The following is a 229,383-nucleotide window of genomic DNA, read 5'->3' as shown; positions in this document are numbered from 1 at the left end:
CTCGAAGCTCAAGAACGAGCTCACCGACATCGAGACGTACGCCCGGTCGGCCAATCTGAGCGACCCGCAAGAGGTCATGTTCCTCGAGATCTTCCGGCAGTACACCCGGCAGCTGCGCAGCGCGAATGCCTTCGACTTCGACGACCTCATCGCGGAGACCGTCTTCCTCTTCCGTGCGTTCCCCAAGGTCGCGGCGCTCTATCAGCGGCGGTTCCGGCACATCCTGGTCGACGAGTACCAGGACACGAACCACGCGCAGTATTCGCTGATCCGCGAGCTGACCATGCCGATCGCCCCTGCGATCGCCGACGAGCTCGAGGCGCAGGGCCACCACGTCGACCGGATGCGCGACCCCCTCGGCGTCATCCCCGGCGCCTCGCTCACCGTCGTCGGCGACTCCGATCAGTCGATCTACGCGTTCCGCGGCGCCGACATCCGCAACATCGTCGAGTTCGAGCGCGACTTCCCGGGAGCGAAGGTGGTGCTGCTCGAGCAGAACTACCGGTCGACGCAGAACATCCTGAGCGCCGCGAACTCGGTGATCGCCAACAACTTCGACCGCAAAGACAAGAAGCTGTGGACGGCGGTCGGCGACGGCGACAAGATCATCGGGTTCACGGGGTACTCCGGTCACGACGAGGCGCAGTTCGTAGCCGACGAGATCGAGAAGCTCCACGCGGCGGGCATGGCCTACAGCGAGATCGCGGTCTTCTACCGCACGAACGCGCAGACGCGTGCGCTGGAGGAGATCTTCATCCGCTCGGCCCTGCCGTACCGCATCATGGGCGGCACCAAGTTCTACGAGCGCGCCGAGATCAAAGACGCGATGGCCTACCTCACGGCGGTGGCGAATCCCGACGACGCCCTCGCACTGCGGCGCATCCTGAACACGCCCAAGCGCGGCATCGGCCCTGCCACCGAAACCCAGCTGGGCAGTTACGCCGACGACAACGGCGTGAGCTTCCGCCAGGCGATGCGCGACGCGGGCTCGCTCGGGCTCGGCCCGAAGGTGACGGCCGCGATCCTGCAGCTCGCCGGTCTCCTCGACACGGCGACGGAAATGGTCGACCCTGCCAACCCGGCGGGTGCATCGCCGGTGGCCGACGTGCTCACCTACCTGCTCGACGAGAGCGGGTACCTCGACGCGCTCCGCAACAGCCGCGACCCGCAAGACGAGGCGCGCGCCGAGAACGTCGACGAGCTCGTCGCGGTGACCCGCGAGTTCGCGCGCAACAATCCGGATGGCGGGCTGATCGACTTCCTCACCGAGGTGTCGCTGGTCGCGGCCGCCGACGAGATCGACGACTCGAGCGGAACGGTCTCGCTGATGACCCTGCACACCGCGAAGGGGCTCGAGTACGACGCGGTGTTCCTCACGGGCATCGAGGAAGACCTGCTGCCGCACCGGATGTCGGCGAACGAGCCGGGCGGGCCGGCCGAGGAACGGCGTCTGTTCTATGTCGGCATCACGCGGGCGAAGAAGCGTCTCTTCCTGTCGCTCGCGATGACCAGGGCGCAGTTCGGGGAGACGGCGGTGGCGATGCCCAGCCGGTACCTGCAGGAGATCCCCGCCGATCTGATCGACTGGAAGCAGTCCCCGGGCACGGCGAACGGCCGCGGCGGTTCGCAGTCGCGGGCGCTCAATGCGCGACGTCCGGGCCTCGGCAGCGGGAGCGGCTCGTCGGGCTCCGGTTCGTCGGGCTCCGGCTCGCGCTGGAACGATAGTCCGGGCTCGGGCGGGTACGGCGCGGGTGGCGGACGTGCGCCCGACCGGCCGAAGGCGGAATGGCCGAACCGGGTCACCGGGCAGGTGCGCGACAACGGCGACCTGGAGCTCGTGGCGGGCGACCGCATCCGGCACAGCGACTTCGGCGACGGCCGGGTCACCGCGGTGACCGGCGAGGGCGCGAAGCGCGTGGCACACGTGCAGTTCGAGAAGGTGGGCGCGAAGAAGCTCCTCATCAAGATCGCCCCCATCGAAAAGCTGTGATGGCCTCCGCGCCGGACGGCGGAACGGGCGCTGAGTCGCACGGTGGGCGGGCGCGACCGACGGAACGGCGTTCGGTGCCTTCGGGACTCAGCGTGGAAGTGGGCCTGCGTGCGGCGCTCGCGGTGGGTGTCCCGTTGTTGGTGCTGCTCGCCGTAGGCCGGCTGGACCTGACCGCCTATGCGACCTTCGGTGCGTTCACGGCGCTCTACGGCCGCAACGAGCCGTACCGGTTGCGCATCCGGAGCGTGTCGGTCGGTGCGGTCGCGCTGCTGGTCAGCATCACGCTCGGGATCCTCGTCGCCGCGCTCGGCGAGCCCCTCTGGCTGCTCGCTCCGCTGCTGCTCGTGATCGTCGCCGGCGGGACGCTTCTCGCAGCGACGTTCCAACTGATCCCCGCCCAGCCGTTGTTCTTCGTGTTCGCTCTGCTCGTCTGCGCCGCGGTGCCGACCCCCGCGGCCGACATCGTGCCGCGCGTGCTGCTCGCGGCGTCGGTCGCGGTGTTCTCGTGGCTGCTGACGATGTCGGGCTGGCTGCTGCGACGTGCGCGCGGGCTCGATCGCGGCGTGTTCGGAGAGCTGTTCTTCAAGGAGCTCCGCCGCGCCCCGAGCGTCGACCGCGGGGCCGTTCGCGACCTGCGCGTCTGGCTCACCATCGCCCAGAACCTCCTCGGTGTGCTCATCGCCGGCGGAATTGCGCTGCTGTTCGGCCTCGGCCACGCCTACTGGGCGATCGTGAGCCTCGTCGCCGTCATCCCGCCCGCCAGGTCGGCCCACTCGATCTCCCGTTCGGTCCACCGGATCGTCGGAACCGTCGTCGGCGTGGGCGTCACGGTGCTTCTGCTGTTCTGGTCGCCTCCTCCGCTGTTCGTGATCGCCGTGATCGTCGTGTGCCAGGTCTTCGCGGAGATCCTGGTCGGACGGCACTACGGCTCCGCTCTGGTGTTCATCACGCCGATGGCGCTGTCGGTGTCGCACCTGGTGAGTCCGGTGCCCCTCAGCGTGCTCGCCGTCGACCGGGTGCTCGAGACCGTGCTCGGCGCGGGGGTGGGCATCGTGCTCGTGCTCGCCGCCCGGTGGGTGGAGCGTCGGTTCGTCGAGTCATCTGGGCGGCGGGGAGCCCCGGCGGCCGGGTAGCTGCGTGGCCCGGGTAGCTGCGTGGTCGGGGTGGCTGCGTGGTCGGGGTGGCTGCGTAGTCGGGCGGCAGTCAGGGAGTCGAGGGGGGAGCGTGTTCTGCCTCCCGGCGGCCGGACCGCGCCTGCGGCTAGGGAGTCGCGCGGTCGCGTCTCGCGGCGTCGTCGGCGGTCATCCGTCGCAGCCGCTTCAGGTAGATCTCCTTGGGCCGATGCCGAAGGGAACGGGGCAGTCGCGGGTAGACCCGCGCAGCCCAGCGCATCCAGCCGTCGAAACGTCGCTGGTCGCGGGAGGTCCACGCCAGGCCGAAGCCCGCGCGCACGCCGTCCGGCAGGAGACCGATGGTCACGAGCCGCCCCTGCGGCATGAGGGCGCGCACCCACCAGGGAACCCCGCGCGGCTGCAGGAGCTGACTCGCGACCCGCGTCGTCTCCGCGGTCGGCTGCAGCAGGGCGAGCGTCTCGTTCCAATAGGCGGCGAACGCGCGACGATCGGCCGGCCACAGCGAGGCGGGCAGCTGCAGCCCGGTTCCGACCACGGCGAAGTCGCGGTAGATCGTGTCGGCCTCGTCATCGGTGAGCGCCGGGAAGACGCGCTCGTAGATGGTCATCATGGTCTCGTAGAGCGTCGCCGCGACCCACAGCTGGAGTTCCGGATCGAAGGCGTTGTAGGCCGGCCCGGCCGTGCCAGCGGGAGCCTGGACGGGAACATGGGCGCGGTTCACCGCGCGCCGGATCGTGGCCAGCTCTTCGGGGTCCGCGTACACCGAGGCGTAGACGTACGTCATGGTCGCGTGCAGGCGGTCCATGATGCGGGTCGCGAAGTCGCTGTGCTCGACGACGCCGCGACCGACCGCGGGGTGGGCGATCTGCAGCAGCAGGGCCCGGCCGCCGCCGACGAGGTTGAGGGCCTCGGCGGCGACGTCGGTGAGATCTCGACGGGTCGACGTGATGGGCACGCAGCCATCCTCCCGCGCGTTTCTGCGAAGAAGCGACACGGCATGGGCATTCGGGCGGGGATCTGACGCAGAGAACCGGCACCGACGGAGACCCGGCGCCATCGGAGACCCGGCGCCATCGCAGACGCTGCCGTCATCAGGCCGACCTGCGCTTACCAGCTCGATGCGCCGAACGACGACGAGTCTTCAGCGCGACGACGAGAGCAGCGCTCCCGCCGATGACGGAGGCCGCGGCAGCCGCCACAACCGGCACGGGGACGTCGGTTCCGGTGGCCGCGAGTGCTGCCACGGCCGGTGCCGGTGCTGGTGCCGGCACTTCGGGGGCCTCGGGGGCTACGGGAGCGGCGGGAGCGACCACCTGTGTGATCTCGCTGGCGACGCCGAACGTCGACTGCCACGCTCGCAGACGGGAACCACCCTGATCGGCCGGCGTGCGTTCCGGTTCGATCCTCTCGACCCAGACGTAGTTGCCGGGTTCGCTGACGGTGCACGGCTCGGTGTCGTACTCCCCGGGTCCGGAGATGGCCAGTTCGACGGTGCACACGACGGGTGCACCGTCCGGGGCCGTCGGCGCCGGCTCGATCTCCTCGGGGAACGGTCCGAGGAGGGTGCTCTCGACGATCGCCCCGACGGGCTGCATGCCGTCGTCGGAGGACCAGACGCCCCAGGTGGGGAGGAGTCCGTCTCCCTGCTCGACCTCGACGGTCAGGTGATCGCTGACGGCAGCGCCGGGAGTCGCCTCGGCCGCACTCGTGACGGTGCGGACGACGGGCTGGAACGGCAGCGGCGAGACGCCGGTGACCTCGGCCTCGGCCGACGCCTTCGCGGTCGCCGGCACGGCGATCAGCAGGGACTGCGCGTCGCCCCGCGGGACGGCCACCCGAAGCCGGTCGCCGTACGGGAGCTCCCCGAAAGCCGCGGCGGCGGTGACGGAGACGGTCTGCTCGGTGCCGGTCGGCGTGATCGACAGGTCGACGCCGTTGCTCACCGTGGCCGAGGTCGTCCCGTCGTCGAAGACCGCGCCCACCAGCTCGACCGTCGCCGAGTGCGTCCGTGGCGCGATCATCTCGGTGCCGGTCAGCCGGTCGACGACGAGCTCCACCCGTGCCCGGCCCGCGGCGGCGTCGGCGAGCTCGACGGTGGTGGTGGCCCTCACGGCGCGAGACGCCTGCCGTTGCGTCTCGGTGATCATCGACTTCGCGCGAGCCAGCACCTTCGCAGCGTCTGCGCCGGCTCGCGCGGCGTACGACTCGGGCGTCTTCCCATTGAGCCCCGCGATCATCCACGTGGCCAGCTGCCCGGCCGCGGCTGTGGTGCGGTCGGAGGTGCCCGCCCAGCTGCGCGAGATGTAGGCGAGCTGGGCGGACTTCTCGGGCGTGAACCAGCCGAGCGTCTCACCCTCGACGACGTCGGCGCCGAACCCGACGGGGCTCTCGCGGCCGGCGTTGAGACAGAATCCCTGAGAGCCGTCGTCGAGCGTGTAGGTTCCGAGCCACCATCCGTCGCTGGAGAAGTAGCCGGGGCCGTGGCCGTTCGCTGTGAGGGCGTCGGCGCGCGCGGCGGGGGCGACGACCGAGAGGAAGACGAGGAGGGCGAGCAGAGCGAAGGTCGTTGCGGCAGAGGTGAGGCGATGTGTCATGGCTCAACGCTCGCGGTTCGGAACGCCCTGCGGACCGCGCGGCCGCTAACTGTGGAGAGCCTCGAGGTGGGGTGCGCATGTGGAGGCGTCGGCCCATCCGGACACCCGGTCGTCGGCCACCCGGCCACCCGGCCGTTGCGCGGGCGTTCAGCCGGACGCGCTAGAGTTCTCACTGGCGAATTTATCTCGGCGTCGAGCTAAATCGCGTTGGAAACCGCCCAGAAAACCACAAAGCGCACGTCACGAGCGCGCGCGGCACCAGCGGATTGGATAACCGTGGATCTATACGAGTATCAGGCCAGAGACCTGTTTGAGCAGTACGGGGTCCCGGTCCTTCCGGGCATCGTCGCGGACACCCCCGAGGAGGTGCGCGCAGCGGCCGAGAAGCTCGGCGGCGTGGTCGTCGTCAAGGCGCAGGTCAAGGTGGGTGGTCGTGGCAAGGCCGGCGGCGTCAAGGTCGCCAAGAACCCTGACGAGGCGGAAGAGGCGGCTCGCGCCATCCTGGGTCTCGACATCAAGGGCCACATCGTCCGTCGCGTGATGGTCGCCGGCGGCGCCCGCATCGCGAAGGAGTTCTACTTCTCGGTGCTGCTGGACCGGGCCAACCGCTCCTACCTGTCGCTCACGAGCGTCGAGGGCGGCATGGAGATCGAGCAGCTCGCGGTCGAGAAGCCCGAGGCGCTCGCCCGTATCGAGGTCGACCCGATCACCGGTGTCGACACCGCGAAGGCCACGGAGATCGCGAAGGCCGCCGGCTTCCCCGACGAGCTCGTCGAGAAGGTCGCCGACGTCTTCGTGAAGCTCTACGACGTGTACAAGGGCGAGGACGCGACGCTCGTCGAGGTCAACCCGCTCGTGCTCACCGAGGAGGGCGACATCATCGCCCTCGACGGCAAGGTCACGCTCGACGAGAACGCCGGCTTCCGCCACCCGAACCACGAGGCGCTCGAGGACGCGGCAGCAGCAGACCCGCTCGAGGCCAAGGCGAAGGCGAGCGACCTCAACTACGTGAAGCTCGACGGCGAGGTCGGCATCATCGGCAACGGCGCGGGGCTGGTCATGAGCACCCTCGACGTGGTCGCGTACGCCGGCGAGAAGCACAAGGGCGTCAAGCCCGCCAACTTCCTCGACATCGGCGGCGGAGCGTCGGCAGCCGTCATGGCGGCCGGGCTCGACGTGATCCTCAACGACCCGCAGGTCAAGAGCGTGTTCGTCAACGTCTTCGGAGGGATCACCGCCTGCGATGCCGTCGCGAACGGCATCGTCAAGGCGCTGGAGATCCTCGGCGACGAGGCGAACAAGCCGCTCGTGGTGCGTCTCGACGGCAACAACGTCGACGAGGGTCGCCGCATCCTCACCGAGGCAGCTCACCCGCTGGTGACGCTGGCTCTCACCATGGACGAAGGCGCCGACAAGGCCGCCGAACTGGCTGCGAAGTAAGGGCGCGAGAAGAACAATGTCTATCTTCCTCAACAAGGATTCCAAGGTCATCGTGCAGGGCATCACCGGCGGTGAGGGCACCAAGCACACCGCCCTCATGCTGAAGGCCGGCACGCAGGTCGTCGGCGGCGTGAACGCGCGCAAGGCCGGCACGACCGTCACGCACGGCGACGTCGAGCTGCCCGTGTTCGGCACGGTCGCCGAGGCCATCGAGAAGACCGGCGCCGACGTGTCGATCGCATTCGTCCCCCCGGCGTTCACGAAGGATGCGGTGATCGAGGCGATCGACGCCGAGATCCCGCTGCTCGTGATCATCACCGAGGGCGTGCCCGTGCAGGACTCGGCCGAGTTCTGGGCCTACGCGCAGGAGAAGGGCAACAAGACCCGCATCATCGGTCCGAACTGCCCCGGCATCATCACCCCGGGTGAGTCGCTCGTCGGCATCACCCCGGCCAACATCACGGGCAAGGGCCCGATCGGTCTCGTCTCGAAGTCGGGCACGCTGACCTACCAGATGATGTACGAGCTGCGCGACCTGGGCTTCTCGACCGCCATCGGCATCGGCGGCGACCCGATCATCGGCACGACGCACATCGACGCGCTCGCCGCGTTCGAGGCCGACCCGGAGACCAAGGCGATCGTGATGATCGGCGAGATCGGCGGCGACGCGGAAGAGCGGGCAGCCGACTTCATCAAGGCCAACGTGACCAAGCCGGTCGTCGGCTACGTCGCCGGCTTCACCGCGCCGGAGGGCAAGACGATGGGCCACGCCGGCGCGATCGTCTCGGGCTCGGCCGGTACCGCACAGGCGAAGAAGGAGGCCCTCGAGGCCGCCGGTGTCAAGGTCGGCAAGACGCCGAGCGAGACGGCTTCCCTCCTGCGCGAGGTGTACGCCGCGCTCTGATCACGTCCTCCACAGTCACGGGCCCCGCGGATTCGTCCACGGGGCCCGTACTCGTTTCCCTGCCGGACAGCGCCTCAGCGCTACAGTGAGCACAACGAGGGAACGGGGTCGATCATGGCACGGGTGACGAGTTCGGAACTGCTCGCGAAGATCGAGCGGCTCGAAGGCGAGAACGCAGCACTGCGCGAGCGGCTCGATAACGCGCAAACCATGCCGATCCCGCCGCTGGAAGGCGATGGCGTCTCCGGCGGGGGAGACGTCGTGGCCACCCGCCGCAAACGCGGCTGGGGCTGGACGCTGCTGGCCACCGTGCTCATCCTCATCGGCGCCATTCTCGCCCCGGTCGCCGTCGCGGCGTCCTGGGCCAAGGTGCAGCTCACCGACACCGACAGCTTCGTCGCCGCCTACGCCCCGCTCGCCGATGATCCCGGTGTCCAGGCCTACGTGACCGACCAGGCGGTCCAGGTCATCCAGCAGAACGTCGACATCCCGGCCCTCACCTCGCAGGTGATCGACGGCATCACCTCGCTCGGCACCGGTCCGGTCGCGACGAAGGCACTCGAGGCGCTGAAGGGACCGGCCGCGCAGGGCATCGTCACGCTGGTGAAGTCGACGGTCGGCAACTTCGTGGCCTCGGATGCGTTCGCGGAAGTGTGGCAGCAGGCTCTGAGAGCGAGCCACGCGCAGTTCGTCGCCACGATGCAGGGCGACCCCAAGGCGGCGATCGCGGTCGGCTCCGACGGCTCCGTCGGCGTTCAGCTCGGGCCGATCATCGACCGCGTGAAACAACTGCTCGTGCAGCAGGGGATGACGTTCGCGTCGCAGATACCGAGCGTCGATCGCACCATCACCGTCGCGCAGAACTCCTCGCTGCCGACGATCCAGCTCTTCTACGGGCTCGCCGTCGGCGCGGGTGCCTGGCTGCCGTGGGTGGCGCTCCTGTTCCTCGCGGCGGGCGTGCTCGTCGCCCGGCGGCGGGCGCTCGCACTGGTCTGGTCGGCGGTCGCGCTGGCGCTCGGGATGGTCGTCATCGTCGCGGGCATCGCCATCGGGCGCCTCGTCTTCATCGCCTCGGTGTCCCCATCGCTCCTCCCGTCGGATGTCGCGAGAACCGTGTTCTCGACGGTCACCACCGCGATGGTCGATACCGGCGTCGCCGTGCTCGTGCTGGCGATCGTGGTGGCGCTGGTGGCCTGGTACTCCGGCCCGTTCGCGGTGCCACGGCGCCTCAGGGGCTTCTTCGGCGCCGGCACGACATGGGTGCGCGAGGCGGCTGAGCGGCACGGCATCTCGACGGGGCGCACGGGCGAGTGGCTCTATGCGCAGCGGGTGCTGCTGCGGGCGGCGATCGCGGTCATCGCGGCGGCGGTCGTGCTCTTCGTCCGACCGCTCACGCCGGGCCTCATCATCTGGACCCTGGTGATCGCGGCGATCGTCATCGTGATCCTCGAACTCGTCCAGCGTCCCGTGATCACGGTGCCGGAGACGGCGGACGACGAGACGCCGATCGTCACCGTACCCTGAGCGCGCGAAGTGTCGAGGCCCCGGCCGTAGCGGGGGCAGGTAGGCTCCGTTCGGTCATGAATCGAACAACCGTCGCCCTGCTCGCCGCGCTGGAGGCGGTCATCGTCGTCGCGATCGGGCTCGGCATCAGTCTGGTGCCGCTCACCATCCTCTGGGCGGCGCAGTACCATCTCGCGGCCGACTGGTTCGTCTTCTGGCGGGCGTCGGCCGACATCTGGCTCGTCGGGCACGGGGTCGACCTCACCGTCGCGTTGAACGCGCAGCTCGGCACGGCCCTCGGACTTCCCGGCGCCGTCGCGCCCTTCACCATCACGATCGCCGCTCTCGGTTTCGCGGCGCTCACGACCGGACTCGGCGTGCGCACCGGCCTCCGCGCCTCCGAGACGCCGTACCGCGTGACCGGTGCGGTCAGCGCCGTCGTCACCGTCGGGCTGCTGGCCGCCGTCGTCACCTTCACGGCGCGCAGTGCTCCGGTCATGCCGTCCGCCTGGCAGGGCATCCTGCTGCCACCCCTCGTCTACGCCATCGGGATCGGACTCGGCCTGGTGTTCGCCCATCTGCGGCGGGAGCCGGCCGTGGGCGCCGCGGCCGGGCCGGCCGGCGCAGCAGGCGCACCCGGCGCCGGCATCCGGGACACGGGCGCCACCGCGGACGCGACGGACGCACCACGTCGACCCGTACCCGGCGGATTGATCCGAGGGTGGCTCGATGCGATCCCGCTCGTCGTCAGGGACATCGCGGCCGGCGCCCTGCGCGCAGGAACGGCGGCGGCAGCGATGGTCATCGCCGGGGCCGGCATCATCCTCGCCATCCTGATCGTGGTGAACTTCGGCGCCGTCATCGGCCTCTACGAGCAGCTGCAGGCGGGCGGGCTCGGCGGTGCCGCGCTCACGATCGGCCAGCTGTCGGTGCTGCCGAATCTCGTGATCTGGCTGGCCTCGTGGATGATCGGACCCGGCTTCGCGATCGGCACCGGGTCATCCGTGAGTCCGATCGGCACCGAGCTGGGCCCGATCCCCGGGCTGCCGCTGTTCGGTGTCATCCCGCCCGGCGGGTTCTCATTCGGACTGATCGGCGTGCTCGTGCCCATCGTCGCCGGCTTCCTCGCCGCCGGACTGCTGCGCTGGCGGATCGAGTCCGCCAACGCGCATCGCGGCACCGCCACCCTCTTCCTCACCGCGCTCGCCATCGGTATCGTTGCGGGCATCGAGCTCGGGCTGCTCGCGTGGTGGTCGTCCGGGTCACTCGGGCCGGGCCGGCTCCATGACGTCGGGCCGAACCCGTGGCTCGTCGGGGCGATCGCGGCCGGTGAAGTGGCCGTCGCCGCGGTCATCGGTCTACTGGCAGGAGGGCGGTCGCGACGGTGAATGCGTGGCGGTCGCAGTTCCGTCTGCCGAGGGTGCGTTTCCATGCCCGGTCGCTGGAGGCGACGCCGCGGGTCGACAGCCCGTCCGAGGAGCTCCAGGAGTTCCTGGTGAAGCTGGGCAGTGCGCTCCTCTCGGTGGGAACCGCCGCCACCGACATCCAGCGCACGCTCACCTGGGTGGCGATCGCGCTCGGTTCGCCGAAGACCGCCCTCATCGTCTTCCCCACGCTGATCTTCGTCGGGATGCCGGACGAGAAGGAGACGCGGTTCGAGGTCGCCGAGCCGACAGGTGGCGAGGTGCGCTTCGACCGGGCGTCGCACATCTACGCCGTCGTCGACCAGGCGACGGCCGGCACGATCACCGCCGCGCAGGGCATCGAGGCCATCGATGCGATCATCGCCGCCAAGCCGCGATTCGGCACCACGCTGCGGGTGCTCGGACACGGCCTCGCCGCCGCCGGCGTCGGACTGGTGCTGCTCGGTGCCGATCCGCTCAGCATGGCCTACGCCTTCGTGCTCGGTGTGCTGGTCGGGATCGCGAAGCTGGTCGTGCGGCCCGGCACCTACGCCGCCATCCTGCTGCCGGTGCTGACCGCATTCGTGCTCGCGCTGCTCGTGTTCTCGGCAGCAGGGGCCCACCTCATCCAGGAGCCCCTGCAGGTGCTGGTGCCGCCGCTGGTCACGCTGCTGCCCGGTGCGGTGCTGACCACGGGCATCCAGGAGCTCGCGGCCGGTGACATGGTCGCGGGCTCGAGCCGCCTGGTCTCGGGGATCGCGCAGCTGCTCTTCCTCGCCTTCGGGATCATCGCCGCCCTCACCATCACGGGTGTCCCCGCGTCTGTCGCGCTCTTCGCGAGCCAGCCTGCGCTCGGCGCCGTGCAGCCCTGGCTCGGCGTGCTGCTCTTCTCCCTCGGGGTCTTCCTGTACTACTGCGGACCGCGCCGCTCCCTGTACTTCCTGACGCTCGTGCTCCTGGTCGCCTACGGCGGCCAGGTGCTGGGCTCCTTCCTGGCCGGCAACGTATTCAGCGGCTTCTTCGGCGCCTTGGCGCTCACCGTCGTCGCCTACCTCGTGCAGTCCATCCCCGGAGCCCCGCCGGCCGTCGTCTGCTTCCTGCCTGCCTTCTGGCTGCTGGTCCCCGGCGCGACCGGCCTGATCGGACTCACCCAGAGTGCGGCGGGGACGAACCTGGATGCGGCCAGTCTCACCGCCCTGATCGGGTCCCTGGTCGCCATCGCGCTCGGCGTGCTCACGGGCACGGCGCTCTTCCGGCAGATCTTCCGGATCGCCCCCGCCCGGTGGGGTCTCCGGCTGGTCTGACCCGCCTGAGGCGCCCGGTAGGCTGGGGGCGTGCTCTCGATTGTCGTGCTGATCTCCGGCGGCGGGTCGAACCTGCGTGCCCTCCTCGAGGCCTCCGAGGACGCCGAGTTCCCCGCCCGCGTCGTCGCCGTCGGAGCCGACCGCGACGCCGACGGCCTCGCTCACGCCGAGGAGTTCGGCATCCCGTCGTTCACCGTGCCGTTCTCGTCGTTCGACGACCGCGAGGAGTGGGGAGACACCCTGCTCGAGCAGATCCAGCAGTGGCAGCCCGACCTCGTCATCCTGTCGGGGTTCATGCGCCTGGTGCCGCGGCGCGTGGTGGAGGCGTTCTCGCCGTTCCTCATCAACACGCACCCCGCCTACCTGCCCGAGTTCCCCGGCGCCCACGGCGTGCGGGATGCTCTGGCCGCGGGTGCCACGCAGACCGGCGCCAGCCTCATCGTGGTCGACAACGGCGTGGATGCCGGCCCGATCATCAGCCAGGAGCGCGTCCCCGTGCACGCGGGCGACACCGAGGCCGCCCTGCACGAGCGCATCAAACCCGTGGAGCGACGGCTGCTCATCGACGCCGTGCTCGACATCGCCAACGGACACATCGACCTCAAGGAGCTCGCACGAGTATGAGTGGACCCAGCCACGACTCCAGCCTCTACCGCGAACGCGACATCGTTCCCATCCGCCGTGCACTGATCTCGGTCAGTGACAAGTCCGGACTGCTCGACCTGGCCGAGGCGCTCGCCGGGGCCGGTGTGGAGATCGTGTCGACCGGCAGCACCGCCTCGACCATCCGCGACGCCGGGTACGCCGTGACCGACGTCGCCAGCGTCACCGGATTCCCCGAGTCCCTCGACGGCCGTGTGAAGACCCTGCACCCCGCCATCCACTCGGGGCTGCTCGCCGATCTGCGGCTCGAGTCGCACGAGACGCAGTTGAAGGACCTCGAGATCAAGCCGTTCGAGCTGGTCGTCGTGAACCTCTACCCCTTCGTCGAGACGGTCGCCTCGGGCGCCGTCGGCAACGATGTCGTCGAGCAGATCGACATCGGGGGCCCGGCGATGGTGAGGGCGTCGGCCAAGAACCATGCGAACGTGGCGATCGTCGTGTCGCCGTCGCACTACCCGTCGATCCTCGAGGCGCTCGCCGCGGGAGGCACCACCTTCGAGCAGCGCCGCGCGCTCGCCGCCGAAGCCTTCGCCCACACGGCCGCCTACGACGGCGCCGTCGCGGCCTGGTTCGCGGGCGACGCCCCGTCGACCGCCGACTTCCCCGAGCGTTTCGCCGTTCAGGCCGAGCTGAAGCAGACCCTGCGTTACGGCGAGAACTCCCACCAGGCCGCCGCCCTCTACGTCGACCCGGCCGGCCGCGGCATCGCGCAGGCCACGCAGCTCGGTGGCAAGGAGATGTCGTACAACAACTTCGTCGACGCGGATGCCGCGCTGCGCAGCGCGTACGACTTCAGCGAGCCCGCGGTCGCCATCATCAAGCACGCCAACCCGTGCGGCATCGCGGTGGCGGACGACATCGCCGTGGCCCATCGCAAGGCGCACGAGTGCGACCCCGTCTCGGCCTACGGCGGCGTCATCGCGGCGAACCGCACCGTCACGCTCGCGATGGCGGAGACCGTGAAGGGCATCTTCACCGAGGTCCTGATCGCGCCGGCGTACGAGCCAGAGGCGCTCGCCCTGCTGCAGACCAAGAAGAACCTGCGCATCCTGCAGCTGCCGGAGGGGTATGCGCGGGCGCGCACCGAGTTCCGTCAGCTTTCCGGCGGCGTTCTCGTGCAGGACTCCGACCGGTTCGACGAGTTCAGCTCGGCGGGCTGGACGCTCGTCTCCGGCGACGAGGCCGACGCCGCGACGCGTTCCGACCTCGAATTCGCCTGGAAGGCCTGCCGCGCGGTCAAGTCGAACGCCATCCTGCTGGCACACGACGGGGCATCCGTCGGCGTCGGCATGGGCCAGGTCAACCGCGTCGACTCGTGCAACCTCGCCGTCGCGCGCGCGGGCGACCGCGCCGCCGGATCCGTCGCCGCCTCGGACGCGTTCTTCCCCTTCGCCGACGGCCCCGAGATCCTGATCGCCGCCGGCGTGCGTGCCATCGTGCAGCCGGGCGGGTCCATCCGGGACGACGAGGTCATCGCCGCGGCGCAGGCCGCCGGCGTGACGATGTACTTCACGGGGGAGCGGCACTTCTTCCACTGAGCCGCGCGCTGGGAGCCACGTGCTCGGAGCCACGCGCTCGGAGCCGCGCGCTCGATCAGCGCCGCGAGTCGCCCTCGACCGGAAGCCGGCCGCCTGTTCTCAGGCGGCCGGCTTCTCTTTCAGGCCGGTCTTCGCGAGGATCGCTTCGCGCAGCATCGGGGCGAGCGTGCGTGTGTAGCTCGACGTGAGGTGGGTCGCGTCCCGGTAGACGATGACGTCGCCGATCACGGGCGGGCAGACCGCGTTCTGGCAGAAGTACGGCGTGAGGTCGACCAAGGAGGCCCCGGGAACTCTTTGGACCGCCTGCGGCTGACCGTCGAAGTAGTTCAGCGCCTGCTTCTCGCCTCGGGCGCACTTGGTCCCGGCGTCACGCTTGTTCCGGTCGATGCAGTCCAGATAGCCGTCGATCGGTCGAGGGTTGTCCTTGATGGCGACGATTCGCGTTCCGCGGTCAGCCACGGGCTTCCAGGCATCGACGAAGCCGTCGACGATGGTGGACCGGAGGGATCGGCCAGGCGCTGCAGCGATGAGGCTCGTGGCCGAATAGCTCGTGATCACCAGGTCGTACGGCTTCGACGCGGCCAGTCGGGCGTTGAGCGACCTCTTCCACTCCTCGCAGTTCTTCGCCCAGTCGGGCGATTCGACCTGTGTCGCGCCGGTCCAGACGCACCCCGTCTTTCCATAGACATCGACGCGCCAGCGTTCTGTGGCGGCGAGTTGCTCTACGGCGGCGAGGTACTGATTGCTGTGAGAGTCGCCGACCAGCGCGACGGAGAGCGCGGCATTCGCCCGGGGACCGTACGAGCACACCTTCACGCTCGAGTCACCGTTCTTGCTCCAGCACGCGGGTGTATTCACGTCATCCGTGAGTGCGCCGTCGACGCCGGGAACGAGTGCGGCGGGAAGCGTGTCGGCACGGCAATCGGCGTCGGCGAGGAAGCCGGCACCCATGCACGCCGTTCCGCTCGCCAGCGCAGAGCGGCCAGCAGCAGCCTCCGCATCGATCCGCGATCGAATCGCGGTGGCACCGGTGAGCGTCGTCACCAGCACGACGACCATCGCGCCGGCGGTGAGAAGGAGTGTCACTCGTGGCGCTCGCCGGACGAGGAAGGGCGCAACGCGGGCCGGGTCCTCGATGTAACGCTTGGTCAGAGCAGCAAGCACGAACGCGAGCACTCCGATGAGCAGATGGCCGAACGGACCCACATCGCCGAGGAGGGAGAGCGCGAAGATCGCCAGGGGCCAATGCCAGAGATACAGGCTGTATGAGATGTCGCCGGTGTATTGCACCGGGCGCAACCCCATCACCAAGCGAGGGGACCACGGCCGTCGTGGATCGCCTGCCGCAATCACGGCGAGGGTGCCGGCGACGGGAAGCAGAGCCGTGAAGCCGGGGAAAGGTGTCGCTCCCGTGTAGAGGAGGAAGGTCGCGGCGATCGCGGCGAGCCCGAGCCACGACAGCAGAGCGCGTGCACCGTCGAACCTCTCTGTGCGCCGCAGGAAGAGGCCCAGGATACCTCCTGCGGCGAACTCCCACGCGCGCGTCGTCGTCGCGAAGTAGGCCGGGCCGGGATTCGATGTGGTGAGTACGACGCTCGTGATGAACGATCCGACGAAGACGACCGAGAGCAGGGCGGCGACGATGACGAGCCGACGCCGGCTCGGCAGCTTGGACGCGATCCACCATCCGAGCACGAGGAGCAGCGGCCAGACCAGGTAGAACTGTTCCTCGACGGAAAGCGACCAGAAATGCTGAACGGGGCTCGCGATGTTCGCGCTCTGCGCGAGATAGTCGACCGAGTCGGACGCGAGGAGCCAGTTCTCGACGTACGCCGCGGAGGCGCCGATCTCCTGAAGCACCTGGGACCAGTTGCGTTCGGGCAGCACGGCGAACGTCAGAACACCGGTGACCAGGAGCACCAGGAACGCGGCCGGCAGCAGTCGCCGAGCCCGGCGGGCGTAGAACGCGCCGAACCGGATACGGCCGGTGGCGTCGAGCTCACGGAGGAGGTGCGTCGTGATCAGGAATCCCGAGATGACGAAGAAGACGTCCACTCCGGCGTATCCGCCCCGCAGCACGCCGGGGAACAGATGGTAGAGGACGACGCCGCCGACCGCGATCGTCCGCAGGGCCTGGATCTCCGGGAAGGTTCGTTTCGAACGCGGGGTCGCGGGCGAGATCGCCCCGGCCTCGACCACCCGCGTCACGAGATCGCTGCGCGCAGTTCGCGCTCGGCGTCGGCGTCCAGCTCGAAGACGATGTCCGCACCGTCGGCATCGGGCTCGGGAAGTCGGATGATCACATCTCCGAAGCGCACGAATTGACGATCGATGTCGTCGCCTGAGGCGATCACGATGTTCCGGATGCCCGGCTGGATGTCCGGCTCGCCGTCGAAGGCGAAGTGCACCACGACGTCGTCGAGCACGCGGGAGCGGCGATACCGCGTCGACGCCGTGTCCACGATGACGTGCGCGTCGCTCGCCTGCACGGCTGCGACGACGGCATCCACCACGAGGCCGCGGACGGGCGTGCGTCCGTCTTTGAGGGACAGGTAGGGACGACGGACCGCCACGCGGAGCCGCTGCGCCCGGTCACCGGTGAGTCGGATCGTCGTGGGCTCCGTGCCGTGCGTGAGACCGATCTCGCCCGGTTTCCTGCCGCGGGGCGCGAAGGAGACGGTGGCCAGACCGAGCTCGTCGTACCGCCAGGCGTCCGACGGGGGCATTGATCCGGCCCAGCGCTGCCAGTAGCGCGCGCGGTTCGGGACCGTGCGGGCGCCACGGCCCTCGCTGACGCTCTCGTAGTGGACGACCCGGGAGTCGGTGACAACACGGAACGTGCCGTCCAGCTCCTCGCGCAGGCGGAGGCAGAGATCGACGTCCTCCATGCCGTTCGCGAAGAGCTCGTCGAAGCCCTGCACCTGGGCGAAGTCGCGTGCCCGCAGAGCGAGGCAGGCGGCCGTGACGGCGGAGAAGCCGTCGAGGGTCCCGGGGTCGAGTGCGAGTGCGTCCTCGATCGGGTGATCGGTCAGGAAGTGCCTGGGTAGAACGGTCGGGCCGTCGAACACCGTTCCGGCGGTCTGGATGGTGCCGTGGGCGTAGATCAGGAGCGACTGGGTACCGACTGTCGCCGGGTCCTCCAACGGCGCGACGAGCGCGTCCAACCAGCCGTCCGTGACCTCGGTGTCGTTGTTGAGCAGGACGATGCGCGATCCACGCGAGTGGACGAACGCCAGGTTGCAGCCGCCGGCGAAGTTCAGGTTGATGGGGGAGACGATGATCGTGACGCGCGGGTCGTCGTCGTAGAGCGCGCGGAGGATCCGGCGCACCTGCGGCTTCGATCCGTTGTCGACGAGCACCAGCTCGAACTCGACATCGGTCTGCGCTGCGAGCACAGCGTCGATCGCGACGATGGTGCGGCGCCAGTCGTTGTAGGTGAGCATCAGGATCGACACCACGTCGTCGGAGCGCTGCGCACTGGCGGCGAGCTGCTCGTTCCAGTGGATCCCGGTGACCGCCGAGCTGGGCTGCCGCGACAGCTCGGACGCCTCGAAGCGTCCGACACGGTCGTACAGCTTGCGCGGATCGGTGAAGGCGGAGCCGTCGACGGGCGGGGCCAGGAGGACGTCCGGGGCGACGGTGGTGGAGGGGACGAGCTCGGTGGACGACTCGTGCATCGGCTTCGTCCACACGCGCCCGAGATCCGTGCCGCCGTGGCCGGCGACGTAACGCACGACGATCGGAGCGGGTTTTCCGGAGATCGCTCCCGCCCACTCCGGTTCGAACAGCGCCGAGGGTGCGAGGCCGGCGGCCACACCCGTCGAGAGGAAGTGACGGGCCGCGTCGAGATCGGTCGCGAACCGCTTGCCGGCCTGGATGCCGTAGAAGACCTTGTCGACCAGCCCGCGCCGTACCAGCGCGACGGCCACAGCCTGGTCCTTCGCCACGGTGCGGATGCCACGCTTCTGCTTGGCTGCGCCGGCGCCGACCGCGCGGGTCACGTCGATGGGACCCCGGCTCGCGGACGGAGCGCGCTTCGTCTCGGACGGCCGTGCCGACACCACGGAGTCGACACCGCGTCTGGCACGCTTCGCGAGGTTCCGCGCGCGGCGCGCGGGTCCGACGACCCGAGCGCCGAGGCGGTACTCCGCGGTCTGGGTTCGGTTGTCGATGCTGCGCCGCACCCAGTCGAGGGCGCGACCAGCCTCGCCCATGGTCGCGGCGACGAGCCGCGGGGTCGGTGCCGCACCGCGTCTCGTCGCGCCCAGCTCCTGCAGGCGGGCCACCAGGGCGTCCAGGGTGCGATCGCCGCTGGTGAACGCGACCGCACGCTCTCGTGCGTTGGCGCCGTGCCGGGCGATCAGGTCGCGATCGTGCGCGTACGCCGCGAGAGCGACGGCCATGTCGTCGGCGTTGCCGGGGGTGACCAGGTAGCCGGAGCGACCGGAATCGATCAGCTCGACCGTGCCTCCCGAGCGCGCGCCGACCACCGGCTTGCCGAGCAGCATGTATTCGAGGGTGACACGTCCGAAGGCCTCCATGACCGAGGGGGTGACACCGATGTGGGCTCGTTGGATGATCTCCTGCACGGCGTCGGTCGGGGGGAGGATCGTCACCCGGTCGCCGACGCCCAGGCGGTCGGCGAGAGCGCGCAGCTCGTCGCGATATCCGGCGGGGGAGTCGGCGCCGACCAGGGTGAGCTCGGCGTCGACGCCGCCCTGCGCGAGACGGGCGACCGCGGCGACGGCGGTCGCCTGGCCCTTGGAGACGGAGAGCGTGCCGACGCAGACGATCGAGAGGGTCGGTGCGTGAGGATCCGGCTGCTCGTCGGCGGCCGCCGTGTCGAGGAGTGCCACGGGCGGGTAGGAGATCGCGGCGTCGGTTCCGGGGGCGAACGACTCGATGTGGTCGCGGACCGCTTCGGAGTTGGCGACCACCAGATCGGAGAGGGACGCGATGTCGCGCCACGTCGATTCGACCCCGAATTCGAATTGCAGGCCGTGATCGAGGTCGCCGAACTCGCGCACGAGCCAGGCGTGGGGGAGCCCTGCCATGGATGCGGCGACGGCGGCCCAGGGGTTGACGATCGAGTTCGTCACGACGAGGTCGGTCTTCTCGCGCTGGATCAGTTCGACGAGGCGCTCGACGGCGCGCGCGTTCTGCCGCTGGTAGCGCAGGATCCGCTCTCCGTCGTCGGGGACCTTGCGCAGCACCCAGGGGAAGGACGGGATGCCTTTGACGGCGAAACCGCGCGCGGTCAGCGCCGGCGCGAGGAGCCCGTCGGTCGCGGGGACGACGAAAGTGAACTCGACCGAGGGGTCGAGTTCACGCCAGCGGGAGGCGATCGCAATGACCGATTTTTCAGCGCCGCCGAGTGTTTCGTAAGCGGGGCTATGACAGAGGACGAGAACACGCACGGAACGACATTAGCCGGACTTTGCCGTTCAGGTAGGCTGAGGGGTCGTTCGGCGCCGACACGGTGCCTCGAACAGGTCGTGTCGGCCAGGAGGATCAGTCTGTGAGTTCAACCCCCGGTGTCACCGTCGTCGTACCGATCTACGGCGATCTCGAATCATTGCTCGAGTGCGTTCGATCGCTGAAGTCCACCGTCGACTTCTCGCGCCACCACGTGCTGCTCGTCAACGACGTCGGTCCCGATGCCGACGTCATCGAGGAGGCGATGCTCCGCGAGATCGAGGGGCTCGACGGCTTCGAGTACCACCGCAATCCGCACAACCTCGGTTTCGTCGGCACGTGCAATCGCGCGGCACTGGAGCTCGATCAGAGCGACAGGGACATCCTCCTTCTCAACAGCGACACCGTGGCGACCGACGGCTTCGTGGACGCCATGGAGGCCGTGCTCTACGCCGATGAACGTCACGGCGTCGTCACGGCGCGCAGCAACAGCGCGACGATCGCGAGCATCCCCTACCGCCTCGCCGATCCGGCGTCGGCGCGCACCTTCGAACGCACGCAGGCCGTCTACGACACCATCACGCCATTCCTGCCCGCCTCGACGGTCGTCCCCGTCGCCATGGGGTTCTGCTTTCTCACGCGACGCGAGCTGATCCGCAAGTACGGACTGTTCGCGCAGGAGTTCGCTCCGGGATACGGCGAAGAGAACGACTACTGCCTGCGCATCAACAAGGCGGGCTACCTGTCGGTGATGGCGAACACCGCGCTCGTCTTCCACGAGGGTTCCAAGAGCTTCGTCAGCGTCGGGCGCAACGAGATCCGCGACGCGCACGAGAAGCTGCTCGACAGCAAGTACCCGTACTACCGCCGCGCGGTTCGCTACTACAACTACTTCGGAGTGCGAGCGGCGGAGTGGTTCGCCGACGTCATCGTGCCGCGCGACGGCCGGCCGAAGGCCGAGATCGAATTGCGTGGGCTCAGCGATGCCCTGCCGCAGGCCGGTCAGCGATTCGAGGCGCTCGCGCGTATCCGCACGCAACTGCTCGAGCCGCTCCTGGAGCGCTTCGACGTGCAGATCGTCGCCGATCCGGATGACGCGGTCGCGCTCGGAGTCGACCCGTCGCGCGCCAGGATCGTGAACGCCACCCCCGACCCCGTGGAGATCTTCGACGTGGGCGTCGTGATCGCCGACGGCGTGCACGGGCAGCGACTGGTGGAGGCGAACCGGCGGCACCTTCGTACCGTCGGCGTCTCGGTCCTCGATCCGGCTCCGATCGCCTGGAGCCGGGAGGTCGGCGCCGGCGAGAGCCGGGTCGCTGCCGACGAGCTCCACGCGTTCGCCGACTGGTGGATCGAGCTCGGAGGGGGCCGCCGCGATCTGTCCCGCGAGCGTCCGTCGCTCAGCGGAGCGGTGCCGGAGCTGCTCCCCGGTCCGGGCTCCGACGGCGGTGCCGTCGTGGACGAGATCGAGTCGGTCGTGCGAGCCGGTGCACCCGACCTCGCGGCGTTCCTCGAGCGTCTGGAGCGCCGCTGGGCGCATTTCACCGCCGTCGAGCTGTACCTCGACCGGCAGCGCCGAACGGCCTCTCAGTAGGATCGTGACCATGCCAACCACGATCGGCATCCTCGGAGCAGGAGGCCAGGCGAGCGAGCTCGCCGCCTACGTCGGTGCCGAGTCGGTGTCGTTCTACGCCGTCGACGCACAGCATCTCTCCGCGGCCGGCCGCACGATCGATGTCACCGCCCCCAGCGACGAGCAGAGGGGCTGCGAGGTGATCGCCGCCGTCGGCGCCCCCGCCGTGCGCCGGGAGCTCGTCTCACGGTGGCCGGGCGATCGCTTCGGCGCCTACGTCTCTCCGGCCGCCTACGTCGGCCCGACGGTCGGCATCGGCGACGGCTCGATCGTTTCTCCCGGAGCCGTGCTCACGGCATCAGTCCTGGTCGGGCACCACGTGATCGTCAACGTCGGTGCCAGCATCTCCCACGACGTCGTCGTCGGCGACTTCGCGACCATCGGGCCCGGAGCGCGCATCGGCGGGCACTGCCGCCTCGGAGCCGGGGTGGTCATCGGTATCGGCGCCGTCGTCAAGAACGACGTGGCGATCGCCGACGGAGTCATCGTCGGAGCGGGAGCGGTCGTCGTGGCGGACGTCGAGGAGCCGAACGCTGTCGTGATCGGAAATCCCGCCCGAACGCTGCGCATCGCCGAAGGGTGGGCCCGTGAGCTCTAGTCATCCGCTCATCCGTCCGGAGTTCCCGCCGACCGAGCACGTCGCGGCCGACTACGCCGCCATCACGGCCAGTGGCCGGTTCAGCAATTTCGGTCCCTTCGAGCAGCGGTTCCGTGCGGGCATCGGGCGAAGGCTCGGCGTCGATGGAGTGGCGACGTACTCGAGCGCGACCACGGGGCTGATCGCGGCCATCGGCACGCTGATGGGGCGCGGCGACGGCAACCGGCGTGTCATCCTGCCTTCGTTCACCTTCGCCGCCGCCGTTCAGGCGATCGAACTCCTGGACTTCGTGCCGGTCTTCGTCGACATCGAGCCGGGTTCGCTCGGCGTCGATCCCGAACGCGCGCGCGAAGCGATCGCCGACGGCCCCGTCGCCGGCCTCCTGTTCGCGAATCCGTTCGGCATCGGTTCACCGTTGGTGTCCGAGTGGGAACGGCTGGCGTCGGAGGCGGCGCTCCCGCTCGTGATCGACTCGGCCGCCGGCTTCGGGTCGGAGTACCCGGACGGCACCCCGATCGGCGGACGCGGAGACGCCGAGGTCTTCTCGTTCCACGCCACGAAGCCGCTCGCCGTCGGTGAGGGCGGAGCGGTGACCAGCCGCGACGCCGACATCGGAGAGCGGTTGCGATCGGCGAGCAACTTCGGGTTCGACGGGGGGCGCGAGTCGGTGCGGATGGGCTTCAACGGCAAGCTCTCGGAGTTCGCCGCGGCACTGGGTGTCCGCCAGCTCGAACGAATCGATCGCATCGTCGAGGCTCGGCGCGAGGTGCTCGGCTGGTACCGGGCGCGGCTCGGTGCGCACAGCCTCCCCTCCAACGTCGAGCGTTCCAGCCTCGCGTTCCTGCCGGTCGTGCTCGCTGCCGGCGCCCCTCGCGACGAACTGGTCGGAGCGCTCGCCGGTATCGGGGTCGAGGCCCGCACCTACTACGCGCCGTCGCTGCATCGGCACCCTCGATTCGCCGACGTGCCCCGTGGGCCGCTCGAGGTCACCGAGGACGTCGAGCAGCGCATCCTGTCACTGCCCGTGCACTCCGGGATCGACGAGGGCACCGTCGAGGAGATCGCCAGGGTGCTGGGCGGCGCGACCGGTATTGTCGATCCGTGGTGAATGAAACGAACTCCGCCGGCTCCGACGGGCGCCGGACCCGTCTCCGCGACCAGGTCGCGCAGATCATCGACGAGCAGCGCGAGCTGCGAGCCCAGATCCAGGCGCTGACCGACCTGGTCCAGTCGACGGTCGTGGGGGAGCTGCGCGTCGTCGATCGGCATCTCGACGAGGGCGTGCGTGACCTCGCGGCGCGCTCGGCGACGTTCGAGACGGCGACCGGGGAAGCACTGACCGCGCTGTCTTCGACGACCGCTGCGCTGGACGAGGCCGCGGCGAAGGCGACGCTGCTCGCGAAGTCGGCGAGGGACGCGACGCCGGCCGCCGCCGAACGACTGGCCGCCGCCCGCGCGGCATCCGGCTACGACAAGCCGTGGACAACCAAGGACCCGTTGGTCAGTGTGCGCATCGCGACCTACCAGCGGACGCACGAGCTCATGACGATCTCGCTCCCGTCGGTGCTCGCGCAGACGCACGGCAACCTCGAGATCGTGATCGTGAACGACGGGCCGAATCCCGAGACGGCCGAGGCGATCCGCGAGCTCGGCGACCCGCGTGTGACCTACGTCGAGTTCCCGCACCGCTCGATCTATCCGGAGCGGCGCGCTCACCGGTGGTTCGTCGCCGGCTCGCCGGGGATGAACGAGGGCATCCGGAGGTCGACGGGGCTGTGGGTCGCGCCATTGGACGAAGACGACGTGTTCGAGCCCGACCACATCGAACGTCTGCTCGCCGTCGCGAAGGATTCGCGCGCAGAGGTCGCCTACGGCGCTCTGACACAGCGGAATCTCGTCGACGGGTCCGAGGCCCACATCTTCAGTTACCCGCCGGAGCGCGGCGGCTTCAGCTTCCAGGGCGCCCTCGTGCACCGGAGCCTGCGGTTCTTCGAGTACGACCAGGAGAGCTGGCTGGTCGATGAGCCGGGCGACTGGAACCTCGCGCGCCGGATGCTCGCGGCCGGAGTGCGGTTCGCCGGTGTCGACGAGGTCGTCGGCGCGCTCAACTGGACGCCGTACACGCACAAGTCGACCGACGAGGCGGACGCCGGCTAGCCCGTGCGGCCCAGGATCTGTCGCACCACGGCCTTCGACCACCCGACCGGTCGCGGTGCGATGCGCTCGGCGCGGCGCAGAGCGCGACGCATCAGAGGCTCGCGCGGGCTCCCGGCGTCGGCCAGGTAGTCCGGGCGGCTCGTCTCGAGCGCCCAGCGACGGCGGAGCGCCTCGAGGTCGACATCGCACCGGCTGAGCAGGACGACCGCGGCCTCGTCGGGCGCCTCGTCGAAACGCGCCGTGAGGTGCTCGACAGCCGTGGTCCCGACGGCGGCCCAGCGCAGGCACGTTCGATTGAGCAGGGCCCTGCGACGCGCATCCGGTTCGGTGCCGGGGAGGAGAGCCAGGTCCCAGACCCCGGAGACGTGATCGTCCCGGCGCCAGGCGAGGGACGGATGCGCACGCGCCAGCCCGCGGAGCATGGCGGCCGGGGCGACCGCTGTCACGCGCACCGGGCCCGACCAGCGCCCCGCAGCGCGAAGCAGTGCGGTCTCGTCGGCGGTGGCGTGCCCATGACCGTCGCCCACGACGGGGATGAGCACCCGGGCCACCTCGTCGCCGGGAACGAGGGCGTCGGCGAAGACGTCGACGGGGTCGCGATCGATGTAGATGTAGCGCTGCACCGCCTCGGTGTACTCGGGATAGCGCGACACGATGATCTTCTCGTGCGCCGACCGCAGTGCTTCGCGGCGGGCGCCCTGGAAACTGCGCCCGCCCAGGTGATAGACGACGGCGCCGTGCGCGATCATCGACCGGTACCCGTGGCGTCCGATGCGCAGGCAGAAGTCGTTCTCCTCGCCGTAGCCCGGTGCGAAGGTCTCGTCGAAGAGACCGAAACGGCGGATCAGCTCCCGCTTGATGAGGATGCAGAACCCCATGGCGACCGGCGAGTACGTGTGCGAGGGCAGGAGCGGGGCGAGCGCGGCGTGCACGGCGGCCGTCCGTTCCATGGGCCGCCCGACGGAGGGATCGCGCAAGGCGAACGGAAGGCTGGCCACCGTCGCGTTGTTGCTGCGCGGGCACACGGCGCCGTTCTCGTCTGACGAGTGGAGCACCGTCGAGAGCACCTCGACGAAGCCCGGCGTGGTCAGGGTGTCGCTGTTGAGGAGCAGGATGTCGTTGTCGGTGTCGTCCAGTTCGAGGACGGCGCGGTTGCAGTTGCCGACGAACCCGAGATTGGACGGGTTGCGTTCGTAGCGGAAGGCCGGTTGACCGTCGATCTGCCGGCGGAGTGCCGTCTCGATCGCGTCGGCCTCCGGGCCGCTGTCGTTGACGAGGAGCACCCGGTGGACTGACTGATCGACGTTCGCTATCAGGGACGACACGCACGTGGTCAACGACTCGAGGTCGCCGTACACCGGCACGACGATGGTGACCGGGTGCGTCACCGCGATCGCCTCCGTCGCAGGGCGGAGACCGGCCGCGCGATGACCGCCCTGAGGCGTCCGGGGAGCCGCGTGCGGATGAAGGCGAGTGTGATGCGCCGTCCCCTCCCGGCCGAGGCGAAGTAGGTCGGCGGCAGCGAGAACCAGTAGCGGGCGACGTTGGGAAGGCGCGCGGGCTCCGCCGTCGCCGTCTCGACGAGCCGGGCGATGGCGGCCTGATTGCTGTACTCGTGCGAGACGAGCTCGACGGCCCGGGCCCGGCCCGCCTCTCCGTGCGCGACGATCAGCTCGCGGTCCCTGGCGTACAGCTCCAGCCGGTCGGCGAGCTCGGCCGTGTCGTCCGGCTCGAAGAGGTAACCGGTCACTCCGGGCTCGACGAGCTCGGCGCTTCCGCCTCCGCGCGAGGCGATCGCAGGCTTGCCGGTCGCCATGTATTCGAGCGTCGTGCGACCGAATGCTTCGATGCCGGACGGCGTCACGCAGACGTCGGCCGCTGCGATGAACGGGAACGGCTCCGCCTGCTCGCCGGCGATGACGACACGGTCGGCCACTCCGAGGCGAGCCGCGCGCTCGAGCAGCTGAACGTCGTAGTCGGGCCGCTCCTGGCCGCCGACGAGGCACACGCTGGCCCGGACACCCCTGGCGGCCAGAGCCCCGATGGCGTCGATGACCCTCCACTGGCCCTTCGAGTCCGCGAGACGGCCCACGACCGTGATGGCGAGCCCCGGATCGGCGCCGAACGGGGCGACGGCCGGCGCCGCTGCGGCCCGTCGGGTGACCTCGTCGACGTCGACCCGCGGGTAGACCACATCGATCGCCGACTCGTCGATGTACTGGCCGACATGCGCCCGCAGAGCGAGGGAGTTGGTGAAGACGGCCTGGGAGAGCATCCCGATGTCTTCGAACGTCTCCCGGCGACCGTTCTGGAAGGTGAGTCCGTGGTCGAGGTCTCCGTACTCGCGGATGAACCAGGCGTGCGGGATCCCGAGCGTCGCGGCTGCGAAGGCGCCCCACGGGGCGACCAGCGTGTTGGTGACGACGAGATCGGGTCGGCGGTTCTCCATCATCCCGATGATCTCGAGGGTCGAGCGGTAGTCGTCGTTCGCGAAGTAGGTGATCTCGCTGACGGGCGGGTTCGGAGCGGGGATCGTCCAGCCGCGGTAGAGGAACGACCGGTACTTCCAGCCGCGCTCCTCGATGGCGGCGACGAATTTGCCGTGCGGCGCCTTGGTGATGAAGACTGCTTCGAAGTCGGGGTCGGTCGCGTACCAGTCTTCGACCAGTGCGATCATCGACCGCTCGGCGCCACCCAGATTGACGGGCGCAGTGGAATGATTCACGAAGTAGACGAGCACAGTCTTCGATCCTACGGTCCCCGTCGCGGCGTTGAAGGCGAACTCACGGCTGGCGTCTCCTAGAATTGGCAGGTTGTCCACGGCCGATCATTGGGCCGACCACAGAAAGTGCTGATGATTACCTACATCAAAGAGCTGTATGGGACGCGCGAGCTGCTCGCGAACCTCACCATGCGCGATGTCAAAGGCAAGTATCGCCGCACGATCCTCGGCCAGCTCTGGTCGCTCATCAACCCGCTGGCGACGATGCTCGTCTACACGCTCGTGTTCTCATTGCTGTTCAAAGCGAACCCGCCTCCCGGAAATCCGAGCGGCATCGACGCCTATCCGATCTGGCTGATGTGTGGTCTGCTGCCCTGGAACTTCTTCAATCAGGTCGTGCATGGTTCGATGTCGTCCATCACCGGCGGAGCGAACCTCATCAAGAAGGTCTACTTCCCGCGGATGAACCTTCCCTTCGCGGTCGTCGGATCGACGGGCTTCACCTGGCTCAACGAGATGGGACTCCTTCTCGTGATCATCCTGCTGTTCGGCGGGTGGCCGCTCTTCTGGATCCCCGCGATCCTGGTGCTGATGGCTCTTCTCGCCATCTTCTCCGTCGGCATCGGAATGATGCTGGCCATCCTGAACGTGCACTTCCGCGACACGGAGCACTTCGTCTCCATCGCCCTGCGACTGATGATGTACCTCACGCCGATCCTGTACCCCATCTCGGTCGTCGAGGCCCTTGCCCGGTCGCACGGCGCGTGGATCCTCCACCTGTACGAGCTCAACCCCATCGAGCACTTCATCACCGCCTTCCGCAACCTGATGTACGACAACCGCTGGCCGGAGCTGTCGGATTCGCTCTGGTGCGTGTTCTCGGCGCTCATCGTCTTCGCGCTGGGCTTCGTGATCTTCATGCGGAACGAGAAGAGATTGGCCATGCTGCTGTGACCCGTGCTGCTGTCGTCGTCGACGACATCTCGCTCAAGTTCCGCATGTACCAGGAACGGAACAATTCGCTCAAGACGGCGCTGATGCGCGGTCGCCGGAGCATCCACGAAGACTTCTGGGCCCTCAACGGCGTCTCGTTCGAGGTGCCGGAGGGGTCGACATTCGGACTCGTCGGCCGCAACGGTGCCGGCAAGTCGACGTTGCTGAAGTGCCTGGCGAAGATCTACTTCCCCGACTCGGGCTCGATCAAGGTCAGAGGCAGGATGGCCTCCATGCTCGAACTCGGCTCGGGTTTCCACCCGGAGCTCAGCGGGCGCGAGAACATCTTCTTGAACGCATCCATCCTGGGGCTCTCGCGAAAAGAGGTCGCGAAGCGCTTCGATGAGATCGTCGAGTTCTCTGGAGTTCAGAAGTTCATCGACCAGCCGGTGAAGACGTACTCATCCGGTATGTACGTGCGCCTGGGCTTCTCCGTGGCGATCAACGTCAATCCCGACATCCTGGTGGTGGACGAGATCCTCGCCGTCGGCGACGCTGCGTTCCGGAAGAAGAGCATGCAGAAGTTCGTCGATCTGAAGAACTCCGGCCGCACCGTGATCATGGTCTCGCACTCGGCTGCCAACATCCGTGAGATGTGCGACAGCGTCGCGTGGATCGACCAGGGCCGCGTGGTGCGGATCGGCGACGCGGCGTCGGTGATGGACGAGTACGAGGCAGCGGTCGATCAGGCGCCGTGACCGGTGCTGAGCCGCTCGGCGACGGTGTCGACCACGTCGTCCCAGTCGGCGCCTAGCGCGCCTTCAGCGACCGGGAGGTACGGCAGCGGATCGCGTCCCGCTCTTTCGCGGACGGCGCTCGTGATGGCCGCGGACAGGTCGCGCGTCGTCGGTTCGACGGCGGCGATGCGGGGATGCAGTCCGGCGCGCACTCCGTCGAAGTCGTTGGTGACGGCGAGGGCGCCGGAGATGGCGGCGTCGAACGGCGGGTGGCTCGGATGCGGACTCAGCTGCAGCGAGAGAGCGACGTCGACCGTGCTGAGAAAACTGAAGTAGTCGTTCCAGGCGATCCGGCCGCGGCTGGTGAGGCGGGCGCCGTGACCCAGATCGATCGTGTCGTGCTGCTCACCCGCGGAGACGAATTCGACCTTCGGATCCGATGCCCCGAGTTCGAGAGCGGTCGCCCGCAGAGCCGAGAGCCCGAGGGCGAAGAGGTTGCGGTGCTTGGATCGCCGGCCGTAGTACAGCACGCGGACGCGGGGGTGCGCCTTCCTCGCCGCGGCCGCCTCCTCCAGTTTCGCGGCCTCGAAGCGCGGGGCGAACACGAGCTCCCGGGGGAGCTCCAGCTGCTCGGCGCGTTGCAGGTACGTCCACAGCGGCAGGGAGTTGACCACGGGCAGGAATCCCGCGTGGTACGTCGAGCGGGCGAGCACCGACTCGGTGGACCAGGCGCTGAATCCGGGTTCGTAGTCCTGGATCAGGTAGGCGACCCGCCGGCGATCGATCACTCCGGTGTCGCAGGCGACCTGGATCGCGTGCGCCGTCTTCGAATGCGATGCGAGCCAGATGTCGTCCGACCCGTAGGTGCGCGAGCGGATCCCCTCCCGCATCACGACGTCGACCGAGCTCAGGCCGAGCGTCTCGGCGAGGTACGAGGCGACTGCGCGCTCGGAGTTGCCGGGCGTCGTCGCGTCCAGCATGACGACCCGCAGCCGCAGCCCGAGCTTCGTCGCCAGTTCGGCGGCGGCGGTGAGGGCGGTGTGGATGCCGGCGAAAACCTTCGACGGCTCCACTTCGCCGACCACGAGGTTGAGCCGGCCGGGCTCGCCCGAGGCGACCCGGATGCCGGTGAGGGCGAGGCTTCCGCTGGAGAGTCGCGCGAACGGGAAGGCCGCCGCCGGCGCGGCCGCGACGTCCCCGTCGATCAGGGCTTCGGTGCGACGATCGAACGCGCCCGTCTGAATGGCCGCTCGCATCTGTCCGCGCTGATTCTCATTGGTGAGAAAGGCGATGTTCGCCCGGACGAGATCGCCGAGGATTCCGGGAATCCGTGCGAACTTCACGATTCCTCGAAGCCGGCTACGGCCGCCGCCGCGTCGGAAGGCGTCTTCTCGTACGCGCGCAGATGGGCCAGGGCCGTCGCGGCCCAGTCGAACTTGGTCGCCCTCACGATCGCGCGCGCCGACATGTCGGTTCGCATCGCATCGTCGTCGAGGACGTTCAGCATCGCCTCCCGCAGCGATGCCGCATCCGGCTCCGTGTAGAGCACCGCGTCGCCGCCGACCTCGGGGATGGCGAGGTGACGGGTGGTGATGACGGTGGCCCCGCACGACATGGCCTCGACGACCGGCAGCCCGAATCCCTCGCCGAAGCTCGGGTAGACGACTGCGACGGCGCCGCCGAGGAGCGCGGCCAGGTGGTCCACCGGTACGTAGCCGAGCGATGAGACGCCGGAGTTCGCCCCCATCGCGTCGAGCCGGGAGATGGCTTCGACGTCCCAGCCCCGAGCGCCGGCGATCAGCAGCCGGGGCGCGCTCTCGCCGAGCTCGGAACGGATCGCGGCATACGCATCGAGAAGCGAGCCGACGTTCTTCCTCGGCTCGATCGTTCCGAGGAAGGCGAACCAGTCGTGCGTGTCGTCGAGGCCGTGATCGGCCCGGAAATCGTCGAGCTGATCCGGTGTCGGAGGGTGGAAGCGCGAGCTGTTCACGCCGAGGTGCGCGACGGACACCACGCCGTGGGGCGCGCCCAGGTAGCGGCTCAGCTCGCTCGCGGTCGCGGCGCTCGGGGTGACGATGGCATCGGCGCTGCGCCAGGCACGCCGGATCCAGCCGCGGAAGTACAGCCGCTTGAGGCTGGTGTGGACCAGCGGGTGACTGAAGAACGTGGCGTCGTGCAGCGTGACGACGCGGCGGCGGGCCCAGAGCAGCGGGTAGCTGTAGTGCGGCGAATGGATGACGTCGATCCGATGGCGCACGGCGCGCAGGGGGAGCACGAACTGCTCCCACAGCATCCGCAACGGCCGTGCTCGCAGGGCCGGGGAGGTCTTCAGGATGTGCGCCCAGGGCACGACGGCCGCGACGGTCGGTGCGTCATCCGGCTGGCAGGCGACGAAGAGGTCGATCGACTCGGGAGGGAACCCCTCGAGGACGCCGTAGATGTAGCGGGCGACCCCGCCGTGATTGGCGGGCATCGCTGTGGCGTCGATGAGCACGCGCTGCCGACGGGACACAGCCTCCCCTTCAGTTTTTTTAGTGGACCCCCTGTCAAAACGTACATGCAGAGGTGCAGAAATGCCATTCGCGCAACCCCCGTGAACCCCGTTCGGGAGGGGGCGGCACGGGGCCGAACGGGGGTCGGCGCCCGGTTCCCATGTAATGCCAGTAATGGCAAAATGGTCGGGGCCCAACAGGCCCTCCGTACTACTGTCACGATCCCACAAGGAGACACCGATGTCTGTCATGCCCGTCGATCTGGTCGCAACGACCGGAGTGAATCTGCCGCACGAGACCCTGCACGTCGTCAAGGGGAGGCGGAGCGGGCTGACGATCAGCATCGCCGTGCACTCGACGGTGCTCGGGCCGGCTCTCGGCGGCTGCCGGGTGTGGACGTACGACAGCTGGGCGGAGGCGGTGAACGACTCGCTGCGTCTGGCCGAGGGGATGACCCTCAAGAACGCGGCCGCCGGACTCCAGCGCGGCGGGGGCAAGTCGGTGGTCTACGTTCCGCGCGGCACGGTGCTCACCGCCGAGGAGCGGCACGACGCGATGCTCGACCTGGGAGACGCGGTCGAGAGCCTCGGCGGCGCGTACATGACCGCGGAAGACGTCGGCACCTCCGCCGAGGACATGGCGCTGGTCGCCACGCGCACGTTGCACGTCTGCGGCCTCCCCTCGTCGGCCGGCGGGGTCGGCGAGCCGAGCGACGCCACGGCCGCCGGCGTGTATGCGGGGCTGCTCTCGACGCTCGAGCGGGTGTTCGGCAGCCGCGCGGTCGCCGGACGCCGGGTGACGGTGCTCGGTCTCGGCCACGTGGGCTCGATCATCGCGATGCGCCTCGCGCATGAAGGAGCGGTGCTGACGGTGACCGACGTGAACCCCGCCAAGCGCACTCTCGCCGAAGCGCTCGGCGCCCGCTGGGTCGAGCCGGAGGAGGCTCACGCCGTCGAAGGCGACCTGTTCGTGCCCGCCGGGGTCGGCGGCGTGCTCACCGACCGGGTGATCGACGAGCTGCGCGTCGCAGCCGTGGTCGGCCCGGCGAACAACCAGCTCGCGCACCGGTCGGGCGCAGCGCGGCTCGCCGCCCGCGGCATCCTGTGGGCGCCCGACTTCGTCGTGAACGCCGGAGGCGTGATCTTCCTGTCGATGATGAGCGAGGAGAACCCCTCGGCGGATGCCACGGCGGCGCGCGTCGAGCAGATCGGCGACACGGTCTCGGAGATCTTCGCCGTCGCGCAGGAGCGGGGGATCACCACGCTGGAGGCGGCGGAAGAGGTCGCTCTGGAGCGCCTGCACGCACCAGCGAACGCATAGAAACGCTCCGCTAGGGTTGGTTCCCATGACCACTTCGTGGGGCCGCCGGCTCATCGCTTCTGTTCTGACTGCCTTCGTCGTCGCCCTCATCGTGCATGTCGCGATGATCGTCGTCTTCACGATCGGCAATCTGGCGAGCACGACGGCGCCCTCGTTCGCCCTCCACCAGGCGGTCAGCAACTACTTCTCGCTCGCGAGCGTCTTCTCGCTGCTGCTCCTCTTCGTCGCCGGGATCCTGGGCGCATTCGACCGGTGGTGGACGGCGCTCATCGCCGGCATCGTGGTCGGCGTGCTGGCCCCCGTGGCCAGCACGCTGATCTCGGCGACGTCGGGCGGCTCGCCGTTCGGCGGCGCGCTGCTCGGCGCCGTCTTCGGCACGCTGCTCGGCGTCAACATGCTCTACGCGGTGGCCATCGCCGTTCTCACACCGACGTTCGGCCGGTGGCTGTTCCGCGTCGTCGAGGGCACGCGCAACCGCTTCGCCGCCGACCGCACCATCGCACTGGTGCGCATCCCGGCGTCCAACCTCGCCGACGGTCTCACCACGCACATCGAGCGCGAGCAGATCGACGCCGAGCTGGCCGACGCCCAGTGGGATGCGTACGTCGCCGCCCTCTCGGAGGCCGGCTGGCAGACCGTCGAGGTCGCCAGCGCCGACACGCTCGCGGACTCGGTCTTCGTCGAGGACACGGCCGTCGTCTTCGGCGACACCGCTGTCATCACCCTGCCGGGAGCGGCGAGCCGCCGCCCGGAGACGGCGGGCACCGAGGCGGCACTGCGGTCGCAGGGCCTGCGCATCGAGCGCATCGAGGAGCCGGGCACGCTCGACGGAGGCGATGTGCTGAAGGTCGGCACGACGGTCTACGTCGGCCGCGGCGGCCGCACGAACGCGGAGGGCATCCGCCAGCTGCGCACGCTCGTCGCACCGCTCGGCTACACGGTCATCGCCGTGCCGGTCACCAAGGCGCTGCACCTCAAGACCGCGGTCACGGCCCTGCCGGACGGAACGGTCATCGGTTACGAACCGCTCGTCGACGACTCCTCGATCTTCGACCGCTTCCTGCCCGTCCCGGAGGCCCACGGCACCGCTGTCGTCGTGCTCGCCCCCGACACCGTGCTGATGTCGTCCTCCGCTCCGCAGTCCGCCGCGCTGATCGAAGACCTCGGCTACCGCGTGATCCAGGTCGACATCTCGGAGTTCGAGAAGCTCGAGGGATGCGTCACCTGCCTCTCGATCCGCATCCGCTGAGGCCGGCCCGAGCTTCTTCGAACCCGTTCTGAGATCTCTCTTGCGCCCAGCTTGCTTTCAGGCATAGTCTGTAGGGCTGCCTCGGCGGCACTTACGTGAACGCATCGGGCTAGGGAGGACGCCATGACAACGACAGAGAACACACGAACCATCAGCGGGTTCGGACTCGTCGCCGTCGCCGTGCCGGCGTCCCCGGAGCAAGCCCCCGCCTGGTAGGTCCCAGGCAGGACGCAGTTCCCGGCTGATCGTCGCCGGCACGTCGCGCGGACCATCGGCGGTCCGCGGAGTCCACCACCCGGTGGAACGGCTCTTTTTGGCGACCTCTCAGCACGCTCTCAATCGGGGTCACGAGCGACCCCACGAAGCAATCACTACAAGAAAACGGATACAACATGTCTGTCGCTGAAACTCCTCAGCACCCGCCTCACACTGAAACGAAACAACCGCAGAAGAAGGCCGGCACAGTGCGCACACTGCTGCGCATCCTTCCCTTCGCCAAGTCCGCCGCGCCCCGCATCCTGCTGGGCATGGTCGCCGCACTCCTGGCGAGCCTGGTCGCGCTGAGCATCCCGCAGGTGCTCCGCTGGCTGGTCGACGGCCCGCTGTCGACCGGCGATTCGGCCGCCGTCTGGCCGGCCGCGCTGCTGGTCGTCGGCCTCGGTGCCGCCGAGGCCGTGTTCATCTCGCTCCGCCGCTGGTTCGTGCTCACCCCGGGCACCCACGTCGAGGCCAAGATGCGCAACGGCCTCTACGAGCAGCTGCAGGACCTGCCTGTCGCCTTCCACGACCGCTGGCCGAGCGGCCAGCTGCTCTCGCGCGCCGTCAGCGACCTCAACCTGATCCGCCGCTGGATCTCGTTCGGCATCGTGCTGCTGGTCGTGAACGTCGTGACGATCGTCGTCGGCTTCGGCATCCTGATCGCCTGGAACTGGCTGCTCGGCACGATCTTCTTGGTGTGCTCGATCCCGCTGTGGATCTACGGGTTCATCTTCGAGGGCAAGTACTCGCTGATCGCCCGCCGCAGCCAGGACCAGGCCGGTGACCTGGCGACCGCCGTCGAGGAGTCGGTGCACGGCATCCGGGTGCTCAAGGCGTTCGGCCGCGGCAAGCACGCGCTCAAGAACTTCGAGTCGCAGGCGGAGGAGCTGCGCGGCACGGAGATCGAGAAGGCGAAGGCGATCGCGGGCATCTGGCTCTGGCTGCTGCTCGTCCCCGACGTCGCGTTCGGCATCTGCCTCGTCGTCGGCGTCTGGCTGGCCTCGCTCGGAGAGCTCTCGGTCGGCGAGCTGGTCGCGTTCTTCGCGACGGCCACCGTGCTGCGCTTCCCGGTCGAGTCGATCGGCTTCCTGCTGTCGATGACCTTCGACACGCGCACGGCCGCCGACCGGTTCTTCGAGGTCATGGACGAGGTCAACACGATCACGGATCCCGAGCACCCGAAGAAGATCGAGCAGCCGCGCGGCGAGCTGGTCTTCGACGACGTGCACTACCGGTACCAGGATTCGCCCGAGCGCTTCCCCGACCTGCTGAACGGCATCACGCTGACCGTGAAGCCGGGAGAGACGATGGCGCTGGTCGGTCTCACGGGATGCGGCAAGTCGACGCTCACCGCCCTCACCACCCGGCTGTACGACGTGACCGGGGGCGCGGTGAAGGTCGACGGCGTCGACGTGCGCGACCTGACCAGGTACGACCTGCGCAAGAGCATCGCGATGGCGTTCGAGGACGCCACGCTGTTCTCGGCGTCGGTGCGTGAGAACGTGCTGCTCGGCCGCGACGACCTCGACATCTCGTCGGACGAGGCGCAGGCCGTGCTCACCGAGGCGCTCGAGATCGCTCAGGCCGGCTTCGTCTACGACCTGCCGGACGGCGTCGACACGAAGGTGGGTGAAGAGGGACTCAGCCTGTCGGGCGGTCAGCGTCAGCGTCTGGCGCTCGCCCGCGCTGTCGCTGCGAACCCCTCGATCCTCGTGCTCGACGACCCCCTGTCGGCGCTGGACGTCGACACCGAGGCGCTGGTCGAGGCGGCCCTCCGCCGCGTGCTCGCCGCGACGACGGCACTGGTGGTCGCCCACCGTCCGTCGACCGTGATGCTCGCCGACCGGGTGGCGCTGCTGGAAGACGGCCGCATCACCGCCGTCGGCACGCACCACGACCTGCTCGCCACCAGCGAGCACTACCGTTTCGTCATCTCCAGCCTGGAGGACGAAGAGAATGAAGAGCTCCTTCAGGAGGTGAACCTGTGAGTACCGCAACCGTGATCGGAGTCGAGGGCGAAGAACGCAACGACTTCACGAAACAAGAGAGCCGTCAGATCCGGCAGCGTTCGCTGCGTCTGCTCGGTTCGCTGCTGCAGCCGCTGCGCACGCGACTCATCCTGACGATGGTGGTCGTCGTGATCAGCACGGCCGGCCAGGTCGCCGGTCCGGCGATCATCGCGTTCGGGATCGACAACGGCCTGCCGGCGCTGATGAAGCAGGACTGGATGCCGCTGGCGCTCGCCGGTGCCGCCTACCTGTTCACCGGCATCATCGGTGCCGTGCTCATCGCGTGGTACACGGTGCTCAGTGCGCGGATCAGCCAGGCCATCCTGATCGATCTGCGCAAGCGGGTGTTCCTGCACACCCAGAAGCTCAGCCTCGAGTTCCACGAGTCGTACACGTCTGGCCGCATCATCTCGCGCCAGACGAGCGACCTGGACTCGATCCGCGAGCTGCTGGACTCGGGCATCAACCAGCTCGTGCAGGGCTTCCTGTACATGCTGTTCATCGCGATCATGCTGTTCTCGCTCGACTGGGTGAGCGGCGTCGTTCTGTTCTGCTCGCTGGTTCCGCTGTACTTCCTGACGCGCTGGTTCCAGAAGCGCTCGCAGGTGCTGTTCCGCATCTCGCGGGTGGCGTCGGCGAAGCTCATCGTGCAGTTCGTCGAGACGATGACGGGCATCCGCGCCGTCAAGGCGTTCCGCAAGGAGAAGCGCAACGAGAAGGAGTTCGGCGGTCTGGTCGAGGACTACCGCGACGTGAACGCGAAGGTCATCCAGCTGTTCGGGATCTTCGATCCCGGGCTGGTGATGATCGGCAACCTCACCGTCGGCGTCGTGCTGCTGATCGGCGGGTTCCGGGTGGCCGACGGGCAGATCCAGATCGGTGTGCTGCTGGCCGTGCTGCTCTACACGCGCCGGTTCTTCGACCCGATGGAGGAGATGGCGATGTTCTACAACTCCTACCAGTCGGCCGCGGCGGCGCTCGAGAAGATCTCGGGCGTTCTGGAGGAGGAGCCGACGGTTCCCGATCCCGTGAAGCCGGTGGACCTGTGGGACTCGACGGGGCACGTGCACTTCGACGACGTCACGTTCGCGTACAAGAAGGACCGCGTGATCCTGCCGAACTTCAGTCTCGACATCCCGTCGGGGCAGACGGTCGCTCTCGTCGGCTCGACGGGTGCGGGCAAGTCCACGCTCGCCAAGCTGATCTCCCGGTTCTACGACCCGAGCGACGGGGCGGTGCTGCTCGACGGCGTGGATCTGCGCGATCTGCACCCGAAGGACCTGCGCCGCGCGATCGTCATGGTCACGCAGGAGGCCTACCTGTTCAGCGGGTCGGTCGCCGACAACATCGCACTGGGCAAGCCGGATGCGACGCGTGACGAGATCGTGGCCGCCGCCGGCGCGGTGGGCGCCGACGAGTTCATCCGGAGTCTGCCGAACGGCTACGACACCGACGTGAACAAGCGCGGTGGACGCGTCTCGGCGGGTCAGCGTCAGCTGATCTCGTTCGCACGCGCCTTCCTCGCCGACCCGGCGGTGCTCATCCTGGACGAGGCGACCAGTTCGCTCGACATCCCGAGCGAGCGCCTGGTTCAGGAGGCGCTGCAGACGCTGCTCTCCGACCGCACCGCGGTGATCATCGCGCACCGTCTCTCGACGGTCGCGATCGCCGACCGGGTGCTGGTGATGGAGCACGGAGCCATCGTGGAGGACGGCACGCCGAGCGACCTGATCGCCGGCACCGGCCGCTTCTCGCAGCTTCACGCGGCCTGGCGCGACTCACTGGTCTAGCGAGGGCGACGGCGAGGCCGAAGGCGAGGGCCGGACACGCGAAATCGGCGGGGGACACGAGGGAAGCCTCCTCGTGTTCCCCGCCGCCACGGCTCTCGATGGGCTGAGGGGTTGGGTTGATCAGCCAGCCGATGACCGGGGTCGTGCACCGCGGGCTCCGCTGCGCAGGACGCGATGCCTGCTCACGCTGGAGCTGCGGAAGAAGGGGAAGCGCGCCGGCGAGCCGTCCGCGTCGTCGGCGCCGATGACGACGACCTCCGCGCCGTCGTCGATGCAGTCGCTCGCGACGAGCGGGTCGACGTCGCGCTCGACCGTTCCGCCGATCACGGTGATGCACTCCGTGGTGACGGCGCGACTGGCCGAGGCGGTGACCGCGACGTGCGAGGTCGCCGGGGCGATGAGCGCCCGGATGGCGCGGGCCAGTTCACCCCGTTCGCCCGGCCGGCGCGCCGCGCGCCCGGGGAAGGCGTCGCCCAGATCGAGCAGGTCGAACCGGATGCCGGTGGTCGTCTCGATGTCGGCCATCAGCGCCGCGCAGCGGGCGATCTGGGCGACGTAGTCACCGGTGAGGGCATCATCGGGCACGCTGAGCGAGAATCCGGCGATCCGCACGCCCAGGCTGGCCGAGTAGCGCACCAGGCGGAGGGCGTCTTCGGCACGAACGCCACGCGGGAGGGCGTGGGCGCCGCGCGGCGTCCCCTCCGGGCGGAGCCGTACGAGCAGGCGCAGATCGTCGGGGTAGCCGACGAACTTCTCGATGTCGGTCGGGCCGTCGACGACGAAACGGCGGACGCCCGCGTTGTAGGCGGCGAGCACCTCGTGCGGATGGGTCGCCGGCGTGGCGTGGAGCACGCGGGTCTGGTCGGCGCGCGCCGCGGTGAGCGCGGCGAGTGCGCTGTCGTGCGCCACCTCGAAGTAGCCGCCGTCGGCCGCGATCGCCTCGATCAGGGCCGGATGCGCGAGCGCGCTGACGTCGTAGTGCACGTCGACCGTGGGGAAGGCCTCCCGCAATGCGCGGTACTGACGCACCGCCCTCGCGATGTCGAGGATCACGAGCGGCAGGCCGTGCCGTGACACGAGGTCGGCCAGGTCGGGATCGACCGGTGCGAGCGAGGCGAGGACCATGTCCACCTCCGCGGTGCGAGACGCCGTCTCGGGTACGGCGCTCGTCGGTGCGGATCGGGTTGCGGTGAACATGGGCCTTTCTCCTCGCTGTCCCAGATCAGGGGATGCCGCCGTCGGGCCGGCCGGCATCCTCGGGTTCTGATCGGTGTGATCTCATGGTGGTCCCGTGCCGGAAACCCCGCATCCGGGGGGCCACCATACTTCGGTGCGTGGTAGCACGGATGACGCGGGGACCTGTTCCGGGCCATGATTATCGGCATGTGCCTCCGTGTTGTGATCGTCGACGACCACGCACGATTCCGCGCCCAGGCGACCGAACTCCTCAAGCTCGAACGGTTCACCGTCGTCGGCGACGCCGACACGGGCCGCGGGGGGATCGAGCTGAGCCGGCGCCTCGCACCCGACGTCGTGCTCCTCGACGTCGGCCTTCCCGACGCCAACGGCTTCGACCTGGTGAACGACGTGCACGCCACCGGCGCCGCGGTCGTGCTCACCTCCAGCCGGGCATCCGCGGACTACGGCCGCCGCATCCTGGAGAGCGGGGCGGAGGGCTTCATCGCCAAGGCGGAACTGAGCGGCGAGGCGATACGCAGCCTGCTAAGGTGAGCGCGTGGGAGCGGGCTCAGGGCACGGATCTCGCGCACTGAGAGTCGCCGTGGCCGACGACGCGGTGCTGTTGCGCGAGGGGATCGGCCAAATCCTGCGCGCCGGTGGAGTCGAGGTCGTCTCCTCCGTCGACACGGCTGAGGAGCTGCTCCAGGTGGTAGCGGGGGATCCCGCCATCGACGCGGTCGTGCTCGACATCAAGATGCCGCCGACCCACACGGACGAAGGGCTGCGCGCACTCGAGGAGCTGCGCGCATCCGGTTCATCGGTGGGGGTGCTGCTGCTGTCGATGTACACGACCGCGGCATATGCCATCCGGGCCATGAGCGCCGGCAGCGGAACGGGCTACCTGCTCAAAGACCGGGTCGCGGATGCCGGGACGCTGGTGAACGCGGTGCGCAGCGTCGCGGCCGGCGGCTCCGTGGTGGACCCGGAGGTGGTCGCGCTGCTCGTCAGCGGGCGCACGGCCGCGGCCTCGCTCGACGCCCTCTCGGCGCGCGAGCGCGACGTGATGCGGCTGATGGCGGAGGGCAAATCGAACGCGGGCATCGCGGCGGACCTGCACTTGAGCCTGCGCACGGTCGAGTCGCACATCGGGCACATCATGTCGAAGCTCGACGTCGAAGACACCTCCGAGGGTCATCGGCGCGTGCTGGCGGTTCTGCGGTTCCTCGGCCGGGACAGCTGAGATGAACGCCGCGCGCATCACGGTCCGCGCGCTCGCCGTCATCATCGCGATCGCCTCGAACGTCGCCGCCCAGGTCGTCAGCGCCGTCACCGGCGAGTACGGGCCGCGGCCGCAGGGCATCGGCTGGGGCATCGTCTTCATCGTCGTCGGGCTCGACTACGCGGTCTGCGCGATCATCGCCTGGCGGATCGTGCGCAGTCCCGTGCCCGGCTGGCTCATGGTCGGCGCCTCGTTCTTCTGGGCGGCGGGCGCGTGGTACCCCGTGACCCGCCCGGACGGCTGGCTCTGGCCGCTGGTCGAGGGCGTGACCGACCTGTGGGCGCCGCTGGTCGGCATCCTGGTGCTGGTGTACCCGACCGGCCGACTGGTCGCACGCTTCGACCGAGGACTGGTGATCGCGGTCTTCGTCGCCTTCATCGTGCGGTTCGCCGGCATCCTGTGCTTCTCGTCGCCCTCGCCGGTGCAGTGCGACTGCGCCACCAACGTGTACGCGGTGCTGCCGAGCGACGACGCCGACTTCTGGCTCGGCGTCGCCTGGCGCGCCGTCGGGCTGGCGCTCATGCTCACGGTCGCGGTGCGGCTGACGATGCGCTGGTTCCTCAGCACCCTTCCCGCGCGCCGCGTCGCTTTCGTGATGCCGCTCGCCATCCTGCTCTGGTGCTACGGCACGGTGCAGGACTCGCTGAGCTTCGCCTTCGGCTGGGAGAGCGGCTGGCTGCAGTTCATCCCGCCCATCGCGATCGCCTTCATCCCGCCGGCGTTCGTCGGGGGAGTGCTCTACGCGCGCGGCCTGCGCTCACGCGTCGCCGACCTCGTCATCGTGGCCCGTGACAAGGTGGACCGCGCGCTCTGGGAGACGAGCCTGGCGCGCACGCTGCACGACAACTCCCTGCGCGTGTACTGGTGGGACGAGCAGCTGAGGGGGTACGAGACCTCCGACGGCGAGCGGATGCCCGACGGGGCGTCGCGGGATCGGCCGGGCCGCTCGACCCTCGCCATCGACTCCGATCAGGGACCGATCGCGCTCATCGAGCACGACGTCGCCCTCAGCCAGGATGCCCGGCTGCTCGACGCCGTGTCGTCGGCGCTGCTCCTCTCGGTGGACAACGACCGGCTCCGGCAGCGCCTGGAGCGCACGCTGCAGGAGGTCAGGGAATCGCGCCTGCGCATCGTCGAGGAGGGCTATCTGGCCCGTCGCCGGCTCGAGCGCGACCTGCACGACGGCTCGCAGCAGCAGCTGGTGTCGCTGGCGATCGGGTTGCGGATCGCGGCGACCAAGGCGCAGACCGCCGGCAACGACGAGGTGGTCGCCGACCTCGAGCGCGCGTCCGACCAGCTCGCCGACGCGCTCCGCGAACTGCGGGAGCTCGCCCGCGGCATCCACCCGACTGTGCTCACCGACGGAGACCTGCGCTCGGCCATCGAGGAGCTGGCGCTGCGCAGCCACCTCTCGGTCGAGGTGAGCGTCGACACCGGCGACGACCGGCTCAGCGAGGTCATCGAGGAGACGATCTACTTCTCGGTCGCCGAGTGCCTCACGAACGCGGCGAAGCATGCGGCCGCGCGCAACTGCGCCGTCACGGTGACACGCACCGGCGGAACGGTGTCGGTGATCGTGAAGGACGACGGCCGCGGCGGTGCCCGCATCGAGGCGGGCGGCGGGCTCGAAGGTGTCCGCGACCGCGTCGAGGCGGTCGACGGTCACGCCGAGGTGCAGTCGGTGGTCGGGCTCGGCACGATCATCGAGCTGACGATCCCGGTGCCGGTCGCGGCCGGATAGCTGAGGATACCCGCTGCCGGCTGTGCCTCAGGCCGCCGGTCGCGCCGCGTACACCTGGTTGCCGATGGTGAAGGCGGACCATCCCCCTGGACAGCTCACGGCCTTCGCGGGAACGCCCGCCGTGGGCCACCAGCTGTCCTGCACCGCCGGCTTCGGGATGTCGGCCGGCTTCTCGCAGGTGCCCTTCACGAAGTGCGTCTTCGAGGTGTAGGTGAGGATCGCGGCTGTGTTCTGCGTGTCGTAGTCGACGCGGATGATCGTGGCGTCGGCCGGGATGAAGGTCGGCGAGCCGAAGGCCTTGGTCGCGCCGGGCGTGAGCTCCTTCGCGGTGTCGAAGATGGCGGCGTCCACGTGCGGGGCGAACGCGCTCACGACGGAGCATCCGGAGAGGCCGATGGTGACGACGGACGCAGAGATGACAGCGGCGACGAGACGAAAACGGTGCACAGACACTCCAGAGCAACAGAACGGTAGACGTTCAGTCAAGCGCATCAAGCTGTGCGGTTCATCGGTCGTTCGGATGATCTTCGTCGGCGGGATCGAAGCGTGCCGTCCGCAGGTCGACGCGGTAGGCGCTCGACCCGACGCCGAGCAGCGGCGTGGACTCCGCGCGGTAGTGCTGCAACGCGATGTGCTCGTGGTTCGCCGCCGGATGCCCGCTCGCCCGCACCACGCGCCACCACGGCACATCCGACCCGTAGTACGCCATGATCTGGCCGACCATCCTGGCGGCGCGGGAGCCGAGGACGGCCGCGACGTCGCCGTAGGTCATGACGCGACCGGGCGGGATGCTGTCGACCACGGCGAGCACGCGTTCGACGAACGGTGGCTCGTCGGGAGCCGGCTCAGAGCTCGAGGGCACCGATCGTCTCGCCGTACTGCGTCTCGCCCGCCGGGTTGAACCCGCTGCGGATGAAGAACTGCTCGGGGCCGAGCTCGCCGGACTCCCAGATGACGAAGAGCCGGCTGAGACCGCGACGGCGCGCCTCGTCCGCCAGCGCCCGCACCGCGAAGGTTCCGACTCCGCGGCCCTGGTCGTCGGCGTCGACGTTGATGCGCCACAGGATGGAGCGGAACTCCTCGTGCTCGGCATCCGGGTCGAAGTTGCCCATGATGAATCCGACGACCATGTCGCCGTCGAGAACGACGCGCTGCCAGGAGGTCGCCGGGTTGCTGACCACGGCGGCGGCCGAGTACGACACCGGCGACACGAACTGCTCCTGACCCGGTTTCAAGCTGAGAGCGTTCGCCGCCACGATGTTCGACGCGCTCAACTCTTCAAGTCTCAACTCAGCCATAGCGACAGGGTAACGTGCGGTCGACGCGCAAGCATAGTCGGCCGGAGGAGGACATCGTCCGCTGACAGCGGATCCATAGGCGCCGTGAGGATGCCGGGAAGATTTGTCTCGACGTCAAGATAGTTGGTCGGCTCGGGTAAGCTGTTGTCGGCCAAAAGATGGCACAGACTTGAGGAGATCCATTGGAAAAGATCAAGGTTGACGGCACGGTCGTCGAACTCGACGGCGACGAGATGACCCGCATCATCTGGCAGTCCATCAAAGATTCGCTCATCCACCCGTACCTCGACGTGAACCTCGAGTACTACGACCTCGGCATCCAGAAGCGCGACGAGACCGACGACCAGATCACCGTCGATGCTGCCAACGCCATCCTGAAGCACGGTGTCGGCGTCAAGTGCGCCACCATCACGCCCGACGAGGCGCGTGTCGAGGAGTTCGGCCTCAAGAAGATGTGGCGCAGCCCCAATGGCACCATCCGCAACATCCTCGGCGGCGTCGTCTTCCGCGAGCCGATCATCATCTCGAACATCCCGCGCCTGGTGCCCGGCTGGAACAAGCCGATCGTCATCGGCCGTCACGCCTTCGGCGATCAGTACCGCGCCACCGACTTCACCTTCGACGGCCCGGGAACGCTGACCATGAGCTTCCAGCCGGCCGACGGCAGCGAAGCCCGCACGTTCGAGGTCTACCAGGCCCCCGGCGCCGGCGTCGCGATGGGCATGTACAACCAGGACGCGTCGATCCGCGACTTCGCGCGCGCCTCGTTCAACTACGGTCTCGACCGTCAGTACCCGGTGTACCTCTCGACCAAGAACACGATCCTCAAGGCCTACGACGGCCGCTTCAAGGACCTGTTCCAGGAGGTGTTCGACACCGAGTACAAGGACAAGTTCGACGCCGCCGGCCTCACCTACGAGCACCGCCTCATCGACGACATGGTCGCCTCGAGCCTCAAGTGGGAGGGCGGCTACGTCTGGGCGTGCAAGAACTACGACGGCGATGTGCAGTCCGACACCGTCGCGCAGGGCTTCGGCTCGCTCGGCCTGATGACCAGCGTGCTGACCACGCCCGACGGCAAGGTCGTCGAGGCGGAAGCCGCGCACGGCACCGTCACGCGCCACTACCGTCAGCACCAGCAGGGCAAGCCGACCTCGACCAACCCGATCGCCTCGATCTACGCCTGGACGCGCGGCCTCGCGCACCGCGGCAAGCTCGATGGCAACCAGGACCTGATCGACTTCACGCACACCCTCGAAGACGTCGTCATCAAGACGGTCGAGTCGGGCAAGATGACCAAGGACCTCGCGCTCCTGGTCGGCCCGGACCAGCCGTACCAGACGACCGAGGAGTTCCTCGCGACGCTGAGCGACAACCTGCAGGCACGCCTGGGCTGAGCCCGGTCCGCGCTGTCGAAGGGCCCGGTGGGAGCATCCCGCCGGGCCCTTCGTGCGTTCGTCGGCGATTGGGCCTGCGCTCCGTCGTCGGTTAGGTTCGTGGAATGCGCTCTGCCTCTGGGGGAGCTTCGAACGCGGTCGCCGTCGTGCGCCGCGAGATGAGGATGAGATGACCACGAACGCAACCCGCTTCTCGATCGCCGCCGCCGTTCTCGCGACGGTCGTCACCCTGACCGGATGCTCGGCCGCCGCCCCGAAGGCGAGTTCGACCCCCACGCCGTCCGCCAGCGCGTCGGCTTCGGCATCGGCTTCGATATCGGCGCCCGCCTCGCAGACCCACGCGGAGGCCTGCGCCGTCGTCACGAACGGCTTCACGAGTGTGGCGAAGCTGCAGGGCGAGGCCGCCTCGGTGATGAACGACCCGTCGAAGGCCGCCGCGCTGCTGAAGAAGGTCGACGTCGCGGTGCAGTCCATCGACCAGAAGGTCGGCAACGTCGACGTGAAGAAGGTCACCTCGTCGGCGGCCACGGCGATCCACGACTACGCCGCGTACATCGACAAGGCGATCAGCGACCCGACGTCGATCGACGTCACCGCCGTCAAGAGCAAGGCGGAGGCCCTCGCGGCCAAGTTCCAGGCCGTGCAGGCCGAGTGCGCGTAGCTCTGCTGCGCCGCTGACGCGCAGCGCCGCTGACGCGTGCCGCCGCTGACCCGTGTCGTGCGCAATCGCACGACGCGTGTCGCGCGGTGCGCGTTTGCGCACGATCGGTGGGCAGCGCGCCGGCGCGCCCGTGTTTCGGGCGTGGGTCGCGAGCGGCGCGAATGTTACAAGTCGGTAAAGCGTGGGGAAATGGCGGCCGAAGGCTTGCATTCATTTTGTTCGTAAGCTTTACTAACAAACATGACGACATCGGATGTGCAACGCAGCACAGCGACCGGGCCCGTGCCCGGCGCCGTGCCCGGCGTCGTGCCCGGCGTCCCCGTCGTCACGGCAGCGGCCGCCGCTCCTGGTTTTGCCACCGCGCCCGCCACCGCGCCCGTCGCCACTCCGGGCTTCGCCCCTGGCCGCGCGCTTCGCCCGATGGTCAAGGTCCTCCCCGAGCACGCGCGCAGCCACAACCGCTCCCTCGTGCTGCAGACGCTGTACCGCTCGGGGGAGCGCAGCCGCGCCGACATCGCCCGTGAGACGGGACTGACCCGCGTCACCATCTCCGACCTCGTCGCCGAACTGCTCGCCGAGGGCCTCGTCATCGAGCTCGGGCAGCGCGAGTCCGCCCGCCCCGGCAAGCCGGCCCGTCCTGGCAAGCCGGCCGTGCTGCTCGACATCAACCGCACCGCGTACCAGATCGTCGGCCTCGACCTGAGCGAGCACGCCACCTTCCGCGGCGCCGTGATGGACCTCGACGGCACCATCCTCGAGCGCGCGGACGTTCCGCTCGAGAGTGCGACCGGCGACGACGCGATCGCGAAGGTCGTTCAGCTCGTCGATCGCCTGCTCACCCTCACCACGGCGCCGATCCTCGGCATCGGCGTCGGGTCGCCCGGTGTCGTCGACCTGACCGGAACCGTGCTGACCGCCCCGAACCTGGGCTGGGTCGACGAAGCACTGCAGCAGCGGCTGCAGGCGCACACCGGGCATCCGGTGGTCGTGGCCAACGACGCGAACGTCGCGGTGCTCGCCGAGCACGGCTACGGCGACGCTGCGGGCGACATGATGCTCGTCACGGTCGGCCACGGTGTCGGCGCCGGGCTGCTCGTCGCCGGCGCGCTCGTCTACGGCAGCCGCTTCGCCGCCGGCGAGATCGGCCAGGTGATGGTCGGCACCGACCTCGGGCTGGAGGCCACATACAACCGCGACCAGGTGCTCGAGCACTGGCTCAGCGTGCCGCAGCTCCAGCAGCGCATCCGGGAGGCCGAAGCGGCCGGCTCGGACGCCGCCCCCATCCTGCGGGAGGCAGGGCAGCGCCTCGGCATCGCCCTCGCCCCCGTCGTCGGAGCGCTCAATCTCTCGGAGATCGTGCTGAGCGGTCCGGCAGAACTACTCGATGGCGCGCTCGCCGAGGCGACCATCCAAACGCTCCGCAGCAGGACGATGGCCGAATTCCACGGCGATCTCACGCTGCGGATGACCACGCAGGGGCAGGACATCGTTCTGCGCGGCGCGGCCGTACTCGTCCTCTCCGGACAACTCGGGGTCTCGTAACACAGCACCGCCCGAACCAGATCGAATCATCGACCCCAGCACCAACGGTGTGGCAATCGCACACATCGACATCGAAGAAAGGAACAGCAATGAAGAGAAAGCTCGTCGGCCTCGCCGCTGTGGCTACGGCTTCCGCTCTCGTGCTCGCCGGATGCTCCGCCGGAGGCGGCGCAAGCGCACCCAGCACGGACGGCAAGGGTAAGACTGTCACCCTCTGGCTCGTCGGCCCGGACACTCCTGACCCGTTGCGCGCCTACCTCAAGACGGAGTTCAAGAAGGAGACCGGCGCGACCCTCAACATCCAGCAGCAGGACTGGGGAGACATCGTCACCAAGCTGACGACGTCGCTTCCGGACGCGAACAACACCCCCGACGTCACCGAGATCGGCAACACCCAGTCGCCGACCTTCACCAACGTCGGCGCGTTCCTCGACATCTCCGACATGTACAAGGACCTCGGCGGTTCCGACCTCCTGCCGTCCTTCGTCGAGGCCGGCAAGGTGGACGGTAAGAACTACACGCTTCCGTACTACTTCGGTTCGCGCTACGCGTTCTACCGCAAGGACGTCTGGAGCGCCGCAGGCGTGCAGGCACCCACCACGCTCGACCAGTTCAACACCGACGTCGCGACCATCACCGCCAAGAACCCGAAGGGCATCAAGGACTTCTCGGGCTTCTACCTCGGCGGCCAGGACTGGCGCAACGGCATCTCGTGGATCTTCGCAAACGGTGGCGACATCGCGAAGAAGGAGAACGGCAAGTGGGTCGGCACGCTCGACTCCGAGGGTTCCCTGAAGGGTCTGCAGCAGCTGCAGGACCTGTACAAGAACGCGTCCAAGGCTCCGAACGACGCCAAGGACTCGAACCAGTACATCTACCTGAACGACAGCGACCAGATCCTCGACGCCGCCGGCAAGAAGACGTCGGACACGTCGCTCTCGGCCGCGACCATCATGGCTCCGGGCTGGGCGCACTGGTCGATCGGTGACGCCTCCACCAAGGACGGCAAGGTCGTCCGCACCTGGAACGACGACACCTTCGGCACGTTCGCGCTCCCGGGCAACGACGGCAAGCCGGCTCCGGTGTTCGCCGGTGGCTCCAACATCGGCATCTCGGCCAAGAGCAAGAACCCGGGCCTGTCCAAGACCCTCCTGAAGATCATCTTCTCGAAGGACTACCAGGAGATGCTCGGCAAGAACGGCCTCGGCCCGGCGAACAGCAAGTACACCTCCTCGCTCGGCGACGACCAGTTCGCGAAGGCGCTCATCGCGTCGGCGTCGAACTCGAAGCTGACCCCGGCCGCTCCCGGCTGGGCTGCTGTCGAGGCGGGCAACGTGATGGAAGAGTTCTTCAGCAAGATCAAGGACTCGACCGACCTCAAGGCTCTGGCGCAGGAGTACAACACCAAGCTCAACGCCTTGATGAACGTCAAGAACAAGTAGCACCCACCCGTAACACCCGGCAGTCGGGGGCGCGGAACGACCTTCCGCGCCCCTGCTCCTGCCCTCAGACTTTCAGGAAGGAGGACAGACGTGACCACCACCCAGCAGACCCCGTCCGTGAACACCGCGCCGCGCATCCCGCAGGCGACGCCGCAGCGCAGGAAGCGCTTCCAGTTCACCCCGTACGCCCTGCTCATCCCCTCCGTCGCCATCCTCATCCTCGCGCTGGGCTATCCCATCGTGTGGCAGCTCATCACCTCGATGCAGAGCTTCGGGCTCGCCCAGCAGTTCGGCCAGCCGGCCCCCTTCGTCTGGTTCGAGAACTACATCACCCTGTTCTCCGACTCGTACATGTGGGTCGTCGTGGCCCGCTCGATCGCGTTCTGTCTCGTCACCGCGTTCGTCACGGTGGTCATCGGCATCGGACTCGCTCTCCTGATGAACGCCGTCAACAAGGCCGTGCGCATCATCATCCAGATCTCCATGCTCCTCGCCTGGGCGATGCCGGTCGTCGCCGCGATGACGGTGTGGAACTGGCTGTTCGACTGGCGCCGCGGCATCGTCAACTACACCCTGACGTCGTGGGGCCTGGACTTCCAGAACCACAACTGGCTGCAGAACCCGCTCTCGTTCTTCTTCGTCGCGATGGTGATCGTGGTCTGGATGAGCGTCCCGTTCGTGGCGTTCTCGGTGTTCGCCGGCCTCACGCAGGTCTCGGGCGAGGTGCTCGAGGCCGCGCAGATGGACGGCGCCAAGGGCTTCCAGCGGCTGCGGTACATCATCCTGCCGATCATCCGGCCCGTGCTCGGCATCGTGCTGCTGCTGCAGATCATCTGGGACCTGAGGGTCTTCACCCAGATCAAGCTGCTGCAGGACAAGGGCTCCATCGCCAGCGAGACCAACCTGCTCGGCACCTACATCTACCAGCTCGGCGTCGGCTCCAGCGACTTCGCGATGGCGAGCGCCGTCTCGGTCTTCGTGCTCATCCTGACCATCGCGATCAGCTGGTTCTACGTGCGCAATCTGCTCAAGGAGGACGAGTCATGAGTGCTGTCACCTCGACCCGCGTGGAGTCGGCGGCCGATTCCGCCGCTCCCGCCCCCGCCCGCAAGCTCCGCCAGAAGATCAAGCCGTCGCGCGTGATCCTCGGCATCGTCGGCGTCGTCATCTCGCTGATCTGGGTGTTCCCCGTCTACTGGATGGTGAACTCGTCGCTGCTGCCCAACGTGGTGCTGCAGAACACGACCCCGACCTGGCTGCCGTTCGGCGGCTCGTGGGACAACTTCGCCGCGGTCATCAACGGCGGCACGTTCTTCCCCGCGCTCGGCATGAGCCTCATCATCGCCATCGTCACCGTGGTGTTCTGCATCGTGTTCGCGTTCCTCGCGGCCCTCGCGATCAGCCGGTTCAAGTTCCGCGGCCGCAAGTCGTTCGTGCTCGCCGTGCTGCTCATCCAGATGCTGCCGGCCGAGGGCCTGTTCATCGCCCAGTACAAGCTGATGGGCAGCCTCAACCTGCTCAACACCGTGCTCGGCGTGAGCATCATCTACATCGCCGCCGTCGTGCCGTTCACCATCTGGATGCTGCGCGGTTTCGTCGCCGGCATCCCGGCCGACCTCGAAGAGGCCGCAATGGTCGACGGTCTCAGCCGCACGCAGGCGTTCATGCGCATCACCTTCCCGCTGCTGGCCCCCGGGCTCGTCGCATCCGGTGTCTACGCGTTCCTCCAGGCGTGGAACGAGTTCACCGTCGCGCTCGTCATCCTGCAGGAGAACTCGAGCCAGACGCTGCCCCTGTGGCTGCGCGGCTTCATCCAGCAGTCCGCCTCGCGGGCGACCGACTGGGGCCAGGTCATGGCCGCGTCGACGCTCGTGGCCGTTCCGGTGATCATCTTCTTCCTGTTCGTGCAGGGCCGGATGACCAGCGGGCTCGTCAGCGGGGCGGTCAAGGGGTGAGCGGGCCCTCCGCCACCGACCAGCACGCCGCCACCGACCAGACCTCCGCCACTGAGCAGCACGCCGCCGCCGACAGCACCACGCCGCTCGCGCATCTCCGCCGCCAGGTGGCCGCGACACTGCTCCCGGGCTTCGTGGGGACGACGCTGCCGGACTGGCTCGCCGTTCGCCTGCGCAACGGTCTGGGCGGGGTGTGCGTGTTCGGTCCGAACATCACCTCGCTCACCCAGCTGCGCGCGCTGACCGACGCGATCTACGCCGCGAATCCGGATGCGATCGTCGCGATCGACGAGGAGGGCGGCGACGTCACGCGCCTGTACTACGGCACAGGATCGCCGTATCCCGGCAACGCCGTCCTCGGGCGCCGTGGCGACGCCGCTTACACCGAGTCGGTCGCGCAGCGCGTCGGCTGGGAGCTGCGTCGCGCCGGCTGCAACCTCGACTTCGCGCCGGATGTCGACATCAATTCGAACCCGGACAACCCCGTCATCGGCGTGCGCAGCTTCGGCTCGTCGCCGGCTGTGGTCGCCGAGCAGGGCGCCGCGTGGACGCGCGGGCTGCAGTCCGCCGGCGTCGCCGTGTGCGCCAAGCACTTCCCCGGGCACGGCGACACGGCGCAGGACTCGCACCTCGTGCTGCCGGAGGTCGACCTCTCGCTCGAGCGCCTGCGGGAGCGCGAGCTCCGTCCGTTCCGCGCGGTCATCGAGGCCGGCGCGCGCAGCGTGATGACCTCGCACATCCTGCTGCCGCAGCTGGACGCCGAGCGTCCAGCCACCTTCAGCCCCACGATCATCGAGGGGCTCCTGCGCGGTGAGCTCGGGTTCGACGGCGTCGTGGTCAGCGACGCGCTCGACATGAAGGGTGCGAGCGGCGAGACGGGCATCCCGCCGGCCGCCGTGCTGGCGCTCGCCGCCGGCTGCGACCTGCTCTGCATCGGGACCGAGAACACCGACGAACAGCTCGGGCAGATCGAGGATGCGGTGGTCGCCGCGATCGCCGACGGCCGGCTGAGCGCCGCCCGGGTCGCGCAGGCGGCCGAGCGCGTGCTCGCACTCGCCGCCGATCTGCACGCAGAGAGCGCGCAGAAGCCGATTCCCGCCGATCCGTTCGCCGGCGCCATCGACCCGATCGACATCGCCGCGGCCATCTCGACCTTCGACATCGCGCCGCACGCGGCCGAGTGGGTCGCCGCCAACCGCGGACCGTACTCGATCGTGCGCATCGACACCGTGGCGAACATCGCCGTCGGCGTCGCCCCGTGGGGACCGTTCGCGGAGGCCGCTGCCGACCCGGAGTCCGCCGTCGCGCGCGCCTTCGAGCAGAACCCGCTCGTCGTGTTCACCGAGGGCGACCATCCGGATCTCGTGCTCGCGGCCAAGTCGCCGGTGCTCGTGATCGGCAAGGACAACCACCGGCACGCCTTCGCCCGCGCGGCGATCGATCGGCTGCGCGCCGAGCGCGACCGTGTGCTCGTGGTCGACATGGGCTGGCCGAGCGACGACCGCGCCTACGCCGACGTCGCCACCTTCGGTGCCTCCCGCCTGGTCGGCCGCGCCCTGCTCGCGTACCTGGAATCCGGCTCGTGAGGCTCGGGATCGACATCGGTGGCACCAAGACGGATGCGGTGGCCATCGACGATGCGGGCGGCCTGTCCCAGCGCATCCGGCTGGCCACGGGCTTCGGATCGATCGCCGTCGTCGAGACGGCCGTCGCCGCCGTCGCGCGGATCGGCGAGCTCACCGGGCTGCCCGCGAGCGGGTTCCAGTCGATCGGCATCGGCATCCCCGGCATGGTCGACAGCGCCTCCGGGCACGTCGCCCACGCGGTGAACCTGGGCCTCGAGCGTCTCGAGCTCGGCGGAGAGCTGGCCGGACGCCTCGGCGTCGGGGTGCGCATCGAGAACGACGTGAAGGCCGCAGCGGTCGGCGCGTACCACCTGATGGGCCTCGACGGCACGATGGCGTACCTCAACCTCGGCACCGGCCTCGCCGCCGGGATCGTGGTCGACGGGCGGCTGTGGCGCGGCGCCGACGGTATCGCCGGGGAGATCGGGCACATCCCGGTGGACCCCAACGGCGTGATCTGCGCGTGCGGTCAGCGCGGCTGCCTCGAGACGGTCGCGAGCGGGTCGGGGGTCGCGCGCCAATGGCGCACCGACGATCCACTTCCTGTTCGCTCGCTGTTCGCCGCAGCCGCCGACGGCGACCCCGAGGCGAGGGCCATCAAGGCTAGGCTGGCTGCGGGCATCGCCTCCGCGGTGCGGGTCCTCGTGCTGACCGTCGATGTCGATTCCGTCGTCATCGGTGGTGGCCTGAGCCATCTCGGGGACCGGCTGCTGTGCGATGTCCACGAGGTGCTCGACGAGTGGGCGCAGGCGTCGCCGTTCCTGGCGTCGCTCTCGCTTCCCGAGCGCGTGCGCCTCATTCCGGAAGGTTCACCGGCCGCCGCCATCGGCGCGGCCCTCGTGGGAGAGAGCTAAGTGGCAGAGATCGTCGTCGTACCCGACCAGAAGCAGGCGGGCGAACTCGCCGCGCAGTCCATCGTCGACCTCATCGCGAGCCGACCGGATGCCGTGCTCGGCCTCGCGACCGGCTCGACCCCGCTCGCACTGTACCGTGCGCTCACCGCGCGGGTCGCGGAGACGGGCATCGATGTCGCACACGTGCGCGGGTTCGCGCTCGACGAGTACGTCGGGCTGCCCGCCGACCACCCCGAGTCGTACCGCTCGGTGATCACCCGCGAGGTCGTGGAGCCGCTCGGCCTCACTCCGTCGCTCATCCACGTGCCGAACGGCGCGATCGACGGCATCGAGCACGCCGGGCCCGACTACGAGCGCGCGATCGCCGAGGCGGGCGGCGTCGACGTGCAGATCCTCGGGATCGGCACCGACGGCCACATCGGCTTCAACGAGCCGGGTTCGTCGTTCGCATCCGCGACGCGCGTCAAGACGCTCACCGAGCAGACCCGCCGCGACAACGCGCGGTTCTTCCCGTCGGAGGCCGACGTGCCGATGCACTGCATCACGCAGGGGCTCGGCACGATCCTGCGCGCGAAGCACCTGCTGCTGCTCGCGTTCGGCGAGGGCAAGGCGGAGGCCGTCGCCGGCGCCGTCGAGGGCCCCGTGTCGGCGAGCAACCCGGGATCGGCCATCCAGCTGCACCCGCACGTCACGGTGATCGTCGACGAGGCCGCTGCCTCCCGGCTGCAGAACATCGAGTACTACCGCTACGCCTACGCGAACAAGCCCGCCTGGCAGACGCTCTAGCCGCAGTAATCGAGTCCGGGAGAAATCGTCCGCCCTCCGGCGGGGCGCGCGATTTCTCCCGGACTCGACAGCGTCGGCGGGCGGTGGGCGGGTCAGATCGGCGGGCGGGTCAGACCAGGGGCTCGCCGTTGGCGAAGACGCGTCGCACGTTCCACTCGTGGTCGAGGATCACGGCGTCGGCCGCGTAGCCCGCGTGCAGCCGGCCGAGCCGGTGATCCTCGCCGAGCACCCGCGCGGGCGTGAGCGTGAGCGCCTCGACCGCGCGGGCCGGCTCGAGACCGACGAGCTCGACCGCGTTGCGCAGCGCGACATCCTGCGTGAGGGTCGAGCCGGCGATGGTCTGCGTGCCGGAGAGCACCGCGAGCCCGTCGTGCACCGTCACGTTCAGCGAGCCGAGCCGGTAGTCGCCGTCGGTCGCGCCGGCGGCCGCCATCGCGTCCGTGACGAGCGCGACCCGGCCGGGAGCCGCCGTGAACGCCAGTTTGGCGACCTTCGGATGCACGTGCAGGCCGTCCAGGATCAGCTCGAGCGTCACATCCGGGTTCTCGAACGCCGCGACGATCGGCCCCGGCGCCCGGTGGTGGATGCCGTTCATCGCGTTGAAGGCGTGGGTGAGCACCCGAGCGCCGACCTCGAACGCGCGGGTCGCCTGCTCGTAGTCCGCGGCCGTGTGGCCGATGCCGACGACCGCGCCCGCCTCGATCAGCACCCCGATCGTCTCGAGCGCGTTCGGGAGCTCCGGCGCGATGGTCGCCAGCCGCAGCGTGCCGCGTGCGGCGCCGATCAGCTGCTCGACCATCTCGGGGCCGGGCTCGCGGAGGAAGGCGGCGTCGTGCGCGCCCCGTCGCTCGATGGCCAGGAAGGGCCCCTCGAGGTGCGATCCGAGCACCAGCGGGTCGTTCGCGGTCAGCTCGGCGACGATGGACAGGCTCTCCCGGAGCGCGGCGAGCGGATTGGCGACGTGCGAGACCAGCGATCGCGTCGTGCCGTGCGCACGATGGGTCGCGAGACCCTCCAGCATCTGCTCGGGACCGTCGTCGAACGGGTGACCGCCGCCGCCGTGGCAGTGCAGGTCGATGAACCCGGGCGTCAGCCAATGGCCGCCCGCGTCGACGATCTCGCGGCCGGGCGCCTGCGCTGCCGCGTGCCAGCCGGTGCCGGATCCGGTGGCTCTGATGGTGTCGCCGTCGGCGACGAACCAGTAGTCGTCGACCAGCCCGTCCGCGTCGATCTTGCGGGCGCTGTGGACGACGAGTCCGGTCATGCGATGCTGCCTTTCATCGGAATTCGGCGCGTCCGTTGATCACGCCGCTCACGGTTGCGATGACGGCGAAGACGATCGCCACCACGGGCTGGCCGAGATCCCACCACGCGAACGCGGCGGCCAGCATCACCACGATCTCGACGAGCGCCTTGACGAACGGGTCGACGCGCAGCACGGCCTTCGGCGACCGGAACAGGGCCCAGAGCACGATCGCGATGAGCGGAGCGCCGATGCCGACCACGATGTTCCAGGGGAGAGGCCAGGCCACGAAGCCCCAGAAACCCAGCGAGAAGATCGCGAACAGCTCCAGCAGAAACCGGATGACGTCGTTCGGGGAGATCTGGATGTCGCTCTGCGGGGTCGGTGCGTCGGTCACCAGGCCATTCTAAGCGGGCTCGAACCTGCGGCCCCGTGCGGTCTCGCCCGTCTCAGCGGAAGATGATCGTGCGCGCGCCGTCGAGCAGCACGCGGTCCTCGGCGAACCACTTCACCGCTTGGGTGAGCGTGCGGCTCTCCTCGTCCTGGCCGATGGCGACCAGTTCGGAGACGCTGCGCGAGTGGTCGACGCGCACGACGTTCTGCTCGATGATCGGACCCTCATCGAGGTCGCTCGTCACAAAGTGCGCCGTCGCCCCGATGAGCTTGACGCCGCGGGCGTGCGCCTGGCGATACGGGTTGGCGCCCTTGAAGCCAGGCAGGAACGAGTGGTGGATGTTGATCGCCCGCCCGGCGAGGCGCGCGCAGAGCTCGGGGGAGAGGATCTGCATGTAGCGCGCCAGTACGACGAGCTCGATGTCGTGCTCATCGACCGCCTCGAGCACGCGCGCCTCGAAGGCGGCCTTGCTCGCCGCATCCGTGACGGGGTGCGACTCGAACGGCACGCCGTAGAACCCGGCGAGGTCGCGCAGGGTCCCGTGGTTGGAGAGCACGAGGGGCAGCTCGACCGGCAGCTGCCCGGCGCGCTGACGGAACAGGAGGTCGTTGAGGCAGTGGGCGGCGGTGGAGGCGAGCACCAGGGTGCGCAGCGGGCGACCGACGTTGTCGACCTTGTGCGACATCCCGAACCTCGCGACGACGGGCGCGAGCGCCTGCTCGAACTCGTCGCGCGTCGCCTCCGACTCCACCTGCAGGCGCATGAAGAAGCGGCCCGTGTCGCTGCTCGCGAACTGCTGGCTCTCGGTGATGTTGCCGCGGGCCGCGACGATCGCGCCGCTGACGGCGTGCACGATGCCCGGCTTGTCGGCACAACTGAAGGTGAGCACCCAGTGGTTGGGCTGGGCCTCGGCGGCAGCGTTCGCGGTGGTGTCGTTCACCCGTTCAGGGTAGCGGGATCCGCGTCCTTGGTTTGGCGAGGCCCTCGTCGTACTGCTCGCGTGCCATCCGCCGCCATTGACGGGGAGGGGCGCGGTGAAGTTGGATCGGTGCATGACAAGCCTTGGCGAGGACAGACCCGACGCGCCCCCCGCGCCCGCTCAGGCGCTCGGAGTGGAGCTGAACGGTCTCAACACCATCCACGAGAGTGAGCGCAAGGGTCGCGCGCGTGACCTGTTCTGGCCGTGGTTCGGCGCGAACGTGTCGGTGTTCGGCCTCGCGTACGGCTCCTTCCTGCTCGGCTTCGGCATCTCCTTCTGGCAGGCGACGATCGTCGGTGTCGTCGGCATCGTCATCTCGTTCCTGCTCTGCGGGTTCATCTCGCTCGCGGGCAAGCGCGGGTCGGCGCCGACGATGGTGCTGAGCCGGGCGGCCTTCGGGGTGAACGGGAACCGGGTGCCCTCCCTGCTGTCGTGGCTGCTCACCGTGGGCTGGGAGACGGTGCTCACGGCGCTCGCCGTGCTCGCGACGGCGACCGTCTTCACCCAGCTGGGCTGGGAGGGCGGCATCGCGACCAAGGTCGTCGCGCTCATCGTCGTGGCCGCGCTCATCATCGTCGGCGGCGTCATCGGGTTCCACCTGATCATGCGGATGCAGATGATCATCACGATCGTCACCGGCGTGCTCACCGTCGTCTACATCGTGCTCGTGCTCGGCCACATCGATCTCGGAGCCGTCGCCGCGCTGCCGGCCGGCGATGTGCCGCACGTCATCGGCGGGTTCGTGTTCATGCTGACCGGCTTCGGCCTGGGCTGGGTGAACGCGGCGGCCGACTACTCGCGCTACCTCCCGCGGGCCACGCGGAGTTCCGGCGTCGTCGGCTGGACCACGTTCGGGTCGTCGCTGGCTCCGGTCATCCTGCTGATCTTCGGCATCCTGCTCGCGGGCTCGTCGAAGGAGCTGAACACCGCCATCGCGGCCGACCCGATCGGCGCACTGGCCTCGCTGCTGCCCACCTGGTTCCTGGTGCCGTTCGTGATCGTCGCCGTGCTCGGCCTGGTCGGCGGCGCCGTGCTCGACATCTACTCCTCGGGGCTGGCGCTGCTCAGCGTCGGGGTGCGCGTGCCGCGGTTCGTCGCGGCGGGCATCGACGGCGTGATCATGACGGCCGGCGCCATCTACGTCGTGTTCTTCGCCGGTGACTTCCTCGGCCCCTTCCAGGGCTTCCTCATCACGCTCGGCGTGCCGATCGCCGCGTGGTGCGGCATCTTCATCGCCGACATCCAGCTGCGCAAGCGGGACTACGCCGAGAAGGAGCTCTACGACGCGCGCGGACGGTACGGGAGCGTGCGCTGGCTGCCGATCGGGCTCATCGTGCTCGGCACCGTGCTGGGCTGGGGGCTGGTCACCAACACGTATGCGCCGTGGCTCGCCTGGCAGGGCTACCTGCTCGCGCCGTTCGGGCTCGGCGGCAAGGAGGGCGACTGGGCGTTCGCGAACCTCGGCGTGCTCGTCGCGCTGCTGGTGGGGTACCTCGGCACCGTGATCTTCTCGGCGAGGGCCGTGCGCAGCCAGGAGGAGCGGTGACCGATCCGGTGCTGGTCGTCATCGACATGCAGCGGATCTTCGGCGACCCGGCGAGCGACTGGTTCACGCCGCGCTTCGCCGAGGCGGCGGTGACGATCGAGCGGATGCTCCCGGCGTTCGGGGAGCGCGTCGTCTTCACCCGGTTCGTCGCGCCCGAGCATCCGGTCGGTGCGTGGGTGCCGTACTACGAGCAGTGGCCGTTCGCGCTCGTGGCGCCGGATGATCCGCTCTACGATCTCGTCGAGCCGTTCGGTACGGCGCTGGCCGAGGCCGAGGCCGAGGCCGGGCACGGGCCGCGGGTCGTCACCGAGACGACGTTCGGCAAGTGGGGCGCGGCGCTCGCGGACGCCATCGACGGGAGCGACGACATCGTGCTGGCCGGCGTCTCCACCGACTGCTGCGTGCTGTCGACGGCGCTCGCCGCGGCGGATGCGGGCATCCGGGTCAGGGTCGCCGCCGATGCGTGCGCGGGGCTCAGCGACGCCGACCACCAGCGCGCCCTCGACGCGATGGCGCTGTACGCCCCGCTGATCGAGATCACGGACTCCCAGCGCGCGACCGCGGGCATCCGGTAAACTGTTCCGTGGTCGCCGGTTCTCGAGCGGCCCTGGGCGCGCACATCAGCGCGTAGTCGACCTGCCGTTCGTGGAGAACCCGAACCGTGCGGGGAACGCCGTTCGTTGGACAGCTTCGTCATGTCTGCCACTTCAACGTCGCCACTCAAGACCGTACAGAAATTCCCCTGGGTCGGGCTCATCGCGCTCGCCGGGGCCGTCTTCCTCTCTGTCACCAGCGAGATGATCCCCACCGGGCTGCTGCCCGATATGAGCGCGTCCCTCGGCGTGAGCGAGGCGCAGATCGGCCTCCTGGTGACGGTCTTCGCTTTCACGGTCGTCATCACCAGCACGCCGCTGACCGCCCTCACCCGGCGGTGGCCGCGGCACGGGATGATCGTCGGCATCCTCGTGGTGCTCGCGATCAGCAACCTGCTCACCGCGATCGCGCCCGACTACACGTTCGTCGTCGTCTCGCGCATCATCGGCGGCATCGCGCACGGCATGTTCTGGTCGATCGTCGGCGCCTACGCCGGGCACCTCGTGCCCAAGGAGCAGATCGGCCGCGCCGTCTCGATCACCCTCGGCGGCGGCACGCTGGCCTTCGTCTTCGGCGTGCCGCTCGGCACCTTCGCCGGTCACCTGTTCGGCTGGCGGCTGTCGTTCGTGTTCCTGGCGGTGCTCATGCTCGTCGGCGCGGCCGTCGTGTGGAAGTTCCTGCCGAAGGTCGAGCGCGACGACGAGGCGCACCCCAAACGCGAGCGCGGCGTCGCCCGCCCGAAGGACCCGACCATCGTCGCCGTCATCATGGTGTGCCTGGTGGCGGCCGTCACCATGATCGGCCACTACTCCTTCTACACGTTCGTGGTGCCGTTCCTCACCGATGCGATGGGCGTGCCCGCCGCGAGCGTCGGCGGACTGCTGTTCTTCTACGGCATCGCCGGGGCCGCCGGCCTCGTGATCGCCGGATCGGTCTTCGGTCCGCGTCCGCAGCTCGGGCTGGTGCTGGCACTCGTGGTGACCGGACTGGCCGTCGCGGCGCTCGCCGTCTTCGCGGCGGTGCCCATCCTGGCCATCAGCGCGTTCGTGCTGTGGGGTCTCGCCTTCGGCGCCCTGCCGCCGCTGCTGCAGACCCGTCTGCTGCACACGTCTTCCCCCGCGTTCCGCGACACGGCCAGCGCGCTCTACACGACCTCGTTCAACATCGGGATCGGCGGCGGAGCACTGCTCGGCTCGGTGATCTTCGACCTCGGCGGCCTGCTGGTGCTGCCGTACTTCTACATCGGACTGCTGGTGGTCTCGCTGGCACTGGTGTTCGTGATCGGCCGGATGACGCGGGCGCGCGCCCTCGCCGCCTGAGCCCGGCCCGCACCGAGCTCCCCCACCTATGCGCCCTCACCTCGGCTGAGCCCGGAGTGAGTGGTCAGTAGTTGTCGCGTAGGAGGGCTATCCCGGCCGGCAAGCGACAACAAGTGACCGTTCACGAATCCGGATCGGTGCCGGACTGTGGATAACCAGGCACCGCCACGGAGTCTCGGGCGGGCACGCCGGGCGCGCTGGGCGCGCTCATGCATCGTTGAGGGGTGGCGAACGCAGGCTCCGTCGGCGTGTTTAGACGCGTTTGCCGCCCCTCAACGGAGTGGGACGAAGGGGGGCTCCGGCCGTCCAGACCTGCCGGATGTGGAAGTCGGCGTCGAGCAGCACGGCGTCGGCGGCGTAGCCCGCGGCGAGGCCGCCGAGGTCGTGGCCGCGGCCGATCGCGCGCGCGGGCGTGGCCGTGAGGGCGAGCACGGCGTCCTCGACGGGCAGACCGACCTCGCGCACGGCGCGGCGGAGAGCGTCGTCGAGCGTGAGGGTCGATCCGGCGATCGAGCCGCCGTCGGCGAGGCGGGCGACGCCGTCGCGGACCGTCACGCCGAGCGAGCCGAGCACGTAGTCGCCGTCGCTTGAGCCCGCGGCGGCCATCGCATCCGTGATCAGCGCGACGTGGCCGGGGGCCGAGGCGAACGTCATCCTCACGACCTCCGGATGCACGTGGATGCCGTCGTTGATGATCTCGAGCGTCACGCCGTGGGTGCGCGCGGCGGCCGCGACCGGGCCCGGCGCGCGGTGGTGGATGCCGTCCATGCCGTTGAAGGCATGCGTCAGGATGCTCGCGCCGGCGTCGAAGGCCGCGAGCGTCTGGTCGTAGTCGGCGCCCGTGTGTCCGACCGCCACGGCCACGCCGGCCGACGAGAAGGCTCGCACCGCATCCAGCCCGCCCGGGAGTTCGGGGGCGAGGGTGATCTGGCGGAGGGTCCCGCGGGCGGCCCCCACGAGCACAGCGATGTCGTCGGGCGTCGCCGAGCGCAGCAGCGCCGGGTCGTGCGCGCCTTTGTGACCCACGTCGAGGAACGGCCCCTCGAGGTGCGAGCCGAGGATGCGCTCGTCCGTCTCGACGAGGTCGGCGACGGCGGCCACGCGCCCGGCGAGCGCGTCGACGGGAGCGGTCACGAGCGAGATCACGAACCGGGTCGTACCGTGTTGCTGGTGCAGCGCGAGGGCGGTGCGGATGGCGTCCGGTCCGTCGTCGAAGGCGGCGCCGCCTCCGCCGTGGTTGTGGATGTCGATGAAGCCCGGGGTGAGCCAGGCTCCCTCGGCATCCACCACGTCGGCGGACGCCCCTGCCTCCGACGACACGAGGCCGCCTTCGCGCCAGCCGCTCCCCGTCCCGGTCGCGGCCACGCGGCCGTGCTCGAACCGCACCCAGCCGTCGTTCTGCACGCGCCCGCCGGTGACGATCCTGGCCGAGTGGACGACCGTGACAGGATGCGCTCCCGGGACCGGATGCGTACCGGGGGCGGGGTGCGCGCCGGAGTCCGGACGCCCTGTGTCAGCGGTGCCCATTACGCGACGATCACCTCGACGCCGTGGTCGGCGAACTCGGCGCGTTGCTCGGCGGTGATGCCGTCGTCGGTGATGAGCGTGGTGAGGATCTTCGGTCCGCCGAGCGTCGCGAAGGCCTTGCGGCCGATCTTGGAGGAGTCGGCGACGACCACGGCGCGGGTGGCGCGCCGGGCCATCAGCGAGTTCACGCTCGCCTCGCCTTCGTCGTGCACGGTGGCGCCGACGACCGGGTCGATGCCGTTCACGCCGATGAATGCGATGTCCATCGTGATCTTCTCGAGCACCACGTCGCTGTACGGCCCCACCAGCTCGTACGAGCGGGCGTGCACGACGCCCCCGGTGACGACCGTCTTGATCTGTGGGCGCATCACGAGCTGCGCGGCGATGTTGATCGCATTGGTGACGACCGTGAGGTTCGGATGCGGGGACGGCTCCATCAGGTCGGGTCGCGACCCGAGCACCGTCGCCACGGCCGTGCTCGTCGTGCCGCCGCAGAGGCCGACGACCGCGCCGCGCGGAACGAGCGCGCTGGCCGCCAGTGCGATCCGCAGCTTCTCCGGCGCGTGCTGCTCCTTCTTGTACCGGATGGGCAGGTCGTACGCAACGGACTGACCGATGGCCCCGCCACGCGTGCGGGTGAGCAGCTGCTGCGACGCGAGGGCGTCGAGGTCGCGTCGCGCGGTGGCCGCAGAGACGTCGAGCTTGAGCACGAGGTCGTCCACGTCGACCTGCCCGGACTCTGCCAGCAGGTCGAGCACGGCGTTCAGACGCTCGGCACGGTTCATCGGTGGAGCCTCGCGCAGCGCTCGGCAGGCGTCGTCATCAGCTTCTGGCTCCTTCTGGCGCGGGTTCCGTCACGGCGAAAAGCGTGAGGAGGCGTGCCGCCTCGGCCGTCACCGCGGTGCGTCCCTCGCGCAGGTAGCGACGCGAATCGACCATCTCGGGATGCTCGGCCAGGGTGCGCCGCACGGCAGCCGTGAAGGCGGCGTTGAGATGGGTGGAGACGTTGACCTTGGTGATCCCGGAACGGATCGCCGACACGATCGTCTCATCCGCGACCCCGGAAGAGCCGTGCAACACGAGGGGAACGGGGACAGCCGCGTGCAGGCGCCCGATCAGGCCGAGGTCGAGAGAGGCGGTCCGTTCTGTCATGGCGTGGGAGCTGCCGACCGCGACGGCGAGGGCGTCGACGCCCGTCTCGTCGACGAACCGTCGCGCCTCATCCGGATCGGTGCGCACCCCGGGAGCGTGCGCGCCGTCCTTGCCGCCGATCTCGCCGAGCTCGGCCTCCACGACGACGTCGTTGGCGTGCGCGTACTCGACGACCCGCACGGTGGCCTCGACGTTCCGCTCGTAGGGGAGCTTCGCGCCGTCGAACATCACCGAGCCGAAGCCGAGGTCGATCGCCTGGCGGGTCAGCTCCTCGTCTTCCGCGTGGTCGAGGTGCACGGCGACCGGCGCCTGTGAACCCGCGGCGACGGCCAGGGTCGCGCGGGCGATCGGCTCCAGTCCGCCGTGGTAGCCGACGCAGTTCTGCGAGATCTGCAGGATCACGGGCAGGCCCGCGTCCTCCGCGGCGGCGACGAGCGCCTCCGCGGTCTCGAGGTGGATGACGTTGAAGGCGCCGAGCCCGGTGCGCCGGGAGACGGCGCCGTTCAGCAGGTCGGCGGTGGGTACGAGAGGCATCGGCGGCTTTCCGGATCGTCAGGTGGTTCGTCGGGCGGTGGGTCGGGCGGTGGGTCGTGAAGCGTTGGCGTGAAGCGTGGGTCGTGGGTGCTGGCGGTGATCGCGCGGGCGGGTCGGCCGTTCAGCCGGAGAGCTGCACCGCGTCTTCGAGCGCTGAGTACGACGGATCGAGCTCGCCGGCAAGCGGCGCGAGCACGGCGGCGGCGGACCACGCGGTGGCCAGCGACAGGATGGCGGACAGTTCGCCGACACCGGCCGCGAGGCACGACGCGACTGCGGCGACGGCTGCGTCACCGGCGCCGGTCGCGTTGCCGCGGAGCGCCTGCGGCAGCCGGGCGTGCACGGGACGGCCGGGCGCGTCAGCCGCGACACCGATCATCCCGTCTTCGCCCAACGAGACGATCACGAGTCGGGCTCCGAGCTCGAGGAGCCGCGTCGCCCCCGCGACGGGATCGCTCTCGCCCGTCGTCTCGGCGAGCTCGCGGCGGTTCGGCTTCAGCACGGTCGCGCCGGCCTCCGCCGCCTGCAGAAGCGCCGGACCGATGGCGTCGATGATGCTCGGGATGCCGCGGGCCGCGGCGATCCCGGCCAATCGCGCGTAGAGATCGCCCGGGGCTTCCGGCGGCAGGCTGCCCGATGCGACCAGGCAGCTCGCGGGCACGGCCAGGCGCTCGGCGGCGTCCAGCAGCGCTATCCACTCCGCCTCAGTGAGCGCGGCGCCGGTCTCGTTGAAGATGGTGGTGAGCCCGGAGGCGTCGTCGACGATCGCGACACTGCTGCGGGTGGGGCTCGCGACCGGGACCAGCTCGTGCGGCAGCCCCGCCGAGAGCAGGTCGTCTCCGAGCCGGACGCCGGCCGGTCCGCCCGCGGTCGTGAGAGCGAAGGAGGCGCCGCCGGTCTGGGCGATCACCCGCGCGACATTGAGGCCCTTGCCGCCGGCACGGACCGCCGGGGGAGCGACGCGATGCGACTCGCCGACGTCGAGCATGGGCACCCGGTAGGTGAGATCGATCGCCGGATTGGGCGTCACGGTGAGGATCACGCGGACACCTCCAGCCCCGCGCGGGGTTGCTGCTCCACCGGCGTCAGGGTGTCGACCAGATCTCGTGCCCGCAAGGCGGCGCCGATCACACCGGCGTCCTCGCCGATGCTCGCGGGCAGCAGCAGGGGTCGGCGCTGGAACGTGAGAAGCGCATCCAGTCGCTCGGCGAGCGGCTCGAACAGGGCCGGTCCCGCCTGCGAGAGGCCGCCGCCGATGACGATGGCCTCCGGCGCGAGCAGCGCGACCGTGTGCGAGAGGTCGAGGGCCAGCGCATCCAGCGCGCTCTCCCAGATGAACTGCGCGTCAGCGTCGCCCGCCTGCGCGCGCTCGAGCACCTCTTTGGAACCCGCGACCGGCGTGCCCGTGCGCCCGGTGTAGCGCCGGGCGATGGCGGCGGCCGAGGCCACCGCTTCGAGACAGCCGCGGCCGCCGCAGGCGCACTCGGGACCGTCGGCGACGCGGGAGTGCCCCATCTCGCCGGCCATGCCGCCGCCGGCGTACAGCACGCCGCCGATGAAGATGGCGCCGGCGATCCCGGTGCCGATCGCCATCACGACGACGTCGCGGAACGGAGCCGCTGCGCCGAGGCGGTGCTCGGCCTCGCCGGCGCCGCGCACGTCGTGGCTGAACGAGACCGGCAGGCCGACCGCCGCGGCGACGCGGTCGCGGAACGGGTAGTCGTGCCAGCTGAGGTTCTCGGAGAAGACGCCGATGCCCGCCTCGTCGTCGACGTGACCGGGTACGAGCAGCCCGATGGCGCGCGGCTCGATCTCCGGATGCGCGGCGCGGAACCGCGCGGACGACCTCACGACGGCGTCGACGACGAGATCGGCGGTGCGGTCGCCGTCCTGCGGGGTCCGGATGCGCTCCAGCCCGAGGATCGTGCCGCCGGCGTCGATCAGAGCGGCCTTCATGTCGGTGCCGCCGACGTCGAAGGCGAGCACGGCGCTGCCGGCGCCCAGGTCAACGGTGCCGGTGCGGCCGGGGGCGCTGCCGGTGCGGCCGGGGGAGGGCGGCGCTGCTGGCGACTCTGCGTTCACGAGGCCAGGATGACAGATCGGGTGAGGTTGCGGGGACGGTCGGGGTCGAGCTCGAAGCGGCGGGCCCGCGCGAGGGCGACGCGCTGCGCGCGGACGAGATCGGCCAGCGGGTCGACGGGAGCGTTCTCGAACCGTGCGCCGGTCAGCGCGACGTCGGCGGCCAGTCCCTCGGGAGCGTCGCCGAACATCCAGCTCACCCGGCCGGGGGCCGCGATGGCGATCGGGCCGTGGCGGTACTCCTTGGCCGGGTAGGACTCGGTCCACGATTGCGAGGCCTCGCGCATCTTCAGCGCGGCCTCGTGCGCGAGCCCGACGGTCCAGCCGGCGCCGAGGAACGTGTACTGGTCGGCGCCGATCAGCGCGTCGTCGAGCGTCTCGTCGATCGCGGCAGCAGCGTCGCGGATGGCGGCGTCGAGGTCGTCGCCCAGCGACGCGCGCACGAAGGCGAGCGCCGTCGTCGCGAACCGGGTCTGCACCACCGACGTCTCGTCGGCGAAGGGCAGCTTCACGACATCGTCGACGAGGTCGACCAGCGGCGTCTCCGGATCGCCGACGATGCCGATCGTGCGAGCCGCGTTGCCGGATGCCCGCAGTCCGTCGAGCAGTTCGAGCACCTCGGTCGTCGTGCCGGAGCGGGTGATCGCGACGATCGCGTCGTAGTCGCGGGTGTCGAACGGCGCGGACGCGCCAGGCGTCTCGGAGGCGGCGAACGCGTCGGTCACACCGAGTCCCGCGGTCTCGCGGAGTGCGGCGTACGACTGCGCCATGAACCACGAGGTGCCGCAGCCGACGACCGCGACGCGCTGCCCGGCGGCCGGGAGGAGCTTCTGCTCGGCGCGCAGTTCGGCCGCGCGCGCCCAGGTCTCCGGCTGCGAACGGAGCTCCGCTTCCATGTGCGCTCCGCGGTTTGTGGCTTGCGTCACAGCGTCGTCTCCTCGTCGTCTGTCGCCAATGATGTGTCAATGATCGCTTATGAGCGATATGTCTGTCTAGTAATCATCTTCAATCGTTATTTGGCGCTTCGAGTCCGTCTGGGGACGGCCGTGTAAACGCCGTGTAACGATGTCTGCGCGGTTCCTTGACGTGAGATCACCAGCGCGCAATGATCGATCATCAATTGAACGCAAATGTTTATTTGCGGCACAAATGAGTCATAAAGCATCATCCCCGACGCACCGCCGCGCAGAGATACTTCGCATTCAGCGACGGTTCGTTCCATTCGAGAGTGAGGAAGTCAATGAAGAAGTCTCTGCGGTGGGGGGCCGCTGTCGCAGTCGCGACGGCCGCCACCATGACGCTCGCGTCCTGCGGTTTCAGCGGCGGATCCGGCGGCAGCGCGTCGGGCGGCTCCCAGTCACTCGACCTCATGGTCGCCAGCTACTCCGACAACACCAAGGCGGAGTGGCAGCAGATCATCAAGGACTTCGAGGCCAAGAACTCCGGCATCACGGTGAACCTCGATGTCGAGTCGTGGACCGACATCAACAACGTGATCAAGACCAAGGTCGCCGCGGGCAAGCAGCCCGACATCCTGAACATCGACGCGTTCGCCGGCTTCGCGGCCGACGACCTCCTCTACCCGGCCAAGGACGTCGTGTCCGCGAAGACGCTCGACGACTTCCAGACCGCGTTCAAGGACAACGCGAGCATCGACGGCACCCAGTACGGGCTTCCGTTCATCGCCTCGGCGCGCGCCCTGTTCTACAACAAGGACGCGTTCGCGAAGGCCGGCATCAGCGCGCCGCCCAAGACCTGGGCGGAGTTCGAGACCGACGCCGCGAAGCTGAAGGCCTCCGGCACCACCGGGTACGGCATGCCGCTCGGCAGCGAAGAGGCGCAGGCCGAGACCGCCATCTGGTTCTACGGTGCCGGCGGTGGCTACGGCGACGCCAAGACGCTGACCATCGACAGCCCGGAGAACGTCGCCGGTGCCACCGAGATGCAGAAGATCATCACGTCCGGCGTCACCGAGGCGAACCCCGGTTCGACCAACCGCACGCCGCTGATGAACGTCTTCATCCAGGGCAAGATCGGCATGCAGATCGGCCTCCCGCCGATCGTCGGCCAGATCAAGGACAAGAACCCGAGCCTGAAGTACGGCATCGCTCCGATCCCGACCAAGGACGGCTCCTCGTTCACCCTGGGCGTCGCCGACCACCTGATGGCGTTCAAGAACAAGACCGACAAGACGGCCTCGATCAAGAAGTTCCTCGACTACTTCTACAGCGCGCCCGTCTACAGCAAGTGGGTCGGCGCCGAGGGCTTCCTGCCCACGACCAAGACCGGTGCCGACGCGATGGCCTCCGACGAGACCATCAAGCCGTTCCTCGACCTGCTCCCCGACGCCAAGTTCTACCCGTCGACCAACCCCGACTGGGCTGCGGCGCAGGGCGCCATCCAGAGCCAGATCGGGCAGCTGGGCCAGGGTGCGAACCCGGCCGACCTGCTGAAGTCGATTCAGGCGAAGGCCGACGGCAAGTAACCGCAACAGTATGAGTGACACCATCGAGAAGACCCCGACGGGGGCGGCCACCGGCCGTCCCCGTCGCGGGGCGAGCGGACGGCCACGGCCCGGCGGAACACCCGGCGACCTGTGGCACGCGGTTCCGTGGACCCTGCCCGCCCTCATCCTGATCTTCGGCGTCGTGCTGTTCCCCGCCGGCTACATGATCTTCAACTCCACCCGCAAGATCTCGGTCGCCGGCGTCGACCACGGCTCCGTCGGGTTCCAGAACTACCTCACGGTGCTCGCGCGCCCCGAGCTCCCCGGCATCCTGCTCAACACCCTGTTCTGGGTGGTGTCCGTCGTCGTGATCACGGTCGTCATCTCCCTCGCGCTCGCCCAGTTCCTCAACAAGAACTTCCCCGGCCGGCAATGGGTGCGGATGGCCATCCTGATCCCGTGGGCGGCCAGCGTCGTCATGACGACGACCGTGTTCGTCTACGGTCTCGACCCGTTCTACGGCATCATCAACAAGTTCCTCGTCGATGTGCACCTCCTGTCGGAGCCGTTCGGCTTCACCAAGGAGCCACTGCCCGCGTTCCTGTCGTCGATCGCCATCGCGGTGTTCGTGTCGCTGCCGTTCTCGACCTACACCCTGCTCGCGGGTCTCGCCGGCATCCCGGGCGACATGCTCGAGGCGGCCAAGGTGGACGGCGCGGGACCGGCGCGCACGTACTTCAGCGTGACGCTGCCGAACCTCCGCAACGCGATCGCCCTCGCCAGCCTGATCAACATCATCAACGTGTTCAACTCGCTGCCGATCCTCAAGCTCATGACCGGATCGATCCCCGGCTACAAGGCGGACACGACCACGACCTACGTGTTCAAGCTCCTGCAGAACGAGCAGCGCATCGACCTGTCGAGCGCACTGAGCGTGATCAACTTCCTGATCGTGCTGGTGGTCGTCGCCCTCTACCTGTGGATCGTCAAGCCGATGAAGGAGGTCTCATGACCGCCCCCGCCCCCGTGGCGCTCGCCGGCGCTGACACCCCCGTGAAGCCGGCGCGACGTCGGCAGCAGGAAGGCCGGTTCACCGGGCGCATCGCCGGCCGGATGGTCGCAGGCCTGGTCATCGCGCTGATCTTCGTGCTGCCCTACCTGATCATGCTGATCGGGTCGTTCAAGAGCCGGGACGACATCCTCGCGGTGCCGCCCAGCTACCTGCCGAAGACCTGGCATCCCGAGAACTACCTCACCATGTGGTCGACGCCGGAGACCCCGCTGCCCGAGAACCTCATCTCGACCATCGTCATCTCGGTCTTCGCCACCGCGCTGGTGCTGCTGGTCTGCGTTCCCGCTGCGTACTACACGGCGCGGTTCCGCTTTCCGGGGCGTGGGGTCTTCCTCTTCCTGGTGATCGTGACGCAGATGCTGCAGCCGACGGTGCTCGCGACCGGACTCTTCAAAGAGATGGTGGCCCTGGGGCTCAACGACACCTGGCTCGCGATGATCCTCATCAACGCCGCGTTCAACCTGGCGTTCGCGATCTGGATCATGCACAACTTCTTCGCGGGGGTGCCGAAGGAGGTCGACGAGGCCGCCCAGCTCGACGGCGCCGGTAAGTGGACGGTGCTGTTCCGGGTGCAGCTGCCGCTCGTCTGGCCCGGCATCGTCACGGCGATCATCTACACCTTCGTGGCGTCGTGGAACGAGTTCGCGGCGAGCCTGGTGATCCTGTCCACCGACGGCAACCAGCCGCTGTCGGTCGCGCTGACCAAGTTCGTCGGTCAGTACGACGCGGCCTGGCAGTACGTCTTCGCCGTGTCGATCGTCGCGGTCATCCCGGTCGTGGTGCTGTTCATGCTGATCGAGAAGCGCCTGGTCGGCGGTCTCACGCAGGGCAGCGTCAAGTAGGCCGGAACGGAGCGCCCGCGCCGTGTGGCGCGATGCGGGCGCTCCGTTCCTGTACGTTTTCGGGTCCGATCGATTGCGGGTTGACCCTCGACCCGGCGTACCATCTCGTGAGGGGGCGCGCACTCGATTTCGGGAGTCTGCGCGGGTTTGGAAACGCACGGAGTGGAGGAGCAGGGCGGCGTGCTCATCGACAGGATCGCGCTGGCGCCCTCGACCATCCGTTTCGGGGCACGACAGCACCGCTGGTGGATCGTGGTGCTCGGAATCTTCCTCGCGTCGCGCGTCTTCACGACCACCCTGATGCTCACGCTGTTCCTCACCGCGTCCGCCGGCGACTGGAGCTTCGCGAGCTCGCGCGCCGACCCGACCTTCTTCACCTTCTCCGGTTCGTGGGACGCCTCGTTCTACCGGCAGATCGCCGAGATGGGGTACCCGTCGTCGATCCCCACCGACGGCTCCGGCAACGTGGTGCCGAACGCCTGGGCGTTCCTGCCGCTGTTCCCGTGGATCGTCAGCGGCGTCATGTTCGTCACCGGGCTCGCGTTCTACCAGGCCGGGGTGATCGTGGCGACGCTCTTCGGGGCCGCCGCCGCACTCGTGCTCTACCGGCTCGTCGCGTCCCGCGTCGGCGCCACCAGCGGGCTGTGGACCGCCGTCTTCTTCTGCTTCGGGCCGCTCTCGTTCATCCTGCAGGTGGCGTACGCCGAGTCGATGTTCTTCTTCCTGCTGTTCGCCTCGCTCTGGGCGATCATGTCGCGCCGCTACTGGTGGGTCATCCCACTGGGCGTCGCTGCGGCGTTCACCAAGCCGGGGGAGCTGGCGCTTCCGCTGACCATCGGCATCCTGTTCATCGTGCGCCTGGTGCAGCAGCGGGGTGGCGGTGAGGCCTTCCGGTGGCGCGAACGGGTGGCGATGATCGTGACCGCCGGCGTGACCGCCGTTGCCGGCCTCGCCTGGCCGCTCATCGCGTCCGCCGTCACCGGCTTCCCCGGCGCCTACCTGCAGACCGAGCTCTCCTGGTGGACAGGTTTCGTCGGCCGGGTCGCTTTCGTTCCGATGACGCCCTGGTTCCTGTTCACCTGGCGGTACGCCAGCGTGATCGGCGCCGTGCTGGTGGTCGCGGCGATCGTCGGCTACGTCTGGTTGCTGCGGCGGCCGAGCATCCGGGCACTCGGCACGGAGGTGGTGGCGTTCGCGGCGAGCTACGCGCTCTACCTGTTCGCCGTGTTCCTGCCGCAGGAGAGCCTGTTCCGGCTGCTGATGCCGCTGTATCCCCTGGCGGGTGCCCGCGGGCTGACGCACAACCGGCGCGCCAGGATGACCGTGCTGATCACCGGGATCGCGCTGCAGCCGGTCGCGATCTTCCTGCTCTGGTTCCTCGGCTACCCCTGAGCGCGGCGCCTGGCTGCGTCAGACGGACGCGTGCTCGTGCCAGGCGATCTCCGGCACCCGGCGGAAGTTCGTGCCCGCGGCCGCCCAGTGCGCGCCCAGTGCGGCCAGCCGCGGTGCGAAGTCCCCGAAGTCCCGCACGCTCTCCACGTCGGCCGTGTCGGCCGGCGCCGGTGACCACGCCACCTCGGCGACCGCGGCGAGGCGCGGGAACACCATCTCCTCGACGTCGTCGATCGTGGCGAGCGTCTCGGTCCAGACCGGACCCTCCACGCCGAGGATGTGCGCGTCGCCGAGCCCGGGCACGATGCGTGCCGGGTCCCACTCGTACGACTGCCGGATGCTCGTGGGGCCGTCGGCCCAGTCCTGCCCGAGGCGGTCGCCCTCCTCGTACACGATGTCGAGGTAGGAGACGTCGGCGGGCGACATGATCACCGAGCCGCCCTGGCGCACGAACGAGAGCGTCTCGTCGCCTGCGCTCTCCCGCGGCGTCAGGAAGTCCCAGTACTGGCCGATCGTGCCGTCGGGGAGCGCGTCGCTCTTGCCCATCTCGTGCCAGCCGGCCGGCGTCTTGCCGTGATCGGCGACGATCGCCGTCGCGCGGGCGATGAACCGCAGGAACTCACCGGGGGAGGTGCTCAGGCACTCGTCGCCGCCGATGTGCAGATAGGGGCCGGGGGTGAGCGCCGCGACCTCGCCGACCACGTCGTCGATGAACTCCCACGTGCGCACGTCGTCGGCCTGCAGCGTGCTGAAGCCGACCTTGGAGCCGGTGTAGAGCGCCGGGGCGACGCCCGACGGAGTGAGCTCGGGATACGAGGCGAGGGCGGCGTTCGTGTGTCCCGGCATGTCGAGCTCGGGAACGATCGTCACGTGGCGGGCCGCCGCGTAGGCGACGAGCTCGCGGAACTCGTCCTGCGTATAGAAGCCGCCGGCGCTGCCGTCGCTGCCGGTCGAGCCGCCGTGCGCGGTCAGGTTCGGCCAGCGCTCGATCTGGATGCGCCAGCCCTGGTCGTCGGTGAGGTGCAGGTGCAGGTGGTTGATCTTGAGCAGCACGATCGCGTCGATGAAACGGCGCACCTCGGCCGGCGCGAAGAAGTGGCGGGCGACATCCAGCATCGCCCCGCGATACGCGTAACGCGGCCGGTCGCGGATGATCACCGGCTCGATCGTCAGCGGGTCCGAGGCGCACTCGACCGGGAGCAGCTGGCGCAGCGTCTGCACGCCCCAGAACGCCCCGGCGGCGCTCGCGGCACCGATGCGGACGCCCTCGGCCGTGACGGCCAGGTTGTAGCCCTCGGCACGGGCGTCCTCCGGCACCTCGTCCTCGGCGATCACGATGGCGATGTCGCCGAAGGCCGGTGGTTCGTGCACGACCGTGAGGTCGCGGCGGCAGTCGGAGGCGAGCTCGGCCAGCAGCAGCTCGGCCACTTCTCCGGCTCCTGCGCCGGCGACGCTGACCCGGGCGCCCGGCCGGAGTGTGAACGGTGCGCCGTCGACGGACTCGGCGGAAACGGGACGGGGGATGACCGGGATCGGCTCGCCTGCGGGCACGCGTTCTCCTTCTGCTGGGTAAGAGCTTTGGTGAGAGAGGCCGACGCTGCCCGCCCGCTGGACGACCATCAGCGAGTATTGCAGGGCTCTTAACTAAAGGGCAAGGCCCGAGAGCGCGTTCGGGCTTTGCTATGCTTGCGATCGTCGCGACTGGCGCTCAAATGGTCACCATTGGGAAGCGACACGGAGCCTTGATCAGATCGGGTGGATTCGGCCGCGCGCCTGGGTCGATACGGATTATCTGTCCACCCCTGTCATAAAAGGAGCCGGTTTTGACTGACACACTTCCTTCGACGTTCACCGCCCCGCTCGCCGAGGTCGACCCCGAGATCGCCGAGGTGCTGCAGCTCGAGCTGGGCCGCCAGCGCGACTACCTCGAGATGATCGCGTCCGAGAACTTCGTCCCCCGCGCCATCCTGGAGTCGGTGGGCAGCGTGCTCACCAACAAGTACGCCGAGGGCTACCCCGGCCGTCGCTACTACGGCGGCTGCGAGTACGTCGACATCGCCGAGCAGCTGGCGATCGACCGTGCCAAGAGCCTGTTCGGCGCCGAGTACGCCAACGTCCAGCCCCACTCCGGTGCGAGCGCGAACGCCGCGGTCCTCTCCGCGATCGCCACCCCGGGCGACACCATCCTGGGTCTCGAACTCGCCCACGGCGGTCACCTCACCCACGGCATGAAGCTCAACTTCTCCGGCAAGCTCTACAACGCCGTCTCCTACGGCGTCGACCCGGAGACCTTCCTCGTCGACATGAACGTCGTGCGCGACAAGGCGCTCGAGCACAAGCCGCAGGTCATCATCGCGGGCTGGTCCGCGTACCCGCGTCACCTCGACTTCGCCGCCTTCCGTGCGATCGCCGACGAGGTCGGCGCCAAGCTCTGGGTCGACATGGCGCACTTCGCCGGTCTCGTCGCCGCTGGGCTGCACCCGTCGCCCGTCCCGTTCGCCGACGTGGTGAGCTCCACCGTGCACAAGACGATCGGCGGCCCGCGCTCGGGCTTCATCGTCGCGCGCGACATGGAGCTGGCCAAGAAGCTCAACTCCAACGTCTTCCCCGGCCAGCAGGGCGGCCCGCTGATGCACGTGATCGCCGCCAAGGCGACCGCGTTCAAGCTCGCCGCCACCGACGAGTTCCGCGACCGTCAGGAGCGCACCATCCGCGGCGCGCAGATCCTGGCCGACCGTCTGACGGCGGAGGACTCGCGCGCAGGCGGCGTCGACGTGCTCACCGGCGGCACCGACGTGCACCTGGTGCTCGCCGACCTGCGCCACTCGCAGCTCGACGGCCAGCAGGCGGAGGACGTGCTGCACGAGGTGGGCATCACGGTCAACCGCAACGCGGTCCCGTTCGACCCGCGCCCGCCGATGGTCACCTCGGGTCTGCGCATCGGAACGCCGGCGCTCGCCACCCGCGGCTTCGGCGACGTGCAGTTCACCGAGGTCGCCGAAATCATCGCCGCCGCGCTGCAGCCGGGCGCCGACACCGGAGCCCTGCGCGCACGCGTCGGCGCGCTGACGGCCGCGTTCCCCCTCTACCCCGGCCTCACCCCGTCGGGGCAGGACGCCTTCCCGGTCGAGCTCCCCTCCTCGATCTGAGACGGCGCCGAGACATGACCGCACAGATCCTGGACGGCAAGAAGACGGCAGCGGCGATCAAGGCCGAACTGAAGGAGCGGGTGGACGCCCTGCGTGAGCGCGGTGTCGTGCCCGGGCTCGGCACGGTGCTCGTCGGCGACGACCCCGGTTCGCAGTGGTACGTCGCGGGCAAGCACCGCGACTGCGCCGAGGTCGGCATCTCGTCGATCCGCCGCGACCTGCCCGCCGACATCTCGCAGGCCGAGCTCGAGGCCGTCGTCGAAGAGCTCAACAGCGACCCCGACTGCACCGGTTTCATCGTGCAGCTGCCGCTGCCGCCGCACATCGACACCGACGCGATCCTCGAACTCGTCGACCCCGCCAAGGACGCCGACGGGCTGCACCCGACCAACCTCGGCCGCCTGATGCTGAACGTGAGCCGACCGATCACCACGCCCCTGCCGTGCACCCCGCGCGGTGTCATCGACCTCATGCTGCGTCACGGGATCGACCTGAAGGGCAAGGACGTGGTCGTGGTCGGCCGCGGTGTCACCGTCGGCCGTTCGATCGGCTCGCTGCTCACCCGCCGCGAGATCAACGCCACCGTCACCCTGACCCACACCGGCACCGTCGACCTGGACGCCCACCTGAGGCGTGCCGACGTGATCGTCGCCGCTGCGGGGGTCGCCGGCCTGGTCACCGCCGACAACGTCAAGCCGGGCGCGATCGTGCTCGACGTCGGCGTCAGCCGCATCGAAGACCCGGAGACCGGCAAGAGCCGGGTCGCGGGCGACGTCGCGCCCGACGTGGCCGAGGTCGCGTCGTGGATCTCGCCGAACCCGGGCGGCGTCGGCCCGATGACCCGCGCGCTGCTGCTGCAGAACGTGGTCGAGTCGGCCGAGCGCTCGCTGGAGGTCTAGAGCGTGGGCGAGCCGGGCGTGGGCGAGCAGAGCGTGGGCGAGCAGGGCGTGGGCGAGCAGAGCGAGCAGGCCGAACGGGAGCGCACGCACCGCGCGGTTCAGCGCGTGGAGCAGGCGCTGCGCGACGGCGGCGTCGAGCCGCGCATCCGGTGGTTCGAGACGGCCACGCCGACGGCGGTAGCCGCGGCGGCCGAGCTCGGCATCGAGGTGGGCGCGATCGCGAACTCCCTGGTGTTCACGTTCGACGACGAGCCCCTGCTCGTCATGACCTCGGGCGCGCACCGGGTCGACACCGCGTTCCTCGGCGAACGCCTCGGCGGCCGCATCCGCCGGGCCGACCCCGAGACGGTGAAGGCGGCGACCGGTCAGACCATCGGCGGCGTTGCGCCCGTCGGCCACCCGGCGCCGATCCGCACGGTCGTGGACGTGGCGCTCGCCGGCTATCCGGAGGTCTGGGCGGCCGCCGGGCACGCGCACACGGTCTTCCCGACCACCTTCGACGAACTGGTGCGGCTCACCGGCGGCGAGCCGGGGCCGGTGGAGCCCTCGGAGGTCTAGTCCCGGTCAGCGCGGCCGGTGCGCCTCGGTGATCTCCAGGTAGGCGGCCGCGTTGCGCAGCACACCCGCGCGCTCCTCGTCGGTCAACTCGCGGCGCACCTTTCCCGGCACGCCCGCCACCAGCGATCCGGGCGGGATGATCGCGCCCTCGAGCACCAGGGTGCCCGCGGCGAGCAGCGATCCGGCGCCGACCACCGCGCCATTCATCACCGTCGCGTGCATCCCGACCAGCACGCTGTCTTCGATCGTGCAGCCGTGCAGCACCGCGTTGTGCCCCACCGACACGTCGTCGCCGACGGTCAGGGGGAAGCCGGCGTCGACGTGGCACGAGACGTTGTCCTGGATGTTGCTGCGTGCGCCGACCACGATGTCCTCCGACTCGGCGCGCAGCACGGCGTTGTACCAGACGCTCGCCCGCTCGCCCAGCCGCACGCGTCCGGCCAGTACTGCTCCCGGGGCGACGAAGGCGGTTTCGGAGACGGTCGGCGCCGACCCGTCGGCAAGGGTGTGGATGCTCATCCCGTCAGCCTAAGGCGCGTGTCTGCGCCGAGTGCGCCCGCATGATCGAATGGGGGGATGGGCAGGCACCACAGAACCACGCCACGCAGGGCCGTCGCCGTCGGCATCGGCGCCGCCCTCGGCGCGTCCGCTGTGCTGGCGGCGAGCGAGTGGCTCACCTGGCGCGCGTCCGTGCAGGCGCTGCCGCTCGGCCGTCTCGACCCGGCGATCCGCGAGCCGGGCGAGGTCGTGCTCGTGCTCGGCTTCGCGTCAAGCAGCAGCGGACGGGTCAACGCCGTGCAGCGCTGGCGCACCAGGATCGCGGTGCGGTCGGTCGACCCGCGAACGGCCACCTTCCTGTTCTCCGGTGCCGCGACGCGGACGGAGCGGTCCGAGGCCGCACTCATGGCGGAGTACGCCGCCGCGGTGCTCGGTGTGCCGGCCGACCGGGTCGTGCTGGAGGAGCAGGCGCGCTCGACCTGGGAGAACATCCGGTTCTCGCTGCCGCTCATCGGTGCCGCGCCCTCGGTCAAAATCGCGTCGAACACCTTCCACGCCCTGCGGGCACGGCGGTACCTGGCGCAACAGGCCCCGGAGGTCGCTGCGCGACTGCGCCGCGCGCGGGACTACCGGCCCGGCGAGTTCGCGCCTCTGAAGCCGGTGCTCGTCGTCTACGAGTGGGTGCGTGCCGCGGCGGTCACCCGTCGTGCACGACGATGAAGCGGTCGCGCACCACCCGGTCGCCCGGCTCGTCGAGGGCGGCGCGCACCTCGTCGAGGATGCTCGGCGGCATCGCCAGCGGGGCCTCGTCGGGCTGATCGACCGTGCCGGAGGGGTAGTCGACGCCCGGCTCGTTCGACATCTCGACGTGCGCGCCGAGCAGCGTGCGCACCGGCACCGCCGACCCGTCGCGGAACGCGATCAGCCGCTCGATGGTGCGCACGAAGTCGGGGCGATCGCGCACGTAGAGGTTGCCGGGGCAGATCGTGTCGCCCGTGAACAGGATGCCCGTCGCGCGGTCGAAGAACGCCACCGCCGACGGCTCGTGGCCGGGCGCGCCGATCAGGTCGAGCATCCGGTCGCCCAGGTCGAAGCCGACGATCTCGGCCGGCCACGACCGGAATCCGAAAAAGCCGATCACCTCGGCCGCGGTGGTTCCGACGACGGTCGTCGCCGGGCGATCGGCCAGCAGGGCGTCACCGGCGATGTGGTCGCGGTGCGCATGCGTGTGCGCGACGACGAGGGGGTACGGCCGCACGAAGCGCGCAGGATGGCGGCGCAGCCAGTCCTGGGTGAGTTCGTCGATCGTGCGGCGCAGCGGGAACACCGCCTCGTCGGTCGTCGCCCCCGTGTCGAGCAGGAGCGATCGGTCGCGGCCGAACAGCAGGAACAGGAACGGCGCCTCCCAGTGGGAGGTCTTCGGCTGGCGGATCTGGACGGTGTCGGGGTCGAGCCAGGTGAACTCCGCGTCGGTCATACCGTCAATTCTCGCGCTTCGCGCCCTCCGACGGGGTGACGGTGAAGAGTTCCGGCTGACCGAAGCCGTGCTCGGCGAAGGCGCCGTCGAGTGCGACGAACACCCGGGACACCGCGTCGGTCGGCACGAGCGCGATGGCGGAGCCGCCGAAGCCGCCGCCGGTCATCCGGGCGCCGATCGCGCCGTTGGCCTGCGCGGTCTCGACCGCCAGGTCGAGCTCGGGCACGGAGATCTCGAAGTCGTCGCGCATCGAGCGGTGCGACGCGTCGAGCAGCTCGCCGATCGCGGTCGGGCCGGACTCCCGCAGGGTGCGCACGGTGTCGAGCACCCGCTGGTTCTCGGTGACCACGTGCCGCACGCGGCGGAAGGTCACGTCGTCGAGGACCTCGCGTGCCCGGTCGAGGTCGGCGACGGACACGTCGCGCAGCGATTCGACGCCGAGGGCGCGCGCCCCGGCCTCGCAGGAGGCGCGGCGCTCGGCGTAGCCGCCGGTCGCGTGCGCGTGCTCAACGCCGGTGTCGATGATCACGATCTCGAGGCCGGCCTCTTCCAGCCCGAGCGGGATGATCTCCGCTTCGAGCGAGCGGCAGTCGAGGAACACCGCGGAATCGTGCTGGCCGAGCAGCGACGCCGACTGGTCCATGATGCCGGTGGGGGCGCCGACGACGACGTTCTCGGAGCGCTGGCCAACCGCGGCGAGCGTGCGGCGGTCGAAGCCCAGCTGCCACACATCGTTGAGCGCGAGGGCGACCGCGCCCTCGATCGCGGCCGACGACGACAGCCCGGCGCCGACCGGCACGTTCGAGTCGATCAGGATGTCGAAGCCGGGCACGGCGCTCAGGTCGGCGCCGAACTGGCCGAGCGCCCAGGCGACGCCGAGCGGGTAGCCCGACCAGCCGCCGAGCGTGTCGGGGCCGATCCGGTCGAGGTCGATCTCCACCACCTCGTCCGCGAAGGAGCTGCCGACGCGCGCGATGCGGTCGTCACGCAGGCCGAGCGCGGCGACCGTGCGGCGGTTGATCGCGAACGGGAGCACGAAGCCCTCGTTGTAGTCGGTGTGCTCGCCGATCAGGTTGACGCGCCCGGGCGCGGACCAGAGGCCGTCGGCGTCGCGGCCGAAGATCTCGGCGAAAGCGGCGAGGGTGTCCTGGCGCAGGTCGGTCATCGAGGGGGCCCTTCAGGAAGCGGTGGGGGTGGAAGCGGGTGCGAGACCGGCGATGCCGGCCGGCAGTTCGCCGACGGGGGTGTCGCGATCGGCCCGTGCGATCGCGTCGCGCAGCCGGTCGGCCGCCTGCTCCGGGGGGATGTCGCCGATCCAGGCGCCCATCGCGGACTCGGAGCCGGCGAGGTATTTGAGCTTATCCGCTGCACGCCGGGGCGAGGTGATCTGCAGCATCAGCCGGATCTCGTCGCGGCGCACGCCCACCGGCGCCTGATGCCAGGCGGCGATGTACGGGGTCGGCGAGTCGTACAGCGCGTCGATCCCGCGCAGCACCCGCAGGTAGAGGGTGGCGAGTTCGTCGCGCTCGGCGCTCGAGGTCTCGGTGAAGTCGGCCACGTGGCGGTGCGGCAGCACGTGCACCTCGATCGGCCAGCGCGCGGCGAACGGCACGAACGCGGTCCAGTGCTCACCGGCCAGGATCACGCGCTCGGACGACCGCTCCCGCTCGAGGATGTCGGCGAACAGCGTGGGTCCGTAGGCGTCGAGCGACCGGATGAGCGCCGTGGTGCGCGGGGTCACGTAGGGGTAGGCGTAGATCTGCCCGTGCGGGTGGTGCAGCGTGACGCCGATCGCCTCGCCGCGGTTCTCGAACGGGAAGACCTGACGCACGCCGGGCAGCGCCGAGAGCACCGCGGTGCGGTCGGCCCAGGCCTCGATGACGGTGCGCGCGCGGGAAGGGGTGAGCGTGCCGAACGATCCGGTGGTGGCCGGGCTGAAGCAGACGACCTCGCAGCGGCCGACCGAGGTGCGGGTGCGTCCGAGGCCGACCTCGGCGAGGTCGTCGAGGCCGCTCGGCGCGTTCTCGTCGTCGAGCAGCGGTCCGAACGAGGGAGACTTGTTCTCGAACACGGCGACGTCGTAGAGGCTCGGTACCTCCGACGGGTTGCCCGGCGTGGCCGGAGCGAGCGGGTCGAGTTCCGCCGGAGGCAGGAAGACGCGGTTCTGGCGGGAGGCGGCGATCGAGATCCATTCGCCGGTCAGCGGATCCTGGCGCATCGTCGCCGTCGCGGGACGCGGTGCCGGCTCGCGCAGGTCGGGGGCGCGCTCGGGGGAGAGGGTCGTGTCGGCGTCGTCGTAGTAGACGAGCTCGCGGCCGTCGGCCAGCCGGTGTTCGCGCTTGGTGATCTGAGGCATCGCCGCCCTTTCGGTTTCGAAAGCAAATCTAGCGTTCTGATTTCGTATTGACAAGTAAACGCAAGCGCCGGAGCATTGCTGCATGAGCGAACCGCTGCCAGCCGCCCTCCGCCGTGAGCGGATGCTCGAGCTGATCGGGGAGCACGGCTTCATGCGGGTCGGCGATCTGAGTGAGGCGTTCCACGTCTCCGACGTCACGGTGCGCACCGACCTCGATCACCTCGACCGGCTGCAGAGCATCCGGCGTGTGCACGGCGGCGCGGTGCTGCGCGGAACCGGGATGCGCGAGCCGAGCTTCGAGGAGTCGCTCGAGTCGTCCGCCGAGGAGAAGCGGCGCATCGCTCAGCACGCGGCCGCCGCCGTCGAATCGGGGAGCAGCCTCATCCTCGACGTCGGGACGACCACCACCGCCATCGCGCGCGCACTCGTCGAACGCACCGACCTCGACGACCTCACCGTCATCACCAATGGACTCACCATCGCGCTCGAGCTCGAGCAGGCCATCCCGCGCTTCCAGGTGGTCGTGACCGGGGGCAGCCTGCGCCCGCTCCAGCACTCGCTGGTGGAGCCGCTCGCCTCCACCCTCCTCGACCGGATGCACGCCGACCTGGCGTACATCGGCTGCACCGCCGTGCACCCCACCGGCGGCATCACCAACGTCAACCTGCCGGAGGCCGACCTCAAGCGCGTGATGGTCGGCGCGGCGACCAGGGCCGTCGTGGTGGCCGACGGGTCGAAACTGGGCCGCACCCACCTCGGCAGGATCGCCGCGATCGACGAGGTCGACGGCCTCATCACGGGGTCGACCGCCGACGACGCCGTGCTCGCCGAGCTGCGCAGCGCCGGGCTCGACGTCACCGTCGCCGCCTGAGCGGAGGCGCGGGAGAATCGCCCCGCCGCTCGCGGCTCCTCGGGCATACCCTGGTGCCATGCGCGCACCGACCGGCACCCAGTATCCGCTCGCTCTCGGCCCTCTCACCGCCACCGTCACCCAGGTGGCGGCGGGCCTGCGCTCCCTGCGCCACGGCGATACCGACCTGACGGAGCCGTATCCCGAGAGCGCCACGCCGCCGTCGGGCTGCGGCATCGTGCTCGTCCCGTGGCCCAATCGCGTGAAAGACGGCGCGTGGGATCACGACGGCACGACGCGGCAGCTGGCGCTCACCGAACCGGCGCGCAGCAACGCGATCCACGGACTGCTCCGCTACCGGCCGTACGAGCTCGTCGAGCACACCGCGTCGTCGGTGACGCAGTCGGCGGCGATCGCGCCCGAGCTGGGCTATCCCTTCGTGCTCGACACCACCGTTCGGCATCAGCTCACCGCCGACGGCCTCACGGTCACGCACACGATCGTCAATCAGGGCGTGGATGCTGCTCCGGTCGCGGTGGGCGCGCATCCGTACCCCAAGATCGGCGGCGTCCCGACCGGGGAGCTGACCGTCACGGTCGCCGCCGAGACCCACCTCGACGTCGACGACCGCCTCAACGTGGTGGGGGAGTCCGCCGTCGCGGGCACCCGGTTCGATCTGCGGTCGGGGAGGCCGGTGGCCGACCTGCAGCTCGACGACGGTTTCGCCGACGTCCCGCTGGTGCAGGGGCACGAGGGCGGCAGGGCCGAGCACGTCATCGCCGCTCCCGACGGCCGGCGGATCGTCGTCTGGGGGGACGAGGCGTTCCGCTATGTGCAGGTGTACACCTCGCGCACCTTCGCGACCGAGACCGCGTCGGACGTGGCGCTCGCCGTCGAGCCCATGACGGCGCCCGCCAACGCGCTCAACACGGGGCGCGGCCTGCGCTGGCTCGCACCCGGCGAGTCGTGGACGGTCTCCTGGGGTATCCGACACCTGAACTTCCCGGCCTGACGGCATTTCGCGGTCCGCCACGCTACGGTGGGTGGATGCGTGACGGGGGGCGGACGAGCGACACGATGCGCCCGTTCTGGCCCGTCAGATCGCGCGCTCAGGCCGGCGTTCTCGCGGCCACAGCGCTCACGGTGCTGGTGATCACCTTCCTCGCCGCGGTCATGGTCGGCCTCGCCGTGCGGTCGCCGACGGCCGCCGTGCGGCAGAGCATCGAGGCCGGTCCCGCCGCCGCCGTCTCGCTCGCGCTGCAGGCCTCGCTCTCCGAGGACGGCGACGCGCAGGACTCGGTGGTGCGTGCGACCATCGCGAAGAGCTTCGCGGGAACGGCCGTCACGGTCGACCGCACCGCGTACGTCGCGAGCGCGGCGCTCACCACGAGCGGCCGCTCGGTGCTGGCACTGGCCGGCGACGACGCCGTGGAAGCGCGTGCGACGCTCGCGGCCGGCAGCTGGCCGGCCGCGGCCGGCGAGGTGGCCGTCGACCGCGAGCTCGCCGCCGCCCTCGACCTGGCTCCCGGCTCCGCACTCACCGTCGCCGGCGCCGACGGACCCGTCACCCTGCGGGTCACCGGCGTCTGGCGCGCCACGCATCCGGACGCCTCCGCGTGGCTCGGCATCACCGCCGGCACCGGCGGGACCGATGGCCGCGTGATCGTTGCGCCGGACATCCTCCCGACGGTCTCGACCTCGCCCGCCGCGCAGTGGGTCGTCACCCCGGACGCCCGTCGCACCACCGCCGCGCAGCTGCCCGCTCTGCGCACCGCCTTCACGCACATCGCCGACACCCTCACCGAGAAGCCGAACGCGGCGAGCTCGCCGTTCGCCGGACTCGGCGGGGCGGCGGCGACCGTCGCCGACATGCAGCAGTCCGTCGGCGCGCTGAGCGCCGTCGTCCCCGTGCCGCTCGCCGTGCTGGCGGTGTGCTCGGCGATCGCGCTCATCCTGCTCGCCCAGCTGCTGGCGCGCTCGCGATTGACCGAGACGCGGCTGCTGCGGGCGCGGGGCGCGACCGTGGAGGATCTGCTGCGGGTGGGAGCGGTGGAGTCGGCCGTGGTGGCGCTCGCCGGGGCCGTGCTCGGCGCTGTCGCCGCGCAGGCGGTGCTGCTCGGCCAGGTCGGCGCGCCCGGCGGCTGGCCCACCGGCGTGCTGGAGGTCGCTCTGCCACCGCTCGTCGTCGTGATCGTCGCGGTGGCCGCCGCCCTGCTCATCACGGGCCTCTCGGCACGCTCCGCCACCGGCGCACCCGGTGCGGTGGAGGCCGGGCGCGGGCGCACGGCCGTCTCGGCCGGGCTGGCCGTGCTGGCCGTGGTCGCCGCCGGGGTCACGCTCTGGCGCTTCCTTTCGTTCGGGTCGCCCGTCGCCGCGGACGGACGCGTCGACCCCGTCGGCGTCATCGCCCCGGCCGCGGTGCTCTGCGCGATCGCGATGCTCGGCCTGCTGCTCTTCGGGCCGGCGGCCGCCGCGGTCGAGGCCGTCGCCGCACGTGGTCGTGGTGTCGGGGCCGTGCTGCCCGCCCGTCAGGTCGGACGCGGCCTGGCCCTGTTCGCCGCACCCGTCGCCCTCGTCGTGCTCACCGTCGGGGCCGCGACCTTCTCGGCCGGCTACGTCGGCACCTGGAGCGGCTTCCTGCACGACTCCTCGCGCCTCGTCAACGGCTCGGACGTCCGCGTCGCGCTGGGGGTCGAGGGCAGCACCCGCGGACCCGGCGACGCGACCGGCGCCGCGAGCCTTGCCAAGGACCCGTCCGTGTCCGCAGCGGCCCCGGCGCTCACCACGGACGCGGACTTCGGCCAGGGGACCATCACTCTGGTCTCGGTCGACGCGCGGAGACTCCCCGAGCTCACCCGCGTCGGCGCCTACATGTTCGACGCCCCGACGGTCGCCCGTCAGCTCACGGCCGGTGCCGGCCTGCGCGGGGTCGCGCTCCCGCGCGGGGCTTCAGAGGTGACAGCTCAGGCCGGGGTGGTCGTCCCGGCGACGCCCGGAGCGCCGGCGGCGACGCCCCCGATGCTGAAGCTCACCTTCTGGGTGAGCGACGCGGCCGGTGAGCTCATCCCGTTGCCGGCGGCCACCACGATGAGCACGTCGACATCCGTGCGCGACGGTGCCCCCGGCACCTTCCACGCGGCCCTGCCGGTCGGCGGTCCCTGGACCCTGGTCGCGGTGGACACCCACCTCGACACCGGAGCGGCGGCGACGGCGGCCGAGGTGAGCATCCGGTCGCTGGCGACGCGCACCGGCGGCACCTCGACCCCGCTCGCCATTCCGGATGCCCAGCAATGGCAACCGGCGACGAAGGCGTTCGGCGCACCGTTCTCGCTCGAGCCGCTGACCGGCGGCACCGGCGGCATCGGCTACCGTGCCGCGCTCGTACCACCCGGCGCGGACAACGCGGTGCGGCTGATGCCCGCGGGCGGCGGGAAGGTGCCGGCCGTCTTCACCCAGGCGGCGGCCGCCGCGAGCTCGCTCACCGCCGGCGAGTCCGTCTCGGTGGAGGGGACCTGGGTCGACGTGGACGCCACCGTCGCCTCGGTCGTCGCTGCGGTGCCCGGCACGAACGAGCAGACCGCCGTGCTCGTCGACCTGCGCGCGCTCGACGACCAAGTGCTGCGCACCTCTCCCAACGCTCCCCGGCTCGGCAGCGTGTGGCTCGCCACCGATCGGCCGGATGCGGTGGCCGCGGCCGTGCAGCGGGCGGCGGGCGCCGACGCGGTCGTGAGCACCGCATCCGGATCATTCGTGGCGCGCTTCATGGCGAGCGCCATCGCGAGCCTCTGGCTGGGCACCGCCGGCTGCGCCGCCCTGGCCCTCGTCGCCCTCGGTGCGGCGGTCGCCGCCCTGCTCAAGCGCCGGCGCGGCGAGGTGATCGTGCTGCGTGCCGTGGGCATGAGCGGTCGTCAGCAGGCCGCGAGCCGGCGCCTCGAGGTGATCGGCGTCGTCGCTGCTGCGGCGGTGTTCGGCCTCGCCGGCGGCGTCGCCGTGTTCCTGCTGGCCGGGAACGCCCTCGCACGGCTCTCGGTCGTGACCGCCCCCAGCACCCTGGCCGTGCAGGGGCAGGTCGATGTGGTCGGGCTGCTCGCGGCTCTTGCCGCCGTCGGCGTCGCGATCGCCCTCGTGCTCTGGTTCTACGGGTCGCGGGTGCGGCGACAGGTCGCCGACACCGCGTACCGGGAGGAGACCCGATGACCGCAGGGGCCTCGACGATCAGCGGCGGCGGACTGGCCCGGCGGGCGATGGGCGCCTTTCTCGGCGGCCTCCTCCTGCTCGGCGTCGTCGTGCTCGTCGCCACCACAGCGGTGGCGGCCTGGCCCCGGTTCGCCAGCACGCTCCTCACCGATGACCTGCAGTATCAGGTCGGGCAGACCCAGGCGGTCAACCGCGACCTCGTGACGCTGGTCGTCACCGGCGGAGACCTCGCCGGCATGCCGCAGAGCGCCGCCGCCACCTGGAAGGCGATGCCCGGAGCGCTGCGATCGGTGCGGAACGGGATGAAGCCGGACCTGCGCGCCGTGACCGCGCCCGGCGACTACTCCGCCCGCAGCGACACCATCGGGATCGAGCCCCCGGCCGGCGCGGCGAGCAACAGCCGGTACGGCGCCATCCTGGAGGCGTACGGCAGCCTGCGCGACGTCTCCGTGCTCGACACGGGCGCGTGGCCGGCGCCCGCCCCGCCGACCATCCGGCAGGGCTCTGTCATCGAAGTGGTGCTCTCCACCGCCGCGGCCGGCGAACTCGGCTGGAAGGTGGGGGAGAGCCGCGGATCGTCGCTCGGCGAGGACCCGATCTCTCTGAAGCTCGTCGGCACCGTGCACCCGAAGAGCGCGGGCGCTGACTTCTGGGCGCTCGACACCGAGCGCGCGCACGGGTTGTTCGCGGACCACGGCGACGGCGGCAAGGAGTACCAGGGCATCGCCTGGGTCGACCCCGGCTCCTGGCCGGCCATCGCACCGACCATCGGCTCGGCGATGACCGCCGGCTGGTTCCCCGTGCGTCCGAGCGCCTTCTCGGTCGACCGGATCGACGCCGTGAAGGGCGACCTGAACAACTTCCTGGCCTCTGCGCCCAGCGTGAGCATCGACTCGGTCGTGACGCCGTTGCGGTTCAGCACGGCGCTCGACCGGACGCTCGACGAGTTCCTCACGCAGGCGCAGCCGGCCAACACCCTCTTCGCCATCCTGGCGGCCGGACCGCTCGGGGTGGCGATCGCCGTGCTCGTGCTCGGCGTGCGTCTCGTGCTCGGCCGGCGGCGCGACGCCCTCGCCCTGATGGCGGCGCGCGGAGGCTCGCCCGGGCGGCTGCGCTGGGGTCTCGCGCTGGAGGGCGCTGTCGTCTCCGTACCGGCGGCCGCCCTCGGGCTCGCCGCGGCGCTCGCCCTCACCCCGCGCGGCGGCCCGGTGACCGTCTCGATCGTCGCGGCCGTGCTCTGCGCGCTGACGCCGCCGCTCGTGCTCGCCGTCGCGGCCGGTTCACTCGGACCGCGCGACGATCTCCGGGGCGAACGGGCGGCCAGACGGCGTTGGGGCTGGGTCGTCGAGCTGATCGTCGTCGGACTCGCCGTGCTCGGGGTCGTCGCGCTCTTCCAGCGCGGCATCGCCCCGCGCGATGCCGGCCTCGGTGTCGACCCGCTGCTCGCCGTCACGCCGATCCTGATCGCGCTCGCCGCCTGTCTCGTCGTGCTGCGCATCTACGCCGTGCCGCTCGGCTGGCTCGCCCTCTCGTTCCGCAGGCGGCCGGGCGCCGTCGCATACATCGGCTCGACCAGCGCCGTCCGATCCCGCGCCGGCGGGCTCTGGCCCGTCTTCGCGCTGGTCGTCGGCGTCAGCATCACCGTGTTCTCGGTGAGCATCCTGTCGACGGAGCGGGCCGGGATCGAAGACGGCGCGCGTGCCCGCGTCGGTGCCGACCTGAGCGTCAGCGCCGCCTCGACCTTCACCGACCAGCAGGTCGCGCAGCTCCAGAAGGTCGCGGGGGTCGTCCACACCGCGGTCGTCGAGTGGGCGGGCGGGCTGCAGATCCAGGCCGGAACGATCGGCGGCGACCTCTCCGGCTACCTCGTCGATCCGAAGCAGTTGGCCGTCGTCGAGGCCGACCTCCCCGAACGCGCTCGCATCTCGACGGCGCTCACGTCCGTCATCCCCGGTCGCACCGGAGCGGTGATCGGCGGCTGGTCGTCGCAGATCCCGATCACCAGCGCCATCCTGTACGCCCAGACGAACGTGCACCTCGCCGTGACGGAGTTCGACTACAAGCCTGGCGTCTACCTGTGGGACGCCGAATGGGCGATCATCGACAAGACCACCCTGCCCGCCGACGCCGGCGTCACCGGCAAGCCGAACACCGTGCTCATCGCCCTCGCGCCCGGCGCCGACGCCGCGAAGGTGCACGCGGCCCTCGAACGGATCGCCGGCGACGGTGCGAAGATCGGAGACGCCATCCAGGAGCAGAAGACGCTGCGGCAGGCGCCGCTCGTCTCCGGACTCGAGACCATCGCCCTCATCTCGATCGCGCTCGCCGCGCTCATGTGCATCGGTGCGCTCTTCCTCACGCTGGTGATGAACACCGCCTCGCGCACCCGCCTCGTCGCGACGCTGCGCACCATCGGATTCACGAGCCGGCAGACGGCCGGTCTGGTCGGCTGGGAGCTCGGACCGATCCTCGTGGTCGGACTGATCGCGGGCATCCTGGTCGGTCTCGCCCTGCCGCCGATCGTGCTGGCGCCCGTCGACCTGAGCGGGTTCACCGGTGGCCCGATCGCCCCGGACATCGTGATCGACCCCGTGCTCGTCGCTGTCGCGGCCGGGGCATTCGCCCTGGTCACGGCGCTGGCGACACTCATCGCCCTCGCGGGCGCCCGGCGCCGGTCACCAGCGGCCGTGCTGCGAGCTGGAGGAGAAGAATGACGGATGTGACGGAAACGAAGCAGAATGCGGATGCGAGCATCGTCTGCTCCGACCTCGTGCGGATCTTCACCGCGGAGGGCGTCGAGGTGCAGGCGCTGCAGGGGCTCAATCTGCGGGTGCGCAGCGGCGAGCTCGTCGCGATCGTCGGCGCCTCCGGATCGGGCAAGTCGACACTGCTCGGCATCCTCTCCGGTCTCGACAAGCCGACCGCCGGCGCGGCCTCGGTCGCCGGGCGCGATCTGCTCGGGCTGACCGCCAAGCAGCGCGTCGCCTACCGCAGGCACACCGTCGGCTTCGTCTGGCAGCAGACCTCGCGCAACCTGCTGCCCTACCTCACCGCCCGCGAGAACATCGCGCTCACGATGTCGCTCGCCGGGACCCCCGGCCGCGAGGCGCGGTCGCTCGAACTCCTCGACCTCCTCGAGATCTCGCACTGCGCCGACCGCCGGCCGGGCGAGATGTCGGGCGGCGAGCAGCAGCGCACGGCCATCGCCGTCGGCCTCGCGAACGATCCCCACGTGCTGCTCGCCGACGAGCCGACCGGCGAACTCGACGAGGCCACCAGCGCCGAAGTGCTCGAGGCGATGCGCGGCGTCAACCGCGAACTCGGCGTGACCACCCTCATCGTCACCCACGACCCGGCCGTGTCGGAGCACGTCGCCCGCACCGTGCAGATCCGCGACGGCCGCACCTCGACCGAAGTGCTGCGCCGCACCGGCATCAGCGAGAGCGGCGACGAGCACACCGTCGCCGAGGAGTTCGCCGTGCTCGACCGCGTCGGGCGTCTGCAGCTGCCGCAGGAGTACCTCACGAACCTCCGGATGCGCGACCGCGTGCGCCTGGCGCTCGAAAGCGATCACGTCGGCGTCTGGCCGCACGAAGACGAGGGGGAGCACGATGACGCTCGCTGAGACGGACGCGGGCCGAGCCGGGGAGGCCGCCGCAGCCCACGACGCCGCAGCGCACGCCACCCCGGAGCCCATCCTGCGCGCGGAGGGCGTCACCCGCGTCTTCGAGAGCGCTGCCGGCGAGGTCACCGCCGTCGCCGAGGTGTCGCTGGTCGTGCATCCGGGCGAGCTGCTGGTGATCAAGGGGCGCTCCGGCTCGGGCAAGACGACCCTGCTCAACGTGCTCGGCGGCCTGGACCGGCCGACCGCAGGGACGGTGTGGCTCGAGGAGATCGAGCTGACCGCGGCATCCGAGGCCCAGCTCGTCGACGTGCGGCGATCCCGTCTGGGGTTCGTCTTCCAGGCGTTCGGGCTCGTACCGGTGCTCTCCGCTGCCGAGAACATCGAGGTGCCCCTCCGGCTCCTCGGAACCCCGCCCGGCGAACGGGATGCGCGGGTCGCAGAACTCCTCGACCTCGTCGGTCTCGCCGGACACGCCAAGCAGCGCCCGACCGAGCTCTCCGGCGGGCAGCAGCAGCGCGTCGGCATCGCACGGGCGCTCGCCGCCCGACCCCGCGTGCTCTTCGCCGACGAGCCGACCGGGCAGCTCGACAGTGTCACCGGCGCCGCCATGATGGACCTGCTCGTCGACCTCGTGCACCGAACCGGCGTCGCCGCCGTCGTCACGACGCACGACCCGCTGCTCATGGCCCGTGCCGACCGCGTGCTCGAACTACACGACGGTCGCCTGCTCCCGCCGACGCGGACGCGCGGACGTCATGCCGCGCCCACCGAACCGGATGCGCCGCGTCCGCCCGGGGACACCGAGTCGGTCTAGCCTCACCGTCTCCTCCCTGCGACCGGCGCGCGGTGAGCTGCGTCGGCTGATCACGCCGACCCACGCGTAGGCGCTCCCTCGCCGCACGTGGAGCCCCTACGTGCACGCGCACCATGCAAGCGTTGCACCGCATGGATTGCTAGGGCTTCTACGCCACTTGGAGTCCCCGCAGAGGATGAGGACGCCCCACCCAGCAGCGCGCATGACAGCAGCGCATCGGGCACCGAATCCTCAGACCATTGGAGACCAAGCATGCCCTCGGAACACACCGCGACCACCACGAAGTCCGGCCGCAAGCGACTCATCATCGGCGCGTGCTCGGTGCTCGCGGTCGGCGGTCTGCTGACCGCCGCAGCCTTCACCGACGTCGCGAACATCAACCTCGGCGCCGGCTCCGACGGCATCATCGGTGGTGAGGACTCGACGTTCGCTCTCCTCGTCGCCGACGCCGACGCCGACGGCAACCCGATCACGCCGGTGGACGACAGCGACTGGGTCTCCGCGAACACCGCAGCCGGCATCACCTACAACCTCGCTGGAGCGGAGCTGCTCGTGCCCGGCGACAGCGTCTCGGTCGACATCCCGGTCAAGAACGACAGCGTCAACTTCGACGCCCTCCTCGGGGCGAGCATTGTGAACATGGACCCCACGGGCGACAGCACCCTCATCGACGCGCTGCGCTTCACCGTCACCTTCACCGACGAGGACGGCGTGCAGAGCACGGTGATCAGCGACGCCGCCCTCGCCGCCGCAACTGCGGCGCTCGGCACGGCGACCCTCAGCCCGGGTGCCGACGGCGAGTTCGGGGTCACCGTCAGCCTCCCATCGACCGCCGGCAACGAGATGCAGGGCAAGACCGCCGAGATCCGCGCCGTCATCGACGCCCAATCGCAGGCGGTCTGACCGCCGTCGGTGGTGGGTGCGCCGGGCCCACGGCCCGCGCACCCGCCGCCGCCATTCCGATCACGCAGCAACCCCGAACCTGAACGTGAGGACACCCCTGTGCCTGTGCGCAGTCACACCACCCGTCTGGCGGCCGCCCTCGGCGTCTTCGGCCTCGCGGCCGCCCTGACCGGCGCCGCGGTCTTCGTGAACGAAGACGTCAGCGTTCATTTCAACGGCACGGACAACCGTTTCGCCATCGTCGCCGCGGCGGCCGAGGGCCACACCTGGACGCCGACGGCAGCCGAATGGCACGCCGGCAGCGCCGACCCGATCATCCTGGACCTCGGCGACGCGGACTCCGGACCCCGCGTGATCACCCCGGATGACCCCATCGAGGTCAGTATCGCCGTCAAGAACGACGGCCCGCTCGACGGCCTGCTCTCCCTGCACATCGACGACGTCGGCGTGGCCGCCGGCACCCAGAACCTCTTCGGCAGTCTGCAGTTCACCGTGACCGAAGGGTCCGACACTCTGCTCGACCGTCAGACCGCGGGGACGACGCCCCTCTCCTACTCGTGGCCGGCATCCGTGCCGGAGGGAGCGTCCAAAGTGCTCAGAGTGCGGATCTCGCTCCCGGCCACCGCGACCGACAACACCGGGTCAGCAGCCGGCATCCGCTTCCGCTTCGAAGGAGTGAACGCCTGATGACCCGCATCCCGACGCGCATGCGCGCGTGGCGGCCCACCCTGCCGAGAACGGGAACGTACCGGGCGTCCCTCGCCGTCGGCTGCGTCCTCGCCCTCGCGATCGGCTCCACCGCCGGCGCGTGGACCCACGAGTCGACCGGCACCTTCGCCGAGCTCCAGAACCCGGCGAAGCTGCGGCTGCTGGGCAGCAGCCCGTTCGCCGACCTGGCAGGGACGACACTCAGCCAGGCGGCGGAATTCGTCACCACGCCGCCGCCCGGCACACCCTGGTCGTCGATCACACCCCTGACCTTCACCAGCCCCCTCGCAGCGATCGACGCCGACGGCACCGGGCATCCGCTCGCCGTGACCGTCACGCTTCATCCGACTCCCGGATCGGACAGCCGCCTCATGGCGGCGCTGCGGTATCGCCTCAGGGATTCCTCCGGAGCATTCTCCGCGGCGGATCCCTGGCGCTCGATGGACGCGTTCAATGCTCTGCCCGCCGCGCAGCGCACCATGATCGTCAACGGCGACGACTCGAACAGGGCGACGTTCTCCGTCGACGTCCTCCTCGACGCGGACGCTCCCGTCCCACCAGACGGCGAGACGTGGGACGGAATGTTCGTCGCCCAGCTCGCAGGAACGGTCACGCCATGAGATCAGCCATAGCGCTCACCCTGACCTGCCTTCTGATGGCGTGGACACTGCTCACCCCATCGACCGCGCACGCTGCCGAGAGTCACGACGTGCAGGTGACGTTCCCCGCCCCCGGGCACAGCACGACATGGGAGGTCCCGATCGAGGGTTCGAGCGGTTCCGAGGCGTCCGCTGCGCGCGTGCTGCTCGGCTCCGCTCTGGTACTGCCCGACGAAGCGGTGCAGCCCGTGCTGCGCCTCACCGACGCGAACACAGGGGAGACACTGATGCCCCCGACGCCGCTGCGCGAGCTCAGCGCAACCGGCTACGACCTGCGGGCCGCCGACGGCAGCGTGCCCTCGCGGGTGCGCGGGGAGCTCTCCCTGCCGCGCGCCGCGGGAAACGCCTACCAGGGCGTCTCGCAGACCGTCACCCTCCGTGTCTCGACCGAGATCGACGATCGAGGCCCCGGGCAGGCAGGGGCCGGGGAAGAGGATGACGGCCTGGCGGCGACGGGTATGAACCTGCTGTGGCTGATCGGCCTCGGAGCGGGCCTGGCGGCCGCGGGGATCCTCCTCGCCGCCGGCGCACGACGTCGCCGCAACGACACCGCACCCACGACCTCCGAGGAGGCAGGACGATGAAGAAGCTCTCCCCGAAAACCTGGGCGGGTGTGGCAATCGCGACCACCCTGACCGCAGGGATCACGCTCACCGCACTGCTTCCGACCGCGGCCGCCTACACCGATCTCGGCAATGTGTCCCTAGGCCCCACCGTCGACACCGATCGGTACGACGGCGTCGGGCTCTTCGGCGCCGACTCCATCGTGCTCGACCCGGCCACGGCGACACTCCCGATCGAACACGCCCTCGTACCCGGGTTCTCCTACGACGCGAGCGTGTCCGTGTTCAACAACTCCAGCACGCGCACGAGCGAGATCACCGTACGACTACTCGGCGGGGCCGTCTCCGCCTCCCGGATCGACGTGTCCGGGCAGCACCTCGTCTCACTCTCCATCGACGGGCAGCAGGTGCTCGACCGGGTGCCGCTCGCCGACGCGCACGCCACCATCACCCTGCCTCCCCGAGCGGGGGCGCTCCTGCAGCCGGGCGACACCTGGTCCGGCAGCACGAACGAACGCGCACGCCTCGATTTCACGCTCGAGTACCCACTGAACGCGACTACAGAGGACCTCCACGATGGCGCGGTCTGTTGGCAGGTCGCCCTCACCGCGACCCCGCGACCCTCCTGAAACCCGCGATCTCAAGCCCGCGACCCGGCCAGAAAGGACCCCCCTCCCCATGCGTACCCCACTTCGTCTTCCGGCTGTGCTGCTGACGGCGTCATTCGTCGTCAGTGCCGCGGTGGTGACGAACGCCGGCCCGCTTGCGGCGCGCGGTACGAGAGCGGCGTACACGTCCGACGGATACCTCTCGACCGCCGAGCAGTACTCGCACTGGAAGGAAACGGTCTACGCTCCCGATCCCGCCTTCGACTCGAGCACCGGGGCGAACAGCGTCGTCTATTCGATTGCTGTCGATGATGACGGCAAGGTCCTCGCCGTCGGCGAGTTCAACGCCGTCAACGGCACAGCAGCGGGCAAGGTGGTCCGGCTGAACCCGGACGGCAGCACCGATCCCACCTTCGACACCGGCACTGGTCTCCAAGGTGCGCCGTACGACGTAGCCATCGATGCCGACGGCAAGATCCTCGTCGGTGGCGTTTTCCGCGCCTACAACGGCACCGCGGCCGGCGGGGTGGTGCGGTTGAACCCGGACGGCAGCGTCGACTCCACCTTCGACACGGGCACCGGCATCGCCAACGACGGCCTTACCTCGGCAAGTGTTCGCTCTGTGGCCCTCGCCCCGGACGGCAAGATCGTCCTCGGTGGTCAATTCAGCAGCTTCAACGGCCGACCAGCCCGGAGTGTGGTCCGGTTGAACGTCGACGGCAGCGTCGACCCGACGCTCATCGCCGGCAGCGGCGTCAGCTCCGGCACGACGGATCTGGTGTCGGCCGCAGCCGTCGACGCAGACGGCAGGATCCTCCTCGGCGGCCTGTTCTCCGGCTTCAACGGGGTACCCGCCGGCAACCTGGTCCGGTTGAACCTCGACGGGAGCGTCGACACCGGGTTCAGCCCCGACGATCGAGGCCGTCTCAGCGGCCTGTTCCTCGACCCGGATGGCAAGATCTTCCCCCTCGGCTCCGGCGCCCTGGTCCGGTTGAATCCCGACGGGAGCCCCGACTCCGCCTTCGATACGGGCGCCGGTACTGATGAATCGTCCTGGGATGCCGTTATGGACGCCGACGGCACGATCCTCGTCGTCGGCAGCTTCACGACCTTCAACGGCGCGCCGGCCGGTCACATCGTCCGGCTGAATTCCGATGGGAGCACTGACCCGACCTTCAGCGCCGGTACCGGCACCAATTCGGACATTCGCTCCGTCGCGCTCGACCCGGAGGGCCGAATCGTCATCGGCGGCTTCTTCACGACCTCCAACGAGATACCAGCCAACCACGTCGCGCGTCTGACACTGCAGACCGTGCCCCACTGAAGCCGCCTGAGCCGAACCGCTCCGATCCGATCCGAAAGAGCCTCAATACATGCGTAAGCCCCGTGTTCGTCCGGCTCTGCTGCTGACGGCGTCGTTCGTCGTCAGTGTCGCGGTGGTGATGAGTGCCGGCCTACTCGAGGCGCATCCCACGAGTGCGTCGTACCGATCCGATGGCTATCTGTCGAGCTCCGAGGAGCTCTCGCATTGGGTGGACACCATCTACGCGCCCGACCCGGCCGTCGACACCGGCACCGGCGCGGACGGCTCCGTGCAGGCCGTCGCCGTCGACGCCGATGGGAGGAGCCTCCTCGTCGGGGACTTCACCGCCTTCAACGGCACAACGGTCGGCCGCGTGGTGCGGTTGAACACCGACGGCAGCGTCGACACCGCTTTCGACACGGGCAGCGGCGCCAACGACACGGTGCGGGCGCTCGTTGTCGACGCTGACGGCAGGATCATCCTCGGCGGCGACTTCACCGCCTTCAACGGCACAACGGTCGGCCGGGTGGTGCGGCTGAACCCCGATGGCAGCATCGACGCCACCTTCGATACCGGCATCGGCGCCAGCAGCACCGTGCATGGGGCCGCGGTCGACGCGGACGGCAGAATCGTCATCGTCGGTGCCTTCGCCGCGTTCAAAGGCACCTCGGCGGCGAACAAGGTGGTGCGGTTGGATCAGGACGGCAGCATCGACAACGACTTCACCGCCAACACGGGTACCGGCGCTCCCGGCGGCGTCATCCTGGACGTCGCTGTCGGCGTGGACGGCACGATCCTTCTCGCCGGTACCTTCACCACCTTCAACCGAACAGCAGTCGGCAACACGGTGAGGTTGCAGCCGGATGGCCGTACCGACACCACTTTCGACACCGGCACCGGATCCGACAGCACCGTGCGAACCATCGCGATCGACCCCGACGGAATGGTCGTCCTCGGCGGTGATTTCACCACTTTCGACGGCACAGAGTCGGCATCGCTGGTCCTCCTGCACCCGTCGGGCGCCGTCCACACCCGCTTCATCGGCAGCGGTGACAATTCAACGCGAACCGTCGCCCTGGACGCCGACGGCAACATCTTCTTCGGTGGCGTCCGCGCCGACGGGACCGGCCGGTTCGCGCTCCTGAACCGGGACGGCCGTGCCGACACCTCCCTCACCACCGGCGCGGGCGCGGACGGCTCCGTCAATTCGGCCGCGCTGGACGCGGACGGCGCGCTTCTCCTCGGCGGCGACTTCACCACGTTCAACGGCGAATCGCACAGCAGGGTCGTGCGGCTGACCCTGCAGGTCGTTCCCCACTGAAACCGCTCGAGCCGATCCTCGCTGCCCGCGCGGCCGCGCGTTCAGCTGCGTGCGAGCTGCGGGTAGAGCACCCGCACGTCCTGGTTCAGCACCGCCTTCACGGCCTGCGCGGTCTCGCCCACGATGGCCTCGACGTCGCCGGCCTCGACGACGTCGAAGGTCTCGGTGACGACCTGCGCCGGCGGCACCTTCACCCCCGTGGCGTTGGCGGCCATCTCGGTGTCGACCCAGCCGACGTGCACCCCGACCACCTGGATGCCCTTCGGCGCCAGTTCGACGCGCGCCGAGTTGGTCGCCGACCACAGTGCCGCCTTCGTGGCGCTGTACGAGCCGAGCGCCAGCCAGCTGAGCGCGGAGAGCATATTCACGATCGCCCCGCCGCCGTTGCGTTCGAGCACCGGTGCGAAGGCGCGGGTCACCAAGACCGGTCCCCAGAAGTTCGTGTCGAACTCGCGGTGGATCTCGGCGAGGTCGCCCGAGACGAGCGACTGATTCACGCCGATGCCGGCGTTGTTGACGAGCACTGTGACATCACCGGCCGCCGCGGCTGCCGCCTCGATGCTGTCGGCATCCGTGACGTCCAGCGCGAGGGGGACCACGCGCGGATCGTCCGAGACGATGCTCTCCGGCCTGCGGACGGCCGCGTAGACCTTCGAGGCGCCGCGCTCCAGCAACTGGGACACGAACTCCGCCCCCAGCCCGCGATTCGCGCCGGTGACCAGGGCGACCTGTCCATTGAGATCTGTCATGACAATCCTCCAGAGGATGCGGTGAACGGTGTCGAAAATAAACCGATCGGTTTACTCGATGAAGCCGACAATACACAGATCGGTTTACTTTTCGCAATCCCGATTCTAGAATCGACCCATGACCGTCGTCGCCGAAACCCCCAACCCCAAGCCCAAGCCGCGTGAGCGCGTGCTCGAGGCGGCGGCGCGGCTGTTCCTGCGCGACGGCATCCATGTCGTCGGCGTCGACCGCCTCGCCGACGACGCCGGGGTCTCCAAGCGCTCGATCTACCAGCACTTCGAGAGCAAGGATGCGATCGTCGCCGAGATGCTGCGCGTCTACGGTCCGCGCGTGGTCGCCTCCTACTTCGACACCACCGACGAGCGAACGCCCCGCGAGCGCGTGCTGCACGTCTACGACGCTCTGCACGAGGCGGCCGAGGCGTCCGACTTCTTCGGCTGCCCCTTCGTGAACGTCGCCACCGAATTGCGCGACCGCGAGCATCCCGCAGCGCTCGTCGCGCAGCACTTCAAGCGCGAACTCACCGAGTTCTTCGAGCGGCAGGCCGTGGAGGCCGGGGCGGCATCGCCGCACCTGCTGGCCGTGCAGCTCACCCTGCTCTTCGACGGGGCGTCGGCCAGCGCAGCGCTCCGCGGAGGCACGCCGCTCGCGGCCAGGATGGCCGCCGAACAGCTCTTCGATGCCGCCGTGGACTCCGGCGCAGCCGGCCGGAGTTAGCTGACAGGGGCTAGCCCACCCGAGCTAGTCCACCGTCAGAACGCCTCGCCCGGGTCGATGTCGTGGTCGTCCTCGTCGTCCTCTTCGTCGGACATCGCGAAACGCTCCACATCGTCGAGGGCCGGCGCCTGTGCGTCGCCCGATGCGCTCCCCTCGTCGAGGAAACCGCTCCCGTCGGGATACCCGGCCTCGTCGGGATACTCGATCGACTCGCGTTCAGTCATCGTGACCACCTCCGCGACCCAGCTTGCTACTCCTGCTTCAGTGAGCGCCAGCCCCCGGCGCGATTGTTCGCCACGATCCGGCGCAGGAACTCCAGCAGGGCATCCCGGTCGATCCGGTCGCCCTCGCGAAAGCCGATCGTTCGAGCCGTCTGGTTGTCGTGGCCGGCCGTGATGAGCCCGGCGGGGTCGGGCACGATCGCGCCGTCGTAGACGAAGAGGTTCACGTGGTCCTTGGCCGCGAGAAAAGCGCAGACGTTGCCGTCCAGCACGAAGTAGGGCTGCACCGTGCGCTTGATCGTCTCCTCGATGCCCGGATCGGCTTCGTGGATGATGTCCCGTAGCCGCTGGAGCAGCTCGCGCTGCCAATCCGGTCGCGCGTCGATGTACGCGTCGACGCGCGGATCCTTGGTGTAAGCGGTCTCTGCGGCGCCCATCCCGACAGGGTAGCCCCGTCGGAGGTCGGGAGTAGCGTGCCGGGCGTGTCCGCCGAAAACGCCTCCGCGGCACGGCGCGGAGCCGTCGTGCTCCTCTGCGCCGTACAGTTCGTCGACGTGCTCGGGGTGACGAGCGCGACGACAGCGGTTCCCGAGATCCGGAAGGGCGTCGGCGGCACCGAAGCGTCCGCCTCGCTCATCATCGCGTCGTACGCCATGTTCTTCGGCGGTCTGCTGGTACTCGCCTCGCTGCTCGGCGACCGGTTCGGGCACCGGCGCATCCTGCTCACCGGCATCGGCATGTTCGCCGTCGTCTCCGCGGCCGGCGCGCTCTCGTCGTCGGTGATCGCGGTCGTGGCGACCAGGGCGCTGCTCGGCGCCGCCGCCGCCCTGTCGGTTCCGAGCGCGCTCCGGCTGCTCCTCGCCGCCGCGCCGGAGGGGCCGCGGCGAACCGGGGCGCTCGCGCTTTGGAGTGCGGCCGGCGCCGCGGCCGGCGCGGCCGGCTTCGTGGTCGGCGGGCTGCTGACGCAGCTCCTGGACTGGCGCGCCGTCTTCTGGATCAACGCGCCGATCGGCGTGCTGCTGTTCGCGGGCGTCCTGCTGCTCATCCCCGTGCTGTCGACGGGATCCGCGATGCAGCGGTTCGACGTGCTGGGCGCGGTGCTGCTCATCCTCGCGGTGATGTCGCTAGTGGTGGGCACCACCCTGCTCGAAGCGGAGGGCACGCGGGTCGTCGGCCTGACCGCGATCGGACTCGCCGTCGTCATCGGCACCGCCTTCGTGCTCTGGCAGCGCCGTGCGCGTGCGCCGCTCATCCCGGCGGATGCAGTGCGCTCGCCGAACCTGCGTGCCGGCACGCTCGTCTCGTTCGTCAACACGGCGGCCACCAGTTCGGCCTCGGTGCTGGTGACGCTCGAGCTGCAGGACGCTCTCGGGCTGTCGCCACTACAGGCCGGGCTCTCGCTGGTGTGGCTGAGCGTGGCCGTCGCCGTCGGTGCGGCCCTCTCGAGGCCACTCGCGCGGCGACTTCAGCCGAACCGGATGGGTGCGCTGGGGCTGGCAGCGATCGGGGCGGGCGACCTCGTGCTCGTGGTGTCCGCCGGAACCGTCGCCGGCGCGATCGCGGGCACCGTCGTGCTGGGCGCCGGACTCGGCGTCGCGTCGGTGGCGGGCACCACGATCGGCACGACCGTGCCGGCACGGCTGGCGGGGGTCGCGACGGGCATCCTGAACACCGGAGCCCAGCTCGGCACGGCGATCGGCGTGGCCGTGCTCGTGGTCGTGTCCATATCGACCAGTGCCGCCCTGGCCTGGGGGATCGCCGCGCTCGCCGCGGGGGCGACCGCTGGGTGGCTGGTGTTCCGGCGCGCGGTCCCTGCCGAGGAGTAGCGTCGCGCCGGCGCTGGCCGGCCGGCGGCACGATCGCTACGGCACGATCGCTACGGCACGATCGCTACGGCACGATCGCTACGGCACGATCGCTACGGCACGATCGACAGGAAGATGAACGCCGCGAACAGCACGAGGTGCACCCCGCCCTGCTGACGCGTCGCCCGGCCGGGGACGATGGTGAGCACGCTGACGATCACGGTGAGCACCAGCAGCACGATCTGGCTCGCGCCCAGGCCGAGGTGCAGCGGCCCGGTCAGCCAGATCGACGCGATGGCGATCGACGGGATGGTCAGGCCGATGCTCGCCATCGCGGAGCCGAGCGCCAGGTTCATGCTGGTCTGCATCCGGTTGCGTGCCGCGGCCTTCGCCGCAGCAATGCCCTCCGGCAGCAGCACGAGCAGGGCGATCACGACGCCGACGAAGGACTGCGGGAAGCCGATGGCCGCCACACCCGCCTCGATCGACGGCGACTCGAGCTTCGCCAGCCCGACCACGGCGACGAGGGCGACCACGAGCAGTCCGAGGCTGATCATCGCCGTACGGGACGACGGCGCCTCGGCGTGGCTGTCGTCGTCGATGGGCTTGCCCTTCGAGGTCACCGGGAGGAAGAAGTCGCGGTGCGCGACGGTCTGCGTGAACACGAACATCGCGTAGAGAACCACGGATGCGATGGCCGCGAACACGAGCTGGCTGGGCGAGAACTGCGGTCCGGGGGTCTCGGTGAAGGTCGGCAGCACCAGGGTGAGCGTGGCGAGGGCCGTGACCGTCGCCAACGCGGCGCCCGTGCCCTCCGCATTGAAGTGCGTCGTCGCGCGCCGGGAGGCCCCGAGCAGGAGCGAGAGGCCCACGATCCCGTTCATCGTGATCATCACGGCCGAGAACACCGTGTCGCGGGCGAGCGTGGCGGAGTCCTTGCCGCTCGTCATCAGCGTGACGATCAGCGCGACCTCGATCACCGTGACCGCGACCGCGAGCACGAGGGAGCCGAACGGCTCGCCGACCTTGTGGGCCACCACCTCCGCATGCTGCACCGCGGCCAGCACGGTTCCGGCGAGGACGACAGCGACCAGGCCGATCAGGAACGGACCCAGCTTCACGTTCCAGACCGCCACGAGCAGCACGACCCCGACGATCGGGACCACGATCGGCCAGAAGCGGACGGCCCAGGCGGCGATGGCTCTCATCCGTCCATCATGGCAGGCGCGCGCACGAGCGGCCCGCCCGGGATGGGGACGGGCCGCTCGGCGATACCGCGTGCGACGGAGGGGTCTACATCGCCGGCGGCATCAGCACGGTGTCGATGAGGTACACCGTGGCGTTGGCCGTGTGGACGCCGCCGCAGATCACCTTGGCGTTGTTCACCATCATGTTGTCTCCGGTGCCGCTGACGGTGACCTCGCCGCCCTCGACGGTCTTGTGGGTGCCGGCGATCTTGTCAGGGGCGATCTGGCCGGGGACCACGTGGTAGGTCAGGATCTTGGTCAGCGTCGCAGCGCCGGCATCGGTCTTGAGCGAGTCGATCGTGGCCGCCGGGATCTTCTTGAAGGCGTCGTCGACCGGGGCGAAGACGGTGAACTCGCTGCCGTTGAGCGTGTCGACCAGGTTGACCTTCGGGTTGAGCTTGCCGGACACCGAGGCGACCAGCGTGGTCAGCAGCGGGTTGTTGCTCGCTGCGACGGCCACCGGGTCCTGGGCCATGCCCGAGACCGAGCCGGCGCCACTCGGAACGGCCTTCGCGTAGGCCGCGCATCCGCTGCCGACCAGGTCGGCCGCCGGATCCATGGTCGACGCGCTGGCGCTCGGAGTCGTCATCGACGAGTCGCCGCTGCTGGAGGAACCGGATCCGCTCGACCCTGAGGAACACGCCGAGAGACCGAGGGTGGCCGCTGCGGCGAGTCCCAGAACGGCGATGATGTGACGTTTCTGAACTCGCATGGAACTACTCCTTCGTATGGGATCAGCCGCGGCTGGGAGGCGGCTTACATCAGGGCATTCGGCACTGCCCGGCGATCGGATTGGGAATCGTGCGAATCAATCCGCGCGCACCTCCCGTTCCGAACCCCAGGCACCCCGACGGAAGGTCATCACGTGTACCTCACTCTCGCTCTCATCGGATTTCTCGGTGGGCTCATCACCGGCATCTCGCCGTGCATCCTGCCGGTCCTCCCGGTGATCTTCTTCTCGGGCGGCGTGCAGGGCGCGCGCACCTCTCGCGCCGAGAAACGGGCGGCGGGCGCTGGGTCGTCCGATGACGCCGAGCGTGCATCCGGTCTGTCGGGCGGGGGAGCGGTCGCCACCGCCACCCGCACCGAGGCGCCGCCCGCACCGGCCGAGCCCACCGTCTCCCGCTGGCGTCCCTACCTCGTCATCCTGGGGCTGGTCGTCAGCTTCAGCGTCTTCACCCTCATCGGCTCGCTGCTGCTCGCCCTGTTGCACCTCCCGCAGGACGTGCTGCGCTACGCCGGCATCGTCGTGCTCGTGCTGATCGGGGTCGGGCTCATCGTGCCGAAGTTCGAGGAGTACCTCGAGAAGCCCTTCTCCTGGATCCCGCAGCGCAACGTCGGAACCGAGCGCGGCGGCTTCGTGCTCGGCATCGCACTCGGCGCCGTCTACGTGCCCTGCGCCGGTCCGGTGCTCGCCGCCATCACGGTCGCCGGCTCCACCGGCAGGATCGGCATCGAGACCGTCGTGCTCACCGTCACCTTCGCGCTCGGCGCCGCCATCCCGCTGCTGATCTTCGCGCTCGCCGGGCGCCGGGTCGCCGAGCGAGTCAGGTCGTTCCGCAAGCACCAGAAGGGCATCCGGATCACCGGAGGCGTGCTCATGCTGGCGCTCTCCGTCGGTCTGCTCTTCAACCTCCCCCAGGCGCTGCAGCGGCTCGTCCCCGACTACACGAGCGCGCTGCAGGACCAGTTCTCCAACTCCGATCAGGTCTCGCAGGCCCTCAACCTCGGCGGCATCGTGAACGCGCAGAACAAGAACCTCTCCAAGTGCACCAACAACGCGGATGCGCTGCAGAGCTGCGGCACCGCACCCGACATCACGGGCATCCAGCAGTGGTTCAACACACCGGGGAACAAGCCGATCGCGCTCTCGCAGCTGAAGGGCAAGGTCGTGCTCGTGGACTTCTGGGCCTACTCCTGCATCAACTGCCAGCGATCGATCCCGCACGTCGTCGCGTGGGACAAGGCATACAAGGCCGCAGGGCTCGACGTGATCGGCGTCCACGCCCCCGAGTACGCCTTCGAGAAGGTGCCGGCGAACGTCGAGGCGGGCGCGAAGGGCTTCGGCATCACCTATCCCGTCGCGATCGACAACAATCTCAGCACGTGGACCAACTACCGCAACCGTTACTGGCCGGCCCACTACCTGATCGACGCGAAGGGCGTCGTGCGCAACGTGCAGTTCGGTGAGGGCAACTACGTCTCCACCGAGAAGCTCATCCGTGAGCTGCTGCAGGATGCGAAGCCGGGAGCCTCGCTGCCGGCCGCCACCGAGGTGCGCGACACCACACCGAAGAGCGGCGCCACCACGCCCGAGAGCTACCTCGGCACCACCAAGGTCGTGAACTTCGGCGGAAGCGAGAAGTACTCGTCGCAGACCGGTTCGTTCGCCTTCCCCGCGGCTCTGGGCGCCAACCGGTTCGCCCTCGACGGCGCGTGGTCGCTGGCGACCCAGTACATCCAGCCCACCACCGCGGATGCGAAGGTACGGCTGAACTACACGGCCGGCGAAGTGCGCATGGTGCTGGCGGGCAGCGGAACCGTCTCGTACACGATCGGCGGCGTCACCAAGACGCTCGACGTCTCGGGGACACCGAACTCGTACCGACTGCTCAAAACGAGCGGTGCACATACCGGTACGGTCACGGTTATCGTGCCACGCGGGGTTCAAGCCTATTCATTCACCTTCGGAGGGTGATGTGATGGGGGAATGACCGTTCCCCGTCCCGTCCGAGCGTCCGTCCTGATCGCCGCCGCGGCAATGGCCCTGGCGTTGACCGCCTGCTCGTCACCGACCTCGGGGCCGACGACGCCCTCGCCCTCCGCGTCGGACTCGTCGTCGCCGAGCTCGACCTCGACCGCGACGCCGCGACCGACCGGCACGAGCACGGCCACCCCGATCGACGGGCAGTGCGCCACCTCAGACCTGTCGGGCGCGATCGGCCCGGGCGCGGGTGGTGCAGCCGGCAGCATCGGCGTCACGATCGTGCTCACCAACAACGGTTCGTCCTCCTGCGACCTGCAGGGCTGGCCGGGTGTCTCCTTCGTGGGCGACGGCAACGGCACTCAGCTCGGCAAGTCCGCCGAGCTCGACCGCTCCACGCCGCATCCCACCGTGACCCTCGCACCGGGCGGAAAGGCGTCGGCTCCCCTCAAGATCACCCAGGCGGGAAACCTCCCGGAGGAGGAATGCAAGCCCAAGACCGCCGACGGCTTCCGCGTCTACCCGCCGGGATCGACTGCGTCGCTGTTCATCAAGACGACCGACTACACCGCCTGCACCGTGCCGACGGCCTCGCTGCTGAGCGTCGGGGCGCTGGTCGCCGGCTGACCGGCGGATGTCGGAGGTCGGGCGCAGACTGAGAGCATGCCGACGCCGCGCGAGAGACTCCTCCTGATCTTCGAAGCCGAGCACCCCGAGACGGCCGATCGCGCCGTCAAAGACGAGGCCATCCGTCGCACCTTCGGCATGGATCCTGCGCAGTACCGTGCCCTGATCGCCGAGCTGCAGCGCCGCGAGTCGCACGCCGACGCCGCCTGAGCGCGCGAGCGCGGCCGCCTGAGCACGCGCGCGTTCTGTTACTCGATGCTGGTTGCGATCGTCCCGACGCCGAGAGCCGCCAGGATGCCCGCCGACACCCGCTCGAGCGTCTTCGTGACCCGGGGCCGCCGCAGCCACACCACCGCACGCGACGCGAGCACCGACACCACCGCCAGATAGACCAGCGCGACCAGCGCGTCCACGGCGCCGAGGAGCATCGTGTTTCCGATGGCCGCGCCGTCCTGCGGGATGAACTGCGGCGCCACCGCGAGGAAGAACAAGCCGACCTTCGGGTTGAGCAGTGTCGACACCGCGCCCGCGATCAGGCTCGAGTGCAGGCGGACGCGCGGCGGCTCGAGCTCGAGCCGACCGGCTCCGCGACGCGAGGCGAGGAACGCGCTGACCCCGAGGTAGACGAGGTAGAGGCCGCCCACGATCTTGATGATGCGGTACGCCTCCGCCGACTGCTCCAGCAGCGCCGCCAGCCCGAACGCCACGGCCGCCGCCCAGATGAGCGACCCGATCGCCGAGCCGATCGACGCCGCGATGCCCGCGCGCATCCGCACCAGGCTGTAGCGCAGGATGAGGAACGTGTCCGGGCCGGGGGTCAGCGCGAGGACCGCGCACAGCCCGGCGAACGCGAGGATCGAGGCAGCCGTCATCCGCACATTCTACGGTCGGGACGCTTGGCACTGATCGTCGAAAAAGCAACCCGGTACCCCGGGTGCGCCGAACGGCCTACCGTCGCTGACGAGCCGGGTCGCAAGGATCGGCCCACGACGAGAGGACCACCGTGGCAGCCACGAACACCGACACGAAGACCGCGACGAAGACCGCGCGAAGCAGGGCCACCACCGCGAAGGCGCACACCGCCGGAGCCGCGTCCACGCGACGCGAGCACGCCGAGCACGGCTTCGTCGCCTCCGCCGAGCTCACCGCGGCGATGCAGCGGGTGCACGTCGACCTCATCGAGCTCCACCTGCAAGGCAAGCAGGCGCACTGGAACGTGGTCGGCAAGAACTTCCGCGACCTGCACCTGCAGCTCGATGAGATCGTCGAGTCGGCGCGTGAGTTCAGCGACGTCGTCGCCGAGCGGCTGCGTGCACTGCACGCGACACCGGATGGCCGCAGTGCGACCGTCGCGAAGACGACAAGCCTGCCCGAGTACCCGAACGGCGAGGTCGACACCGCCGAGGTCGTCGACCTGATCACCGAGCGTCTCGAGGCCACCGTCGCCACCATGCGCGACGTGCACGACGACGTCGACGAAGAGGACCCGACCACCGCCGACATCCTGCACGAGATCATCTCCACCCTCGAGCAGTACGCCTGGATGGTCAGCGCCGAGAACCGGACGCCCTCCGCCCGGTGACCCAGCCCTTCTCGAACGAACAGCGCGCGTACCTCGCCGCCGCCGAGCAGTGCGGCGGGAGGGTCGCGCCGCTGCTCGACGCTCTGCGCGTCCTGGATCCGGCCGCGCTGGGGCCGCAGCCGGCATCCGGCGGCACCGCGGAGCGCTTCCGGTTCCTCGCGGCCGTCGCCGAGGCGGACGTGACCGCAGCACGCGTGATCGAGCCACACCTCGACGCCATCGCGATCCTCCGGGAGAGCGGTGCCGATGCGCCGCCGGCCGGACGCACGTGGGGTGTGTTCGCAGCAGAGGCGCCCGGTGCCGGCCTGCTGGCGACCGAGCGGCGCGACGCCGGCGGGTGGCAGCTCGACGGCGTGAAGCCGTGGTGCTCGCTCGGCGCGCAGGTGACGGATGCCCTCATCACGGCGCGCACCGACGCGGCGGAGAGGCGTATGTTCAGCGTCGACCTGCGGCAGCAGGGCGTTCACGCCGAACCGGTCGAGTGGGTCGCCCGGGGACTGGCGGAGGTCGAGAGCGGCCCGCTGGAGTTCGGTGGCGCCGTGGCGGAGCCCGTCGGCGAGGCCGGCTGGTATCTCACCCGTCCCGGCTTCCGCTGGGGCGCGATCGGCGTCGCCGCCTGCTGGTGGGGCGGCTGCCTGCCGTTGTACGCCGCGCTCCGGGCTCGTGCCGGGCGGGATGGCGCGGGCCCGCTCGCGGCCGCGGCCGCCGGGCGGCTCCACCGAGCCCTCGAGGGGGCGCGCCTCCAGCTGGCGCACGCGGGCGACGTGATCGACGCCGGAGGCCTGGACCCGCACGCCGCCGCCGTGCTCGCGCACACCGTGCGCGGTCAGGTCGCCGATACCGTCGTCGAGGTCCTCGGCGCCGTCCGCGACGTCCTCGGCCCTGCGGCTCTCGCGTTCGACGAATCGATCGCGCGCCGGTACGCCGATCTCGACCTCTACGTCTCGCAATACCATCGCGGGCCGGACGACGTCTCGCTGTTCGAGCACCTCCGCGGCGAGGCCGGACCCGCATGGTGACGTTCGATGCGGTGCGCGCGCGCACCGGCGCCGCCGAATGGGCGGCCGATCCGCGCTGGGGCGACGTGCCGCCGTTCGACGTCGGCACCGTGAGCGAGCTGGTCGTCTTCTCCGCGCATCCCGACGACGAGACCATCGGCGTCGGCGGCCTGCTCGCCCACGCCGCCGAGCACGGCGTTCCCGTGCGCATCATCGTGGCGACCGCCAGCGGCGATGACCGCCGGCCCGACGAGCTGGCCGACGCGCTGAGCCGGCTCGGCCTCGCATCGCCCGTCGAAGCCTGGGATCTCCCCGACGGCGCGCTCAAGCACCACGCGACCGCCCTGCGTGACCGCATCGACCGGGCTCTGGCCGATGCGGACGATCGCGTGCTCGTGCTGGCGCCGTGGCCGGCCGATCGCCACGGCGACCATCGCACCCTCGGCCGCGAGGTCGGCTCCTCCGCCGCACTCGCCGCACGAGAGGTGCTCTTCTACCCGATCTGGCTCTGGCAGTGGGGCGAGCCCGACGGCGTCCCGTGGTCCCGGATGCTCGCCGTCCCCCTGACCGACGAAGCGCGGCGCCGCAAAAACGACGCACTCGACGCCTTCCCCTCCCAGCTGCGGTCGGCCGCCAATCCCGGTGGAGTGCTGAGCGAGGAGTTCGTCGACATCGTCCGTACCGGCCCCGAGGTGCTCATCCGCCCGGAGCGGAACCCGACCGCGCGCGAACGCGACGCGCACTTCGAGCGGCTGCACGCCGGAAGCGACGACCCGTGGGCCGTGCGGAGCCGCTGGTACGAGCGACGCAAACGCTCTCTCCTGCTCGCCTCCCTTCCGGCCGAGCGGTACGGCCGCGTGCTCGAGCTCGGCTGCTCCATCGGGGAGACCACCCTGCTGCTCGCCGAGCGGAGCGACACCGTGGTCGCCGTCGATGGTTCCGCCGCCGCCGTCGCCACCGCGCGGGGACGGCTCGCGGCGCATCCGGGCGTCTCGGTCGAGCGGATGCACGTGCCCTCCGCCTGGCCCGCGGGTGTCTTCGACCTCATCGTCATCTCCGAGGTCGCGTACTACCTCGCCGACGACGAGTGGCTGACCACCATCGAGCGCTGCCGGGAGTCTCTCGCGCCCGGCGGGGTCGTCGTGCTCTGCCACTGGCTGGGCGCGGCCGATGATTTCGCCCAGCGCGGCGAGCAGGCGCATGCCGTGTTCCGGGCCGCCGCAGGGCTCGCAGGGCTCGCTTCCGTCGTCGAGCACCGCGACGCCGAGTTCGTGCTCGAGGTATTCCAGGCAGACGGAGGGACTCCCCGATGACCACCTCGCTGCGACACATCCTCGTCGTCGTGCCGGCGCGCGACGAAGCGGAGACCCTCGCCGCCTGCCTCGGCTCCATCATCGACGCCTGCGCCGTCGTGCCGACTGCCGCCGTGCCCTCCGTCACCGTGACCATCGTGCTCGTGCTCGACAGCTGCACCGACGACTCCGCCTCCATTGCCGCCGGTTTCCCGCAAGTCGTCGTGGTCGACGAGGATTTCGCCGACGTCGGACGAGCGCGCGGCCATGGTGCCGCCCTCGGGCTGCGGCTGATCGACGACGATCCCGCCTCCGTCTGGATCGCCGCCACCGACGCCGACAGCACCGTTCCCGCATCCTGGCTCCGTGCCCATCTCGACGCAGCGCTGGCCGGCGCCGACGCCTTCGTCGGGGCCGTCGTCCCCGTGCTCGGCGAGCTCGATGACGTGCGCCGCGCCGAGTGGCTGCGGACGCACAGCCCCGGCTCCACGCTCGGACACGTACACGGCGCCAATCTCGGCGTGCGCGGCGACGTCTACCTCCGCGTCGGCGGCTTCCTGGCCGCCGCGACCGACGAAGACGTCGACCTCGTGCGTCGCCTGCGTACCGGCGGACACGTCGTCGCCGAGTCCGAGGACGCCCCTGTGCTCACCTCGAGCCGCCTCATCGGCCGCGTCGAGGGCGGCTACGCGCGGTACCTGGCCGACCTCGCGCCCGGGCTGGCCTGATCTGCTCAGAGCGTCGGGATGAGTCCGCCGTCGATCGTGATCGCCGACCCCGTCAGGTTCGGCAGGCGCTCGTCCGCCAGGAACGCCACCACCTCCGCCACCTCGCTCGGCTGCGTGAACCGCTTCGTCGCCGACGACGAGAGCGCATTCTCCGCCACCTGCTCCGGCGTGATCCCGTTCGCCGCACCCACCGTGTGGGCCACACCAGCGTTCCCAAGCCACAGGTCCGTCGCCACCGGCCCGGGGTCCACCGAATTGACCCGGATGCCCGCCGGTCCCACCTCCTTCGACAGCGCCTTCGCGAAGTTCAGCAGAGCCCCTTTCGCCGCGCTGTAGTCCATCACCCCCGGATCCGGCAGGAACGCGTTCACCGACGCCACGTTCACGATCACGCCGGAGCCTGCAGCGAGCATCCCGGGCACCACCGCCCGGCACATCCGCACCGCCGCCAGGAAGTTGAGATTCAGCGACGCCATCCACTGCTCATCCGTGATCGACAGGAAGCCGTCCACCCGGCTCGTCGTCGCGCCCACATTGTTCACCAGGATGTCCACCCGGTCACCCGCCGCCGCCACCAGCCGCTCCGCCGCGCCCGGCTGGGACAGGTCCGCCGAGACGAACTCCACCCCGCCGCCCGCGTCGTGAGGGTCGTGGGAGTCGTCCGCGATCAGCGCATCGAGTTCCGGAGTCGACGAGCGCGCCCCCGCGATCACCGTGCAGCCGTCGGCCAGCAGTCGCTTCACTACCGCCAGCCCGATCCCCTTGCTCGCTCCGGTCACGATCGCCGTACGTTGTGAGCTGCTCATCCTGGGTGCCTTCCCGTCACTCGCTCGTCACCGGCGTCGATCGGCCGGATGCCCCGCGTGGCACCAGCGTGCTGGATGCGCGAACCTCGTGTCAACGGTTCCGGGGTGCGCCGTCGCGCTGCGGGTTGCGCCGTCGCGCTGCGGGTTGCCGGGCTGCGCCGTCGGCACGGCGTATCCTGCCAGAGGCGACGAGAACCTGCGCGTCGCCCGGAGGGAGAACCACCACCGTGGATGCGTCGCCCACGACCACACGCTGCCGGCAGTGCGGGGGAGCAGCCACCCTGCACCGCAACCCGTACGTCGGCGTCGACCTCTCCGTTCACGAGTACTACATCGACTGCGTGCGCTGCGGCATCGTCGGCTTCGTGCCGGCCGACCGTGAACCCGAATCGCGTCCCGAGCGCCGGCGCGGCTTCTGGGCGCGCCTCTTCGCCCGCTGAACTCCGCGGAACCTGGTTCGAGAGATTTCTGGGAAAAACGCCCCTTCTCACAGTGTCAGCGCGCACACTGTAGGTGGATCTGTCCGGACGTCGCCTCGAGCCTCGCTCGCGGCGTAGCCCCATCCCCTCGGACCCACGGACCACAGAGGAGATGAGGACATGGGCACCCTGACCTATGACGGCGCGACGATCGAGTTTCCCGACCGTCTGCTCGCGCACCTGCAGATCGTGATCGTCACCAAGTTGCGGCGACGCGAGGGCTTCGCGATGACGTGGCAGCATCCGGAGGACCTCGACGACGGCCGCAGCGCGATCTGGCTCGATGCCTCCATCCCGCTGCACTTCACCTTCGACGGGCCCCGGCCCGCCGCCATGAGCCGCGAGTGGCTCTCCAAACTGACCGACACCGCGAACGCGAACACCGGTCTCCTCGTGCTCGACGAGGGTCCCGAGCGGGAAGAGGCGCTCGAGGGCGCGCCCCGCGTGAAGCGAGTGAGCGAGTACACCTAGGCCCGGCGACCCGACTGAGCCCGGGTGACGCACCGAGCCGGGTGACGAGCCGGCTGCTTCTCAGTCCGTCGCGCGTCGATAGACGTTGACCACGACCCCGGATGAGAGCGCGCGGTTCTCCACGAGCGCGAGACGGGTGCGCGGGAAACCATCGCGGAACAGTTTCTTGCCCGTGCCCAGCACCAGCGGATAGACCATCAGTCGGTACTCGTCGACCAGATCGTGCTCGGCCAGCGTCGCGATCAGATCCGCGCTTCCCCACACCCGGATCTCCCCGCCCGGCTCCGCGCGCAGCTTCCGGACCGCCTCCGGAACATCCGGACCCAGCAGCTGCGTGTTCTTCCAGCCAACCTCCGTGAGCGTGCGCGACGCCACGTACTTCGGAACGCGGTTGTACCGGCGGGTCAGCTCGCCCATCACGCCGTCAGCGTTCTCGTCCCACACGCCCCAGGCGCCGGCCCAGATCTCGTACGTCTTGCGTCCGAGCAGCAACCCCTCCGTGCGGCTCTCCCACTCCTTCACGAGCGAATCGCCGATCTCCCCGGACGGGTCGTGCTCCTCGTCGTACGCAATCGACCAGCCGCCGAGTTCGAAGCCGCCCTCGCGGTCCTCATCCGGACCGCCCCCGGCCTGGATGACTCCGTCGAGCGTGATGAATTCCTGAACCACGATCGAGCTCATGTCGCACTCTCCCTGCGCATCGTCGGCACGCCGCCGTCGGCCCGACGCCATCGTCGCGTTCCGGTTCCCGACGAACACTACCCATCGGCGCCGCGAGCGCAATCCCCGGCGTGGAGGCTCGTTCGAGCTGATGTGCGTCATCGCGGCCTGGGGATACAGCGTGCTCCTCACCGCAGGCGTGACGGTGGCGGCGTTCCGCGCCGGCAGACCAGTGCGCTCATCGACAGGGGAACCGCGGACAGACAAGTGAAGTGGGCCCGGTGGGGCTCGAACCCACGACCCGCGGATTAAAAGTCCGATGCTCTGCCAACTGAGCTACAGGCCCATACGGTTCTAATCTAGCGTGAATCGCGGAGCCCTTCGAACGCGCCGTGGGGGGTTCCGCGTGCGGCGAAATGATTTCGGCTCGGGGCGCAACCGGGCGGAGAATGGAGCCCATGACGGAGCACTTCCACAAGCCGACGACGTTCCCGAGCGGCATGTTCGAGGCCTTCATGGGCGGCGAGGATCCGGCGCAGATCAGCCGGGTCGCCCACGAGACGGCGCACGCCCTGCTGAACCGGGTGCGCGCGGATCCGGATGCGCAGATCGTCGACCGTCTCGTCGAGTTCACCGACGCCCACGGCATCGACGCCATCGCCGAGCTGTGGTCGCGGTCCAACGCACGCAGTCTTCCGGGGGCGCTCTGGCGCATCTACCTGCTGCGGTTGCTGATCCGGCAGGATCCGGTCGGCACCGCCTTCTTCTTCCAGCGCGGTTCGGAGATCGTCCCCACCATCGACCCCGTGGTGGCCGGTGCATCGACGCCGACAGGCCCCGACGAGATCACCGACCTCGCCGACCGGATCCTTCGCGGACTGTTCGAGGGGGACTTCGCCGTCGCGCTCGACCGGGCGGCCGCGTTCTGCCGCGTTACGGCGGCCGGATGCGCATCCGTCGCCGACGATCAGGATGCGACGGCTCCCGAACGTGCGAGCGAGCTGACGACACGTGCGCTCCGCTTCACCCGCACCGCCGAGGAGCTCACCTCGTGCGCGCGGCTGTGGCGCCACGAGTCGCTCGACTGACCCGGCCGGGCGCACCTGCCAGCGCACGGCGCACCCGCGCACCCGCACGCGCACCGCCGCGCACGAGCGCACCCGCCCACGCAAGATCACCCTCCCGGGGTGACGCCGTGGCCCGCGGCCGTTCCTAGCGTGTGAGGCATGACCACCACGCCCGAATCTCAGACCGGCACGTCCTCTTCGCGCCCCAGCAGCACGCCCGTCCACGCGTTCACCGGCATCGGCGACCACAACCAGCTGAATCCGCTCTTCGCCCGCGTGGGCGAGTCCACGGACTTTCCGCTCAACACGCTGCCGCCGGGGGAGACCCTCCCGGAGACCGCGTACCAGGTGGTGCACGACGAGTCGATGCTCGACGGGAACGCCCGCCTGAACCTCGCGACCTTCGTGGGCACATGGATGGACGACTACGCGACCAAGCTGTACGCCGAGTCCCTCGACAAGAACATGATCGACAAAGACGAGTACCCGCAGACGGCGGCCATCGAGACGCGCTGCTGGAAGATGCTCGCAGGTCTCTGGAACGCGCCCGACCCGGAGAACGCCCTCGGCACCTCGACCATCGGTTCGTCCGAGGCGTGCATGCTCGGCGGTCTCTCGCTCAAGCGCCGGTGGCAGAAGGCGCGCCGAGCGGAGGGCAAGCCGACGGACAAGCCCAACCTGATCCTCTCCAGCGCCGTGCAGGTGTGCTGGGAGAAGTTCTGCAACTACTGGGATGTCGAGGCCCGCTACGTCCCCATCTCCCTCGAGCACAAGGTCCTCGACGGCCACGACCTCGAGAACTACGTCGACGAGAACACCATCGGCGTCGTCGGGATCATGGGCGTCACCTACACCGGCATGTACGAGCCCATCGCCGAGATCTCCGCAGCGCTCGACCGCATCCAGGAGAAGAGCGGCTGGGATGTCAAGATCCACGTCGACGGAGCATCCGGCGGCATGATCGCCCCCTTCCTCCAGCCCGAGCTGCACTGGGACTTCCGCGTCGACCGGGTCGTCTCGATCAGCACCTCGGCGCACAAGTACGGGCTGGTGTATCCCGGTCTGGGCTGGGTCATCTGGCGCACCGCCGCCGACCTCGACCCCGACCTCGTGTTCGACGTCACCTACCTCGGCGGCCACATGCCCACCTTCGCGCTCAACTTCTCGCGGCCCGGTGCGCAGGTGCTCCTGCAGTACTACCTGTTCCTCCGGCTGGGCTGGGACGGCTACTACCGCGTGCAGAAGGCCTGTCAGGATGTCGCGCTGTACCTTTCGGGCGAGATCGCGAAGATCGATGCGTTCGAGTTGTGGAACGACGGGGGAGACATCCCGGTGTTCGCGTGGCAGCTGCGGAAGGGCTACACGGACAAGTGGAACCTCTATCACCTCTCCGAGCGGCTGCGGCTCAAGGGCTGGCTGATCCCGGCCTATCCCATGCCCGACGATCTCGCCGGCCTCGTGGTGCAGCGCATCGTCGTGCGCAACGGGCTCAGTCGCAACCTCGCCGAATCCCTCGTGCTCGACATCCGCGACGCCGTCGAGTACCTCGACCGTCTGGAGGCGCCGATGCCGACCGAGGGTCTCGTGTCGACCTTCACGCATTGAGGTGCGCCGACCGGTTCGGCCAGCGCTCCCGGCTGACACCCCCGGCCGGCTGAACCGCGTGCGATGTTCTCCCGCTGCGAACGCCACGCCGTGACCACCGGCCGGATGCTCGGGTAAACTTGATCAGTGCCGGGCCGCAGTAACCCCGGGCTCCAAAATTAGCCGCTCCGAGCGGCCTCGCGCCGAGAGGCGTTCTGCGGCCCGGCGCTTCTCGTTCCCGGATCGTCAGGGTACTGTCGACGCCGTGGTGTTCGCGCGTGAGCCGGCGGGGACCTGCGATGCTGGAACTATGCCGGAAGAGAGCGGGAACGACGTGGATGACGCCGCAGCCGTGACTCTCGACGACCTCCTGCGTTCCACGGCCACGGGAGACCAGGCCGCCTTCTCCGAGCTCTACGACCAGACCGCACCGCGCGTGCTCGGGCTCGTCCGCCGGGTTCTCGTGGATCCGTCGCAGTCCGAGGAGGTCGCCCAGGAGGTCTTCCTCGAGATCTGGCAATCCGCTTCGCGGTTCGATCCGAATAAAGGTCGAGCGCTGACGTGGATCATGACCATGGCCCACCGCCGCGCGATCGACCGGGTCCGCGCCGCGCAGGCGTCGAGGAACCGGGATACGGCCGTCGGGATCCGTGACATCCCCGTCGGCTACGACCAGGTGGCGGAGACCGTCGAGGTGCGTGTCGAGCACGAAAGGGTGGAGGTGGCGATGGCCAAGCTGTCGGACGCCCAACGCCAAGCCGTGATGCTCGCGTACTACGGCGGACTCAGTCAGAGCGAGGTGGCCGAGCACCTCGGGATCCCGCTCGGCACAGCGAAAACTCGGCTGCGCGATGCGATGATACGGCTACGAGACGAACTGGGGGTGACACCATGACCGACGGCAGGCAGGACACCCCTGCGCGCCTGGGCTACGAGCTCGGCGCCGAGACGCCGGACGAGGCTCTCGAGTTCGAGTCGGTGGCGGCCCAGCTGGGTCTCGCCGCCGATGCGGTCGCCCCGCCGCCGTCGCTCAAGGCGGACCTCTTCGCCAAGCTCGCGTCCACCCCGCAACTCCCCGCGACCCCGGATGCGGCCCAGCCGGCCGTCGAGACCCCGGATGCGGCCCCATCCGTCGCGCCTCTCACTGACACGCGCGCAGAGACACGCACAGAGACGCGCACAGAGACCGGCACAGGCACAGAGACGCGCGCCGAGGCCAGCGCCCGCGCGCGCTGGTTCACGCGTCCGGTCGCGATCGTCTCCGCCGCGGCGGCCGCCGTGCTGCTCTTCGTCGGGGGCGTGTTCCTCGGTAACAGCATCGGAGCGGGCAACTCGTTCCAGGTGCAGCAGGCAACAGCCCTCGCCAGCATCAACGCCGCACCGGACGTCCAGCGCGCGACTGCGCCGGTCGAGGGCGGCGGAACGGCCACCCTCGTGTGGTCGGGCGAACTGGGCAAGTCGGCGCTCGTCGCGAAGGACCTGCCCGCGCTTCCGAACGACAAGACCTACGAGCTCTGGTACATCCGCGACGGCACGGCGACCCCGGCGGGAACGATGACCGCCTCCGAGGCCGGCGCCACGTGGCGTGTGCTCGCCGGCACCATGTCGGCCGGCGACGCCGTCGGCGTCACCGTCGAGCCCGCCGGAGGCTCGAAGCAGCCGACGACCAAGCCGATCGTCGCCATCGCCTCCTGAACGCCCCACACGCAATCGAGTCCGAACTTGTTGCAGCGAAACGCCGAGTTTCGGTGCAACAAGTTCGGACTCGATTGTATGAAGCCGGCCCGCTGAGCAGGTTCAGCCGAAGCGGCCGGAGACGTAGTCTTCCGTGGCCTGCACGCTCGGGTTCGAGAAGATCATGTTGGTGTCGTTGTACTCGATGAGCTTGCCGGGCTTGCCGGTGCCCGCGATGTTGAAGAACGCGGTGCGGTCCGAGACGCGCGACGCCTGCTGCATGTTGTGGGTCACGATCACGATCGTGTAGTCGTTCTTGAGCTCCTCGATCAGGTCCTCGATCGCGAGGGTCGAGATCGGGTCGAGGGCCGAGCAGGGCTCGTCCATCAGCAGCACATCGGGGGAGACCGCGATCGCACGCGCGATGCAGAGACGCTGCTGCTGGCCGCCCGACAGGCCGGATCCCGGCAGGGCGAGGCGGTCCTTCACCTCGTTCCAGAGGTTGGCGCCGCGCAGCGACGACTCGACCAGCTCGTCCGCCTCGGACTTCGACATCCGGCGGTTGTTGAGCTTGACGCCCGCGAGCACGTTGTCGCGGATCGACATGGTCGGGAACGGGTTGGGGCGCTGGAAGACCATGCCCACCTGGCGACGCACCAGCACCGGGTCGACGCCGGGGCCGTAGAGGTTGTTGCCGTCGATCATGACCTCGCCGTCGACGCGGGCGCCGGGGATCACCTCGTGCATCCGGTTGAGGGTGCGGAGGAAGGTCGACTTGCCGCAGCCCGACGGGCCGATGAAGGCCGTGACGGTGCGGGGCTCGATGGTGAGGGAGACGCCCTCGACGGCCAGGAAGCTGCTGTAGTAGACGTTCAGGTCGTTGACTTCGATGCGCTTGGACACGTGTGGGTTCCTTGGGTCGGGTCGGTGACGGCTCAGCGGCCGTACTTGGGGGCGAAGGCTTTGGCGATGATGCGGGCGACGAGGTTCAGCAGCATCACGATGATGATCAGGGCGAGCGCGCCGGTCCAGGCCCGGTCGATGGACGCCTGCGCGTGCAGGCCGGCCGCCTGCGTGTACTGCGTGTACACGAACACCGGAAGGGTCATCATCCGGTCGTTGAACAGGTCGTAGTTCATGCTCGTCGTGAAGCCGGCGACGATCAGCAGCGGGGCCGTCTCGCCGATCACGCGGGCGATCGAGAGCATGATGCCCGTGGTCAGACCGGCGAGGGAGGTCGGGAGCACGATCTTGAGCACCGTGAGCCACTTCGGCACGCCGAGTGCGTAGGACGCCTCGCGCAGCTCGTTCGGCACGAGCCGCAGGATCTCCTCGCTCGAGCGCACGACGACGGGGATCATCAGCACCGAGAGGGCGATCGACCCCATGAAGCCGCTGCGCACGCCCGGTCCGAAGAACAGGGCGAACAGCGCGTAGGCGAAGAGGCCGGCGACGATCGACGGGATGCCCGTCATGACGTCGACGAAGAAGGTGATGCCCCGGGCGAGCATCCCGCGGCCGTACTCGACCAGGTAGATCGACGTGAGCAGACCGATCGGCACCGAGATCAGCGCCGCCATGAGCGTGATCAGCAGGGTGCCGACGATCGCGTGCAGCGCGCCGCCGCCATCGCCGATCACGTTTCGCATCGACTCCGAGAAGAACTGCAGGTCGAAACGGGCGAGGCCGCTGACGATGACCGTCCAGCCGAGCGAGATGAGAGGGAGGAGCGCGATGATGAACGCCGTGGCCACCAGGGAGGTGACCAGGCGGTCCTTCGCCTTGCGCGAGCCCTCGACGAGCAGCGACGTGAGGTAGATCACCACGTCGAACAGCACGGTGCCGAAGAAGATCGCGCCGACGATGTTGAAGTCCTTCGTCGCACCGCTGGCCGCGAGGATCGCGAAGATCGCGCCGAAGACGATCCAAGAGCCGACCAGCATCATCCACGCCGAACCGCGGGGGAGCTTGCCGGCCGTGAGCGAGTTCGTCATCGGCCGGTTGAGCGTCGCAGTGGTCATCAGTTCGCTCCAGAGAATGCCTTGCGGCGGTTGACGATGTACCGGGCCAGCGTGTTGATGAGCAGCGTCACCACGAACAGCACCAGACCGGATGCGATCAGCGCGTTCACGGAGACGCCGGTGGCCTCGGGGAACTGGAGCGCGATGTTGGCCGCGATCGTGTTCGGACTCTGCGCCTGCAGCACCGCGAACTTCACGATGAGCGCCGGGGAGAGCACCATCGCGATCGCGAGGGTCTCGCCGAGCGCGCGGCCGAGGCCGAGCATGATGGCCGAGATGATGCCCGAGCGGGCGAACGGCAGCACGGCCATCCTGACCATCTCCCAGCGGGTGGCACCGAGGGCGAGGGCCGCCTCCTCGTGGAGACGCGGCGTCTGCAGGAAGACCTCGCGGCAGATGGCCGTCATGATCGGGATGACCATCACGGCGAGCACGATCGCGGCGGTGAGGATGGTGCGGCCGGTGCCGGAGATGGGCGGCGCGAAGAGCGGGATCCAGCCGAGGTTCTCGCCGAGCCACACGTAGAACGGCTGCACGAAGGTGGCGAGCGTCGCGATGCCCCAGAGGCCGAAGACGACCGAGGGCACCGCGGCGAGGAGGTCGATGATGTAGCCGAGGGTCTGAGCGACGCGCCTCGGTGCGTAGTGCGAGATGAAGAGCGCGATGCCGATCGAGAGCGGCGTCGCGATGATCAGGGCGAGCAGGGCCGCCCAGATCGTGCCGAACACGAGCGGCCAGACGAAGGTCCAGAAGTTGGTCGCGTCGTTGGGGAGGGTCCCCGGCTTCGCGAAGATCGCGGGAAGGCTCTGGACGACGAGGAAGATCGCGACGGCCGCGAGCACGGCCAGGATCAGGGATCCCGCTACGACGGTGCTGGAGGAGAACACACGATCGCCGAGGCGGATCTTCGCCTTCGGCTTGATGGCACCTGCTGTTCCGGCGGTCATTCCTGTTTCTCTCGTCGGGTTCGGGTGGGGTGATGCGGGGGCGCTGCTGGGTGGTGCGGGAGCACCGCTCGGCCCGGGCTCATTATCAGCCCAGGCCGAGCGGCGACGGAACTACTTGATGGTGGCGACGGCCTTGCTGACCTTGCTCGCGAGGTCGCTCGACAGCGGCGCGGAACCGGCCTGCTCGGCGGCGGCCTTCTGGGCGGCGTCGCTCACGATGTAGTCGACGTAGCCCTTGACGAGGTCGGCCTTGGCCGAGTCCTTGTACTCCTGGCACGCGATCACGTAGCTGACCAGGACCAGCGGCCAGGCACCCTTGGTGGTGTCCTTGCGGTTGATCTGGATGGCCAGGTCGTTGGCCTCGCGGCCCGAGGCGATCGGCGACGCAGCGACGACAGCGGCAGCACCGTCGGCGCTGATCTTCTCGAAGTTGTCGCCCACCTTGAGCTGCGCGATGCTGAGGCCGGCCGAACCGGACTCGTCGATGTAGGTGATCGAGTTCTTGGCGTTCTTCGTGGCGTCCGCGACACCCGAGGTGCCCTTGGCGGCGTCACCGACCTGGAACGGGAACGTCTGCCCAGCCGGCTTCGTCCACACCTCGGGGGCGTTGGCCGCGAGGTAGTCGGTGAAGTTCTGCGTGGTGCCCGAGTCGTCGGAGCGGTGCACGACCGTGATGTTCGCCGAGGGGAGCGTGGCGCCGGAGTTCAGAGCCGCGATCTTCGGGTCGTTCCAGGTCTTGATGGCGCCCGAGAAGATGCCGGCGATGGTCGCGGCGTCGAGCTTGAGGTCCTTCAGGCCGTCGACGTTGTACGCGACGGCGATCGGGGAGATGTAGACGGGGAGGTCGATGCCCTTGGAGCCCGCGGCGCAGCCGGCGAAGGTGCTGGCCAGCTCGGCGTCCTTGAGTGCGGCGTCGGAGCCTGCGTAGTCGGCGGCACCCGAGATGAAGCTGGTGCGGCCGGCGCCGGAACCCTGCGGGTCGTAGTTGATGGTGACCTTGGGGTTGTCCTGCTGGAAGCCGGCGATCCAGGTGGTCTGCGCGGTGCCCTGGGCGGACGAGCCGATGCCGTTCAACGTGCCAGAGAGGTTCGACGGGGCGGCCGAGGTGGTCGCCGGGGTGCTGCCCTCGTTCGACGCACAGGCCGTGAGGGAGATGGCGGCAGCGGCCAGGATGGCCAGAGGAGCGCCAAGACGCTTGAGTTTCACAGTTGTCCCTTCCGGGGATCAGTAACAACAGGACGGGGTCGGTGCGACCCGCGTGTGACGCTATTCCCGGTGTCTGACCAGAGTCCCCCGCACTGGTAAACGGAAGGTTAACGAGACGTGTGCTCTTGGGTGCCTTCTGTGCCGGCGTTCAGGGTATTCGCGGACTCCGCGGCCTCGCGATCCCGCGGCGGCCTTGGCCGTGCGCGCGGCAACCTGGCGGTCCCGTCGTCGAGCAGCTCCCGGATGTCGTCCGCCGTCAACGCCGCGTCGAACATCTCGCCGTCGTCGAGCACCGCATCGAACAGCCGGGACTTCTTCGCCTTGAGCTCCATCACCTTCTCTTCGATGGTGCCTGCGGCCACGAGCCGGTAGACCATCACGCGCTTCGTCTGGCCGATGCGGTGCGCGCGGTCGACCGCCTGGTTCTCCACAGCCGGATTCCACCAGGGATCGAGCAGGAACACGTAGTCGGCCTCGACCAGGTTGAGGCCGAAGCCGCCCGCGCGCAGGCTGATCAGGAACACGGGCGCCTCGCCATCCCGGAAGCCGTCGATCACCTCCGCGCGGCGACGCGTCGAGCCGTCGAGGTACACGTGGTCGATGCCGTGCTCGGTCAGTCGTTCCGAGACCTTCGCGAGATAGGTCGTGAACTGACTGAAGACCAGCGCCCGGTGTCCCTCGGCCAGCACGTCGTCGAGCTGCTCGAGCAGGGCGTCGATCTTGCTCGACGGAACGTGCGCGAACTCGCCGTGGGGCCGCCCCTCGTCGTCGACCGTGTCGATGAGCGACGCATCGAGGCTGAGCCGCCGGAGCAGGGTGAGTGAGCGCAGCACGTTGAACCGCTGGCGGTCGAGATCGTCGACCAGGTCGAGGATCTTCTGGCGTTCCCGCTGCAGGTACGCGTCGTAGAGGCGCCGGTGCGCGGGCGCGAGCTCGACCGACAGGGTCTGCTCCTGCTTCTCGGGCAGTTCGGGCGCGACGTCGTCTTTGGTGCGGCGCAGCATCAGCGGCCGGATGCGGCGCCGCAGCGTCGCGAGGCGTCGTTCGGCCACCTCGTCGGCGGCCTCGATCGGCCGGGCGTAGTGCAGTGCGAACCGGTGGACCGGCGGGAGCAGCCCCGGCGCGACGATCGCGAGCAGCGCCCACAGCTCGAGCAGGTCGTTCTCGAGCGGCGTCCCCGTGATCGCGAGCTTGAACGGGGCATCCAGGTCGCGCGCGCAGCGATGGATGCGCGACGTGCGGTTCTTGACGAACTGCGCCTCGTCGAGGATCAGGCCGGACCAGCGCAGGGCGCGGAACCGGTCGAAGTCGAGCCGGAACACCGCGTACGACACGACGACCATGTCGGCTCCGGCGGCTGCGGTCGCGAGGGTGCGCCCCGCCTTCTCGCGACCCGACACCGTCACCACGGACAGCTGCGGAGCAAAGCGGGCCGCCTCGCTCACCCAGTTCGACACCACGGAGGCGGGTGCCACGACCAGGAACGGGGTCGTGAGTGCGGTGCCCGCGGCTTCTGCCTCTTCCTTCGCGCGGGCGATCAGCGCCAGCGTCTGCAGCGTCTTGCCGAGCCCCATGTCGTCGGCGAGGATGCCGCCCAGTCCCTGGCTCCAGAGGAAGTGCAGCCAGCGGTAGCCGGTCTCCTGGTACGGACGGAGCGTCGCCTGCACGGGCGGGAGCGGTACCGCGCGCACCACCTCGGGCGTTCCGGAGCCATCCTGCGCGGCGAACGCCAGCAGCCCCTCCACCGCGGTGCGCCAGCGCGGGTCCTGCTCCGTCTCGTCGGCGAGCTCCTCGAACTCGCTCCACACCGCGGCCTGAGAACGGCTGAGCCGGAGTTCGCCCGTCTCCCATTCGGGGAACGTCGCCGCGTCGTCGATGAGCTCGCGCAGACTCTGGAAGACCGGGCGATCGAGCGTGAGGTACGAGTTGTCGACGAGCAGCACCTTCTTCGCGCCGCGGGAGAGCGCGCGGAACAGGGGAGTGAACGGAATCGTCCGCCCCTCCACCGTCACCACCACGCCGAGGTCGAACCAGTCCGTGCGCTCGCTCTCCTTCGCGGTGATCGTGAGCTCCGGCACTCCGTCGAGTTCGCGGTAGTCCGGCCGGTGGCCGCGTTCCTCGACCGTGAGTTCGCGCAGCCGCACCAGCTCGGGCAGCACGTGCTCCGTGAACGCCGCCGCGTCGAGACCGCGGAGCGTGTCCGGCGTGCCGGGCACCAGCGGGCCAGGCACCACTGCCGCCGCCGTCGCGAGCACCTCGGCCTCGGCGACCTCGTCGTGGAAGGTCTCCGCCCCATCGGGCGTCCCGACCGGGCGACGCGAGGTCGACCTGCCCGTGCGGTAGACCCACTCCCAGCTGAGTTCGACGCTCTGGCCCGCGCGGTGCTGCACGACCAGGGTCAGCCTGGGCGGAGCGATCGCCGGGAACGCGACCGAACCATCCGGGCTCGCGATCCGCACCGTCTGCCGGAGCCGGGGGTAGGCATCCGAGAAGAACTCCGCGACGCCGGCCGCCGGGATGCTGATGGACCGCCGATCGAGGAGCCGCTGCTGCTCGATCGTGAGCCCGCCGGCGACCGGGGCGAGCACGATCGACGGCGGCGACGACGGCGATCCCTCCCACTCGACCGCGTACAGCCCGTGGTCCGCGATGCGTCCCACCCGATCGACCGGATGCACGTGCCCGTCGATCGTCGCCGCCGTCGACAGCTGCACGCCGCCATCCGTCGTGCGCGTGGCGTCGAGGGAGATCGAGCCGTCGCCCGCGACCCGCACCATGCCGTTCGCCTTGCTCGTGACGAGCTCGACGCCGGCCGCGCCGGCCTCGGCGAGGAGGTTCCAGAGCAGCGGGCTCTCGTAGTCGTCGAGCAGGATGCGGTCCCTGTCCTGCGCGTAGCCGGGAGGCGTCGACGGCCGGAGCGCGGCGAGCTGGCTGAACCACGCCGTCTGGCGTCGGTCGATCGACAGCCGGTGCACGTGGAACTGCAGCGTCCCCCAGCCGATCCCCGACGTCGTCCAGCGCCCGGAGCTCCCGAGCACCGCCGGACGGACCGCGAGCACGAGCGGCTCCGTCGAGCCCGGCGTCGCCGTCACCGTCGTCGGCGCCGAGTGCTGCCACCGTTCACTGGGCTTGCGGGTGCGCTGCCGCACGTCGAAGTGCAACGCCACGCGGCCGCCTCCCGTCTGCGGCCCGGAAGGGTCCGGGCGCGAGAGGCCGGCGAGCGTGTCTTTCCAGGACGGGTCGGCGGAAGGCACCCGTCCAGACTCTCACGTGCGGCGGACATCCGACGCGGGCCGCCATCCGGCGTCAGGCGATCGGCGAGTACGTCTCGATCGAGATGATGCCCGAGCTCGGGTTCGTCACCGAGAGGTGCACCACCGAGAATCCGCCCGTGTCGAGGTCGGCCGCCTCGTTGAGGTACGCCCCGGGCATCGTCCCCGTCGCCAGCGCGATCTCGCGCATGATCTCGGGGAGCACCGGGCCGTGGCTGCAGAGCACCGCCGTCTTGCGGGAGCGGATGCGCTTGCCGACGATCTCGCGCGCCGTGTCCTGCCCCTCCTCGTACGCTTCCTGACTGATGCCGTGATCCTTGTGCGGCTTGATCCCCGTCGCCGCCGCGATCGGCGCCACCGTGCCCACGCAGCGCACCGCGTCGCTCGTCACGATGCGGCGCGGCTGCCAGGCCAGGAGCGTCGGCACATTGCTGAACGCCTGCTTCACCCCGCGGTCCGTCAGCGGCCGGGACGCATCACTGCCGTTCCAGTCGCCCCGCGGGACCGCCTTGCCGTGGCGCAGTGCGATCAGTGCGAACGTCGACGTGATCCCCTGTCGCAGCAAGCGCGCGAACTCGTCGAGGATCTCCACATCCCGTTCGTAGGTCAGGTAGCCCCTGGCCTTCTTCACCGTCACCCATTCGATCGCCGCGATCTCACCGTTCGGCACGAACGTCGAGTGCGCGATCGCCTTGTCGCTGACCTCCGCCGCCCAGTAGTGCACGATCTTGTCGCGACCACTGCTGAGCGGATACGTCGACACCCCGAGCGGCACGCCGAGGGCGACCGACAGGCCCGTCTCCTCCTCGATCTCGCGCACCGCCGTCTGCGGCAGCGTCTCTCCGGGATCGACCTTTCCCTTGGGGATCGTCACGTCGCCGTACTTCGTGCGGTGCACCACGAGAACGACGACCTTGTCGTCCACGATGCGCCAGCACACGGCGCCCGCGGCGTAGATGGCCGAGCTCACCGCCTGGTTCCCGTGCGGGTCGAACGGGGACGGTGGCCGAGCTGCTGGATCAGCTTCGTCTGAAGGTCGTCGAGCGGTTTGCCGTTCTCGTCGAGGTGGTGACGCGTCCAGACCCCAGAGGACTCGAGCGTCCACGCCGACGTGCGCTCGTCGAACGCGCGGTCGAACAGGGCGTCGAGCTCGCGCAGGTGATCCGGATCCGTGAGCCGCACCAGCGCCTCCACGCGACGGTCGAGGTTGCGGTGCATCATGTCCGCGCTGCCGATGTACACCTGCGGGTCGCCGTCGTTCACGAACGAGAAGATCCGCGAGTGCTCCAGGTAGCGGCCCAGGATCGAGCGCACCCGGATGTTCGACGACAGTCCCGGCTCGCCAGGACGCAGACCGCAGATCCCGCGCACCCAGAGGTCGACAGGCACGCCCGCCTCGCTCGCCCGGTACAGTGCGTCGATGATCGCCTCGTCCACGATCGAGTTCAGCTTGATCCGGATGCCCGACGGCTTGCCCGCCGCCGCATTCGCCGTCTCCGTCTGGATGCGCTTGAGCAGTCCCTTGCGCAGGTGCAGCGGGGCGACCAGCAGCCGCTTGAACTTCTTCTCGATCGCGTAGCCCGAGAGCTCGTTGAACAGACGCGTCAGGTCTTTGCCCACCTGGTCGTCCGCCGTCAGCAGCCCCAGGTCTTCGTAGATGCGCGACGTCTTCGGATTGTAGTTTCCCGTGCCGATGTGGCTGTAATGCCGGAGGACGCCCTTCTCCTCGCGCACCACCAGCGCCAGCTTGCAGTGCGTCTTCAGGCCCACGAGCCCGTAGACCACGTGCACCCCCGCCTTCTCGAGCTTGCGCGCCCACGAGATGTTGTTCTGCTCGTCGAAGCGCGCCTTGATCTCCACCAGCGCCAGCACCTGCTTGCCAGACTCCGCCGCGTCGATCAGCGCTTCCACGATCGGGCTGTCGCCCGACGTGCGGTACAGCGTCTGCTTGATCGCGAGCACGTGCGGGTCCGCCGCCGCCTGCTCCAGGAACGCCTGCACACTCGTCGCGAACGACTCGTACGGGTGGTGGAGCAGGATGTCCTGACGGGCCACCGCCGAGAACACATCCGGCTTCGCGTTCGGCTCGCTCGGCATCAGCTGCGGCGCCGTCGTCGGCACGTGGTTCGGGTAGTGCAGGTCGGGCCGGTCGATCTTCGCCAGGTCGAACAGGCCGCCCAGGTCGAGCGGCGACGGCAGGCGATAGACCTCCTGCTCCGTCACATCGAGCTCGCGCACCAGCAGACCGAGCGTCACGTCGTCCATATCGTCGGTCACCTCGAGGCGGATCGGCGGACCGAACCGGCGGCGCAGCAGCTCACGCTCCAGCGCTTGGATCAGGTTCTCCGTCTCGTCCTCGTCGACCTCCACGTCTTCGTTGCGCGTCACGCGGAACACATGGTGGTCGAGGATCTCCATCCCCGGGAACAGGTCGCCGAGGTGGTTCGCGATGAGGTCTTCGAGCGGGATGAACCGCATCTGGTCGACCGTCTCGCGCTGGTCGATGCGGACGAACCGCGGCAGCATCTGCGGCACCTTCAGGCGGGCGAACTGCTCCTTGCCCGTGCGGGAGTTGCGCACCCGCACCGAGAGGTTGAGCGACAGGCCCGAGATGTAGGGGAACGGGTGCGCCGGGTCCACCGCCAAGGGCATCAGCACCGGGAAGATCTGCTGCGAGAACACCTCGCGCATCTGTGCGCGGTCCGCCTCGTCCAGCTCGGACCAGACCGCCACCGTGATGCCGGCCTCCTCGAGGGCGGGGAGCACCTGGTCGCGGTACACCTTCGCGTGGCGTGCCTGCAGCTCGTGCGCCTTCTCCGAGATGTCCGCCAGTACATCGACCGGCGCGCGGCCCACATTCGTCGGCACCGCCAATCCCGTCGCGATGCGGCGCTTGAGGCCCGCGACGCGCACCATGAAGAACTCGTCGAGGTTCGTCGCGAAGATCGCGAGGAAGTTCGCGCGCTCGAGCACCGGGAGGCTCGGGTCTTCCGCCAGTTCCAGCACCCGCTGGTTGAACGCCAGCCAGCTGACCTCGCGGTCGAGGTAACGGTTCTCCGGAAGCGTGGGGTCGGGTTCGTAGACGAACGGCGCGAAGTCGTCGTCGAAGTCACTGCCGAAGCTTCCGCTCAGTCCCGTGTCAAGGAGTGTGTTCTCGCCGTCCATTCCAACATCATTGCACCCGGCGCGAGGTAGGGGCAGCGCCCCAGGTTAACTGTGGGGAAACCCGGCGTGCCGGCCGGGCGTGGCGGCGTGGGCGGCGGCGTGCGCGCGGGCACCGGCGAGGGGTGGCCAGGGAGCGCTGCCCGGGGTGCGATGGTCGCCCTTGTGGCCGGAGGGCGCGGGTCGGGCCTGACCCCGGCGCCGGGCGCCCGCCGCCCGACGCCCGACGCGCAGGCGTGACAGCTCGGGTGTGGATGCGTGGAGGATCACCCCGCGTGGTCAGGAGGCGACGCGATCCGGGAGCGCGATGCGTCCCCCTCGTCGTGCCCGGCGGCGCGGGTCGACGTGGGGCGGCGGGATGAAGTAGGGCACGCGGTCGCGCACCTCGATCTGCCATTCGTCGTCGTGGATGCGGTGATGATGCCGGCTGCACAGGAGGACGCCGTTGTCGAGATCGGTCGTTCCGCCGTGCGCGTTCCACCAGCGGATGTGGTGGGCTTCCGTGTACGAGGGCGGATGCGGGCATCCGGCCCAGGCGCACCCGCCGTCGCGTTCGGCCAGGGCGAGCTTCTGGGCGCGGCTGAACAGCCGTCGTGCGCGACCGAGATCGAGCACATCGCCTTCTGCGCCGAGGACGACCGGGATGATGTTCGCGTCGGCGGCCATGCGCCGCACGGTGGATGCACTCAGCGGAGCTTCGACTCCGTCGATCTCCCCTCGCCCGACGCCGCTGGTGAGCGCGTCGAGGCTCATGCGCACCACGATCGTGACGGGCGGCCGCCCGGCCGTCGTCGGCTGCGTGCAGCCCGCGATGTGACGGAACACCTCGGTGGCCTCGTCGGACCGGAGCTGTTCGAGCGTGCGCGGTTCGGCGATTCCGTCGGCCCCGCTGCCGTTCGCCCCGACCGGCTCGGTGTCGCTGAAGCGGACCGTGCGCAGGTGGGCGCCGACGAGACTGTCGATGCCGCTGACGACGTAGGCCGCGGACTCCGGATCGAGGTACCAGTCGATGTGCGTCAGGCCCTCGCGCGTGGTGCGGATCGTGAGTGAGCGCCGGCGGTGCTGCAGTTGCTCACGGGGCTCGATGCCGTCGTCATCGAGCCGGTCGCGCACGTGGCCGGCGAGAACCCGCACCTCTTCGACGGTCAGATCGGGCGCGTGCTCGACGAGAAGTCGTTCCCCCGCGGAGAGGGCGTCGATGTCGCAGCCCGGCGCCGCCTTATCGAGCTCGCGAACGATCACCGCCGCCTGATCGACGCTGACCCGGCCGAGGCGCTCGAACTCGCTGGGCAACGCCATCGCGTCGTCAGTAGCCGCGTCGTCTGCAGCCGCGTCGTGTGCAGCCGCGTCGGCGATCGCGTCCGCGTGGGCGTCGAGCGCGGCGGCGAGAAACGGGTATGTGGCCGGCAGCCGTTCCCCGAGGAGACTCAGTCGCCCGCGGGTCGAGTCCCCGACCCGGCACAGCTGACGTGCTGCACCGATCGGGATGCGCCACCGCTCCGCCAGCAGCGCGGCGGCGCTGCCGTGCCCACTGGCCGTCACCGGATTGCCGTCACCGAGTTCCATGGATCGGTGAACCAGCTCTCCGGCGACGCGGACCTTGAGAGCATCCAGCACCGCTTGCATGTCGGCGAGCGTCGTCGTCGCGTTCAGCAGTTCGTCCCTGCGCAACCGCGTCGCGTCGCCGATCTGCTCGACGAGAGCGCCGAGTGCGGAGACCGGGTTGCTGGACATGACTCCATCGAACCACGGACCACCGACATTCACTCGAAGATTTTAGGCCTCTGACCAGGTTATTTTCTGTGGATAACTATCGAGTCGACCAGCCTGTGGAGGACGCTCGGTGCCGGTGCCGGTGCCGGTGCCGGTGCCGGTTCCGATGCCGATGCAGGTGCCGGTGGCGCGCGTGGTGGGGGTGCCGGTGCCCCTGCCAGCCGCTGTGACGAGCGACATCAGCGCGTGTTGCCAGTGAGTGCGATACGAGGTTGCCGCGACCGAGCCCGTCACCAGCCGGACTTCGCCTCACCAGAGTCGACAGCGCGGCGATACTGAACGTCGACGGTCTTCTCCACGAACCCGGCCGAACGGTACAGCTGCACCGCGGCCACGTTGTCCGCCTCGACGTAGAGACCGGCCGTCGTGCATCCCCGGTCGGCGAGGCGCGTCAGTCCGGCATACAAGAGGTGACGCCCGAGTCCGTGCCCGGCGAGTGCCGCATCCACGCCGAGCACGTAGATCTCACCCTCGAGAGACCCGCCATCCGACCCGGCATCCGACCCGGCATCCGCTCCAGCGCCCGGCGCCTCCACCTTCACCCAGTCGTACCCGGCGAGTCGACCCGACGCATCCCGCAGCAGGAGCACATCGCCGGCGTCGAACCAGGGCTCCGCCTGGCGGGCGTGCAGATCGCCGAGTGTGAGGCGCCCCTGTTCCGGATGCTGGTCGAAGATGCGCGCGTTGAGGGCTACCCACTCCTCGTCGTCGGGTCCGACGCGCATCGGCTCGAGGGTGAACCCCGCGGGCAGGAGAGGGATGTGCAGCCCCGCCGCGCCCGGCCCCGCGTCGCCAGGCCCGGCCGCGTCTCCCGACCCCGCCGCCGCTCCTGGCACCGGTGCCACGAGGTGCAGCAGCGTGCGGTCCAGCACGAAGCCGTGCCGTTCCGCCAGCCGCCTCGCCGCCGGATGGTCGCCGTGCGACCACGCGCTGAGGGTGCCCCGGGCGGTGGCGAGGAGACCGCGGAGCGCCTGCTCTCCATAACCCTTGCCGCGGAACAGAGGATCGATGACGAAGTCGAGCTCGCCGCGTCCGAGGATGGCGGCACCGACCGGCCGGTCGAGGGGCAGCTCCGAGTCGCCCGGCCAGAGCCTGACGATCACGGGCGAACGGCGGCCCGATTCGACGTCGAGCCGGGACTGCTCGTTGAACGGGTCGTAGCCGTCGACGTCGATGGCGGCCGCTGCGACGTCGAAGAACGCAGCGCGCTGAACGGGATCGGCGAAGTCAGGGACGAAGAGGCGAAGGGAGTCGCTCATTGTCTTCTTCGTACACGTTGAAGCGGTAGCCGACGTTGCGGACCGTACCGATCAGCGACTCGAGGTCGCCGAGCTTCGCCCGCAACCGCCGCACATGCACGTCGACGGTGCGCGTGCCGCCGAAGTAGTCGTAGCCCCACACCTCGCTGAGCAGCTGCTCCCGGGTGAACACCCGGGACGGATGCGTGGCGAAGAAGCGCAGGAGCTCGAACTCCTTGAAGGTGAGGTCGAGCTGCCGGCCGTGCGCCTTCGCCGAATAGCTGGCCTCGTCGATGGTGACGCCGGATGCCTGGATCTTCGTCTGCGAGTGCTCCTGCGTCTGCCGCCCGATCGCGAGCCGGATGCGCGCATCCACCTCGGCCGGCCCCGCGGTCTCGAGCACGACGTCGTTGACGCCCCAGTCGGCGCTGACGGCGGTGAGGCCGCCCTCGGTGAGAACGAGGAGCAGCGGCACCGTGATGCCGGTGGTCGTGAGGATCTTGCAGAGGGATTTGGCGCTCGCGAGGTCGCGACGCGCATCCACGAAGATCAGGTCGCAGCTCGGGGCGTTGACGAGCGCTGCGGGCTCCGCGGGGATCTGGCGGGTGCGATGGCTCAGCAGGGCGAGCGACGGCAGCACCTCCGCGTCTGGCGCAGAGGTGAGGATCAACAACTGCGCCACTCAAGCCTCCTGAACGTGCTGTGCGGCAATGCTACCGGAAATGCATTCGCCGCTTTCCCGCATGCGATCCGGGGCACAATGGAGGGGTGAGCGAAACGACACCCGTATCCGGCGACCAGCCTCGCCTGTCCCGTGGCGCGCGCTTCGGCAGCATCGGGGCCATCTGGCTCCTCTCCCTCGTGTTCGCCGTGATCATCGCATCGGTGTCGCACGTCGATCAGTACGCGACCTGGCTCTCGCTGGCGCTCGCGGCCTGCGTGCTGGGCGCCCTGGTGGCGCAGCTCGCCACCCAGCAGAAGGACGGCTTCGTCGACCGGCTGGCGGCGAGTGTGACGGGGGCCTTCATCGTTCTCGGGGTGACCGGTGGCATCCTGGCGATCGTCGCGGCGTCGCAGTAGGCGTCGCAGTATTCGAAGCACTCCGCACAGTAGGTAGACTCGTCAGCATGCTGGTTGCCCTCGAACTCTTCTTCGTCGGACTCCTGGGTCTGGCCTCCCTCGCCATCGCGGGCGTCTCCGTGGTGGTCGTCTACAACCTGTTCCGGGGTCAGCGCTAGGAGCGTCACGATCCATGATCGAGATCCCGACCGACCTTCCCGCCGAACTGGTCCCGCTCTCCTGGTTGCTGGGGGTGTGGGAGGGCACGGGTGTGCTCGACTACGCCGTCGATGAGGCCCACACCGAACTGGAGTTCGGTCAGCGCATCAGCTTCAGCCACGACGGTCAGCCCTACCTCAACTACTCGGCCACGTCCTGGGTCCTCGACGAGAACCACACGCCGCTGGCGGCGGAGACCGGGTACTGGCGCCTCAGTCGCACGCTCATCGAGGGGGACGCCGGACCGGCCATGCTCCCCGGAATCGGCGCCCAGCCGTTCACGACGGCCCAGTCGGTCGAGGCGCTGCGCAACTCGCACGGCGGCTTCGACATCGACGTCTCGATCATCCATCCGGATGGCGTGAGCGAGCTCTACCTGGGACAGGTGGCCGGCCCCCGCATCGATCTGGCGACGGATGCCGTGGTCCGCACCGCGGGCGCCAAGGAGTACACGGCCGCCACCCGCCTCTACGGGCTCGTCGAGAACCACCTGCTCTGGGCCTGGGACATCGCCGCGCTCGGCCAGGAGCTGCGCACGCACGCGTCCGCCCGGCTCGCCAAGGCCGAGTGATGGACTCCACCGCTTCGCCGTTCCTCTCCCTCCCCGGTGCCGTCGACACGGCCGGGATGCACGCCAGCGCCAGCACTGCCGACACACCCGACGGCGCTCCTGCCGGCTCGGGTCACGATGCCGGCATCCCCGCGCACTACGGCAACCCGCTCGGCGAGCAGCGCGCACTGGCCGAAGGGCGCGCGATCGTCGACCTCTCCGACCGCTCCGTGCTCACGATCACCGGCCCCGACCGGCTCGGCTGGCTGAACTCGCTCACCAGCCAGAGCCTGCTCGGGCTCCAGCCGGGGGAGTCGTCGGAAACCCTGCTGCTCGATGTGACCGGCCGGCTGGAGTACGCGGTGCGGCTCGTCGACGACGGCGAGACCCTCTGGATGCTCGTCGAGCGCGACGAGGCGGAGGGACTGCTCGCCTGGCTCGACCGGATGCGCTTCATGCTCCGCGTCGAGCTCGCCGACCGCTCGGCGGACCTCGCCACCATCGGAACCCTCGGCGATCCCGCCCTTCCCATCGCGGCGCCCAACGGCGTGCCGCTGATCTGGCACGACCCCTGGCATGCCGTGACACCCGGTGGCCACCAGTACGCCCAGGGCGAGCATCCCGGCGCCGATTGGTCGTACAGCGAGCGGCTGGTGCCACGGGATGCGCTGCCGTCGATCGTCACGCGCGTCACGTCGGGCGAGTTCCCGGCTGCCGGACTGCTGGCGCTCGAGGCGCTGCGGATCGCGGCCTGGCGCCCCCGGTTCGCCACCGAGGTCGACGAGAAGACGATCCCGCACGAGCTGGACTGGCTGCGCACGGCCGTGCACCTCACGAAGGGCTGCTACCGCGGCCAGGAGACCGTGGCGAAGGTGCACAATCTGGGACACCCGCCGCGGCGTCTCGTGATGCTGCACCTCGACGGGTCGGAGGGCGTGCATCCGGTTCGTGGCGCCGTCGTGTCTCTCGAGGGGCGTGAGGTCGGCGTGGTGACGTCGACCGCGCTCCACTACGAGCTCGGTCCGATCGCGCTCGCCGTGGTGAAGCGGTCGACGGATGCTGCGGCCACCCTCACGGTCGACGCCGAGGGCACGCCGGTCGCCGCCGCGCAGGAGATCGTGGTGCCGCCGGAAGCGGGCGCCGAAGCCCATGTGCCGCGCCTGCCGCGGATCGGCGCCGTCACGCGGCAGCCCCGCGGCTGACCTGCGCCTGCGCTGCCTGCGCTGCCTGCACCTCGGGCCCCGCACCTGCACCCCGTCCCACGCCCTTTCCGCCTCCGCGCACCCTCCCCGCCTCCACGCTCAAAACGAGGGGTCCCAACACGCCGCGTGCGTGAAAGCCGAGCGGCGTGTTGGGACCCCTCGTTTCGAGCAGCGGGGCGGCTACCAGGCGAAGCCGCGCGGCGCGACGGCGGCCCAGTCGACGGTGAGTTCGCCGAGGCGCCAGCGCGCGGTGCTCGCGCGCACCGGCCAGCCCGCGTCGCGCATCCCACGGGCGACCGCGATCCAGCGCTGCGTCGGTCCGTAGGCGGCGAGCGGGGAGTGCACGCGCCACAGGCGGTCGAGGTCGCGCATCAACTCGTGCACGGGCTCGCCGGGGATGTTGCGATGGATGAGGATCTTCGGCAGCCGCTCGGCCACCACCGAGGGCAGTTCGAGCTCTGCCAGCCGCAGCGAGATCGTCAGGTGCCTCGGGCCGTCCGCCGTCACGTCGACCCAGCTCGCGATGCGCCCGATCTCGTCGCAGGTGCCGTCGACGAGCACGGCGGGCGCGCGCGGGTCGCCGGGCTGCAAGCGGGTGACGAGGCGTCGCCAGGCCGGGGCGACCTCGGCCTCGTCGTACTGCCGCAACACATTGAAGGCCCGGATGATCGCAGCACGACGCCCGTCGGGCAGGGGCACCTCGAAGCCGCCCAGCGCGAAGTCGATACGGGCGTCGGGGGAGAACCCCGTACGACCCTCCCTGACGACGCGCAGCTGGTCGAGGGCTGTGCGCACGCGGCCCGGTTCGATCTCGAGTCCGAGCACGTCGACATCCGGTCGTGCCTTCGCCAGACGCTGGTGCAGCTCGAGGGCGGTGACGCCGCTGGCGCCGTACCCGAGGTCCACCACGAGCGGGTCCGACGTGCGGCGGAGCACCGGCAGAGTCGCCATCCAGCGGTCGACCCGGCGCAGGCGATTGGTGTTCGTGGTGCCGCGGGTCACCGTGCCGATCACGCCTGCCGATGCCATACGAACAGTCTCGCAAACCCCGATAGATTAGAGGGCATGTCCGCGCCTTACACACTGATCCTCCTCCGCCACGGCAACAGTGAGTGGAACCAGCAGAACCTGTTCACCGGCTGGGTCGACGTCCGCCTGAGCGAGCAGGGCGTCGCCGAAGCGAAGCGTGCGGGCGAACTGCTCGCCGAGTCGGGGCTGCACCCCGACATCCTGTACACGTCGGTGCTCACCCGCGCCATCCAGACCGCGAACCTCGCACTCGAGGTGGCCGACCGGTTGTGGATCGACGTCAAGCGCTCCTGGCGGCTCAACGAGCGCCACTACGGTGCGCTCCAGGGTCTGGACAAGGCCGAGACCCTCGAGAAGTACGGCCCCGAGCAGTTCCAGCTGTGGCGCCGCTCGTTCGACGTGCCGCCGCCCCCGCTCTCCGACGACAGCGAGTGGTCGCAGGCGCACGACCCGCGCTACGCGGGCCTGGGCGACGACCTGCCGCGCACCGAGTGCCTCAAAGACGTGATCGAGCGGATGCTCCCCTACTGGGAGTCCGACATCACGGGCGACCTGGCGGCCGGCAAGACGGTGCTCGTCACCGCCCACGGCAACTCGCTGCGCGCCCTGGTGAAGCACCTCGACGGCATCTCCGACGACGACATCGCCGAGCTGAACATCCCGACGGGCATCCCGCTGGTCTACCGGCTCGGTGAGGACTTCGCGCCGATCGCCCCCGGTGAGTACCTCGACCCCGAGGCCGCTGCCGCCGGCGCCGCGGCCGTCGCCGCGCAGGGCAAGAAGTAGCGGCAGCAGCCACGAATCACAGCTTCGTCGTCGTCGCGTTCCTCTCGGAGCGCGGCGACGACGTGTTTCCGGCCTCGGACTGGCCGCCGCATGTGACCGTCGTCCCGCCGTTCGAGACCGAGCTGTCGGCGGATGCGGTGGCCGCCCTGTTCCCGCCGGCGCGCCCGATCGCGGTGCGGGTCGGGGAGCCGGAGCTCTTCGGATCCCGGCGCACGGTGCCCGTGCTGCTGGTCGAGCCGTCGGACGCGCTGGCGGCGCTACACGTCGCGCTCGTCGACGCTCTGGAGGCGTCCGGCGCGCGCATCGGCGACGTGCGGCACGTGCGCGACGGGTACCAGCCGCACATCACGGTGCGGCGTGCGGCGGCGGTGCGTGGTGCGGCGGGTGAGTCGGGCGGCGCGGCGGGTGAGTCGGGTGCAGCGTGGGAGTCGGGTGCGGCGGGGCAGTCGGGCGCGGCGGCGGAGTCGGGCTCGGCGGGGCAGTCGGGCGCGGCGGCGGAGTCGGGCACGGCAGAGCAATCGGGCACGGCAGAGCAATCGGGCGCGACGGGTGCGGCGAGCGAGGCCGGTGGGGCGGATGCCGCGAGCGAGGCCGGTGGGGCGGATGCCGCAGCCGTGCATCCCGGAGCGCAGCTCGTGCTCGGCGCCCTCGCGCTGGTCGACCGCGCGCCGGAGGGCGAGCGCGGCTCCCGTCGCGTCGTCGCGCGCGTACCGCTCGCCTGACGAACGGCCCGAATCGCGGAACTCTTCCCGACTCGACTCGACCCGATGCGTTGAGTGAAGGTGGTCCGAATCGAGTCGGGGCTTAATCACGCTCCCGGCCGAAATCGCGGGACTTTTCCCCGACTCGATCCGGCCCGGCCCGACCGGATGCGCTGGGCGAAGGTGGTCAGAATCGAGTCGGGGCTTAATCACGTTCTCGGGTGGAGACGCGGGACTTTTCCCCGACTCGATGAGCGGGATCGTTGAGCAGGGGCGTTGAGCAGGGTCGGGCGAGCGCAGCGCGGCGGCGAGCGCAGCGCGGCGGTGAGCGGTCAGCGGCGCAGGGCGGTCTCTCTCTGCATGTGCGACAGCTTCTCCGGGTTGCGCACGGTGTAGAGGCCGGCGATGCGCCCGTTCTCGATCCGCACCGTCAACACGCCCTCGAGCCCGTCGCCTGAACGGAGCACGAGGGCCGGCCGGCCGTTCACCTCGACCGCCCGCACCGACGTCGCTGCGCCGCCGATCCGCGTCAGCAGCGTGACCACGGCGTCGGCTCCCTCGATCGGCACCAGGCTGGCCTGCACGACGCCGCCGCCGTCGCCGAGCAGCACGACATCCGGCGCCAGGATGTCGAACAACCCTTGCACATCACCGCCCGAGACCGCCCGCTGGAACGCGTCGAGCACCGCCCGCGTCTCGGCGGCCGACACGGCCACACGCGGACGCCGGGCCGCAACGTGCTCCCGAGCCCGATGCGCGATCTGGCGCACAGCCGCGGGGGACTTGTCGACGGCGTGCGCGATCTCGTCGTAGTCGACGTCGAACACCTCACGCAGGACGAAGACGGCGCGCTCGGCCGGAGTGAGCGTCTCGAGCACCAGCAGCATCGCCGTCGAGACGCTCTCGGCGAGCTCGACGTCGTCGGCGACGTCCGGGCTCGTGAGCAGCGGCTCGGGCAGCCACGGCCCGACATACAGCTCCTTGCGGCGATCGAGGGCCCGGATGCGGGTGAGCGCCAGGCGCGTCGCGATCCGCACCAGGTAGGCGCGCTGGTTCTCCACGATGTCCTGGTCCACTCCCGACCAGCGCAGCCAGGTCTCCTGCAGCACGTCTTCGGCGTCGGCGGCGGAGCCGAGCATCTCGTAGACGACCGTGAACAGCAGATTCCGATGGGCGACGAACGCGTCGAGGGCCGCATCCGGCGCGCTGTTCATCGCGCCGCGCTCCGACGCAGGCACTGCGTTTCCACGCTCCGACGGCGTCCCCGCCATGTGCCACCCCACTTCACTCTCCAACTGTGTCACTCATGAGACGCCGAACGCATCCGTTTTGTGACACGCAGTCTGCGACAGGCGCTCGGCGCTCACCGGTCCGCGACAGGCGCAAAGGGTGCCGGATGTCACAGCACGGCGGCACCCGGCGTCCTATGGATGACCCGGAAAATCCCGTCAGCAGAAGGAGACATCCATGAGCTCAGTGCTCGAAACCATCGGTCGCGACTTCGGTGGCGACATCATCGAACCGGATGCGGCAGCCTACGAGTCGGCGCGTCGCACCGTCCTGGCGTCCGGAAGCCCGGCGTACGTGTTCCGGCCGGAGAGCGTCGCCGACGTGCAGGCGGCCGTGCGCTTCACCGCGCAGACCGGCCTCGCGCTGTCGGTGCGCGGCGGCGGCCACGCCTTCGCGGGATTCGGCACGAACGACGGCGGAGTGGTGATCGACCTGGGCCGGCTCGCGGCCGTGGAGGTCGTCGACGGCGAGCGTCACGTCGTGCGGATCGGCGGAGGAGCGACCTGGGGCCAGGTCGCCGACGCTCTCGCCCCGCTCGGTCTCGCCATCTCCTCCGGCGACACGAGGAGCGTCGGGGTCGGCGGGCTGACGCTGTCGGGCGGCATCGGCTGGAAGGTCAGAAGATACGGACTGGCCCTGGACAACGTGGTCGCCGCCGAGGTGGTCACGGCAGCGGGCGAGCTCATGCGGGCGAGCGCCGACGAGAACGCCGACCTGTTCTGGGCGCTCCGTGGTGGCGGCGGAAACCTCGGGATCGTCACCGCGTTCGAGTTCGCCGCGCATCTGACGACCGCGGTGTTCTCGGGCATGATCGCCTTCCCCGCCGCCGAAGCAGATGGCGTGCTCCAGGGCTGGGCGGACTACCTCCGCACGGCCCCGGAGGAGCTCACGTCGACCGCGGATCTCGCCAATCCCTTCGCCGGCGGCGCGGATGCCCCGGTGACGATCCACGTCGTGTTCGACGGTGACGACCCGGAGCTCGCGGCAGAAGCGCTCGACCCGATCCGCCGGCTCGGCACGGTGATCGCCGACGATGTCGCCCTGAAGCCATACGCCGAGATACTCGTCGAGGGCGCGACGCCGCCTCCTGGCATCCGGTTCATCACCCGGAGCGCGTTCGCGGATCCGGAGTCGGTGCCCGAGGTGCTGCGGACCCTCGTCGACATCGGGTCGACGGCAGGGTCGCCCTTCATCGCGGTGCGCAGTCTCGGCGGCGCCGTGTCACGTGTGCCCGAGGACGCGACCGCCTACGCCCATCGCCGGGCGGAACTGATGGTCGTGACGACCATCGCGGGACCGGCGCCGGTCGTCGACGCGGCGCGTGCGGGCTTCGACGCGGCCTGGACGAGGCTCACTCCGCTGGTCGACGGCGCCTACGCGAACTTCCTCAGCTCGGCCACCGACGAGGATGTGCACGCGATCTACCCGCCGGCGACCTACCGACGGCTCGTCGAGGTCAAGCGGAAATACGACCCCGAGAACCTGTTCGCCGGCAACCACAACGTGCGGCCGGCGTAACAAGAGGGACGGGACCAGCGGGAGCGGCAGGAACCGCAGGAGCGGCGCCGGGGCGGGCGCTCAGGACGCGAGTTCGGGCGCCCAGTCCCCGGTGCCGAGGTACTGGACCTTCTTGGCGATCGAGACCGCGTGGTCGGCGAAACGCTCGTGGTAGCGGGAGGCCAGGGTGGCGTCGACCGTGTCGACGGCCTCGCCCTTCCAGGTCTCGCCGAGCACCTTGTCGAAGACGCTCACGTGCAGCTCGTCGATCTCGTCGTCTTCGTTGCGGATCTCGTCGGCGAGGGCCAGGTCCTGCGTGCGCAGCAGCTCGGCGAGCTTGGTCGCGATCAGCACGTCGAGACGCCCCATCTCGGCGAAGGTGCTGCGGAGGCTCTTCGGAACGACCTTGTCCGGGAAGCGGTAACGCGCGAGCTGGGCGATGTGCTCGGCCATGTCGCCCATCCGCTCGAGCGAGGCGCTGATGCGCAGCGCGCTGACGACGATGCGGAGGTCGCGGGCGACAGGCTGCTGCCGCGCGAGGATCTGGATGGAGAGCTCGTCGAGCAGAACCGTGAGCTCGTCGATCTTGTTGTCGTTCGCGATGACCTCTTCGGCCAGGCTGACGTCGGACTTGTTGAAGGCCTGCGTCGCATTCTGGATGGAGATGACGACGAGTTCGGCGATCTCCACCAGACGATCCTGAACTTCTCGCAGCTCCTGCTGGAATACTTCGCGCATGGGGTGTGGTCCTTCCTGGCGTGCGTGCGCACGCAGAATGCGGGGCCTTCTGGCCCTGCTCAGCATGTTCCCTTCGTCAGGTTAACGAACGGTGCCGTACGCCTGAACACTGTCTAAAGTACCCGCGAAACTGCGGGCTTCGGTGCGGGATGCGTCGTTCGCGCCCGTTCGGGATGCGTACTCTTGGATTCATGGACTCCGCCTGGTTGGTGCTGCTGTCTCTGGCACTCGGCCTCGCAGTGGGCGCCGGATTCGTCTGGCTGCTGCACATCGCCGCGCGCCGGGGCGACCACGCCGTTCAGGTGGCGAGTCCGACAGTGCCGGATGGCGTGGATCAGGTGCTCGACGCGCTCGAGTCCGCGGGCGTCGTGCTCGACCCGTCGAACAATGTCATCAAGGCGTCGCCCGGAGCGCATTCGATCGGTCTGGTGTGGAATGGCGCGCTCGTGCATCCGCATCTCGTCGAGCTCGTCGACCAGGTGCGGCGCAACGGGGAGCCGATCACGGAGGACTGCGAGCTCGCCCGCGGACCGTTCGGCGACGCGAGCATCTACCTGAGCGTGCGCGTGGCACGGCTCGGGACCCGGTACGTGCTGCTGCTGGCCGAGGACCGCACGGAGTCGTTCCGGCTCGAGACGGTGCGCCGCGACTTCGTGGCGAACATCAGCCACGAGCTCAAGACGCCGATCGGCGCGGTCGGCCTGCTCGCCGAAGCGCTCGACGACGCGTCCGACGATCCCGACCAGGTGCGCCGGTTCGCCCACCGCCTCACGGAGGAGTCGCACCGCCTGGCCCGGATCACGCAGGACATCATCGAACTCAGCCGGCTGCAGGCGGCCGACGCCTTCACAAACGCCGAGCGGGTGTCGGCGAACAAGGTGGTCTCGGCCGCGCTCGACCAGAACCGGGTGGCGGCGGAGGCCCGCGGCATCGAGCTGGCGGTCAAGGGCGACAAATCCGCCCAGGTCATCGGCGAGGAGGCCCTGCTGGTGACCGCGGTACACAACCTCGTATCGAACGCCATCCAGTACTCGCCGGACGACTCGCGTGTCGGCATCGGCGTGCGCACCATCGACGGTGTCGTCGAGATCGCCGTGACCGACCAGGGAGAGGGCATCCCCGAGGACGACCTCGACCGCGTCTTCGAGCGGTTCTTCCGCGTCGACCAGGCGCGCTCGCGCCACACCGGAGGCACCGGCCTCGGTCTCGCGATCGTCAAGCACGCCGTTCAGAACCACGGCGGCGAGGTGCGCGTCTGGTCCCAGCCCGGCCGCGGGTCGACTTTCACCATCCGGCTTCCCGAAGCATCCAGCGTCGCTCGTCCCCCGATAGGAGAACCCACGTGACATCGATCCTGCTCGTCGAGGATGAGGCATCCCTCAGCGAACCGCTCGCCTACCTGCTCAAGCGCGAAGGCTTCGAAGTGACGGTGGCCGAGGACGGACCGACCGCCATCGCCGAGTTCGACAAGGGCGGCACCGACCTCATCCTGCTCGACCTGATGCTCCCCGGCATCCCGGGAACCGAGGTGTGCCGCGAGATCCGCACCCGGTCGTCGGTGCCGATCATCATGCTGACGGCCAAGGACTCCGAGGTCGACATCGTGGTCGGCCTCGAGCTCGGCGCCGACGACTACGTGACCAAGCCGTACTCGTCGCGCGAGCTGCTGGCGCGCATCCGGGCCGTGATGCGGCGCCGGGTGGAGTCGGAGGAGATGGAGGACGACAGCGTCCTCGAGGCCGGCACAGTCAAGATGGACGTCGACCGCCACACGGTGGCCGTGAACGGCGCCGAGATCTCCATGCCGCTCAAGGAATTCGAGCTGCTCGAGCTGCTGCTGCGCAACGCCGGCCGTGTGCTGACCCGCGGTCAGCTCATCGACCGGGTGTGGGGGAGCGACTACTTCGGCGACACCAAGACGCTCGATGTGCACATCAAGCGCATCCGCTCGCGCATCGAGGCGAGCCCGTCCGACCCGAGCATGCTGGTCACGGTACGTGGACTGGGGTACCGCTTCAACGCGTGACGTTCGGAACGCCGTAGGAGTGACACGGAACGCGAAAGGGCCGGTACCCCACGGGGTACCGGCCCTTCTGCTGTCGGTGGGGCTCAGCCCTGAGCGGGCAGGATCGCCGGGGGGACGAGAGCGCTGTACTCGGGGAGCTGCCCGTCGAGCACGGGCACCTTGAGCTGGACGCCGGTCTCGTCGGCGTACTGAAAGTACACCGGGTACAGGCTGCCCGGGATCGAGGTGAAGTTGCTGAGGAAGACGTTTCCGGTGGCGGCCTCCGGCTTGCTGCCCACCTGCTTGACCTCGCCCGGCTGAACGGTGACGTACACGGAGGCAGCGGAGGAGTCGCCGGCCTGGACGGCCACACGGTGGCTCTTGGTGTCGTTGTTGACCAGGGTCATGACGAGGTTGCCCACGTCGCCGCCCTTGGTGTCGGTGACGATGATGGCGTTGCGCACGTCTATCTGGCCGACGTTGCCGCTCACTCCGTCGCTGGCGTCGTAGTGCTTCGTGGTGGCCTGCGGGGCGATGAAACCACAACCTGCGGTTCCGAAGGCGACCGCCAGAGCGAGGACGACGGATGCCACGACACGAGCTTTCACTGATGACCCTCCAGATCGTTTCCGCCGGCCATGAGAAGGCCGTGAGAGAAGCGGAATGCGATTCGAGTTTACCGTATGCGTGCGGGCGCTCAGGCGCGTGAGGGCGAACCTTAGCACGTGCCTCGTGTGGTATCCTAGTAGTTGCTGAAGGGACATCAATCTATGCTTTTCGAGGTTGGCGAAACCGTCGTTTACCCGCATCACGGGGCCGCAACGATCACCGAAGTCAAGAAACGAATCATCAAGGGTGAAGAGAAGCTCTACCTCAAGCTCAATGTGACGCAGGGAGACCTCACGATCGAGGTCCCTGCAGAGAACGTCGACCTGGTCGGCGTTCGCGATGTGATCGGCAAGGAGGGCCTCGACCGCGTGTTCGAGGTGCTGCGAGCTCCGTTCACCGAGGAGCCCACCAACTGGTCGCGCCGCTACAAGGCGAACCTCGAGAAGCTCGCCTCCGGCGATGTGATCAAGGTCTCCGAGGTCGTCCGCGACCTCTGGCGTCGTGATCAGGACCGCGGCCTGTCGGCCGGCGAGAAGCGCATGCTCGCCAAGGCACGTCAGATCCTCATCTCCGAGCTCGCCCTGGCCGAGAAGACCGACGACGAGAAGGCCTCCAGCCTGCTCGACGAGGTTCTCGCCTCCTAGGCGTCGCGTCCGTGGCCCGGGTCGCGGTGGTGGTCGTCGCCGCCGGTAATGGAACGCGCCTCGGCGCGGAACTTCCGAAGGCGTTCGTCACCCTCGCCGGGTCCACGCTGCTCGAGCGCTCGCTGCATGCCGTCGCCGGTATGCGCGAGCGCCCCGAGGTGATCGTCGTCGCGCCCGCCGAACTGGTCGCCGAGGCGCGCAGTCTCGCCGACGCGTCGTTCGGCGCTGCGGTGACGGTCGTGCCCGGCGGTGCGACCCGCCAGCGCTCCGTCGCGGCGGGGCTCGCCGCGCTCAGCGCCACCGTCGAGGTGGTGCTCGTGCACGATGCGGCCCGCGCCCTCACGCCGTCGTCGCTGTTCGATGCGGTGGTGCGCGACGTCGACCATCACGGGCACGGGGTGATCCCCGGCCTGCCGGTGAGCGACACGATCAAGCGCGTCGGCTCCGACGGCGAGATCCACGAGACGGTTGACCGCTCGGTGCTCTCCGCCGTGCAGACCCCGCAGGCCTTCCCCCGCGCCGACCTCGACGCCGCGTATGCCGCCGCGACCTCCGACGAGACCGATGACGCTGCGCTGGTCGCTGCGGCCGGGCATCCGGTGTCGGTGGTACCGGGCGACGCCCTCGCCTTCAAGATCACCACCCCGTGGGACCTGCGGCGCGCGCAGGAACTCCTCGACGCGCCGTCGACCCCGCTGCCGCGCATCGGCCTGGGGACCGACACGCACGGCTTCGACCCCTCCGCCGAGCTCTGGCTCGCCGGGCTGCACTGGCCGGGTGAGGTGGGGCTCGCGGGCCACAGCGACGGGGATGCCGTTGCGCACGCGATCACGGACGCCCTGCTCTCGGCCGCCGCGCTCGGCGACATCGGGGGCGTCTTCGGCACGAGCGACCCGCAGTTCGACGGGGCGCGGGGAGAAGTCTTCCTGAGCGAGACACGACGGCTCGTCGAGTCGGCCGGGTTCCGGATCGGGAACGTCTCCGTGCAGCTGATCGGCAACAGTCCTCGGTTCTCGCCGCGTCGCGCGGAGGCGGAGGCGGTGCTCTCCGGTGTACTCGGCGCGCCGGTGACGGTGAGCGCGACGACGACGGACGGCCTCGGCTTCACCGGCCGCGGCGAAGGCGTGACGGCCATCGCGACGGCCCTGCTGCTGCAGAGCCCCCGCGGCTGACCCGCCGTAACCGGCGGGTGGCGGTCCCGTAGGCTATTGGGCGTGACTGTGCGACTCTACGACACGAAGGCCGGCGCCCTTCGCGACTTCATCCCGATTCGCGACGGTGAAGTAGGCATCTACGTCTGCGGCCCGACCGTGCAGTCGTCCCCGCACATCGGGCACCTGCGTTCCGCACTGGTCTACGACCAGCTGAGGCGCTGGCTGAACTACCGCGGCTATGCCGTCACCCTCGTGCGCAACGTCACCGACATCGACGACAAAATCCTCGTGAACGCCGCGGCCGCCCAGGCCGAGGGCGGCTCCGAGGAGTGGTGGGCCCTCGCCTACCGGTTCGAACTCGAATTCACGGCCGGGTACACGGCACTCGGCGTGCAGCCGCCGACCTACGAGCCCCGCGCGACCGCGAGCATCCCGCAGATGCAGGAGATCATCGCGCGCCTCATCGACCGCGGGCACGCCTATGCCGCCGCCGACGGCTCCGGCGACGTGTACTTCGACGTGAAGAGCTGGCCGGCGTACGGTGAACTCACGCGTCAGAGCATCGACAATATGGAAGCGGCGGCCGACGCCGATCCACGCGACAAGCGTGACCCGCGCGACTTCGCCCTCTGGAAGGGCCGCAAGAACGACGAGCCGGCGTCCGCGTCGTTCCCGTCGCCCTGGGGCGACGGTCGTCCCGGCTGGCACATCGAGTGCTCCGCGATGTCGCGCCGTTATCTCGGCGCCGAGTTCGACATCCACGGCGGCGGGCTCGACCTGCGCTTCCCGCATCACGAGAACGAGATCGCCCAGTCGACGGCTGCCGGCGACGCGTTCGCGCGCTACTGGGTGCACAACGGACTCGTGAACGTCAACGGTCAGAAGATGAGCAAGTCGCTCGGCAACTCCGTGTACGCCGCCGACCTGCTCGGCGCCGCCCGGCCGCTCGTGGTGCGGTACTACCTGGGCTCGGCGCACTACCGGTCGACGATCGACTTCCACGACGGCTCGCTCCTCGAGGCCGAGGCGGCCCTCGACCGGATCGCCGGATTCTTCGAGCGCGTCGACCGGCGCCTCGCGTCGACCCGGTTCGCCGGGAGCGGTGTCGAGGTCGTGCCCGCCGCGTTCGCCGAGGCGATGGACGACGATCTGGCCATCCCGCAGGCCCTCGCGGTGCTGCACGACACCGTACGCACAGGAAACGCGGCGCTGGATGCGGAAGACTTGGAAGCTGCGGCCACGGCACGCGGGCAGGCGCTCGCGATGACGGAGGTCCTCGGCATCAATCCGTTGTCACCGCAATGGAGTTCGGCGGGATCGTCCGCAGCCGACGCCGCCCTGGCACAATTGGTCGATCGGCTCCTCGCCGACCGGCAGGCCGCGAGGGCGAATCGCGACTTCGCCGCAGCAGACCGTATCCGCGACGAACTGACGAGCGCGGGAATCACCATCGAAGACACCCCCACGGGGTCGCATTGGAGCATTGAACAATGAAGAACTCGGGTGGAAAGCCCCGCGCCGGAGCGGTGCGCAAGAGCAGGAAGGGCCCGCAGGTCGGGTCCGGCGGTCAAGGCCGTCAGGCGCTGGAAGGCAAGAAGCCGACCCCGAAGGCCGAGGATCGCCCGTACCACCCCGCCGGCAAGGCGAAGGCGGCGCGCGAGCGCTACGCAGCGGCTGGCGGCCGGGGCAAGCCGGGCCAGTCCGGTCAGTCGCAGCGCGGCGGCCGCGGTGACACCGCTCCCCGTGGTGCGTCGGGTGCTGCCCGTCGGTCGAAGAGCGGCGACGAGAGCGAGATCGTGACCGGTCGCAACTCGGTGGTCGAGGCCCTGCGCGCGAACATCCCGAGCACGAACCTCTACATAGCGGCGCGCATCGAGACGGACGACCGGGTCAAGGAGATCCTGTCGATCGCGACCGGCAAGGGCATCCCGATCCTCGAGGTGATGCGGCCGGAACTCGACCGCCTCGCCGGCCGCGACGCGGTGCACCAGGGCGTGGCCCTGAAGGTGCCGCCGTACGAGTACGCGCACCCGACCGACCTGCTCGAGAAGACCCTGCGATCCGGCCAGACCCCGCTGTTCGTCGCGCTGGACGGCATCACCGACCCGCGCAACCTCGGGGCGATCATCCGGTCGACGGCCGCGTTCGGCGGTCAGGGTGTCATCGTGCCGCAGCGTCGCTCGGTCGGCATGACCGCATCGGCGTGGAAGACCTCCGCCGGTGCGGCTGCTCGCACCCCCGTCGCGATGGCGTCGAACCTCACGCAGACGCTCAAGGCGTTCAAGGAGGCCGGGGTCTTCGTGCTCGGTCTCGACGGCGGCGGCGACGTGTCGCTGCCGGGGCTCTCGTTCGCCGACCGGCCCGTGGTGGTCGTCGTCGGGAGCGAGGGCAAAGGCCTGTCGCGCCTGGTCACCGAGACCTGCGACGCCATCGTGTCGATCCCGATCACCGCGACAACCGAGTCGCTGAACGCCGGCATCGCCACGAGCGTTACGCTCTACGAGATCGCGAAACTGCGCGCGGAGGCGGCGCAGAAGTAGCGGGAAACGTCTGACCTGTCGCCCGCCGGCGACGGGTCAGACCTTGGAGCGCCAGTCGTCGTCGTCTTCGTCGGTCGCGCCGGTGCCCGGCTCCGAGGCGAGCACCGGGATGCTGATGGTCTCGGTCGGGGGCTCGATCACCGTCGCCTCGTCGCGACGGTGGCGCAGGATGTCGTTGATGTACGAGGTGAGGGCCTCCGCGAGCGGCACGTCGCGACCCTCGGCCTGCGACATGAACCAGCGGTGCTCGAGCAGCTGGTGGAAGACCTCGGCCGGCTCGAGCTTTCCCTTGAGGTCGGTCGGGATGGCACGCACGACCGGCTCGAACACGCGCATCAGCCACTCGTGGGCGGCGGCTTCTTCGTCGAGACCCTGCTTGCCGAGGGTCGCCGAGTAGGAGTCGAGATCGTTGAGCAGGCGTCGTGCCTGGTTCTCGCCGGTGTCCAGCCCCGTGAGACGCAGGAGGCGACGCTGGTGGTGACCGGCGTCCACGACCTTCGGCTGGATGCGCACCGTCGTGCCCTGGTCCGAGGTCTTGATCGCCAGTTCCTCGATGTCGAAGCCCAGGTCGTTGAGCCGGTCGACGCGCTGGCTGATCCGCCACCGCTCGGACGACGAGAAGGACTCGCTGCCGGTGAGCTCCTTCCAGAGCGAACGATAGGCGGCGACGATGCCGTTCGAGACCTTGATCGGGTCGAGCGCCTCATCGACGCGGCCGCCGGCCTCGAGGTCCATCAGCTCGCCGGCGATGTTGACGCGGGCGATCTCGAGGTCGTTCTCGCGCTGGCCGTTCGAGAGGCCGCCGTCATAGAGCTGACCCGTCTCGGCATCCACGAGGTAGGCCGCGAAGGCACCGGCGTCGCGGCGGAAGAGCGTGTTCGAGAGCGAGACGTCGCCCCAGAAGAAGCCGACGATGTGCAGCCGGACGAGCAGCACGGCCAGCGCGTCGACGAGGCGGGTCGCGGTGTCCGGTCGCAGGGTCTGTGAGAAGAGCGCGCGATAAGGGAGCGAGAATTTGAGGTGGCGCGTGACGAGGGCGGCCTTCAGCGGCGTGCCCTCTTCGTCTTCGCGGTTGTTGATGATCGCGACGGGGTCGACGCACGGGATGTCCATCCGCTGCAGGGTGCGCAGCATCTCGTACTCGCGTTTGGCCATCTCGGCCGTGGTCTCTTTGATGGCGATGACGTAGCCGGACATGTTGGCGAACCGCACCAGGTGGCGGGAGATGCCCTTGGGCAGGATCGCGATGTGCTCGTTCGACCACTCGTCGAGCGGGATGTTCCAGGGGAGGTCGAGGAGGGCGGGATCGACGGTCGCCGCGGTGATGTTCAGGGAGCCGGCCATGAGGAAAACCTATCGGATGCGGCGGCCGCCGGAATGAACGGGAGAACCGCCGGGGAGAAGCACAGTGCCGCAGCCCGGAAGGACTGCGGCACTGTGATGGAACGGATGTGCGACCTTAGTCGACGACGGCACCGCCGAGGCGCTCACCGGACTCGGCGTGGAACGCGTGGACGTGTCCCGGCTTCGGGGTGATGTACACCGTGTCGCCCGCGTTCGGGTGGATGCGACCGTCGACGCGGCCGACGATGTCGGTGCGCTTTCCGTCGATCTCCGAGTGGCCGTACAGGTAGCCGTCGGCGCCGAGCTCCTCGACGAGGTCGACCGTGACCTTGAGCCCGGTGTTCTCGGTGGCGGAGACCACGACGTCTTCCGGACGGACACCGATGGTGACCGACGGGCCGGCGTTCGCGATGATCTCGCGCTCGATCGGGACGATCGAGGTGCCGAACTTGACGCCGCCCTCGGTGACGTCGGCCGAGAACAGGTTCATGGCCGGGCTGCCGATGAAGCCGGCGACGAACACGTTGTTCGGCTGCGCGTACAGGTCGCGCGGGGTGCCGACCTGCTGCAGGACGCCGTCCTTGAGCACCGCGATGCGGTCGCCCATGGTGAGCGCCTCGGTCTGGTCGTGGGTGACGTAGACCGTGGTGACACCGAGACGACGCGTCAGCGACGCGATCTGGGTGCGGGTCTGGACGCGGAGCTTGGCGTCGAGGTTCGACAGCGGCTCGTCCATGAGGAACACCTGAGGGCTGCGGACGATCGCACGGCCCATCGCGACGCGCTGACGCTGACCACCCGAGAGGGCCTTCGGCTTGCGGCCGAGGTACGGCTCGAGGTCGAGGAGCTTGGCTGCCTCGAGAACGCGGGTGGCGCGCTCGTCCTTGTTGACGCCGGCGATCTTGAGCGCGAAGCCCATGTTCTCGGCGACGGTCATGTGCGGGTAGAGAGCGTAGTTCTGGAAGACCATCGCGATGTCGCGGTCCTTCGGCGGGACGTCGGTGACGTTGCGCTCGCCGATGAAGATGTTGCCGTCGTTGACCTCTTCGAGGCCGGCGAGCATGCGGAGCGACGTGGACTTACCGCAGCCGGAGGGGCCGACGAGGACGAGGAACTCGCCATCTGCGATGTCGAGGTCGAGCTGATCGACCGCGGGACGGTTGGAACCCGGGTACAGACGGGTTGCCTTGTCATAGGTGACTGACGCCATTGTTTTTCTTACTCCTTCACCGGCAGGTACGTGCCGGACGATCCGTTGTGAATGGGTAGGTGGAACTGTCGCCCTGGGGCGACGGTGCCACGACCCCATAGTATGTCATCGGCGAAGACGCCGTGACCAGTACGCGGGTCACGGCTCGGTAACCGCCCGGTGGCGTTCAGCCACCGTCTGGGTGATTCCCAGACTGCCGAAATACGATCGTCCGGTTGCGCCTGCACGAAGCTCCGTGCGCGACCACCGAGCCGCTTCCCCCCGCGGCGCCCACGAAATGACCCCCGGAGTGACATCCATGACCGACGGCCCCGAAGACAGCCGCCCAGCGAACGAACGGCGTGAAGCTGCGCGGGAGAAGGCTCTCCAGCTGCGCACGACGCAGCAGCGCAAAGACCGCAGGAACAGGGTCTTCGTGACCGGCGGCATCGTCGTCGGCGTGCTCGCCGTCGTCGCTGTCGTCGCGGTGATCATCGTGACCGCCATCCGGCCGTCGGTGCCCGGCCCCGCCAACATGGCGAGCGACGGCGTCGTGATCGGCTCCGGCCTCAAGGTGAAGCAGACCCCCTCCCTGGCCGCCGACGCGTCGCCGATCGCGTCGACGCCCGACCCCAGCGGCAGTGTCGTGAGCATCCGGGTGTACTCCGACTACCTCTGCGCCCTCTGCGGCGACTTCCAGCGCACGAACGGCGAGCAGCTCGAGCCGCTGATCAAGAACGGCGCGGTGACCGTCGAGCTCCACCCGATCGCCATCCTCACGAGCCACTCGGCCGGAACCAAGTACTCGCTCCGGGCGGCCAACGCCGCCGCGTGCGTGGCGAACTACGCGCCCGACAGCTTCTGGGCGTTCAACAACGCCCTCTTCGTCAAGCAGCCGGAGGAGGGGAGCGCGGGTCTGACCGACGCTCAGCTGAAGAAGCGCGTCGCCGACACGGGAGCGACCTCGCTCTCGTCGATCGACAGCTGCATCGACGACGGCACCTACAAGAACTGGGTGACCTCGGCCAGCGACCGGGCTCTCACCGGGCCCATCCCCAACTCGTCGGTGAAGCAGCTCACGGTGGCGCCGCTGGTGCTCGTGAACGGCAAGCAGTACACCGGCTCGCTGAAGAGCTCGGACGACTTCCAGGCCTTCGTGCTGCAGGCGCAGGGCGACCAGTACTCGTCGACACCGACGCCGTCGCCCGTCCCCGGAAAGACCTCCACGCCCACGCCGACGGTGAAGAAGTAGGCACCGTCCCGCGCGCGTCTTCGCGGATGTCGCGGCCCCGGCCGTCCTCTAGGATGGTCTCGCGAGTGGGCCGCGCCCGCTCCGGCCGGCCTGGCGCAATTGGTAGCGCACCGCTCTTGTAAAGCGGGGGTTACGGGTTCGAGTCCCGTGGCCGGCTCTCTGTGCGACCGCCGCTCCGGCGCATCGCTCACTCCGGGGGCGCGTTGATCGTGCCGTCGCTGATGGTGCAGCGGGGCGTGTCTCCCTCGAATCGTGGGTTTTTGAAGGTGACGTGCATTTCGGGCTCGTCCTCGGTCGGCGTCCAGTCCGTGGAGCAGCCGTCGACGATCGTGATCCGGGTCTTCACGTGCATCGGGACGGTGAAGGTCCTGTAGAAACCGGCGCGCAGGGTGACCCGGATGGCCTTGTGATGCGCTGGCGCGATGATGAATTCGTTGGTGGCGGTGGAGTGCACGTCGGAGAAGCTCACCATCACCGCTCCGCTTGATGGCGACGGTGCACAGGCGGCCAAGGCGCCGAGAAGGACGGTACTGGCCAACGCTGCGACGAAGCGTCGACGGACACCGGCGCCGTACCGGACTCGGGCCGCTGTTCGGGAGGTCATGGGCGCCCCTCCAACTCGCAGTCCACGATGCTGCCGCCGACGTGGATGACAAACGGCGGCGGTCCGGATCCGATCGTGCCAGTCGGTGCGCGTACGCGTCAATCCCGACCGCGGCCAGATGCGCCACGTGGCCCCTGAATAGCGAGCGTGCCGACTTCGCTGGAGCCCGCCGTTGGTGCTTCCGCCGACGACTCTGCTGGCTGTACCCTTCGGCAAAGGGGGTGTCGTGATGAGTGTTCACATGGCAGAGCTGGAGCGCGTGGCCGGCATCAGGAGGCGTGTCGGGATGCTGGTGACGCTGGCCGTGATCGCCGGTGTCGGCGCGTGGCTGGCCGGGCCGTTCGGGGTCGTGCTCGTGGTGGCCGGTGACGATGCCGGGTGGCTGTTGGTGGGCGCGGGGGCGCTGCTGCTCGCGGCGTGCGTGACCGCGATCGTGTTCGCGGCGCGCATCCGGCGCGCGATCGCCCAGCAGAGTCTCCCCGGCAAGGAGAACCCGCACTTCGACGAGCCGGTTCCCTCGCAGGACCCGCGACCCGGAATCGCGTGGGCCGGATCGCAGCTCGGCTCGAGCTGACGGCCTACCCCGCTTCCTACTGAGGCCGCTCGACCTGCGGCCGCTCGAAGCCGCCGATCGTCTGCTCCAGCAGCTCCGCGAGCCGCAGTGTGGTGCGGTCCTCGAACATGGGGCCGATGAGCTGCACACCGACGGGCAGCCCTTCGGGGGACCGGCCGGCAGGGATCGCGGTGGCGGGCAGCCCGGCCATGGTGGCGAGGCCCGCCCACACGGACTGGTCGGAGTATGGCTGCTCGACTCCGTCGATGAGGATCTGCCTGTCGCCGCGGTCGGGAGTGTGGTCGTGCGGGAACGCAGGTGTTGACGTGATCGGGCAGACGACGGCGTCGAACTCCGCGAAGAACTGTCGCCAGCCCTGGCGGTGCAGTTCCCGGCGGCTGTCGGCCTCGATGAAGTCGCGATGGCTGAGGACCATGCCGCGGACCCGGGCGGCACTGAGGCTCGTGTCCTCAGCGCTGAGGCCGCCGGCGAGGGTTCGCAGCTGCTCGTATCCCCTGGGCGGGATGCGCGCTCCGGTGTTCGAGAACATCAGCAGCGCGTAGAGCGTGGCGGCCTCGGCCAGATCGGGCAGGAGCAGGCTGTGGCGCTCGACGCGGGCTCCGGCGTCCGCGAGCGCGGCAGCGACCCGGTTCACCCCGTCCCGCACCGCGGAACCGGTCGCAACGAGCGGATGCTCGTCGAGAACCAGAACGCGGAAGTCGGAGAGTCTCTCGTGGCGAGCGGGAGGCAGGTTCAGGTCGTAGGCAACGCCGAGCGTGAGCGGGTCCGGTCCCGCCATCACATCGAGCAGCAGGGTGAGGTCGCGGGCGGTGCGGGCCATCGGTCCGCAGACGCCGAGGTCCCCCTCGACCGGGAGTGCGGGGGCGGGCGGGGGCACCATGCCACGGGTCGCGACGAGTCCGAAGGTCGGCTTGTGCGCGTAGACGCCGCAGAAGTGGGCCGGGTTGCGTAGCGAGCCGGCGAGGTCGGAGCCGACCGAGAGCGCGCCGAATCCCGCCGCCAGCGCTGCCGCCGAGCCGCCGGAGGATCCGCCCGGTGTGCGGCCGAGATCCCACGGGTTGTTGGTGGTGCCGTAGAGCTCGTTGAAGCTCTGCCAGTCCTGCAGCATGTACGGCACATTCGTCTTGCCTAGAATGACGGCGCCCGCTGCCTTCAGACGCGACACCACGACCGCGTCCTCGGTCGGCTGATAGTCGGCGAAGCGCGGCATCCCCCAGGTCGTCGGAAGGCCGGTGACGTTGTACGACTCTTTGACCGTCACCGGGAGGCCGAGCAGCGGTCGGTCCTCGCCACAGGCCAGCGCTTCGTCGGCTCGGCGCGCGGCCGCACGTGCGCGGTCGAAGTCCGGCACGCAGATCGCGTTGATGGCTGGGTCATCCCGCTCGATACGGGAGATCGCGTCGTCGGTCAGCTCCACCGACGTCACCTCGCCGGAACGCAAGGCGGCCGTGAGTTCGTGCGCCGAAAGGAAACCCCACTCCACGGACCAATGCTAGCGATCGGCGGCATGCGCTCCGCGGGCGCGCGAAAGGCCGAGGCTTCGCTCGCATCCAGGACGCTCGATCAAGCGCGCGGGACGCTCGGTCAGGCGCACGCGTCGCGCGTGCGCGAGGCTGAGGTCATGTCCGTCGATACCGCCTCCCTGCACGCACTCGAGAGCGCGCCTGCGCGACGCTCCTCCTGGCTGGGCGTCGTCGCGCTCATGTTCGGGATCTTCGCCCTCGTCACGAGCGAGTTCCTGCCCGCGAGCCTGCTCTCGCCGCTCGCGGCCGAGCTCGGCGTGTCCGACGGCACGGCCGGGCAGGCGGTGACCGCGACCGCGATCATCGGGATCGTCGCCGGACCCGGCGTCGGACTGCTCTTTCCTCGGCTGAACCGGCGCTACCTGATGGTGGGTCTGGCGCTGCTCGCCGCGGTGTCCAACCTGCTCGTGGCCGTCGCTCCGGAGTTCTGGATGCTCCTCGCGGCCCGGGTGCTGCTGGGCGTGGCGATCTCGGGGTACTGGTCGATGGCGCTCGCCGTGACGGCACGGCTGGTGCCGGCGGCGCACCTCGGACGGGCGATGATGATCGTGAACACCGGGGTCTCGATGGCGACGGTCGTCGCGGTGCCGCTCGGCGCCTTCCTGGGTGCGGTGTGGGGATGGCGCGCGGTGTTCCTGTCGGTGGCGATCGTTGCGCTGGTCGCCGCGGTGATCCTGTTCGTCTGCCTACCGCCGGTGGCAGCGGCGAAGGAGGCGGGATTCCGGTCGCTGGTCGACACGCTCCGGTCGCCGGTGATGATCGTGGGGCTGGTCGCCGTCATCCTTCTCGCGGGCGGTCACTTCGCCGGCTTCACGTACATCCGGCTCGGTTCGGCGGAGATCCCGGACCTCACGGCGGGTGGACTCGCCCTGCTGCTGGCGATCTACGGGGCCGGCGGTTTCGTGGGCAACCTCGTGGCGGGAATCCTGGCCGATCGCCGGCTGAGGCTGGCGCTCGTGCTGATGCCGGCCATCCTCGGGGTGGCGGTGGCGACGTTCGCGATCCTGCCCGGGATCGTGCCGCTCGCGTTCGTCGCGGTCGGGCTCTGGGGCTTCGCGTTCGGCGGCGTGCCCACGCTGGTGCAGACCTGGTCGGCCCGCGTCGAGCCCGATCGGATGGAGGCAGCCGGCGGACTGGTGGTGGCGGGCTTCCAGACCGCGATCACGCTCGGCGCCGCCCTCGGCGGTCTGCTGGTGGACGGCGCGGGGGTGGAGGCGACGCTCGTCTCCGGGGCGGTCTCCGCGGTGCTCGGCGGGGTGCTGCTCGGCACGGTCAGCCGCGGCCGCGTGCGAACGGCGGCCGACCAGGCGAACGGCGCGGCGAACAGCGCGGCGACCGGCACGGCGCAGGCGTAGCCGCCGCGGTCGCCCGCCCGCCCGGTCAGCTCCCGAGCAACAGGTCGGCGACCGCTCCCGGAGCCTCGCGCATGGCGTCGTGGGCGGTCGGGAGGTCGTGGACGCGCCAGTCCGGATCCGCAGCGAGTCGGGCCCGGAGGCCGGTGAAGGGCGTGCCCTCCCATCCGGAGCAGTACACGAATTCGCGGCGGGGGACCCGGCCGACCGCGCCGGTGAGCCGCACCGCCTGCAGGAGCGAGGCGATGGGATGCGGGCGGCGGCGTTGGTCGCGGCCAGGACGGTCGGGCGGACGCACCGCGTATCCGGTGCCGGCAGCCCCGGCTGCGAACGCCTGCCGGTACGCCTCGGTGGTCGACGACCAGCACGAGTCGCCGTCGCTGGGCACGTACGCGTCGAGGTGCACCAGCCGTGACACCCGACCGCCCGCGCGGTCGGCGGCGGCGGCGATGACCATCCCGCCGTAGCTGTGGCCGACCAGCGTCACCCCGGTGAGGTGCTCACGATCCAGGAGTGCCAGCACGTCGTCGGCGTGCGTGTCGAGGGTGGCGGTCGCGACCGTTGTTTCGTCGTCATCCGGCCGCAGCCCGGTCAGCGTCAGCGCGTGCACGGCGTGACCGGCGCGCTCCAGCAGGGGGATGACCCCCTCGAAGGCCCAGGCTCCATGCCACGCACCAGGTATGAGTACGAACGTCTCCATCGGTTTCTCCCTGCTTTCGATCCGTGGATCCAGCCCATCAGATCGGCCGCTGGCGTGCTACCGATAAACTGCCACATCATGATCGCTCGCCGCCAACGCAACCTCAGCAGCCGAAGCAGCCGAAGCAGCCGAACTCCCGCGGCACAGCCGGAGTCGTCGCACATCTGGCCGTCGGGCGGACGCCATCTGTGGCCGTCCGGCGGCGTGAGCGCGCTGCAGTCGCACGAACGCGGCCACCTGGTCTACGCGGCCTCCGGCGTGCTGGCGGTTCACACCGACCGCGGCACGTCGATCGTCCCGGCGAACCGGGTGGCATGGACCCCCGCCGGGTACAGCCACCGGCACGAGGCCCACGGCGACACCGATATGCGGATCGTGTTCCTCGAGCCGGCACTCGCGCGGCACCTGCCCGACCGTCCCGCCGTGTTCCTCGCCTCCGGCATCGCGCGCGAGATCCTGCTCGCTCTGACCGGGCCCGGGAACGACGACCGCTCCGCCCCGGCGCACCCCAGCGCCGCGGGCTCGCGCCTCCTCCGGGTGCTCGTGGACGAGCTCTGGGAGGCGCAGGAGCAGCCGCTGCACTTTCCCGAACCGCAGGATGACCGGCTGCAGGCGATGGCGCGGCTGCTGTCCGAACGTCCGGCGGACAACGCGTCGCTGGCCGAACTCGGCCGCACGATCGGTGCGAGTTCCCGCACGCTCAGCCGGCTGCTGCACGACGAGCTCGGCATGACCTTCTACGAGTGGCGCACTCAGCTACGCATCTACCACGCGCTCGTGCTGCTGGCCGAGGGTCACGACACCACGCAGACCGCGCACGCCTGCGGATGGGCCAATCCGAGCACGTTCATCGCGGCCTTCGCCGCCATCATCGGCACCACCCCCGGCCGCTATCGGGCCGGCCGGCAGAGCGCTGCTCCGGGGGACTAGGGGTTCGGCTGCAGGGCCCGGCGCCGCCACGTCGCCGGGCTCTCGCCGGCGTGACGGCGGAAGGCGCGGCTGAACGCGGCGTCGGAGCCGTAGCCGAGACGTTGCGCTGCCTCGCCGATGGTCAGGCGTTCGCTCCGGAGGAGGCGCTCGGCCTGCTCCATCCGCAGGGCGGTGAGATAGCGGGTCGGCGACTCGCCGACGAGCTCACGGAACCGGCCGGCGAAGACGGACCGCGAGGAGCGGGCGACCCGCGCGAGGCTCTCGAGGGTCCAGGCATTGCCGGGGTCACCCCGCATCGCCTCGATCGCGCGCGCGATGTGCGGGTCGCGCTGCCCCACGAGCCACGACTCGAGCGCACCGCCGTTCTCGGCCCACGACCGCACGGCGGCCGAAGCGATGAGGGTCGCGAACCGATCGGCGATGACGCTCGACCCCGGCCGCCCGTCGCTACCGGCGACCTCGCGCACGAGGATCTCGACGAGCTGGGCCATGTCGGGATCGCGGGTGCTGAAGCCGCAGGCGACGAGCACGTCGGGCAGCACGCCGACCAGCCGGGTGGTGTCGCATCCGGCGCATTGGAGGGCGCCGGTGACGACGACGGCCGGTTCGGCGGCCGTCACCACATGCGGCGCGACTCCGCTGAGCAGCACGAAGTCGCCCGCTCGGAGGGTCAGACTCTCGCCCGGCGTGCGCAGGTCGAGCGATCCGGTGACCACGTAGTGGAAGCGCATCGTGCCGCCGGGAAGGGTCGTTTGCCGCAGTTCGGGGAGCTCGACGCGGCTCGCCTCGAGCAGGCGCCATTCGAGCGTCGCGAGGGCGCGCTCGAGGCTCGTGTCCTCCGTGACCGCCGCGAGTGTCATGAAGGAACGAACCACCGACGGGATGCGCGCATTCCCGCACGACGACGGTGCGCGGGCGGTCACCGGATGCAGGCCCGTCGGGCGTCTCGCGAGCGTTGTGCGCGGCAACCGCCCTGCGCTAACCTGCAGACCTCGGAGCTTCACCTCAGCCGGTCGGCGTTTCGTCGGTGAATCGACTCAGGCCGCGGGCTCTGCGCACGGGACGACCCGACCTCGTGAATCGAGATGGCGACCATGGCAGTTGACGAGCGCGTGCCCGCCGCGGGGCCCCCGGAGGCGGTCACGGACCGAGCGACCGACCGAGCCGCGCCCGACGACTCCGCGGCGGACACGCAGCGGTGGCTGCGCGAGATGGGAGCGCTCCTCGCGCTGCCCGCATTGTGGGTGGATCACGAACCCCCGGAGATCGCCACTGGCCTCCTGAGCGTGCTGTTCGGCATGCTGCGTCTCGAGGGCGCGTACGTGCGCTTCGACGACCCCAGGGCCGAGCATCCACTCGAGCTCTGGCGCCCGTCGGGGGAGCAGCCCCCGGCCGAGCTGGTGGGCGCGTTCGACGAGGACGACGTGCCGGCGTCCGGCGTCACGACCTGCGTCGTCCGGCTGCCGGCGCGAGGGGTGCTCTCGGTCGTGAGCGTGCGGCTCGCGCTTCCCTGGGAGAGCGCCCGCGTTTCGGTGTCGGCCCGACGGGACGGATTCCCGACCGAGATGGAGACTCACCTGCTGCGGGTCGCCGTGAGCCAGGCGGCGATCGCCATCCACACGGCTCGGCGGCTCGCCACGGAGCACGGCGCACGGGCAGAGGCCGAGGAGCTGCTGCTGCGGCAGAACGAGGTGCTCCGCACCCTGGTGGACGACGTGGAACCATCGCTCGCCGCGATGGCGAGACGGGTCCGGGAGGCATCCCGGCTCGTCGCCGAGCTCGATGCAGCCTCCGGATCGCGGCCCTCCGGTCGCGTGGCCGGCGCTGTCGCCACCGCGGCACCCGGAGATCCGGCGGGACGCGCCCCGGCGCGCACCGCCCTGCTGCGCCTGACACCTCGGGAGCTCGAAGTGCTCGGCCTCCTCGCGCAGGGCCTCAGCAACAAAGAGATCGCCGGCGTGATGTGGCTGAGCGACCGCACGGTCGAGCGCCACATCACGAGCCTGTACCGCAAGATCGGGGTGGCACGCCGCAGCGAGGCGACCGCCTTCGCACTCCGGCACGGCGTGGGGTGAACCGCTCGGGCCCCGTCAGCCGAAGGTCATGCAGTACGCCGCCGCCCCGGCTTCGGGGAACTCGATCCCGACCACGCGCTCGGCGACGGCATCCGGCTGGCGGATGAGCTGGTACGTGCCCGGGCTGTCGATCACGCCGCGGCCGTCGTCATCGACGTCGGTCCCGTGCGCGCGGCCGGGAGGCCGCCCGTCGAGGGTCACGCGCACCGGGATCGCTGAGCCGGAGGCCGACGGCGCGACCACCAGGTTCACGTCGCGCGCCTGGAACGCGAACGAGATCCGGCCGCCGCCCTCGTTCACCACGGCTGCGTGCCGTGACACGGTCCAGTCGCCGGTGAGGTCCCACTCGTTGAGCCGAAGCCGCTCGTGCCCGGCGTACACGTGGGCGCGGTCGTAGAGGTCGGCGTCCTCCGAAACGAAGCCGCTGCTCTGCCCGTACCCGAGATACGACTCGGGCGAACGCAGCGTCGACCAGTCGGCGGCGACCTCCAAGCCGCGCGGTTCGACCGCGACGAGGTCGGGTCCGGTATCCGGTGCACCCGCGTCGGCAAGCAACTGCTGGATCACCATCTCGGTCATCGCGTACTCGCCCTCGCCGAAGTGGTGGTACCGGATGCGCCCCGCCGCATCGGCGAGGTAGAGCGCCGGCCAGTAGCGGTTCGCGAAGTCGTCCCACACCCCGTAGTCGGCGTCGAGGGCGACCGGATACTCGACGCCGAGCGCGCGTGCGTGGGCCGTGACATTCGCCACGTCGTGCTCGAAGCCGAACTCCGGGGTGTGAACGCCGACGATGGTCAGCCCGGCATCCGCGTATTTCGCGTTCCACGCGCGGAGGTAGGGCAGCGTGCGCAGCCAGTTGACGCAGGTGTACGTCCAGAAGTCGACCAGCACCACCCGCCCGCGCAGCGCCTCCGGTGTCAGCGGTGCGGAGCCGATCCAGCCGGTCGCCCGGTCGAACGGTGCGAGCCGCCCCTCATCGGGGAGCGTTCTTCCGCCATCCGCCGGCCGATGCGCGATGGAACGGAACAGGCCGCTCACCGCAGTGACCGGAAGGCGGCGCGCAGCTCCTGCGAGAACAGCTCGGGCTGCTCCCAGGCCGCGAAGTGGCCGCCGCGGTCGAGCCGGTTGAAGTGGATCAGGTTCGGGTACGCCTGCGTCGCCCAGCTGCGCGGCGCCGCGTAGATCTCGTCGGGGAACACACTGACGCCGACCGGGAGCGTCACACCCTTCGGCGCGAAGAAGGGGAGCTTGCTCTCCCAGTACAGCCGTGCGGAGGAGACCGCCGTGTTGGTGAGCCAGTAGAGCGTCACGTTGTCGAGGATGTCGTCGCGCGTCAGCCCCTCCGACCCGCCGGCGAAGACGCGTGCGATCAGGTCGTAGCTGCGGGCGTCGTGGTCGAGCATCCACGCCGCGAGCCCCACCGGCGAGTCCGCGATCCCGTACAGCGTCTGGGGCCGGTTGCTCATCTCCTGGGCGTAGGAGAGCCCGTGCGCGTAGAAGAACTCCAGTTGATCCCACGCCCCGCGCTCCTCGTCGGAGAGATCGGCCGGGGCCGGTTCGTGGTTGTCGAGTGCCGCCTGGATGGCGTCGGGCACGGTGGCCGCCATGTTCGTGTGGATGCCGATCAGGCCGGGAGGCGTCAGCAGCGCCAGCTGCTCCGTGACGGCGTTGCCCCAGTCCCCGCCCTGAGCGACGTAGCGGTCGTAGCCGAGACGCTGCATCAGCTCGCTCCAGGCGCGGGCGATCCGGATGGGGTCCCAGCCGAGCTCCCGCGGAATGCCGGAGAAGCCGTGACCCGGGAGCGAGGGAATGACGAGGTCGAACGCGTCCTCCGCGCTGGCGCCGTACGCCGTCGGGTCGGTGAGCGGACCGACGATCTTCAGCTGCTCGATGATCGACCCGGGCCAGCCGTGGGTGACGATCAACGGCAGCGCGTTCTCGTGCTGCGACCGCACGTGGATGAAGTGGATGTCGACCCCGTCGATCTCGGTGACGAACTGCGGGAGTGCGTTGAGGCGGGCTTCGACCGCGCGCCAGTCATGCGCGTCCGTCCAGTGCTCTGCGAGCTGCTGCACGACCTGGAGCTGAACGCCTTGCGACGCGTCGTCGACGAGCTCCTTGTCGGGCCAGCGCGTCTCCCGTACGCGGCGGTGCAGGTCGTCGAGATCGGCCTGGGGGATCGAGACGCTGAAGGGGCGGATGGCAGAGCGGTCGTCGCTCTGGCCCGCGTCGGAACGCGGGGTGGTGATGGTCATGGTCGTCTCCTCGGGATTCGGGGGCGACGGATCGGGATGCGCTCGCCGCCGTGACCGACTCTTCCGCTGCACGGTGCGGGGCTGCATCCGGGGCACCCCTCACAATCCGAGACGGGATCGCGGCGGCGCTGGGGAGAACCCCTCACCCTCTTTCGGTCATGCGCGGCTCGAGTGACGCCAGAGCCGTCGAGGAGCACAATGGGGCGAGGAGGACACCATGACGAACAAGACCCCGCGTGAAGAAGAGATCCAGAAGGAGCAGGAGCGCCGCGACGAGGAGAAGCGCCGCGAGGAGGAGGCCGAGGAGCGCCGGCTGAGCTGACCCGCGCCGCGCCGCGCCGCGCGCCAGGCTGTGCCGGGCCGGGCCGGGCCGTGCTGTGCCGTGCCGCTACGGCCGGTATCGCTGCAGCAGGCGCTCGCTGGGCGCGAAGCCCGCACGCTCGTACACGGTGAGGGCTTCCGCGCTCGAGTGCACGGTCACGCGTTCGGCGCCGAGGCTCCATGCCCGATCGAGCACCGCGGCGAGCAGCCGGCCGCCGATACCCGCATTGCGCTCCGCCGGGATCACGTAGACCGATTGCACGTCCGCCGACAGCCGGTCGACCGAACGCGGGGTGGGAACGCGTGCGATGACGGCCAGCCACGCCATCCCGACGATCGCGCCGTCACGCACGACGACGGTGCAGTGATGGCTGGACGCGTTCCTGCGGTACCAGCGCTCGGCGGAGTCCAGGAACTCGTCGCGGGAGATCGGGGGCTCCACGTCGTTCTCGAGGTCCCAGAGCAAGCGCAGTTCCGCCGCTGCCCGCACCTCGTCGTCGTGCAACTCCCGGATCAGCACCCCAGCCATTCGTCCATCCTGGCAGGGCGGTGTTCGGACGGCGACGCAAGCTGGGGTTGACAAACAGGGTATCTGTCAAGCAATACTTTACAGATGACGATGAGTTCTGTGGCGGTCTCGGCGTTTCTCGCGTCGGCGCAAGCCCTAGCGGCCGGGGTCGGTCGCGCGCCGGACCGCGAACATGCGCTCGAGAGCGTGAGACGCGCGTCCGCGCTCACAAGCGAACTGGATGCGCTGCTGCAGGTGATCGTCGACGACGCGCGTGCAGCGGGTGTCACCTGGCAGGGCATCGGGGAGATCCTCGGGGTCTCGCGACAGGCGGCATTCCAGCGTTTCGGACATCCCATCGACCCCAGAACAGGAGAACCGATGAACACCACCCCACTCGACGGCGCCGAGGAGATCGCGATCGCCGTCTTCGCCGACCTCGCGGCAGCGCGCTGGTCCGCGGTGACCGATCGGTTCGACGCGACAATGGCCGAGGCCCTCGCCGCGGAGGACCTCGCGGCGGTCTGGGCCCAGCTGATCGGCACCGTCGGCGTGTTCGAACGAAGTACCGCACCGACAGCGCGGCGCACGGCCGACGTCACTGTCGTCGAGGTTCCGCTGGAGTTCGAAGCGGGGGACATGGTCGGCCGCGTGAGCGTGCGCGACGACCACGCGATCGCCGGGCTGTTCGTGCTCACCCCGGCAGCGGCGGCTTCGGGCTCATGACCGGGATGGCGCACGCGGGAGGCGAGCCGGCGGTGGGCGGCCCGACGGCCGAGGAGCCGACGGTGGACGAGCCCACGGTGGGCGAGTCCGCTCGAACGGACGCGCAGCCCGCCTCGGCACCGAGCAACCGACCGCAGCGCGTCCCGTGGCCGGCGGTCGCCGCCTTCGTCGTGATCTCGTTCGGACTGGCCTGGCTCGCTGTCCTTCCCCTGTGGATGAACGGCGGGCTGCGGAACCCGCTGGCGGGCATCCTGTTGCCGGTCATGATGTTCACGCCGCTGATCGCCGCGCTGCTCGTCGTGTTCTTCGTGCAGAAGCCCCGGCCGCACCGCATTCCGGAGTACCTCGGGCTGTGGCCGCTCCGCCCGGTGTGGCGCGTGGTCGGTCTGAGCCTGGCCGGACTCTTCGGCAGCGTGCTGCTCGTCTTCGCCGGGGTGTTCCTGGCGGCGGCACTCGGGATCGTGCGCCTCGACCTGGTGCACTTCTCCGGCTTCGCGGCACTGATCGACGAGCAGCTCGCCGCGCAGGGGGCCGGATCGCTGCCGCTGCCGATCGGCGTGCTCGTGCTCGTGCAACTCGCCGCGATCCCGGTCGGTGCCATCGTGAACGGGTTCGTCACCGTGGGCGAGGAGCTCGGCTGGCGCGGCTGGCTGCTGCCCAGCCTGCGTCCGCTCGGCACCTGGCCCGCTCTGGTGGTCACGGGAGTGATCTGGGGGCTGTGGCACAGCCCGGTCATCCTGCTCGGCTACAACTTCGGTCAGCCGGACCTGCTCGGCGTCGCGCTGATGGTCGGCGGCTGCACGCTCTACGGGATCCTGATCGGCTGGCTGCGACTGCGGTCGGGGTCGGTGTGGCCGGCCGTGTTCGCGCACGGTGCCTACAACGCGGCAGCGGGCGCAGCCGTGCTGCTCACCGCCGCCGGGTCGACCGCACCCGCGTCCGCTCTGAACCCGCTCGGCTGGGTGACCTGGATCGTGATGGCCCTCGTGATCCTGGTGCTCGCGCTCAGCGGTCAGTTCGCGAAGCAGCCGGCGCTGGAACGCCGGACCCGGCGTACGTCGTAGCCATTGCGCCCCACCCCGGGAATCCCTATGGTCGGGACTATCGACGATGACGGAGGCCACGATGGCGTATCCGGAGCGGCAGGCAGCGCTGCCCGACTTCTCGACTCCCGACGATCAGGCGCACGGGGTCCCTGCTGAGCCCGCCGCCGTATCGACGGGAAGTCTTCCCAGCCCCGAGCGTGTGAAGGCGTTGCTCGAGGAGGCCCACGATCGGTACCGCGACCTCGACGATGGGGCGGTCGCCGACTACATCCCGTCGCTGGGGCGGGCAGACCCCGGTCTGTTCGGGTTGAGCATCTGCGGGGTCCGCGGGCAGTCCGCCAGCACGGGCGACGCCGCACTGCGCTTCTCGATCCAGTCGATCTCCAAGGTGTTCGTGTTCGCGCTGGTCTGCCATGCATTGGGACACGCGGAGGTCTCGCGGCGGGTCGGCGTCAACAACACGGGTCTCCCGTTCAACTCGGTGATGGCGATCGAGCTGAGCGACGGCGACCCGAGGAATCCGCTGGTCAACGCGGGCGCGATCACGACGACGGGGCTCGCGCCGGGGGCGACCGCCGCGGAGAAGTGGACGTTCATCCAGGACGGCCTCTCGCGCTTCGCGGGGCATCCGCTCGAGCTCGACGACGAGGTCTACGCGTCGGAGGCCGCGACGAATCAGCGCAACATGGCCATCGCCCGGCTGCTGCAGAGCTACGGGCGGATCGACGTCGACCCGATCGAGACAACGGACGTGTACACGAAGCAGTGCTCGCTCCTCGTCTCGACGGAGGACCTCGCTGTGATGGCGGCGACGCTCGCGAACGGCGGGACCAACCCCGTCACCCGCGAGCAGGTGATCGACGCGGCGGTCTGCCGGGACACCCTCGCGGTGATGGCCACCTCGGGGCTCTACGAGTTCTCGGGCGACTGGCTGTTCGAGGTGGGGGTGCCGGGCAAGAGCGGCGTCTCGGGCGGCATCATCACCGTCGCGCCGGGCAAGGGCGGGCTCGGCACGTTCTCGCCGCGGCTCGACCCGGCTGGGAACAGCGTGCGCGGCCAGCGCGCCGCGCGCTTCCTCTCCCATGCGCTCGGGCTCGACGTGTTCGCCTCGAAACCGTTCGATCCCGCCGGCGCCTGACGTACGCGCATCCGGCTCGGAAATCAACGGGAGCGTGCCGAACTTGCTAGTTCCGTGAACTAGTTGTTCGATGGGTCAGGCCGCAGATCCGCCGCGGCACCCGACAGAAGGCAGCCATGACCGACGCGAGCGCAGAGACCCAGGAGCCGGTGGAATTCCCGGACGACGAATACGCCTATGGCGGCTACACCGTGCGCCTGGTCCCGGTGCCGGATGCGCGCGGGACGTGGCGCGTGGAGAACGACGAGCGGTACTTCGGTCTCGTCACCCTGGCGGACCCGGTGAACGGCGACCCCGGCGTGCACTTCGCCAGCCGCTTCCCGGGCGAGGAGGACATCCCGCCGACCACGGTCGACAGCGACTGGACGAAAGCGGTGCAGTTCCTGATCGACGCCAAGGACTGACCGGTACTGCGTGACCGGCCGGGCGCGCGCATCCGGCCTGTCGTCACGGCTGGTCGGGTGACGACACCCTCGTCTTGATCGCGCCCTGCGCCGCGCCGGAGCCCGCGATCCCACCGCCGCGCCCCCGCAGCACGAACGCGACCCCGACGGCGACGACGGCGCCGGCGATGGGTCCGGCCACGTACACCCAGTACGCCGTGAAGTCCCCGGCGACGAGGTCGGGGCCGAAGGTGCGGGCCGGGTTCATCGACGCCCCCGAGATCGGGCTGCCCCACAGCCCGGCCAGGATGATGTACGCGCCTACTCCGAACGCGCCGACGATGCCCACGTTCTGCGCTCCGGAGGCGGTGCCCAGGATGACGCTGACCAGCCCGAACGTCAGCACGAGCTCCATGACGAAGGCGATGCCGTCGGCGTAGCCTTTCGCCGGGTAGTTCGAGCCGGCCGACGCCGAGACGGGGAGCACCGCCGTCAGGAACCAGGCGGCGAGCGAGGCTCCGGCGAGCTGGACGATGATGTAGCCGGGCACGCGCGCCCAGGGGAAGTCGCCGCGCAGCGCGAACGCGATGCTCACCGCCGGGTTGAGGTGCGCGCCCGAGACCTTGCCCATGAACAGGATGATGGCGAACACCATCAGTCCGGGAGCGACGACGGCATCGGTGCGCGTGATGGTGTTCGCAAAGGCTTGCCCCATCATCCCGCCGCCCGCGGCGACGAGCACGAGGAAGAACGTCCCCAGCAGCTCGGAGAACAGCCGCCGCCATTCCTGGGACGAATCGTGGAAATCCTCGATGGACTGATCGATGCTCACCGGGAGGTGCAGGATCCGGCCATGCACCAGGTCCGACAGCACCGTGCCCGCAGGCTTGTCCAGCTCGCGTTCCTCTGTCATCCCGTCACGGTAGCGGCCGCTGAGCGATCTGCGATCACCCGGAAAGGATGATGTCTGCCGGCCGCCGCGCGGCGGGGTGGCTGGGAATCGCGGCCCGCCCGTAGCGCCTCGAGAATTTGCTAGCTAAGCTAGTTATATGCCGTCCTAGGAGGCGCAGCTCGATGAAGAAACCGCAGAACATCCGGGTCGTGGAGTACGACCGAATCGGTGGAGTCGAGGTGCTGGAACTCCGCGAGCATCCGGTGCCGGAGCCAGGGGACGGGCAGGTGCTCGTCGAGGTGATCGCCGCCGGGATCAACCACATCGAGGCGTTCATCCGCGCCGGCCGCGAGCCCGAGGTGCGCACGCCCTTCCCGCGACGGCAGGGCAGCGACTTCGCCGGGATCGTCGTCGCGATCGGGCCGGGCGTCGCGGGATTCCGGCCGGGCGCCGACGTCGTCGGGCACGTGTCGGCGGGAGCCCATGCGACGCACGTGCTCGTCGCCGCCGATGCCCTCGTCGCCAAGCCGAAGGCGCTCGCCTGGGAGGTCGCGGGCAGCCTGTATCTGGCCGGCGTCTGCGCCCTCGACACCCTCGACGAGCTCCGGATCGGCGTCGGAGACACGCTCGTCGTCTCGGCGGCCGCCGGCGGGGTCGGCAGCATCGAGACGCAGCTCGCGAAGCGCGCGGGTGCGACCGTGATCGGCACGTGCGGCGAGCGCAACTTCGACTACCTGCGCCAGCTCGGGATCAAGCCGGTGCTGTACGGCCCGGGAATCGCCGACCGCATCCGCGCCGTCGCGCCCGGGGGCGTGACAGCCTTCATCGACAACTTCGGCCAGGACGGCCGAGCGCTCGCCGACGAGCTCGGCGTCCCGTCGGCGCGGTACCGGTCGAGCGAAGACCGGAGGCAGCGCGAACTGGCCGCGCTCGACGACGATCCGGAGGCGCGCGAGCGGTCGACGCGCCAGCTCGCGCGCATCGTGACGCTCGCCGCCGAACACGCGATCACGGTGCTGATCTCCGGCTTCTATCCGCTGGACGACATCCGTGGCGCGTTCGACGACCTCGAGAAGCTGCACGCCCGCGGCAAGATCGTGCTCGGCACCCGGCCGGTGTCGCCCTTCCGGGTGCTCAAGGCGCGTGACGTCGCCGACGCCCGCGCGTGAGCGGGCCGCTCGGGCCCTGGCTGGAAGGGTGAACACGCAGATGAGTGCCGTATTCTTCTGGAGACGGCACCGGGCCGTCCTGACTGAGCCGAATGATCGGAGAACATGACCGCTGGTAGCGCCGCGACCCACAATTTCTCGCTGGAGCCGACAACCGAACCCGACGGAGAATTCGGGCCGTCGAGCGGAGCGGGGACCGTCTCGAGATCGTGGCCGACCACGCACAATCGAACCGACGTCGTGGTGCGCAAGGGCGTGGCCCGCCTGGTCAATACGACGCTCACGCCGCATCAGGCCCTCGTCGAAGACCTCCTCTTCATCGGTGACGTGCTGACCGCCGCCGGCATCGACTTCCTCTTGGTGCGCGGCAACGACGAGCGCCCGGTCATCGCGCTCGACCAGTCCCTCAAGGGCCGTCTCACGGAGGTCCTGGCCGACGCCTGCGCCGACGAACCGCTCTACTCCAAGACGATCGACGGCAAAGACGCCCGGCCGGTACTGGTGAGCTCGGGTTCGCTGTCGCCCAAGCGCAAGGCCCGCATCTTCCGTCTCTACCGCCCGCGGATCGAACCGGTCGGCGGACTCAGCTACGGCGCGTCCACCGGCATCGAGGTGCAGTTGTGGCGATTCGGCGACGACGTGATCGACTGCCCGGTGGAGAACTCGCTCACCCGGCGCCTGCTGCCGAAGGCGGAGGCCGTGCGCGCGACCGTCGACCTGTACGGCCGCACCTGGAACACACTGCGCGGGATGTTCGACCCGCACGCCTCCGACGTGCGCTTCGACATCGACATCGTGTTCTCGTGGGTCGACGGAACGGACCTCGAGTTCCAGCGGGCACGCGCGAAGCGGATGCAGAACTACGTGGTCGGCGAAGGCGACGACTCGGAGGCGCGGTTCCGGCAGATCAACGAGCTGAAGTTCGCGCTGCGATCGATCTACCTGTTCGCCCCCTGGATCCGGCAGATCTTCATCATGACGGACTCGCCGCGTCCGGCGTGGCTCGACGAGCATCCGTCGGTGCGCATCGTGCGGAGCGAGGAGTTCTTCGACGACCCCGAGGCGCTGCCGACCCACAATTCGCACGCCATCGAGAGCCGACTGCACCACATCGAGGGGCTCAGCGAGCACTTCCTGTACTCGAACGACGACATGTTCTTCGGGCGGCCGGTGCAGCCGAGCATGTTCTTCTCGCCGGGTGGCGTCACCAAGTTCATCGAGGCGCAGACCCGCATCGGGCTCGGGGAGAACGACCCGGCGCGCAGCGGGTTCGAGAACTCCGCCCGCGTGAACCGCCGCCTGCTCTGGGAGCGGTTCGGCCGCGTCATCACGCGTCACCTCGAGCACACGGCGGCGCCGTTGCGCACGAGCGTGCTGTACGAGCTGGAGCGGGCGTTCCCGGAGGACTTCGAACGCACGCAGCGCAGCCAGTTCCGCGCGAGCACCGACATCTCGGTCACCAACTCGCTGTACCACTACTACGCGCTGATGACCGGCCGCGCCGTTCAGCAGGACAGCGCAGAGGTGCTCTACGTCGACACGACATCGCGTGCGGGGCTGGGGATGCTGCCGGGGATGCTCAAGAAGCGCGACGTCGACCTGTTCTGTCTCAACGACGGGAGCTTCCCGGAGGTGTCGGCCGATGAGCGCACGGCCGTCGTCACGGAGTTCCTCGAGCGCTACTATCCGATCGCGGCGCCGTGGGAGAAACCGGCAGAGGTCGGGGCGGCCGAACCCGAGGTCTCCGCTCTGGCGTGACGTCCGGCCGGATGCTCAGGCGGGCGTCGCCGCAAGCGTCGCGAGCGCCGGGTCGTCCACGAGGGCGAGCGCGGGTTCGACGGCATGCGTCGTCGCGGCCGCAGGCGGGATGACGATGCCCGAGCGTTCGAGCCGGCCGGCCGACTCCTCCGGCGTCACGTAGCTCACGGTCGGGTAGTGCCCGATCGGGACGACCGAGTGCAGCACGGTCGAGCCGAACACGTGCACGAGATTGAAGGCCTGGGCGCCGTCGCGGCCGCGGGTGCCGCCGGCCGCGACGTTGAGATCCTGGGTGTAGCAGGTCGCGGAGGCGACGGAGACCGGGATCCCCGCGAAGGTCGCGTTCGTCGAGTAGTGCAGGTGCCCGGCGATGATGCTGCGGACATCCGAGCCCTCGAGCACCTCGGCGAGCGACCACTGGTCGCGCAGCTCGACGGAGACGGCCAGGTCGAGCACACTCGGCACGGGCGGGTGGTGCATGGCCAGGATGGTGCCGTGCGGCGCGGGGCTCGCGAGCTCTTCGGCGAGCCAGTCGAGCTGGGCCTCCGTGACCTCGCCGTGGTGGGCGCCGGGGACGGTCGAGTCGAGGGTGATCACACGCAGGCCGGCGACGTCGGTGACGCGATCGACGGGCGCCATCGAGGGGGCGAGCCCGAGCAGTTCGGAACGGAAGGCGGCGCGGTTGTCGTGGTTGCCCATCACCCAGATGACCTGGGTGCCCATGCGGGCGGCGGCGGGCTCGACGATGCTGCGGAGCTTCGCATAGGCGGCCGGATCGCCCTTGTCGGCGAGGTCCCCGGTGAAGACGATCGCGTCGGGCCGGGCGCCCGCCTCCTCGAACTCCTCGAAGAGCCGGCGGAGGTGCGCGTCCGCGTCGACCTTGTCGTAGAGCAGGCGGTCCCCGGTGATGAGGTGGGTGTCGCTCAGGTGGAGGAGGAAATGGCTGGGCCGGGGGTACTCCGCGATTCGCGTGGCCTGCGCCTGCGTGCTCATGGCGACATCCCATCAGGTGTTTCTGAACGGGAAGTGGACAAACGCCCGCGAGTTGCAAGGCCGATCGGTGAATCGGCGGGGTGCGGGACAGGGATTGCTGGTCGTCGGTCAGTGCGCCGAGACGAGTTCGGATGCCGAGACGGCGGTGGCGTAGCTGCCGGCGAGAGCGGCCATGAAGGCCGCGTGCACGCTTGCGCCGGAAACGACGGTGTCGCCGAATTCCAGGTCGGGCGCCGCGCAGGCGTCGTGCACGACCGTCACGGAGAAACCGAGATCGGACGCGGCGCGCACCGTGGCGTCGACGCACATGCTCGACATCATGCCGAGCACGACGACATCATCGATGCCCGCCCCGCGCAGCGTGGACTCGAGGGGCGTGCCGAGGAACGCATTCGGCTCGGCCTTCCGGATGATCGTCTCGCCCGCGAGCGGCGTGACCGATGGGTGGATCTCGACGCCGGCGGTGCCCGGGCGCATGAACGTCGCATCCGGCGCGTCCCAGATGTGCTGGATGTGCAGCACGGCGTCGCCGGCCGCTCGGAAGGCGTCGAGCACGGTCGCGGCGTTGGCCGCCGCTGCCTCCGGCTCGACGAGCGGGAAGGCGCCACCGGGGAAGTAGTCGTTCTGGATGTCGACGATCACGAGTGCGCGGGACATGGAGCCTTTCAGTCGAGATCGTCGATCGTCAGCGGGATCGTGGCGATGTAGGGGTACGACGGCATGGGGGAGCCGTCGGTGTCGTCGTCGAGTTCGTAGATGTCGTACGCGAGCGCGCCGCCGAACGTGGTGGCCACCCTGATCTGGCCGGGCGGGCATCCGCCGATCAGGGGCACGACCACGACGCTGTCCAGCGTCTGGCCGTCTTCGTAGAAGAGGGCTGCTTCGATGGTTCGCTGCGAGGCGTCCATGCGGCGGAGCCTACGCCCGCGCGGGCGCACCGCCGTGGACGCGCGCCGCGCGTCGTTCTTCGGCAGCTCTCGGCGCGATGCTCTGGCCGTGTCGTGCTCGCGGGAAAGGCTTGTACATCGTTGTAGGGTTCCAACTGAACTGAGGAGGGCTCGTGGCGGTCACGCTGCACGACGTCGCGCGGGCGGCGGGGGTGTCGATCAAGACGGTTTCGAACGTCATCAACGATTACCCGCACATCCGCGAATCCACGCGCGCACGGGTGCTCGAGGCCATCGCCGAGCTCGGGTACCAGCCGAACCTCTCGGCCAGGGGGCTGCGGTCGGGGCGCACGGGAGCGATCAGCCTGATCATCCCGGACCTCAAGAACGCCTACTTCGCAGAGCTGGCCGACGCGGTCATGCGGGCGGCCGGCGAGCACGATCTGGTCGTGATGATCCAGCAGAGCGGCGGGATGCGCGAGCGCGAGCTGGAGGTGCTCCACGGTCCCCGGATGCGCATGGTCGACGGCGTGCTGTTCAGCGTTCTCGCCCTCGGCCAGGACGACGCCCACCTGCTCGACATCCCCACGCCCCTGGTGATGCTCGGCGAGCGGATCTTCAACGGACCCGCCGACCATGTGACGATGAAGAACGTCGAGGCATCGCGCGCGGCGACCGAGCACCTGATCGGGCTGGGCTGCCGCCGCATCCTGGCCTTCGGGGCCCACGAGAACGAGGTCATCGGATCGGCCGGCCTCCGGCTGACCGGCTACAAGCAGGCGATCGAGGCGGCGGGCCGCCCCCTCGACGAGTCGCTGATCGTCAACGTGGGCAACTGGCACCGCTCCGACGGTGCGGAGGCGATGCGTGCGGCGCTCGCGCGCGGGCTGCAGTTCGACGGTCTCGTGGCGTTCAACGACTCGATCGCGCTCGGTGCGATGCGCGTGCTGCAGGAAGCGGGCATCCGGATCCCCGAGGACGTCGCGGTGATCGGCTTCGACGACATCGACGAGACGCGGTACTCCCTGCCGTCGCTGTCGACGATCGATCCGGGGCGCGAGGAGATCGCCAGGACGGCCGTATCTGTGCTGATGGAACGCATAGCCGACCCCGCCTCTGAGCGCCCACCGCGCGAATACGAGGCTGACTTCCGGGTCGTCGTCCGCGAGTCGACGATGGGCCGCGCGAGCTGACGTATTCGTTCTGCGCCGATTCTTGACATCGGCGGCGGCGACTCGCCATGATGTATCTACAACGTTTACCTACAACGTTGTAGATCGCCTCTCGCAGGCGAGCAACCCCATGCACACAACGGCGTCAGCAGGTGGCATCCACCGGTACAGGAGACGTCGGCTCCACCGTGGAGCGAAGCAGACAAAGGTGTCTTGCACACCGCGAAAGGAACTGAAATGAAACGGCTCCTCGCAGCGGGCGTCGCGCTCGCAGCCGTCGCCATCGGGCTGACCGGATGCTCGGGCAGTGACGCATCCAGTTGCCAGAACAAGATCGTCAATCCCGACGCCACCCAGGTCACCATGTGGGCCTGGTACCCGGAGTTCGAACCGGTCGTCGACCTCTTCAACAACAGCCACGACGACGTGCAGATCTGCTGGACGAACGCGGGCGCCGGCAACGACGAGTACACGAAGTTCTCGACGGCCACAGAGGCGGGTTCCGGTGCACCCGACGTCGTCATGCTCGAGACGGAGGTCGTTCCGAGCTACATCGCGCAGGGGGCGATCGAGAACCTCAGCAAGCTCGGCGCCGACAAGGTCAAGGACAACTACTCGGAGGGCGCCTGGTCCGACGAGTCGAGCAACGGCTCCGCCTACGCGATCCCGGTCGACGGCGGTCCCGTCGGCATGCTGTACCGCCAGGACATCCTCGACACGTACGGCATCGCCGTTCCCACGACGTGGGAGGAGTACGCCGCGGCGGCGCAGAAGCTCAAGGACGCCGGTTCGACGTCGAAGCTGACCAACTTCCCCGGCAACGGCCGCTCGTACCAGCAGGCACTGTTCGCCCAGGCCGGTTCCGCCCCGTACACGGTGTCGAGCAAGACCGATGTCTCGGTCAAGCTGAACGACGAGCCCAGCAACAAGGTGCTCAGCTACTGGAACGACCTCGTGCAGAAGAAGCTCGTCGGAACCGAGGACGCCTCGACCACCGACTACAACACCCACCTGGTCGACGGGACCTACGCCAGCGTCATCGCGGCGGCGTGGCTGCCCGGCTATCTCAAGGGCTTCACCGGCGCCGACAAGAACGCGGTCTGGCGTGCAGCACCGCTTCCGCAGTGGAAGGGCGCGGCCGCGACACAGGTCAACATCGGCGGTTCGGCCTTCGCCGTGAGCAGCCAGGCCAAGGACAAGAAAGCGGCAGCCGAGGTCGCCATGGGCATCTTCGGCACCGAAGCGGCGTGGAAGCTCGGAATCGAGAAGGCGGCACTGTTCCCGCTGTGGAAGCCGATCCTCACGTCGGACTACTTCCAGAATCTCCAGTACCCGTTCTTCGGCGGCCAGGAGATCAACAAGGATGTCTTCCTCACCGCGGCGACGGACTACAAGGGCTTCCAGTTCAGCCCGTTCCAGAACCTCGCGTACGACAAGCTCACCGAGGCGATCAACGCGACCAACAAGGGCAAGAAGTCGCCGTCTGAGGCGCTCGACACCTATCAGAAGGCCGTCGTCGACTACGCCAAGGGCCAGGGCTACACCGTCGCTCAGTGACCGGATGCGCGGTGGGGCCGGGCGATCGCTCGGCCCCACCGCGCACCAGCCCCTGGCAACCCCTGGCACTCAGAAAGGATTGACCATGGCCGATACGGCCCTCGCTCCCTCGCTCGTCGACGCGCGACCGCGCCGACGTCGGCGTGATCCCGTCGCAACGCGGCGCGCCCGCTGGGGATGGTACTTCGTCGCACCGTTCGCGGTGTTCCTCACGCTCTTCCTCATCATCCCGCTGGTCTACGCCTTCGTGCTCAGCATGCAGAACAAGACCGTCGCGACGGGCAACCAGTGGGTGTGGTTCGACAACTACGCGAAGGCGTTCAGCGACCCGCTGTTCCTGCAGGGTGTCGGGCTCGTCGTCGGCTTCTCGCTGGTGCTGATCCCGATCCAGATGCTGGTCTCGCTCGTCGCGGCCCTGCTCCTGGATTCGCTCGCTTCACGGTTCTCGCGCTTCTCGCGGCTGATGATCTTCGTGCCCTATGCGGTACCGGCCGTCATCGGCGCACTGATGTGGGGCTTCCTCTACAGCCCGAGCTTCGGGCCGGCGGCCGAGATCTTCGGCTGGTTCGGGTTGGACGCGCCGAACTTCTTCTCCGACGGCAACATCTTCGGCAGCCTGGTGAACATCGTCACCTGGCAGTGGGCCGGCTACTACATGATCATCCTGTACGCGGCGTTGCAGGGCGTCGATCCGTCGATCTACGAAGCGGCGCGCGTCGACGGTGCGAATGCGTGGCAGACCGCCGTGCGCATCAAGATCCCGATGATCTCGTCGGCGCTGGTGCTGATCCTCGTGTTCGCCCTGATCGGCACGCTGCAATTCTTCACGGAGCCGCAGATCCTCCGCGGCCTCGCGTCCGGCTCGATCACCGCCAGCTACACCCCGAACATCTATGCGTACACGCTGGCGTTCTCCTACCACCAGTTCAACTACGCGTCGGCGATCTCGTTCGCGCTCGGTCTCGTCGTCTTCATCGGGTCGTACATCTTCATGTTCGCCACCCGCAAGAGAAGTGGATTCATGTCATGACAACCGCAACCGCACCCGCGCGAACGCGACGACGCGCACAGCCGGGGCACACCCGCGACCTCCGCACGGGGCGGCGTCTCGTTCCCCACCTGATCCTCGCCGCCTTCATCATCTATTTCGCCCTGCCGTTCTGGTGGCTCATCGTCGCCAGCACCAAGAGCCAGCAGAACCTGTTCGACGGCTCGACCAGCCCGCTGTGGTTCGCCGGCGACTTCGACCTCTTCTCGAACATCGGGTCGCTCTTCAGCTACTCGGGCGGCCTCTACCTGCGCTGGCTCGGCAACTCCTTCCTGTACGCGCTCGCCGGCGGCATCGGTGCCACGGTCATCTCGGTGCTGGCCGGCTACGGATTCGCGCAGTACGCGTTCCGGGGGCGCACCGCGTTCTTCGCCATCGTGCTGGGCTCCGTGATGGTGCCCGCGACCGCACTCGTCATCCCGCTCTTCGTGCTGATGAGCGGGGCGCATCTGACGAACACCGTCTGGGCCGTCATCCTGCCGTCGATGCTCAACCCCTTCGCGGTGTACCTGATGAAGGTGTACGCGCAGGATGCGATCCCGAGCGAGATGCTCGACGCGGCCAGGGTGGACGGCGCAGGGGAGATCCGCATCTTCGCGACCGTCGCGCTCCCGCTGCTGCGCCCCGCGCTCGTCACGGTGCTGCTGCTGTCGATCGTCGGCACCTGGAACAACTTCTTCCTGCCCCTGGTGATGTTCTCCAATCCGCAGCTGTTCCCCGTGACGGTCGGACTCGGCGCATTGCAGGCACAGGCTCAGGTGAACACGGGTGGACAATCCTTGTGGAACCTCGTGATCACGGGAGCACTCATCTCGATCATCCCGCTGGTGGTGTCTTTCCTCACCCTGCAGCGCTACTGGCAGGGCGGCCTCTCCATCGGCAGCGTCAAGTAGCCGCCGGCTCCTCCGATCCATCGATCCCACCCAGAAAGTAAGGAAACAGAACCCATGCCAAACGCCTCCGTGGCCCTCGATCGCGGTGCCGTGGTCGCTCCCGTCAACCGCCGGCTCTTCGGCTCGTTCGTCGAGCATCTCGGCCGCTGCGTGTACGACGGGATCTACGAACCAGGGCACCCGACGGCCGACGAAGACGGTTTCCGCCGCGACGTGGTCGACCTCGTGCGCGAGCTCGGCTCGTCGACCATCCGCTACCCCGGCGGCAACTTCGTCTCGGGATACAAGTGGGAGGACGGCATCGGCCCGCGCGAGGACCGCCCGGTGCGCCGCGATCTCGCCTGGCACTCGCTCGAGTCGAACCAGGTCGGCGTCGACGAGTTCGCCCGCTGGTGCGCGCTCACCGGATCCGAGCTCATGATGGCCGTCAACCTCGGAACGCGCGGCATCGCAGAGGCCTTGGACCTGCTCGAGTACACCAACCACCCGTCGGGAACCGCGCTCAGCGATCTGCGCATCGCCAACGGCGCGACGGAACCGTACGACATCCGGATGTGGTGCCTCGGCAACGAGATGGACGGCCCCTGGCAGCTGGGCCACATGAACGCAGAGGACTACGGAAAGCTCGCCGCGCGCACCGCCTCCGCGATGAAGATGGTCGACAAAGACCTGGAGCTCGTGGTCTGCGGATCGTCGGGCTCCGGGATGCCGACCTTCGGCGAGTGGGAGCGCGTGGTGCTCGAGCACAGTTACGAGAACGTCGACTTCGTCAGCTGCCACGCCTACTACCAGGAGCGCAAGGGCGACCTCGGCTCGTACCTCGCGTCGTCGCTCGACATGCAGTACTTCATCGAGACGGTCGTCGCGACGGCCGACCACGTGAAGCACAAGCTGAAGAGCAAGAAGACCATCAACCTCTCGTTCGACGAGTGGAACATCTGGTACCTCGACGAGCACCAGGCCTCCGACGAGGTCAACGACGAGTGGCGGTTCGCCCCCCGTCAGCTCGAGGACGTGTACTCGGTGGCGGATGCCGTGGTGCTGGGCAACCTGCTGATCACGCTGCTCAAGAACAGCGATCGCGTGACCTCGGCGAGTCTCGCCCAGCTGGTCAACGTCATCGCGCCGATCATGACCGAGCCGGGCGGCGACGCCTGGCGGCAGACGACGTTCTTCCCGTTCTCCGTCACCAGCCGGCTGGCGGAGGGCGTCGTGGTTCGCCCGTCGATCTCGGCAGGAACGTACGAGACCGAGGTCTACGGCACCGCTTCGCTGCTCGACTCGGTCGCCACCTTCGATGAGGAGTCGGGCCGCAGCGCCGTCTTCCTGGTGAACCGCAGCCAGACCGAATCGCTCACCGTGACGGTGGATGCGCGGAGCTTCGACGCGGCTCGGATCACCGAGGCGGTCTCGCTCCACGACGACGACGTGTACGCGAAGAACACCCACGAGGACCAGAACCGCGTGGGACTGACGGCCAACGAGTCGGCCGCGCTCGCCGACGGCGTGCTCACGGTCACGCTGCCGCCGGTCTCCTGGACGGCCGTCGCGCTGACGCGCTGAGCAGTTTCCGTCGTTCCGTTCCGTTCCGTTCCGTTCTAGTTTCGTTGAGGGGCGGCGAAGGCAGCCAAAACCGCCGTTTTGGCTGCCTTAGCCGCCCCTCAACTAGCTAAGAGTGGGAGCGGGGCCCGTGCTGCTGCGCACGACGAGGCGCGTCGGCATGCTCGAGAGCGCTGCCGGCTCCGGGTGCGACTCGATCTCGGCGATGAGCAGCTCGACGGCGCGACGTCCGGTGGCCTCGAACTCCTGGTGGATGGTCGTCAGGGGCGGCCAGAACGAGTCCGACTCGGCCATGTCGTCGAAGCCGACGACGCTCACGTCTTCGGGGACGCGGCGTCCGTTCTCGTGCAGGGCGCGCAGCACGCCGAGCGCCATCTGATCGTTCGCCGCGAACACGGCGGTGATCTCCGGACGCGCGGCGATCGTCAGCCCGTGCTCGTAGCCGGCCGTCGTCGACCAGTCGCCCTGCATGAGCTCGGGCACGACGCGGCCGTTCTCCTCCAGCACGGAGCGCCAGGTCTGCGCGCGGCGGGTGGCCGAATAGGAGTCGGCGGGCCCGGCGATGTGCCACACAGTCGAGTGGCCGAGAGAGAGCAGATGCTCGGTCGCGAGGCGCGCGCCCTGGGCCTGGTCGGTGTCGACCTGCGGGTAGTCGCTGCGCTCGGTGGAGTCGATGACGACCACGGAGAGTCCCGGCGGCAGTTCCACATCCGCTCGATCGATGATGTGCGCCTCGATGACGATGATGATGCCGTCGACGGCGAGCCCGAGCAGTCGCGAGAACGCGACGCTGACGTCTTTCTGCGTCGGCTTCTCGACGGGCACGACGTTGATCGAATAGCCGGCGGTCGCCGCGGAGACCGCGATGGCGTCGAGCGTGCGCATATTGCCGTAGGAGGAGAGCGTGAACATGATCACGCCGAGGCTGCGGAAGTGTCCGGAGCGCAGAGCACGCGCGGCGCGGTTGGGACGGTAGCCGAGCTCCTGCATCGAGCGGAGCACCCGATCACGCGTGGCGGCCTCGACGTTGGTGAGGCCGTTGGCCACCCGGGAGACGGTCTGGGTGGAGACCCCGGCGAGTCCGGCGACGTCGGCCAGCGATGGTCCGCGGCGCGCCCGCGCCGACTGCGGCGACGGTGCGCCGATCACGGGTTCGGTCATGCCGGTGGCTCTTCTCTCCATTGTGCGGGCCAGGTTTCATACTCTCGCAGATCCGCGTTCGGGTTGCGTCATGTTGACGTCAACATGCTATGGTACCCGAAACGATGTTGACGTGAACATCGAGGTTCGACAAGGAAGCTGCCATGACAACGACGTCCGTCCCCACGGCATCGCCCACCCTGGTCAAGCGCAGGCGTGAACGCCGCGATTGGCGCGGCTGGGCATTCGTGGCCCCGTTCATGATCGTGTTCGTGCTGATGATCATCGTGCCGGTGGTCTACGCGATCTATCTCAGCTTCTTCCGCGAGCAGCTGATCGGCGGCAACGTCTTCGCCGGGCTGCAGAACTACGTGCAGGTCTTCACCGACGAGAAGTTCTGGAACGGCTTCCTCCGTGTCACGGTCTTCCTCGTGGTGCAGGTGCCGATCATGCTGGTCCTGTCGCTCAGCGCGGCACTCGCGATCGACAGCGCACGGCTGCACGGCGCGGGCTTCTTCCGCATCGCGATCTTCCTGCCGTACGCCGTTCCCGGTGTCGTGGCCGCGCTCATCTGGGGCTTCATCTACGGCGACCAGTTCGGTCTGACCGCCAGCGTGAACAACCTGCTCGGCACCCACCTCGCACCGCTCAGCGGCGGCTGGATCCTCGCCTCGATCGGCAACATCGTCACCTGGGAGTTCATGGGCTACAACATGCTCATCTTCTACGCGGCCCTCCGCACCATCCCCACCGAGCTCTACGAGGCGGCAGAGATCGACGGAGCCGGCGCCTTCCGCACCGTGTTCAGCATCAAGATCCCGGCTCTGCGCGGTGCGATCGTGATCGCCACGATCTTCTCGATCATCGGCAGCTTCCAGCTCTTCAACGAGCCCAACCTGCTCAAGGTGCTCGCACCGAACGCGATCACCAGCTTCTTCACACCCAACATGTACGCCTACAACCTGTCGTTCGCCGGCCAGCAGTTCAACTACGCGGCCACGGTGGCGATCGTCATGGGTGTGATCACCGCGGTCATCGCCTACATCGTCCAGCTCCGCGGCACCAGACAGGAGAACCGCTGATGGCCACCATCGCCCCCATCGCCCCGAGCGCCGACAAGCCCCGCCGGGCGAACCGCTCCTCGATGCCGCGCGGCAACCGTCGCGCCCCGCGTGCGCGCAAGTCGATCGTGCTCACGATCGTCATGGTCGTCTTCGTGATCTACTCGCTCGTTCCGCTCGCCTGGCTCATCATCAACGCGACCAAGGACCAGCCGAGCCTGTTCTCGTCGTTCGGTCTCTGGTTCGGCGACGGCTTCTCGCTGTTCAAGAACATCGGCGACACCCTCACCTACCGCGACGGCATCTTCGTCAAGTGGCTCGGCAACACGCTGCTCTACGTGATCGTGGGCGCCGGCGGCGCCACCCTGTTGGCGACGGTCGCCGGCTACGGGCTCGCGAAGTACAAGTTCCCCGGCAAGCGCGCGGTGTTCGCCGTGGTGCTCGGAGCGGTCGCGGTGCCGGGTACGGCGCTCGCGGTGCCGACCTTCCTGCTCTTCAGCCAGGTCGGCCTGACCAACACCCCGTGGGCGGTCATCCTGCCCTCGCTGATCAGCCCGTTCGGCCTCTACCTCATCTGGACCTACACGGTCGACGCCGTTCCCACCGAGCTCCTCGAGGCGGCGCGGATGGACGGGGCCGGCGAGTTCCGCACCTTCTTCACGATCTCGCTGCGGCTGCTCACACCCGGCATCGTGACCGTGCTCCTGTTCGCCATCGTGGCGACCTGGAACAACTACTTCCTGCCGCTGATCATGCTGAGCGACCCGCAGTGGTACCCGCTCACCGTCGGCCTCAGCCAGTGGAGCGCCCAGGCCACCGGCGTCTCCGCCCAGCCGATCTACAACCTGGTCATCACCGGGTCCCTCCTGACGATCGTCCCGATCGTCGTCGCCTTCCTCTTCCTGCAGCGGTACTGGCAGTCGGGGTTGAGCGCCGGAAGCGTCAAGCAGTGACGGGAGAACACTGCTCGATCTGCACACCTCCCTCCCTGGGCGTCCTGCCCGTCCTCATCCCGAAGAAGTGAAAGGAACACCATGAACAGCAAGTCACGCTCGGCGAGCGTGCTGCGGAGGGTCGCGACCGCGATCGCCGCGAGTGCCGTGCTCGGCGCCACCCTGGTCGCCTGCTCCAGCGGCGGCGGCTCCACCGCGAGCGGCAGCGCCTCCGACATCGAGGCGGCCCTCAAAAAGGGCGGCACGATCACGTACTGGTCGTGGACCCCGTCGGCCGAGGCGCAGGTCGCCGCGTTCGAGAAGGAGTACCCGAAGGTCAAGGTCAATCTGGTCAACGCCGGCACCAACACCACCGAGTACACCAAGCTGCAGAACGCCATCAAGGCCGGCTCCGGTGCACCCGACGTCGCGCAGGTCGAGTACTACGCCATCCCGCAGTTCGCGCTCGGCGACGCCCTGGTCGACCTCAAGTCGTACGGCTTCGACTCGCTCAAGTCGGACTACAGCACCGGCCCGTGGAACTCGGTCAACATCAACGGCGGCCTCTACGGCCTTCCGCAGGACTCGGGCCCCATGGCGCTGTTCTACAACAAGACGGTGTTCGACAAGTACGGCCTGACGGTCCCGAAGACCTGGGACGAGTACGTCGCCGACGCGAAGAAGCTGCACGCGGCCGACCCGACGAAGTACATCACCAGCGACTCCGGCGACTCGGGCTTCACGACCAGCATGATCTGGCAGGCCGGCGGCCGCCCGTTCTCGTCCGACGGCACGAACGTGTCGATCAACCTGCAGGACGAGGGCACCAAGAAGTGGACGTCCACCTGGAACCAGCTGGTCGAGGGCAAGCTGCTGTCGACCATCCCGGGCTGGAGCGACGACTGGTACAAGGCGCTCGGCAACGGCACTATCGCGACCCTCGTGACCGGCGCCTGGATGCCCGGCGTGCTCGAGTCCTCGGTGAAGGACGCCTCCGGCGCCTGGCGCGTCGCCCCGATGCCCACGTATGACGGCACCGCGGCGAACGCCGAGAACGGCGGCGGCGGCCAGGTCGTGCTCAAGCAGAGCAAGAACCCGGCGCTCGCGGCCGGCTTCCTCAAGTGGCTGAACAACAGCTCGAGCTCTGTCAAGGTGTTCCTGGCGTCGGGCGGATTCCCCTCCACCACGGCCGACCTGAACTCCAAGGACTTCCTCGCGACCGCTCCCGAGTACTTCGGCGGCCAGAAGATCAACGAGGTGCTGGTCGACGGTGCGAAGAACGTGTCGAGCGGCTTCCAGTACCTGCCGTTCCAGGTTTACGCCAACAGCATCTACGGTGACACCGTCGGGCAGGCGTACGCCTCGAACAGCGACCTCAACGCCGGCCTGACGGCGTGGCAGAAGTCGCTCGTGGACTACGGAAACCAGCAGGGCTTCAAAGTCACCAGCAAGTAGAACCGTGCAGTGGGCGTGGCCGGCCGGAACCGATCCGGCCGGCCACGTTCGCTCTGCACCCAGGCAGCAGCATCAGCACCATCACCAGCGGCAGCAGTATCAGCACTGAGGAGATCCACCGCATGTCCACGTTCGAGATCGCCGGCGACGACTTCGTTCTCGACGGAGAGCCCTTCCGCATCCTGTCGGGGGCCATCCACTACTTCCGCGTCCACCCCGACGACTGGGCGGACCGCATCCGCAAGGCGCGCCTGATGGGACTCAACACCATCGAGACGTACGTGCCGTGGAACGCGCACGAACCGCATCCGGGCGAGTGGGATGTGTCGGGTCGCCTGGATCTCGCCCGCTTCCTGCGCGTTGTCACCGACGAGGGCATGTACGCCATCGTGCGCCCCGGCCCGTACATCTGCGCGGAGTGGGACAACGGCGGACTGCCCGCGTGGCTGTTCACGGACCCGGAGGTGGGCGTCCGGCGCAGTGAGCCGAAGTTCGTCGCGGCCGTCAGTGCGTACCTCGAGCGCGTGCTCGCGATCGTCGCGCCGCTGCAACTCGGGGAGGGCGGCCCGGTCATCCTGGTGCAGGTGGAGAACGAGTACGGCGCCTACGGCGACGACAAGGAGTATCTCCGCATCCTCACCGACCTCACCCGCGCATCCGGCATCGTGGTGCCGCTCACCACCGTCGACCAGCCGCAGGACGACATGCTCGAGAACGGCTCGCTCCCCGACCTGCACAAGACGGCATCGTTCGGTTCGCGCTCGGTCGAGCGCCTCGCGACGCTTCGCCGCCATCAGCCGACCGGTCCGCTGATGTGCTCGGAGTTCTGGGACGGCTGGTTCGACAACTGGGGCGCCCACCACCACACGACGCCCTTCGACCAGACGGCGGCCGACCTCGAGGCCCTGCTCGACGCCGGAGCCTCGGTCAATCTGTACATGTTCCACGGCGGCACCAACTTCGGGTTCACCAACGGGGCCAACGACAAGGGCGTGTACCAGCCGATCGTCACCAGCTACGACTACGACGCCCCGCTGGACGAGGCGGGGAACCCCACGGCCAAGTACTGGGCGTTCCGCGAGGTGCTCGCGAAGTTCGTCGATCTGCCGGATGAGGTCCCGCCCGCCGCGACGCCGGCGCCGTCGTTCACCGCGCCGCTCACGGACGCCGTGCCGCTGCTCTCCGTGGCCGACCGGCTGGGGGAGTGGACGTGGACCGACGACCTGCCGACGATGGATGCGCTCGGCCACTACACGGGGTTCGCGATCTACCAGACGGAAATCGACGTCGCCGAGCCCGCGGTGCTCTCGATCGGGGAGGTGCGCGACCGCGCGCACGTGCTCGTGGGGACCGCGCACGTCGGCACGCTCGACAGAGACCACCACGATCACGCCATCACGCTCGCGCCCAGCCGCGGAACGCTCACCCTGCTGGTCGAAGACCAGGGCCGGGTGGACTACGGGCCCCGGATCGGCGAGCCGAAAGGGCTGATCGGCCCGGCGACCCTGGACGGCGAGGAGCTCAGCCGGTGGGCGGTGCTTCCCGTCGGCCTCGAGTCCCTCGAACCGGTGCGCGAGGCGTTCGCGCCGCTCGAGAAGCCCGGCCTCGCCGGCCCCGTCTTCGCCCGTGGCACGTTCGACCTCGCCGAGGCCGCCGATCTCTTTCTCGACACGTCGGCCTGGGGCAAGGGCGTGGTGTGGATCAACGGCTCCAACCTCGGCCGGTACTGGACCCGCGGTCCCCAGCGCACGCTGTTCGTCCCGGCCGCGGTCGTCGCCGCCGGTGCCAACGAGCTGATCGTGCTCGAGCTCGACGCGTCGCCCTCGACCACGATCACCTTCGTCGAAGCGCCCTCCCTCGGCCACACCGACTTCTAGCCGGCCCGACCCGGGACCGGTCAGACGTTGAGGGGCGGCAAACGCATCCAAAACCGCGGTTTTGGATGCGTTCGCCGCCCCTCAACGAAAGCCGGTGGTTAGATGCCGCGGGCCAGGCGGTAGTAGGCCGCGTTCCAGCGCAGCTCGTTCGTGAAGGCGCGCAGCTCGGTCGCGTCGTCGATCACGACGAGCTCCGTCTCGGCCATCCGGGCGTAGTCCTCGAACGCCTCGAGACCGACCGCGGTCGACATGACGGTGTGGTGCGCGGCGCCGGCTTCGAGCCAGGCGGTGGCCGACGTGCGGAAGTCGGGCTCCGGCTTCCAGACGGCCCGGCCGACGGGGAGCTTCGGCAGCGGAGCGGTCGGCTCGACCACCTCGACGACGTTCGCGACGAGCCGGAACCGGTCCCGCATGTCGCTGAGGGCGACGACGACGCCGGGGCCGGGATCGGCCGTGAAGACCAGCCGTACCGGGTCGTCCTTGCCGCCGATGCCGAGCGGGTGCACCTCGAGCGTCGGACGCGCCGACGTGAGGGCCGGGCTGACCTCGAGCATGTGCGCTCCGAGGATGCGCTCGTCGCCGGGGGTCAGATCGTAGGTGTAGTCCTCCATCAGCGACGCGCCGCCGGGGAGCCCGGTACCCATCACGTTGGCGGCCCGCACCAGGATGGCCGTCTTCCAGTCGCCCTCAGCGCCGAAGCCGTAGCCGTCGGCCATCAGGCGCTGCACCGCGAGCCCGGGGAGCTGCTTGAGCGCGCCGAGGTCTTCGAAGCTGGTGGTGAAGGCGCCGAAGCCGCCGGCCTCGAGGAAGGAGCGCAGGCCCAGCTCGATCGCGGCGCCATCGCGCAGCGAGCTGTGGCGCTCGCCGCCCGCGCGGAGTTCGGGGACGACGTCGTAGAGCTCCTCGTACTCGGCCACCAGGGCGTCGATGTCGGACTCGGAGGCCGCCGCCACGGCATCCGCCAGATCATTGACCCCCCAGGTGTTCACCTGCACGCCGAACCGCAGCTCGGCCTCGGTCTTGTCGCCCTCCGTGACGGCGACGAAGCGCATGTTGTCGCCGAAGCGGGCGAGCTTGAGCGACCGCGTGGCCGCCCAGCCCGCTGCGGCGCGCATCCAGGTGCCGACCCGCGCGGTGACCGCCGGGTCGGAGACGTGGCCGACGACCGTCGTGCGCGCGACGCCGAGCCGTGTCTGGATGTAGCCGAACTCGCGGTCGCCGTGCGCGGCCTGGTTGAGGTTCATGAAGTCGAAGTCGATCTCGGCCCAGGGCAGCTCGACGTTCGCCTGCGTGTGGAAGTGCAGCAGCGGCTTCTGCAGGGCGTCGAGGCCGGAGATCCACATCTTGGCCGGGCTGAACGTGTGCATCCACGCGATGAGGCCGATCACGGAGTCGTCGGCGTTCGCCTCGAGCGCGGTGCGCCGGATGGCGTCGGAGTCGGTGAGCACCGGCTTCCAGACCACGCGCACCGGGACATCCGGGGCGGCGCCGAGCTGCTCGGCGATCGCGCGCGACTGATCGGCGACCTGCGCCAGCGTCTCGGGACCGTAGAGGTGCTGGCTGCCGGTGAGGAACCAGACCTCGTAGTGGTCGAGGCTGGTGGATGCCAGGGGAGAGGTGGTACGGGGCATCAGCTGAGTGCTCCTTCTGGATTCTGTCCGTAGACGTTCTGATAGCGGTGGAAGAGGGCGTCGATGGCGTCCTGCGGGATCGGGACCAGCGGGCCGCCTTGGCGGGCGATGTGCACGGTGCGGGCGACGTCCTCGGTCATCACGGCGGCCTTCACCGCGTCGCGCGCATCGCGGCCGATCGTGAACACGCCGTGGTTCTGCATGAGGACCGCCCGCGAGCGGTGGCCGGAGAGGGTGGCCACGATCCCGCGGCCGATCGAGTCGTCGCCGATGATCGCGAACGGGCCGACCGGGATGTCGCCGCCGAACTCGTCGGCCATGGCGGTGATGACGCAGGGGATGGGCTCCGCACGAGCCGCCCAGGCGGTGGCATAGGTGGAGTGGGTGTGCACGACGCCGCCGACCTCCGGCATGTTGCGGTAGACATACGCGTGGGCCGCGGTGTCGCTCGACGGCGCGCGGTCCGACCCGGGGGAGCCGGGCACGACCGCGCCGTCGAGCGTGCAGACGATCATGTTCTCGGGGGCGAGGTCGTCGTAGTCGACGCCGCTCGGCTTGATGACGAACAGGTCGGTGCCGGGGACCCGCCCCGAGATGTTGCCGCCGGTCCAGACGACCAGTCCGTTGCGGGTCAGCTCGGCGTGCAGGGCGCTGACCTGTGCGCGCACCGCCTCGACGGCCGCTGTCTCTGCGCTGGGGGGAGCGTCGTTCACGGGGTGTTTCCTTCCGATGTCGGTTCGGTTCGGCTCGCGGGGGAGACGGCCGCGACGGCGGCCTGCTCGATGGCCAGGCCGGCGCCGTACTGCTCGAGGTAGGCGGCGAAGCCGGCGACGTCGTCCGGATGCGGGGTCGTCGTCTCGAACTCGAAGCCGCCGAACACGCACCGGCGCAGGTAGTCGTCGAGTGCGACACCGGTGCGGTGCGGCGCGACGTAGGCGGCGAGCACCGCGACGCCCCAGGCTCCGCCCTCCGACGCGGTCTGAGCGACAGAGACCGGGGCATCGAGCGCTCCGGCCAGGAAACGCTGGGCGACGCCGGCGGTGCGGAACATGCCGCCGTGGGCGAACATCCGGTCGAGCGCGACGCCCTCCTCGGTGAGGGCGCGCATCCCGAGGGCGAGGGTTCCGAAGACGCCGTAGAGCTGGGCGCGCATGAAGTTGCCGAGCGTGAACCGGCTCTCCGGTGTGCGCACGACGAGCGGCCGGCCCTCGGTGAGACCGGTGATGGGCTCACCCGCCAGATAGTTGTACGCCAGGAGGCCGCCGGCGTCGCTGTCGCCGTCGAGGGCCTCGTGGAACAGCGTCTCGTAGACGGCATCGGAGTCGATGGCGAGCCCGGCGGCGGCGGTGAAGCGGCTGAACAGTCCCACCCACGCCGCGAGCTCGCTCGCCCCGTTGTTGCAGTGCACCATCGCCACGGGGTCGCCGGCGGGCGTCGTGACCAGGTCGAGTTCGTGGTGCAGGCGCTGGAGCGGACGCTCGAGCACGACCATCGCGAAGATGCTCGTGCCGGCGCTGACGTTGCCGGTGCGCGGTGCGACGGAACTGGTCGCGACCATTCCCGTCCCGGCGTCGCCTTCCGGCGGGCAGAGCACGATGCCCGGTCGCAGGGTGCCGCTCGGGTCGAGGAGGGCGGCGCCCTCGGGCGTGAGCGTTCCCGCGGCCTCGCCGGCGACGAGCACTTCGGGCAGCACCGCGGTGAGCGAGAGACCCGGAGCACGCTCCGCCACGAGGCTGTCGTAGCGCGCCACGAGGTCGGCGTCGTAGTTCTTGGTCTGCGGGTCGATCGGGAACATGCCGGAGGCGTCGCCGACGCCCAGCACACGTCTGCCGGTGAGGCGCCAGTGCACGTAGCCGGCCAGTGTGGTGAGGAAGCTCAGCCGTGCGACGTGCGGCTCGGAGTCGATCACGGCCTGGTGGAGGTGCGCGATCGACCAGCGCAGCGGGATGTTCACGCCGAACAGGTCGGTGAGCTCGGCCGCTGCGGGCCCGGTGCTGGTGTTGCGCCACGTGCGGAACGGCACGAGCAGCTCGTCCTGAGCGTCGAACGCCAGGTAGCCGTGCATCATCGCCGAGACGCCGATGGCTCCGAAGGTCTCCGGGCGCACGCCGTAGCGTGCGTCCACGTCGGCGATCAGCTCGGAGTACGCCGCCTGCAGGCCCGACCACACGGCGTCGAGAGAGTAGGTCCACACCCGGTCGACGAACTCGTTCTCCCACTCGTGGCCGCCGACCGCCAGCACTGTCGACGGGTCGTCCGCGTCGACCAGGCACGCCTTGATGCGCGTCGAACCCAGCTCGATGCCGAGCGACGTGCGGCCGCCGATGATGGCCTCGCGATATCGCGCGGCGGTGTCGTCTGCAGGCATGTTGTCTTTCCCTCACCACATTGTGACCGGTCACATTCGTACGCGTCCAGTATCGCCGCCTCCGTGGCAGCCTGTCAATCCGAGCGGCGCGCCGTCGATTCCCGAACGACGAGCACGGGGGAGACGGCCGGCTCTCCCGACGCCGGCTCGCCGTCGATCGCCGCGAGCAGCCGCGCGACGCACCGCCGCCCCAGCTCTCCGAACTCCTGGCGCACGGTGGTCAGTGGCGGGGCGAAATACGCCGCCTCCGGGATGTCGTCGAACCCCACCACGCTCAGGTCGTCCGGCACCCGGCGGCCGCCCTCGCGCGCCGCGTGAAGGAGGCCGAGGGCCATCTGGTCGTTCGACGAGAACACGGCGGTCACGGCGGGATCGCGCAGCAGGCGACGGCCCACCTCGTAGCCGGACCGCGACGTCCAGTCGCCCGGACCGGTCACGATCCCGGTCACGCCGGAGAACTCCGCCTCGGCCAGGAAGCCGCGCTCTCTCGCGGTGGCCTCCGCCCAGTCCCGCGGGCCGGAGAGGTGGGCGACGGTGATGTGCCCGAGTTCGATCAGGTGCCGCGTCGCGAGACGGGCGCCGGCGACCTGGTCGACGAAGACGCCGTCGCCTCCCGGCTCCTGGGCGCCGTGCAGCGTGATCGACGGAACCGAGATCTGCACGGAGCGCATCGCCTCCAGCACCGGTTCCTGGGGCGCGACCACGACGATGCCCTCGACCGCCTGTGCCACGAGGTGGTCGAGCGCGGCTTCGATCTCGGCCGGGGTCACCTCGGCGACGTGCGCGATCGTCACGTAGTAGCCGGCCTCGCGGGCGGCGTTCTCGACCGCGTCGACGCTGCTGGCCGGACCGAACATCGACGACGCCGAGGCCGCGAGGATGCCGATCGTGTTCGAGCGGCTGGTCGAGAGCATCCTGGCCGCCCGGTTGGGCCGGAACTGGAGCTCCTCCATGGCGGCCAGCACACGTAGCCGCGTGCTCTCCCGGATGCTCGGGTGATGGTTCATCACCCGAGACACGGTCTGCCGGGAGACGCCGGCCACCGCGGCGACCTCGCGCACGCCGGGTGCGCGCAGGGGAGAGTTCGAGTCCACGGGATCAGCGTATGGCCTCACCGGAAGGACGAGCCCGGGCGCGCCACGCCTATCGGGCGTGAACGCGGCGCACCCGGGCCCGTCGCGCGGGACTCAGAAGATGCGCAGCCCGATCTCGGCGGGGGCGGCGAGCAGCTGCTCGATCTCGTCGTCGAGGCGCACCAGGGTGAGCGAGGCTCCGGCCATGTCGAGCGAGGTGCAGTACTCGCCGACGTAGCTGCGCCCGACGGTGATTCCGCGGGAGGCCAGCACCTCGTGTGCGTGGCCGTACGCGATGTAGAGCTCGCTGATCGGCGTTCCGCCGAGGCCGTTGATCATCAGTGCGACCCGGTCGCCGCTCTCGTACGGCAGGTCGGCGAGCACCGGTTCGAGCAGTTCGTCGACCAGCGCGTCGGACGGCTTGATCGTGTCCCGGCGACGCCCGGGCTCGCCGTGGATGCCCACGCCGATCTCGATCTCGTCGTCGCCGAGCTCGAACAAGGGCGCGCCCTTCGCGGGCGGGGTGCAGGCGGTGAGGGCGAGGCCCATCGTGCGGGTGACGGAGTTGACCTTCTCGCCGATCCTCACCACCTCGTCGAGGTCGGCGCCCGCCTCCGAGGCCGCACCCACGGCCTTCATCACGAAGAAGTTCCCGGCGACGCCGCGGCGCCCGACGGTGTAGGTGGAGTCCTGCACCGAGACGTCATCGTCGATGAACAGGGTCTTCACGTTCACGCCGTCGGCGAGACTCATCTCCTGCGCCATGTCGAACGCCATCTTGTCGCCGGTGTAGTTGTTGACGAGCAGCAGCACGCCCTTCGGGGAGGCGAGCAGCTTGGTGGTCTCGTAGACGTAGTCCATCGGGGGAGCGGCGAACACGTCTCCCGGGCAGGCGCCGTCGAGCATCCCCTTGCCGACGGTGAGCACGTGGGCGGGCTCGTGGCCGGAGCCGGAGCCCTGGATGATCGACACCTTGCCGTCATTCGGGGCGTCCGAGCGCATGATCAGGTTGTACTCGGGCACGTAGCGGAGCGTGTCCGGGTTGGCGAGGGCGATGCCTTTCAGCATGTCCGGGACGTACTGCAGCGGGTCGTTGACGAACTTCTTCATTTTTCTCTCCACATCGAGGGGTGTTCTGGGGTTCGGGTGTTCTGGGGTTCGGTCGTGCGGGATCGGGTCACTGCGGCTGGACGGGGCGGCTCGGCCAGTCGGCGGCGAGCTGTTCGAGGATGACGGCGACGGCGACGGCGCCCGGGTCCGGCGAGCCGATGCTGCGCTCGCCGGTGTAGGACGCGCGTCCACGCCGTGCCTGCATCCCGACCGTCGCGTCGGCTGCCGTCCGGGCGGCGGTCGCCGCCGCCGTCACGATCTCTTCGGAGCCGGCGCCGTCGGCGAGCCGTGCCTCGATGGTGTCGGTCATGGGGGCGATCGCGTCGAGCAGGGTCTTGTCGCCGAGTTCGGCGCTTCCCCGCGCTTTGATGCCGTCCATCGCCGAGCGGAGCATCGTGACGACGTCGTCACCGCTGAGCTCGTCCCGTCCCTTGGCCACGGTCGCGGCCCGCAGGAACGCGGTTCCCCAGATCGGGCCGGATGTCCCGCCGATCCTGCTCGTGATGGTCACGGCGATCTTCTGCAGGAACGTACCGATGTCGGCGCGATCGTAGCCGTCCCAGTCGGCGAGCACGATCTCGAACCCTCGGGCCAGAGAGAAGCCGAAGTCCCCGTCGCCGACCACGGAGTCGAGGTCGCCGAAGTACTTCTCGTTGTCCACGGCTGTCTGGGCGATGGTGTGCACCACGAATTCGGTGTCGCTGAAGCTCTGGGTCGTCATCGGTGCTCCTCTGGCTGTCGGGCGGTTGCGGTGGTGGGGGTCATGGCCGCGGCGCCGCCAGCACGGCGGCCAGATCGTCGAGCGTCACGAGCGGCCCAGGTCGAACGCCTGCCGGCGCATCGATGACGCGCGCGGGCTCATCCGGATCGCCGAGGGAGGAGACGACGAGCGACGCTCCCGTGAAGTCCTCGTCGGCGGTGTACGCGCTGACCGTGACGACGGTGCGCAGCCCGGCGCCGACGGCGGCCCGCACGCCGTTGCCGCTGTCCTCGATCACGACGCCGTCGTCCGCGGAGATATCCAGCTGATCGAGGGCGAGCAGGTAGATGTCGGGCGCCGGCTTCTTGTGCGCCACGATGTCGCCGGCGAACACGGCGAACCGCCCGGCGAGCTCGCTGCCGACGACGTGCTCGAGCACCGCCAGCACCGATGGTTCCGCCGAGGTCGACGCGACGGCCAGTCCCCAGCCCGACGCGTCGGCCTCGGCCACGATCCGGCGGATGCCCGGCCGGCCCGGCAGTGCACCGGATGCGACCAGCGCGGTGTAGATCGTCGTCTTGCGTTTGTGCCAGTCCGCCAGCATCGCCCTCCGGCCGTCCTCGTCCTCCGGCAGTCCGTTCGCCGCCACGAACTCGGGCGTCAGCAGGCTCGCCATCCGCTCCTTGCCGCCGCCGATGAGCACCTTCTCCCGGTAGTCGTCATCGCTCCACCGAACGGGCAGGCCGAGCTCCTCGAAGGTCTGGTTGAAGGCAGGCAGGTGACCGTACCGCTCGGTGTCGGCGAGCACGCCGTCGCAGTCGAAGATGAGGGTCGGCACGGTCACCACGCCTTCCCGGCGCTGCCGAAGGTGCCGGCGAGACTGGTGGTGAGGTCGACGATGTGCGAGCGGACATCGCGGAACAGCGACGGAGGATCCCACTTGTCGGCGCTCTCCGCGCCCTTCAGGAATGCGAGCGACGACGTCATGAACTCGATCTTGAGGGCGGTGGAGATGTTCACCTTCGCGCAGCCGCGCGAGATCAGGTCGGCGAACTGCTCGTCGGTCATGCCGCTGCCCCCATGCAGGGCGATCGGCACGCCGGTGGCCTCGACGATGTCGGTGACCCGCTGGAAGTCCAGCTCAGGGGTCTTCGAGTACACGCCGTGCGCGTTGCCGATGGACGGCGCGAACACATCCACCCCGGTCGTCCGGATGAACTCCACAGCGGTCTCGAGGCTCTGGCGCGCGGGTTCGGTGTCCGAGCCGATCCCGTCTTCGACGCCTTTGATGGCCTCGATCTCGCCCTCGACGTGCGCGCCGTAGCGGCGGGCCTCGGCGACGACCTCGACGGTCTGACGCTGGTTCTCCTCGACCGTGAGCGTCGAGGCGTCGAACAGCACGGAGTTCCACCCGCGCTCCAGGCACTCGGTGATCACGGCGCGATCGGGGCAGTGGTCGAGGTGCAGGGTGACGGGCACCTCGATACCGGCGGTCATCGCCGTCCACATCGCGAACAGCACGTCGGATCCGATCGATTGGACGGTCTTGACCGAGGTCTGCACGATCACCGGCGACTGCGCGTCGACGGCGCCGGCCAGAACGGCCTCGAGGGTCAGATCGTTGACGATGTTGATCGCGGGCACGCCGTAGCGCTCCTGGAACGCACGGTCCACGATCTCCTTGAGCGACACGACGGGCATGGCGACCTCCTCGATCCTCGCCAAGCGTATGCAGGCGAATGGATCGGCCGACACGGGAGCTTCCCCCATCCCGGCGGTAGGGAATCCCCGCACACGGTCAGCGCCGCGACACCGCCTGCCCGGCCAGCGCCGTGCGATTCGGCGCACCCGTCTTGCGCAGCACCGCGCCGACGTGCTTCTCGACGGTCTTCACCGAGATCTGCAACTGTGCTGCGATCTGCTTGTCGGGCATCCCCTGCTCCACCAGCGCGCGCACCTCGCGTTCGCGGGCGGTGAGCGGCTCGGTGCCGTCGCCGGTGAGCGAGACCGAGTACCGGCTGAGGAAGGCGGGGCTGAGCAGCAGGTCGCCGCGCGCCGCCGCGACCACCGTGCGTGCGATCGCCGCCGCATCCGCGCGCGGTTCGAGGAAACCGGCGGCGCCGACAGCGGTCGCATCCCGCAGCCGGTCGTCGCCGACCGAGCCGATCAGCAGCACGACGACCGCGCCGGGGTCGGCGGCGCGCAGATGCGCGGTGAGCTGCACGCCGTCGATGTGCGGCAGGTCGAGGTCGGCCACCACGACGCTCGGGTGCAGCAGGTCATAGGCCTCCACCGCCGCTTCGGCGTCGGCCACCTCGGCGACGACCTGGATGTCCGGCTCGGCCAGCCCGAGCATCCGCACCAGGCCCGACCGGATGAGGGCGCTGTCGTGCACGACCAGAACCCGCCAGCGCGGTCGCGGCCCCTCGTCGGGCGCCGGCGGCGAGACCGGGAGCTCCGCCCGCACGCGCGTGCCCCAGTTCGGAGTCGATTCGATGTTCACTGTTCCGCCGAGGTGCTGCGCGCGTGCCGCCAGGTTCTGCAGACCGAGCCCGCGCAGCGGCCGACGGGGCGCTTTGGCCAGGCCGGTCACGTCGAAGCCGCGGCCGTCGTCCTCGACCAGCACCGTCACATCGGATTCCCCGTAGACCAAGCCGACGCGCACGTGTTTCGCGGCAGCGTGCTCGACCACGTTGGTGAGGCACTCCTGCACGATCCGGAACAGCTGGCGCACGGTCTCGGCGGCGAGCGGTCCCGGCTGTCCGACGACCACCAGTCGTGTCTCGAGGGCCGCAGCCGACTCGACCCACGCGAGTTCGAGCGAGATCGCCTCGCCGAGCGAGTGCCCGTCGAGCAGCGCCGGGCCCAGCCCGAGCACGGTCCGCTGGGTCTCGCGGAGGGCGGAGCGCGCCGCGGTGCGCGCCCGGGCGATCGCGTCGCGCGGGTCGCGGCCGGTGGCGAGCCGGCGGTCGGCCTCGTCCACGTGCAGGAGGAGATCGGCGATGCCGCGCCCGACGGTGTCGTGGACGTCGCGCACGGCGCGCTCCCGTTCCGCGATCACCGCCGCCTCCCGTGCCCGCTCCTCGGCCACCGCGTGCAGCCGGGCGTTGGTGATCGCGATCGCGGCATGGGCGGCGAATCGCTCGAGCAGGGCGGCGTCGTCGTCGGTGAACCGCCGCGCCGGGTCGCGGCTGAACAGCACGCAGGCGCCGATGATCGCCCCGTTCCAGCGGATCGGGACGCCGAGGGTGCCGTGCAGCCGCGCGCGGTCGGGCCCGGCGAGGTGGCCGCCGCGTACCTGCGCGTACTCGTCGAAGATGACGGAGCTCCTGGCGCGGACGACCTCGCCCGTCACGCCCTCGTCGAGCGGGAAGGTCTGCCCCGACTGGCAGCCGACCCCGAGATCAACGTCTTTGCGGTACGTGCCCGCGGCCTCGTCGACCGTGCAGATCGATCCGCTGTCGCAGCCGAGCAGCTCGAGGGTGTGCCGCAGGATCCGCTCCAGCAGCGGTTCGAGCGCGAAATGTCCGGCCAGGTCGCCTGCCATCGCGGCCAGGGTGTCGAATTGGGCGCGAACGCTCTCGGCGTCGGCGCTCGTCGGGGTCTCGGCGTCCTTCATGACGATCCTCATCGATGGTCTGTGTTCGGGTAGGCGTGCCGTGTTCATCATGCGCCTCGCGCGTCGGATGCGCTACGGCGGCGAGGGTTCGCGCCGCGGAGCGACTTTGGTTAGGCTTGCCTTACCTGATCTCGACGAACCCGCGTCGGATCCCCCGAATCCCCAACGATCCCCAACGACTCCCCGGAAGGTGCGCCCGTGAGCCTCGTCGCGACGACCATCGAGAAGATCGACTGCCCGTCGTACCGTCCCTATCGGGCTCGTGTGCACGCGCTCGAATCGTTGTCGCCCCACTTCACGCGCGTGACGTTCTGGTCGGCCGACTTCGACGTCTTCGGCACCGACGGCCGCGACCAGCGGATCAAGCTCATGTTCCCGGCCCCCGACGGGAGCCTGTCGGCGTCCGACGATGAGGAGTCAATCGCGGCGGGCGACTGGTACGACCGATGGCGCCGGCTCCCGGACGACCGGCGGAGCCCCATCCGCACCTATACGGTGCGCGCGATCGATCCGGATGCGCGGCTGCTGACGGTCGACTTCGTCGCGCACGGCGACGGCGGACCGGCGGCGCGCTGGCTGCTGGCGGCACAGCCGGGTGACGAACTCGTGATCGTCGGGCCGGACGCCAGGAGCATCAACTCCGCTTCGGGCATCGACTGGCAGCCGGGCGCGGCGACCGACCTGCTCCTCGTCGGCGACGAGACCGCGGCGCCTGCCATCGCGGCGATCCTCGAGACGTTGCCGGCGGGACAGCGCGCCCGGGCCTTCATCGAGGTGCCGGATGGGTCGGACCGGCTGAGCCCGGCGATTCCGGCCAACGCCGAGATCACCTGGCTCGACCGCGCGGGCCGTGCGAACGGGAGCGTGCTCGTGCCGGCCGTCGAGCGTTGGGTGGCCGAGCATCCGGTCATCGTCGCCGACGCCGCAGCGGCCCGTCCGCAGCAGCTCGCCGAGGTCGACATCGACCTCGAGACGCTGTGGGAGCTGCCCGAGCACGTGAACGGCGGTTTCTACGCCTGGATCGCGGGGGAATGCGGCACGGTGAAGACGCTGCGGCGGCTGCTGGTGAGCGGCAACGGCATCGACAGAGGACGCGTGGCGTTCATGGGGTACTGGCGGCTCGGGCGCGCCGAGAACTAGCGCCGGCGGGCGTCACTCGTCGCGGTCGACTCCGCGGAACACGTCCGGGTAGTTGCTCAGCCACGTCCAGTGGCTCACCGGCCAGCTGATGACGAACGCGCGCCCGACGACGTCGCTCAGGGGGACGAAGCCCTTGCCCGGATCGTCCATGTGATAGCGGGAGTCTGCGGAGTTGTACCGGTTGTCGCCCATCACCCACACGCTGCCCTTCGGCACCGTGACGCTGAACTCCTTCTCAGAGACCGAGTCGACGCCGGCGGGAAGCAGCACGTACGGCTCCTTCAGCGGAACGCCGTTCACACTGAGCTGCCCGAGGGCGTTGCAGCAGCTGACCTTGTCGCCCGGGAGACCGATCAGTCGCTTGACCAGGTGCTGGTCGCTGTCGGAGGCGCCGAGCCCCACGAAGTCGAGCACAGCGCCGACGGCGTCGGCCACGGGGTTGCTCGGTTTCGGGGCGACGGGAGGCAGCCAGCCGCCCGGATCCTTGAACACGACGACGTCGCCGCGCTGCAGCGGGAAGACCGACGGCTCCAGCTCGTTGACGATGATCCTGTCGTTGATCTGGAGCGTGTTCAGCATCGAACCGGACGGAACGTAGAACGACCGGGCGATGAACGTCTTGATCAGGAAGCTGGCCAGCAGGGCGACGACGAAGATGACCAGGACGTCGCGCAGCAGCGTCTTCCAGGAGGTCCTCTTGGCAGAGCGGCGCGGGCGGGCGTCGGCAGTGGTGTCGGTCACAGCTGTTCACCGTATCGTGTCGACCCTGTGAGCTGCATCCGACCCTCGTTCGCGGCTCTTGTCCTGGCCCCGGCGCGGTGAGAACATCATGAGACGGGCTCATACGGCGCCAGCCGGGGGGTTCGCGTGACCATGCGGAACGCGTTCGGACGCCACAGGATGGATTCACGACGCGGAACCCCGCGCCGCGTGGGTCAGGCATGTGCCGTCGCCTTCCTGATCGTGGGGCTGACCCTCGGGACCCAGCAGAGCGCTCTCGCCGCCGGGACCCCGACACCGACGCCGACCCCGACCGTGACGCCGTCGCCGACACCGTCGCCCGCTCCCTCGGAGGAGCCGACGCCCACACCGACGCCCTCGGAAGAGCCCACGCCGACTCCGACGCCCACGCCGACACCCACGCCGACCCCGACCGAGACGCCGACCCCGACGCCCACACCTACTCCCACGACCACGCCCACCCCGAAGCCGACGCACAAACCGGCCCCGAAGCCGACGCCGAAGCCCGCTCCCGCCCCCGTCGACACGGTCGCGCTCGAGGTCGCGCCGCAGCTGCCGACCGGCGTGTTCGTCGACCCGACACAGGTGCAACGTGCCAGCGAGCTCGCCAGCACGCTGGCTGCCGCGCAGCAGGCGCTGACCGCCGCCAACGATGCGGCGCGCGCCGCCGAACGGGAGCAGCAGCAGGCCGAGACCGCGGCGAAGGAGCTCGCCGACCGTGCCGCGGCGGCGTCCGAGAAGGCCGCGGCCTCTGCGGCGTTCGCGACGGCCCTCATCCGCTCCTCTGATTCGCGGCAGCTCACCGAGGGACCACTCGGCGCCGCGTTGTCCACGGGCGGCAACCTGCTCGACAAGCTCGGTGCCGTCGATCGGTTCGAGAAACTCACCGCTTCGCGCACGGCGGCGCTGAAGGCCGCTGCGGCGGATGCGAAGCGGGCAGCGAGCCTGACCGATCAGGCGGGCGCCGCGAGCGGGACGGTCGCGTCGATCGACCTGGGCGGGCGACGCCAGGCCGTGACTGCTGCGCAGGCGGATGTGGCCGCGGCGACCAAGGCGCTCGACACGCTCCCCGTGCTGCAGGCGGCCGGCGCCGGGTTCCGCTCCCTCGTCAACACGCCGACGACCACGACGGGATGGGTGGCTCCGGTGCGCGCCCCGCTGACCGACGTGTTCGGTCCGCGTCCGTCACGGCCGGCGGGCACCGCGCTCTTCCACCCCGGTGACGACCTCGGGGCGTCGTGCGGCACCACGATCGTGGCCGCCAGCGCCGGGACGGTCGTCGAGGCCGGCCCGAACGGCTCGTACGGCAACTTCGTGCTCATCGATCACGGCGATGGCGTGCAGACCGCGTACGGCCACATCGTCGACGGGGGCATCGGCGTCACGGTGGGCCAAGTGGTGAAGGCGGGCCAGCCCATCGCGCTCGTCGGCAGTACAGGCGCCTCGACCGGCTGCCACCTGCATTTCGAAGTGCGGGTGGCCGGTCTGCAGATCGATCCCCTTCCGTTCATGGCCGCTCGCGGCGTGGTTCTCGGCCGGCGCTGAGCGGGTTCCGCCTCGCGCCGACGACACCGGGCGTCATCCCACACGGACTGTCTGAGCGGCTCCAAGCGTTTCCCCAGGCAGGGGCGTACGGTGCAGACATGACCGAACTCACCGAGCTCATCGGGTCATGGATGCGCCGCCAGCGCTGGTACTCGACCAAGAGCGTCGAACCGCGCCTCCGGCTGCTCGCCTCCGTGGAGATGGAGCCCTCGCGCGACGGCGCCCGTGTGCTCACGCACTTCTTCGCCGATGACGCCCCCCGCACGCCCCGCGTCTACCAGGTGCCCGTCGTGGCCAGAAGCAGCAGGGACGGCGACCCCGCCGCGCTGATCGGAGAGGCCGGAGGCCGCCATCTCTACGACGGCACCGCCGACGAACCCTACGTCGCCGCGCTCGCGGCCATGATGGCCGGCGCCGGGCGTGCCGAGAGCGCCGATGCGTCGGTGCGCGGACATCGGCTCGGCGACCCCGTCGTCGTGCGGTCGTCGCGCAAGCTCACCGGCGAGCAGTCGAACACGTCGATCGTCGCCGAGCTCGACGACGGCGGACTCGTGCTGATCAAGGTCTTCCGCGTCGTGCAGGACGGCCCGAACCCGGATGTCTCCACGCTCGCCGCGTTGACCGAGGGCGGCTCGCAGCGGACGCCGTCGCTGCGCGGCTGGGTGTCGGGCAGCTGGCCGGAAGCGGGCGGACCCGGGCGGGCATCCGGTGAGCTGGCTCTCGCCCAGGACTTCTTGACGGGGGCCGAGGACGGCTGGGAGCTCGCCGTCTCGGCGGCGGAGCACGCTGAGGACTTCGCGGAGCGCGCGTTCGCGCTCGGCGCGGGCACGGCCGAACTGCACGTGCAGCTGGCCCGGGTGCTGCCGACCAAACCGGCCGTGCGCGAGGACGTTGCGCTCGCGCTCGACGGGATGTTCCAGCGATTGACGATCGCGAGCACCGAGGTGCCGGCGATCGCGGAGTCGCGGGCCGGCATCGCCGCCGTCTACGAGATCGCGGCCGACTCGCCGCATCCGCTGCTGCAGCGCATCCACGGCGACCTGCACCTCGGGCAGGTGCTCCATTCGAGCGCGCGCGGCTGGCAGTTCATCGACTTCGAGGGCGAGCCGCTGCGGCCCCTCGCCGAGCGCGCTCTACCGGATGCGACCCTGCGGGACGTCGCCGGCATGCTGCGTTCGTTCGACTACGTGGCCGGATCGCTCGCGCGCCGGGAGCCTCCGATCGACGCGACGGCGTGGGCGGTGCGCGCCCGCGCGTCGTATCTCGACGGCTACTCCTCGGTCGCCGGCAGCGTGGTGACCGACTTCGCCCACCTGCTCGACGCGTTCGAGCTGGACAAGGCGGTGTACGAGGTCACCTACGAGTCCCGCCACCGCCCGGCGTGGCTGCCGATCCCGCTGGCGGCCGTCGACCGCCTGCTGAGCGCGCGCGTGCTCTAGCGGCGCGAGCGGACGGGCGGGCGCGGGCGGGCACACCGCGGCGCCTGCCGCCTTACCCGTGCAGCAAGCGCCGCGTGGGACGTGCACACTTTCGAAGCCCATGCGCGCCGTCTTGGGACAGATTGTCTCGCCGAGGGAAGCTCGACAAAAGGCAGACCGGAAGTTCTACCCGCCCCCGTGACGGATGTCACGCACAGAACGTGACGGCGGTGCTGGTCACCGGTGGACCCGCGGGTCCACCATGGCGTCATGAAATCGCTCGGACGCGCGCTCACGCTGGCCCTCCTCTCCGCCATCACGGCCGAGTTCCTGCTCGGCGACCAATGGCTCTCCGGCGCCGCCCCGCTCGGGCAGCAGATCGCCGAACTGGTGCTGTACACGGCGTTCTACGGATCGGCCGCTGTGCTCATCCGCGAGATCGCACGCGGCACCGGGCGCGGCTGGCCGAGCATCCTGCTGCTGGCGTTCGCCTTCGGGGTGATCGAGGAGGGCTTCGTCGACCAGAGCCTGTTCAACCCGGACTTCGCCGGTGAGCATCTGCTCGCCTACGGGTTCATCCCCGGCCTCGCGATCGGCGGGCCGTGGACGATCTTCGTGCTGACCCTGCACGTGATCTGGAGCATGGGCGCGCCGATCGCGATCGCAGAGGCGCTGTTCCCGCGTCCGCTCGTCGGGCGCCGCGTCGTCGCGCCGCAGGTGCAGGGGCGGTGGCTGGGCGTTCCGGGGATCGTGGTGGCGTGCATCCTGTACGTGGTCGGCGGCACGGCCATCCTGTTCGCGACGGTGATCGGGCCCGGGTTCGCGGGGACGCCATGGCAGTACCTCACCGCGGCGGTGGTCGCGGCGGCGGCGATCGTCGTCGCGCTGCGCCTGCCCCGGATGCGGCCGCGTGGGCGCGGCCCGTACTGGTGGTCGCTGCTCACCGGGCTCGTCGCGACCAGTCTGTTCGTGGGGGCCGACCGGCTGCCGCGCGACTTCTCGCCGTGGCTGGGCTGCCTCGTGCTGCTGCTCCCGCTGGCCGCGGGCGCCGTGCTGGCGGCGGTGCTCCGCCTCGACGTGCTCGGGCTGGCGACGGGTGCCGTTCTCACCTACTGCTGGCTCGGGCTGGTGAAGGCGCTGCTGCTCGGCGTGTTGCCGGCGATCGAGCAGTGCGTGCTCGTCGCTGCGGTGATCGCGGTGCTGATCGTCGCGTACCGGATGCGGCGCCACGTGGGCGCGCCGGTGCGGGTGCCCGCGCTCTGATGCCGGCGGCCCGCGCTGGTCGGACCGTCGTGCTGGCGGCGGCCCCGAGCCGGTGCGGCCGGCTGCAGGCATAACTCCGGAACTCCGGGTCGACGCGCCGCCGTGGCGGGCACAACTCCGGACGGCGGGGGCGCATCGGGCCCGATCTTCCGGAGTTGCGGCGGACGTGGCCGCGCCGCAGCAGGATCGGCGGTCAGTCGCCGACGAACCGCGGCGCGCGTTTCTGCTGGAACGCCGCGAAGCCCTCCCGGTAGTCGAGCGTGTCGCGCAGCGCCGCCTGCGCCGCGTTCTCCGCCGCCACGGCATCCCACAACGCGAGCTGCTCGTCGCGGATGGCGCGCACCAGCTGCTTGCTCGCCAGGAACGCGCGCGTCGCGCCCGCCGCGGCCGTCCTCGCCGCCGCATCCACCGCATCCTGCAGCTCGGCCACCGGCAGCACCCGGCTGAACAGGCCGGAGCCGACCGCCTCGGTGCCCGACATGAGCCGGCCGGTGTAGATCAGGTCGAGCGTCTTGTGGCTGCCGAGCCGCGAGACGAACAGCGAGTGGCCGCCGGAGTCGAGCAGCGCGCCCAGCGCGGCGAACGGCGAGCCGATCTTGGCCGTGTCCGCCACGTAGACCACGTCCGTCGCCAGGAGCAGGCCGAGTCCGACGCCGAGGCAGGCACCGTGAGCGGCGGCGAACGTCGGAGCCGGGAACGCACTGATCCGCTGCAGCAACGGCGTCACCAGTCCGTCGAGGTAGCCGGAGACGTCGTCGGTCGCCGGGTCGACGCCGGCGATGTCGCGGCCCGCGCAGAACGCCCGGCCGGTGCCCTGCAGGATGAGCGCACGTACCCCCGCCCGCTCGGCCTCGGCATATGCGGCGTCGAGCTCGCCGAGGGCCGCGGCGTCGAGCGCGTTGAGCTTTTCCGGCGCGTCGAGGGTCACGCGGGCGATGTCGTCGGCGATCTGCAGGTCGATCATGGGCGCTCCTAGACGTCGTAGTCCACGACCACGCGGTCGGTGACGGGATGCGATTGGCAGGTGAGCACGTAGCCGCGTTCCAGCTCCTCCGGCTCGAGCGCGTAGTTCTCGGTCATCCGCACGTCGCCGGAGACGAGCCGGGCACGACAGGTGCCGCAGACACCGCCCGCGCAGGCGAACGGCACGTCGGGCCGCACGCGCAGCGCGGCGTTCAGCACGGACTCGTTCGCGTCCACCGGCGTCGTGACCGTCGACGTCTGGCCGTCGAGCGAGAACTCGATCTCGACCGTCTTGTCGCCCTCGTGGGTGATCACCGGACGCCCGGTGTCGCCGGTCACCTGGCCGGGCTCGCCCGTGGTGAACAGCTCGAAGTGGATGTGCGGCCGCTCGACGCCGAGCTCCTCCAGCACGTCGCGGCACAGCTGCACGAGCTCGAACGGCCCGCAGAGGAACCACTCGTCGACCGTCGCAGGTGGGATCAGCACGTCGAGCAGCCTGCGCAGCCGTTCCTCGTCGATGCGGCCCGAGAGGAGAGGAGCGGAGCGCTGCTCGCGCGACAGCACGTGGTGCAGTGCGAGCTGCGCGGGGTAGCGGTCTTTCAGGTCGGAGAGCTCATCGAGGAACATCACGTCGATCGCGGTGCGGTTCGTGTAGACGAGCGAGAATCGCGCGGTGTCCGACGCGGCCAGGATGCTGTGGGCCAGCGCCATCAGCGGCGTGATACCCGAGCCCGCCGCGACGCCGACGATGTGCTTTCCGTCGAGCGCGCCGAGGTCGGTGGTGAAGGTCCCCTGCGGGCTCATCACGTCGATCCGGTCGCCGGCGGCCAGCTGCGACGTCGCCCACGTCGAGAACGCGCCGCCGAGATCCCGCTTGATCGCCACGCTGATGCTTCCCGGCGTCGGCGGCCGGCAGAGCGAGTAGCTGCGGCGCAGCTCGTGACCGTCGACGGTCGCCCGGAGCGCGACGTGCTGGCCGGGCAGGTAGTCGTAGGCACCGCGCAGTTCGTCGGGGACGGCGAAGGTGACCTCGACGCTCGCCGCGGTCAGCGGCCGCACCTCGGCGACGGCGAGCGTGTGGAACCGTGCGCGCGCCATCAGAACGCCTTGAAGTAGTCGAACGGCTCGCCGCATGCGGCGCACTCGTAGAGCGCCTTGCACGAGGTCGAGCCGAACCGCGAGATCTCCCTGGTGTCGAGCGACTGGCAGTGCGGGCACTTCACGGCCATCCGCACGCGGACGGCGCCAATGACCGGCGCGCCCCCGCTGGGCGGCGCGATCCCGAACTCTTCGAGCGCGGCCCGGCCGGCGTCGCTGATCCAGTCGGTCGTCCAGGCCGGGGTCAGCGCCAGGCGCACCGTCACGGGGCCGAAGCCGGCCTCGCCGAGCGCGCGCTGCAGATCCTGGCGGATCGCCTCCATCGCCGGGCACCCGCTGTAGGTGGGGGTCACGACGACGTTCACGCCGTCGTCGGTGACGGTGACCTCGCGCAGGATGCCGAGGTCGTCGATGGTCAGCACCGGCACCTCCGGGTCGACGACGGCGGCGGCGGCCGACCACGCGCGAACCGCGTCGGCGCTGTGGCTGCTCCAGCGCGCGACCCCGGTCACCAGCTCGCCCCCGGATGCTGCCGAGCGAGCACCTGCAGTTCCGCGAGCAGCGGGCCCAGGTACTCCGAATGGTTCCCGCGACGGCCCCCGCCGGACGCCTCGAACGTCGATGGCGTCTCCAGCTCGCACTCGCGCAGCACGGGCGCGATGGAATCGTCGAAGGCGGCGCGCAGCGTCGACGGCCGCGGTGCGAGACCTTCGAGCCGGTCGTTCAGCGGCTCGTCCTCGAACAGCTCGGCCACCGTCGGCCACAGGTCGTCGAGCGCGATGAGCAGGCGGCGACGCGACTCGTCGGTGCCGAGGGCCAGCCGCAGCATCCACTGATCGGCGTGGTCGCGGTGGTAGTCGACCTCTTTGACGGCCTTCGCGGCGACGGCGGCGAGCACCGGATCGGTGGAGGCCCGCAGCCGGAGGTAGAGCTCGAACAGGTAGTGGGACGCACCGAACTGCCGCACGATGGTGTGCGCGAAGTCGCCGTTGGGCTGCTCGAACAGGTGCGCCGACCGGAACTCGTGCTCGTCGCGCCAGTACGCCAGGTCGTCTTCGCTGCGCCCGGTGGCGGTGCCCGCGTAGCGCAACAGTGAGCGGGCGTGCCCGAGCAGATCGAGGGCGATGTTGGCGAGGGCGACGTCCTCTTCGAGCTCGGGGGCGCGCGAGATCCACGCGCCGAGTCGCTGCGCGAGGATTAGCGAGTCGTCGCCCAACCAGAGGGCGTACTCCGCGACATCCGGTGTCGCGACCTCGCTGCCGGGGGCGAAGTCGCCGGCGTACTCCGCGCCGAGCGTCACGGTGCTGACCTCGACGTGGCCGTGCTCGTCGCTCACAAGTGCTTCACCCCTTCGCTGGCCGTGTAGTACGTGGCGTGCCGGTAGTTCTTGCCGGAGGGCGATTCGAAGAAGGCGCCCTTGGCATCCGGATCGCTGGCGGTGATGGCGTCGGACGGCACGACCCAGATCGAGACGCCCTCGTTGCGCCGGGTATAGAGGTCGCGGGCGTTGCGCACGGCCATCGTCTCGTCGGGCGCGTGCAGCGAGCCGACGTGCACGTGGCTGAGTCCGCGGCTCGACCGCACGAAGACCTCCCAGAGGGGCCAGGTCTCGGGATGCGCGTCGCCGGGGGTCCCCGGGGCCGACATCAGGCGGCCGCCACTCGGCCGGATTGCTTCGCGGCGTAGGCGGCCGCGGCCTCCCGCACCCAGCGGCCGTCCTCGTGAGCCTCGCGCCGGCGCTGCATCCGCTGCGCGTTGCACGGACCGCGCCCGGAGAGCACCTCGTTGAACTCGGTCCAGTCGATCGGTCCGAGGTCGTACGCCTGGCGCTCCTCGTTCCAGCGCAGGTCGGGGTCGGGGAGCGTGACGCCGAGCACCTCGGCCTGCGGCACGAGCATCCCGACGAAGCGCTGGCGCAGCTCGTCGTTCGAGAAGCGCTTGATCTTCCACGCCATCGAGCGGGCGGAGTTGGGGGAGTCGTCGTCGGGCGGGCCGAACATCATCAGCGACGGCCAGTACCAGCGGTTCACCGCATCCTGGGCCAGCTGCTGCTGGGCGGTCGTTCCGCGCATCAGCGAGAGCAGGATCTCGAAGCCCTGCCGCTGGTGGAACGACTCCTCTTTACAGATGCGCACCATCGCGCGGCCGTACGGCGCATACGACGCCCGGCACAGGGGGACCTGGTTGCAGATCGCGGCGCCGTCGACGAGCCAGCCGATCGCTCCCATGTCGGCCCAGCTGACCGTGGGGTAGTTGAAGATCGAGGAGTAGCGCGCCTTGCCGGCGATGAGCTGCTCGGTCATCTCGTCGCGCGTGATCCCGAGGGTCTGGGTGGCGGAATAGAGGTACAGCCCGTGCCCGGCCTCGTCCTGCACCTTGGCCATCAGGATGGCCTTGCGCTTGAGGCTCGGGGCGCGGGTGATCCAGTTCGCCTCCGGCTGCATGCCGATGATCTCGGAGTTCGCATGCTGCGACATCTGCCGGATGAGCGTGCGGCGGTAGTCGTCGGGCATCCAGTCGCGGGGCTCGACGCGCGAGTCGGCGGCGATGAGGTCGTCGAATCGCTCCCGGCCGGCCGCCTCCTCGGCGTCCAGGCGTGCGTCGTGCTCTGCGTGCTGCCCCGTGTCCTGCTGGGTCGTCGTCATTGACACTCCCGAATTACTGACTGATCGTTCGTTTAGTATATGCCAGTGGGTCGAGCGCATGCCACACTAGGCGGATGACCGAGACCGCACTTCGCCGCGGCCGCCCCGGCTACGACCAGCGCGGCATCCTCGAGGTCGCCGTGACGGCCTTCAACGAGTACGGCTACGACGCCACCTCGATCGGGATGCTCGCCGAACGGCTCGGGCTCTCCAAGTCGGCGATCTACCACCACGTGTCGTCGAAGGACGAGCTGCTGGCGCTCGCGCTCGACGAGGCCCTCGGCGACCTCGAGGGCGTGCTCGCGGCATCCGGTGCGACGACCGGCAGCGCCGCCGACCGGCTGGCCTCGGTGCTGCGCGGCGCGGTCGCGGTGCTCACGGACAAGGTGCCCTACGTCACGCTGCTGCTGCGGGTGCGCGGCAACACCGAGATCGAGCGGGCGGCGCTCGCCCGCCGGCGTGCGTTCGACCGGGCCGTCGCCGAGCTCGTCGTTCAGGCCCGCGACGAGGGTTCCCTGCGCGCCGACGTCGACCCCGGCATCGTGGCCCGCCTGCTGTTCGGCATGATCAACTCAATCGTGGAGTGGTACCGCCCCGACGGCCCCGAGACCCCCCAGCAGCTCGCCGACGACCTCCTCACCATCGCCTTCACAGGCCTCCGCACCCCCTGACCCGCTTCCGTTGAGGGGCGGCAAACGCACCCAAAACCGCGGTTTTGGCTGCGTTTGCCGCCCCTCAACGAAAGCTACAGCTAGTGCTTGGCGACGAGCGTGAGCACGTCGTAGGTCGCGACCGTCTCGTCGCGCTGGTTCGTGATCAGCGCGTCCCAGCGCACCTCGCCGTAGTCGTCCGTCTCGCGCGGCGTGATCTGCTTGGCCGTGAGCGCTACCCGGATGCTGTCGCCAGGCGACACGGGCGTCACGAACCGCAGGTTCTCGAGCCCGTAGTTGGCGAGCACCGGCCCCGGAGCGGGATCCACGAACAGCCCGGCCGCCCACGACACCAGCAGGTATCCGTGCGCAACGCGTCCGGGGAAGAACGGATTGGCCGCCGCGGCCTCCTCGTCCATGTGCGCGTAGAACGTGTCGCCGGTGAACGCCGCGAACGTCTCGATGTCGTCGAGCGTCACCGCGCGCGATGCCGACCGCACCTGGTCGCCGATCGTCAGCTCCGCCAGCGACCGCCGGAACGGGTGCGGCCCCTCGGCCGAGGCGGCAGCGCCCGGATGCCACACCCCGGTGATCGCGGTCAGCATGTCGGGGGTGCCCTGGATCGCGGTGCGCTGCATGTGGTGCAGCACGGCCCGGATGCCGCCGAGCTCCTCCCCGCCGCCGGCGCGCCCGGGCCCGCCGTGCACGAGGTGCGGCACCGGCGAGCCGTGTCCGGTGGAGGTCCTGGCGTCGTCGCGGTCGAGCAGCAGCACGCGGCCGTTGTACGCCGCGATCCCCGTGACGAGCTCGCGCGCGACCTCCGGGTCGTGCGTCGCCACGCTCGTCACCAGCGAACCGCCGCCGAGCGCCACCAGGCGCGCGGCCTCCGCCGTCGTCGTGTAGCCCAGGATGCTCGCCACCGGCCCGAACGCCTCGACCGTGTGCACCGCCTCGGCCGTCGCGTCGGGGAAGTGCAGCAGGATCGGCTCGACGAACGCGCCCTCCGGGGCGGCCCCGCGGGAGCCGTCGGCCCGTACGATCGTCGGCTGACCGAGGCCGCCGAGCACGAGCTCGCCGCCGCCCTCGACGAGCCGCCCGACCTGGCGCAGCACCTCGGTGCGCTGGGCGGCTGAGACCAGCGGTCCCATCGTCACGCCCTCGGCGCGCGGGTCGCCGATCACCACGCGCTCCTCGATGCGGGCGCGCACGGCGGCGATCAGATCGCCGATCAGCGCCTCCGGCACGATCGCGCGCCGGATGGCGGTGCACTTCTGCCCGGCCTTCGCGGTCAGCTCGGTGACCAGCTGCTTCACGTACGCGTCGAACTCCGGCGTGCCCGTCACCGCATCCGGCCCGAGTACCGAGGCGTTGATCGAGTCGGTCTCGCTGGTGAACCGCACCCCGCCGGTCTGCACCGAGTCGTTCGCGCGCAGCTTCTCGGCCGTCGACGCCGAGCCCGTGAAGGCGACCAGGTCGCCGAGCCGCAGCAGGTCGAACAGGCCGGGCACCGGCCCGGAGACCAGCTGCAGCGAGCCCTCGGGCAGCAGCCCGCTCTCGAGCATCACGCGCACCATCGCTTCGGCGAGGAACGCGGTCGGCGTCGCCGGCTTGACCAGCGTGGGCATGCCCGCCAGGAACGCCGGCGCGAACTTCTCGAGCGCGCCCCACACCGGGAAGTTGAAGGCATTGATCTGCACCGCGACGCCCGGCAGTCGGGTGAAGATGTGCCGGCCGAGGAAGGAGCCGTCCTTCGAGAGCGTCTCGGCGGCGCCGTCGAGGTACACCTGCGCATTCGGCAGTTCGCGCCGGCCCTTGGACGAATACGTGAAGAGCACGCCGAGACCGCCGTCGATGTCGACCCAGGAATCCGCCTTCGTCGCCCCGGCACGGCTCGACAGCTCGTACAGCTCGGCCTTGCGCTCGGTGAGCGCCTGCGCGAGCTGCTTCAGCAGCACCGCGCGCTGGTGGAAGGTCAGGGCTCCGAGGGACCGCTGACCGACGGTCCGCGCGTAGTCGAGGGCGCCGGCGAGGTCGATGCCCTCGGTGCCCACCCGGGCGATCGGGGCGCCGGTCGAGGCGTCCGTCACCAGCGCGGCTCCCGCCTCCGCGCCGTCGGGCGTCCACCACGCGCCCTTCACGAAACTGGGCAGGATGCCGGGCTCACTCATGGGGGACCTCCTCGAAAGCGGCTGGGTATGCTGTGCCCATGGCCGATGGTGACTGGACGATCGAGCTCGGCGAGCTCGACGTGAAGATGGGCGTCCGCATCCTGGAGCAGTCGGCGGAACGGGTCGTGGCGACCATGCCGGTCGAGGGCAACCGCCAGTCGTTCGGCCTGCTGCACGGCGGGGCGTCCGTCGCGTTCGCCGAGGCGCTCGGCTCCTGGGCGGCGGTGATCCACGCCGGGCCGGGCCGCTCGGCGGTGGGACTCGACATCAACGCGACGCACCACCGGTCCGTGCGCAGCGGCACCGTCACCGGCGTCGCCACCGCCATCCGGCTCGGGCGCACCATCGCCTCGCACGAGATCGTGGTGACCGACGACGAGGGCAACCGCCTCTGCACCGCGCGCATCACCAACCTCATCGTCGACGCTCCTGGTCGCTAGGCGTCGTCCCCGCCCACTCGTAGAACCCCCGGCCGGATTTGCGTCCGAGGGCGCCGTCGGCGACCATCCGGCGCAGCAGCTCAGGCGGCTCGAAGCGGGCGCCGAGGTGCTCGCTCAGGTACTCCGCGATGCCGAGCCGCACGTCGAGCCCGACGAGGTCCGTCAGCATCAGCGGGCCGACCGGATGCTTGTAGCCGAGCACCATCGCGGCGTCGATGTCCTCGGCGGTCGCGACGCCCTCCTCGAGCATCCGGATCGCCTCGAGGCCGAGGAGCACGCCGAGGCGTGACGAGGCGAACCCGGGGGAGTCGGTGACGGTCACCGGCGTCTTGCCGAGCGCCCGCACCCATGTCTCGGCGGTGGTCACGACCGCCGGGGAGGTGGCCGAGCCGATCACGACCTCGACCAGGGCCGACGAGGGGACCGGGTTGAAGAAGTGCATCCCGACGAACCCGCCGGGGCGGCCGATGCCGGTCGCGAGTTCGTCGATCGAGATGGACGACGTGTTGGTGGCCAGTACCGCGTCGGCGGCGACGACGCGTTCGACGCGGCGCAGGGCCGCGACCTTGAGTCCGCGGTCCTCCGGCACGGCTTCGATCGCCAGGCGAGCGTCCTCGAGCTCCGCTACGTCCGTCGTGACGGTGAGGCGGCCGGCCGGCGGTTCAGGGGCGCCCCGTTGCACGCTCGCCGCCACCGTCGCCAGCACGCGACTGCGCGCGGCGCTCGCCGCGGCTTCGTCCCGCTCGAGCACGGTCACCCGGGAACCCGCCATCAGAAAGGCGTGCGCGATCCCGGCGCCCATCCGGCCGCCGCCGATCACTCCGACGATCGCCGGTACGTCCGCACCGGCGTGGCCGCCCGTCGTCTCGGTCTGCTCCGCGCTCACCGTCGTCGCCGTTTCTCGAGGAAGTCGGTCATCCGTCGCTGCTTCTCCGGCGACTCGAACAGCACGGCCTGCGCCTCCCGCTCGGCTGCCGGATGCTCGGCGCGGCCCGCGTGCAGCACCGCCTTCGTGTACCGGGTCGCCAGCGGATCGTTGGCGGCGATCCGGTCGGCGAGCGCGTGCGCGGCCGGCAGCAGGTCGGCGGGGTCGTGCAGCTCGGTGACGAGCCGCACCGCGAGCGCCTCTTCGCCGTTCAGGATGCGTCCCGCCAGCACGATCTCGGCGGCGAGCGGCTCGCCGACCAGCTCGGGCAGCCGCCACAGGGCTCCGGCCGCGGCGATGATCCCGAGTCCCGTCTCCGGGTTGCCGATGCGCAGGCGCGGGGTGGCGATGCGGAAGTCGGCCGCGTAGGCGAGTTCGGCGCCCCCGCCGAGCGCGTAGCCGTCGAGGGCGGCGATCACGGGCATGGGCAGCGCGGTCACCCGGCTGAAGATCGCCGCGTTGATGCCGAGGCGGGCGTCCGCCGCCCGTCGTTCCCTCAGCTCGGCGATGTCCGCGCCCGACGCGAAGACGCCGTCGGCGCCCGTGATGATCAGGATGCGCGGCGCCCGCTCCAGCGCGGCGCAGAGCGCGTGCAGCTCGTCCACCATGCGCTGGTCGATCGCGTTGCGGGCATCCGGCCGGTTGAGCGTGGCGACGACACGGTCGGGGAACTCCTCGATCAGCAGCGGCCCGCCGTCGTGCGCCGTCATGGCCGCTCCAGGATGAGCGCCGAGCCCTGGCCGACCCCGACGCACATCGTGGCGAGCCCGTAGCGGGAGTCCTCGCGTTCCATCCGGCCCAGCAGCGTGACCAGGATGCGCGCCCCGCTCGAGCCGAGCGCGTGCCCGAGCGCGATGGCACCGCCGTCGGCGTTGACGCGCTCCTCGACGAGACCCAGCCTCCGGATGCACGCCAGTGCCTGGCTCGCGAACGCCTCGTTCAGTTCGATACTGCCGATGTCATCGAGGGTGATGCCGGTGCGTCCGAGTGCCTTCTGCGTCGCGGGCACCGGGCCGAGCCCCATGATCTCGGGCGCGAGCCCGACGCTGGCGCCGACCACGACACGGGCGCGCGGTGTCAGGCCGTACCGCTTGACCGCGGCGGCGCTGGCCACCAGCACGGCGGAGGCGCCGTCGTTGAGCGGGGAGGAGTTGCCGGCCGTCACCACTTCGCCGCCGGCGACGACGGGCCGCAGCGCTGCCAGCGCCTCCAGGCTGGTGTCCCGCCGGATGCCCTCGTCGACGCCGAACCCGCCGCCCTTCGTCGCCACGGGGACGATCTCGTCGGCGAAGCGCCCGCCGTCCGTCGCGGCGGCGGCCCGCCGGTGGCTCCCGAGGGCGAAGGCGTCGGCATCCGCTCTGCTGATCCCATCGAGCCTGGCGACCTCCTCCGCCGTCTCCGGCATCGAGTACGTGGCCTTGTCGCGGGCGAGCATCCGGGGGTTGGTGAAGCGCCAGCCGATGGAGGTGTCGAACTGCGCACCCGGCTTCGCGAACGCCTTCTCCGGCTTCGCCTGCACCCACGGAGCGCGGGTCATCGACTCGACCCCGCCGGCGACGACCAGATCGGCATCGCCGGCCCGGATGCTCTGCGCGGCCATCGTCACGGCCGACAGGCCGGAGGCGCACAGCCGGTTGACGGTCACCCCGGGCACGGAGTCGGGCAGGCCGGCGAGCAGCGCGGCCATGCGGGCGACGTTGCGGTTGTCCTCGCCCGCCTGATTGGCGGCGCCGAGGATCACCTCGTCGAGCAGGAGGGGGTCGACGTTCGCGCGACGCACGGCCTCGCCGACGACGAGGGCGGCCAGATCGTCGGGCCGGATGCCGGAGAGCGCACCGCCGTACCGGCCGACGGCCGTGCGGACACCGCCCACCAGGTAGGCCTCGGCCATCGCATCTTCTCCCGACGTCGTCGTCGTTGCTTCACTGCTTCGCGCTGTCGCTGCTGTCGCTGCTTTCGCGGCGTCGCTGCCGATCGTATTTACCGACCGAACGTTCAGCAAGTAATCCTCGCAGACGCGCCGCCCGGCCACAACTCAACGTGTGTCGTGGTCCTCGAAGATCAGCGACGTCTTCGTGTCGCGCACCGACGGGATGGCGGGGAGCTCCTCCAGCACCACGCGTCGCAGGTCTTCGTTGTCGCGGGCGCGCACGAGCAGGATCACGTCGAAGTCGCCGCCGACGAGCGCGAAATGCTCCACCTCGGGGATCGACCGCAGCCGGTCGCGCAGCTCGTGCCACGACGACTGCTCCACGCGCATCGTCACGTAGGCCGAGGAACCGCGCCCGGAGCGCGCCGGGTCGACCTTGGCCGTGAATCCGGTGATCACGCCCTCATCGAGCAGGCGCGCGAGCCTCGTGTAGGCGTTCGCGCGGGAGACGTGCGCCGCATCGGCGACCGCCGTGATCGACGCCCGCCCGTCCGCGCGCAGGGCATCGACGATGCGGGAGTCGATTTCGTCCATGCGGCGGCCCTCCATCGGGTTCGATGCGAGACAGTCTGCCATCGAAATCGCCCCGACGACAGCATCCGTCTCGATATCCGCCGACAGATGGCGCACGCGGTCCAGCGAAGTCATCCTGAGAGGGAGCGACGTCTTTCAAAGGAGAACGGATGCACGCCCACGATCTGCTGCCGCGCGACACCCCCGTGCGGCTCATCGAACAGGACGGCTCGTCCCACCCGGACGAGCAGTACCCCACCCCGTCCGTCGAGCGTCTGACCGACGGCTATCGCCATCTCGTGGTCGGCCGCCGCATCAACGACCAGGCCAACGCGCTGGTGCGGCAGGGAAAGCTCGCCGTCTACCCGTCGTCGCACGGCCAGGAGGCCTGTCAGGTCGCCGCCGCGCTGGTGCTGGGCGCGGAGGACTGGCTGTTCCCGACCTACCGCGACACCGTCGCCGTGATCACCCGGGGCGTCGATCCGTTCGAGGCCTTCCTGCTGCTGCGCGGGGACTGGCACTCCGGCTACGACCCGCGCGAGCACCGAATCGCCCCGCAGGCCACCCCCCTGGCCACGCAGCTGCTGCACGCCGTCGGTTTCGCTCACGCCGCGAAACTCCGGGGTGAGGACACCGTCGTCGTCGCCCTCTGCGGCGACGGAGCGACCAGCGAGGGCGACTTTCACGAGGCGCTCAACTTCGCCGCCGTCTTCCACGTTCCCGTGGTCTTCCTCGTGCAGAACAACGGCTACGCCATCTCGGTGCCGCTGAGCAGGCAGACGGCCGCCCCGTCGATCGCGCACAAAGCGATCGGTTACGGGATACCCGGCCGCCAGGTCGACGGCAACGACCTCGCCGCTCTGCTCGCCGTGCTCGGCGAGGCCGTCGAGAACGCGCACGGCGGGGGAGGGCCGGCCCTGATCGAGGCCATCACCTACCGGATGCAGTCCCACACCAACGCCGACGACGCCACCCGCTACCGCAGCGACGAAGAGGTGCGGCCGTGGCTCGAGCGCGACCCGCTGGTGCGCCTCCGAACCTGGCTCACGGCGCAGGGCGCGTTGAGCGAGGGCGACGACGCCGCCTTCCACGCCCAGGCCGAGCGGGTCGCCACCGACCTGCGCGCGGCGATCAACGCCGACGCCGTACCGCATCCGGACGACCTCTTCGCATTCGTCTACGCCACCCCCACGCCGCAGCTGCGCGAGCAGTCGGCCATGCTCGCCGCCGAGGAGGCCGCCCGATGACGCTCATGCACGATGCCAACGTGACGCAGGACGCCGTGTCGCAGGACGCCGCGACGCAGCCCACCACCATGACCATGGCGCAGGCGCTCAACCGCGCGCTCGCCGATGCGCTCGAGCAGGATGCGTCGGTGCTCGTCTTCGGCGAGGACGTCGGCGTGCTCGGCGGGGTCTTCCGGATCACCGACGGCCTCACCGCGCGGTTCGGGGAGCAGCGCTGCTTCGACACCCCGCTCGCCGAGGCCGGCATCGTCGGCACGGCGGTCGGCATGGCGATGAACGGGATGCGCCCCGTCGTCGAGATGCAGTTCGACGCCTTCGCGTATCCCGCGTTCGAGCAGATCGTCGACCACGTGGCCAAGATGGGCAACCGCACCCGTGGCTCCGTTCGCCTGCCGATGGTCATCCGCATCCCGTACGCGGGCGGCATCGGCGGCGTCGAGCATCACTCCGACTCCTCGGAGGGCTACTACGTGCACACGCCCGGGCTCACGGTCGTGTCCCCGGCGACGCCGCAGGACGCCTACGGGCTGCTGAGGGCGGCGATCGCGTTCCCCGACCCGGTCGTCTTCCTCGAGCCGAAGAAGCTGTACTGGTCGACGGGCGTCGTCGACGTGACCGCGCCGCTGCCCGAGCTCGGCCGCGCACGGATCGCCCGCGAGGGCACGGATGCCACCCTGATCGCCTACGGGCCGTCGGTGCCCGTGGCGCTCGCCGCCGCCGAGGCCGCCGAGCAGGAGGGGCGCAGCCTGCAGGTGATCGACCTGCGCAGTCTCGTGCCGTTCGACGACGAGACCGTGTGCGACGCCGTGCGCGCGACCGGCAGAGCGGTCGTCGTGGCGGAGGCGCCCGGGTTCGCCAGCATGGCGTCGGAGATCGCGGCGCGCGTCTCGGAACGCTGCTTCCACTACCTTGAGGCGCCGGTGCGACGCGTGACCGGCTTCGACATCCCGGCCGCGCCGCCGAAGCTCGAGCGGTACTCGCTGCCGGGAGTCGACCGGATCCTCGACGCCGTCGACGACCTGCAGTGGGAAGACGCATGACCGCCCGCGTCTTCGCGCTGCCCGACCTCGGCGAGGGCCTCACCGAGGCCGAGCTCGTGCACTGGCTCGTCGCGATCGGCGACACCGTGCGCATCGACCAGCCGATCGCCGAGGTCGAGACCGCGAAGTCGATCGTGGAGGTGCCGTCGCCGTACGCCGGCGTGATCGAGAAGCTGCACGGCGAGGAGGGCGACACGCTGGATGTCGGCGCGCCGTTCATCGAGGTGCGCGAGCCGGCCGACGATGCGGCGGCTCCCGCCCAGAGCAGCGAACCGGATGCGGCTGCGCCCGCCGCTGCCGGCTCGGGCTCCGGTCACGTGCTCGTCGGCTACGGCACGTCGGACATCCAGCATTCTGCGCGCCGCCGCCGGGGCCGCGCGTCCACGGTCACGGCCGCGCCGGCCGCGCCGGCCGCAGCGACCGCGCCGGCCGCAGCGGCCGCGCCGGTCACCGGGATCGTGCCCGTCATCTCACCCGTCGTGCGCACCCTGGCACGGACGCACGGCGTCGACCTGTCGACGATCCGTCCCACCGGCGACGGCGGCGTCGTCACCCGCCGCGACGTCGAGCAGGCGTTCGCGACCCAGGCCGAGCCGGCGATGCCGGGCACCGAGCCCGCCTCCGCACCCACTTCCGCGCCTGCGGACGGCGCTCCGGCCGACTCGCGCACCGGCCTCGCCATCGCGGCGACGACCCCGTTCAGCCTGTTCCGCCGCACGGTGGCCGCGAACATGACGCGCAGCCGCTCCGAGATCCCCGAGGCGACCGTGTGGGTCGACGTGGACGCGACCGAGCTGTGGGACGCGCGCAAGCGCATCCGGCTGGGGGACCGCACGCCGTCGCTGCTGTCGTTCGTCGCCCGCTTCACGCTGGCCGCGCTCGCCAGGCGCCCAGAACTCGCCGGCCGGGTGACCGCATCCGGCGACGGGCTCGAGACCTTCGAGGGCGTCAACCTCGGGTTCGCCGTCGACTCGCCACGCGGGCTGGTCGTTCCGGTGGTGCGCCGCGCAGACCGGATGACCATCCGCGAGCTCGACGCCGCCTTCGACCGCCTCACCCGGCAGGCACGGGAGGGATCGCTCGCCCCGGCCGAGCTCACCGGCTCCACGTTCACGATCAACAACTACGGGAGCCTCGGTGTCGACGGCAGCGCCGCGATCATCAACCACCCGGAGGTCGCCATCCTCGGGATCGGCCGGATGATCGAGCGTCCGTGGGTCGTCGACGGCGCTGTCGTGCCGCGCCGGATCGCCCAGCTGTCCCTTGTCTTCGACCACCGCGTCACCGACGGCGGCGTCGCAGCCGGGATGCTGCGCGAGGTCGCCGACGCCGTCGAGTCGCCCCTCGCGTTGCTCGCCGACGCGCCGCCGGCGTGAGCGTACCCTGAGGCGCATGACCGACAAGAAGCCCTCCGAGACCGACGACGACCACGACCTGAGCGACGAGAAGCTCGTGGCACCCGAGGAGAACATCGACTGGCTGCCCCAGCCGGAGCCGACCGACGGCGAGGCACCGGCCCCCTGACCGCGGCCCGTAGGCTTGGGTGGTGAACACGCCGCCCAAGCCCCATCTTCCCGTCTGGGTCGCGATCGTCGCCCTGGTGCTGTGCGGCGCCCTGGTCGCGGTGCAGTCCCGCATCAACGGCGAGCTCGGCCGGCAGCTCGGCGACGGCTTCACGGCCGCGCTGATCTCCTTCGGCTCCGGCCTGGTCATCCTGGTGATCGCGCTGGCGTTCGCTCCGGCCGGCCGGCGCGGGCTGGGGCGCGTGCGCACAGCCCTCCGCGACGGCGAACTGCGCTGGTGGTACGTCTGCGGCGGCGCGGCCGGTGCGTTCCTGGTGCTCTCGCAGGGACTGACGGCCGCCGTGCTCGGCGTGGCCCTCTTCACGGTGGCGATCGTCGCCGGCCAGACGGTCAGCGGCCTCGTCTTCGACCGGATCGGTCTCGGCCCCGGCGGCAAGCGCCTGCTCACCGCTTCGAGGGTGGTCGGCGCCGTCCTCGCCCTGATCGCCGTCACCTGGGCCGTCTCGGCGCAGCTGAGCGGCTCGGTCCCGCTCTGGATGCTCGTGCTGCCGCTGATCGCGGGGCTCGGGCTCGGCTGGCAGCAGGCGGTCAACGGGCGCGTGCGCGTCTCGTCCGGCAGCGCGCTGACCGCGACGTTCCTCAACTTCCTCGTCGGGACCGCCGTGCTGCTCGTGCTCATGGCGGTGCACTCGGCGATCGTGGGATGGCCGACCTCCCTGCCGACCGCACCCTGGCTCTACCTCGGCGGCGCGATCGGCTGCATCTTCATCGGGGGCTCGGCGCTCCTGGTGCGCGTGACCGGGGTGCTGGTGCTCGGCCTCGCCACGGTGGCCGGCCAGCTGCTGGCGGCGCTGCTGCTCGACGTGGTGGCGCCGGCGGACGCGCATCCGGTGGCCTGGTCGACGGTCGCGGGGACGCTGCTGGCCCTCGTCGCGGTCGCGGTCGCGAGCATCCGGTGGAAGCGGCCGGTGGCGTCCACCGAGGGGTAGGGCGCCGTGTCCCCGGGAGAGTGACCCTAGGAGAGGGTCGTGAGGTAGCGCTCCGGGTCGATCGACTTGCGGAAGCCTTCCTTCGAGCCGTCCGGGATGCCGCCGACGTAGAGCCAGCCCAGCAGCCGCTCGTTCTTCTTCAGGCCGTGCATCGCGTGCACCGCCTTCGAGCGGGTGTGGTGACCGGTGCGCCAGATCACGCCCCAGCCCGCGTCGTGCAGCAACAGGCTCAGGATGTGCGCGACGCCCGAGGCGACGGCGTCCTGCTCCCAGCCGGGCACTTTCTCGCTCTTCGTGCGCACCGCGACCACGGCGAGAAGCAGAGACGAGCGGAGCGGCTTGGAGGCGAGCTTCTCCGCGTCGGAACCGTTCGCGCGGGCATCCTTGACGAACGCCGCGCCGAGACGCTTACGGGCGTCGCCGCGGAGCTCGATGATGCGCCACGGGTGCATCGAGCTGTGATCGGCGACGCGTCCGGCGGCGGCGATCAGAGGGAGCAGTTCCTCGTGCGACGGGGCGGCTTCGGTGACGCGCGAATAGGAGCGCCGCGACGAGACGGCGTCGACGAGGGAGACCACGGTCACTCGGCCGGGCTGAAGTTGAGCGAGATCGAGTTCATGCAGTAGCGGTCGCCCGTCGGGGTGCCGAAGCCGTCGTCGAAGACGTGGCCGAGGTGCGAGCCGCAGGCGGCGCAGCGGACCTCGGTGCGGACCATGCCCAGGCTGCGGTCCTCGATGAGCTGTACGGCCTCGGGCCGCACCGACTCGTAGAAGCTCGGCCAGCCGCATCCGGAGTCGAACTTGGTTCCGGACTTGAAGAGCTCGGCGTTGCAGGCGGCACAGGTGTAGAGGCCGGCACGGCTCTCGTCGAGCAGCTCGCCGGTCCAGGGACGCTCCGTCGCGGCCTCGCGGAGCACCGCGTACTGCTCGGGGCTGAGCTCCTCGCGCCACTCATCGTTGCTCTTGGTGACGTCGTAGTTCATGGCGGGGTCCTTTCGTCAGACACAACACTAAACGGCGGCGGGGTCGTCCCTGTTCCCTGATTCGCCGCCTGACCTGCCACGGGATTTCCAGGCGACGTGCCGCGGGCTTGGGGCAACACACAGAATCGCGCAAATAGGATGAACCGCGAATGGCGGCTCGACATGGCAGTAGCTCGGTACGCGACGGAAGGGCGTGAGGTGGCGAACGCGGCAGACGACCAGGCTCGCTCCGCGCATCCGGACACGGGACTGAGCGAACGCGATGCCTCGATCCTCGCTTTCGAGCGGCAGTGGTGGCGTCACGCCGGCGCCAAGGAACAGGCGATCCGCGAGGAGTTCGGTCTTTCCGCGGCACGGTACTATCAGCTGCTTGGGGCGTTGATCGACTCGCCGGCCGCCCTGCAACACGACCCGATGCTCATCAAAAGGCTGCACCGCGTGCGCGAAGCTCGCATCGCCGCCCGGAGCACCAGGACGCTCGCGTCCGACGACTGAGGACCCCCGACACGATGGCTGAGAAGTACCCGAAGGACCGTTTCGACACGATCCCAGAAGACCTGCACCGCGTCGGCGCCCACCGGGCGCCCCGCGCGCGCGGCCGTGGCTGGATCGGCGTCGGCTGGGCGGCTCTCGCCACCGTCGTGCTCGTCGGCCTCGGCGTCTTCGGTCTGTCACTTGTTGACAGCGGCAACTCCTTCAACGGCGCCATCGGTTCGACGTCGAAGTCGGCGACGGCAACGCGCACGCCGACACCGACGCCGACCATCACTCCCATCGTCGACCCCAAGCTCACCGTCAACGTGCTGAACGGAACGGCGACCGCCGGGCTGGCCAACTCCGTCGGCGATGCCCTCGCCAAAGCCGGCTGGAAGGTCGGCGCTCGCGCCAACGCCAGCGAGACGGACCTGACGCAGACGATGGTCTACTACTCCGACCCCAAGAACCAGGCGGCCGCCCTCGGCGCTGCCAAGAGCCTGCCCGGTGCGAAGATCGGCCAGACGCAGGACTACGCGGAGACGGGCGCCGACCTCACGGTCGTCGTCGGCAGCGATTACAAGGGCTGATCCCCGTCGCATCCGGCCGCTCGCGGACCAGATGTTTCAGGCGTGTTTAACTTCGAACGAATTCGCGTCATTTCGTGCCTCATTCGTGAAAATGCTGGTGATTACTTGGATCGAAAGCATTAGTATCTGGATTCAACGCGCGGTGATGGGCCGTCGCTTCGAAACACAGCAATGGGAGTAATGCATGGCGAACGGAACCGTGAAGTGGTTCAACGCTGAGAAGGGCTACGGATTCATCACCGTCGACGATGGGGGACAGGACGTCTTCGTCCACTACTCCGCAATCGACATGAGCGGCTACAAGGTCCTTGAAGAGGGCCAGCAGGTCGTGTTCGAAGTCGGTAGTGGGCAGAAAGGCCCGCAGGCCGAGTCGGTTCGTCCGGCGTAGCACGCAGCTAGACCAATACAGGAGGAGCGCCGGCCCACGTGACCGGCGCTTCTTCGTGCGCGGTGCTCCGCTCGCTGCTCGCTCGTTGCTCCGCTCGTTGCGAACGGCGGCGTCTCGTCTTGCACTCGACAGCCCCGAGTGCCAGAATCGCTTTTAGCACTCCATCTGATCGAGTGCTAACCATTCGCATCTTTCGCAGACGTCCGGGAGGGACGAGAAACAAACATGGCAAAGATCATTGCTTTCAACGAGGACGCGCGCCGCGGCCTCGAGCGCGGCCTGAACATTCTGGCCGACACCGTCAAGGTGACGCTCGGCCCGCGCGGTCGCAACGTTGTGCTCGAGAAGAAGTGGGGCGCCCCCACGATCACGAACGACGGCGTCTCCATCGCCAAGGAGATCGAGCTCGACGACCCGTACGAGAAGATCGGCGCGGAGCTCGTCAAGGAGGTCGCCAAGAAGACCGACGACGTCGCCGGCGACGGAACCACCACCGCTACCGTGCTCGCTCAGGCGCTCGTCAAGGAGGGCCTCCGCAACGTGGCCGCCGGCGCCGACCCGATCACCCTCAAGCGTGGCATCGAGAAGGCTGTCGCCGCGGTGACCGCCGAGCTCATCGCCAACGCGAAAGAGGTCGAGACCAAGGAAGAGATCGCCGCGACCGCGTCGATCTCGGCCGGTGACTCGGTCATCGGTGAGATCATCGCCGAGGCGATCGACAAGGTCGGCAAGGAGGGCGTCGTCACCGTCGAGGAGTCGAACACCTTCGGCACCGAGCTGGAGCTCACCGAGGGCATGCGCTTCGACAAGGGCTACCTGTCGCAGTACTTCGTCACCGACCCGGAGCGTCAGGAAGCGGTCTTCGAGGACCCGTACGTCCTGATCGCCAACCAGAAGATCTCCAACATCAAGGACCTTCTGCCGATCGTCGACAAGGTGATCCAGGCGAACAAGCAGCTCCTGATCATCGCCGAGGACGTCGACGGCGAGGCTCTGGCCACGCTGATCGTCAACAAGATCCGCGGCATCTTCAAGTCGGTCGCCGTCAAGGCTCCCGGCTTCGGCGACCGCCGCAAGGCGCAGCTGCAGGACATCGCCATCCTCACCGGCGGTCAGGTCATCTCGGAGGAGGTCGGTCTCAAGCTCGAGAACGTCACCCTCGACCTCCTCGGTACGGCCCGCAAGGTCACCATCACCAAGGATGAGACCACCATCGTCGAAGGCGGCGGAGACCCCGAGCAGATCGCGGGCCGCGTCGCCCAGATCCGCAACGAGATCGAGAACACCGACAGCGACTACGACCGTGAGAAGCTGCAGGAGCGCCTGGCGAAGCTCGCCGGCGGTGTTGCGGTCATCAAGGCCGGCGCCGCGACCGAGGTCGAGCTCAAGGAGCGCAAGCACCGCATCGAAGACGCCGTGCGCAACGCCAAGGCCGCTGTGGAAGAGGGCATCGTCGCCGGTGGTGGCGTCGCGCTCATCCAGGCCGGCAAGACCGCTTTCGAGAAGCTCGAGCTCACGGGCGACGAGGCGACCGGTGCGAACATCGTCAAGGTCGCCATCGAGGCTCCGCTCAAGCAGATCGCCATCAACGCGGGCCTCGAGGCCGGCGTCGTGGTCGAGAAGGTCCGCAACCTGCCCGTCGGACACGGCCTCAACGCCGCGACCGGCGAGTACGTGGACATGCTCGCCTCGGGCATCAACGACCCGGTGAAGGTCACCCGCTCGGCGCTGCAGAACGCTGCGTCGATCGCCGGACTGTTCCTCACTACCGAGGCCGTCGTCGCCGACAAGCCGGAGAAGAACCCGGCTCCGGTCGGCGACCCGACTGGTGGCATGGACTTCTAAGTCCCAGCACCTCTGCGAGAGGGCGTCTCCTTCGGGAGGCGCCCTCTTTCGTTGTGCCCGGAGGCTGTGGGCTGCGTGCCGGGGAAGCCTGCGGTCTGCATAACTCCGGAAGATGGAGGTGACACGCCGGTCGGTTCCGCGTTCATCCGGAAGCAGGGGCGATTGCGGGCCGTTGTTCCGGAGTTGTGCGGGCGCCACCCTCTGCGGGGCTGTGAACGCCCTCGTGCATAACTCCGGAAGATGGAGGTGACACGCCGGTCGGTTCCGCGTCCATCCGGAAGCAGGGGCGATTGCGGGCCGTTGTTCCGGAGTTGTGCGGGCGCCACCCTCTGCGGGGCTGTGAACGCCCTCGTGCATAACTCCGGAAGGTGGTGGTGACACGCCGGTCGGTTCTGCGTTCATCCGGAAGGTGGGGGCGATTGAGGGCCGATGTTCCGGAATTGTGCGGGTGGCAGGCGGTGGCAGGGGGCGGCAGGGCGGCCACCCGGCCGCGCGCGTCAGGCGGCGGGCGCGGCCAGCGGCTGCGGCGAGGAGGGCGACTCGGCGAGCGGCAGCGAGATGCGGAAGGTCGCCCCGCCGCCCTCGGTCTCCACGACCTCCACGGTGCCGTTGTGCGCGGCGATGATCGACGACACGATCGCCAGCCCCAGGCCGCTGCCGCCCGTCTCGCGCGTGCGCGACGTGTCGGCGCGCCAGAAGCGCTGGAAGATCTTCTCGCGGATCTGCGGCGGGATGCCCTCGCCGTGGTCGCGAACCTCGAGGATCGCCCGGTCGGTCTGGTGGTTCACCTGCACCACGATCTCGATGGGGCTGTCGTTGGCGGTGAAGCGCAGCGCGTTGCCCATGAGGTTCGTGACGACCTGGCGGATCTTGTTCTCCTCCGCCATCACGATCGCCGGCTCCGCGGCGGGAGCCTGGGGAAGGAGCACCTGCTCGGCCGTGTCGACCTGCATGGTCGCTCCCGTGCTCGCCCGGCGTGGTCGCCGGCCGCGGAAGCGCGCGAGCGTGGCGCCGGCGAAGGCGATGGGCCCGGTGGCGTTGGTCGGCTTGCCCGCATCGGGGACCGCCATCGGCACGGTGTCGAGGCCGGGCTCGTCGAGCGGGACCCGCGGGGAGAGCACCGCATCCGGGGTGAGCACGGTGACGACGCGGCCCGGGGACCCGGCCATCGCATCCATCGCGGCGTCGCGCGCGATCGGCACGAGATCGACCGGATGCAGGTCTAGCGGCTTGGTCTCGTCGAGGCGCGCGAGCTCGAGCAGGTCTTCGACGAGGACACCCATGCGGATGGCCTCCTTCTCGATGCGGTCCATCGCCTGCGCGACGTCCTCCGGCGTCTGGAGCGCGCCCATCCGGTACAGCTCGGCGTAGCCGCGCACGGAGACGAGGGGCGTGCGCAGCTCGTGGCTGGCGTCGCCGACGAACCGGCGCATCTGCTCGATCGTCTTGGCGCGGTCGTTGAAGGCGCGGTCGATGCGGTTCAGCATCGTGTTCAGCGAGCGGTTGAGGCGGCCGACCTCGGTGTTCGGCGTGGCTCCGCCGAGGCGCTGGCTGAAGTCGCCGTCCGCGATGGACGCGGCGGTCTCCTCGACGGCCCGTAGCGGCGCGAAGGTGGTGGTCACGAGCATCCGGGTGAGGCCGGCGCCGACGATCACGACGATCACGCCGAACCCGAGGAAGATTGCGAGGAAGCTCGCCATCACGGTGTCGATCTGGCCGGTGGAGGTCGCGACGATCGCGGTGCCCAGCGATCCGGCCGGTGACACGAGCGTCACGGTCTGGGTCAGCGCGCGATACAGCGTGTGCCCGTCGTTGCTCGGCAGGTTCGCCGCGCCCTGCTGGCTCCAGCTCTTACCCGTCGCCAGGGAGAGCTTCTCGGGGATCGCCGGGCGGCGCGACTCCGGGATGTTCGACCAGTTCGAGCGCACCAGCTTGCCGTCGGCGTCGTACAGGGCCGCGAAGTAGTTCGACGAGCTGCCGTCCGACGCGATCTTGTCGCTGTCGGACGTGCTGCTGCCGAGGTACGCGTTGAGGTTGTTCGGCTGCGAGGCGGCCCCGAGCTGAGCATCCAGCTGATTGAGCAGCACGGGCTTCAGCATCGCCATGGTGCCGATGCCCGTGACGAGCAGCCCGAGCGTCAGCATCAGCACGGTCACGCCCGTGATCTTGGTGCGGAGAGAGATCGCGTTCCAGCGATCGAGAAGGCGTGCGTGCATCAGGCCGCCAGTTTACGAAGGCAAGCTGTGGCCATGGTGTGGGCGCTCAGACTTTCGCGGCCTTCAGCATGTAGCCGAAACCGCGCTTGGTCTGGATGAGCGGCTCGCTCGAGTGCGCATCGACCTTGCGGCGCAGGTACGAGATGTAGGACTCCACGATGCCGGCGTCGCCGTTGAAGTCGTACTCCCAGACGTGGTCGAGGATCTGCGCCTTGCTCAGCACCCGGTTGGGGTTGAGCATCAGGTAGCGCAGCAGCTTGAACTCGGTCGGGCTCAGCTCGATGGCCGTGTCGCCGACGAACACCTCGTGGGTGTCCTGGTCCATGGTGAGCTCGCCGGCGCGGATGACGGCGTCTTCGTCGGCCTGCATCGTGCGGCGCAGGATGGCCTTGATGCGGGCGACGATCTCGTCGAGGCTGAACGGCTTGGTGACGTAGTCGTCGCCGCCGACCGTGAGACCGGTGATCTTGTCTTCGGTGTCGTCTTTGGCCGTGAGGAACAGGATGGGCGCGGTGTACCCGGCGCCGCGGAGGCGCTTGGTGACGCCGAAGCCGTTCATGTCGGGCAGCATGACGTCGAGGATGATCAGGTCGGGTTCCTCTTCGAGGACCGCGGAGATCGCTTGAGCACCGTTGCCGACCGCACGCACGGCGAACCCGGCGAAGCGGAGGCTGGTGGTGAGGAGGTCGCGGATGTTGGGCTCGTCGTCGACGATGAGAATGCGAGGGCCAGCGTTCATGGAAATATTATCTGCGCGTCGGCTGAATCCAAGCTGTGAGTCGTCGGTGTGCGCTGAGTACACAGTGCTGGCGGCGCCCGTGTGAACGGTGGATGCTGAGAGGAGACGCTGCGAAGCCCACCAAGGAGGACGCCATGCCCACACCCACCGTCGTCATCGCCGGCGCGGGTCTCGCCGGAGCGACGACCGCCACCGAGCTGCGCGAGGGCGGGTACGAGGGCAGGATCCTGCTGCTCGGCTCCGAGGCGCATCATCCGTACATCCGGCCGCCGCTGTCGAAGGAGTACCTGAAGGGCGATGCCGACCGCTCGGAGGCGTTCGTGCATCCGGACGAGTGGTACGCGCAGCACCACGTCGAGTTCATGCCGGAGACCGAGGCGGGGTCGTTCGACGGCCCGGCGCACGAGCTGTTCGTCTCCGGGGGAGCGCGGCTCACCTTCGACAGCCTGGTGATCGCGACCGGCGCCAGTCCGCGCCACCTCGACGTCCCGGGCGCCGGACACGGCGCCGTGTACGTGCTGCGCACGATCGACGAGAGCGAGTGGCTGCGGTCGGCGCTCTCGGTCGGCGGCCGCCGGGTGGTGATCGTCGGCTCCGGCTGGATCGGCATGGAGGTCGCGGCGGCCGCCCGCGGTTACGGCAACGACGTGACGGTGCTCGGGCACGCCGCGGTGCCGCTCGCTGCGGCGATCGGTCCGGAGCTCGGGCGCGTCTACGAGCAGCTGCATCGCGATCACGGCGTGGAGTTCCGCAACGGCGTCTCCGTGGTCGCCATCGGCGGGGACGACGACGGGCCGCGCGAGGTGGTCGTCTCCAACGGCGAGCGGATCACCGCCGACATCGTGGTGGTCGGCGCCGGTGCGGCTCCGAACACGCTCGTCGCCGAGCGCTCGGGACTCGACCTCAACAACGGCATCCTGGTCGACGCGGGAATGCACGCCAGCGCGGAAGACGTGTACGCCGTGGGCGACGTGGCGAACCCGTTCCTTCCGGCCATCGGGCAGCACCTCCGCAACGAACACTGGGCGAACGCCATCGCCGGTGGAAAGGTCGCCGCCCGCAGCATCCTCGGACAGCACGCCTCGTACGACGACATCCCGTACTTCTATTCGGACCAATACGATCTGGGCATGGAGTATTCGGGCTACGGGCCGCTGGCGGCCGACGCCGAGATCGTCTACCGCGGCGACCGGGAGGCGCGCGAGTTCATCGCGTTCTGGCTGCGCGACGACCGCGTGGTCGCCGGGATGAACGTGAACGTCTGGGACGTGAACGAGGAGGTGCAGCGGCTGATCCGCAGCGGTGAGCGCGTCGACCGTGCGCGGCTGACGGACGAGAGCATCGACCTTGCGGCCGTCTGACGCGCCCGGCTCGTCCGCCGTCTCGGCGCCGGGCTCGGGCTCGCCGTCCGCCGGGGCGCCCGGCCCCAACGCACCCGCCGCCGACGCGCATCCGATGTACCTGCCGCCGCTGCGCGTGCCGATCCGCTCGATCGGTGCCCGCACCTTCGACTTCTCGCGTCGCGTCGCCGTGATGGCGGTGGTGAACCGCACTCCGGACTCGTTCTTCGACCAGGGCAGCACCTTTGCCCTCGACCGTGCCGTGGCCGCCTCGTTCGAGGCGGTCGCGCGCGGCGCCGACTGGGTCGACATCGGCGGGGCCCCGTTCGCGCCGGGCGCTCCCATCCCGGTGGACGAGGAGGCCGACCGCGTGGTGCCGGTGATCGCCGAGCTGCGTGCCGGTTCCGATGTGGTGATCTCGGTCGACACGTTCCACGCCGAGGTGGCTCGACGCGCCATCCGGGCCGGTGCGACCGTGATCAACGACACGACGGGCCTGAGCGACCCCGGCCTGCTGCCCGTCGTCGCCGACAGCGAGGCGACGCTCGTGCTCACCCACAGCCTCGCCCGGCCGCGCACCCCGTACCCACGGCCGCAGTACGAGGACATCGCGGCCGAGGTCGCGGCCTTCCTCGCCGACCGGGTGGAGCGCGCGCTGGCCGCCGGCATCCCGGAGGAACGGCTCATCGTCGACCCCGGTCACGACCTCAACAAGAACACGCTGCATTCGCTCGAACTCACGCGGCGGCTGAGCGTGATCGCCGACCTGGGGTACCCCACCCTCGCGGCGGTCTCGAACAAGGACTTCATCGGAGAGACCCTCGACGCCCCGCGCGCCGAACGGCTCGAGGGATCGCTCGCGGCCGCCGTGGTGTCGATCGTGAACGGGGCCAGGATCATCCGGATGCACGACGTGGCGGCCTCGGTCGCGGCGGCCAGGATGACGGAGGCGATCCTCGGCCTGCGCGAACCCGCCCACCTGCGGCACAACATGGGAGATGTGAATGACTGAGCCCGGCATCACGAAGGTGCATCCGCTGCCCGCCGTCGACGGCCTCGGCGACGACGAGATCGCCGCCCTCTACGCGGAGTCCGCCGGCGACGGCCCGTGGGTGCGCGTGAACTTCGTCTCCAGCGTCGACGGTGCGGCCACGCACCAGGGCCTCTCCGGCGGATTGTCCGACGAGGCGGACAAGCGCGTCTTCGCCATCCTGCGCCGGCTCTGCGACGTGGTCGTCGTCGGCGCGGGCACGGTGCGCGCCGAGAGCTACAGCGCGATGCGCGTCGATGCGGTGTCGGAGCGCATCAGGTCCGAGGCGGGCATGACCCCGCATCCGGTGTTCGCGATCGTCTCGGCCGCCCTCGACCTCGACCCGGCGAGCCCGATCTTCGCGGATGCGCCGCTCCGGCCGATCATCCTCACCACCGAGTCGTCGAGGCCGGATGCCCGCGAGGCGCTCGCCGAGGTGGCGGATGTCGTCGTGTGCGGGCGCGACCGGGTGGAGCCCGACGTGCTCGTGCGGGTGCTGAACGAACGTGGCCTAGGCCGCATCCACTGCGAGGGCGGCCCGCATCTGTTCGCCGACCTGATCGCGACCGGGGTGCTCGACGAGCTGTGCCTGACGATCAGCCCGCGGCTCGAGGCGGGCGTCGCGTCACGAATCTCGACGGGGGCGTCGCCGATCGTGCCCGTCGGGCTGCGGCTGGCGCACACGCTGATCTCCGGGGATACGCTGCTGCTCCGGTACCTGCGGCGATGAGCGCGGGATGAACTCGGGGATGAGCGCGGAATGAGCTCGGGGAAGGCGTTCGACCGCGACTCCATCGACCTCGCGCTGGCCCGACGCCTCGTCGATGCGCAGTTCCCGGCGTGGCGCGAGCTGCCCATCCGCCCCGTCGCCCTCAGCGGCTGGGACAACCGCACGTTCCGGCTCGGCGACGAGCTGAGCATCCGGATGCCCACGGGGCCCTGGTACGCGCAGCAGGTGGCGAAGGAGCAGACGTGGCTGCCGCGGCTCGCGCCGGTGCTGCCGCTGCCGATCCCGACGCCGGTGGCGGTCGGGGAGCCCGGTGACGGCTATCCGTTCCCGTGGTCGGTGTACCGCTGGATCGCGGGCGAGCCCGCCGCGTCGGCGGGACTCGGGGATGCGGTCGCATTCGGCGAGGCGGTCGGCGGGTTCCTCGTCGCGTTGCGCGGTGCGGATGCCCGGGGCGGGCCAGCGCCGGGCGAGCACAACTTCTTCCGCGGTGACCCGCCTGCTGTGTACGCCGAAGAGACGGAGCGGGCGATCGCAGCCCTGGGTCGGGAGGGCTGGTCGGGGGCGGCGCCGGGCGCGGATGCGGACTGGGCGCGTGGCGTGTGGGCCGACGCGCTCGACTCGCTCTGGGGCGGCGACCCGGTGTGGCTGCACGGCGACATTGCGGTCGGCAACCTGCTGATGCGGGATGGACGGTTGAGCGCGGTGATCGATTTCGGAACATCCGGTGTCGGCGACCCTGCCTGCGACCTGGTGCTGGCGTGGACCTCGCTCGAGGGCGCCGGTCGTTCGGCGTTCCGTCGGGGTGTCGGACTCGACGACGCGACCTGGGCGCGGGCGAAGGGCTGGGCGCTCTGGAAGGCGCTCATCGTGCTCGCGGAGGACCGCGGGTCGGTCGAGGCGCGCACGACGCTCGCCCGGCTGCGCGCGGCCTAGGCTGCTGCGGCCGCGTCTGCGCGCGCGAGCGGCGGTGATTCTCCTCCCGAGAGTCCTCCTCCCGCGAGTCGTCCTCCCGCCAGTCGTGCGGTTGCGCGACGCGGGCTGGGCCCGTCGTGCGTTATCGCACGACCGGGCACCCGGGTCAGGCGGCCAGCGCGTGGGCGTCGAGGATCGTGTAGCTGTAGCCCTGCTCCGCCAGGAAGCGCTGCCGGTTCTGCGCGAAGTCCTGGTCGACCGTGTCACGCGAGACCAGTGTGTAGAAGTTCGCCGAGAGGCCCGACTCCTTCGGGCGCAGCAGGCGTCCGAGGCGCTGGGCTTCCTCCTGACGCGACCCGAACGATCCGGAGACCTGGATCGCCACGGTGGCCTCGGGGAGGTCCACCGAGAAGTTCGCCACCTTGCTGACCACCAGCACCGTGGTGCGGCCCTCGCGGAACTCCTGGTACAGCCGCTCGCGCTCGTCGACCGGCGTCGCTCCGGTGAGTTTTGGTGCGTCGAGCGCCTCCGCCAGCTCGTCGATCTGGTCGAGGTACTGCCCGATGACCAGGATGCGCTCCCCGGCATGCCGCGCGACCAGCTGCCGCACGACATCCAGCTTCGCCGGCGCGGTCGCCGCCAGCCGGTAACGCTCGTCGTCGGCGGCCGCCGCGTAGGAGAGCCGCTCCGACTGCGGCAGGTCGATGCGCACCTCGTAGCAGGCGGCGGGGGAGATGAAGCCCTGCGCCTCGATCTCCTTCCACGGGGCGTCGAACCGCTTGGGACCGATGAGGCTGAACACGTCCCCCTCGCGGCCGTCCTCGCGAACGAGCGTCGCCGTGAGGCCCAGCCGGCGCCGGGCCTGCAGCTCGGCGGTCAGTTTGAACACCGGTGCGGGGAGCAGGTGCACCTCGTCGTAGACCACGAGCCCCCAGTCCATCGCGTCGAGCAGGGCGAGGTGCGCGTACTCGCCCTTCCGCTTGGCTGTGAGGATCTGGTACGTCGCGATCGTGACGGGCTTGACCTCTTTGACCTGGCCCGAGTACTCGCCGATCTCCTCGGCGGTGAGCGTGGTGCGCTTCAGCAGCTCGTCGCGCCACTGCCGCGCCGAGACCGTGTTCGTCACCAGGATGAGCGTCGTCGTCTTCGCGGTCGCCATCGCTCCGGCGCCGACCAGGGTCTTGCCCGCGCCACAGGGGAGCACGACGACACCGCTGCCGCCGTCGAAGAAGTTGTCGACCGCCTTGTGCTGGTAGTCGCGCAGGGCCCAGCCGTCTTCGACGAGGTCGATCGGATGCGGCGTCCCCGGGGTGTAGCCGGCGAGGTCCTCGGCCGGCCAGCCGAGCTTCACGAGCTCCTGCTTCAGCTGCCCCCGCGCCCAGGCCTCGACGACGAACGTGGTGTCGTCGCGGCGTTCCAGCAGCAGGGGAGAGATGCGCTTGGCGCCGGCGACCTCGGTGAGCACCGCGAGATCCTCCGAGCGCAGCAGCAGCACGCCCTCGTCGTCGCGCTCGATCACCAGGCGGCCGTAGCGGGCGACGGTCTCAGACATGTCGACCGAGACGGTCTGCGGGATCGGAAACTTCGAGTAGCGCTCGAGGGTCGCGAGCATGTCCTCGGCGGAGTGCCCGGCGGCCCGCGCGTTCCAGAGGCCGAGCCGGGTGATCCGGTAGGTGTGGATGTGCTCGGGAGCGCGCTCGAGCTCGGCGAAGACGGCGAGATCGTGGCGGGCGTCCTCGGCCGCCGGATGCGCGACCTCCAGGAGCACGGTGCGGTCGCTTTGGACGATCAGGGGGCCATCGGACATAACGGATGAGTCTACGCCCGCAACGCGTCCTCCCTGCTCAGGCGCCGGGCGCTGGCTCCGGGCTCGGGCGCCAGGCTCAGGCGCCAGGCTCGGCCGGCCGGATCCCCCGCACACTCGACAGCGGGAGCGTGCGCTCGATGTCGGCCGCGCGATCCCGTCCGCGCAGGCGGCCGCCGCCGACACCGGTCGGCTCGAGCACGTAGTCGAGCTGCCGGCCGTCGGGCAGCGCCACTTCGACGATCACGGTCTGCTTCGCGCGGATCGCCAGATCGAGCTGCCGCGCGAGCCACTGCTCGTGGGTGCTTCCCTCCTCGTCGACCTCCGCCGCGCGCAGGCGGGCGATGAGGTCGGCGTAGGGGACGCCATCCGAGTGCGGGCGCGGGTGGGCGAGGCGGTGCCGCCGGATGCCGACGATGTTGCCGTGCGCGTCTTCGGCGGCGACGGGGTAGCGCGCATCGCTGAGGGCCCAGAAGACGACGTCGCGGGCGAACCTGCTCTGCAGCACGTCCGGCGCGGTTCTCACGAGACCGAGGGAGCTGAGCGCTTGGTCGACCTCGATGGTGCGCAGGATGCCGGCGTCCTCGCTCACCACGGCCGACCGGGCGCGCGATCCCGGCTCGTCGACGTCGCGCACCCGGATGCGGCCGTATCGCTCCGTCGCGTCCGTGATCAGGTAGTCGAGGGGCTGCGGAACACCGGTCAGCGAGACCTCCGCCAAGAACGACCGGATGCTCTCCGCCGTCTCGCCCGCGGTGATGGCCCGGTTCACGCTCGCCGCTGAGAACCGGAACGTGGATGCCAGTGCCCGGCTCTCCACGTCGGCCATGCCGCGCAGGCGCGCATCGATCGCCGGCTCGAGCGGTCCGGGGGAGACGACGGTGAGGTCGTGCTGCAGGTAGACCCTGTGGACCTCGGCCGGGAAGAGGTCGCGGAGCGCGGCCGCGGCCGCATCCGGCCCGTGCTCGACCAGGGTGGTGCCCGCCGTGCTCGGCGCCTGGTGCGCGGTGATGCCGAGCCATTCCGCGTCGCGCATATACGCCGTGACGCGCTCCTGGGCGTTCGCGCGACCGGCCGGGTAGAGCCAGGCCACGTAGTCGCGCAGGCTCTCGCCCCACGCTGCGCGGGAGCGGTCGGCCAGGATGCCGCGCAGGTCGTCGGGGAGGGCATCCTGCCAGGCGGTCGCCAGGGCGCGCCAGCGGTCGAGGCTGGGGGCGTGCTGCCAGGTGGACGCGGCGTCGGTCGGCAGCCAGACTCCGTCGTCGATCGCGATCAGGCCGGCACGGGCGGCGACGGAGAGCACGGTCGGCACGGTGGAGACGTCGGTGGCGAGCGCTCCGGCGATCCGCTTGCTCGCGGGGAGGGCGAGGCCGCCCTTCTGCAGCTCGCGCGCTCCCTCGCGGGCGAGCTCGGCGATCAGCTCGGAGACCGAGGCCCCCGCCTCGAAGGCGCGTTCGGCGGCCAGCCGGTCGGTGAAGCGCCGTTCGGTGTCGGGGACCGGCGCGAGGGCGGGCGGTGGTGGAGTGTCGACGAGCGCCGCCGGCGACGGAAGGCCGATGCCCGGCCAGGCCGCGAGCTGCTCGGAGACGGCGTCGTAGACGGCGAACCGGTCGTCGCCCTCCGGATGCGCCAGCAGGGCGTCGGCGACGGCGCTGAGGGCCGCCCGAGCGGATGGGGTGCTCAGCCCCGGCGTCGCGGCGGCGGTGGAGAGCCGGGTGGCGACCTCATCCGGCGACAGGGGCTGCTGGATCTCGCCGAGCGCCACGAGCGTCGCGAGCAGGGTGCGGTCGAGCCCGGAGAGTACGCGCTGCACCGAGTCGCGGTCGAGGAGCGCATCGGCGAGGTCGAAGAAGTCGGTGACGCCCTGACGGCGGAAGGTGCGGGAGGCGAGCGCGACGGAGAGCGCGTCGTCGGGCATCCCGCGCAGACGCGCTGCCAGCGCGAGCGTGTTCGTCATCGCCGCGTCACGCCTGGCAGCCGGTGCTAGCGCTTGCCTTTGCCGGTTGCCGCCTCTTTCGCGGCCTTCGCCTCCTGGCTGCGCTTCCTCGCCGAGACGATGAGGAGCACGATGATCAGCACGAAGGCGATCGGCAGCGCGAGATAGGGGAGAAGGAACACGGTCGGCCACAGTCCCTCACCCGAACCCTGGGCGGCGAAACCGCCGAGAGCGGTGCCGATGAGGATGGCGGCGATGCACGCGAGCGACACCGCGACGAGCGCGGCAACGATGTACGAGAGGATGCGCTGGAGGCGGCTTGCCGCGGGCGGGGTCTGTTGGGTCACGAAATCAAGGATAATTGAGGTTGGTCATTCGATCGCCCATGTGAAATGAGGTTCCCATGCCAACCGGCAAGGTCAAGTTCTACGACGACGAGAAGGGTTTCGGCTTCATCAGCTCCGATGACGGCCAGGAAGTCTTCCTGCACGCCTCGGCTCTGCCTGCCGGCACGGTTGTGAAAGCGGGCACCCGCCTGGAGTTCGGCATCGCCGACGGCAAGCGCGGTGCGCAGGCGCTGTCGGTGCGCGTGCTCGACGCTCCGCCCAGCCTGGTGAAGCTCAGCCGCAAGTCGGCCGACGACATGGCGGTCATCGTCGAGGACCTCGTGAAGCTCCTCGACGGCATCGGCGCCAACCTGAAGCGCGGCAAGTACCCCGACAAGGCTCACGGCGCCAAGATCGCCGCTGTGCTGCGGCGGGTCGCGGATGATCTGGATGCCTGACACCGAGCTGCCGTTCGAGTCGGCGGAGTCCGGCGAAATCGAGTCTGCGCCTGCTGAGGGCGTGGAGACTGCCTCTGCGGCCGATGAGCCTGCCGAGGCCGTTGAGCCTGCCGCTCCGCTCGTCGCGGACGAGGTGCTGCTCGACGCCGTCGACCGCGCCCGCACCGCTCTGCTCGAGACCACGCCCGCTTCGACCATCGGTGCGCCGCTCGGCCACCAGGTCGAGGGCGAGCACGTGCTCTCCTTGCTGTTCGCGTGCACGATGCCCGGCTATCCGGGCTGGAACTGGACGGTCACGATCTCGCGCATCGACGACGAGTCGGAGCCGAGCGTGCTCGAGGTCGAGCTGATGCCC

General features: G+C 69.8%; 212 protein-coding genes, 2 tRNA genes, 1 pseudogene and 1 riboswitch (2 of these 216 running past the window's edge). Of the genes and pseudogenes, 124 read left to right on the top strand and 91 right to left on the bottom strand.

The window, feature by feature from the left end:
* Both PKE84_RS02760 and PKE84_RS02755 read left to right on the top strand, forming a co-directional pair.
* A protein-coding gene (locus PKE84_RS02760; protein ID WP_271175660.1) for an ATP-dependent helicase crosses the window boundary here: on the top strand, positions 1-1,990 show its 3' portion. It extends 533 nt beyond the left edge of the window; 1,990 of the gene's 2,523 nt are visible here — the last part of the coding sequence; its start codon lies off the left edge, out of view; its stop codon occupies positions 1,988-1,990.
* A 92-nt stretch (positions 1,991-2,082) separates the two neighbouring features.
* Entirely contained in the window at positions 2,083-3,123 is a 1,041-nt protein-coding gene (locus tag PKE84_RS02755) for an FUSC family protein (protein ID WP_271175659.1), read from the top strand.
* Between the two features lie 127 nt (positions 3,124-3,250).
* On the opposite strand, the gene PKE84_RS02750 is transcribed toward PKE84_RS02755, so the two are convergent.
* Both PKE84_RS02750 and PKE84_RS02745 read right to left on the bottom strand, forming a co-directional pair.
* A complete protein-coding gene (locus tag PKE84_RS02750) occupies positions 3,251-4,078 on the bottom strand; it encodes an oxygenase MpaB family protein (RefSeq protein WP_271175658.1) in 828 nt (275 codons plus the stop codon).
* Between the two features lie 136 nt (positions 4,079-4,214).
* Complete coding sequence (locus PKE84_RS02745; RefSeq protein ID WP_271175657.1) at positions 4,215-5,717, bottom strand: hypothetical protein; 1,503 nt, start codon at positions 5,715-5,717, stop codon at positions 4,215-4,217.
* A 276-nt stretch (positions 5,718-5,993) separates the two neighbouring features.
* On the opposite strand from PKE84_RS02745, the gene sucC reads away from it, so the two are divergent.
* The 7 genes from sucC (at position 5,994) to purH (ending at position 14,472) form a co-directional block, all read left to right on the top strand.
* Complete coding sequence (gene sucC, locus PKE84_RS02740; protein ID WP_271175656.1) at positions 5,994-7,157, top strand: ADP-forming succinate--CoA ligase subunit beta; 1,164 nt, start codon at positions 5,994-5,996, stop codon at positions 7,155-7,157.
* Between the two features lie 16 nt (positions 7,158-7,173).
* Positions 7,174-8,061: a succinate--CoA ligase subunit alpha gene (gene sucD / locus PKE84_RS02735; protein WP_271175655.1), complete on the top strand. Its 888-nt coding sequence runs from the start codon at positions 7,174-7,176 to the stop codon at positions 8,059-8,061.
* A 114-nt stretch (positions 8,062-8,175) separates the two neighbouring features.
* Positions 8,176-9,585, top strand: a complete 1,410-nt coding sequence (locus PKE84_RS02730) for a hypothetical protein (RefSeq protein ID WP_271175654.1) — start codon at positions 8,176-8,178, stop codon at positions 9,583-9,585.
* Positions 9,586-9,641: 56 nt separating this feature from the next.
* Positions 9,642-10,952 (top strand): cell division protein PerM, encoded by a 1,311-nt coding sequence (locus tag PKE84_RS02725; protein WP_271175653.1) that lies wholly within the window; start codon positions 9,642-9,644, stop codon positions 10,950-10,952.
* Between the two features lie 32 nt (positions 10,953-10,984).
* On the top strand, positions 10,985-12,271 hold the full coding sequence (locus PKE84_RS02720; RefSeq protein WP_271175652.1) for a threonine/serine exporter family protein: 1,287 nt from the start codon (positions 10,985-10,987) through the stop codon (positions 12,269-12,271).
* Positions 12,272-12,301: 30 nt separating this feature from the next.
* Positions 12,302-12,895, top strand: a complete 594-nt coding sequence (purN, locus tag PKE84_RS02715) for a phosphoribosylglycinamide formyltransferase (RefSeq protein WP_271175651.1) — start codon at positions 12,302-12,304, stop codon at positions 12,893-12,895.
* Positions 12,892-14,472 carry a bifunctional phosphoribosylaminoimidazolecarboxamide formyltransferase/IMP cyclohydrolase gene (gene purH / locus PKE84_RS02710; protein WP_271175650.1) on the top strand — a complete coding sequence of 527 codons (1,581 nt, stop codon included), beginning with the start codon at positions 12,892-12,894 and terminating at the stop codon, positions 14,470-14,472. The genes purN and purH overlap by 4 nt, the downstream gene beginning before the upstream one ends.
* A 99-nt stretch (positions 14,473-14,571) precedes the next feature.
* Here the strand turns inward: purH and PKE84_RS02705 are convergent, their stop codons facing one another.
* Both PKE84_RS02705 and PKE84_RS02700 read right to left on the bottom strand, forming a co-directional pair.
* Positions 14,572-16,680 carry an acyltransferase family protein gene (locus PKE84_RS02705; protein WP_271175649.1) on the bottom strand — a complete coding sequence of 703 codons (2,109 nt, stop codon included), beginning with the start codon at positions 16,678-16,680 and terminating at the stop codon, positions 14,572-14,574.
* Complete coding sequence (locus tag PKE84_RS02700; protein ID WP_271175648.1) at positions 16,677-19,889, bottom strand: glycosyltransferase; 3,213 nt, start codon at positions 19,887-19,889, stop codon at positions 16,677-16,679. Before PKE84_RS02700 ends, PKE84_RS02705 begins: the two co-directional genes overlap by 4 nt.
* A gap of 101 nt (positions 19,890-19,990) precedes the next feature.
* Here PKE84_RS02700 and PKE84_RS02695 point away from each other — a divergent pair, with 101 nt between their 5' ends.
* The 4 genes from PKE84_RS02695 to PKE84_RS02680 are packed head-to-tail and all read left to right on the top strand — an operon-like array spanning position 19,991 to position 24,275.
* Positions 19,991-21,481 carry a glycosyltransferase family 2 protein gene (locus PKE84_RS02695; protein WP_271175647.1) on the top strand — a complete coding sequence of 497 codons (1,491 nt, stop codon included), beginning with the start codon at positions 19,991-19,993 and terminating at the stop codon, positions 21,479-21,481.
* 10 nt (positions 21,482-21,491) lie between these two features.
* On the top strand, positions 21,492-22,118 hold the full coding sequence (locus tag PKE84_RS02690) for an LbetaH domain-containing protein (protein WP_271175646.1): 627 nt from the start codon (positions 21,492-21,494) through the stop codon (positions 22,116-22,118).
* Positions 22,108-23,226, top strand: a complete 1,119-nt coding sequence (locus tag PKE84_RS02685; protein WP_271175645.1) for a DegT/DnrJ/EryC1/StrS family aminotransferase — start codon at positions 22,108-22,110, stop codon at positions 23,224-23,226. The genes PKE84_RS02690 and PKE84_RS02685 overlap by 11 nt, the downstream gene beginning before the upstream one ends.
* The gene (locus PKE84_RS02680) at positions 23,220-24,275 is read left to right on the top strand and encodes a glycosyltransferase family 2 protein (RefSeq protein ID WP_271175644.1); all 1,056 of its coding nucleotides are present in this window, start codon (positions 23,220-23,222) and stop codon (positions 24,273-24,275) included. The genes PKE84_RS02685 and PKE84_RS02680 overlap by 7 nt, the downstream gene beginning before the upstream one ends.
* On the opposite strand, the gene PKE84_RS02675 is transcribed toward PKE84_RS02680, so the two are convergent.
* Entirely contained in the window at positions 24,272-25,663 is a 1,392-nt protein-coding gene (locus PKE84_RS02675) for a glycosyltransferase family 2 protein (RefSeq protein WP_271175643.1), read from the bottom strand. The genes PKE84_RS02680 and PKE84_RS02675 overlap by 4 nt on opposite strands.
* Positions 25,660-27,096: a glycosyltransferase family 4 protein gene (locus tag PKE84_RS02670; protein WP_271175642.1), complete on the bottom strand. Its 1,437-nt coding sequence runs from the start codon at positions 27,094-27,096 to the stop codon at positions 25,660-25,662. The genes PKE84_RS02675 and PKE84_RS02670 overlap by 4 nt, the downstream gene beginning before the upstream one ends.
* 33 nt (positions 27,097-27,129) lie before the next feature.
* Between PKE84_RS02670 and PKE84_RS02665 the strand changes: the two genes are divergently transcribed.
* Positions 27,130-27,951, top strand: coding sequence for an ABC transporter permease (locus PKE84_RS02665; protein ID WP_271175641.1), 822 nt, complete (start codon positions 27,130-27,132; stop codon positions 27,949-27,951).
* A complete protein-coding gene (locus tag PKE84_RS02660; RefSeq protein ID WP_271175640.1) occupies positions 27,948-28,688 on the top strand; it encodes an ABC transporter ATP-binding protein in 741 nt (246 codons plus the stop codon). The genes PKE84_RS02665 and PKE84_RS02660 overlap by 4 nt, the downstream gene beginning before the upstream one ends.
* On the opposite strand, the gene PKE84_RS02655 is transcribed toward PKE84_RS02660, so the two are convergent.
* Both PKE84_RS02655 and PKE84_RS02650 read right to left on the bottom strand, forming a co-directional pair.
* Positions 28,676-30,010, bottom strand: a complete 1,335-nt coding sequence (locus tag PKE84_RS02655) for a rhamnosyltransferase WsaF family glycosyltransferase (protein WP_271175639.1) — start codon at positions 30,008-30,010, stop codon at positions 28,676-28,678. The genes PKE84_RS02660 and PKE84_RS02655 overlap by 13 nt on opposite strands.
* Positions 30,007-31,179: a glycosyltransferase family 4 protein gene (locus PKE84_RS02650; protein WP_271175638.1), complete on the bottom strand. Its 1,173-nt coding sequence runs from the start codon at positions 31,177-31,179 to the stop codon at positions 30,007-30,009. The genes PKE84_RS02655 and PKE84_RS02650 overlap by 4 nt, the downstream gene beginning before the upstream one ends.
* A 220-nt stretch (positions 31,180-31,399) precedes the next feature.
* On the opposite strand from PKE84_RS02650, the gene PKE84_RS02645 reads away from it, so the two are divergent.
* The 4 genes from PKE84_RS02645 to PKE84_RS02630 all read left to right on the top strand — a co-directional run bounded on the left by PKE84_RS02645 (position 31,400) and on the right by PKE84_RS02630 (position 37,785).
* Positions 31,400-32,479 carry a Glu/Leu/Phe/Val dehydrogenase family protein gene (locus tag PKE84_RS02645; protein WP_271175637.1) on the top strand — a complete coding sequence of 360 codons (1,080 nt, stop codon included), beginning with the start codon at positions 31,400-31,402 and terminating at the stop codon, positions 32,477-32,479.
* Between the two features lie 25 nt (positions 32,480-32,504).
* Positions 32,505-33,728, top strand: coding sequence for a dimethylargininase (gene ddaH, locus PKE84_RS02640; protein WP_271175636.1), 1,224 nt, complete (start codon positions 32,505-32,507; stop codon positions 33,726-33,728).
* A gap of 392 nt (positions 33,729-34,120) precedes the next feature.
* A complete protein-coding gene (locus PKE84_RS02635; protein ID WP_271175635.1) occupies positions 34,121-35,974 on the top strand; it encodes an ABC transporter ATP-binding protein in 1,854 nt (617 codons plus the stop codon).
* Positions 35,971-37,785 (top strand): ABC transporter ATP-binding protein, encoded by a 1,815-nt coding sequence (locus PKE84_RS02630; protein WP_271175634.1) that lies wholly within the window; start codon positions 35,971-35,973, stop codon positions 37,783-37,785. The genes PKE84_RS02635 and PKE84_RS02630 overlap by 4 nt, the downstream gene beginning before the upstream one ends.
* A gap of 120 nt (positions 37,786-37,905) precedes the next feature.
* Here the strand turns inward: PKE84_RS02630 and PKE84_RS02625 are convergent, their stop codons facing one another.
* A complete protein-coding gene (locus PKE84_RS02625) occupies positions 37,906-38,982 on the bottom strand; it encodes a type III PLP-dependent enzyme domain-containing protein (RefSeq protein WP_271175633.1) in 1,077 nt (358 codons plus the stop codon).
* Between the two features lie 186 nt (positions 38,983-39,168).
* Here PKE84_RS02625 and PKE84_RS02620 point away from each other — a divergent pair, with 186 nt between their 5' ends.
* The 3 genes from PKE84_RS02620 to PKE84_RS02610 are packed head-to-tail and all read left to right on the top strand — an operon-like array spanning position 39,169 to position 41,984.
* Positions 39,169-39,516, top strand: a complete 348-nt coding sequence (locus tag PKE84_RS02620; protein ID WP_271175632.1) for a response regulator — start codon at positions 39,169-39,171, stop codon at positions 39,514-39,516.
* 49 nt (positions 39,517-39,565) lie between these two features.
* Complete coding sequence (locus tag PKE84_RS02615) at positions 39,566-40,204, top strand: response regulator transcription factor (protein ID WP_271175631.1); 639 nt, start codon at positions 39,566-39,568, stop codon at positions 40,202-40,204.
* 1 nt (position 40,205) lies between these two features.
* Positions 40,206-41,984, top strand: a complete 1,779-nt coding sequence (locus PKE84_RS02610; RefSeq protein WP_271175630.1) for a sensor histidine kinase — start codon at positions 40,206-40,208, stop codon at positions 41,982-41,984.
* A 27-nt stretch (positions 41,985-42,011) separates the two neighbouring features.
* On the opposite strand, the gene PKE84_RS02605 is transcribed toward PKE84_RS02610, so the two are convergent.
* From PKE84_RS02605 to PKE84_RS02595, 3 genes are read right to left on the bottom strand one after another with little or no spacing between them, the layout of a single operon-like run.
* Positions 42,012-42,437 (bottom strand): hypothetical protein, encoded by a 426-nt coding sequence (locus PKE84_RS02605; RefSeq protein WP_271175629.1) that lies wholly within the window; start codon positions 42,435-42,437, stop codon positions 42,012-42,014.
* Positions 42,438-42,489: 52 nt separating this feature from the next.
* A complete protein-coding gene (locus PKE84_RS02600; protein WP_271175628.1) occupies positions 42,490-42,846 on the bottom strand; it encodes an MGMT family protein in 357 nt (118 codons plus the stop codon).
* Positions 42,830-43,282 carry a GNAT family N-acetyltransferase gene (locus PKE84_RS02595; RefSeq protein ID WP_271175627.1) on the bottom strand — a complete coding sequence of 151 codons (453 nt, stop codon included), beginning with the start codon at positions 43,280-43,282 and terminating at the stop codon, positions 42,830-42,832. The genes PKE84_RS02600 and PKE84_RS02595 overlap by 17 nt, the downstream gene beginning before the upstream one ends.
* Before the next feature lie 182 nt (positions 43,283-43,464).
* Here PKE84_RS02595 and PKE84_RS02590 point away from each other — a divergent pair, with 182 nt between their 5' ends.
* From PKE84_RS02590 to nagB, 9 genes are all read left to right on the top strand, one after another.
* Entirely contained in the window at positions 43,465-44,679 is a 1,215-nt protein-coding gene (locus tag PKE84_RS02590; protein ID WP_271175626.1) for an NADP-dependent isocitrate dehydrogenase, read from the top strand.
* Between the two features lie 169 nt (positions 44,680-44,848).
* Complete coding sequence (locus tag PKE84_RS02585) at positions 44,849-45,340, top strand: hypothetical protein (RefSeq protein ID WP_271175625.1); 492 nt, start codon at positions 44,849-44,851, stop codon at positions 45,338-45,340.
* 420 nt (positions 45,341-45,760) lie between these two features.
* Entirely contained in the window at positions 45,761-46,882 is a 1,122-nt protein-coding gene (locus PKE84_RS02580) for an ROK family transcriptional regulator (protein WP_271175764.1), read from the top strand.
* 89 nt (positions 46,883-46,971) lie between these two features.
* Positions 46,972-48,324, top strand: coding sequence for an extracellular solute-binding protein (locus tag PKE84_RS02575; protein WP_271175624.1), 1,353 nt, complete (start codon positions 46,972-46,974; stop codon positions 48,322-48,324).
* A 135-nt stretch (positions 48,325-48,459) separates the two neighbouring features.
* Positions 48,460-49,371 (top strand): carbohydrate ABC transporter permease, encoded by a 912-nt coding sequence (locus PKE84_RS02570; protein ID WP_271175763.1) that lies wholly within the window; start codon positions 48,460-48,462, stop codon positions 49,369-49,371.
* Positions 49,368-50,279: a carbohydrate ABC transporter permease gene (locus tag PKE84_RS02565; protein ID WP_271175623.1), complete on the top strand. Its 912-nt coding sequence runs from the start codon at positions 49,368-49,370 to the stop codon at positions 50,277-50,279. The genes PKE84_RS02570 and PKE84_RS02565 overlap by 4 nt, the downstream gene beginning before the upstream one ends.
* A complete protein-coding gene (locus PKE84_RS02560) occupies positions 50,276-51,865 on the top strand; it encodes a glycoside hydrolase family 3 protein (RefSeq protein ID WP_271175622.1) in 1,590 nt (529 codons plus the stop codon). Before PKE84_RS02565 ends, PKE84_RS02560 begins: the two co-directional genes overlap by 4 nt.
* Positions 51,862-52,758, top strand: a complete 897-nt coding sequence (locus PKE84_RS02555; protein ID WP_271175621.1) for an ROK family protein — start codon at positions 51,862-51,864, stop codon at positions 52,756-52,758. Before PKE84_RS02560 ends, PKE84_RS02555 begins: the two co-directional genes overlap by 4 nt.
* Positions 52,759-53,544: a glucosamine-6-phosphate deaminase gene (nagB, locus tag PKE84_RS02550; protein ID WP_271175620.1), complete on the top strand. Its 786-nt coding sequence runs from the start codon at positions 52,759-52,761 to the stop codon at positions 53,542-53,544. It begins immediately after the preceding gene.
* A 109-nt stretch (positions 53,545-53,653) separates the two neighbouring features.
* Here nagB and nagA (PKE84_RS02545) read toward each other — a convergent pair whose 3' ends face one another.
* Genes nagA (PKE84_RS02545) through purU form a run of 3 tightly spaced genes read right to left on the bottom strand, consistent with a single transcriptional unit; the run spans position 53,654 to position 56,121 of the window.
* Positions 53,654-54,808 (bottom strand): N-acetylglucosamine-6-phosphate deacetylase, encoded by a 1,155-nt coding sequence (gene nagA, locus PKE84_RS02545; RefSeq protein WP_271175619.1) that lies wholly within the window; start codon positions 54,806-54,808, stop codon positions 53,654-53,656.
* A 13-nt stretch (positions 54,809-54,821) separates the two neighbouring features.
* Positions 54,822-55,184 carry a YrdB family protein gene (locus tag PKE84_RS02540; protein WP_271175618.1) on the bottom strand — a complete coding sequence of 121 codons (363 nt, stop codon included), beginning with the start codon at positions 55,182-55,184 and terminating at the stop codon, positions 54,822-54,824.
* A 52-nt stretch (positions 55,185-55,236) separates the two neighbouring features.
* Positions 55,237-56,121 carry a formyltetrahydrofolate deformylase gene (gene purU, locus PKE84_RS02535; RefSeq protein WP_271175617.1) on the bottom strand — a complete coding sequence of 295 codons (885 nt, stop codon included), beginning with the start codon at positions 56,119-56,121 and terminating at the stop codon, positions 55,237-55,239.
* 112 nt (positions 56,122-56,233) lie between these two features.
* On the opposite strand from purU, the gene PKE84_RS02530 reads away from it, so the two are divergent.
* From PKE84_RS02530 to PKE84_RS02520, 3 genes are all read left to right on the top strand, one after another.
* Entirely contained in the window at positions 56,234-57,706 is a 1,473-nt protein-coding gene (locus tag PKE84_RS02530; protein WP_271175616.1) for a purine-cytosine permease family protein, read from the top strand.
* Entirely contained in the window at positions 57,703-58,281 is a 579-nt protein-coding gene (locus PKE84_RS02525) for a cysteine hydrolase family protein (protein WP_271175615.1), read from the top strand. The genes PKE84_RS02530 and PKE84_RS02525 overlap by 4 nt, the downstream gene beginning before the upstream one ends.
* 120 nt (positions 58,282-58,401) lie before the next feature.
* On the top strand, positions 58,402-59,619 hold the full coding sequence (locus PKE84_RS02520) for an MFS transporter (RefSeq protein ID WP_271175614.1): 1,218 nt from the start codon (positions 58,402-58,404) through the stop codon (positions 59,617-59,619).
* A 252-nt stretch (positions 59,620-59,871) separates the two neighbouring features.
* Here PKE84_RS02520 and nagA (PKE84_RS02515) read toward each other — a convergent pair whose 3' ends face one another.
* From nagA (PKE84_RS02515) to PKE84_RS02490, 6 genes are all read right to left on the bottom strand, one after another.
* Entirely contained in the window at positions 59,872-61,146 is a 1,275-nt protein-coding gene (gene nagA, locus PKE84_RS02515) for an N-acetylglucosamine-6-phosphate deacetylase (RefSeq protein WP_271175613.1), read from the bottom strand.
* Positions 61,146-61,931 (bottom strand): DeoR/GlpR family DNA-binding transcription regulator, encoded by a 786-nt coding sequence (locus PKE84_RS02510; RefSeq protein WP_271175612.1) that lies wholly within the window; start codon positions 61,929-61,931, stop codon positions 61,146-61,148. Before PKE84_RS02510 ends, nagA (PKE84_RS02515) begins: the two co-directional genes overlap by 1 nt.
* A 37-nt stretch (positions 61,932-61,968) precedes the next feature.
* Positions 61,969-62,832 (bottom strand): class II fructose-bisphosphate aldolase, encoded by an 864-nt coding sequence (locus PKE84_RS02505; RefSeq protein WP_271175611.1) that lies wholly within the window; start codon positions 62,830-62,832, stop codon positions 61,969-61,971.
* Positions 62,833-62,953: 121 nt separating this feature from the next.
* Positions 62,954-63,874 carry a 1-phosphofructokinase family hexose kinase gene (locus tag PKE84_RS02500; protein ID WP_271175610.1) on the bottom strand — a complete coding sequence of 307 codons (921 nt, stop codon included), beginning with the start codon at positions 63,872-63,874 and terminating at the stop codon, positions 62,954-62,956.
* Positions 63,871-64,914 (bottom strand): ROK family protein, encoded by a 1,044-nt coding sequence (locus PKE84_RS02495; RefSeq protein WP_271175609.1) that lies wholly within the window; start codon positions 64,912-64,914, stop codon positions 63,871-63,873. The genes PKE84_RS02500 and PKE84_RS02495 overlap by 4 nt, the downstream gene beginning before the upstream one ends.
* Positions 64,911-65,807, bottom strand: coding sequence for an SIS domain-containing protein (locus PKE84_RS02490; RefSeq protein WP_271175762.1), 897 nt, complete (start codon positions 65,805-65,807; stop codon positions 64,911-64,913). The genes PKE84_RS02495 and PKE84_RS02490 overlap by 4 nt, the downstream gene beginning before the upstream one ends.
* A 344-nt stretch (positions 65,808-66,151) precedes the next feature.
* Here PKE84_RS02490 and PKE84_RS02485 point away from each other — a divergent pair, with 344 nt between their 5' ends.
* The 4 genes from PKE84_RS02485 to PKE84_RS02470 all read left to right on the top strand — a co-directional run bounded on the left by PKE84_RS02485 (position 66,152) and on the right by PKE84_RS02470 (position 70,663).
* Entirely contained in the window at positions 66,152-67,396 is a 1,245-nt protein-coding gene (locus PKE84_RS02485; RefSeq protein WP_271175608.1) for an extracellular solute-binding protein, read from the top strand.
* Positions 67,397-67,406: 10 nt separating this feature from the next.
* Complete coding sequence (locus tag PKE84_RS02480; RefSeq protein WP_271175607.1) at positions 67,407-68,369, top strand: carbohydrate ABC transporter permease; 963 nt, start codon at positions 67,407-67,409, stop codon at positions 68,367-68,369.
* The gene (locus tag PKE84_RS02475) at positions 68,366-69,271 is read left to right on the top strand and encodes a carbohydrate ABC transporter permease (protein WP_271175606.1); all 906 of its coding nucleotides are present in this window, start codon (positions 68,366-68,368) and stop codon (positions 69,269-69,271) included. Before PKE84_RS02480 ends, PKE84_RS02475 begins: the two co-directional genes overlap by 4 nt.
* Positions 69,272-69,418: 147 nt before the next feature.
* A complete protein-coding gene (locus tag PKE84_RS02470) occupies positions 69,419-70,663 on the top strand; it encodes a putative hexosyltransferase (RefSeq protein ID WP_271175605.1) in 1,245 nt (414 codons plus the stop codon).
* An 18-nt stretch (positions 70,664-70,681) separates the two neighbouring features.
* Here PKE84_RS02470 and PKE84_RS02465 read toward each other — a convergent pair whose 3' ends face one another.
* The gene (locus PKE84_RS02465) at positions 70,682-72,214 is read right to left on the bottom strand and encodes a beta-N-acetylhexosaminidase (RefSeq protein ID WP_271175604.1); all 1,533 of its coding nucleotides are present in this window, start codon (positions 72,212-72,214) and stop codon (positions 70,682-70,684) included.
* A gap of 136 nt (positions 72,215-72,350) precedes the next feature.
* Positions 72,351-72,449, top strand: a riboswitch (ZMP/ZTP riboswitch).
* A gap of 37 nt (positions 72,450-72,486) precedes the next feature.
* Here PKE84_RS02465 and glyA point away from each other — a divergent pair.
* From glyA to PKE84_RS02450, 3 genes are read left to right on the top strand one after another with little or no spacing between them, the layout of a single operon-like run.
* Positions 72,487-73,812: a serine hydroxymethyltransferase gene (gene glyA / locus PKE84_RS02460; protein ID WP_271175603.1), complete on the top strand. Its 1,326-nt coding sequence runs from the start codon at positions 72,487-72,489 to the stop codon at positions 73,810-73,812.
* A 14-nt stretch (positions 73,813-73,826) separates the two neighbouring features.
* Complete coding sequence (locus tag PKE84_RS02455; RefSeq protein WP_271175602.1) at positions 73,827-74,711, top strand: bifunctional methylenetetrahydrofolate dehydrogenase/methenyltetrahydrofolate cyclohydrolase; 885 nt, start codon at positions 73,827-73,829, stop codon at positions 74,709-74,711.
* A gap of 48 nt (positions 74,712-74,759) precedes the next feature.
* Positions 74,760-75,269 (top strand): YbaK/EbsC family protein, encoded by a 510-nt coding sequence (locus PKE84_RS02450; protein ID WP_373877105.1) that lies wholly within the window; start codon positions 74,760-74,762, stop codon positions 75,267-75,269.
* A gap of 6 nt (positions 75,270-75,275) precedes the next feature.
* Here PKE84_RS02450 and PKE84_RS02445 read toward each other — a convergent pair whose 3' ends face one another.
* A complete protein-coding gene (locus PKE84_RS02445; protein WP_271175601.1) occupies positions 75,276-75,788 on the bottom strand; it encodes a gamma carbonic anhydrase family protein in 513 nt (170 codons plus the stop codon).
* A 57-nt stretch (positions 75,789-75,845) separates the two neighbouring features.
* Between PKE84_RS02445 and PKE84_RS02440 the strand changes: the two genes are divergently transcribed.
* Positions 75,846-76,487: a YdcF family protein gene (locus PKE84_RS02440; protein ID WP_271175600.1), complete on the top strand. Its 642-nt coding sequence runs from the start codon at positions 75,846-75,848 to the stop codon at positions 76,485-76,487.
* On the opposite strand, the gene PKE84_RS02435 is transcribed toward PKE84_RS02440, so the two are convergent.
* From PKE84_RS02435 to galT, 3 genes are read right to left on the bottom strand one after another with little or no spacing between them, the layout of a single operon-like run.
* Positions 76,465-77,244 carry an MBL fold metallo-hydrolase gene (locus tag PKE84_RS02435; RefSeq protein ID WP_271175599.1) on the bottom strand — a complete coding sequence of 260 codons (780 nt, stop codon included), beginning with the start codon at positions 77,242-77,244 and terminating at the stop codon, positions 76,465-76,467. The genes PKE84_RS02440 and PKE84_RS02435 overlap by 23 nt on opposite strands.
* Before the next feature lie 4 nt (positions 77,245-77,248).
* Entirely contained in the window at positions 77,249-78,409 is a 1,161-nt protein-coding gene (gene galK / locus PKE84_RS02430) for a galactokinase (protein ID WP_271175598.1), read from the bottom strand.
* 12 nt (positions 78,410-78,421) lie between these two features.
* A complete protein-coding gene (gene galT, locus PKE84_RS02425; RefSeq protein WP_271175597.1) occupies positions 78,422-79,600 on the bottom strand; it encodes a galactose-1-phosphate uridylyltransferase in 1,179 nt (392 codons plus the stop codon).
* Positions 79,601-79,682: 82 nt separating this feature from the next.
* Between galT and PKE84_RS02420 the strand changes: the two genes are divergently transcribed.
* From PKE84_RS02420 to PKE84_RS02360, 13 genes are all read left to right on the top strand, one after another.
* Entirely contained in the window at positions 79,683-80,471 is a 789-nt protein-coding gene (locus tag PKE84_RS02420) for a DeoR/GlpR family DNA-binding transcription regulator (protein WP_271175596.1), read from the top strand.
* 58 nt (positions 80,472-80,529) lie between these two features.
* Entirely contained in the window at positions 80,530-81,462 is a 933-nt protein-coding gene (locus PKE84_RS02415) for an aldose 1-epimerase family protein (RefSeq protein ID WP_271175595.1), read from the top strand.
* Positions 81,463-81,497: 35 nt separating this feature from the next.
* Positions 81,498-84,647, top strand: coding sequence for a hypothetical protein (locus tag PKE84_RS02410; protein ID WP_271175594.1), 3,150 nt, complete (start codon positions 81,498-81,500; stop codon positions 84,645-84,647).
* Positions 84,644-87,361, top strand: coding sequence for an ABC transporter permease (locus tag PKE84_RS02405; RefSeq protein WP_271175593.1), 2,718 nt, complete (start codon positions 84,644-84,646; stop codon positions 87,359-87,361). Before PKE84_RS02410 ends, PKE84_RS02405 begins: the two co-directional genes overlap by 4 nt.
* A complete protein-coding gene (locus PKE84_RS02400) occupies positions 87,358-88,272 on the top strand; it encodes an ABC transporter ATP-binding protein (RefSeq protein WP_373877102.1) in 915 nt (304 codons plus the stop codon). The genes PKE84_RS02405 and PKE84_RS02400 overlap by 4 nt, the downstream gene beginning before the upstream one ends.
* Positions 88,259-89,086, top strand: coding sequence for an ABC transporter ATP-binding protein (locus tag PKE84_RS02395; protein ID WP_271175591.1), 828 nt, complete (start codon positions 88,259-88,261; stop codon positions 89,084-89,086). Before PKE84_RS02400 ends, PKE84_RS02395 begins: the two co-directional genes overlap by 14 nt.
* A gap of 252 nt (positions 89,087-89,338) precedes the next feature.
* Positions 89,339-89,989 carry a hypothetical protein gene (locus PKE84_RS02390; RefSeq protein WP_271175590.1) on the top strand — a complete coding sequence of 217 codons (651 nt, stop codon included), beginning with the start codon at positions 89,339-89,341 and terminating at the stop codon, positions 89,987-89,989.
* 99 nt (positions 89,990-90,088) lie between these two features.
* The gene (locus tag PKE84_RS02385; protein WP_271175589.1) at positions 90,089-90,676 is read left to right on the top strand and encodes a hypothetical protein; all 588 of its coding nucleotides are present in this window, start codon (positions 90,089-90,091) and stop codon (positions 90,674-90,676) included.
* On the top strand, positions 90,676-91,317 hold the full coding sequence (locus PKE84_RS02380; protein WP_271175588.1) for a hypothetical protein: 642 nt from the start codon (positions 90,676-90,678) through the stop codon (positions 91,315-91,317). The genes PKE84_RS02385 and PKE84_RS02380 overlap by 1 nt, the downstream gene beginning before the upstream one ends.
* Positions 91,314-91,940, top strand: a complete 627-nt coding sequence (locus tag PKE84_RS02375) for a hypothetical protein (protein ID WP_271175587.1) — start codon at positions 91,314-91,316, stop codon at positions 91,938-91,940. The genes PKE84_RS02380 and PKE84_RS02375 overlap by 4 nt, the downstream gene beginning before the upstream one ends.
* The gene (locus PKE84_RS02370) at positions 91,937-92,548 is read left to right on the top strand and encodes a hypothetical protein (protein WP_271175586.1); all 612 of its coding nucleotides are present in this window, start codon (positions 91,937-91,939) and stop codon (positions 92,546-92,548) included. Before PKE84_RS02375 ends, PKE84_RS02370 begins: the two co-directional genes overlap by 4 nt.
* 76 nt (positions 92,549-92,624) lie before the next feature.
* Complete coding sequence (locus tag PKE84_RS02365; RefSeq protein WP_271175585.1) at positions 92,625-93,851, top strand: ligand-binding sensor domain-containing protein; 1,227 nt, start codon at positions 92,625-92,627, stop codon at positions 93,849-93,851.
* A 49-nt stretch (positions 93,852-93,900) separates the two neighbouring features.
* A complete protein-coding gene (locus tag PKE84_RS02360; RefSeq protein ID WP_271175584.1) occupies positions 93,901-95,151 on the top strand; it encodes a ligand-binding sensor domain-containing protein in 1,251 nt (416 codons plus the stop codon).
* A 41-nt stretch (positions 95,152-95,192) separates the two neighbouring features.
* On the opposite strand, the gene PKE84_RS02355 is transcribed toward PKE84_RS02360, so the two are convergent.
* Positions 95,193-95,900 carry an SDR family oxidoreductase gene (locus PKE84_RS02355; RefSeq protein ID WP_271175583.1) on the bottom strand — a complete coding sequence of 236 codons (708 nt, stop codon included), beginning with the start codon at positions 95,898-95,900 and terminating at the stop codon, positions 95,193-95,195.
* A 118-nt stretch (positions 95,901-96,018) separates the two neighbouring features.
* On the opposite strand from PKE84_RS02355, the gene PKE84_RS02350 reads away from it, so the two are divergent.
* Positions 96,019-96,618, top strand: a complete 600-nt coding sequence (locus PKE84_RS02350; protein ID WP_271175582.1) for a TetR/AcrR family transcriptional regulator — start codon at positions 96,019-96,021, stop codon at positions 96,616-96,618.
* A 35-nt stretch (positions 96,619-96,653) separates the two neighbouring features.
* On the opposite strand, the gene PKE84_RS02345 is transcribed toward PKE84_RS02350, so the two are convergent.
* The gene (locus PKE84_RS02345) at positions 96,654-96,842 is read right to left on the bottom strand and encodes a hypothetical protein (RefSeq protein ID WP_271175581.1); all 189 of its coding nucleotides are present in this window, start codon (positions 96,840-96,842) and stop codon (positions 96,654-96,656) included.
* Positions 96,843-96,868: 26 nt separating this feature from the next.
* A complete protein-coding gene (locus PKE84_RS02340) occupies positions 96,869-97,276 on the bottom strand; it encodes a DUF1801 domain-containing protein (protein WP_271175580.1) in 408 nt (135 codons plus the stop codon).
* 45 nt (positions 97,277-97,321) lie between these two features.
* Between PKE84_RS02340 and PKE84_RS02335 the strand changes: the two genes are divergently transcribed.
* The gene (locus PKE84_RS02335) at positions 97,322-98,665 is read left to right on the top strand and encodes an MFS transporter (RefSeq protein WP_271175579.1); all 1,344 of its coding nucleotides are present in this window, start codon (positions 97,322-97,324) and stop codon (positions 98,663-98,665) included.
* Between the two features lie 92 nt (positions 98,666-98,757).
* Here PKE84_RS02335 and PKE84_RS02330 read toward each other — a convergent pair whose 3' ends face one another.
* Positions 98,758-99,852, bottom strand: coding sequence for a calcium:cation antiporter (locus PKE84_RS02330; RefSeq protein ID WP_271175578.1), 1,095 nt, complete (start codon positions 99,850-99,852; stop codon positions 98,758-98,760).
* 85 nt (positions 99,853-99,937) lie between these two features.
* On the bottom strand, positions 99,938-100,603 hold the full coding sequence (locus tag PKE84_RS02325; RefSeq protein ID WP_271175577.1) for a fasciclin domain-containing protein: 666 nt from the start codon (positions 100,601-100,603) through the stop codon (positions 99,938-99,940).
* Positions 100,604-100,756: 153 nt separating this feature from the next.
* On the opposite strand from PKE84_RS02325, the gene PKE84_RS02320 reads away from it, so the two are divergent.
* Genes PKE84_RS02320 through PKE84_RS02310 form a run of 3 tightly spaced genes read left to right on the top strand, consistent with a single transcriptional unit; the run spans position 100,757 to position 103,432 of the window.
* Entirely contained in the window at positions 100,757-102,589 is a 1,833-nt protein-coding gene (locus PKE84_RS02320) for a cytochrome c biogenesis protein DipZ (protein ID WP_271175576.1), read from the top strand.
* 12 nt (positions 102,590-102,601) lie between these two features.
* Complete coding sequence (locus tag PKE84_RS02315; RefSeq protein WP_271175575.1) at positions 102,602-103,222, top strand: DUF4232 domain-containing protein; 621 nt, start codon at positions 102,602-102,604, stop codon at positions 103,220-103,222.
* Between the two features lie 36 nt (positions 103,223-103,258).
* Positions 103,259-103,432 carry a DUF3263 domain-containing protein gene (locus tag PKE84_RS02310; protein WP_271175574.1) on the top strand — a complete coding sequence of 58 codons (174 nt, stop codon included), beginning with the start codon at positions 103,259-103,261 and terminating at the stop codon, positions 103,430-103,432.
* Between the two features lie 38 nt (positions 103,433-103,470).
* On the opposite strand, the gene PKE84_RS02305 is transcribed toward PKE84_RS02310, so the two are convergent.
* On the bottom strand, positions 103,471-104,094 hold the full coding sequence (locus PKE84_RS02305; RefSeq protein WP_271175573.1) for a LysE family translocator: 624 nt from the start codon (positions 104,092-104,094) through the stop codon (positions 103,471-103,473).
* A gap of 131 nt (positions 104,095-104,225) precedes the next feature.
* Between PKE84_RS02305 and PKE84_RS02300 the strand changes: the two genes are divergently transcribed.
* The 4 genes from PKE84_RS02300 to PKE84_RS02285 are packed head-to-tail and all read left to right on the top strand — an operon-like array spanning position 104,226 to position 107,822.
* Positions 104,226-104,804 carry a Dps family protein gene (locus PKE84_RS02300; protein WP_271175572.1) on the top strand — a complete coding sequence of 193 codons (579 nt, stop codon included), beginning with the start codon at positions 104,226-104,228 and terminating at the stop codon, positions 104,802-104,804.
* Complete coding sequence (locus PKE84_RS02295; protein ID WP_271175571.1) at positions 104,801-105,823, top strand: acyl-CoA dehydrogenase family protein; 1,023 nt, start codon at positions 104,801-104,803, stop codon at positions 105,821-105,823. The genes PKE84_RS02300 and PKE84_RS02295 overlap by 4 nt, the downstream gene beginning before the upstream one ends.
* A complete protein-coding gene (locus PKE84_RS02290) occupies positions 105,817-107,115 on the top strand; it encodes a PIG-L family deacetylase (RefSeq protein ID WP_271175570.1) in 1,299 nt (432 codons plus the stop codon). Before PKE84_RS02295 ends, PKE84_RS02290 begins: the two co-directional genes overlap by 7 nt.
* On the top strand, positions 107,112-107,822 hold the full coding sequence (locus tag PKE84_RS02285; RefSeq protein ID WP_271175569.1) for a glycosyltransferase family 2 protein: 711 nt from the start codon (positions 107,112-107,114) through the stop codon (positions 107,820-107,822). Before PKE84_RS02290 ends, PKE84_RS02285 begins: the two co-directional genes overlap by 4 nt.
* A 5-nt stretch (positions 107,823-107,827) precedes the next feature.
* Here the strand turns inward: PKE84_RS02285 and PKE84_RS02280 are convergent, their stop codons facing one another.
* Positions 107,828-108,628, bottom strand: coding sequence for an SDR family NAD(P)-dependent oxidoreductase (locus PKE84_RS02280; RefSeq protein WP_271175568.1), 801 nt, complete (start codon positions 108,626-108,628; stop codon positions 107,828-107,830).
* A gap of 227 nt (positions 108,629-108,855) precedes the next feature.
* On the opposite strand from PKE84_RS02280, the gene PKE84_RS02275 reads away from it, so the two are divergent.
* Positions 108,856-109,068, top strand: coding sequence for a hypothetical protein (locus PKE84_RS02275; protein ID WP_271175567.1), 213 nt, complete (start codon positions 108,856-108,858; stop codon positions 109,066-109,068).
* A gap of 159 nt (positions 109,069-109,227) precedes the next feature.
* Complete coding sequence (locus PKE84_RS02270; protein WP_271175566.1) at positions 109,228-109,578, top strand: DUF7882 family protein; 351 nt, start codon at positions 109,228-109,230, stop codon at positions 109,576-109,578.
* A gap of 60 nt (positions 109,579-109,638) precedes the next feature.
* Here the strand turns inward: PKE84_RS02270 and PKE84_RS02265 are convergent, their stop codons facing one another.
* Positions 109,639-110,259 carry a dihydrofolate reductase family protein gene (locus PKE84_RS02265; RefSeq protein WP_271175565.1) on the bottom strand — a complete coding sequence of 207 codons (621 nt, stop codon included), beginning with the start codon at positions 110,257-110,259 and terminating at the stop codon, positions 109,639-109,641.
* 252 nt (positions 110,260-110,511) lie between these two features.
* A tRNA-Lys gene (locus tag PKE84_RS02260) sits at positions 110,512-110,584 on the bottom strand.
* 112 nt (positions 110,585-110,696) lie between these two features.
* Here PKE84_RS02260 and PKE84_RS02255 point away from each other — a divergent pair.
* From PKE84_RS02255 to PKE84_RS02240, 4 genes are all read left to right on the top strand, one after another.
* The gene (locus PKE84_RS02255; protein WP_271175564.1) at positions 110,697-111,326 is read left to right on the top strand and encodes a DNA-directed RNA polymerase subunit beta; all 630 of its coding nucleotides are present in this window, start codon (positions 110,697-110,699) and stop codon (positions 111,324-111,326) included.
* Between the two features lie 138 nt (positions 111,327-111,464).
* Positions 111,465-112,910, top strand: a complete 1,446-nt coding sequence (gene gad, locus PKE84_RS02250) for a glutamate decarboxylase (protein WP_271175563.1) — start codon at positions 111,465-111,467, stop codon at positions 112,908-112,910.
* Between the two features lie 289 nt (positions 112,911-113,199).
* Entirely contained in the window at positions 113,200-113,784 is a 585-nt protein-coding gene (locus PKE84_RS02245) for a sigma-70 family RNA polymerase sigma factor (protein WP_271175562.1), read from the top strand.
* On the top strand, positions 113,781-114,584 hold the full coding sequence (locus PKE84_RS02240) for an anti-sigma factor (protein ID WP_271175561.1): 804 nt from the start codon (positions 113,781-113,783) through the stop codon (positions 114,582-114,584). The genes PKE84_RS02245 and PKE84_RS02240 overlap by 4 nt, the downstream gene beginning before the upstream one ends.
* Before the next feature lie 102 nt (positions 114,585-114,686).
* Here the strand turns inward: PKE84_RS02240 and pstB are convergent, their stop codons facing one another.
* The 10 genes from pstB to PKE84_RS02190 form a co-directional block, all read right to left on the bottom strand.
* Positions 114,687-115,466 (bottom strand): phosphate ABC transporter ATP-binding protein PstB, encoded by a 780-nt coding sequence (gene pstB, locus PKE84_RS02235; protein WP_271175560.1) that lies wholly within the window; start codon positions 115,464-115,466, stop codon positions 114,687-114,689.
* A gap of 32 nt (positions 115,467-115,498) precedes the next feature.
* Positions 115,499-116,584, bottom strand: coding sequence for a phosphate ABC transporter permease PstA (gene pstA, locus PKE84_RS02230; RefSeq protein ID WP_271175559.1), 1,086 nt, complete (start codon positions 116,582-116,584; stop codon positions 115,499-115,501).
* The gene (gene pstC, locus PKE84_RS02225; RefSeq protein WP_271175558.1) at positions 116,584-117,531 is read right to left on the bottom strand and encodes a phosphate ABC transporter permease subunit PstC; all 948 of its coding nucleotides are present in this window, start codon (positions 117,529-117,531) and stop codon (positions 116,584-116,586) included. Before pstC ends, pstA begins: the two co-directional genes overlap by 1 nt.
* A 111-nt stretch (positions 117,532-117,642) precedes the next feature.
* The gene (gene pstS / locus PKE84_RS02220) at positions 117,643-118,737 is read right to left on the bottom strand and encodes a phosphate ABC transporter substrate-binding protein PstS (protein ID WP_271175557.1); all 1,095 of its coding nucleotides are present in this window, start codon (positions 118,735-118,737) and stop codon (positions 117,643-117,645) included.
* Positions 118,738-118,844: 107 nt separating this feature from the next.
* Positions 118,845-121,991, bottom strand: coding sequence for a DEAD/DEAH box helicase (locus PKE84_RS02215; RefSeq protein ID WP_271175556.1), 3,147 nt, complete (start codon positions 121,989-121,991; stop codon positions 118,845-118,847).
* A 52-nt stretch (positions 121,992-122,043) separates the two neighbouring features.
* The gene (locus PKE84_RS02210) at positions 122,044-122,979 is read right to left on the bottom strand and encodes an NUDIX hydrolase (protein ID WP_271175555.1); all 936 of its coding nucleotides are present in this window, start codon (positions 122,977-122,979) and stop codon (positions 122,044-122,046) included.
* The gene (locus PKE84_RS02205; protein ID WP_271175554.1) at positions 122,976-125,174 is read right to left on the bottom strand and encodes an RNA degradosome polyphosphate kinase; all 2,199 of its coding nucleotides are present in this window, start codon (positions 125,172-125,174) and stop codon (positions 122,976-122,978) included. Before PKE84_RS02205 ends, PKE84_RS02210 begins: the two co-directional genes overlap by 4 nt.
* Before the next feature lie 276 nt (positions 125,175-125,450).
* Positions 125,451-126,905, bottom strand: a complete 1,455-nt coding sequence (locus PKE84_RS02200; RefSeq protein ID WP_271175553.1) for an HNH endonuclease signature motif containing protein — start codon at positions 126,903-126,905, stop codon at positions 125,451-125,453.
* A gap of 269 nt (positions 126,906-127,174) precedes the next feature.
* Positions 127,175-128,203: a GNAT family N-acetyltransferase gene (locus PKE84_RS02195; protein WP_271175552.1), complete on the bottom strand. Its 1,029-nt coding sequence runs from the start codon at positions 128,201-128,203 to the stop codon at positions 127,175-127,177.
* On the bottom strand, positions 128,172-128,864 hold the full coding sequence (locus PKE84_RS02190; protein WP_271175551.1) for a response regulator transcription factor: 693 nt from the start codon (positions 128,862-128,864) through the stop codon (positions 128,172-128,174). The genes PKE84_RS02195 and PKE84_RS02190 overlap by 32 nt, the downstream gene beginning before the upstream one ends.
* Positions 128,865-128,950: 86 nt before the next feature.
* Between PKE84_RS02190 and PKE84_RS02185 the strand changes: the two genes are divergently transcribed.
* The 3 genes from PKE84_RS02185 to ygfZ all read left to right on the top strand — a co-directional run bounded on the left by PKE84_RS02185 (position 128,951) and on the right by ygfZ (position 131,212).
* Positions 128,951-129,262, top strand: a complete 312-nt coding sequence (locus PKE84_RS02185; RefSeq protein WP_271175550.1) for a hypothetical protein — start codon at positions 128,951-128,953, stop codon at positions 129,260-129,262.
* Between the two features lie 172 nt (positions 129,263-129,434).
* A complete protein-coding gene (locus tag PKE84_RS02180; protein ID WP_271175549.1) occupies positions 129,435-130,031 on the top strand; it encodes a nitrobindin family protein in 597 nt (198 codons plus the stop codon).
* The gene (ygfZ, locus tag PKE84_RS02175; RefSeq protein WP_271175548.1) at positions 130,031-131,212 is read left to right on the top strand and encodes a CAF17-like 4Fe-4S cluster assembly/insertion protein YgfZ; all 1,182 of its coding nucleotides are present in this window, start codon (positions 130,031-130,033) and stop codon (positions 131,210-131,212) included. The genes PKE84_RS02180 and ygfZ overlap by 1 nt, the downstream gene beginning before the upstream one ends.
* A 180-nt stretch (positions 131,213-131,392) precedes the next feature.
* Here ygfZ and PKE84_RS02170 read toward each other — a convergent pair whose 3' ends face one another.
* Positions 131,393-132,241, bottom strand: a complete 849-nt coding sequence (locus PKE84_RS02170) for a class I SAM-dependent methyltransferase (protein WP_271175547.1) — start codon at positions 132,239-132,241, stop codon at positions 131,393-131,395.
* A 36-nt stretch (positions 132,242-132,277) separates the two neighbouring features.
* Between PKE84_RS02170 and PKE84_RS02165 the strand changes: the two genes are divergently transcribed.
* Both PKE84_RS02165 and PKE84_RS02160 read left to right on the top strand, forming a co-directional pair.
* The gene (locus PKE84_RS02165; RefSeq protein ID WP_271175546.1) at positions 132,278-133,027 is read left to right on the top strand and encodes a phosphoglyceromutase; all 750 of its coding nucleotides are present in this window, start codon (positions 132,278-132,280) and stop codon (positions 133,025-133,027) included.
* Positions 133,028-133,089: 62 nt separating this feature from the next.
* Positions 133,090-133,749 (top strand): 2'-5' RNA ligase family protein, encoded by a 660-nt coding sequence (locus tag PKE84_RS02160; protein ID WP_271175545.1) that lies wholly within the window; start codon positions 133,090-133,092, stop codon positions 133,747-133,749.
* A 311-nt stretch (positions 133,750-134,060) separates the two neighbouring features.
* Here the strand turns inward: PKE84_RS02160 and PKE84_RS02155 are convergent, their stop codons facing one another.
* Positions 134,061-134,966: an RNA polymerase sigma-70 factor gene (locus tag PKE84_RS02155; RefSeq protein WP_309297480.1), complete on the bottom strand. Its 906-nt coding sequence runs from the start codon at positions 134,964-134,966 to the stop codon at positions 134,061-134,063.
* 229 nt (positions 134,967-135,195) lie between these two features.
* Between PKE84_RS02155 and PKE84_RS02150 the strand changes: the two genes are divergently transcribed.
* Positions 135,196-136,536, top strand: coding sequence for an FAD-binding oxidoreductase (locus tag PKE84_RS02150; protein ID WP_271175544.1), 1,341 nt, complete (start codon positions 135,196-135,198; stop codon positions 136,534-136,536).
* Positions 136,537-136,596: 60 nt separating this feature from the next.
* Here the strand turns inward: PKE84_RS02150 and phoU are convergent, their stop codons facing one another.
* Positions 136,597-137,253: a phosphate signaling complex protein PhoU gene (gene phoU, locus PKE84_RS02145; protein ID WP_271175543.1), complete on the bottom strand. Its 657-nt coding sequence runs from the start codon at positions 137,251-137,253 to the stop codon at positions 136,597-136,599.
* Between the two features lie 191 nt (positions 137,254-137,444).
* On the opposite strand from phoU, the gene PKE84_RS02140 reads away from it, so the two are divergent.
* Both PKE84_RS02140 and PKE84_RS02135 read left to right on the top strand, forming a co-directional pair.
* Positions 137,445-138,599, top strand: coding sequence for a sensor histidine kinase (locus PKE84_RS02140; RefSeq protein ID WP_271175542.1), 1,155 nt, complete (start codon positions 137,445-137,447; stop codon positions 138,597-138,599).
* Positions 138,596-139,279: a response regulator gene (locus tag PKE84_RS02135; protein WP_271175541.1), complete on the top strand. Its 684-nt coding sequence runs from the start codon at positions 138,596-138,598 to the stop codon at positions 139,277-139,279. The genes PKE84_RS02140 and PKE84_RS02135 overlap by 4 nt, the downstream gene beginning before the upstream one ends.
* Positions 139,280-139,362: 83 nt before the next feature.
* Here the strand turns inward: PKE84_RS02135 and PKE84_RS02130 are convergent, their stop codons facing one another.
* A complete protein-coding gene (locus tag PKE84_RS02130; RefSeq protein ID WP_271175540.1) occupies positions 139,363-139,851 on the bottom strand; it encodes a hypothetical protein in 489 nt (162 codons plus the stop codon).
* A gap of 177 nt (positions 139,852-140,028) precedes the next feature.
* Here PKE84_RS02130 and PKE84_RS02125 point away from each other — a divergent pair, with 177 nt between their 5' ends.
* The 4 genes from PKE84_RS02125 to rlmB are packed head-to-tail and all read left to right on the top strand — an operon-like array spanning position 140,029 to position 144,205.
* Positions 140,029-140,511 (top strand): CarD family transcriptional regulator, encoded by a 483-nt coding sequence (locus PKE84_RS02125; protein WP_021763858.1) that lies wholly within the window; start codon positions 140,029-140,031, stop codon positions 140,509-140,511.
* A gap of 11 nt (positions 140,512-140,522) precedes the next feature.
* On the top strand, positions 140,523-141,683 hold the full coding sequence (ispD, locus tag PKE84_RS02120) for a 2-C-methyl-D-erythritol 4-phosphate cytidylyltransferase (protein ID WP_271175539.1): 1,161 nt from the start codon (positions 140,523-140,525) through the stop codon (positions 141,681-141,683).
* 42 nt (positions 141,684-141,725) lie between these two features.
* Complete coding sequence (gene cysS / locus PKE84_RS02115; RefSeq protein WP_271175538.1) at positions 141,726-143,159, top strand: cysteine--tRNA ligase; 1,434 nt, start codon at positions 141,726-141,728, stop codon at positions 143,157-143,159.
* Positions 143,156-144,205, top strand: a complete 1,050-nt coding sequence (rlmB, locus tag PKE84_RS02110; RefSeq protein WP_271175537.1) for a 23S rRNA (guanosine(2251)-2'-O)-methyltransferase RlmB — start codon at positions 143,156-143,158, stop codon at positions 144,203-144,205. The genes cysS and rlmB overlap by 4 nt, the downstream gene beginning before the upstream one ends.
* A gap of 36 nt (positions 144,206-144,241) precedes the next feature.
* Here the strand turns inward: rlmB and PKE84_RS02105 are convergent, their stop codons facing one another.
* Positions 144,242-145,549, bottom strand: a complete 1,308-nt coding sequence (locus PKE84_RS02105; RefSeq protein ID WP_271175536.1) for a DUF4032 domain-containing protein — start codon at positions 145,547-145,549, stop codon at positions 144,242-144,244.
* A 115-nt stretch (positions 145,550-145,664) separates the two neighbouring features.
* Positions 145,665-146,759, bottom strand: coding sequence for an ABC transporter ATP-binding protein (locus PKE84_RS02100; protein ID WP_271175535.1), 1,095 nt, complete (start codon positions 146,757-146,759; stop codon positions 145,665-145,667).
* 298 nt (positions 146,760-147,057) lie between these two features.
* Between PKE84_RS02100 and PKE84_RS02095 the strand changes: the two genes are divergently transcribed.
* Together PKE84_RS02095 and PKE84_RS02090 are read left to right on the top strand one after the other, a co-directional pair.
* Entirely contained in the window at positions 147,058-147,990 is a 933-nt protein-coding gene (locus PKE84_RS02095) for a DsbA family protein (protein WP_271175759.1), read from the top strand.
* 84 nt (positions 147,991-148,074) lie between these two features.
* Positions 148,075-148,147: transfer RNA gene (locus PKE84_RS02090), tRNA-Thr, on the top strand.
* 30 nt (positions 148,148-148,177) lie between these two features.
* Here PKE84_RS02090 and PKE84_RS02085 read toward each other — a convergent pair.
* Complete coding sequence (locus PKE84_RS02085) at positions 148,178-148,462, bottom strand: hypothetical protein (RefSeq protein WP_271175534.1); 285 nt, start codon at positions 148,460-148,462, stop codon at positions 148,178-148,180.
* A 373-nt stretch (positions 148,463-148,835) separates the two neighbouring features.
* Between PKE84_RS02085 and PKE84_RS02080 the strand changes: the two genes are divergently transcribed.
* Positions 148,836-149,168 carry a hypothetical protein gene (locus PKE84_RS02080; protein ID WP_271175533.1) on the top strand — a complete coding sequence of 111 codons (333 nt, stop codon included), beginning with the start codon at positions 148,836-148,838 and terminating at the stop codon, positions 149,166-149,168.
* Positions 149,169-149,184: 16 nt separating this feature from the next.
* On the opposite strand, the gene PKE84_RS02075 is transcribed toward PKE84_RS02080, so the two are convergent.
* Positions 149,185-150,651, bottom strand: a complete 1,467-nt coding sequence (locus PKE84_RS02075; protein ID WP_271175532.1) for an amidase — start codon at positions 150,649-150,651, stop codon at positions 149,185-149,187.
* A 138-nt stretch (positions 150,652-150,789) separates the two neighbouring features.
* Here PKE84_RS02075 and PKE84_RS02070 point away from each other — a divergent pair, with 138 nt between their 5' ends.
* A complete protein-coding gene (locus PKE84_RS02070) occupies positions 150,790-152,046 on the top strand; it encodes an MFS transporter (RefSeq protein WP_271175531.1) in 1,257 nt (418 codons plus the stop codon).
* Positions 152,047-152,071: 25 nt separating this feature from the next.
* Here the strand turns inward: PKE84_RS02070 and PKE84_RS02065 are convergent, their stop codons facing one another.
* Positions 152,072-152,743 (bottom strand): alpha/beta fold hydrolase, encoded by a 672-nt coding sequence (locus PKE84_RS02065; RefSeq protein WP_271175530.1) that lies wholly within the window; start codon positions 152,741-152,743, stop codon positions 152,072-152,074.
* Between the two features lie 78 nt (positions 152,744-152,821).
* On the opposite strand from PKE84_RS02065, the gene PKE84_RS02060 reads away from it, so the two are divergent.
* Positions 152,822-153,673, top strand: coding sequence for an AraC family transcriptional regulator (locus tag PKE84_RS02060; RefSeq protein WP_271175529.1), 852 nt, complete (start codon positions 152,822-152,824; stop codon positions 153,671-153,673).
* Here the strand turns inward: PKE84_RS02060 and PKE84_RS02055 are convergent.
* On the bottom strand, positions 153,670-154,533 hold the full coding sequence (locus PKE84_RS02055) for an AraC family transcriptional regulator (RefSeq protein WP_271175528.1): 864 nt from the start codon (positions 154,531-154,533) through the stop codon (positions 153,670-153,672). The genes PKE84_RS02060 and PKE84_RS02055 overlap by 4 nt on opposite strands.
* 234 nt (positions 154,534-154,767) lie before the next feature.
* On the opposite strand from PKE84_RS02055, the gene PKE84_RS02050 reads away from it, so the two are divergent.
* Entirely contained in the window at positions 154,768-155,748 is a 981-nt protein-coding gene (locus tag PKE84_RS02050; protein ID WP_271175527.1) for a helix-turn-helix transcriptional regulator, read from the top strand.
* A 15-nt stretch (positions 155,749-155,763) separates the two neighbouring features.
* Here PKE84_RS02050 and PKE84_RS02045 read toward each other — a convergent pair whose 3' ends face one another.
* The 3 genes from PKE84_RS02045 to PKE84_RS02035 form a co-directional block, all read right to left on the bottom strand.
* Positions 155,764-156,786 (bottom strand): redoxin family protein, encoded by a 1,023-nt coding sequence (locus PKE84_RS02045; RefSeq protein WP_271175526.1) that lies wholly within the window; start codon positions 156,784-156,786, stop codon positions 155,764-155,766.
* Positions 156,783-158,003 (bottom strand): epoxide hydrolase family protein, encoded by a 1,221-nt coding sequence (locus tag PKE84_RS02040; protein ID WP_271175525.1) that lies wholly within the window; start codon positions 158,001-158,003, stop codon positions 156,783-156,785. The genes PKE84_RS02045 and PKE84_RS02040 overlap by 4 nt, the downstream gene beginning before the upstream one ends.
* Before the next feature lie 388 nt (positions 158,004-158,391).
* Positions 158,392-158,853 carry a GNAT family N-acetyltransferase gene (locus PKE84_RS02035; RefSeq protein WP_271175524.1) on the bottom strand — a complete coding sequence of 154 codons (462 nt, stop codon included), beginning with the start codon at positions 158,851-158,853 and terminating at the stop codon, positions 158,392-158,394.
* A gap of 84 nt (positions 158,854-158,937) precedes the next feature.
* Between PKE84_RS02035 and PKE84_RS02030 the strand changes: the two genes are divergently transcribed.
* The 4 genes from PKE84_RS02030 to PKE84_RS02015 all read left to right on the top strand — a co-directional run bounded on the left by PKE84_RS02030 (position 158,938) and on the right by PKE84_RS02015 (position 162,146).
* Positions 158,938-159,558: a DUF3887 domain-containing protein gene (locus tag PKE84_RS02030; RefSeq protein WP_271175523.1), complete on the top strand. Its 621-nt coding sequence runs from the start codon at positions 158,938-158,940 to the stop codon at positions 159,556-159,558.
* Positions 159,555-160,622 carry a CPBP family intramembrane glutamic endopeptidase gene (locus PKE84_RS02025; protein ID WP_271175522.1) on the top strand — a complete coding sequence of 356 codons (1,068 nt, stop codon included), beginning with the start codon at positions 159,555-159,557 and terminating at the stop codon, positions 160,620-160,622. The genes PKE84_RS02030 and PKE84_RS02025 overlap by 4 nt, the downstream gene beginning before the upstream one ends.
* A gap of 46 nt (positions 160,623-160,668) precedes the next feature.
* A complete protein-coding gene (gene glsA / locus PKE84_RS02020) occupies positions 160,669-161,742 on the top strand; it encodes a glutaminase A (protein WP_271175521.1) in 1,074 nt (357 codons plus the stop codon).
* A gap of 116 nt (positions 161,743-161,858) precedes the next feature.
* Positions 161,859-162,146: a hypothetical protein gene (locus PKE84_RS02015; RefSeq protein ID WP_271175520.1), complete on the top strand. Its 288-nt coding sequence runs from the start codon at positions 161,859-161,861 to the stop codon at positions 162,144-162,146.
* Positions 162,147-162,189: 43 nt separating this feature from the next.
* Here the strand turns inward: PKE84_RS02015 and PKE84_RS02010 are convergent, their stop codons facing one another.
* A complete protein-coding gene (locus PKE84_RS02010) occupies positions 162,190-163,038 on the bottom strand; it encodes an MIP/aquaporin family protein (protein ID WP_271175519.1) in 849 nt (282 codons plus the stop codon).
* Positions 163,039-163,199: 161 nt separating this feature from the next.
* On the opposite strand from PKE84_RS02010, the gene PKE84_RS02005 reads away from it, so the two are divergent.
* The gene (locus tag PKE84_RS02005; protein WP_271175518.1) at positions 163,200-164,186 is read left to right on the top strand and encodes an NADP-dependent oxidoreductase; all 987 of its coding nucleotides are present in this window, start codon (positions 163,200-163,202) and stop codon (positions 164,184-164,186) included.
* Between the two features lie 105 nt (positions 164,187-164,291).
* Complete coding sequence (locus PKE84_RS02000) at positions 164,292-165,944, top strand: stealth family protein (RefSeq protein WP_271175517.1); 1,653 nt, start codon at positions 164,292-164,294, stop codon at positions 165,942-165,944.
* 15 nt (positions 165,945-165,959) lie between these two features.
* Here the strand turns inward: PKE84_RS02000 and PKE84_RS01995 are convergent, their stop codons facing one another.
* The 3 genes from PKE84_RS01995 to PKE84_RS01985 form a co-directional block, all read right to left on the bottom strand.
* Entirely contained in the window at positions 165,960-166,937 is a 978-nt protein-coding gene (locus PKE84_RS01995) for a phosphodiesterase (protein ID WP_271175516.1), read from the bottom strand.
* Between the two features lie 108 nt (positions 166,938-167,045).
* A complete protein-coding gene (locus tag PKE84_RS01990) occupies positions 167,046-167,594 on the bottom strand; it encodes a cysteine hydrolase family protein (protein WP_271175515.1) in 549 nt (182 codons plus the stop codon).
* A gap of 8 nt (positions 167,595-167,602) precedes the next feature.
* Positions 167,603-167,845, bottom strand: coding sequence for a hypothetical protein (locus PKE84_RS01985; protein ID WP_271175514.1), 243 nt, complete (start codon positions 167,843-167,845; stop codon positions 167,603-167,605).
* Positions 167,846-167,997: 152 nt separating this feature from the next.
* Here PKE84_RS01985 and PKE84_RS01980 point away from each other — a divergent pair, with 152 nt between their 5' ends.
* From PKE84_RS01980 to arfA, 5 genes are all read left to right on the top strand, one after another.
* Positions 167,998-169,017, top strand: a complete 1,020-nt coding sequence (locus tag PKE84_RS01980; RefSeq protein WP_271175513.1) for a LacI family DNA-binding transcriptional regulator — start codon at positions 167,998-168,000, stop codon at positions 169,015-169,017.
* A gap of 216 nt (positions 169,018-169,233) precedes the next feature.
* Complete coding sequence (locus PKE84_RS01975; RefSeq protein ID WP_271175512.1) at positions 169,234-170,553, top strand: ABC transporter substrate-binding protein; 1,320 nt, start codon at positions 169,234-169,236, stop codon at positions 170,551-170,553.
* Between the two features lie 85 nt (positions 170,554-170,638).
* On the top strand, positions 170,639-171,583 hold the full coding sequence (locus tag PKE84_RS01970; protein WP_271175511.1) for a carbohydrate ABC transporter permease: 945 nt from the start codon (positions 170,639-170,641) through the stop codon (positions 171,581-171,583).
* Positions 171,580-172,494: a carbohydrate ABC transporter permease gene (locus PKE84_RS01965; protein ID WP_271175510.1), complete on the top strand. Its 915-nt coding sequence runs from the start codon at positions 171,580-171,582 to the stop codon at positions 172,492-172,494. Before PKE84_RS01970 ends, PKE84_RS01965 begins: the two co-directional genes overlap by 4 nt.
* A 54-nt stretch (positions 172,495-172,548) precedes the next feature.
* A complete protein-coding gene (arfA, locus tag PKE84_RS01960; RefSeq protein ID WP_271175509.1) occupies positions 172,549-174,057 on the top strand; it encodes an arabinosylfuranosidase ArfA in 1,509 nt (502 codons plus the stop codon).
* A 102-nt stretch (positions 174,058-174,159) separates the two neighbouring features.
* On the opposite strand, the gene PKE84_RS01955 is transcribed toward arfA, so the two are convergent.
* Positions 174,160-175,215: a LacI family DNA-binding transcriptional regulator gene (locus tag PKE84_RS01955; protein WP_271175508.1), complete on the bottom strand. Its 1,056-nt coding sequence runs from the start codon at positions 175,213-175,215 to the stop codon at positions 174,160-174,162.
* A 143-nt stretch (positions 175,216-175,358) separates the two neighbouring features.
* Here PKE84_RS01955 and PKE84_RS01950 point away from each other — a divergent pair, with 143 nt between their 5' ends.
* The 4 genes from PKE84_RS01950 (at position 175,359) to PKE84_RS01935 (ending at position 180,519) form a co-directional block, all read left to right on the top strand.
* Positions 175,359-176,276: a carbohydrate ABC transporter permease gene (locus tag PKE84_RS01950; protein ID WP_271175507.1), complete on the top strand. Its 918-nt coding sequence runs from the start codon at positions 175,359-175,361 to the stop codon at positions 176,274-176,276.
* Between the two features lie 62 nt (positions 176,277-176,338).
* Positions 176,339-177,208, top strand: coding sequence for a carbohydrate ABC transporter permease (locus tag PKE84_RS01945; RefSeq protein ID WP_271175758.1), 870 nt, complete (start codon positions 176,339-176,341; stop codon positions 177,206-177,208).
* A gap of 81 nt (positions 177,209-177,289) precedes the next feature.
* Complete coding sequence (locus PKE84_RS01940) at positions 177,290-178,642, top strand: ABC transporter substrate-binding protein (RefSeq protein WP_271175506.1); 1,353 nt, start codon at positions 177,290-177,292, stop codon at positions 178,640-178,642.
* Positions 178,643-178,764: 122 nt separating this feature from the next.
* On the top strand, positions 178,765-180,519 hold the full coding sequence (locus tag PKE84_RS01935; protein WP_271175505.1) for a glycoside hydrolase family 35 protein: 1,755 nt from the start codon (positions 178,765-178,767) through the stop codon (positions 180,517-180,519).
* Between the two features lie 98 nt (positions 180,520-180,617).
* On the opposite strand, the gene araA is transcribed toward PKE84_RS01935, so the two are convergent.
* The 9 genes from araA to PKE84_RS01890 form a co-directional block, all read right to left on the bottom strand.
* Entirely contained in the window at positions 180,618-182,150 is a 1,533-nt protein-coding gene (gene araA / locus PKE84_RS01930) for an L-arabinose isomerase (RefSeq protein ID WP_271175504.1), read from the bottom strand.
* Positions 182,150-182,863 (bottom strand): L-ribulose-5-phosphate 4-epimerase, encoded by a 714-nt coding sequence (locus PKE84_RS01925; protein ID WP_271175503.1) that lies wholly within the window; start codon positions 182,861-182,863, stop codon positions 182,150-182,152. The genes araA and PKE84_RS01925 overlap by 1 nt, the downstream gene beginning before the upstream one ends.
* Positions 182,860-184,518, bottom strand: coding sequence for a xylulokinase (locus PKE84_RS01920; RefSeq protein WP_271175502.1), 1,659 nt, complete (start codon positions 184,516-184,518; stop codon positions 182,860-182,862). Before PKE84_RS01920 ends, PKE84_RS01925 begins: the two co-directional genes overlap by 4 nt.
* A gap of 74 nt (positions 184,519-184,592) precedes the next feature.
* On the bottom strand, positions 184,593-185,612 hold the full coding sequence (locus tag PKE84_RS01915; RefSeq protein WP_271175501.1) for a LacI family DNA-binding transcriptional regulator: 1,020 nt from the start codon (positions 185,610-185,612) through the stop codon (positions 184,593-184,595).
* Positions 185,613-185,705: 93 nt separating this feature from the next.
* Positions 185,706-186,701 carry a dihydroxyacetone kinase subunit DhaK gene (gene dhaK / locus PKE84_RS01910; protein ID WP_271175500.1) on the bottom strand — a complete coding sequence of 332 codons (996 nt, stop codon included), beginning with the start codon at positions 186,699-186,701 and terminating at the stop codon, positions 185,706-185,708.
* Between the two features lie 67 nt (positions 186,702-186,768).
* Entirely contained in the window at positions 186,769-187,422 is a 654-nt protein-coding gene (dhaL, locus tag PKE84_RS01905) for a dihydroxyacetone kinase subunit DhaL (protein WP_271175499.1), read from the bottom strand.
* 40 nt (positions 187,423-187,462) lie between these two features.
* Complete coding sequence (locus PKE84_RS01900; protein WP_271175498.1) at positions 187,463-188,239, bottom strand: HAD-IA family hydrolase; 777 nt, start codon at positions 188,237-188,239, stop codon at positions 187,463-187,465.
* Between the two features lie 2 nt (positions 188,240-188,241).
* A complete protein-coding gene (locus PKE84_RS01895) occupies positions 188,242-189,102 on the bottom strand; it encodes a class II fructose-bisphosphate aldolase (RefSeq protein WP_271175497.1) in 861 nt (286 codons plus the stop codon).
* Positions 189,103-189,199: 97 nt separating this feature from the next.
* Positions 189,200-191,020: a GAF domain-containing protein gene (locus tag PKE84_RS01890; protein WP_271175496.1), complete on the bottom strand. Its 1,821-nt coding sequence runs from the start codon at positions 191,018-191,020 to the stop codon at positions 189,200-189,202.
* Between the two features lie 198 nt (positions 191,021-191,218).
* Between PKE84_RS01890 and PKE84_RS01885 the strand changes: the two genes are divergently transcribed.
* Entirely contained in the window at positions 191,219-192,160 is a 942-nt protein-coding gene (locus tag PKE84_RS01885) for a siderophore-interacting protein (RefSeq protein WP_271175495.1), read from the top strand.
* A 12-nt stretch (positions 192,161-192,172) separates the two neighbouring features.
* On the opposite strand, the gene lepB is transcribed toward PKE84_RS01885, so the two are convergent.
* The gene (lepB, locus tag PKE84_RS01880; protein ID WP_271175494.1) at positions 192,173-192,901 is read right to left on the bottom strand and encodes a signal peptidase I; all 729 of its coding nucleotides are present in this window, start codon (positions 192,899-192,901) and stop codon (positions 192,173-192,175) included.
* Positions 192,902-193,090: 189 nt separating this feature from the next.
* Between lepB and PKE84_RS01875 the strand changes: the two genes are divergently transcribed.
* The 3 genes from PKE84_RS01875 (at position 193,091) to PKE84_RS01865 (ending at position 197,127) form a co-directional block, all read left to right on the top strand.
* Positions 193,091-194,446 carry a M23 family metallopeptidase gene (locus tag PKE84_RS01875; protein WP_271175493.1) on the top strand — a complete coding sequence of 452 codons (1,356 nt, stop codon included), beginning with the start codon at positions 193,091-193,093 and terminating at the stop codon, positions 194,444-194,446.
* 98 nt (positions 194,447-194,544) lie between these two features.
* A complete protein-coding gene (locus tag PKE84_RS01870; RefSeq protein ID WP_271175492.1) occupies positions 194,545-195,885 on the top strand; it encodes a maltokinase N-terminal cap-like domain-containing protein in 1,341 nt (446 codons plus the stop codon).
* Positions 195,886-196,134: 249 nt separating this feature from the next.
* Positions 196,135-197,127: a hypothetical protein gene (locus PKE84_RS01865; RefSeq protein WP_271175491.1), complete on the top strand. Its 993-nt coding sequence runs from the start codon at positions 196,135-196,137 to the stop codon at positions 197,125-197,127.
* 193 nt (positions 197,128-197,320) lie between these two features.
* On the opposite strand, the gene PKE84_RS01860 is transcribed toward PKE84_RS01865, so the two are convergent.
* The 6 genes from PKE84_RS01860 to paaA are packed head-to-tail and all read right to left on the bottom strand — an operon-like array spanning position 197,321 to position 201,833.
* A complete protein-coding gene (locus tag PKE84_RS01860; RefSeq protein WP_271175490.1) occupies positions 197,321-198,091 on the bottom strand; it encodes an enoyl-CoA hydratase/isomerase family protein in 771 nt (256 codons plus the stop codon).
* An 8-nt stretch (positions 198,092-198,099) separates the two neighbouring features.
* Positions 198,100-199,188 carry a 1,2-phenylacetyl-CoA epoxidase subunit PaaE gene (paaE, locus tag PKE84_RS01855; RefSeq protein WP_271175489.1) on the bottom strand — a complete coding sequence of 363 codons (1,089 nt, stop codon included), beginning with the start codon at positions 199,186-199,188 and terminating at the stop codon, positions 198,100-198,102.
* A complete protein-coding gene (gene paaD / locus PKE84_RS01850) occupies positions 199,188-199,700 on the bottom strand; it encodes a 1,2-phenylacetyl-CoA epoxidase subunit PaaD (protein WP_271175488.1) in 513 nt (170 codons plus the stop codon). Before paaD ends, paaE begins: the two co-directional genes overlap by 1 nt.
* Positions 199,697-200,524 (bottom strand): 1,2-phenylacetyl-CoA epoxidase subunit PaaC, encoded by an 828-nt coding sequence (gene paaC, locus PKE84_RS01845; RefSeq protein ID WP_373877101.1) that lies wholly within the window; start codon positions 200,522-200,524, stop codon positions 199,697-199,699. Before paaC ends, paaD begins: the two co-directional genes overlap by 4 nt.
* On the bottom strand, positions 200,521-200,835 hold the full coding sequence (gene paaB / locus PKE84_RS01840) for a 1,2-phenylacetyl-CoA epoxidase subunit PaaB (RefSeq protein WP_271175487.1): 315 nt from the start codon (positions 200,833-200,835) through the stop codon (positions 200,521-200,523). The genes paaC and paaB overlap by 4 nt, the downstream gene beginning before the upstream one ends.
* A complete protein-coding gene (gene paaA, locus PKE84_RS01835) occupies positions 200,835-201,833 on the bottom strand; it encodes a 1,2-phenylacetyl-CoA epoxidase subunit PaaA (protein ID WP_271175486.1) in 999 nt (332 codons plus the stop codon). Before paaA ends, paaB begins: the two co-directional genes overlap by 1 nt.
* 74 nt (positions 201,834-201,907) lie before the next feature.
* Here paaA and PKE84_RS01830 point away from each other — a divergent pair, with 74 nt between their 5' ends.
* Complete coding sequence (locus PKE84_RS01830) at positions 201,908-202,504, top strand: TetR/AcrR family transcriptional regulator (protein ID WP_271175485.1); 597 nt, start codon at positions 201,908-201,910, stop codon at positions 202,502-202,504.
* A gap of 80 nt (positions 202,505-202,584) precedes the next feature.
* Here PKE84_RS01830 and paaZ read toward each other — a convergent pair whose 3' ends face one another.
* Complete coding sequence (gene paaZ / locus PKE84_RS01825) at positions 202,585-204,651, bottom strand: phenylacetic acid degradation bifunctional protein PaaZ (protein ID WP_271175484.1); 2,067 nt, start codon at positions 204,649-204,651, stop codon at positions 202,585-202,587.
* Between the two features lie 38 nt (positions 204,652-204,689).
* On the opposite strand from paaZ, the gene PKE84_RS01820 reads away from it, so the two are divergent.
* Positions 204,690-205,091, top strand: coding sequence for a PaaI family thioesterase (locus tag PKE84_RS01820; protein WP_271175483.1), 402 nt, complete (start codon positions 204,690-204,692; stop codon positions 205,089-205,091).
* Here the strand turns inward: PKE84_RS01820 and PKE84_RS01815 are convergent.
* The 4 genes from PKE84_RS01815 to PKE84_RS01800 form a co-directional block, all read right to left on the bottom strand.
* The gene (locus PKE84_RS01815) at positions 205,066-205,977 is read right to left on the bottom strand and encodes a 3-hydroxyacyl-CoA dehydrogenase family protein (protein WP_271175482.1); all 912 of its coding nucleotides are present in this window, start codon (positions 205,975-205,977) and stop codon (positions 205,066-205,068) included. The genes PKE84_RS01820 and PKE84_RS01815 overlap by 26 nt on opposite strands.
* A complete protein-coding gene (locus PKE84_RS01810; protein ID WP_271175481.1) occupies positions 205,974-206,726 on the bottom strand; it encodes an enoyl-CoA hydratase/isomerase family protein in 753 nt (250 codons plus the stop codon). The genes PKE84_RS01815 and PKE84_RS01810 overlap by 4 nt, the downstream gene beginning before the upstream one ends.
* The gene (locus PKE84_RS01805; RefSeq protein WP_271175480.1) at positions 206,723-207,907 is read right to left on the bottom strand and encodes a thiolase family protein; all 1,185 of its coding nucleotides are present in this window, start codon (positions 207,905-207,907) and stop codon (positions 206,723-206,725) included. Before PKE84_RS01805 ends, PKE84_RS01810 begins: the two co-directional genes overlap by 4 nt.
* A 144-nt stretch (positions 207,908-208,051) precedes the next feature.
* Positions 208,052-208,480, bottom strand: a complete 429-nt coding sequence (locus PKE84_RS01800) for an Lrp/AsnC family transcriptional regulator (protein WP_271175479.1) — start codon at positions 208,478-208,480, stop codon at positions 208,052-208,054.
* Positions 208,481-208,629: 149 nt separating this feature from the next.
* On the opposite strand from PKE84_RS01800, the gene pdhA reads away from it, so the two are divergent.
* The 5 genes from pdhA to PKE84_RS01775 are packed head-to-tail and all read left to right on the top strand — an operon-like array spanning position 208,630 to position 213,258.
* Entirely contained in the window at positions 208,630-209,706 is a 1,077-nt protein-coding gene (gene pdhA / locus PKE84_RS01795) for a pyruvate dehydrogenase (acetyl-transferring) E1 component subunit alpha (protein ID WP_271175478.1), read from the top strand.
* A complete protein-coding gene (locus PKE84_RS01790; protein ID WP_271175477.1) occupies positions 209,703-210,746 on the top strand; it encodes an alpha-ketoacid dehydrogenase subunit beta in 1,044 nt (347 codons plus the stop codon). The genes pdhA and PKE84_RS01790 overlap by 4 nt, the downstream gene beginning before the upstream one ends.
* Positions 210,743-212,122 (top strand): dihydrolipoamide acetyltransferase family protein, encoded by a 1,380-nt coding sequence (locus PKE84_RS01785; RefSeq protein WP_271175476.1) that lies wholly within the window; start codon positions 210,743-210,745, stop codon positions 212,120-212,122. Before PKE84_RS01790 ends, PKE84_RS01785 begins: the two co-directional genes overlap by 4 nt.
* A gap of 16 nt (positions 212,123-212,138) precedes the next feature.
* A complete protein-coding gene (locus tag PKE84_RS01780; RefSeq protein WP_271175475.1) occupies positions 212,139-212,270 on the top strand; it encodes a hypothetical protein in 132 nt (43 codons plus the stop codon).
* A gap of 22 nt (positions 212,271-212,292) precedes the next feature.
* On the top strand, positions 212,293-213,258 hold the full coding sequence (locus PKE84_RS01775; protein WP_271175474.1) for a DMT family transporter: 966 nt from the start codon (positions 212,293-212,295) through the stop codon (positions 213,256-213,258).
* A 26-nt stretch (positions 213,259-213,284) separates the two neighbouring features.
* Here PKE84_RS01775 and PKE84_RS01770 read toward each other — a convergent pair whose 3' ends face one another.
* Together PKE84_RS01770 and msrB are read right to left on the bottom strand one after the other, a co-directional pair.
* A complete protein-coding gene (locus PKE84_RS01770) occupies positions 213,285-213,836 on the bottom strand; it encodes a nitroreductase family protein (RefSeq protein WP_271175756.1) in 552 nt (183 codons plus the stop codon).
* 2 nt (positions 213,837-213,838) lie between these two features.
* Positions 213,839-214,240 (bottom strand): peptide-methionine (R)-S-oxide reductase MsrB, encoded by a 402-nt coding sequence (msrB, locus tag PKE84_RS01765; protein WP_271175473.1) that lies wholly within the window; start codon positions 214,238-214,240, stop codon positions 213,839-213,841.
* A 138-nt stretch (positions 214,241-214,378) separates the two neighbouring features.
* On the opposite strand from msrB, the gene PKE84_RS01760 reads away from it, so the two are divergent.
* The 4 genes from PKE84_RS01760 (at position 214,379) to groL (ending at position 217,537) form a co-directional block, all read left to right on the top strand.
* Positions 214,379-214,735 (top strand): DUF3263 domain-containing protein, encoded by a 357-nt coding sequence (locus PKE84_RS01760; protein ID WP_271175472.1) that lies wholly within the window; start codon positions 214,379-214,381, stop codon positions 214,733-214,735.
* A gap of 14 nt (positions 214,736-214,749) precedes the next feature.
* A complete protein-coding gene (locus PKE84_RS01755) occupies positions 214,750-215,304 on the top strand; it encodes a LytR C-terminal domain-containing protein (RefSeq protein WP_271175471.1) in 555 nt (184 codons plus the stop codon).
* Between the two features lie 184 nt (positions 215,305-215,488).
* The gene (locus tag PKE84_RS01750; RefSeq protein WP_271175470.1) at positions 215,489-215,692 is read left to right on the top strand and encodes a cold-shock protein; all 204 of its coding nucleotides are present in this window, start codon (positions 215,489-215,491) and stop codon (positions 215,690-215,692) included.
* Positions 215,693-215,917: 225 nt separating this feature from the next.
* Positions 215,918-217,537, top strand: a complete 1,620-nt coding sequence (gene groL / locus PKE84_RS01745) for a chaperonin GroEL (protein ID WP_271175469.1) — start codon at positions 215,918-215,920, stop codon at positions 217,535-217,537.
* 497 nt (positions 217,538-218,034) lie between these two features.
* Here the strand turns inward: groL and PKE84_RS01740 are convergent, their stop codons facing one another.
* Positions 218,035-219,753, bottom strand: coding sequence for a sensor histidine kinase (locus tag PKE84_RS01740; protein WP_271175468.1), 1,719 nt, complete (start codon positions 219,751-219,753; stop codon positions 218,035-218,037).
* A 46-nt stretch (positions 219,754-219,799) separates the two neighbouring features.
* Positions 219,800-220,492 carry a response regulator transcription factor gene (locus tag PKE84_RS01735; protein ID WP_055895214.1) on the bottom strand — a complete coding sequence of 231 codons (693 nt, stop codon included), beginning with the start codon at positions 220,490-220,492 and terminating at the stop codon, positions 219,800-219,802.
* Positions 220,493-220,626: 134 nt separating this feature from the next.
* On the opposite strand from PKE84_RS01735, the gene PKE84_RS01730 reads away from it, so the two are divergent.
* The 4 genes from PKE84_RS01730 to PKE84_RS01715 all read left to right on the top strand — a co-directional run bounded on the left by PKE84_RS01730 (position 220,627) and on the right by PKE84_RS01715 (position 224,525).
* On the top strand, positions 220,627-221,853 hold the full coding sequence (locus PKE84_RS01730; RefSeq protein WP_271175467.1) for an NAD(P)/FAD-dependent oxidoreductase: 1,227 nt from the start codon (positions 220,627-220,629) through the stop codon (positions 221,851-221,853).
* Positions 221,854-221,947: 94 nt separating this feature from the next.
* Positions 221,948-222,844: a dihydropteroate synthase gene (gene folP / locus PKE84_RS01725; protein WP_271175755.1), complete on the top strand. Its 897-nt coding sequence runs from the start codon at positions 221,948-221,950 to the stop codon at positions 222,842-222,844.
* Positions 222,837-223,592: a pyrimidine reductase family protein gene (locus PKE84_RS01720; RefSeq protein WP_271175466.1), complete on the top strand. Its 756-nt coding sequence runs from the start codon at positions 222,837-222,839 to the stop codon at positions 223,590-223,592. Before folP ends, PKE84_RS01720 begins: the two co-directional genes overlap by 8 nt.
* A 30-nt stretch (positions 223,593-223,622) precedes the next feature.
* Positions 223,623-224,525: an aminoglycoside phosphotransferase family protein gene (locus PKE84_RS01715; protein ID WP_271175465.1), complete on the top strand. Its 903-nt coding sequence runs from the start codon at positions 223,623-223,625 to the stop codon at positions 224,523-224,525.
* Positions 224,526-224,670: 145 nt separating this feature from the next.
* Here PKE84_RS01715 and PKE84_RS01710 read toward each other — a convergent pair whose 3' ends face one another.
* From PKE84_RS01710 to PKE84_RS01700, 3 genes are all read right to left on the bottom strand, one after another.
* Positions 224,671-226,311 (bottom strand): DNA repair helicase XPB, encoded by a 1,641-nt coding sequence (locus PKE84_RS01710; protein WP_271175464.1) that lies wholly within the window; start codon positions 226,309-226,311, stop codon positions 224,671-224,673.
* 76 nt (positions 226,312-226,387) lie between these two features.
* A complete protein-coding gene (locus tag PKE84_RS01705; RefSeq protein ID WP_271175463.1) occupies positions 226,388-228,265 on the bottom strand; it encodes a helicase-associated domain-containing protein in 1,878 nt (625 codons plus the stop codon).
* Between the two features lie 26 nt (positions 228,266-228,291).
* Complete coding sequence (locus PKE84_RS01700; protein ID WP_271175462.1) at positions 228,292-228,591, bottom strand: hypothetical protein; 300 nt, start codon at positions 228,589-228,591, stop codon at positions 228,292-228,294.
* A 56-nt stretch (positions 228,592-228,647) separates the two neighbouring features.
* Between PKE84_RS01700 and PKE84_RS01695 the strand changes: the two genes are divergently transcribed.
* Together PKE84_RS01695 and PKE84_RS01690 are read left to right on the top strand one after the other, a co-directional pair.
* Positions 228,648-229,028 (top strand): cold-shock protein, encoded by a 381-nt coding sequence (locus tag PKE84_RS01695; protein WP_271175461.1) that lies wholly within the window; start codon positions 228,648-228,650, stop codon positions 229,026-229,028.
* Positions 229,012-229,383: pseudogene (locus tag PKE84_RS01690) on the top strand (DUF3027 domain-containing protein); its annotated part runs 111 nt beyond the window's last position; the annotation flags it as partial. The gene PKE84_RS01695 and the pseudogene PKE84_RS01690, both read left to right, overlap by 17 nt.

This window comes from Leifsonia poae (genome assembly GCF_027921845.1).
GTDB classification, from domain to species: Bacteria; Actinomycetota; Actinomycetes; order Actinomycetales; family Microbacteriaceae; genus Leifsonia; species Leifsonia poae.
The sequence above is the reverse complement of the archived record's forward strand: the minus strand, read 5'-3'. Positions and strand labels throughout refer to the sequence as shown.

Coding starts and splice junctions, on each gene's coding strand:
- PKE84_RS02745 (WP_271175657.1), bottom strand. CDS start 5,717: ATGACACATCGCCTCACCTCTGCCGCAACGACCTTCGCTCTGCTCGCC.
- sucD (WP_271175655.1), top strand. CDS start 7,174: ATGTCTATCTTCCTCAACAAGGATTCCAAGGTCATCGTGCAGGGCATC.
- PKE84_RS02730 (WP_271175654.1), top strand. CDS start 8,176: ATGGCACGGGTGACGAGTTCGGAACTGCTCGCGAAGATCGAGCGGCTC.
- PKE84_RS02725 (WP_271175653.1), top strand. CDS start 9,642: ATGAATCGAACAACCGTCGCCCTGCTCGCCGCGCTGGAGGCGGTCATC.
- purH (WP_271175650.1), top strand. CDS start 12,892: ATGAGTGGACCCAGCCACGACTCCAGCCTCTACCGCGAACGCGACATC.
- PKE84_RS02690 (WP_271175646.1), top strand. CDS start 21,492: ATGCCAACCACGATCGGCATCCTCGGAGCAGGAGGCCAGGCGAGCGAG.
- PKE84_RS02665 (WP_271175641.1), top strand. CDS start 27,130: ATGATTACCTACATCAAAGAGCTGTATGGGACGCGCGAGCTGCTCGCG.
- PKE84_RS02645 (WP_271175637.1), top strand. CDS start 31,400: ATGTCTGTCATGCCCGTCGATCTGGTCGCAACGACCGGAGTGAATCTG.
- ddaH (WP_271175636.1), top strand. CDS start 32,505: ATGACCACTTCGTGGGGCCGCCGGCTCATCGCTTCTGTTCTGACTGCC.
- PKE84_RS02635 (WP_271175635.1), top strand. CDS start 34,121: ATGTCTGTCGCTGAAACTCCTCAGCACCCGCCTCACACTGAAACGAAA.
- PKE84_RS02625 (WP_271175633.1), bottom strand. CDS start 38,982: ATGTTCACCGCAACCCGATCCGCACCGACGAGCGCCGTACCCGAGACG.
- PKE84_RS02620 (WP_271175632.1), top strand. CDS start 39,169: ATGTGCCTCCGTGTTGTGATCGTCGACGACCACGCACGATTCCGCGCC.
- PKE84_RS02610 (WP_271175630.1), top strand. CDS start 40,206: ATGAACGCCGCGCGCATCACGGTCCGCGCGCTCGCCGTCATCATCGCG.
- PKE84_RS02595 (WP_271175627.1), bottom strand. CDS start 43,282: ATGGCTGAGTTGAGACTTGAAGAGTTGAGCGCGTCGAACATCGTGGCG.
- PKE84_RS02585 (WP_271175625.1), top strand. CDS start 44,849: ATGACCACGAACGCAACCCGCTTCTCGATCGCCGCCGCCGTTCTCGCG.
- PKE84_RS02580 (WP_271175764.1), top strand. CDS start 45,761: ATGGTCAAGGTCCTCCCCGAGCACGCGCGCAGCCACAACCGCTCCCTC.
- PKE84_RS02575 (WP_271175624.1), top strand. CDS start 46,972: ATGAAGAGAAAGCTCGTCGGCCTCGCCGCTGTGGCTACGGCTTCCGCT.
- PKE84_RS02565 (WP_271175623.1), top strand. CDS start 49,368: ATGAGTGCTGTCACCTCGACCCGCGTGGAGTCGGCGGCCGATTCCGCC.
- nagA (WP_271175619.1), bottom strand. CDS start 54,808: ATGACCGGACTCGTCGTCCACAGCGCCCGCAAGATCGACGCGGACGGG.
- PKE84_RS02530 (WP_271175616.1), top strand. CDS start 56,234: ATGACAAGCCTTGGCGAGGACAGACCCGACGCGCCCCCCGCGCCCGCT.
- PKE84_RS02520 (WP_271175614.1), top strand. CDS start 58,402: ATGTCTGCCACTTCAACGTCGCCACTCAAGACCGTACAGAAATTCCCC.
- nagA (WP_271175613.1), bottom strand. CDS start 61,146: ATGGGCACCGCTGACACAGGGCGTCCGGACTCCGGCGCGCACCCCGCC.
- PKE84_RS02510 (WP_271175612.1), bottom strand. CDS start 61,931: ATGAACCGTGCCGAGCGTCTGAACGCCGTGCTCGACCTGCTGGCAGAG.
- PKE84_RS02505 (WP_271175611.1), bottom strand. CDS start 62,832: ATGCCTCTCGTACCCACCGCCGACCTGCTGAACGGCGCCGTCTCCCGG.
- PKE84_RS02490 (WP_271175762.1), bottom strand. CDS start 65,807: ATGGAAGCGGAGCTCCGTTCGCAGCCGGAGACCTGGGCGCGCGCGGCC.
- PKE84_RS02485 (WP_271175608.1), top strand. CDS start 66,152: ATGAAGAAGTCTCTGCGGTGGGGGGCCGCTGTCGCAGTCGCGACGGCC.
- PKE84_RS02480 (WP_271175607.1), top strand. CDS start 67,407: ATGAGTGACACCATCGAGAAGACCCCGACGGGGGCGGCCACCGGCCGT.
- PKE84_RS02475 (WP_271175606.1), top strand. CDS start 68,366: ATGACCGCCCCCGCCCCCGTGGCGCTCGCCGGCGCTGACACCCCCGTG.
- PKE84_RS02455 (WP_271175602.1), top strand. CDS start 73,827: ATGACCGCACAGATCCTGGACGGCAAGAAGACGGCAGCGGCGATCAAG.
- PKE84_RS02445 (WP_271175601.1), bottom strand. CDS start 75,788: ATGAGCATCCACACCCTTGCCGACGGGTCGGCGCCGACCGTCTCCGAA.
- PKE84_RS02440 (WP_271175600.1), top strand. CDS start 75,846: ATGGGCAGGCACCACAGAACCACGCCACGCAGGGCCGTCGCCGTCGGC.
- PKE84_RS02435 (WP_271175599.1), bottom strand. CDS start 77,244: ATGACCGACGCGGAGTTCACCTGGCTCGACCCCGACACCGTCCAGATC.
- galK (WP_271175598.1), bottom strand. CDS start 78,409: ATGACCGACCTGCGCCAGGACACCCTCGCCGCTTTCGCCGAGATCTTC.
- galT (WP_271175597.1), bottom strand. CDS start 79,600: ATGCCTCAGATCACCAAGCGCGAACACCGGCTGGCCGACGGCCGCGAG.
- PKE84_RS02420 (WP_271175596.1), top strand. CDS start 79,683: ATGAGCGAACCGCTGCCAGCCGCCCTCCGCCGTGAGCGGATGCTCGAG.
- PKE84_RS02415 (WP_271175595.1), top strand. CDS start 80,530: ATGCGCGCACCGACCGGCACCCAGTATCCGCTCGCTCTCGGCCCTCTC.
- PKE84_RS02410 (WP_271175594.1), top strand. CDS start 81,498: ATGCGTGACGGGGGGCGGACGAGCGACACGATGCGCCCGTTCTGGCCC.
- PKE84_RS02405 (WP_271175593.1), top strand. CDS start 84,644: ATGACCGCAGGGGCCTCGACGATCAGCGGCGGCGGACTGGCCCGGCGG.
- PKE84_RS02400 (WP_373877102.1), top strand. CDS start 87,358: ATGACGGATGTGACGGAAACGAAGCAGAATGCGGATGCGAGCATCGTC.
- PKE84_RS02395 (WP_271175591.1), top strand. CDS start 88,259: ATGACGCTCGCTGAGACGGACGCGGGCCGAGCCGGGGAGGCCGCCGCA.
- PKE84_RS02390 (WP_271175590.1), top strand. CDS start 89,339: ATGCCCTCGGAACACACCGCGACCACCACGAAGTCCGGCCGCAAGCGA.
- PKE84_RS02380 (WP_271175588.1), top strand. CDS start 90,676: ATGACCCGCATCCCGACGCGCATGCGCGCGTGGCGGCCCACCCTGCCG.
- PKE84_RS02375 (WP_271175587.1), top strand. CDS start 91,314: ATGAGATCAGCCATAGCGCTCACCCTGACCTGCCTTCTGATGGCGTGG.
- PKE84_RS02370 (WP_271175586.1), top strand. CDS start 91,937: ATGAAGAAGCTCTCCCCGAAAACCTGGGCGGGTGTGGCAATCGCGACC.
- PKE84_RS02360 (WP_271175584.1), top strand. CDS start 93,901: ATGCGTAAGCCCCGTGTTCGTCCGGCTCTGCTGCTGACGGCGTCGTTC.
- PKE84_RS02355 (WP_271175583.1), bottom strand. CDS start 95,900: ATGACAGATCTCAATGGACAGGTCGCCCTGGTCACCGGCGCGAATCGC.
- PKE84_RS02350 (WP_271175582.1), top strand. CDS start 96,019: ATGACCGTCGTCGCCGAAACCCCCAACCCCAAGCCCAAGCCGCGTGAG.
- PKE84_RS02345 (WP_271175581.1), bottom strand. CDS start 96,842: ATGACTGAACGCGAGTCGATCGAGTATCCCGACGAGGCCGGGTATCCC.
- PKE84_RS02340 (WP_271175580.1), bottom strand. CDS start 97,276: ATGGGCGCCGCAGAGACCGCTTACACCAAGGATCCGCGCGTCGACGCG.
- PKE84_RS02330 (WP_271175578.1), bottom strand. CDS start 99,852: ATGAGAGCCATCGCCGCCTGGGCCGTCCGCTTCTGGCCGATCGTGGTC.
- PKE84_RS02325 (WP_271175577.1), bottom strand. CDS start 100,603: ATGCGAGTTCAGAAACGTCACATCATCGCCGTTCTGGGACTCGCCGCA.
- PKE84_RS02315 (WP_271175575.1), top strand. CDS start 102,602: ATGACCGTTCCCCGTCCCGTCCGAGCGTCCGTCCTGATCGCCGCCGCG.
- PKE84_RS02310 (WP_271175574.1), top strand. CDS start 103,259: ATGCCGACGCCGCGCGAGAGACTCCTCCTGATCTTCGAAGCCGAGCAC.
- PKE84_RS02305 (WP_271175573.1), bottom strand. CDS start 104,094: ATGACGGCTGCCTCGATCCTCGCGTTCGCCGGGCTGTGCGCGGTCCTC.
- PKE84_RS02290 (WP_271175570.1), top strand. CDS start 105,817: ATGGTGACGTTCGATGCGGTGCGCGCGCGCACCGGCGCCGCCGAATGG.
- PKE84_RS02285 (WP_271175569.1), top strand. CDS start 107,112: ATGACCACCTCGCTGCGACACATCCTCGTCGTCGTGCCGGCGCGCGAC.
- PKE84_RS02280 (WP_271175568.1), bottom strand. CDS start 108,628: ATGAGCAGCTCACAACGTACGGCGATCGTGACCGGAGCGAGCAAGGGG.
- PKE84_RS02270 (WP_271175566.1), top strand. CDS start 109,228: ATGGGCACCCTGACCTATGACGGCGCGACGATCGAGTTTCCCGACCGT.
- PKE84_RS02265 (WP_271175565.1), bottom strand. CDS start 110,259: ATGAGCTCGATCGTGGTTCAGGAATTCATCACGCTCGACGGAGTCATC.
- PKE84_RS02255 (WP_271175564.1), top strand. CDS start 110,697: ATGACGGAGCACTTCCACAAGCCGACGACGTTCCCGAGCGGCATGTTC.
- gad (WP_271175563.1), top strand. CDS start 111,465: ATGACCACCACGCCCGAATCTCAGACCGGCACGTCCTCTTCGCGCCCC.
- PKE84_RS02245 (WP_271175562.1), top strand. CDS start 113,200: ATGCCGGAAGAGAGCGGGAACGACGTGGATGACGCCGCAGCCGTGACT.
- PKE84_RS02240 (WP_271175561.1), top strand. CDS start 113,781: ATGACCGACGGCAGGCAGGACACCCCTGCGCGCCTGGGCTACGAGCTC.
- pstA (WP_271175559.1), bottom strand. CDS start 116,584: ATGACCACTGCGACGCTCAACCGGCCGATGACGAACTCGCTCACGGCC.
- pstC (WP_271175558.1), bottom strand. CDS start 117,531: ATGACCGCCGGAACAGCAGGTGCCATCAAGCCGAAGGCGAAGATCCGC.
- PKE84_RS02205 (WP_271175554.1), bottom strand. CDS start 125,174: ATGGACGGCGAGAACACACTCCTTGACACGGGACTGAGCGGAAGCTTC.
- PKE84_RS02200 (WP_271175553.1), bottom strand. CDS start 126,905: ATGTCCAGCAACCCGGTCTCCGCACTCGGCGCTCTCGTCGAGCAGATC.
- PKE84_RS02195 (WP_271175552.1), bottom strand. CDS start 128,203: ATGAGCGACTCCCTTCGCCTCTTCGTCCCTGACTTCGCCGATCCCGTT.
- PKE84_RS02180 (WP_271175549.1), top strand. CDS start 129,435: ATGATCGAGATCCCGACCGACCTTCCCGCCGAACTGGTCCCGCTCTCC.
- ygfZ (WP_271175548.1), top strand. CDS start 130,031: ATGGACTCCACCGCTTCGCCGTTCCTCTCCCTCCCCGGTGCCGTCGAC.
- PKE84_RS02170 (WP_271175547.1), bottom strand. CDS start 132,241: ATGGCATCGGCAGGCGTGATCGGCACGGTGACCCGCGGCACCACGAAC.
- PKE84_RS02165 (WP_271175546.1), top strand. CDS start 132,278: ATGTCCGCGCCTTACACACTGATCCTCCTCCGCCACGGCAACAGTGAG.
- PKE84_RS02150 (WP_271175544.1), top strand. CDS start 135,196: ATGAGCTCAGTGCTCGAAACCATCGGTCGCGACTTCGGTGGCGACATC.
- phoU (WP_271175543.1), bottom strand. CDS start 137,253: ATGCGCGAAGTATTCCAGCAGGAGCTGCGAGAAGTTCAGGATCGTCTG.
- PKE84_RS02140 (WP_271175542.1), top strand. CDS start 137,445: ATGGACTCCGCCTGGTTGGTGCTGCTGTCTCTGGCACTCGGCCTCGCA.
- PKE84_RS02125 (WP_021763858.1), top strand. CDS start 140,029: ATGCTTTTCGAGGTTGGCGAAACCGTCGTTTACCCGCATCACGGGGCC.
- rlmB (WP_271175537.1), top strand. CDS start 143,156: ATGAAGAACTCGGGTGGAAAGCCCCGCGCCGGAGCGGTGCGCAAGAGC.
- PKE84_RS02105 (WP_271175536.1), bottom strand. CDS start 145,549: ATGGCCGGCTCCCTGAACATCACCGCGGCGACCGTCGATCCCGCCCTC.
- PKE84_RS02100 (WP_271175535.1), bottom strand. CDS start 146,759: ATGGCGTCAGTCACCTATGACAAGGCAACCCGTCTGTACCCGGGTTCC.
- PKE84_RS02095 (WP_271175759.1), top strand. CDS start 147,058: ATGACCGACGGCCCCGAAGACAGCCGCCCAGCGAACGAACGGCGTGAA.
- PKE84_RS02085 (WP_271175534.1), bottom strand. CDS start 148,462: ATGGTGAGCTTCTCCGACGTGCACTCCACCGCCACCAACGAATTCATC.
- PKE84_RS02080 (WP_271175533.1), top strand. CDS start 148,836: ATGGCAGAGCTGGAGCGCGTGGCCGGCATCAGGAGGCGTGTCGGGATG.
- PKE84_RS02070 (WP_271175531.1), top strand. CDS start 150,790: ATGTCCGTCGATACCGCCTCCCTGCACGCACTCGAGAGCGCGCCTGCG.
- PKE84_RS02065 (WP_271175530.1), bottom strand. CDS start 152,743: ATGGAGACGTTCGTACTCATACCTGGTGCGTGGCATGGAGCCTGGGCC.
- PKE84_RS02060 (WP_271175529.1), top strand. CDS start 152,822: ATGATCGCTCGCCGCCAACGCAACCTCAGCAGCCGAAGCAGCCGAAGC.
- PKE84_RS02055 (WP_271175528.1), bottom strand. CDS start 154,533: ATGACACTCGCGGCGGTCACGGAGGACACGAGCCTCGAGCGCGCCCTC.
- PKE84_RS02050 (WP_271175527.1), top strand. CDS start 154,768: ATGGCAGTTGACGAGCGCGTGCCCGCCGCGGGGCCCCCGGAGGCGGTC.
- PKE84_RS02040 (WP_271175525.1), bottom strand. CDS start 158,003: ATGACCATCACCACCCCGCGTTCCGACGCGGGCCAGAGCGACGACCGC.
- PKE84_RS02035 (WP_271175524.1), bottom strand. CDS start 158,853: ATGGCTGGGGTGCTGATCCGGGAGTTGCACGACGACGAGGTGCGGGCA.
- PKE84_RS02030 (WP_271175523.1), top strand. CDS start 158,938: ATGACGATGAGTTCTGTGGCGGTCTCGGCGTTTCTCGCGTCGGCGCAA.
- PKE84_RS02025 (WP_271175522.1), top strand. CDS start 159,555: ATGACCGGGATGGCGCACGCGGGAGGCGAGCCGGCGGTGGGCGGCCCG.
- glsA (WP_271175521.1), top strand. CDS start 160,669: ATGACGGAGGCCACGATGGCGTATCCGGAGCGGCAGGCAGCGCTGCCC.
- PKE84_RS02015 (WP_271175520.1), top strand. CDS start 161,859: ATGACCGACGCGAGCGCAGAGACCCAGGAGCCGGTGGAATTCCCGGAC.
- PKE84_RS02010 (WP_271175519.1), bottom strand. CDS start 163,038: ATGACAGAGGAACGCGAGCTGGACAAGCCTGCGGGCACGGTGCTGTCG.
- PKE84_RS02005 (WP_271175518.1), top strand. CDS start 163,200: ATGAAGAAACCGCAGAACATCCGGGTCGTGGAGTACGACCGAATCGGT.
- PKE84_RS02000 (WP_271175517.1), top strand. CDS start 164,292: ATGACCGCTGGTAGCGCCGCGACCCACAATTTCTCGCTGGAGCCGACA.
- PKE84_RS01995 (WP_271175516.1), bottom strand. CDS start 166,937: ATGAGCACGCAGGCGCAGGCCACGCGAATCGCGGAGTACCCCCGGCCC.
- PKE84_RS01990 (WP_271175515.1), bottom strand. CDS start 167,594: ATGTCCCGCGCACTCGTGATCGTCGACATCCAGAACGACTACTTCCCC.
- PKE84_RS01985 (WP_271175514.1), bottom strand. CDS start 167,845: ATGGACGCCTCGCAGCGAACCATCGAAGCAGCCCTCTTCTACGAAGAC.
- PKE84_RS01975 (WP_271175512.1), top strand. CDS start 169,234: ATGAAACGGCTCCTCGCAGCGGGCGTCGCGCTCGCAGCCGTCGCCATC.
- PKE84_RS01970 (WP_271175511.1), top strand. CDS start 170,639: ATGGCCGATACGGCCCTCGCTCCCTCGCTCGTCGACGCGCGACCGCGC.
- PKE84_RS01965 (WP_271175510.1), top strand. CDS start 171,580: ATGACAACCGCAACCGCACCCGCGCGAACGCGACGACGCGCACAGCCG.
- arfA (WP_271175509.1), top strand. CDS start 172,549: ATGCCAAACGCCTCCGTGGCCCTCGATCGCGGTGCCGTGGTCGCTCCC.
- PKE84_RS01955 (WP_271175508.1), bottom strand. CDS start 175,215: ATGACCGAACCCGTGATCGGCGCACCGTCGCCGCAGTCGGCGCGGGCG.
- PKE84_RS01950 (WP_271175507.1), top strand. CDS start 175,359: ATGACAACGACGTCCGTCCCCACGGCATCGCCCACCCTGGTCAAGCGC.
- PKE84_RS01945 (WP_271175758.1), top strand. CDS start 176,339: ATGCCGCGCGGCAACCGTCGCGCCCCGCGTGCGCGCAAGTCGATCGTG.
- PKE84_RS01940 (WP_271175506.1), top strand. CDS start 177,290: ATGAACAGCAAGTCACGCTCGGCGAGCGTGCTGCGGAGGGTCGCGACC.
- PKE84_RS01935 (WP_271175505.1), top strand. CDS start 178,765: ATGTCCACGTTCGAGATCGCCGGCGACGACTTCGTTCTCGACGGAGAG.
- araA (WP_271175504.1), bottom strand. CDS start 182,150: ATGCCCCGTACCACCTCTCCCCTGGCATCCACCAGCCTCGACCACTAC.
- PKE84_RS01920 (WP_271175502.1), bottom strand. CDS start 184,518: ATGCCTGCAGACGACACCGCCGCGCGATATCGCGAGGCCATCATCGGC.
- dhaK (WP_271175500.1), bottom strand. CDS start 186,701: ATGAAGAAGTTCGTCAACGACCCGCTGCAGTACGTCCCGGACATGCTG.
- dhaL (WP_271175499.1), bottom strand. CDS start 187,422: ATGACGACCCAGAGCTTCAGCGACACCGAATTCGTGGTGCACACCATC.
- PKE84_RS01895 (WP_271175497.1), bottom strand. CDS start 189,102: ATGCCCGTCGTGTCGCTCAAGGAGATCGTGGACCGTGCGTTCCAGGAG.
- PKE84_RS01890 (WP_271175496.1), bottom strand. CDS start 191,020: ATGAAGGACGCCGAGACCCCGACGAGCGCCGACGCCGAGAGCGTTCGC.
- PKE84_RS01870 (WP_271175492.1), top strand. CDS start 194,545: ATGACCGAACTCACCGAGCTCATCGGGTCATGGATGCGCCGCCAGCGC.
- PKE84_RS01865 (WP_271175491.1), top strand. CDS start 196,135: ATGAAATCGCTCGGACGCGCGCTCACGCTGGCCCTCCTCTCCGCCATC.
- PKE84_RS01860 (WP_271175490.1), bottom strand. CDS start 198,091: ATGATCGACCTGCAGATCGCCGACGACATCGCCCGCGTGACCCTCGAC.
- paaE (WP_271175489.1), bottom strand. CDS start 199,188: ATGGCGCGCGCACGGTTCCACACGCTCGCCGTCGCCGAGGTGCGGCCG.
- paaB (WP_271175487.1), bottom strand. CDS start 200,835: ATGTCGGCCCCGGGGACCCCCGGCGACGCGCATCCCGAGACCTGGCCC.
- paaA (WP_271175486.1), bottom strand. CDS start 201,833: ATGACGACGACCCAGCAGGACACGGGGCAGCACGCAGAGCACGACGCA.
- PKE84_RS01830 (WP_271175485.1), top strand. CDS start 201,908: ATGACCGAGACCGCACTTCGCCGCGGCCGCCCCGGCTACGACCAGCGC.
- paaZ (WP_271175484.1), bottom strand. CDS start 204,651: ATGAGTGAGCCCGGCATCCTGCCCAGTTTCGTGAAGGGCGCGTGGTGG.
- PKE84_RS01820 (WP_271175483.1), top strand. CDS start 204,690: ATGGCCGATGGTGACTGGACGATCGAGCTCGGCGAGCTCGACGTGAAG.
- PKE84_RS01810 (WP_271175481.1), bottom strand. CDS start 206,726: ATGACGGCGCACGACGGCGGGCCGCTGCTGATCGAGGAGTTCCCCGAC.
- PKE84_RS01805 (WP_271175480.1), bottom strand. CDS start 207,907: ATGGCCGAGGCCTACCTGGTGGGCGGTGTCCGCACGGCCGTCGGCCGG.
- PKE84_RS01800 (WP_271175479.1), bottom strand. CDS start 208,480: ATGGACGAAATCGACTCCCGCATCGTCGATGCCCTGCGCGCGGACGGG.
- pdhA (WP_271175478.1), top strand. CDS start 208,630: ATGCACGCCCACGATCTGCTGCCGCGCGACACCCCCGTGCGGCTCATC.
- PKE84_RS01790 (WP_271175477.1), top strand. CDS start 209,703: ATGACGCTCATGCACGATGCCAACGTGACGCAGGACGCCGTGTCGCAG.
- PKE84_RS01785 (WP_271175476.1), top strand. CDS start 210,743: ATGACCGCCCGCGTCTTCGCGCTGCCCGACCTCGGCGAGGGCCTCACC.
- PKE84_RS01780 (WP_271175475.1), top strand. CDS start 212,139: ATGACCGACAAGAAGCCCTCCGAGACCGACGACGACCACGACCTGAGC.
- msrB (WP_271175473.1), bottom strand. CDS start 214,240: ATGAACTACGACGTCACCAAGAGCAACGATGAGTGGCGCGAGGAGCTC.
- PKE84_RS01760 (WP_271175472.1), top strand. CDS start 214,379: ATGAACCGCGAATGGCGGCTCGACATGGCAGTAGCTCGGTACGCGACG.
- PKE84_RS01755 (WP_271175471.1), top strand. CDS start 214,750: ATGGCTGAGAAGTACCCGAAGGACCGTTTCGACACGATCCCAGAAGAC.
- PKE84_RS01750 (WP_271175470.1), top strand. CDS start 215,489: ATGGCGAACGGAACCGTGAAGTGGTTCAACGCTGAGAAGGGCTACGGA.
- groL (WP_271175469.1), top strand. CDS start 215,918: ATGGCAAAGATCATTGCTTTCAACGAGGACGCGCGCCGCGGCCTCGAG.
- PKE84_RS01740 (WP_271175468.1), bottom strand. CDS start 219,753: ATGCACGCACGCCTTCTCGATCGCTGGAACGCGATCTCTCTCCGCACC.
- PKE84_RS01735 (WP_055895214.1), bottom strand. CDS start 220,492: ATGAACGCTGGCCCTCGCATTCTCATCGTCGACGACGAGCCCAACATC.
- PKE84_RS01730 (WP_271175467.1), top strand. CDS start 220,627: ATGCCCACACCCACCGTCGTCATCGCCGGCGCGGGTCTCGCCGGAGCG.
- folP (WP_271175755.1), top strand. CDS start 221,948: ATGTACCTGCCGCCGCTGCGCGTGCCGATCCGCTCGATCGGTGCCCGC.
- PKE84_RS01720 (WP_271175466.1), top strand. CDS start 222,837: ATGACTGAGCCCGGCATCACGAAGGTGCATCCGCTGCCCGCCGTCGAC.
- PKE84_RS01715 (WP_271175465.1), top strand. CDS start 223,623: ATGAGCTCGGGGAAGGCGTTCGACCGCGACTCCATCGACCTCGCGCTG.
- PKE84_RS01710 (WP_271175464.1), bottom strand. CDS start 226,311: ATGTCCGATGGCCCCCTGATCGTCCAAAGCGACCGCACCGTGCTCCTG.
- PKE84_RS01705 (WP_271175463.1), bottom strand. CDS start 228,265: ATGACGAACACGCTCGCGCTGGCAGCGCGTCTGCGCGGGATGCCCGAC.
- PKE84_RS01695 (WP_271175461.1), top strand. CDS start 228,648: ATGCCAACCGGCAAGGTCAAGTTCTACGACGACGAGAAGGGTTTCGGC.